The sequence below is a fragment of the Halosimplex salinum genome (assembly GCF_003730195.1).
Lineage (GTDB): Archaea > Halobacteriota > Halobacteria > Halobacteriales > Haloarculaceae > Halosimplex > Halosimplex salinum.
Genome location: NZ_QWGG01000004.1, coordinates 333,862 through 560,715, shown reverse-complemented (window position 1 = coordinate 560,715; position 226,854 = coordinate 333,862). Strand labels below are relative to the sequence as shown.

205 protein-coding genes, 4 tRNA genes, 3 rRNA genes and 1 pseudogene (2 of these 213 cut by a window edge) are annotated in these 226,854 nt (G+C 68.1%); 100 read left to right on the top strand and 113 right to left on the bottom strand.

Going from position 1 to position 226,854, the window contains the following annotated elements; all coding sequences use genetic code 11:
- Together D1409_RS14030 and D1409_RS14025 are read right to left on the bottom strand one after the other, a co-directional pair.
- Positions 1–954: the 5' portion of a tyrosine-type recombinase/integrase gene (locus D1409_RS14030; protein ID WP_123537597.1), read on the bottom strand. 12 nt of this gene lie to the left of the window's left edge; only the first 954 of its 966 coding nucleotides appear in the window; it begins with the start codon at positions 952–954; the stop codon falls past the left edge of the window.
- On the bottom strand, positions 951–1,448 hold the full coding sequence (locus D1409_RS14025) for a hypothetical protein (RefSeq protein WP_123537596.1): 498 nt from the start codon (positions 1,446–1,448) through the stop codon (positions 951–953). The genes D1409_RS14030 and D1409_RS14025 overlap by 4 nt, the downstream gene beginning before the upstream one ends.
- 346 nt (positions 1,449–1,794) lie before the next feature.
- On the opposite strand from D1409_RS14025, the gene D1409_RS14020 reads away from it, so the two are divergent.
- The 3 genes from D1409_RS14020 (at position 1,795) to D1409_RS24570 (ending at position 3,735) form a co-directional block, all read left to right on the top strand.
- Positions 1,795–2,079: a hypothetical protein gene (locus tag D1409_RS14020; protein ID WP_206425054.1), complete on the top strand. Its 285-nt coding sequence runs from the start codon at positions 1,795–1,797 to the stop codon at positions 2,077–2,079.
- Positions 2,080–2,241: 162 nt separating this feature from the next.
- Positions 2,242–3,255 carry an RNA 3'-terminal phosphate cyclase gene (rtcA, locus tag D1409_RS14015; protein WP_123537595.1) on the top strand — a complete coding sequence of 338 codons (1,014 nt, stop codon included), beginning with the start codon at positions 2,242–2,244 and terminating at the stop codon, positions 3,253–3,255.
- Positions 3,256–3,585: 330 nt separating this feature from the next.
- Positions 3,586–3,735, top strand: coding sequence for a DUF7563 family protein (locus tag D1409_RS24570; protein ID WP_164471688.1), 150 nt, complete (start codon positions 3,586–3,588; stop codon positions 3,733–3,735).
- 83 nt (positions 3,736–3,818) lie between these two features.
- Here D1409_RS24570 and D1409_RS14010 read toward each other — a convergent pair whose 3' ends face one another.
- A complete protein-coding gene (locus D1409_RS14010; RefSeq protein ID WP_123537594.1) occupies positions 3,819–5,327 on the bottom strand; it encodes a phosphoenolpyruvate carboxykinase (ATP) in 1,509 nt (502 codons plus the stop codon).
- A 236-nt stretch (positions 5,328–5,563) separates the two neighbouring features.
- On the bottom strand, positions 5,564–6,598 hold the full coding sequence (locus tag D1409_RS14005) for a deoxyhypusine synthase (RefSeq protein ID WP_123537593.1): 1,035 nt from the start codon (positions 6,596–6,598) through the stop codon (positions 5,564–5,566).
- Between the two features lie 113 nt (positions 6,599–6,711).
- On the opposite strand from D1409_RS14005, the gene D1409_RS14000 reads away from it, so the two are divergent.
- A complete protein-coding gene (locus tag D1409_RS14000; protein WP_123537592.1) occupies positions 6,712–8,292 on the top strand; it encodes a succinic semialdehyde dehydrogenase in 1,581 nt (526 codons plus the stop codon).
- Positions 8,259–9,371 carry an SDR family oxidoreductase gene (locus D1409_RS13995; RefSeq protein ID WP_235853558.1) on the top strand — a complete coding sequence of 371 codons (1,113 nt, stop codon included), beginning with the start codon at positions 8,259–8,261 and terminating at the stop codon, positions 9,369–9,371. Before D1409_RS14000 ends, D1409_RS13995 begins: the two co-directional genes overlap by 34 nt.
- Here the strand turns inward: D1409_RS13995 and D1409_RS13990 are convergent.
- Positions 9,368–9,943, bottom strand: coding sequence for a M48 family metalloprotease (locus D1409_RS13990; protein WP_123537591.1), 576 nt, complete (start codon positions 9,941–9,943; stop codon positions 9,368–9,370). The two genes, D1409_RS13995 and D1409_RS13990, sit on opposite strands and share 4 nt — an antisense overlap.
- A gap of 106 nt (positions 9,944–10,049) precedes the next feature.
- The gene (locus D1409_RS13985; RefSeq protein ID WP_123537590.1) at positions 10,050–11,237 is read right to left on the bottom strand and encodes a redox-regulated ATPase YchF; all 1,188 of its coding nucleotides are present in this window, start codon (positions 11,235–11,237) and stop codon (positions 10,050–10,052) included.
- 202 nt (positions 11,238–11,439) lie between these two features.
- Here D1409_RS13985 and D1409_RS13980 point away from each other — a divergent pair, with 202 nt between their 5' ends.
- From D1409_RS13980 to D1409_RS13965, 4 genes are all read left to right on the top strand, one after another.
- Entirely contained in the window at positions 11,440–12,102 is a 663-nt protein-coding gene (locus D1409_RS13980) for a hypothetical protein (RefSeq protein WP_123537589.1), read from the top strand.
- 71 nt (positions 12,103–12,173) lie between these two features.
- A complete protein-coding gene (locus D1409_RS13975) occupies positions 12,174–12,497 on the top strand; it encodes a tRNA-binding protein (RefSeq protein WP_123537588.1) in 324 nt (107 codons plus the stop codon).
- 348 nt (positions 12,498–12,845) lie between these two features.
- Positions 12,846–13,730, top strand: coding sequence for a CPBP family intramembrane glutamic endopeptidase (locus tag D1409_RS13970; RefSeq protein ID WP_123537587.1), 885 nt, complete (start codon positions 12,846–12,848; stop codon positions 13,728–13,730).
- A 90-nt stretch (positions 13,731–13,820) separates the two neighbouring features.
- Positions 13,821–14,396, top strand: coding sequence for a flavodoxin domain-containing protein (locus D1409_RS13965; protein ID WP_123537586.1), 576 nt, complete (start codon positions 13,821–13,823; stop codon positions 14,394–14,396).
- Between the two features lie 20 nt (positions 14,397–14,416).
- On the opposite strand, the gene D1409_RS13960 is transcribed toward D1409_RS13965, so the two are convergent.
- Positions 14,417–15,283: a CPBP family intramembrane glutamic endopeptidase gene (locus D1409_RS13960; protein WP_123537585.1), complete on the bottom strand. Its 867-nt coding sequence runs from the start codon at positions 15,281–15,283 to the stop codon at positions 14,417–14,419.
- Between the two features lie 253 nt (positions 15,284–15,536).
- Here D1409_RS13960 and D1409_RS13955 point away from each other — a divergent pair, with 253 nt between their 5' ends.
- From D1409_RS13955 to D1409_RS13945, 3 genes are all read left to right on the top strand, one after another.
- The gene (locus D1409_RS13955; protein WP_123537641.1) at positions 15,537–16,844 is read left to right on the top strand and encodes an MFS transporter; all 1,308 of its coding nucleotides are present in this window, start codon (positions 15,537–15,539) and stop codon (positions 16,842–16,844) included.
- On the top strand, positions 16,841–17,719 hold the full coding sequence (locus D1409_RS13950; protein ID WP_123537584.1) for a bactofilin family protein: 879 nt from the start codon (positions 16,841–16,843) through the stop codon (positions 17,717–17,719). Before D1409_RS13955 ends, D1409_RS13950 begins: the two co-directional genes overlap by 4 nt.
- A gap of 163 nt (positions 17,720–17,882) precedes the next feature.
- Positions 17,883–18,743, top strand: a complete 861-nt coding sequence (locus D1409_RS13945) for a hypothetical protein (RefSeq protein ID WP_123537583.1) — start codon at positions 17,883–17,885, stop codon at positions 18,741–18,743.
- 95 nt (positions 18,744–18,838) lie between these two features.
- On the opposite strand, the gene D1409_RS13940 is transcribed toward D1409_RS13945, so the two are convergent.
- The 7 genes from D1409_RS13940 to D1409_RS13910 form a co-directional block, all read right to left on the bottom strand.
- Positions 18,839–19,606: a Nif3-like dinuclear metal center hexameric protein gene (locus tag D1409_RS13940; protein ID WP_123537582.1), complete on the bottom strand. Its 768-nt coding sequence runs from the start codon at positions 19,604–19,606 to the stop codon at positions 18,839–18,841.
- A 74-nt stretch (positions 19,607–19,680) separates the two neighbouring features.
- Positions 19,681–20,676 carry a hypothetical protein gene (locus D1409_RS13935; RefSeq protein WP_123537581.1) on the bottom strand — a complete coding sequence of 332 codons (996 nt, stop codon included), beginning with the start codon at positions 20,674–20,676 and terminating at the stop codon, positions 19,681–19,683.
- A 69-nt stretch (positions 20,677–20,745) separates the two neighbouring features.
- Complete coding sequence (speB, locus tag D1409_RS13930; RefSeq protein ID WP_123537580.1) at positions 20,746–21,552, bottom strand: agmatinase; 807 nt, start codon at positions 21,550–21,552, stop codon at positions 20,746–20,748.
- A 1-nt stretch (position 21,553) separates the two neighbouring features.
- Positions 21,554–21,928, bottom strand: coding sequence for a translation initiation factor IF-5A (locus D1409_RS13925; RefSeq protein WP_123537579.1), 375 nt, complete (start codon positions 21,926–21,928; stop codon positions 21,554–21,556).
- Positions 21,929–22,057: 129 nt separating this feature from the next.
- A complete protein-coding gene (locus tag D1409_RS13920; protein ID WP_123537578.1) occupies positions 22,058–23,134 on the bottom strand; it encodes an aminotransferase class I/II-fold pyridoxal phosphate-dependent enzyme in 1,077 nt (358 codons plus the stop codon).
- Between the two features lie 41 nt (positions 23,135–23,175).
- Complete coding sequence (locus D1409_RS13915; RefSeq protein ID WP_123537577.1) at positions 23,176–24,837, bottom strand: ABC1 kinase family protein; 1,662 nt, start codon at positions 24,835–24,837, stop codon at positions 23,176–23,178.
- A gap of 6 nt (positions 24,838–24,843) precedes the next feature.
- On the bottom strand, positions 24,844–25,197 hold the full coding sequence (locus D1409_RS13910) for an Hsp20/alpha crystallin family protein (RefSeq protein ID WP_123537576.1): 354 nt from the start codon (positions 25,195–25,197) through the stop codon (positions 24,844–24,846).
- A gap of 110 nt (positions 25,198–25,307) precedes the next feature.
- Here D1409_RS13910 and D1409_RS13905 point away from each other — a divergent pair, with 110 nt between their 5' ends.
- Together D1409_RS13905 and D1409_RS13900 are read left to right on the top strand one after the other, a co-directional pair.
- Positions 25,308–26,627, top strand: coding sequence for a molybdopterin molybdotransferase MoeA (locus D1409_RS13905; protein ID WP_123537575.1), 1,320 nt, complete (start codon positions 25,308–25,310; stop codon positions 26,625–26,627).
- Positions 26,624–28,591 (top strand): molybdopterin biosynthesis protein, encoded by a 1,968-nt coding sequence (locus tag D1409_RS13900; protein WP_123537574.1) that lies wholly within the window; start codon positions 26,624–26,626, stop codon positions 28,589–28,591. Before D1409_RS13905 ends, D1409_RS13900 begins: the two co-directional genes overlap by 4 nt.
- Positions 28,592–29,105: 514 nt before the next feature.
- Here D1409_RS13900 and D1409_RS13895 read toward each other — a convergent pair.
- A complete protein-coding gene (locus D1409_RS13895) occupies positions 29,106–29,738 on the bottom strand; it encodes an HAD family hydrolase (protein ID WP_123537573.1) in 633 nt (210 codons plus the stop codon).
- Between the two features lie 135 nt (positions 29,739–29,873).
- Between D1409_RS13895 and D1409_RS13890 the strand changes: the two genes are divergently transcribed.
- Positions 29,874–30,560, top strand: a complete 687-nt coding sequence (locus D1409_RS13890) for a YIP1 family protein (RefSeq protein WP_123537572.1) — start codon at positions 29,874–29,876, stop codon at positions 30,558–30,560.
- A 27-nt stretch (positions 30,561–30,587) separates the two neighbouring features.
- Here the strand turns inward: D1409_RS13890 and lwrS are convergent, their stop codons facing one another.
- The 7 genes from lwrS to glyA all read right to left on the bottom strand — a co-directional run bounded on the left by lwrS (position 30,588) and on the right by glyA (position 37,101).
- Positions 30,588–31,013, bottom strand: a complete 426-nt coding sequence (gene lwrS / locus D1409_RS13885) for an LWR-salt protein (protein WP_123537571.1) — start codon at positions 31,011–31,013, stop codon at positions 30,588–30,590.
- 1 nt (position 31,014) lies between these two features.
- Complete coding sequence (locus D1409_RS13880) at positions 31,015–31,290, bottom strand: 4a-hydroxytetrahydrobiopterin dehydratase (RefSeq protein WP_123537570.1); 276 nt, start codon at positions 31,288–31,290, stop codon at positions 31,015–31,017.
- Positions 31,291–31,844: 554 nt separating this feature from the next.
- Complete coding sequence (gene hemA, locus D1409_RS13875; protein WP_123537569.1) at positions 31,845–33,170, bottom strand: glutamyl-tRNA reductase; 1,326 nt, start codon at positions 33,168–33,170, stop codon at positions 31,845–31,847.
- Complete coding sequence (locus D1409_RS13870; protein WP_123537568.1) at positions 33,167–33,871, bottom strand: precorrin-2 dehydrogenase/sirohydrochlorin ferrochelatase family protein; 705 nt, start codon at positions 33,869–33,871, stop codon at positions 33,167–33,169. The genes hemA and D1409_RS13870 overlap by 4 nt, the downstream gene beginning before the upstream one ends.
- 19 nt (positions 33,872–33,890) lie before the next feature.
- On the bottom strand, positions 33,891–34,946 hold the full coding sequence (ahbB, locus tag D1409_RS13865) for a siroheme decarboxylase subunit beta (protein ID WP_123537567.1): 1,056 nt from the start codon (positions 34,944–34,946) through the stop codon (positions 33,891–33,893).
- A gap of 154 nt (positions 34,947–35,100) precedes the next feature.
- On the bottom strand, positions 35,101–35,733 hold the full coding sequence (locus tag D1409_RS13860; RefSeq protein WP_123537566.1) for a hypothetical protein: 633 nt from the start codon (positions 35,731–35,733) through the stop codon (positions 35,101–35,103).
- Between the two features lie 93 nt (positions 35,734–35,826).
- The gene (gene glyA, locus D1409_RS13855; protein ID WP_123537565.1) at positions 35,827–37,101 is read right to left on the bottom strand and encodes a serine hydroxymethyltransferase; all 1,275 of its coding nucleotides are present in this window, start codon (positions 37,099–37,101) and stop codon (positions 35,827–35,829) included.
- Between the two features lie 194 nt (positions 37,102–37,295).
- Between glyA and tbsP the strand changes: the two genes are divergently transcribed.
- From tbsP to D1409_RS24565, 3 genes are all read left to right on the top strand, one after another.
- Positions 37,296–38,114: a transcriptional regulator TbsP gene (tbsP, locus tag D1409_RS13850; RefSeq protein ID WP_123537564.1), complete on the top strand. Its 819-nt coding sequence runs from the start codon at positions 37,296–37,298 to the stop codon at positions 38,112–38,114.
- Between the two features lie 40 nt (positions 38,115–38,154).
- The gene (locus tag D1409_RS13845) at positions 38,155–39,891 is read left to right on the top strand and encodes a YcaO-like family protein (RefSeq protein WP_123537563.1); all 1,737 of its coding nucleotides are present in this window, start codon (positions 38,155–38,157) and stop codon (positions 39,889–39,891) included.
- Between the two features lie 197 nt (positions 39,892–40,088).
- Positions 40,089–40,244 (top strand): hypothetical protein, encoded by a 156-nt coding sequence (locus D1409_RS24565; protein ID WP_164471687.1) that lies wholly within the window; start codon positions 40,089–40,091, stop codon positions 40,242–40,244.
- Positions 40,245–40,317: 73 nt separating this feature from the next.
- Here D1409_RS24565 and D1409_RS13840 read toward each other — a convergent pair whose 3' ends face one another.
- The 4 genes from D1409_RS13840 to D1409_RS13825 all read right to left on the bottom strand — a co-directional run bounded on the left by D1409_RS13840 (position 40,318) and on the right by D1409_RS13825 (position 43,390).
- Positions 40,318–41,454 (bottom strand): DUF63 family protein, encoded by a 1,137-nt coding sequence (locus D1409_RS13840; protein WP_123537562.1) that lies wholly within the window; start codon positions 41,452–41,454, stop codon positions 40,318–40,320.
- A 58-nt stretch (positions 41,455–41,512) separates the two neighbouring features.
- The gene (locus D1409_RS13835) at positions 41,513–42,343 is read right to left on the bottom strand and encodes an inositol monophosphatase family protein (protein WP_123537561.1); all 831 of its coding nucleotides are present in this window, start codon (positions 42,341–42,343) and stop codon (positions 41,513–41,515) included.
- A gap of 618 nt (positions 42,344–42,961) precedes the next feature.
- Entirely contained in the window at positions 42,962–43,156 is a 195-nt protein-coding gene (locus tag D1409_RS13830; protein ID WP_123537560.1) for a hypothetical protein, read from the bottom strand.
- Positions 43,157–43,306: 150 nt separating this feature from the next.
- Positions 43,307–43,390, bottom strand: a tRNA-Leu gene (locus D1409_RS13825).
- A 209-nt stretch (positions 43,391–43,599) separates the two neighbouring features.
- Between D1409_RS13825 and D1409_RS13820 the strand changes: the two genes are divergently transcribed.
- The gene (locus tag D1409_RS13820) at positions 43,600–44,700 is read left to right on the top strand and encodes a S1C family serine protease (RefSeq protein ID WP_235853557.1); all 1,101 of its coding nucleotides are present in this window, start codon (positions 43,600–43,602) and stop codon (positions 44,698–44,700) included.
- Between the two features lie 60 nt (positions 44,701–44,760).
- Positions 44,761–45,096 carry a hypothetical protein gene (locus D1409_RS13815; protein WP_123537558.1) on the top strand — a complete coding sequence of 112 codons (336 nt, stop codon included), beginning with the start codon at positions 44,761–44,763 and terminating at the stop codon, positions 45,094–45,096.
- 6 nt (positions 45,097–45,102) lie between these two features.
- Here the strand turns inward: D1409_RS13815 and D1409_RS13810 are convergent, their stop codons facing one another.
- Positions 45,103–45,510 carry an acyl-CoA thioesterase gene (locus D1409_RS13810; RefSeq protein ID WP_123537557.1) on the bottom strand — a complete coding sequence of 136 codons (408 nt, stop codon included), beginning with the start codon at positions 45,508–45,510 and terminating at the stop codon, positions 45,103–45,105.
- 110 nt (positions 45,511–45,620) lie between these two features.
- Here D1409_RS13810 and D1409_RS13805 point away from each other — a divergent pair, with 110 nt between their 5' ends.
- Positions 45,621–46,115, top strand: a complete 495-nt coding sequence (locus tag D1409_RS13805) for a DUF309 domain-containing protein (protein WP_123537556.1) — start codon at positions 45,621–45,623, stop codon at positions 46,113–46,115.
- A gap of 149 nt (positions 46,116–46,264) precedes the next feature.
- On the opposite strand, the gene rrf is transcribed toward D1409_RS13805, so the two are convergent.
- The 3 genes from rrf to D1409_RS13790 form a co-directional block, all read right to left on the bottom strand.
- A 5S ribosomal RNA gene (gene rrf, locus D1409_RS13800) occupies positions 46,265–46,387 on the bottom strand.
- A 143-nt stretch (positions 46,388–46,530) separates the two neighbouring features.
- Positions 46,531–49,453 (bottom strand): 23S ribosomal RNA (locus tag D1409_RS13795).
- Positions 49,454–49,807: 354 nt separating this feature from the next.
- A 16S ribosomal RNA gene (locus D1409_RS13790) occupies positions 49,808–51,281 on the bottom strand.
- Together the 16S, 23S and 5S rRNA genes form the textbook arrangement of a ribosomal RNA operon.
- A 967-nt stretch (positions 51,282–52,248) precedes the next feature.
- Here D1409_RS13790 and D1409_RS13785 point away from each other — a divergent pair.
- Positions 52,249–53,037 carry a M14 family metallopeptidase gene (locus D1409_RS13785; RefSeq protein ID WP_123537555.1) on the top strand — a complete coding sequence of 263 codons (789 nt, stop codon included), beginning with the start codon at positions 52,249–52,251 and terminating at the stop codon, positions 53,035–53,037.
- A gap of 60 nt (positions 53,038–53,097) precedes the next feature.
- Here D1409_RS13785 and D1409_RS13780 read toward each other — a convergent pair whose 3' ends face one another.
- The 3 genes from D1409_RS13780 to D1409_RS13770 all read right to left on the bottom strand — a co-directional run bounded on the left by D1409_RS13780 (position 53,098) and on the right by D1409_RS13770 (position 54,611).
- Positions 53,098–53,691, bottom strand: coding sequence for a cupin domain-containing protein (locus tag D1409_RS13780; RefSeq protein ID WP_123537554.1), 594 nt, complete (start codon positions 53,689–53,691; stop codon positions 53,098–53,100).
- Between the two features lie 4 nt (positions 53,692–53,695).
- Positions 53,696–54,145 (bottom strand): UPF0179 family protein, encoded by a 450-nt coding sequence (locus tag D1409_RS13775; protein ID WP_123537553.1) that lies wholly within the window; start codon positions 54,143–54,145, stop codon positions 53,696–53,698.
- Between the two features lie 82 nt (positions 54,146–54,227).
- The gene (locus tag D1409_RS13770) at positions 54,228–54,611 is read right to left on the bottom strand and encodes a DUF5820 family protein (RefSeq protein WP_123537552.1); all 384 of its coding nucleotides are present in this window, start codon (positions 54,609–54,611) and stop codon (positions 54,228–54,230) included.
- Between the two features lie 526 nt (positions 54,612–55,137).
- Here D1409_RS13770 and D1409_RS13765 point away from each other — a divergent pair.
- Genes D1409_RS13765 through D1409_RS13750 form a run of 4 tightly spaced genes read left to right on the top strand, consistent with a single transcriptional unit; the run spans position 55,138 to position 62,831 of the window.
- Positions 55,138–57,204 carry a PrkA family serine protein kinase gene (locus D1409_RS13765; protein ID WP_123537551.1) on the top strand — a complete coding sequence of 689 codons (2,067 nt, stop codon included), beginning with the start codon at positions 55,138–55,140 and terminating at the stop codon, positions 57,202–57,204.
- 1 nt (position 57,205) lies between these two features.
- Positions 57,206–59,488, top strand: coding sequence for a PrkA family serine protein kinase (locus tag D1409_RS13760; protein ID WP_123537550.1), 2,283 nt, complete (start codon positions 57,206–57,208; stop codon positions 59,486–59,488).
- Positions 59,479–60,786, top strand: a complete 1,308-nt coding sequence (locus D1409_RS13755) for a YeaH/YhbH family protein (RefSeq protein WP_123537549.1) — start codon at positions 59,479–59,481, stop codon at positions 60,784–60,786. Before D1409_RS13760 ends, D1409_RS13755 begins: the two co-directional genes overlap by 10 nt.
- The gene (locus D1409_RS13750) at positions 60,783–62,831 is read left to right on the top strand and encodes a SpoVR family protein (protein ID WP_123537548.1); all 2,049 of its coding nucleotides are present in this window, start codon (positions 60,783–60,785) and stop codon (positions 62,829–62,831) included. The genes D1409_RS13755 and D1409_RS13750 overlap by 4 nt, the downstream gene beginning before the upstream one ends.
- Positions 62,832–62,837: 6 nt before the next feature.
- Here D1409_RS13750 and D1409_RS13745 read toward each other — a convergent pair whose 3' ends face one another.
- From D1409_RS13745 to D1409_RS13730, 4 genes are all read right to left on the bottom strand, one after another.
- Positions 62,838–63,989, bottom strand: a complete 1,152-nt coding sequence (locus tag D1409_RS13745; protein WP_123537547.1) for a signal peptidase I — start codon at positions 63,987–63,989, stop codon at positions 62,838–62,840.
- 44 nt (positions 63,990–64,033) lie between these two features.
- Positions 64,034–64,918, bottom strand: coding sequence for a hypothetical protein (locus D1409_RS13740; protein WP_123537546.1), 885 nt, complete (start codon positions 64,916–64,918; stop codon positions 64,034–64,036).
- Positions 64,919–65,068: 150 nt separating this feature from the next.
- Positions 65,069–66,130: a hypothetical protein gene (locus tag D1409_RS13735; protein ID WP_164471686.1), complete on the bottom strand. Its 1,062-nt coding sequence runs from the start codon at positions 66,128–66,130 to the stop codon at positions 65,069–65,071.
- Positions 66,131–66,470: 340 nt separating this feature from the next.
- Positions 66,471–66,980 (bottom strand): hypothetical protein, encoded by a 510-nt coding sequence (locus D1409_RS13730; RefSeq protein ID WP_164471685.1) that lies wholly within the window; start codon positions 66,978–66,980, stop codon positions 66,471–66,473.
- Positions 66,981–67,255: 275 nt separating this feature from the next.
- On the opposite strand from D1409_RS13730, the gene D1409_RS13725 reads away from it, so the two are divergent.
- The gene (locus D1409_RS13725; protein WP_164471684.1) at positions 67,256–68,110 is read left to right on the top strand and encodes a hypothetical protein; all 855 of its coding nucleotides are present in this window, start codon (positions 67,256–67,258) and stop codon (positions 68,108–68,110) included.
- Between the two features lie 49 nt (positions 68,111–68,159).
- On the top strand, positions 68,160–69,380 hold the full coding sequence (locus tag D1409_RS13720) for a DUF5305 domain-containing protein (RefSeq protein ID WP_123537542.1): 1,221 nt from the start codon (positions 68,160–68,162) through the stop codon (positions 69,378–69,380).
- On the opposite strand, the gene solA is transcribed toward D1409_RS13720, so the two are convergent.
- The 7 genes from solA to D1409_RS13685 form a co-directional block, all read right to left on the bottom strand.
- Entirely contained in the window at positions 69,381–70,547 is a 1,167-nt protein-coding gene (gene solA / locus D1409_RS13715) for an N-methyl-L-tryptophan oxidase (RefSeq protein ID WP_123537541.1), read from the bottom strand. It abuts the gene before it with no gap.
- A gap of 63 nt (positions 70,548–70,610) precedes the next feature.
- Positions 70,611–72,599 carry an AMP-dependent synthetase/ligase gene (locus tag D1409_RS13710; protein WP_206425053.1) on the bottom strand — a complete coding sequence of 663 codons (1,989 nt, stop codon included), beginning with the start codon at positions 72,597–72,599 and terminating at the stop codon, positions 70,611–70,613.
- 317 nt (positions 72,600–72,916) lie between these two features.
- Positions 72,917–74,323 (bottom strand): thiol-disulfide oxidoreductase DCC family protein, encoded by a 1,407-nt coding sequence (locus D1409_RS13705; RefSeq protein ID WP_164471683.1) that lies wholly within the window; start codon positions 74,321–74,323, stop codon positions 72,917–72,919.
- Between the two features lie 219 nt (positions 74,324–74,542).
- The gene (locus D1409_RS13700; protein ID WP_123537538.1) at positions 74,543–75,397 is read right to left on the bottom strand and encodes an ABC transporter permease; all 855 of its coding nucleotides are present in this window, start codon (positions 75,395–75,397) and stop codon (positions 74,543–74,545) included.
- On the bottom strand, positions 75,394–76,377 hold the full coding sequence (locus tag D1409_RS13695) for an ABC transporter ATP-binding protein (RefSeq protein ID WP_123537537.1): 984 nt from the start codon (positions 76,375–76,377) through the stop codon (positions 75,394–75,396). Before D1409_RS13695 ends, D1409_RS13700 begins: the two co-directional genes overlap by 4 nt.
- Positions 76,361–76,759, bottom strand: coding sequence for a hypothetical protein (locus tag D1409_RS13690; RefSeq protein ID WP_123537536.1), 399 nt, complete (start codon positions 76,757–76,759; stop codon positions 76,361–76,363). Before D1409_RS13690 ends, D1409_RS13695 begins: the two co-directional genes overlap by 17 nt.
- Before the next feature lie 228 nt (positions 76,760–76,987).
- Entirely contained in the window at positions 76,988–77,626 is a 639-nt protein-coding gene (locus D1409_RS13685; RefSeq protein WP_123537535.1) for a helix-turn-helix domain-containing protein, read from the bottom strand.
- Between the two features lie 84 nt (positions 77,627–77,710).
- Here D1409_RS13685 and paaA point away from each other — a divergent pair, with 84 nt between their 5' ends.
- From paaA to D1409_RS24560, 10 genes and pseudogenes are all read left to right on the top strand, one after another.
- Complete coding sequence (gene paaA, locus D1409_RS13680; RefSeq protein ID WP_123537534.1) at positions 77,711–78,658, top strand: 1,2-phenylacetyl-CoA epoxidase subunit PaaA; 948 nt, start codon at positions 77,711–77,713, stop codon at positions 78,656–78,658.
- 2 nt (positions 78,659–78,660) lie between these two features.
- Entirely contained in the window at positions 78,661–78,978 is a 318-nt protein-coding gene (gene paaB, locus D1409_RS13675; RefSeq protein ID WP_123537533.1) for a 1,2-phenylacetyl-CoA epoxidase subunit PaaB, read from the top strand.
- Positions 78,978–79,811, top strand: a complete 834-nt coding sequence (gene paaC, locus D1409_RS13670; RefSeq protein WP_123537532.1) for a 1,2-phenylacetyl-CoA epoxidase subunit PaaC — start codon at positions 78,978–78,980, stop codon at positions 79,809–79,811. The genes paaB and paaC overlap by 1 nt, the downstream gene beginning before the upstream one ends.
- Positions 79,808–80,266 (top strand): 1,2-phenylacetyl-CoA epoxidase subunit PaaD, encoded by a 459-nt coding sequence (gene paaD, locus D1409_RS13665; protein WP_123537531.1) that lies wholly within the window; start codon positions 79,808–79,810, stop codon positions 80,264–80,266. The genes paaC and paaD overlap by 4 nt, the downstream gene beginning before the upstream one ends.
- On the top strand, positions 80,266–80,445 hold the full coding sequence (gene paaE / locus D1409_RS13660) for a 1,2-phenylacetyl-CoA epoxidase subunit PaaE (RefSeq protein WP_123537530.1): 180 nt from the start codon (positions 80,266–80,268) through the stop codon (positions 80,443–80,445). The genes paaD and paaE overlap by 1 nt, the downstream gene beginning before the upstream one ends.
- Positions 80,446–80,477: 32 nt before the next feature.
- The gene (locus D1409_RS13655) at positions 80,478–81,035 is read left to right on the top strand and encodes a hypothetical protein (RefSeq protein WP_123537529.1); all 558 of its coding nucleotides are present in this window, start codon (positions 80,478–80,480) and stop codon (positions 81,033–81,035) included.
- A gap of 276 nt (positions 81,036–81,311) precedes the next feature.
- Positions 81,312–82,997, top strand: coding sequence for a hypothetical protein (locus D1409_RS13650; RefSeq protein WP_164471649.1), 1,686 nt, complete (start codon positions 81,312–81,314; stop codon positions 82,995–82,997).
- 343 nt (positions 82,998–83,340) lie between these two features.
- Positions 83,341–85,719 (top strand): S8 family serine peptidase, encoded by a 2,379-nt coding sequence (locus D1409_RS13645; RefSeq protein WP_164471682.1) that lies wholly within the window; start codon positions 83,341–83,343, stop codon positions 85,717–85,719.
- A 66-nt stretch (positions 85,720–85,785) separates the two neighbouring features.
- A pseudogene (locus D1409_RS13640) lies at positions 85,786–85,869 on the top strand (helix-turn-helix domain-containing protein); the annotation flags it as partial.
- Positions 85,870–86,022: 153 nt separating this feature from the next.
- Positions 86,023–86,484, top strand: a complete 462-nt coding sequence (locus tag D1409_RS24560; RefSeq protein WP_164471681.1) for a metal-dependent transcriptional regulator — start codon at positions 86,023–86,025, stop codon at positions 86,482–86,484.
- Between the two features lie 34 nt (positions 86,485–86,518).
- Here D1409_RS24560 and D1409_RS13635 read toward each other — a convergent pair whose 3' ends face one another.
- The 3 genes from D1409_RS13635 to D1409_RS13625 form a co-directional block, all read right to left on the bottom strand.
- A complete protein-coding gene (locus D1409_RS13635) occupies positions 86,519–87,448 on the bottom strand; it encodes a hypothetical protein (RefSeq protein WP_206425052.1) in 930 nt (309 codons plus the stop codon).
- A complete protein-coding gene (locus D1409_RS13630) occupies positions 87,448–88,065 on the bottom strand; it encodes a hypothetical protein (RefSeq protein ID WP_123537526.1) in 618 nt (205 codons plus the stop codon). Before D1409_RS13630 ends, D1409_RS13635 begins: the two co-directional genes overlap by 1 nt.
- Before the next feature lie 116 nt (positions 88,066–88,181).
- Positions 88,182–88,499, bottom strand: coding sequence for a CGCGG family putative rSAM-modified RiPP protein (locus D1409_RS13625; protein ID WP_206425051.1), 318 nt, complete (start codon positions 88,497–88,499; stop codon positions 88,182–88,184).
- Between the two features lie 155 nt (positions 88,500–88,654).
- Between D1409_RS13625 and D1409_RS13620 the strand changes: the two genes are divergently transcribed.
- Positions 88,655–89,671, top strand: coding sequence for a hypothetical protein (locus D1409_RS13620; RefSeq protein ID WP_123537525.1), 1,017 nt, complete (start codon positions 88,655–88,657; stop codon positions 89,669–89,671).
- Positions 89,664–89,948, top strand: coding sequence for a sulfurtransferase TusA family protein (locus D1409_RS13615; protein WP_123537524.1), 285 nt, complete (start codon positions 89,664–89,666; stop codon positions 89,946–89,948). Before D1409_RS13620 ends, D1409_RS13615 begins: the two co-directional genes overlap by 8 nt.
- Before the next feature lie 59 nt (positions 89,949–90,007).
- Here the strand turns inward: D1409_RS13615 and D1409_RS13610 are convergent, their stop codons facing one another.
- Positions 90,008–91,165: a DUF2249 domain-containing protein gene (locus D1409_RS13610; protein ID WP_123537523.1), complete on the bottom strand. Its 1,158-nt coding sequence runs from the start codon at positions 91,163–91,165 to the stop codon at positions 90,008–90,010.
- Positions 91,166–91,281: 116 nt separating this feature from the next.
- Between D1409_RS13610 and D1409_RS13605 the strand changes: the two genes are divergently transcribed.
- Positions 91,282–91,662, top strand: a complete 381-nt coding sequence (locus D1409_RS13605; RefSeq protein WP_123537522.1) for a putative zinc-binding protein — start codon at positions 91,282–91,284, stop codon at positions 91,660–91,662.
- A 33-nt stretch (positions 91,663–91,695) separates the two neighbouring features.
- On the opposite strand, the gene D1409_RS13600 is transcribed toward D1409_RS13605, so the two are convergent.
- Together D1409_RS13600 and D1409_RS13595 are read right to left on the bottom strand one after the other, a co-directional pair.
- Positions 91,696–91,929 carry a DUF2249 domain-containing protein gene (locus D1409_RS13600; protein WP_123537521.1) on the bottom strand — a complete coding sequence of 78 codons (234 nt, stop codon included), beginning with the start codon at positions 91,927–91,929 and terminating at the stop codon, positions 91,696–91,698.
- Positions 91,930–92,009: 80 nt separating this feature from the next.
- A complete protein-coding gene (locus D1409_RS13595) occupies positions 92,010–92,192 on the bottom strand; it encodes a hypothetical protein (protein ID WP_123537520.1) in 183 nt (60 codons plus the stop codon).
- 125 nt (positions 92,193–92,317) lie between these two features.
- On the opposite strand from D1409_RS13595, the gene D1409_RS13590 reads away from it, so the two are divergent.
- The 5 genes from D1409_RS13590 to D1409_RS13570 all read left to right on the top strand — a co-directional run bounded on the left by D1409_RS13590 (position 92,318) and on the right by D1409_RS13570 (position 96,587).
- Positions 92,318–93,217, top strand: a complete 900-nt coding sequence (locus D1409_RS13590; RefSeq protein ID WP_123537519.1) for an NOP5/NOP56 family protein — start codon at positions 92,318–92,320, stop codon at positions 93,215–93,217.
- Complete coding sequence (locus D1409_RS13585) at positions 93,214–93,843, top strand: fibrillarin-like rRNA/tRNA 2'-O-methyltransferase (protein WP_123537518.1); 630 nt, start codon at positions 93,214–93,216, stop codon at positions 93,841–93,843. Before D1409_RS13590 ends, D1409_RS13585 begins: the two co-directional genes overlap by 4 nt.
- Positions 93,844–94,108: 265 nt before the next feature.
- A complete protein-coding gene (locus D1409_RS13580) occupies positions 94,109–95,194 on the top strand; it encodes a glutamate--cysteine ligase (RefSeq protein ID WP_123537517.1) in 1,086 nt (361 codons plus the stop codon).
- A 117-nt stretch (positions 95,195–95,311) separates the two neighbouring features.
- Positions 95,312–95,941, top strand: a complete 630-nt coding sequence (locus tag D1409_RS13575; protein ID WP_123537516.1) for a winged helix-turn-helix domain-containing protein — start codon at positions 95,312–95,314, stop codon at positions 95,939–95,941.
- A 94-nt stretch (positions 95,942–96,035) separates the two neighbouring features.
- Positions 96,036–96,587, top strand: coding sequence for a phosphopantetheine adenylyltransferase (locus tag D1409_RS13570; RefSeq protein ID WP_123537515.1), 552 nt, complete (start codon positions 96,036–96,038; stop codon positions 96,585–96,587).
- A 2-nt stretch (positions 96,588–96,589) separates the two neighbouring features.
- On the opposite strand, the gene D1409_RS13565 is transcribed toward D1409_RS13570, so the two are convergent.
- On the bottom strand, positions 96,590–96,898 hold the full coding sequence (locus D1409_RS13565; protein WP_123537514.1) for a cyclin family protein: 309 nt from the start codon (positions 96,896–96,898) through the stop codon (positions 96,590–96,592).
- A gap of 114 nt (positions 96,899–97,012) precedes the next feature.
- Here D1409_RS13565 and D1409_RS13560 point away from each other — a divergent pair, with 114 nt between their 5' ends.
- The 4 genes from D1409_RS13560 to D1409_RS13545 all read left to right on the top strand — a co-directional run bounded on the left by D1409_RS13560 (position 97,013) and on the right by D1409_RS13545 (position 100,904).
- Positions 97,013–97,630 (top strand): YIP1 family protein, encoded by a 618-nt coding sequence (locus tag D1409_RS13560; protein ID WP_123537513.1) that lies wholly within the window; start codon positions 97,013–97,015, stop codon positions 97,628–97,630.
- A 65-nt stretch (positions 97,631–97,695) separates the two neighbouring features.
- Entirely contained in the window at positions 97,696–97,959 is a 264-nt protein-coding gene (locus D1409_RS13555) for a hypothetical protein (protein WP_123537512.1), read from the top strand.
- A 124-nt stretch (positions 97,960–98,083) separates the two neighbouring features.
- Positions 98,084–100,360, top strand: a complete 2,277-nt coding sequence (locus tag D1409_RS13550; RefSeq protein WP_123537511.1) for a DHH family phosphoesterase — start codon at positions 98,084–98,086, stop codon at positions 100,358–100,360.
- A gap of 40 nt (positions 100,361–100,400) precedes the next feature.
- Complete coding sequence (locus D1409_RS13545) at positions 100,401–100,904, top strand: cupin domain-containing protein (RefSeq protein ID WP_123537510.1); 504 nt, start codon at positions 100,401–100,403, stop codon at positions 100,902–100,904.
- Between the two features lie 58 nt (positions 100,905–100,962).
- Here the strand turns inward: D1409_RS13545 and D1409_RS25590 are convergent, their stop codons facing one another.
- Together D1409_RS25590 and D1409_RS13540 are read right to left on the bottom strand one after the other, a co-directional pair.
- Positions 100,963–101,097, bottom strand: coding sequence for a hypothetical protein (locus D1409_RS25590; protein ID WP_268895826.1), 135 nt, complete (start codon positions 101,095–101,097; stop codon positions 100,963–100,965).
- Positions 101,098–101,209: 112 nt separating this feature from the next.
- Entirely contained in the window at positions 101,210–101,590 is a 381-nt protein-coding gene (locus D1409_RS13540) for a cupin domain-containing protein (RefSeq protein ID WP_123537509.1), read from the bottom strand.
- Between the two features lie 123 nt (positions 101,591–101,713).
- Here D1409_RS13540 and D1409_RS13535 point away from each other — a divergent pair, with 123 nt between their 5' ends.
- Positions 101,714–103,390 (top strand): tRNA uridine(34) 5-carboxymethylaminomethyl modification radical SAM/GNAT enzyme Elp3, encoded by a 1,677-nt coding sequence (locus D1409_RS13535; RefSeq protein ID WP_123537508.1) that lies wholly within the window; start codon positions 101,714–101,716, stop codon positions 103,388–103,390.
- Between the two features lie 32 nt (positions 103,391–103,422).
- On the opposite strand, the gene D1409_RS13530 is transcribed toward D1409_RS13535, so the two are convergent.
- Entirely contained in the window at positions 103,423–104,319 is an 897-nt protein-coding gene (locus D1409_RS13530; RefSeq protein WP_123537507.1) for a hypothetical protein, read from the bottom strand.
- A 143-nt stretch (positions 104,320–104,462) separates the two neighbouring features.
- Between D1409_RS13530 and D1409_RS13525 the strand changes: the two genes are divergently transcribed.
- On the top strand, positions 104,463–105,152 hold the full coding sequence (locus tag D1409_RS13525) for an MBL fold metallo-hydrolase (protein WP_123537506.1): 690 nt from the start codon (positions 104,463–104,465) through the stop codon (positions 105,150–105,152).
- 187 nt (positions 105,153–105,339) lie between these two features.
- On the opposite strand, the gene D1409_RS13520 is transcribed toward D1409_RS13525, so the two are convergent.
- Positions 105,340–105,678 carry a DUF7344 domain-containing protein gene (locus tag D1409_RS13520; RefSeq protein WP_123537505.1) on the bottom strand — a complete coding sequence of 113 codons (339 nt, stop codon included), beginning with the start codon at positions 105,676–105,678 and terminating at the stop codon, positions 105,340–105,342.
- A 257-nt stretch (positions 105,679–105,935) separates the two neighbouring features.
- Between D1409_RS13520 and D1409_RS13515 the strand changes: the two genes are divergently transcribed.
- The 3 genes from D1409_RS13515 to D1409_RS13505 all read left to right on the top strand — a co-directional run bounded on the left by D1409_RS13515 (position 105,936) and on the right by D1409_RS13505 (position 110,886).
- A complete protein-coding gene (locus tag D1409_RS13515) occupies positions 105,936–108,275 on the top strand; it encodes a bacterio-opsin activator domain-containing protein (RefSeq protein ID WP_123537504.1) in 2,340 nt (779 codons plus the stop codon).
- Positions 108,276–108,347: 72 nt separating this feature from the next.
- Entirely contained in the window at positions 108,348–110,531 is a 2,184-nt protein-coding gene (gene rqcH, locus D1409_RS13510) for a ribosome rescue protein RqcH (protein WP_123537503.1), read from the top strand.
- A gap of 58 nt (positions 110,532–110,589) precedes the next feature.
- The gene (locus D1409_RS13505; protein ID WP_123537502.1) at positions 110,590–110,886 is read left to right on the top strand and encodes a hypothetical protein; all 297 of its coding nucleotides are present in this window, start codon (positions 110,590–110,592) and stop codon (positions 110,884–110,886) included.
- A 25-nt stretch (positions 110,887–110,911) separates the two neighbouring features.
- Here D1409_RS13505 and D1409_RS13500 read toward each other — a convergent pair whose 3' ends face one another.
- The 7 genes from D1409_RS13500 to D1409_RS13470 all read right to left on the bottom strand — a co-directional run bounded on the left by D1409_RS13500 (position 110,912) and on the right by D1409_RS13470 (position 117,079).
- Positions 110,912–111,319, bottom strand: a complete 408-nt coding sequence (locus tag D1409_RS13500) for a DUF5778 family protein (RefSeq protein ID WP_123537501.1) — start codon at positions 111,317–111,319, stop codon at positions 110,912–110,914.
- Positions 111,320–111,471: 152 nt separating this feature from the next.
- Entirely contained in the window at positions 111,472–111,666 is a 195-nt protein-coding gene (locus tag D1409_RS13495) for a cold-shock protein (RefSeq protein ID WP_123537500.1), read from the bottom strand.
- Positions 111,667–111,668: 2 nt separating this feature from the next.
- Complete coding sequence (locus tag D1409_RS13490) at positions 111,669–111,863, bottom strand: cold-shock protein (RefSeq protein WP_123537499.1); 195 nt, start codon at positions 111,861–111,863, stop codon at positions 111,669–111,671.
- 2 nt (positions 111,864–111,865) lie between these two features.
- Positions 111,866–112,060: a cold-shock protein gene (locus tag D1409_RS13485; RefSeq protein WP_123537498.1), complete on the bottom strand. Its 195-nt coding sequence runs from the start codon at positions 112,058–112,060 to the stop codon at positions 111,866–111,868.
- Positions 112,061–112,127: 67 nt separating this feature from the next.
- Positions 112,128–115,277: an FAD-binding and (Fe-S)-binding domain-containing protein gene (locus D1409_RS13480; RefSeq protein WP_123537497.1), complete on the bottom strand. Its 3,150-nt coding sequence runs from the start codon at positions 115,275–115,277 to the stop codon at positions 112,128–112,130.
- A gap of 547 nt (positions 115,278–115,824) precedes the next feature.
- Entirely contained in the window at positions 115,825–116,511 is a 687-nt protein-coding gene (locus D1409_RS13475) for an RAD55 family ATPase (RefSeq protein WP_449404903.1), read from the bottom strand.
- Positions 116,498–117,079 (bottom strand): HalX domain-containing protein, encoded by a 582-nt coding sequence (locus D1409_RS13470; RefSeq protein WP_123537495.1) that lies wholly within the window; start codon positions 117,077–117,079, stop codon positions 116,498–116,500. Before D1409_RS13470 ends, D1409_RS13475 begins: the two co-directional genes overlap by 14 nt.
- Before the next feature lie 190 nt (positions 117,080–117,269).
- On the opposite strand from D1409_RS13470, the gene D1409_RS13465 reads away from it, so the two are divergent.
- The gene (locus D1409_RS13465; RefSeq protein WP_123537494.1) at positions 117,270–117,845 is read left to right on the top strand and encodes an MBL fold metallo-hydrolase; all 576 of its coding nucleotides are present in this window, start codon (positions 117,270–117,272) and stop codon (positions 117,843–117,845) included.
- A gap of 27 nt (positions 117,846–117,872) precedes the next feature.
- On the opposite strand, the gene D1409_RS13460 is transcribed toward D1409_RS13465, so the two are convergent.
- The 4 genes from D1409_RS13460 to D1409_RS13445 all read right to left on the bottom strand — a co-directional run bounded on the left by D1409_RS13460 (position 117,873) and on the right by D1409_RS13445 (position 120,021).
- Complete coding sequence (locus D1409_RS13460; protein WP_123537493.1) at positions 117,873–118,400, bottom strand: hypothetical protein; 528 nt, start codon at positions 118,398–118,400, stop codon at positions 117,873–117,875.
- Between the two features lie 39 nt (positions 118,401–118,439).
- Positions 118,440–118,817: a hypothetical protein gene (locus D1409_RS13455; protein WP_123537492.1), complete on the bottom strand. Its 378-nt coding sequence runs from the start codon at positions 118,815–118,817 to the stop codon at positions 118,440–118,442.
- A 107-nt stretch (positions 118,818–118,924) separates the two neighbouring features.
- Positions 118,925–119,728, bottom strand: a complete 804-nt coding sequence (locus tag D1409_RS13450) for an ATPase (RefSeq protein WP_123537491.1) — start codon at positions 119,726–119,728, stop codon at positions 118,925–118,927.
- Positions 119,725–120,021: a DUF5827 family protein gene (locus D1409_RS13445; RefSeq protein WP_123537490.1), complete on the bottom strand. Its 297-nt coding sequence runs from the start codon at positions 120,019–120,021 to the stop codon at positions 119,725–119,727. The genes D1409_RS13450 and D1409_RS13445 overlap by 4 nt, the downstream gene beginning before the upstream one ends.
- A 100-nt stretch (positions 120,022–120,121) precedes the next feature.
- Between D1409_RS13445 and D1409_RS13440 the strand changes: the two genes are divergently transcribed.
- Complete coding sequence (locus D1409_RS13440; RefSeq protein WP_123537489.1) at positions 120,122–121,855, top strand: histidine kinase N-terminal 7TM domain-containing protein; 1,734 nt, start codon at positions 120,122–120,124, stop codon at positions 121,853–121,855.
- Between the two features lie 7 nt (positions 121,856–121,862).
- Here the strand turns inward: D1409_RS13440 and sod are convergent, their stop codons facing one another.
- Positions 121,863–122,474 carry a superoxide dismutase gene (gene sod / locus D1409_RS13435; RefSeq protein ID WP_123537488.1) on the bottom strand — a complete coding sequence of 204 codons (612 nt, stop codon included), beginning with the start codon at positions 122,472–122,474 and terminating at the stop codon, positions 121,863–121,865.
- Between the two features lie 270 nt (positions 122,475–122,744).
- The gene (locus D1409_RS13430) at positions 122,745–124,145 is read right to left on the bottom strand and encodes a cryptochrome/photolyase family protein (protein ID WP_123537487.1); all 1,401 of its coding nucleotides are present in this window, start codon (positions 124,143–124,145) and stop codon (positions 122,745–122,747) included.
- Between the two features lie 129 nt (positions 124,146–124,274).
- Here D1409_RS13430 and D1409_RS13425 point away from each other — a divergent pair, with 129 nt between their 5' ends.
- Positions 124,275–125,114 (top strand): enoyl-CoA hydratase/isomerase family protein, encoded by an 840-nt coding sequence (locus D1409_RS13425; protein WP_123537486.1) that lies wholly within the window; start codon positions 124,275–124,277, stop codon positions 125,112–125,114.
- 52 nt (positions 125,115–125,166) lie between these two features.
- Here the strand turns inward: D1409_RS13425 and D1409_RS13420 are convergent, their stop codons facing one another.
- Entirely contained in the window at positions 125,167–126,222 is a 1,056-nt protein-coding gene (locus D1409_RS13420; protein ID WP_123537485.1) for a DMT family transporter, read from the bottom strand.
- Between the two features lie 272 nt (positions 126,223–126,494).
- On the opposite strand from D1409_RS13420, the gene D1409_RS13415 reads away from it, so the two are divergent.
- The 3 genes from D1409_RS13415 to D1409_RS13405 all read left to right on the top strand — a co-directional run bounded on the left by D1409_RS13415 (position 126,495) and on the right by D1409_RS13405 (position 129,288).
- The gene (locus D1409_RS13415) at positions 126,495–127,298 is read left to right on the top strand and encodes a helix-turn-helix transcriptional regulator (protein WP_123537484.1); all 804 of its coding nucleotides are present in this window, start codon (positions 126,495–126,497) and stop codon (positions 127,296–127,298) included.
- A 192-nt stretch (positions 127,299–127,490) separates the two neighbouring features.
- Positions 127,491–128,264 carry a TMEM165/GDT1 family protein gene (locus D1409_RS13410; RefSeq protein WP_123537483.1) on the top strand — a complete coding sequence of 258 codons (774 nt, stop codon included), beginning with the start codon at positions 127,491–127,493 and terminating at the stop codon, positions 128,262–128,264.
- A gap of 79 nt (positions 128,265–128,343) precedes the next feature.
- Entirely contained in the window at positions 128,344–129,288 is a 945-nt protein-coding gene (locus D1409_RS13405; protein ID WP_123537482.1) for an HhH-GPD family protein, read from the top strand.
- A gap of 60 nt (positions 129,289–129,348) precedes the next feature.
- Here the strand turns inward: D1409_RS13405 and D1409_RS13400 are convergent, their stop codons facing one another.
- Positions 129,349–129,807 carry a response regulator gene (locus tag D1409_RS13400; RefSeq protein ID WP_123537481.1) on the bottom strand — a complete coding sequence of 153 codons (459 nt, stop codon included), beginning with the start codon at positions 129,805–129,807 and terminating at the stop codon, positions 129,349–129,351.
- The gene (locus D1409_RS13395) at positions 129,800–133,327 is read right to left on the bottom strand and encodes a PAS domain S-box protein (protein WP_123537480.1); all 3,528 of its coding nucleotides are present in this window, start codon (positions 133,325–133,327) and stop codon (positions 129,800–129,802) included. The genes D1409_RS13400 and D1409_RS13395 overlap by 8 nt, the downstream gene beginning before the upstream one ends.
- 206 nt (positions 133,328–133,533) lie before the next feature.
- On the opposite strand from D1409_RS13395, the gene D1409_RS13390 reads away from it, so the two are divergent.
- The 4 genes from D1409_RS13390 (at position 133,534) to D1409_RS13375 (ending at position 137,843) form a co-directional block, all read left to right on the top strand.
- On the top strand, positions 133,534–134,541 hold the full coding sequence (locus D1409_RS13390; protein ID WP_123537479.1) for a sodium:calcium antiporter: 1,008 nt from the start codon (positions 133,534–133,536) through the stop codon (positions 134,539–134,541).
- Positions 134,542–134,667: 126 nt separating this feature from the next.
- The gene (locus D1409_RS13385) at positions 134,668–135,249 is read left to right on the top strand and encodes an NADPH-dependent FMN reductase (protein WP_123537478.1); all 582 of its coding nucleotides are present in this window, start codon (positions 134,668–134,670) and stop codon (positions 135,247–135,249) included.
- A gap of 88 nt (positions 135,250–135,337) precedes the next feature.
- The gene (locus D1409_RS13380; RefSeq protein WP_123537477.1) at positions 135,338–136,753 is read left to right on the top strand and encodes a receiver/sensor box histidine kinase; all 1,416 of its coding nucleotides are present in this window, start codon (positions 135,338–135,340) and stop codon (positions 136,751–136,753) included.
- Positions 136,754–136,952: 199 nt separating this feature from the next.
- Positions 136,953–137,843, top strand: coding sequence for a DNA-methyltransferase (locus D1409_RS13375; protein ID WP_164471679.1), 891 nt, complete (start codon positions 136,953–136,955; stop codon positions 137,841–137,843).
- 199 nt (positions 137,844–138,042) lie between these two features.
- On the opposite strand, the gene D1409_RS13370 is transcribed toward D1409_RS13375, so the two are convergent.
- Complete coding sequence (locus D1409_RS13370) at positions 138,043–139,020, bottom strand: hypothetical protein (protein ID WP_123537475.1); 978 nt, start codon at positions 139,018–139,020, stop codon at positions 138,043–138,045.
- A 152-nt stretch (positions 139,021–139,172) separates the two neighbouring features.
- Here D1409_RS13370 and D1409_RS13365 point away from each other — a divergent pair.
- From D1409_RS13365 to D1409_RS13345, 5 genes are all read left to right on the top strand, one after another.
- Positions 139,173–139,256 (top strand) — tRNA-Leu (locus D1409_RS13365).
- 287 nt (positions 139,257–139,543) lie between these two features.
- Positions 139,544–140,257, top strand: coding sequence for a TIGR00266 family protein (locus D1409_RS13360; RefSeq protein ID WP_123537474.1), 714 nt, complete (start codon positions 139,544–139,546; stop codon positions 140,255–140,257).
- Between the two features lie 116 nt (positions 140,258–140,373).
- Positions 140,374–141,384, top strand: a complete 1,011-nt coding sequence (locus D1409_RS13355) for a nicotinate-nucleotide--dimethylbenzimidazole phosphoribosyltransferase (RefSeq protein WP_123537639.1) — start codon at positions 140,374–140,376, stop codon at positions 141,382–141,384.
- Between the two features lie 239 nt (positions 141,385–141,623).
- A complete protein-coding gene (dacZ, locus tag D1409_RS13350; protein ID WP_123537473.1) occupies positions 141,624–142,430 on the top strand; it encodes a diadenylate cyclase DacZ in 807 nt (268 codons plus the stop codon).
- Complete coding sequence (locus tag D1409_RS13345; protein WP_123537472.1) at positions 142,430–143,218, top strand: mechanosensitive ion channel domain-containing protein; 789 nt, start codon at positions 142,430–142,432, stop codon at positions 143,216–143,218. Before dacZ ends, D1409_RS13345 begins: the two co-directional genes overlap by 1 nt.
- A gap of 36 nt (positions 143,219–143,254) precedes the next feature.
- On the opposite strand, the gene D1409_RS13340 is transcribed toward D1409_RS13345, so the two are convergent.
- Together D1409_RS13340 and D1409_RS13335 are read right to left on the bottom strand one after the other, a co-directional pair.
- Positions 143,255–143,782 carry an acyltransferase gene (locus D1409_RS13340; RefSeq protein ID WP_123537638.1) on the bottom strand — a complete coding sequence of 176 codons (528 nt, stop codon included), beginning with the start codon at positions 143,780–143,782 and terminating at the stop codon, positions 143,255–143,257.
- A 97-nt stretch (positions 143,783–143,879) separates the two neighbouring features.
- Complete coding sequence (locus D1409_RS13335) at positions 143,880–145,301, bottom strand: DUF4397 domain-containing protein (protein ID WP_123537471.1); 1,422 nt, start codon at positions 145,299–145,301, stop codon at positions 143,880–143,882.
- Between the two features lie 595 nt (positions 145,302–145,896).
- On the opposite strand from D1409_RS13335, the gene D1409_RS13330 reads away from it, so the two are divergent.
- Positions 145,897–146,328: an MOSC domain-containing protein gene (locus D1409_RS13330; RefSeq protein ID WP_123537637.1), complete on the top strand. Its 432-nt coding sequence runs from the start codon at positions 145,897–145,899 to the stop codon at positions 146,326–146,328.
- Positions 146,329–146,471: 143 nt separating this feature from the next.
- On the opposite strand, the gene D1409_RS13325 is transcribed toward D1409_RS13330, so the two are convergent.
- The 6 genes from D1409_RS13325 to glmS all read right to left on the bottom strand — a co-directional run bounded on the left by D1409_RS13325 (position 146,472) and on the right by glmS (position 152,044).
- Positions 146,472–146,542 (bottom strand) — tRNA-Gly (locus D1409_RS13325).
- Between the two features lie 167 nt (positions 146,543–146,709).
- Positions 146,710–147,750, bottom strand: a complete 1,041-nt coding sequence (citE, locus tag D1409_RS13320; protein ID WP_123537470.1) for an L-malyl-CoA/beta-methylmalyl-CoA lyase — start codon at positions 147,748–147,750, stop codon at positions 146,710–146,712.
- A complete protein-coding gene (gene mch, locus D1409_RS13315) occupies positions 147,747–148,862 on the bottom strand; it encodes a 2-methylfumaryl-CoA hydratase (protein ID WP_123537469.1) in 1,116 nt (371 codons plus the stop codon). The genes citE and mch overlap by 4 nt, the downstream gene beginning before the upstream one ends.
- Positions 148,855–150,126, bottom strand: a complete 1,272-nt coding sequence (locus D1409_RS13310; protein WP_123537636.1) for a methylaspartate ammonia-lyase — start codon at positions 150,124–150,126, stop codon at positions 148,855–148,857. Before D1409_RS13310 ends, mch begins: the two co-directional genes overlap by 8 nt.
- Entirely contained in the window at positions 150,116–151,603 is a 1,488-nt protein-coding gene (locus tag D1409_RS13305; RefSeq protein WP_123537468.1) for a methylaspartate mutase subunit E, read from the bottom strand. Before D1409_RS13305 ends, D1409_RS13310 begins: the two co-directional genes overlap by 11 nt.
- Entirely contained in the window at positions 151,604–152,044 is a 441-nt protein-coding gene (gene glmS, locus D1409_RS13300) for a methylaspartate mutase subunit S (protein ID WP_206425049.1), read from the bottom strand.
- Between the two features lie 152 nt (positions 152,045–152,196).
- Here glmS and mct point away from each other — a divergent pair, with 152 nt between their 5' ends.
- The gene (mct, locus tag D1409_RS13295) at positions 152,197–153,390 is read left to right on the top strand and encodes a succinyl-CoA:mesaconate CoA-transferase (RefSeq protein ID WP_123537467.1); all 1,194 of its coding nucleotides are present in this window, start codon (positions 152,197–152,199) and stop codon (positions 153,388–153,390) included.
- 36 nt (positions 153,391–153,426) lie between these two features.
- Here mct and D1409_RS13290 read toward each other — a convergent pair whose 3' ends face one another.
- The 5 genes from D1409_RS13290 to D1409_RS13270 form a co-directional block, all read right to left on the bottom strand.
- Positions 153,427–155,403: an alpha/beta hydrolase family protein gene (locus D1409_RS13290; protein ID WP_123537466.1), complete on the bottom strand. Its 1,977-nt coding sequence runs from the start codon at positions 155,401–155,403 to the stop codon at positions 153,427–153,429.
- 158 nt (positions 155,404–155,561) lie between these two features.
- A complete protein-coding gene (locus D1409_RS13285; protein ID WP_123537465.1) occupies positions 155,562–155,993 on the bottom strand; it encodes a hypothetical protein in 432 nt (143 codons plus the stop codon).
- Positions 155,994–156,110: 117 nt separating this feature from the next.
- Complete coding sequence (locus D1409_RS13280; protein WP_123537464.1) at positions 156,111–156,776, bottom strand: class I SAM-dependent methyltransferase; 666 nt, start codon at positions 156,774–156,776, stop codon at positions 156,111–156,113.
- Positions 156,777–156,782: 6 nt separating this feature from the next.
- Positions 156,783–157,817, bottom strand: a complete 1,035-nt coding sequence (locus D1409_RS13275; RefSeq protein WP_123537463.1) for a tyrosine--tRNA ligase — start codon at positions 157,815–157,817, stop codon at positions 156,783–156,785.
- Between the two features lie 108 nt (positions 157,818–157,925).
- On the bottom strand, positions 157,926–158,183 hold the full coding sequence (locus tag D1409_RS13270) for an HAH_0734 family protein (RefSeq protein ID WP_123537634.1): 258 nt from the start codon (positions 158,181–158,183) through the stop codon (positions 157,926–157,928).
- A gap of 172 nt (positions 158,184–158,355) precedes the next feature.
- Between D1409_RS13270 and D1409_RS13265 the strand changes: the two genes are divergently transcribed.
- The 6 genes from D1409_RS13265 to D1409_RS13240 all read left to right on the top strand — a co-directional run bounded on the left by D1409_RS13265 (position 158,356) and on the right by D1409_RS13240 (position 161,269).
- Positions 158,356–158,640 (top strand): 50S ribosomal protein L44e, encoded by a 285-nt coding sequence (locus D1409_RS13265; protein ID WP_123537462.1) that lies wholly within the window; start codon positions 158,356–158,358, stop codon positions 158,638–158,640.
- A 2-nt stretch (positions 158,641–158,642) separates the two neighbouring features.
- Positions 158,643–158,816: a 30S ribosomal protein S27e gene (locus D1409_RS13260; protein ID WP_123537461.1), complete on the top strand. Its 174-nt coding sequence runs from the start codon at positions 158,643–158,645 to the stop codon at positions 158,814–158,816.
- Positions 158,816–159,616, top strand: coding sequence for a translation initiation factor IF-2 subunit alpha (locus D1409_RS13255; RefSeq protein ID WP_123537460.1), 801 nt, complete (start codon positions 158,816–158,818; stop codon positions 159,614–159,616). Before D1409_RS13260 ends, D1409_RS13255 begins: the two co-directional genes overlap by 1 nt.
- Before the next feature lie 29 nt (positions 159,617–159,645).
- Positions 159,646–159,828, top strand: coding sequence for an RNA-protein complex protein Nop10 (locus D1409_RS13250; protein ID WP_123537459.1), 183 nt, complete (start codon positions 159,646–159,648; stop codon positions 159,826–159,828).
- Between the two features lie 5 nt (positions 159,829–159,833).
- Positions 159,834–160,589 carry a proteasome assembly chaperone family protein gene (locus D1409_RS13245; RefSeq protein ID WP_123537458.1) on the top strand — a complete coding sequence of 252 codons (756 nt, stop codon included), beginning with the start codon at positions 159,834–159,836 and terminating at the stop codon, positions 160,587–160,589.
- Between the two features lie 77 nt (positions 160,590–160,666).
- A complete protein-coding gene (locus tag D1409_RS13240) occupies positions 160,667–161,269 on the top strand; it encodes a J domain-containing protein (protein ID WP_235853556.1) in 603 nt (200 codons plus the stop codon).
- Positions 161,270–161,394: 125 nt separating this feature from the next.
- On the opposite strand, the gene D1409_RS13235 is transcribed toward D1409_RS13240, so the two are convergent.
- The 4 genes from D1409_RS13235 to D1409_RS13220 all read right to left on the bottom strand — a co-directional run bounded on the left by D1409_RS13235 (position 161,395) and on the right by D1409_RS13220 (position 167,113).
- Complete coding sequence (locus tag D1409_RS13235) at positions 161,395–161,724, bottom strand: HalOD1 output domain-containing protein (RefSeq protein ID WP_123537457.1); 330 nt, start codon at positions 161,722–161,724, stop codon at positions 161,395–161,397.
- 134 nt (positions 161,725–161,858) lie between these two features.
- Entirely contained in the window at positions 161,859–163,865 is a 2,007-nt protein-coding gene (locus D1409_RS13230; protein ID WP_164471677.1) for a PAS domain S-box protein, read from the bottom strand.
- Positions 163,866–164,284: 419 nt separating this feature from the next.
- Positions 164,285–166,204 carry a molecular chaperone DnaK gene (dnaK, locus tag D1409_RS13225; protein WP_123537455.1) on the bottom strand — a complete coding sequence of 640 codons (1,920 nt, stop codon included), beginning with the start codon at positions 166,202–166,204 and terminating at the stop codon, positions 164,285–164,287.
- 174 nt (positions 166,205–166,378) lie between these two features.
- On the bottom strand, positions 166,379–167,113 hold the full coding sequence (locus D1409_RS13220) for a nucleotide exchange factor GrpE (protein ID WP_123537454.1): 735 nt from the start codon (positions 167,111–167,113) through the stop codon (positions 166,379–166,381).
- 139 nt (positions 167,114–167,252) lie between these two features.
- Here D1409_RS13220 and D1409_RS13215 point away from each other — a divergent pair, with 139 nt between their 5' ends.
- Positions 167,253–168,665, top strand: coding sequence for a DEAD/DEAH box helicase (locus D1409_RS13215; protein WP_123537453.1), 1,413 nt, complete (start codon positions 167,253–167,255; stop codon positions 168,663–168,665).
- A 48-nt stretch (positions 168,666–168,713) separates the two neighbouring features.
- Here D1409_RS13215 and D1409_RS13210 read toward each other — a convergent pair whose 3' ends face one another.
- Positions 168,714–169,325 (bottom strand): hypothetical protein, encoded by a 612-nt coding sequence (locus tag D1409_RS13210; RefSeq protein WP_123537452.1) that lies wholly within the window; start codon positions 169,323–169,325, stop codon positions 168,714–168,716.
- A gap of 73 nt (positions 169,326–169,398) precedes the next feature.
- On the opposite strand from D1409_RS13210, the gene D1409_RS13205 reads away from it, so the two are divergent.
- From D1409_RS13205 to D1409_RS13150, 12 genes are all read left to right on the top strand, one after another.
- Positions 169,399–170,901, top strand: coding sequence for a DUF790 family protein (locus tag D1409_RS13205; protein WP_123537451.1), 1,503 nt, complete (start codon positions 169,399–169,401; stop codon positions 170,899–170,901).
- Between the two features lie 317 nt (positions 170,902–171,218).
- Entirely contained in the window at positions 171,219–171,797 is a 579-nt protein-coding gene (locus D1409_RS13200; RefSeq protein ID WP_123537450.1) for a hypothetical protein, read from the top strand.
- Positions 171,794–172,489, top strand: a complete 696-nt coding sequence (locus tag D1409_RS13195) for a QcrA and Rieske domain-containing protein (RefSeq protein WP_123537449.1) — start codon at positions 171,794–171,796, stop codon at positions 172,487–172,489. Before D1409_RS13200 ends, D1409_RS13195 begins: the two co-directional genes overlap by 4 nt.
- Positions 172,490–172,491: 2 nt before the next feature.
- Positions 172,492–173,976 carry a cytochrome b gene (locus tag D1409_RS13190; protein ID WP_123537448.1) on the top strand — a complete coding sequence of 495 codons (1,485 nt, stop codon included), beginning with the start codon at positions 172,492–172,494 and terminating at the stop codon, positions 173,974–173,976.
- On the top strand, positions 173,969–174,178 hold the full coding sequence (locus tag D1409_RS13185) for a hypothetical protein (RefSeq protein ID WP_123537447.1): 210 nt from the start codon (positions 173,969–173,971) through the stop codon (positions 174,176–174,178). Before D1409_RS13190 ends, D1409_RS13185 begins: the two co-directional genes overlap by 8 nt.
- The gene (locus D1409_RS13180) at positions 174,171–177,452 is read left to right on the top strand and encodes a molybdopterin-dependent oxidoreductase (RefSeq protein ID WP_206425048.1); all 3,282 of its coding nucleotides are present in this window, start codon (positions 174,171–174,173) and stop codon (positions 177,450–177,452) included. The genes D1409_RS13185 and D1409_RS13180 overlap by 8 nt, the downstream gene beginning before the upstream one ends.
- Positions 177,449–178,567 carry a nitrate reductase subunit beta gene (gene narH / locus D1409_RS13175; RefSeq protein ID WP_123537446.1) on the top strand — a complete coding sequence of 373 codons (1,119 nt, stop codon included), beginning with the start codon at positions 177,449–177,451 and terminating at the stop codon, positions 178,565–178,567. The genes D1409_RS13180 and narH overlap by 4 nt, the downstream gene beginning before the upstream one ends.
- Before the next feature lie 184 nt (positions 178,568–178,751).
- Entirely contained in the window at positions 178,752–179,594 is an 843-nt protein-coding gene (locus D1409_RS13170; protein ID WP_123537445.1) for an ethylbenzene dehydrogenase-related protein, read from the top strand.
- A 14-nt stretch (positions 179,595–179,608) separates the two neighbouring features.
- A complete protein-coding gene (locus D1409_RS13165) occupies positions 179,609–180,355 on the top strand; it encodes a molecular chaperone TorD family protein (RefSeq protein ID WP_123537444.1) in 747 nt (248 codons plus the stop codon).
- Between the two features lies 1 nt (position 180,356).
- The gene (locus tag D1409_RS13160) at positions 180,357–181,244 is read left to right on the top strand and encodes a phosphate ABC transporter permease (RefSeq protein WP_123537443.1); all 888 of its coding nucleotides are present in this window, start codon (positions 180,357–180,359) and stop codon (positions 181,242–181,244) included.
- Complete coding sequence (locus D1409_RS13155; RefSeq protein WP_123537442.1) at positions 181,234–182,079, top strand: HEAT repeat domain-containing protein; 846 nt, start codon at positions 181,234–181,236, stop codon at positions 182,077–182,079. The genes D1409_RS13160 and D1409_RS13155 overlap by 11 nt, the downstream gene beginning before the upstream one ends.
- 27 nt (positions 182,080–182,106) lie before the next feature.
- Positions 182,107–183,363 carry a P-loop NTPase gene (locus D1409_RS13150; RefSeq protein WP_123537441.1) on the top strand — a complete coding sequence of 419 codons (1,257 nt, stop codon included), beginning with the start codon at positions 182,107–182,109 and terminating at the stop codon, positions 183,361–183,363.
- A gap of 174 nt (positions 183,364–183,537) precedes the next feature.
- Here the strand turns inward: D1409_RS13150 and D1409_RS13145 are convergent, their stop codons facing one another.
- From D1409_RS13145 to D1409_RS13135, 3 genes are all read right to left on the bottom strand, one after another.
- Positions 183,538–184,011 carry a hypothetical protein gene (locus D1409_RS13145; RefSeq protein ID WP_123537440.1) on the bottom strand — a complete coding sequence of 158 codons (474 nt, stop codon included), beginning with the start codon at positions 184,009–184,011 and terminating at the stop codon, positions 183,538–183,540.
- 74 nt (positions 184,012–184,085) lie between these two features.
- Positions 184,086–184,601, bottom strand: a complete 516-nt coding sequence (locus D1409_RS13140) for a DUF7122 family protein (RefSeq protein WP_123537439.1) — start codon at positions 184,599–184,601, stop codon at positions 184,086–184,088.
- Positions 184,601–185,536 (bottom strand): RsmB/NOP family class I SAM-dependent RNA methyltransferase, encoded by a 936-nt coding sequence (locus D1409_RS13135; protein ID WP_123537438.1) that lies wholly within the window; start codon positions 185,534–185,536, stop codon positions 184,601–184,603. The genes D1409_RS13140 and D1409_RS13135 overlap by 1 nt, the downstream gene beginning before the upstream one ends.
- Before the next feature lie 119 nt (positions 185,537–185,655).
- Between D1409_RS13135 and D1409_RS13130 the strand changes: the two genes are divergently transcribed.
- Positions 185,656–186,393: a proteasome assembly chaperone family protein gene (locus D1409_RS13130; RefSeq protein ID WP_123537437.1), complete on the top strand. Its 738-nt coding sequence runs from the start codon at positions 185,656–185,658 to the stop codon at positions 186,391–186,393.
- 63 nt (positions 186,394–186,456) lie between these two features.
- Complete coding sequence (locus D1409_RS13125; protein WP_123537436.1) at positions 186,457–187,167, top strand: LysE family translocator; 711 nt, start codon at positions 186,457–186,459, stop codon at positions 187,165–187,167.
- A 39-nt stretch (positions 187,168–187,206) separates the two neighbouring features.
- Here the strand turns inward: D1409_RS13125 and D1409_RS13120 are convergent, their stop codons facing one another.
- Positions 187,207–187,917, bottom strand: coding sequence for an HD domain-containing protein (locus tag D1409_RS13120; protein ID WP_123537435.1), 711 nt, complete (start codon positions 187,915–187,917; stop codon positions 187,207–187,209).
- A gap of 489 nt (positions 187,918–188,406) precedes the next feature.
- Between D1409_RS13120 and D1409_RS13115 the strand changes: the two genes are divergently transcribed.
- A complete protein-coding gene (locus tag D1409_RS13115) occupies positions 188,407–189,138 on the top strand; it encodes a GNAT family N-acetyltransferase (RefSeq protein ID WP_123537434.1) in 732 nt (243 codons plus the stop codon).
- A gap of 52 nt (positions 189,139–189,190) precedes the next feature.
- Entirely contained in the window at positions 189,191–190,228 is a 1,038-nt protein-coding gene (locus D1409_RS13110; RefSeq protein ID WP_123537433.1) for a DNA-methyltransferase, read from the top strand.
- Positions 190,229–190,262: 34 nt separating this feature from the next.
- Here the strand turns inward: D1409_RS13110 and D1409_RS13105 are convergent, their stop codons facing one another.
- From D1409_RS13105 to D1409_RS13015, 18 genes are all read right to left on the bottom strand, one after another.
- Positions 190,263–192,404, bottom strand: coding sequence for a M6 family metallopeptidase (locus tag D1409_RS13105; RefSeq protein WP_235853555.1), 2,142 nt, complete (start codon positions 192,402–192,404; stop codon positions 190,263–190,265).
- 213 nt (positions 192,405–192,617) lie between these two features.
- Positions 192,618–192,721 (bottom strand) — tRNA-Gln (locus D1409_RS13100).
- Between the two features lie 53 nt (positions 192,722–192,774).
- Positions 192,775–193,503 carry an HNH endonuclease gene (locus D1409_RS13095; protein WP_123537431.1) on the bottom strand — a complete coding sequence of 243 codons (729 nt, stop codon included), beginning with the start codon at positions 193,501–193,503 and terminating at the stop codon, positions 192,775–192,777.
- Positions 193,504–193,553: 50 nt separating this feature from the next.
- Positions 193,554–193,985 (bottom strand): metal-dependent transcriptional regulator, encoded by a 432-nt coding sequence (locus D1409_RS13090; RefSeq protein ID WP_123537430.1) that lies wholly within the window; start codon positions 193,983–193,985, stop codon positions 193,554–193,556.
- The gene (locus tag D1409_RS13085; protein WP_123537429.1) at positions 193,982–194,464 is read right to left on the bottom strand and encodes a ferritin-like domain-containing protein; all 483 of its coding nucleotides are present in this window, start codon (positions 194,462–194,464) and stop codon (positions 193,982–193,984) included. Before D1409_RS13085 ends, D1409_RS13090 begins: the two co-directional genes overlap by 4 nt.
- A gap of 129 nt (positions 194,465–194,593) precedes the next feature.
- Positions 194,594–194,800: a hypothetical protein gene (locus tag D1409_RS13080; RefSeq protein WP_123537428.1), complete on the bottom strand. Its 207-nt coding sequence runs from the start codon at positions 194,798–194,800 to the stop codon at positions 194,594–194,596.
- A 117-nt stretch (positions 194,801–194,917) separates the two neighbouring features.
- Positions 194,918–197,494 (bottom strand): lamin tail domain-containing protein, encoded by a 2,577-nt coding sequence (locus tag D1409_RS25235; RefSeq protein ID WP_206425047.1) that lies wholly within the window; start codon positions 197,492–197,494, stop codon positions 194,918–194,920.
- Positions 197,494–203,994: a hypothetical protein gene (locus D1409_RS13065; protein ID WP_123537426.1), complete on the bottom strand. Its 6,501-nt coding sequence runs from the start codon at positions 203,992–203,994 to the stop codon at positions 197,494–197,496. Before D1409_RS13065 ends, D1409_RS25235 begins: the two co-directional genes overlap by 1 nt.
- Before the next feature lie 52 nt (positions 203,995–204,046).
- Positions 204,047–207,616 carry a hypothetical protein gene (locus D1409_RS13060; RefSeq protein WP_123537425.1) on the bottom strand — a complete coding sequence of 1,190 codons (3,570 nt, stop codon included), beginning with the start codon at positions 207,614–207,616 and terminating at the stop codon, positions 204,047–204,049.
- Positions 207,617–207,719: 103 nt separating this feature from the next.
- Positions 207,720–211,232 (bottom strand): DUF6603 domain-containing protein, encoded by a 3,513-nt coding sequence (locus D1409_RS13055; protein ID WP_123537424.1) that lies wholly within the window; start codon positions 211,230–211,232, stop codon positions 207,720–207,722.
- A gap of 72 nt (positions 211,233–211,304) precedes the next feature.
- Positions 211,305–212,552 (bottom strand): hypothetical protein, encoded by a 1,248-nt coding sequence (locus D1409_RS13050; RefSeq protein ID WP_164471676.1) that lies wholly within the window; start codon positions 212,550–212,552, stop codon positions 211,305–211,307.
- Positions 212,553–212,989: 437 nt separating this feature from the next.
- Positions 212,990–215,137 (bottom strand): DUF7282 domain-containing protein, encoded by a 2,148-nt coding sequence (locus tag D1409_RS13045; RefSeq protein ID WP_123537422.1) that lies wholly within the window; start codon positions 215,135–215,137, stop codon positions 212,990–212,992.
- A 19-nt stretch (positions 215,138–215,156) separates the two neighbouring features.
- Positions 215,157–215,348, bottom strand: a complete 192-nt coding sequence (locus D1409_RS13040; protein WP_123537421.1) for a hypothetical protein — start codon at positions 215,346–215,348, stop codon at positions 215,157–215,159.
- 15 nt (positions 215,349–215,363) lie between these two features.
- The gene (locus D1409_RS13035; RefSeq protein ID WP_123537420.1) at positions 215,364–215,816 is read right to left on the bottom strand and encodes an HIT family protein; all 453 of its coding nucleotides are present in this window, start codon (positions 215,814–215,816) and stop codon (positions 215,364–215,366) included.
- Between the two features lie 91 nt (positions 215,817–215,907).
- Positions 215,908–217,122: a Fe-S cluster assembly protein SufD gene (sufD, locus tag D1409_RS13030; protein WP_123537419.1), complete on the bottom strand. Its 1,215-nt coding sequence runs from the start codon at positions 217,120–217,122 to the stop codon at positions 215,908–215,910.
- 15 nt (positions 217,123–217,137) lie between these two features.
- Positions 217,138–218,568: a Fe-S cluster assembly protein SufB gene (gene sufB / locus D1409_RS13025; RefSeq protein ID WP_123537418.1), complete on the bottom strand. Its 1,431-nt coding sequence runs from the start codon at positions 218,566–218,568 to the stop codon at positions 217,138–217,140.
- A 45-nt stretch (positions 218,569–218,613) separates the two neighbouring features.
- Entirely contained in the window at positions 218,614–219,543 is a 930-nt protein-coding gene (locus tag D1409_RS13020) for an ABC transporter ATP-binding protein (protein ID WP_123537417.1), read from the bottom strand.
- A 174-nt stretch (positions 219,544–219,717) separates the two neighbouring features.
- Complete coding sequence (locus tag D1409_RS13015; protein ID WP_123537416.1) at positions 219,718–222,450, bottom strand: DNA-directed DNA polymerase; 2,733 nt, start codon at positions 222,448–222,450, stop codon at positions 219,718–219,720.
- A gap of 126 nt (positions 222,451–222,576) precedes the next feature.
- Between D1409_RS13015 and D1409_RS13010 the strand changes: the two genes are divergently transcribed.
- From D1409_RS13010 to D1409_RS12990, 5 genes are all read left to right on the top strand, one after another.
- Entirely contained in the window at positions 222,577–222,783 is a 207-nt protein-coding gene (locus D1409_RS13010; protein ID WP_123537415.1) for a DUF7331 family protein, read from the top strand.
- A gap of 67 nt (positions 222,784–222,850) precedes the next feature.
- Positions 222,851–223,177, top strand: coding sequence for a DUF7322 domain-containing protein (locus D1409_RS13005; RefSeq protein WP_123537414.1), 327 nt, complete (start codon positions 222,851–222,853; stop codon positions 223,175–223,177).
- A gap of 222 nt (positions 223,178–223,399) precedes the next feature.
- Positions 223,400–223,831: a DUF7346 family protein gene (locus D1409_RS13000; RefSeq protein WP_123537413.1), complete on the top strand. Its 432-nt coding sequence runs from the start codon at positions 223,400–223,402 to the stop codon at positions 223,829–223,831.
- 42 nt (positions 223,832–223,873) lie between these two features.
- Complete coding sequence (locus D1409_RS12995; protein ID WP_123537412.1) at positions 223,874–224,788, top strand: hypothetical protein; 915 nt, start codon at positions 223,874–223,876, stop codon at positions 224,786–224,788.
- Between the two features lie 188 nt (positions 224,789–224,976).
- The gene (locus D1409_RS12990; protein ID WP_123537411.1) at positions 224,977–225,753 is read left to right on the top strand and encodes a YihY/virulence factor BrkB family protein; all 777 of its coding nucleotides are present in this window, start codon (positions 224,977–224,979) and stop codon (positions 225,751–225,753) included.
- A gap of 28 nt (positions 225,754–225,781) precedes the next feature.
- Here the strand turns inward: D1409_RS12990 and rad50 are convergent, their stop codons facing one another.
- Positions 225,782–226,854: the end of a DNA double-strand break repair ATPase Rad50 gene (rad50, locus tag D1409_RS12985; protein WP_123537410.1), read on the bottom strand. 1,627 nt of this gene lie beyond the right edge of the window; only the last 1,073 of its 2,700 coding nucleotides appear in the window; its start codon lies beyond the right edge, outside the window — the gene reads right to left on this strand; the stop codon is at positions 225,782–225,784.

The following is a 226,854-nucleotide window of genomic DNA, read 5'->3' as shown; positions in this document are numbered from 1 at the left end:
GTTGAGTTTTTTGATGCAGTCGAGGTATTCTTTCCTAGCTTGTGTTCGGTCGACTCGTGTGTAGATATCCATGGTTTCGGTCTTGGAGTCTCCTCTAATGTATTTGAGGATGTGGTCGCTCATATCTTGGTTCCGCATCAACGTGGTGAACACGGTTCGAAAGGTGTGCGGTGTGAACTTTTTGTGGAACCGTGTTTCGCCCTGTTCCATGACTCCGGCTTTGACAGCAGCACTTCTGATGTGGCGGCGTAGCTGTTTGCGTTTCATTCTTCCTCCTTTGGTGGATTCGAATAGATAGTCGGAGCCTCGACTGGTTCGAAGGGTCTGGTAGAACTCTATCAACTGGATAAGTTCGTCGTCGATAGGCACGACTGTCTGGTTTCCTCCTTTCCTCTCTCGCAGCCGGACGAATCCTTCTTCGAGTAGTAGGTCGTCTTCTTTGATCCGGCAGGCTTCACGCGCTCGGCAACCGGTTTTCGCTAAGACTGCGGTGAGTGCGAAGTTTCGTGGGTCTTCCACCGCGTCCACGATTTTACAGGCGTTTTCCCAGGTGGCGCAGTCTGGGCGTTCAGGAACGTTCTTAGGGATTTCCTCAAGGATTACTCCTGCGGGGTTACCGGTCACTTCTTCGTACCGCGGTCGTTGTAGTGCCCAGCTGTAGAACGCGCTAAGAGATTCGAGGTACCGCCTTTTGGTGTTCTGGCTCAGCTCGCGTTGGTTCAGCCGGGTGAGGTACTGTTCGATGTGACGGACTTCGACGTCAACAGGATCAAGCTTGGGGAACTCCTCGTGGAAGAACTTCTTGGCGGTACGGCTGTACTCGTTGAGTGTCCGCCTTGATTTTCCGGTGGTCTCTTTTGAGCGAAGCCAGTCGTTGATAACACGGTGATTGTTCCTGTAGACCTTCTCTTCCCAGCTATCCGCGGTGAACAGGAACTTGTCAGTGCCACTCATTCCCGATCACCTTCCTTTCCAATGTTTTTCCAGCCGTTTCCTCGCCGGTACTCTACCTTCCCGTTGTTCGCTAACCTGTAGAGCTCAGACTTCAGCTCTGTACGAAGACGTTCCTGAAAACTCTGGCTTCCCACCAGTTCTTTTAACACCTGATCCAACGGCTTGAACTCCCCGTCAACGATCTGTTCCAAGCCCTCTGGCTGGATCAAATTGGAGCCGATATCCGGGTTCGAGCGTTTCTGCCTCTGACTATCCAACTGTGCCTGAAGCTCATCGACTTCCTCCTGGAGCTGCTCGACTTTCCTCCGGTCTCCCAGTTTCAAGCGGCCTTGCTTCCGCATCGCACGACTCTCCTGAATCAACTGATGCAGATAACGGCTGAGCGACAAACCCTCATCTTCCGCCTCCGATTTCCACTCCTGCTTCGTCTCTGTAAGGGCGTAAGTCTTGACGACTTTTCTCTCGTCACTTTTGGACAAACGTCTACCAGTCATCGCAACACAGCACCTCGATGTGAACGTTTGATCGGCAATCCTTTTATCTCTAGTACTGAAAGCGTGGCCTCGGAACTCATAGGGTTCGTCACGACCGGCTCGTCAGGCCGGCTCTGTGTCGCGGATCGTCATCGGCCGGACGGCGATACGTCGTCGGTCGGGAAATCGGTTTCCACCGCGTCGCGGGAGCGCCGAGCACCGCCCGGCATCGACACCGCGCCGTCTGCCGAGTAGTCGGACGTTTCCGCGGTTAAGCTCGACCTGTTCGATCGTCGAATCCCGTAATCAGGGGTTGTTCGGGCTACTCACTGGCTAACTAAACCCGTTCCGCCGCTAGCGTGGTTGCATGGAATCCAAAGGTCAACAGCAAGAAGCGGTGCGAGCGGCAGAGAACACGGGCACGGATCCCGCGGTCATACTGGCCGCGGGGTCGGTCGTGCTGTCGTGGTTCTTCTTCTACGCCCGGGGCGACAAACAGCAAGGGCTGTTCGTTGGCCTCTGGCCGCCGACGATCCTCGCGTTCGCGAGTTACTTCAAACAGACGCAGATGAGCGACATGGTCGAGCGCGCGACCGGTAGCGACACGCTCGTCGGCCGCGTCGAGCGGATGGTCCAGAGCCGCTCGCAGTAACGAACGTCTGAACCGACCCAACCACACCGACCGCCCGCGCTGTCAGGCTTCGTAGCGGTCGGCTCCTTTTCCGAACCGCCACCCGGTCCGCAAGCGGCGTGTCCGCCAGTTCGCAGGGCGACCACCGTGGCTACTATATCTGCCGCCGGGGTACCCCTTGCTATGCTCGAGGTGGACGGGAGCCAGGGAGGGGGACAACTGGTCAGGAGCGCGCTGACGCTGTCGATGTTGAGCGGCGAGGCCGTCGAGCTCGACGAAGTCAGGGGGAATCGCTCGACGCCGGGGCTGAAACCCCAGCACCTGGCCGCCGTCGAGACCGCCGCGGACGTCGCCGACGCCGACGTCGAAGGAGCCGAACAGGGGTCCGAGCGCGTCACCTTCGAACCCGGCCGTATCGGCGGCGGCCGCTACGAGGCGGACATCGGGACCGCCGGGAGCGTCAGTCTCCTCTTCGACACGTTCCTCCCGCTCGCGACTCGGATCGACGAGCCGCTCTCGATCACGGCGACCGGCGGGACCGACGTGAAGTGGTCGCCGCCGCTCGCCTACTATCGCGAGGTAAAACTCCCGCTCCTCCGCCGGTTCGGCCTCGCCGCCGCCGTCGAGGTCGACCGGACGGGCTTCTACCCGGTGGGCGGCGGTCGCGCGACGCTCCGCCTCTGGCCGTCGTCGCTCTCCCGGATAGACCTGGGGAGCGGCCTGTCGCAGACCGGCGCTCGCGTCTACTCGAAAGCCGCCGCGGAACTGGCCGACGCCGAAGTCGCCGAGCGCCAGGCCGCCGCCGCGACGGACGCCCTCGACGGCCTCGGCGTCGAGACCGTCGAACACCGGACGACGTACGTCGCCACGAGCAACCCCGGGTCGGTGGTCGTGGTCCGCCTCGACGGGGCGGACAGCGTCGCCGGCTTCGACGCCTACGGCTCGCCCGGCACGCCCGCCGAGGAAGTGTCGAACAGAGCCACCGACCCGCTCCGGCGCTTCCTCGGAAGCGGCGCCGCGGTCGACGTCCACCTCGCCGACCAGCTGCTCGTCTTCCTCGGGCTCGCCGGCGGCCGCGTCGCGGTCCCCGGCGTCTCCGACCACCTCTCCTCGAGTCTCGACCTGCTCGCGACGTTCGGGCAGGACGTGTCGGTCGACGACTCCGGGCCCGCTCCGGTCGTCTTCGCCGATCGATAGGTGACACCTGACCCGCGGGGCGGACCGGGCGGCTACGGATCGCCGTCCGGCCCCGGCGACGGTCTCCGGTCTCCGATACCCCCGACGAGTTCGTCCTGCGTGCGAGCGGTGACGTCTGAGCGGCGACATCTGAGCGGCGACATCTGAGCGGCGACTGACAAGACTCTGTCATCGAGTCCAGCCGGTCGAGCGGAGAACTGTATCCGCCGGTAGGGGCGTTCTGAGTCGGATTTTGTGCATATTTCGGGCCAAATTGGGTCCGAAGCCGGAAAACCTCCTTGTACGGTTCGATACCTGTTGTCGAGTGGACGCGAGAGGAGTCCACCACAAATGCCAGCCTGTGACCACTGCGGTACGCACGTCTCGGAACAGTTCGCCCGCGTCTTCGCTGACGAGTTCGGCGACCTCCACGCCTGCCCGACATGCTCGGCCAACAGCGGTATCGCCGAGGTGTCCAGAGAGCGCGCACAGAAAGCCTGAAACCGTGAGTCACACCCCCGCCCTCCGCCACGCCGGTCGGTCGCGGACGACCGGAGCGTGACTCGCGGCTCCCCGAAACCGGGTCAGTAGATGGCTGCGCGGATCGTTTCGTCCAGGTCTTCGAACGCGGCGAGGTACTCCCGACGTTCCTCGCGCAGGTCGGCGATCCGGTCGTCGGCGTCGTCGAGCGCGTCACCGACGTCGAACCGGCTCACGTCCAGCCCCGGGACGGAGTCGGGGACGGTCAGTCCCGTCGTCGGGTCGTCGGTCCAGGCGACGCGCCCGCGACTGACCGCTCGAAGCAGGCTCACCGTGTCGTCGACGCCGATGTCGCGGTCGCCGACGCTCCCGGTGTTGAGGAGGAACGCGTCGACGTCGAGGTCGGCGACGAGGTCGCGAAAGCGGTTCCCCTCCTCGCCCTCGGACCCGACGATGAAGGGGTTGGTCCCGACGACGCGGATGGCCTCGCCCGCGCTGTCGGGGTCGCCGGCGCTGGTCTGGACGGACTCGCCGAGCATGAACGCGACGGCCGCCTCCTCGGAGGAGAGCTTCGCGATGGGGGGCATCGCGGGGTTGCGCGTGATGAAGAACACCTGGTCGATCGACGGGAGGTCGATCTCCTCGTCGGCGGAGGGGAGGTGGTCGCGCTGGACGATCGCGCGGGCGTTGGCGGTGTGGGCGTCGCTGTCGAAGTCGACCGTGCCGTCCGCGGCGACGTCGACGTTCTCGAGGACGGCCGAGTCGTGGGTCGCGGCCTCGTACAGGTCCGGCTGCTCGCCGTGGTCGAGCCCGATGGTCTTGATGTAGAGCCCTTCGCCCTCGCTGCCGGCGACGGTCCCGTCAGGTCGCAGCGCGCAGACGTCGTCCTGGAGCATCGTCGCGTCCTCCGGGGGTTCGAGACCCAGGCCGTGGGCGGTGAGCGTCGACTTGCCGGTACCGGAGAGCCCGAGGAAGACCTGCCCCACCGTTTCCAGGTCGCCGTCGTCCGATTCGAGGCGGACCCGTTTGGTGCCGGCGTGGAGACCGAGACCGCCCTGTCGCTTGGCGTCGAGCATGAACAGGCGCAGGAACGACTTCTTGGCCTCGCCGGAGTAGTCGGTTCCCAGGACGGCCGTGAACCCCTCGTCGGGGAGGACGCGGATGGCGACCTCCTCGGTGTCCGGGACCTGGACCGTCGTGAAGTCGGGCTCGGCGTCGTCGGGCGCGGGTTCGAGGAGCTTGGCCCACGCCAGCGCGATGCGGCTGTGCTCCTTCGGGACGTAGTAGCGACAGACGTAGCTGTTCTCGGAGTGGCGGCCCAGCTGACGGTCGAGGCACACCATCTCGCGGTCCGCGACGGCGTCGAGCGCCGTCTCGACGTGCTCGTAGTCGTCGCCGTCGAAGTCGTGGTCGACTGCGTTCTTCGTCAGGTCCGCGTTGCGCGACTGGTGTTCGCTCACGTACGACGGGGAGCCGTACTCCGTCGTCGTCTCCAGGTCGCGCGCGAACTCACGTACCGACGCCAGCGCCGGGTCGTATACGACGTTGTCCGCCGTCTGGGGATCTGCGATCGCCGCTGTCGGCGAATCGATCGCCGTCCCGTGTTGTGACATCGTAGCCGATCGATCACATCCGTCAGTGATAAAGGTGTCATTTCCTCCATTCGTTTGCTAATCATCGACATAGAATTAATTATTAAAACGCGAGTAAATCGTTGGTCGGTCGCGGGGCGCCGGTCGAGCGGCCGGACGGATCGGGTCGGTAAGGGCCGTATTATTATCTGTCAGTGGCCGGTCAGTGGCCGGTCGACAGTCGTGCAGCGGTCGGTCGGCAGTCGGTCAGCGGTCGGTCAGTCGTCGCTCTCGCCGGTTGCGACCCGTTCGCGGGCCGCCGCGACGACGAGCGGGAGCGTGATCGTCGCGTCGGCGTAGACGGAGGCGTTGCGGGCGGCCTTCTCCAGTTTCCCCCACGAACGCGCCTCGTCGAGCGTCGCGCCCGACAACCCGCCGGTCTCGGGCGTGTCCATCGTCAACTGCACCGCGTAGTCGTAGGCGTCCGGCGCGACGAGCATCGTCTGGAGCGTGTAGTTCTTCGGCACGCCGCCGCCGACGACCATCGCGCCCGCCTTCTCGGCGTCGAAGGCCTGATCGGTGATGGTCGTCATGTCCGCCAGCGCGTCGAGCGTGAACTCGCTCGTCTGGGAGTACATCCACGCCTGCAGGCCCAGCACGGAGTCCTGGACCGCCGGACAGTATATCGGCACGTCGTTCTCGTACGCGGCGGCCGCGACGCCCGGCCCCTCCTCGATATCTTCTGCGTCGTTCACCGCGGCGTTCGCGCGGCCGAGTTCCTCGGTGAACCGCTGGATGCTGACGGCGCCCGACTCCTCGCACTCCGCTTCGAGCGTCGGGAACACCTCGCTGCGGAGGTGGTCCTCGAACAGCGCGAAGTGCTCTTGCGGGAGGTAGACGTTGTAGATGCGGTCGACGCCCTCGTCGCGGAGTCGCTCGTCGTGCTCGCGCTCGGTCTTGCCCTCGTCGTGGACCTGTCCGTGGTGGTGTTTGCCGCCGATGGCTTCGATCGAGTCGTGGGTGAGGTTCGCGCCGGTCGTCACCAGCGCGTCGATGTGCCCGTCGCGGATCAGGTCGGCGACGATGCGGCGCATACCGGTGGGAACCATCGCGCCGGCGAGGCCGAAGAAGTTGGTCACGTCGTCGTCGCCGAGCATCTCGGCGTACACGTCGACGGCCTCGTGGAGGGCGCTGGCGCCGATGCCGGCGTTCCCGTACTCGTCGGCGAGTTCCCCGACGGTCATGCCCGCGCGCGCCTCGGCGTGGCCGATGGGGTCGTGTTCGAACGTCTCGCGTGGCGTCTCGTCGCTCATTGCTCGCCCGTCGGCCGCCCGCGCGCTTCAAGCCCGCGATTCTCGGCCGTCCGCCGCGCCCGAGCTACCGCCACGCGGGAAACACCGAAATGCCTGGCTTCCTTCCACCCTCCATGGCTTCGTCCCACGCCGACTCCGTGTTGCCCGAGCACGCCCGCGAGCGACTCCGCGCCGGTGTCGCGACGGTCGGCGAACGGGAGTCGCTCGCGGTCCGGTCGCCGGTATCCGGCGACGCTATCGGGACGGTCCCCGAGTGTACGGCCGACGACGTGGCGGCCGCGGTCGAACGCGCTCGCGACGCCCAGTCCGACTGGGCCGATCGATCCGTCACCGAACGCGCCGACGTGCTCGACCGGTTCGCCGAGGCGGTGACCGCCGACCGCACCGAACTGCTCGACGTGGTCCAGCTGGAGACCGGGAAGGCCCGCTTCGACGCGCTCGAAGAGGTGCTCGACATCGTCGCCACGGCCGACTACTACGCTCGCCGCGGCCCCGGACATCTCGAATCGACTCGCCGGAGGGGGGCAGTTCCCGGCCTGACCCGGACCGTCGAACACGCCGACCCCGTCGGCGTCGTCGGTTGCATCTCCCCGTGGAACTACCCGCTCACGCTCGCCGTCTCCGATCTCCTGCCCGCGCTCCTGGCCGGAAACGGCGCCGTCCTGAAACCCGCCGAGGCGACGCCGTTCTCGGCGCTCCGCGCGGTCGAACTGCTCGAATCGGCGGGGCTCCCGGCGGGTCTCGTCCAGGTCGTCACCGGCGACGGCGAGCGACTGGGCGAGCCGCTGATCTCGCGGGTCGACCACCTGCGGTTCACCGGGAGCACCGCCGTCGGCCGCGAGGTGGCGGCGCTGGCGGGCGAACACCTCGTCGACACGTCGCTCGAACTCGGCGGGAAGAACCCGGCGGTCGTCCTCGCCGACGCCGACCTCGACGAGACGGTCCGCGGCCTCCTCAACGGCTGTTACGCCAACGCCGGACAGCTCTGTATCGCGACCGAACGAGTGTACGTCGAGCGTCCGCTGTTCGAGGGGTTCCGCCAGGCGTTCGTCGCCGCGACCGAACGGCTCGACCTCGGCGTCGGGCTCGACTACGGCCCGGACGTGGGGTCGCTGGTCAGCCACGAACAGCTGGAGACGGTCGACTCGCACGTCGCCGACGCCCGCGAGCGCGGCGCGACGGTCGAGACCGGCGGCCGCCGGCGCGAGGACGTGAGCCCGTGGGCCTACGAACCGACCGTCCTCACCGACCTCCCGGCCGCAGCGACCGCCGCGAGCGAGGAGACGTTCGGTCCCGTCGTCTCGCTCGTCCCCGTCGACGCCGTGGCCGAGGCCGTCGAGCGAGCCAACGACACCGACTACGGCCTCCACGCGAGCGTCTGGACGGGCGACGCCGACCGCGGAGAGCGCGTGGCCCGCCGCATCGAGGCCGGTTCGGTGTCGATCAACGACGGCTACCGCGCGATGTGGGCCTCGACCGACGCGCCGATGGGTGGCGTCGGCGACTCGGGGATCGGGCGCCGCCACGGTCGCCAGGGGATCCGCGACTACACCGAGTCCCAGACGGTCACGACCCAGCGCGGCCACCCGCTCGCGATTCCCGAACGGGTCCCGAACCGCGTCGCCGCGGCGGGCGCGACTGCGGGCGTCAGACTGCTCCGGTGGGTGCGGGACCGCTCGCCGAGGGGTCGCTGACCGTGCAACTGCTCACCGGCTTCCCCGGATTCCTCGGCTCGGCGCTCGTCGGCCGACTGCTCGACCGCACCGACGAACGCCTCGTCTGTCTCGTCCAGTCTCACTACCGCGATAAGGCGCGTGAGCGGGCCGCGACCCTCGCCGACGACGCAGGGGTCGACCGCGACCGGATCCGACTTGTCGAGGGCGACATCACCGATCCCGACCTCGCCGTCGACGACTACGACGCTCTCCGGCGGGAGGCACGCGTCGTCTACCACCTCGCCGCGGTGTACGATCTGGGGGTCGCGCGACCGCTCGCCGAACGAGTGAACGTCGACGGGACCCGCCACGTGCTTCGGTTCGCCGCCGCCGCCGAGGTCGAGCGGTTCCACTACGTCAGCACGTGCTACGTCAGTGGCCGCTACGACGGGACCTTCACCCACCGCGACCTCGCGGTCGGGCAGTCGTTCCACAACCACTACGAGGCGACCAAGTTCGAGGCGGAGCGACTGGTACGGGACCGGATGGCCGACGGGTTCCCGGCGACGATATACCGACCGGCCATCGCCGTGGGCGACAGTCGAACCGGCGAGACCCAGAAGTTCGACGGACCGTACTACCTGCTGAAGCTGATCCTCCGCCAGTGGCCCGTGGCCGTCGTTCCCGTCCCGGTCCGGCCGTCCGCGACGCGGCTGAACGTCGTTCCGCGGGACTTCGTGGTCGACGCGATGGACGCGATTTCGGCCCGCCAGGACTCCGTCGGGGAGGTGTACCAGCTCTGCAACCCCCACCCGCCGACGATCAGCGAACTCGTCCGGGCGCTGGGTCGGGCGGCCGGACGTCGGGTGGTTCCAGTCCGGGGCACGACCAGATTTGCCCGTATCGCCACCGAGCGGATCCCCGGTTTCGCCGACGAACTCGGGATCGAGCCGGCCTCGTTGCCGTACCTCTCCCAGCCGACGACGTACACCGACGAGAACACGCGGGAGGCGCTCGCCGATACCGACGTTCGGTGTCCGCTGTTCGCCTCGTACGCGGACCGACTGGTCGCCTACGCGCGGGAGCGCATCGACGGTGGAGTCGGGACGATGACCTAGTCGACGGTGAGCGCCGCGTCGCAACACGACGAGCGGTACTCCTCGGCCCGCCGGACGAGCTTGCAGTCCCTGTACCGTCGAGCCACGAGCGCGTCGCACTCCCGACAGCGGAGGACGTACTTCGGGTCGGAGAACGTCTCGCAGTGGACGTCGGTGTCGAGTTCCCGGGCGCGCGCCTCGAACTCGGTCCCGTGGTCGGTGGTGCCACAGCGCTGGTACTGTTCGAGGTGAACCAGTTCGTGGCGGAGCGTCGCCTCCCACTGGTCCCGGTCGAACGACTCGAACGCGCCCCAGGTCAGCGACAGCGTCGCCGGGAACGGCCGGCCGTCGGCCCGCCGCCCGCCGGAGGCTTCGACCGTCTCCCAGTCGACCGAGTCGCCGACTTCGGCCGCCGGGATCTTCGGGCGTTTGAGCGCCGCCGCCCGTCGTTTCGCGCGCGTCGACACCTCCCACTCCACGAGGTCGAATCGGACGTCGACCAGCCACTCGCGGCGCACCTCCTTGCAGTACTCGCGCGACCACGCCACGAGGTCGTCGTGGGTCGCGATGTCGGCGTACGACGGCGTCGTCACGATGTGGCCGACAAGAACGTGCGGTCTCTTGAATCGCTCGCTCGCGGCGAGAGGGACGCGCCCACCCCGCGGCCTCCTCAGGTCGTCGCCGCGGTCCGGTTCCTCCTCAGTTCGTCGTCGTGATCTCGACCACGTCGCGGTGGTCGAGTTCGGTGTCGGCGGCGACCTGCCGACCGGAGCGGATGTCCATCGCGTGGAGGAACCCCTCGCCGATGTCGGTGTGGAGGAAGTAGGCGAACTCCTCGGCGGTCGACCCGTCGGGCAGGACGAAACAGTCCTGCAGGAAGGTGCCGTCCTCCTGCGGTTTCTCCGCGCCAGGGAAGACGGCGATAGCGTCGAGCACGTCGAACAGGGCGGTCTCCAGCGCGCGCTGGACGCCCGTCCCCTCGTACTCGGTGACGAACTCGCGGATCGATTCCAGTCCCGCCTCCTGCTCCTCGCTCACGTCGCCGACGATCTCGAACTCGCTGTCGCCGGGGCGGTAGTCGACGACGCCCTGCTCGTCCGCGGACTTGAGCGCCTTCTCCGCGTGGGCCGAGACCGGAACGAAGGTGAGGTGGTCGTACGCGTCCTCTTCGGTGATCGCCTCGAAGTTCTCCTGTGCGGTGGGTTTGTCCATCTTGTTCGCGGCGACGACCATCGGTTTCGTCCGCAGTCGGATCTCGCGAGCGAGTTCCTCGCGGTCCTCCTGCTCCCACTCGTCGGGGTCGAGCGAGAGACCGAGCGAGAGGAGCACCTGCTTGATCTCGTCCTCGTTCGTCCCGAAGGCGCTCATCTGCTCGGCCAGATCGGTCTCGATGTCGCGGTCCTCGCCCTGGTAGCCCGAGCGGTAGCGCTCGATGCCCTTCTCGAGGATGTCGAGGTACCACATGTCCAGTTCCTCTTCGAGGAAGTCGATGTCCTCGCGGGGGTCGTGGTCCTCGGTCGCCTCGCCCTCGATGTCGGTCTCGCCGGAGAAGTCGACGACGTGGACGAGCACGTCCGTCTCGTTGAGGTCCGAGAGGAACTGGTTGCCGAGTCCGCGGCCCTCGTGGGCGCCCGGGACCAGCCCGGCGACGTCGACGAGTTTCGACGGGACGAAGCGCGTGCCGTCCTCGCAGTAGCCCGTGTTCGGCGTACAGGAGTGGTCGAACTCCGGCGCGGCGCACTCGACGCGGACGTAGGCCTCGCCGACGCTCGGGTCGATCGTCGTGAACGGGTAGGCCCCCTCTGGCACGTCGTTCATCGTCGCGGCGTTGAACAGCGTCGACTTGCCCACCGAGGGCTTGCCGACGAGTCCGATGCGGTAACTCATTGCCTGCTGTATCCAACAGCGCGGCTAAAGCGTTTCCAATCGGATACGTCGAAACCGCCGGATTCGCCTGCTTCGAGCGGCGTGTGGCCTATTCACAAACAACGTGTCGTACGAGATCCAGTGACAGGGCCGTCCCGACCGACGGTCAAGTCGCTCGTTGATCCTCCGGGGATGTTTTCCCGGCAGGTTCGAAACGCGGAGTATGCACCGACGTACGGTCCTCGCCTCGCTGGGCACCTGCGCGGCGCTCACCGGTTGTCAGACGCCGGGTTCGTCCGATCGGACAGCCGACGAGACGGCGACGCCTCCCACCTGCGAATCCTCGGACCCGCGTCGGATAGAACTCGCGGGGACGGCGACGGTTCCCGACGGGGCCGAGATGTCGATGACAGCCACGACCGAGCGTACGCGTTCGACGGCAGACGCGCCGGCGCAGGTCGCCGTCGAACTGCGCAACGACGGTCCGAGTCGCGCTGTGGACGTGACCGACGACGGCCGCTGCCATCTCCTGAACCGCGACGCAGGCCGGAGCGACCCCGGCGGCCTGTGGCTCTACCGCGCGGGCGACGTACCGGCCGACCGCGTCGGTGACTGCTGGACCCGTGACCTCCCGCCGCGCGATAGCGTCGGATTCGATGGCTACGGCTGCGGGCGACGCCCGTTCGAGTCCGACGAGACGATCGCGACCACCTACGAGGTCTGGGACGACTACACGGTCGACGGCCACCTGGAGCCGGATACCTATCGGTTCGACGCGTCCGTCGCTCTGTGGGACGAAACCGCCGAAGGGGGAAGCGAGACGAGTTCCGAGCCGCTAGTCGTCGACTGGTGGTTCGAACTGTCCGTCGCTACGGCCGGTGACTGACGTCCGTTTCGGGCGTCGCTGAGCAAGTCCGTCCGGAAACCGTTAACTCCGCGACGGTCGAGCGGGAAGTCATGACGGAGAGTCCGTTCGACGTGCGGATACAGGTCGCCGAAGTCACCCGCGCCGAACCGTTTCCCGAAGCCAACAAGTCCGAGATGGTCAAGCTCTGGCTGGACCTCGGCGACGAGACGCGCCAGTCGGCCGCCCAGCTGGGCTATCACCACGACGCCGAGGACGTCGAAGGCCGACAGGTCCTCGCGGCGACGAACCTCGGGTCCGTCCGCATCGCGGGGTTCAAATCAGAGGCGCTCACCGTCGGCGTGCCGGGGGCGGACGGCAACCCGGTCCTCGTCACGCCGGAAGAAGACGTCCCGCTGGGCGGCGAACTGTACTGAGTGGCCGGCCTGCGCGCGAACGAACCGCGGAGACTGTCGTCTCCGGCCGATATCTGCATGGAAGTGCCGAATGCGAACCGAATAGTCGGCACACACTGGAAGCGTCCAGCGCGGATCTCGGCGGCCAGCCTTCCGAGTCATCGCCAGTGTTCGGCATCTTCCGACGGGCAGGAGACGACCCGCTGACCAGTTGCGAATCCACATCTCCTGTCCTCGAATATCTTTGAGTTTCGGGACTGACAAAATGTAAGCAGGGTAAAACTTTTTTCACTGGACGCCAGTGCTCGGTTGTGTGCACCGCTACCACGACGACAGAGCGCCCGTTTCGCGTAGTGTGAGTGAGAACCGATGAGTGACGAGTCCCAGCAGTCCGCTGTCCGGTCGTGGATCGACGACCACCGGCTCGTCGCCTTCCTGCTGATAACGTACTCGTTCACGTGGGTGATCCAGGGGATCGTCGCGGCCATGGGGCTGGAGGCGTCGTGGACGCAGTCGATCCTCATCGGATTCGGCGCGTTCGGGCCGCCCGTCGGAGCCGCCGTCGTCATCTGGGCCAGCGGCGGCGACCTCCGCAAGTGGATCGGACAGTTCTTCGTCTGGCGTATCGGTGCTAGGTGGTGGGCCATCGCGCTCGGACTCCCGTTCGTACTACTCGGGTCGGGCATCGTCCTGTTCGTCGCGCTCGGCGGGCCGATCGACCTGGGTTCGTTCCCGTTCCCGGGTATCTACCTCTTCGTGCTGGCCTGGGGCACGCTGTGGGGCGGCGGGCAGGAAGACCTCGGCTGGCGCGGGTTCATGCTCCCGTTGCTCCAGGACAGGTACAGTGCGCTGGTTTCGAGTGTCGTCGTCGGCGTGTCGTGGGCCGGCTGGCACCTCCCGCTGTTCCTCAACGCGACCACGACTCACGGCGGGTGGCCGCTCTCCCAGCAGCTCATCTGGGTAGTGTCGATCCTGGCCGGGTCGATCCTCTGGACCTGGATGTACAACAGCACCGGCAGCGTCCTCGCTGTCGCCGTGTTCCACGCCGGCCTCAACGGAATGGGCGTCTTCCATCCCGCCGACACGGAGGCGTTGGCGCCCGGCGGAGTCCCGGATACTGCGTTGAACCTCCTCGCCGAAGTGACCGGCGCCGTCCCGCTCGTCCTGTGCGCAGTCGCGCTCGTGCTCGTCTACGGCGGCGACCGACTCGCGAGCGACGAGATTCCCGGACCCGAGGTCGTCGGTCTCGATTGACGCTCCCCGGTCGAACTACCCGGTCGACCGTCCCGCTCGTCGTGAAGTCGTCCGAGCAACACTTATCGAACGGACGGCCGTAACTCTCGTATGGCGTCTATCCTGGTGTGCTACGGGACCGGAGAAGGCCAGACCGCGACGGTCGCGGACCGCGTCGCGGACACGCTCACCGACCGCGGTCACGACCCGACGGTCGTCGACGCCTCGGACCTGCCGTCGGACCTCGCCGTCGCGGAGTTCGACGCGGTGCTCGTCGGGACTTCGATCCACGTCGGCAAGCAAGCGTCGACGGTCACGTCGTTCGTCACCGACAACCACGATGCGCTCGTCGCGCGACCGACGGGCTTCTTCCAGATATCGCTATCCTCGGCCTCCGACGACCCCGAACGCCGTGCCGAGGCAGCCGGGTACGTCGAGACCTTCGTCGACGAGACGGGGTGGCAGCCCGACCGGGTCGGCCTGTTCGGCGGTGCGCTCCGGTACTCGAAGTACGGCTTCCTCAAACGCCTGCTGATGAAACGGATCGCGAAAGACGCGACCGGAGACACGGACGCGTCTCGCGACTACGAGTACACCGACTGGGCGGAGGTCGAAGCGTTCACGAACGACTTCGCCGCGTTCGTCGAAGGTCGGCTCGGTCTCACCCCGTCGGTGGGCGACACGTAGCCGAGCCGTCGCCCGGGCGGTTACGAAAGCGCCGGCGGCGGCGCGGGTAGAATCCGGTCACGTCGAAACGTCTGCCGACCGAACCAGACGACGACTCCCAGAACCACCGCCACCCGGACGACGATGCCTATCGGCTCTGCGGTCGGGGGGAGCGTCGTTACCTGCCCGACGAAGTTCTCCAGGAAGTGGAATCCGACGAGTGCGAGGACGCTCCTGTCCGTGTTGTTGTAGAGCCACGTGTAGACGACCGACACGAGCACGACGTTCGTCCCGAAGCAGACCGGATCAGGAGCGAAATCGAAGTTCGCGAAGTAGCCGGGCATCACGAACAGGGGAGCGTGCCAGACGGCCCAGACGAGGCCCACGGCCAGTCCAGACGCGAGCGCAGACCAGCGGACCTGGCACCGGTCGAGGAGGTAGCCGCGCCAGCCGACCTCTTCGGGCAGTGGACCGACCACGAGAATCACGAGCGCCGTCGCTACGAAAGCGCCCGGGTCGCCCAGCAGTTCGAAGAACGTGGTCTCCAGCGGGAGCGGATTCCCAGTGACGACCCCCGTCACCGACGCCGTGAGGAACGTCACGACCGGGAAGAACAGGACCGTCGTCGCGGCCCAACGAGGAGAGATCCGCTCGATATCGGTCAGTCGCTCCCGGAGGTCGGCCAGGCCGCGCGGTCCGTAGGTCACGTACGTCATAGCGACGCCGCCCAGGAGAGGGCCGACGCCACCGACGACGGTGAACGGCAGACCCCGACCGAACGCCTCGTATCCAGCGATGACGTTGACGCTCCACCAGAGCCACGTCCAGCCGTGCGAGAACAGCAGGTATCCCCAGAGGTCGAAGAACGGCAGCCCTCGAAGCCGGAGACGGTCGATAGCTCTCTCCATTGGAACGGGTCGTTCTGGCAGACTCGGTGTGAATTATGGTCGCGTCAGTTGATAAGATCAGTGTCGGACACTGGTGCTGGTGTTCGCGCCCCGATGTAGCCGTCTGTGTGATTCGGAGTCACCGTGTCGAGTATGGGATGGAGTCTTCGCAACTGACCCTTCAGTTCCGCGACTTCGCGTTCAGTTCCGCGGCCCCGAGCGACGGCCCGATTTTATTACCTCAGACAGAGGATCGATGGGTAGCGAGATTCCGATGCGTCTCACCACGTACCTGCGCGAACGCCAGTGGACGACGGTGTTCGGATACCTGCTGTTCGTCGCCCTGATGGTCGCCGGGTACTACTACAACCTCACCTTCGTCCAGCTGGGACTGATCGACCTCGGGACCCGGCTGGTCGGCATGTCCGAGACGGCCGTCTCCGCGTGGATGGCTGCCCTCGCGCTGTGCACCCTCCTCGTCGCCGTGGTCACCGGTGTGACGATGGACCGTCGCGGCTGGAGTACGGACGTTCGGACGAAACTCCGGCTGCTGTTCGGCGTCGTCTGCGTCCAGTTTGCCCTCACGCTCGTCGCGCCCCACGTTCGGACGGTCCCCGCGTTCGGCGCCTGGATCGTCGCCGCCTCCGTCGGGCTGGGCGTCGGCTTTCCCGTCTCCTTCTCGCTGGCGATCGATCTCGTCCCGGTCCCCGACAGGGGTTACGTCGCCGCCGCTATCACGGCGATCGCGTACTTCGCGGCGAACGCCGTCCCGCTATCGTGGTCGATAGACGTGTTCAGCCGGCTGATGACCGCCGCGATGGCGCCGGGGCTCGTCGTCCTGGCCGTCCTGGCCTCCGGGCGGGTGACACGCGTCGAGGCGGTTCTCTCGGAACTCGGCGGTCAGCACCGCGAGTTTGGACGCGGGCGGTTCTGCTACCCGGACCCGGTACGGGCGCGGAGCCTCGCGTTCGCCGTCCCGGTCGTGCTCATGTTCGGGGTGTTCTTCGTCGACAGCCTGGGCTTTCTGCGCATCATCGATACCCCGTCGTTGCTGCTCAGTTCCTGGCAGTCGCCCGACCTCGCGACGCGATGGGTCATCGCCGTCGCGCACGTCCTCGGAGCGGTGATGGCCGGCGTCATCTACGTGAACTACCCGATGAATCGGGTGTTCCTCTGGACGTTCGCCCTGTTCGCACTGACGCACGTCCTCTACACCTCGGACTTGCGGGTGGCGGCGGTGTTCCCGACGCTCACGGCGGGCTCGTCGTCGCCGCTCAATCCCGCGTTCTACGCGGTCGCGGTGAGCTTCTACACGACGTTGAACTTCGCGCTGTGGCCGGACATCTCGACGCCGGAGACGATCGGGACGCACTCGGCCATCGGGATCGGCGTCGCCGGGTGGCTCGCCACGTTCACGAGTACCGCGCTCGCGCTGTACTTCCAGGCGACCGAGCTGCCGCTCCTGTCGCATCTCAACGTCGTGCAGGCGCTCTCGCTCCTGTTGCTGTTCGGCCTCGCCGTCGGACTGTACGTCCGCCGGATGGTCGAGATCGCCGGCGCCGACGGAGGTGCGACGGCATGACACCGACGGAGGCCATCCCCTTACTGATCGTCGTGTTGCTCGTGGTCTCGGCCGGTGGCGGGGACGTCGACGAGATGACCGTCACGTTCGAGGGGGCGAACACCGTCGAAACGCTCGACGACGTGCACGTGGTCGCGGGCGGAACGTCCACGGTCCCGGCGAACGGCTCGGTCTCCGGCGACCTCTACGTCATCGGCGGCACCGCACGTATCGCGGGCGAACTCGACGGTGACGTCACCGTGTTCGCGGGTAACGCCTCCATCCTCGGCGACGGCGTCGTCACCGGGACGCTCCAGACGATCAGCGGCGATTCGTCGGTCGCCGACGGGGCGACAGTCGGCGCCGTGTCGTCGTTCGACCCACCGACGCCCACCGCCTCGCCAGCGAGGCGGATCGGGGCGTTCCTGCTGCAGTTCCTCCTGCTCGCGGTCGTCGGCGGCTGGCTCGCGCGGCGACGGCCCGCGCTGTTCGACAACCTCGGCCACGCGATCACCGAACACGCGCTCGTCAGCGGCGTCGTCGGTGCGCTCGGGAGCCTCGCGCTCCTGGTCCTCTTCGTGTACATGGCGTTCACCCTCCTCCTGATCCCGCTCAGCGTCGCGGGACTCGTCGGCGAACTGCTGATCGTCCTGTACGGCCAGATCGCGTTCGGCCATCTCGTCGGGACGCGGCTGCCGATCGACCGCCCCGACGCCGCGACGGTCGCGGGAATCGGCGTCTTCCTCCTCGGGATCGAACTGCTCGGCCTCGTTCCGTACCTCGGCGCGATCGTCCAGTTCGGACTGTTCGTCGTCGGTTTCGGTGCCGTGCTGAACACGTACTTCGGACTCCAGCGCTTCGAGCCGGTGTCTATCCCGGACGGGGCCGTTCGATAGCGGGCCTCGCAGTCCGACTTCGGGGCCGAGTCCGGCAGAATCTCCCGGGCGACCGACGAGACCGATGCTCGGGTCCGGGCAGTCGCTCGTACCCGCGTATCCGGCGGTCGCTCCCGTCTCGGCCGGCCCGAGGTTGAAGGTGACGCGGAGGGACAGTTGAACCATGACCACCGGGTCTCACTCACTGTCGCGCCCGTACATCCTCGCGACAGTCGCGACGCTCGCGTTCACTGTGGTGGCGACGTCGGTCGGACTGTTCGTTCCCGGGTTTTACCGCGATGCGGCGGTACTGCTTCCGCAGCTGTACGGGCAGGACCTGCTGACGCTGGGGGTCGCGGTCCCGGTACTCGCCGTCTCGCTGTCGTACGCCGCCCGCGGGTCGCTCCGGGGCTACGTCGTCTGGCTCGGCGTGACGGGTTATCTGCTGTACACGTACGCGTCCTACGCGTTCCTCACGGCGTTCAACGAACTGTACCTGCTGTACGTCGCGCTGTTCGCGCTGACGCTCTGTACGCTGGTCGGAGGCGTCGCTCGCCTGGACGCCGGATCACTGAAACGCGCGTTCGGCGAGCGCTCTATCCGGGCCTACGTCGGGTTTCAGCTACTCGTCGCTGTGTTGCTCACGCTCATGTGGGTGGGCGAAGTCGGACCCGCGAGCCTCGCCGGCACGAGACCGCCGAGCATCGCCGAAACCGACCTGCCCGTGCCGGTCATCCAGTCGATGGACCTCGGCGTCGTCGTCCCGTCGTTCGGGATCTCGTCGTACCTGCTGTGGAAGCGTCGGCCGATGGGATACGCGTTCACGGGCGTCCTCCTCGTGAAGGGGACGACGCTCGGACTCGCCGTGCTCGCGATGATCGTCTTCATGCTGCGCGACGGCCAGTCGGTGCCGCTGCCCCAGATCGCGGTGTTCGTGGCGCTGAGCCTGCTGGGCCTCGGACTCGTCGTCCGGTTCGTTCGAGCGATAGACTCCCGCTCGCTCGCTTCGAGCGCCGGGAGTCCAGATCCCTCACGGACCGATTGAGCGAGAGAATCGGTGCAGCTCTGGCGACCCCGTCTGTACTCAGCGGGCCGGCGTCGACGCGTCCCGCGAACCGACTGCCGGCGAGACAGGTGGTCCTATAGGCCGGTCGGGTGGTCGACGTACGTCGTCTCGACGTCCCACTCCTCGGCCAGTTCCTGCAACGCCCGCACGCCGAACGTCTCGGTGGCGTAGTGCCCGCCGAGGAAGACGTTCACGCCGGCGTCGCGGGCCTGGTGGTACACTTTCTGTTTGCCCTCGCCGGAGACGAACGCGTCCACGCCGGCGTCGATGGCCTCCTCCAGCCAGTCGGCGCCGCCGCCGGTGACGATGGCCACGTCCTCGATCGATTCGGGGCCGTAATCGAAGTACTGGACGCCCTCGCCGCCGGTGTCCAGGTTCGCTTCGAGCGTGCTCGCTAGCTCGGCCGCCGACATCGGCTCGGACGCCCGCCCGCGCTGGCCGATGGTGACCGGGCCGACTTCGCCGAACGGTTCCCGGGCTTCCAGTCCCAGTACGTCCGCGACGCCGGCGGCGTTGCCGAGTTCGTCGTGGCCGTCCAGCGGGAGATGCATCGCGTACAGTGCCAGGTCTCGCTCGATCAGCGGTGCGATTCGATCGTAGGAGAGCCCGGTGACGCGGTCGATGCCGCCCCAGGAGAGGCCGTGGTGGACCACGAGCAGGTCCGCTCCGCGGTCGGCGGCCGTCTCGATGGTCGCGCCCGCGGCGTCGACGGCGAACGCGACCGTGTCGACCGACGCTTCTCCGGGTCCGACCTGGAGACCGTTGGCGCTGGCGTCCACGTCGGCGTACTCGCCCGGTGAGAGCCGCTCGTCGTACCGCTCGCAGATCGTCGAGAGGTCCATACCCGCCCGTTCGACGGACGGGGGCCTATCGGTTGCGGATCCGCGGAGAGCCGGTGGCCCCGATCGACCTGGCGTTACGCGTCGCCGCCGTAGAGCTGTCCGCTTTCTTCGCGGAGCAGACCGTGCTCGACGGCCAGATCGAGCACCTTCTCGCAGTCGTCCCGCGAGATCTGGTAGGCGTTGGCCGCGACGGTGACGAACTCGTCCTTGTCGACCGGAAACTCCCGGTTCTCCAGCAGACGCATCACCTTCGTGTTCTCCAGTCGCGACATCGAGACGTCGCGCTTCGGTTTACTGCCGCCACTGCCGCTGGACTCACTACTGCCGCTGCTGGAATCACTACTGCCACCGCTCGACCCACCACTGCCGCCGGAACCGCCCGTCGAACCGTCGGATCCTCCCGACGACGTGCCGGAACTACTCGACGATCCGCCGGAACCGCTCGACGATCCACCGGAACTGCTCGACGACGCGCTGGAAGTCGATTTGCTCGTCGACCTGCTCGACGCGTCGTCGTCGTCGTCGTCGAAGGCGCCGCCGGTGAGCGAACGCGAACTCGTCGGCCCCTCGTCCTCCTTGCGGAACCCGGCGCCCCGGGACTTCGTGTACTTGGGTTCCTTCGGTCCGTCGTCCGCAGACTCGTCGTCCGTATCGTCCGCGGCGGACTCCCCCTCGTCTGCCGCCGATTCCGAGGACTCCTCGGCGGCCTCGCGGTCGTCACCGAACTCCATCGCCGAGGCTTCGGCGGCCTCCTCGTCCGTCGCGTCGTCCTCGCCGAGCGAAGAGAGGATCGCTTCGTCGTCCCCGAGCGTCGATTCGAGGTCGTCTCCGCTCGCGCCCCCGTCGTCGGCGTCCGCCTGACGGTCACGGACGATACCGTCGGCGTTTCGCTCGACGGCGTCGACGACGGTGTCGAGCACGGCGTCGAGTTTCCGCTGACAGGTCCCACAGAGGACGATCGTCTTCTGGGAGTCGGTGCCTGGGTGGAGCGCCGACGGCACCACCGGGTGTTCATCGAGTGTGGCGTCCAGCGCGGCGCCACAGAAGTAACACGACGAGAGCTGGTCCATGTCGGAACCGTCTATCCGGGCCGACGTAAAACGGTCGGTGCCGGGGCAGCGATCGCGTGACCGCGTCCGCTATCTGCTCGCGGCGTGCTCGTAGACGAACGCCCGCAGGAGCTTCGCCGCCAGCACCGCCGACTGCCCGTCGTCGCCGTCGTTGACCTCGACGACGTCGAATCCGTCCGTCGCGGGCGCGACCTCGCGGACGACCCGCCGCCCCTCTCGCGGCGCGAGCCCGAACGGCTCCATCGTCCCCGTCCCCGGCGCGTACCCGGGGTCGAAGGCGTCGATATCGACGCTCAGGTAGACGGAGTCGTCGGCGTCGAACGACGGCTCCCAGTCGCTCACGTCGGCCGGGTCGACGACGGTCACGTCCGACTCGCTCGCGCGGTCCCACTCGGCTTCGCTGCCGGTGCGGGCGCCGAGGACCACCGCGCGGTCGGCCGCGTCGAGGGCGTGGCGCGTCACCGTCGCGTGACTGAGCGGGTCGCCCGCGTAGGACTCCCGCAAGTCGAGATGGGCGTCGAGACAGACGAACACGTCGGGGTCGACGGCACGGACGCCCGCGACGGTCACCGTGTGCTCGCCGCCGACGAGCATCGGGAGCGCCCCTTCCTGGCGAAAGTCCGAGAGCGCGCCGCGGAGGAAAGTGAGATACTCGGCCGTGTCGGCGGTGGGACCGACGTCGCCGTGGTCGTAGACGGCGAGCGAGGAGAATCGCTGGTCGGTGTGGTGGTCGTAGTCGTCGAACGCCTCGGCGTAGTGGCGGACGCGGCGCGGGCCGAAGCGAGCGCCGGGCTCGAACGACGTCGAAGCGTCGAGCGGCGCGCCGACGAGCGCGTAGTCGGCGTCGCTCCGCGCGGCGGCCGCGCCGGGGAACATCCTAGACGATCTTGCGCTGCTCTTCCATCTCGAGGTACTCGATCTCGTCGTCGGGCGCCATCGAGACGCCGTCGGGGAGCGCGAGCGTGAACGTGTCGTACGTCTCGAGGTCCATGACCTGCGCCTCGTCGCCGGAGGTCGAGACGACCTGGCCCTGCTTGCGGTTGATGATCGGGACGCGGATCTTCGCGTCGACCGGCTGGGAGAGGTTGCGCTTCTTCCCGTCGAAGACGCCCTCGGCCTCGACGCGAGCCTTCGCGCTGCCGTGCTTGCCGGGTTTCGCCGTACTGTATGCGTTGATCTTGCAGGCTACGTCGTCGATCATCACGTAGCTGCCCTCGTCCAGATCGCGGACCTCGACCTGCTTCGTTGCCATACCGCGCCGTAAACGAGCGACCAGTATAAACGGTTTGGAACGCCCTCGCCCCGAAAATTCCGCCGCGTCGGCCCGCACTCGCTGTCACCGGCCAGTCTCGGTCGCTCAGCGAGGGGCAGTCTCGGCACCTCACCCCGACCGCCGCTCGTCGATCACGGCGCCCATCCGCTCGATCCCGTCCTCGAGCGTCGTCCGCTCGGCCCCGAACCCGACGCGGACGTACCCCGGCCGCCCGAACGTCTCGCCCGGCGCGACGACCACGCCCTCGTCCACGAGCGCCCGAGCGAACGCCTCGCCGGACTCGAACTCCTCTGGAACGGTCAGGAATCCCGTCGCCCCCGCGGGGAGGTGCCAGTCGAGTCCGTACGACTCTGCGAACTCGCCGAGCAGGTCCCGGTTCCGCCGGACGTGCGTCCGGTTCTCGGCGAGGAGTTCGTCCTCGCGGTCGATGGCCTGCCGGCCGACGTGCTGGCCGAAGGCGGAGGGCGAAATGGTCGTGTAGTCCTTCCACTCCCACGCCGCGGAGACGACGGCTTCGGGACCGGCGAGCCAGCCGAAGCGGAGTCCCGGGAGTCCCCACCCCTTCGACAGCCCGCAGGTGCTGATACCGTACGGACCCATGCTGGCGACCGGTTCGACTCGCTCCTCGGGCGCGGCGAGCGGCCGATACACCTCGTCGGAGAGGAGGTAGGCGTCGGCCGCGGCCGCCAGTTCGTACACCGCCTCGACGGTCTCCTGTGGATGGCTCTTCCCCGTCGGATTGTTCGGGTTGTTGAGGACGATCAGGTCCGTGTGCGGTTCGACCGCCTCCGCGACGGCGTCGATGTTCAGTCGCCAGTCCGGCGCGGCGAGTTCGACCCGCGTCACGTCCGCGACCGCGTCCGGGAGCGAGTGCAACGACTGGTAGGTCGGCGTCACGCACACCGCGTGGCTGTCCCGGTCCAGCGTCGCGAGCACGGCCAGGAAGTTCGCCTCCTGTGTCCCGCAGGTGAAGAGGAGTTCGTCGGCCGCGCGGTCGTAGCGCTCGGCGACGCGCGCCCGGAGGTCCGGGTCGCCGTTCGTCGGGACGACGTATCCCAGCCGCCCGGGGTCGGTGTCGAATCGGTCGGCCTCGAGCGGTCTGACGCCGCTGTCGCCGAGGTTGACGGCCGCGTCGTGTTCGTGGTCGGCCAGCCAGCGTTCGAGGGCGAAGGGCTCGACGTGCATGCTCGACGTTGGGAGCGGTCGGCGGAAAAGGGTCGGGGCGACTACCGTTCGCGCTCGCGCTCGCGCATGCTCTGTCTGGTGAACTGCGGTTGGGCGCGGATGCCCCGGCGTTTCCGGAAGGAGTAGTACAGCAGTGTCGCGACCACCGCGGCCAGTCCGACGGTGACCCCGGCGGCGACGATCTGTTCGAACGCGAAGAGGACGGCCGACGAGAAGACCGCGCTCGCGAGCACCATCCCGTAGATGAGGCGGCGAGTCACCCGCCCGAGGAGGTTCTGGGAGTCGCGGAAGTCCACCTCGACCTGCAGGTCCTCGTTGATGGCCCGGTCGAGCACCGTCTCCAGTTTCGGCGGCGTCCGCACGGCCGACTTCGTGGCCTCCTGGACCTCGTCGACGCGGTCCTCGACGTACTCCCGTGCCGTGTCCGCGAGGAACCCCTCGCCGCGCAGGTAGCCGGTCGCCACCTCGATGAAGTCGAAGTCCTCGTCGAGAGTCACGCAGACCCCCTCGACGACGGTCGCGACCCGCAGGACGAGCGCGAGGTTCGCGGGGAGGCGGAAGGGGAAGTCGTAGATGGTGTCCTCGACCTGCTGGACGATCTGCTGGACGCGGTACTGTTCGATGTCCTCGCCGCGGGCGTCCGCGATGGCGAGTTCCAGCACCTCGCCCATCACTTTCCGGTCGGCCTCCGGGCTGAGCGTCCCCATCTCGACGAGGGTGTCGAGGATGGCCTGGATGTCCTGGTCGGCGACCGCGACGTAGAAGTCGACGATCTTGTCCTGGATGAACGGGTCGACGTAGCCGCTCATGCCGAAGTCGTAGAACACGAGGGTGCCGTCGTCCTGCACCGCGAGGTTCCCGGGATGGGGGTCGGCGTGGAACACGCCGTCCTGGATGATCATCTGGAGGTACGCCTCCTGTAGCGTCTCGGCGAGTTCCGTGCGGTCGAGGTGCTGTGCGTCCAGTTCGTCGATGTCGGTGATCTTCGTCCCGGGGACGTACTCCATCGTGAGGACGCGCCTCGTCGAGCGCGACTCGTCGACCTCGGGCATGCGTATCTTCGGCTGCCCCTCGAAGTTCGCCCGGATCTCGTTCAGCATCTCCGCCTCGCGAGCGTAGTCCATCTCCTCGCGGATCGTCTTGTCGAACTCGTCGGCGAGCGTCTCCAGCGAGAACGCCCGCGCCTCGCCGACGAAGTACATCAGGATCGGGAGCGACCAGCGAACCACCCGGAGGTCCGCCTCGACGAGGTCCTCGACGCCCGGCCGGCGGACCTTCACCGCCACCTCGCCGTCCTCCGTCGTCGCGTAGTACACCTGCCCGAGGCTCGCCCCGCTGATGGCCACGTCGTCGAACTCCGCGAACACCTGGTCGACCGGGCCGAGTTCCTCCTCCAGGACGACGCGGGCTTCCTCCCAGTCTGCCGGCGGAACGCGGTCCTGGAGCTCCTCGAGTTCCTCGATGTATTCGGGGGGGAGGACGTCCGGCCGGGTGGACAGGAGCTGGCCGAGTTTGATGAACGTCGGCCCGAGGGTGAGCAGCGTGTCGAGCAGCGTCTGCGCGCGGTCGCGGCGGGTCTCCGAGGTGACCGTCCGACTCCGGCCGAAGAGGAAGAACCGATTGCGGTCACGCGTGTACGCGACCAGCAGCGGCAGGAACCGCCACGTAACGACGACGAATCGCCAGTATGCGCGTGGGTTCACGTGAGCTCAGTCGTCGATCGGGATCTGCGTCTCCGGCGCGGCCGCGGCCTTGGGGAGTTCGAGCTCGAGGACGCCCCGGTCGATCGAGCCGGAGGCCCCGGCGCCGGTCACGCCCGGCGGGAGCGGGAGCTCGACGTCGAGGAACAGCGAGCGCTCCTCCTCGACGTAGTCGAACTCCGCGGGCACGTCCTTCTCCCGGCGCGCCTCGATGCGCAGGCGACTCCCCTCGACCGCCACGTCGACGGTATCGGACGTCGTCCCCGGCAGGTCGAGCACGAGCACGAACGCGTCGTCGCTCTCCAGCACGTCTGCGAAGACCGCGTCGGGCAAGTCCCGGAGCGCATCACGCAAGGTTGACATGAGCGATGTTAGGGAAGCGAGCGCGTTAAAGGCCGCGATTACCGTGGTCCCACACCGCACGGTCGACGGGGCGTCACACCGCTTATTGGCCGGGCGACGAAATCGGGGGTATGGACGAACCACGTCGGTCCGCCGCCGACCGAACCCCCCTCGGGTCGGCCCGCGACCGCCTCCGCGAGGCCGTCGCACCGGTCGACCGGACCGAGACGCTGCCGGTCAGCACCGCCGTCGGCCGTCCGCTGGCCGATCCCGTCGTCGCACGCCGCCCCGTTCCCCACTACGACCAGGTGGTCCGCGACGGCTTCGCCCTCCGGGCCGCCGACACGACCGACGCGAGCGACGCTGCGGCCGTCACGTTCGCCGTCGCCGAGGCCCTGGACGCGCCGGCATCGCCCGATGCCGACCAGGGGGGAACCGACACGGATCAGCAGCGGGCCGACAGCGACCGCCCCGCGGCCGTCCGCGTCCACGCGGGCGACGAACTCCCCGGCGGTGCCGATGCCGTCGTGGGGCGCGAGGCGGACTCCGCCGCCGAGGACGACCTCGAAACGGTCACCGAGACCGACGGGGAGCTCTCGGTCACCCGGCCGGTCGAACCCGGGAGCGGCGTCCGGCCGACGGGCGCCGACGTTGGCGCCGACGAGACGGTGCTGCCGGCGGGCCATCAGCTGACCGCGTCGGATCCCGCGCTCTGTACGGCGGTCGGACGGACGCGGGTCGACGTCCGCCAGCGGCCGACAGTCGGTATCGTCCCGACCGGGGGAGGGCTGGTCGGCGGTGACCCGGACCCCGGCGAGGTCGTCGAGACCGACGGGACGACCGTCGCCGAGTTCGTCGAGCGCTGGGGCGGGAAGGTGACCTACCGTGATCCGGTCCCGACCGACAGGAACGCCCTCCGTGCGGCCGTCGAGCGCGACCTGACGAAGGATCTCCTCGTGACGGTCGGCGGGACGGGGAGCGGAGAACGCGACCGTATCGTCGACGTCGTGGAGAACCTCGGTGACGTGCTCGTCGACGGCGTGGCGCTCGAACCCGGCGGGACCGCCGCTCTGAGTGTCGTTCGAGAGCGACCGATTCTGTCGCTCCCCGGCGACCCGGTGGCGGCGTTCGTCGCGACGACGCAGTTGGTCGGCGACGCAGTCACTCGACTCGCCGGCCGGGACCCGCCGGCCCCGGTCACAGAATCCGCCGACCTCGCCGCGCCGCTCGACGGGACCGCCGGCGTCGCCTCGGTGGTCCCGGTCGCGTTCGAGGACACCGCGAACGGGGCGAACGCGACGGACGCGACGGAGCGGGCCGTGCGACCGGTCGCGGACGAACCGCTCTCGACGCTCTCGCGGGCGGACGGCTGGGTGACGGTGCCGAGCGACCGCGACACCGTGCTCACGGGCGAAACGGTTTCCGTCGAGCGCTGGGAGGCGTTCGTATGAGCGACCGCACGGAGTTCCGCGACCTCGCCGACCCGGAGCGCGCTCGCGACGTCGTCGCCTCGCTGGACCTGTCGGCCGGCAGCGAACGCGTCCCGCTGGAAGACGCACGGGGGCGCGTCCTCGCCGAGCGAGTCGACGCGACGCTGGACGTGCCCGGGTTCGACCGCGCCGCGATGGACGGTTACGCCGTCCGGGCGCCCGACACCTACGGCGCCGACGACGCCCCCGTGACCCTCCCGGTGGTCGGGAGCGTCCACGCCGGCGAGACGCCCGACGTCTCCCTCGACGCGGGCGAAATCGCCGAGATTTCGACCGGCGCCGTCATGCCCGAGGGCGCCGACGCCGTCGTGATCGTCGAGCGGACGGAGGAGGTCACCGCAGAGTCAGACGACGGAGCGGGAAGCGACGACGACCGCCGCGTCCGCATCGAGACGGCCGTCACGCCCGGCGAGAACGTGATGCTCGCCGGTGCGGACATCGCCGCCGGCGAGCGCGCGCTCGGGCCGGGCACCTCGCTCACGCCCCGCGAGATCGGTCTGCTCTCCGCGCTGGGCGTCGACGAGGTACCGGTCCGCGCGAAACCGCGGGTCGCCATCGTCTCGACCGGCGACGAACTCGTCCGCCCGGGCGGCGACCTCGACAGTCGCGCCGGCCAGATCTACGACGTGAACAGCTACGCCATCGCGACAGCCGTCGAGGAGGCCGGCGGCGACCCCGTCGTTTACCCCCACGTCGGCGACGACATGGACGCGATGGAGCGGACGCTCGTCGACGCCGCCGCCGACTGCGACCTCGTCCTGACCTCCGGGTCGACCAGCGCCAGCACCGTCGACGTGGTCTACCGCGTCATCGAGGAACAGGGCGACCTCCTCCTCCACGGCGTCGCCATCAAACCCGGGAAACCCATGCTCGTCGGCCGCATCGGCGGTGACGAGGGCTCTGGAGATGGCGCGGAATCTTCTGGCGCCGCCTACGTCGGCCTGCCGGGCTACCCCGTCTCGGCGCTGACCATCTTCCGAACCTTCGTCGCGCCCGCCGTCCGCTCGGCCGTCGGACTGCCCGACCCGCGGACCGCTCGCGTCGACGGGTCGATGGTCCAGCGCGTCCGCTCTGAGGAGGGGCGCCGCCGACTGCTCGCCGTCGGATTGGTCGAGGACGCCGCCGGCGAGACCCTTGTCTACCCCGTCGACAAGGGGAGCGGCGCGACGACCACCCTGACGGCGGCCGACGGCGTCGTCGACGTGCCCGCCGACACGAACGCCGTCGCGTCGGGCGAGCAAGTGACCGTCGACCTGTTCTCCCCGGACGTGTGCCCGCCGACGCTGCTGGGTGTCGGCGAGGACGACCCCGCGCTCTCGCGCCTGCTCGACGGCCTCGACCGCCCGCGGTATCTCGCTCGCGGGTCTCGCGGCGGCCTCCGCCAGTTACGGGACGGCCTGCCCGACGTCGCCGTCGTCGCCGGTCCGTTCGACGCCGAGAGCGAGGGCGTGGCCGACGCCGTGGAACTCGGGGGGTGCTCCCGCGAGTGGGGACTCGTCGTCCCCGATGGGAATCCGGCGGGAGTGGAGGGGCTGGCCGACCTCGTGGATCAGGACCTGTCGTTCGTGAACCGCGGAACGGAGTCGGGCCTGCGGACCAGCCTCTCGAACGCACTGGCGGATCTGGCCGACGAACGCGGTACTGAGCGGCGTGCGGTTACGGACGCGATTTCGGGGTTCGAACTCGCCGCGCGCGCGTTCGAGAGCCCCGCGCGGTCCGTGGCCGCCGGGGATGCTGACGCGGGGCTGGGTCTGCGCGCGACCGCCTCGAAGCTCGGGCTGGGGTTCGTATCGGTCGGGACGCAGTCTGTGCGAGTGCTCGCGAATCCCGACCGGACGGAGAAAGCGAGCGTTTCAGAGTTGGAGGAGGCTCTGGGCGACGTGTCCGACGTTCTGGACGGACTCCACGGCTTCGAGAGCGAGTGAGTGGATCTGTCTCTTCGATCTGAGACGGTATCTCTACTGCAACCGACGACGAGCGACGAAAGCCCTCGACCCGCTCGCTAGCAGTTCTCGCCACTGTAACCGGCAGCAAGCGACGAAAGCCCTCGACCCGCTCGCTAGCAGTTCTCGCCACTGTAACCGGCAGCAAGCGACGAAAGCCCTCGACCCGCTCGCTAGCAGTTCTCGCCACTGTAACCGGCAGCAAGCGACGAAAGCCCTCGACCCGCTCGCGGTCGCTGTACGACATATCTTCGCTCGCTGGCGCTCGCTCAGATAGGGGTCGCACAGCGACTCCCCGAGGGCGCGACCGGGCCTCGCCCTTTCAATCCACCAGGACCGCACACGCGCAGCACCGCGCCTCACACCTCCCCAACCGACTCACTCGCTCGCTTCGCTCCCTCGTTCGTCCCTCGCACGATGCTGTCGCGCCATAAACGGCGCGACAGCGCGCGCCACAGCGACCGCGACTCGACTTCGAAACCTGTCGATTCCCGATTCAGAGCTCGTCGAAGCCGGACACGCGGTGGTCGCCGAGCACGCACTGGCCGCGTTCGATCGGGTCGACGCGGTCGACGTGGATGGCGTCGATGCCGGCGTTCCACGCGGCGCCGGTGTCGTCGGGGTCGTCGCCGACCAGCGCGCCCTCGTGACCGTTGTACCCGACGCCCATCCGGTTCATGGCGAGTTCGACCGGCGTCGGGTCGGGCTTCCAGCCGGTGTCGTCGTCACAGCAGACCACGGTGTCGAACCAGTCGGCGATGTCGTGATACTCGAGGAGCGGTTCGGTGAGGTACGACTGGCAGTGGGTGACGAGCCCGGTCGGGCCGTCGAGGGCGCTCAGGAAGGCCGCGGCGTCGTCGTAGACGAACGTCGACTTCGCGCGGGCCATCGGGTCCTCGACCTCGTGGAACGCGTCCCAGAACTCGTCCGGGTCGAGCCCCTTCCGCGCGAACACGTTCTCGCGCGCGCCGCCGACGCCGTACCACAGGTGGTCGGCCTCTCGCTCGGTGAACCCGCACCCCAGTCTGTCGCCGACCCGCTCGACGACGCTCCGGGGGTAACTCGGCTCGACGTCGACGACCGTGCCGTCGAGGTCGAACAACCAGAAATCGTACGCGTGGCCGGCCATGGGATCACTACACTACGTGAGTGCGCTGTAAGTACCTTCTGGCGGGATTCTCAGGACCGAGAACCGGCGCGTCCGGATCGGGCGGCCGGGACCGGGCGGATTTATGCTACAGAGGCTTCAGGTTGCTGATGAACGATGGGCCTGTGGACGCTGGTCACCGACCCGCGGACGTTCTTCGACCGCCGGCAGGACGACTACTCGCTCGTGGGCCCGGCCCTCGTCGTCTCCGCGCACGCGCTGCTGGCGCTACTGACGACCGTCGTCCTCCTCCGGTCGGTCGGCGACGTGATAACCGGTATCGAGGCCGAGCAGATCGTCTACGCCGCCGGAAGCCAGCGGATCTCCGCGCCAAGACAGATCGTCCTCGCGCTGTGGGGGACCGGCGTGCTCTACTTCGTCCTCTGGGTCGTCGTCTCCCTCGTCACGTACCTGGTCTCTCGCTACTACGACGGCACGGGCTCGTTCCGACGCGTCCTCGCCTTCGTCGGCTGGACGCTCGTCCCCACGCTCGTGCCCATGCTCGCCACCTCGGTCGTGATGATCGCGCTCTTCCTCGACGCCCCGACGTTCGAGTCCGAGGCCGCCGTCGAGCAGTGGGCCCGGGCGAACGTGGTCGGTAATCCGGTCCGCGTCGCCCTCCAGGCCCTCCGCCCGCTCTTCACGCTCTGGATGGTGTACCTGTGGGTGCTGGCCGCCGAGTACTCCCGCGAACTCACCCGACGCCAGGCGCTCGTCTGTGTCGCTCTCCCCGGCGCCATCGCCGGTCTGAACGCCCTCGGGAACCTCGCCGGCCTCGCGGCGCAGGCGCTCGGTCTCGTCTGAACGGGGACGACCCCCGAGCGGCGTCGCTCACACGTCGTCGGTGACGTGGATCGAACTCCCGAGATATTTCGAGAGCGCCTCGTCGACCGAGTCGGCGTTGAACGCGTCGAGGTCATCGGCGACCGCCGCCCGGAGGTCGTCGAGATACGCCTGGCTCGTCCGTAGCTCCCGGAACGACACCGTATCGACGGCCGTTCCGAGCGCGTCCTCGGTCACCTCTCGCATGTACGCCTCGTCGCCGCACTCGCCGTGCCAGAGGTTGTCCCGGAAGTAGCGCCACCCCGGCTCACCGGGCTGGTCTGCCTCCCTGAACACCGTCGTCTCGAAGGTGTCCGGTTCGGCCCACACCCCGTCCACGTCGGGGTCGAGCCGGACGGTCACTCGGAAGACGTAGGCCGCGTCCGGGCGTCCCGCCCCGGACCCATCGCCCCGGGTCTCGTCCCCCGGCGTCATCTCACTGGAGGTCGTCGAATCGCTCGGCCAGTTCGACGTCCTTGTCCGTGATCCCGCCCTCGTCGTGCGTCGTCAGCCGCACCTCCACCTCGCGCCAGCCGATGGTCATCTCGGGGTGGTGGAACGCGTCCTGTGCGACCCCGCCCGCGCCCGCCGCGAACCCGACGCCGTCGAGGTACGCGTCGAACTCGTACGTTCGGACGATCTCGTCGCCGTCGCGCTCCCACTCGGCCGGTAGCTGCTCCTCGATCTCCTCGTCTGAAAGCAGGTCTGCCATGTTCGAACGGTGGAGCGGTATCCGCATCAAAGTTCGGCCGACGGGCGGGAACTGCTGGTGACTTTCGAGTACGTGTCGATGTGACCGCTACTCGACCTGCTACCGCAAACAGCGTGAAAGCCCCCGCAGTCTCCGGTCGATGGGCTCGCTGCGCTCCTCACTTCGTTGTCGTTCGAAAGACGGCTTTGCCGTCTTTCGTGATGTCGTCAGATTCCGGAGGAATCTGACTGCAAGCGGGAAATCTACGATTTCCCGCAATGACGAGAGAGCTTCGCTCTCTCGAACCACGGTGCTTACGTCGCCCGTCTTCCCGGAGACTGCGGCCCCTTTCATTCCCGCCCAGGTCTGCTGGTTCAACAGTCTGAGTGGGTGGGAATGAAAGGGGCGACCCGTTCGACGAAGGAAGGTGATGCAAGCACGCGACCGCAGGGAGCGCGCGCAGCGAGCCTCCCGAGTCGAACGGGTCGGGGCTTTCACGCTGTTTCCGGTCACGGTCGACACGGCTGTTGCTCGGAGTCGGAGACCACACACAACGCTGCTAGAGAGAACGGCACCTAGTCGTCGCCCAGCTGGTCGAAGACGGCGTCGGGCATCTGGTCGCGGATGTGCGCGGGGATCTCGTCGCCGTCAACCGCTTCCTCGCTCTCTCCGCCGAACTCGGGGTCGAACAGCTGGAGCGCGGTGTTGATGGTCGACCAGTCGTCCTCCTCGGCGGCGTCGCGGAGGCTCTTGGTGGGCGCGGCGAGCAACTGGTTGACGATAGCGTCGGCCATCGCCTCGACGACCTCGCGCTGGTCGGCGTCGAGGTCGGCCTTGCCGAGCGCCGTCTCGACCTCCTGGGCCTTCACGCGCTCGGCGCTCTCGTACATCGCCGAGATGACCCTGTCCGCCCGCTTTCGCTTGTACTGGGCGAGCAGGTGGTCGAACTCCACGTCGATCAGGCCCTCGACGACCGTCGCGGCCTCCGCGCGCTGGGCGCGGTTCTCGTCGGTGACCGTCTTCAGCGCGTCCAGGTCGCGGACGGTCACGTCCGGGAGTTCGGTCACTCTCGGCTCTACGTCGCGGGGCTGGGCGATGTCGACGACGAACGTCTCGCCCGAACCGGCGACGGTCGACTTCTCGAACACGTAGTCCGTGCTCCCGGTCGCGGTCACGACGACCGCGCTCTCGTCGACCGCGTCCGCGACGTCCGCGAGGTCGACAACTGTCGCGTCGGCGTCGACCGTGTCCGCGAGGTGTTCGGCCCGCTCCGCGGTGCGGTTGGCGACGTAGAGGTGGTCGACCCGCGTCGCGAGCGTCTGTGCCGCGAGTCGCCCCATCTCACCGGCGCCGACCACGAGCGCGGCTTCGCCGTCGACGCCGACTTCGTCGTCGGCGAGTTTGACCGCGGCGCTCGCGAGCGAGACCGACCCCTCGTTGATGGCCGTCTCGGTGCGAGCGCGCTCGCCGACGTGGATGGCTTTGGTGACGCCCTCTTCGAGGAGCGACCCGATGCCACCCGCCGCGAGGGCGTCCTCGTAGGCGTCGCCGACCTGGCCGAGTATCTGGTCCTCGCCGACGACGATAGACTCCAGTCCGGCGGCGACCCGCATGAGGTGCCGGAGGCTCTCCTCGTGGCCGAGTTCGACGAGCACGTCCTCGGGGACTTCCTCGAAGAAGACGTCGAGCGCCGCGCGGCCGTCGGGGCCGTCGTTCGTGACGACGTAGGCCTCGACGCGGTTGCAGGTCTGGAGGACGTACGCCTCCTCGACGGCGGGGACCGACAGCAGGCGCTCGACGGCGCCGCGCTGGCTCTCGACGGTCGCCGCTTCGAGCTCGTCGACCGTCGCGCGGTCGATGTCCACGCTCGCCGCCGAGATGACGCCAGTGCCCACCGTCACGCGTTCTCACCTGTCACGTCCGAAATCACGTCCGCTGCCACTTGTCTCCCATTCGGTACCCCACTATCTAAAGCCTTCCAAACCGCGTCCGACCTGACAACCGCCCGCACGGCCTCGCGCCGTACCGCCGGCTCCACGTCCTCCGCCTGTAGCTCCGCGCGGATCTCGCCGGTCAACTCCGCCATCGCGCCCGCGTCGTCGATCTCTGTCTCGATCGTCTGGCGGAGGTATCGACTCAGCGCCGGGCTCGCGCCGCCCGTCGCCACCGCCGCCACGACCGGGTCGTCGCGGACCGTCGCCGGCACGACGACGCTCCCCGCGTCGCGCTCGCCGTGCTGGTCGGCGCGGTTGACGAGGACGCCGCGGTCACGTGCGGTCGTCTCGATCCGCTCGTTCAACTCGTCGGAGTCCGTCGCAGCGACCACCAGGGCCGGGTCCGTCCGGTCGAACCAGTCGGGTACGTCGTCGGGGCCGGGCGCCTCGCGGACCAGCTCCGCGTCGCCGAAGTCGGCTCGACTGGCGTCCGTGCCGCCATCTCCCTCTGCCTCGCCGTCGCCATCGCCGTCCACCTCGGCGAACTCCGGGCTGACGACGACCACCCGCGCCTCGCGGGCGAACCTGCGGGCCTTCCGGGCGCCGACGCGGCCGCCGCCGAACACCAGCACCGTCTCGCCCTCGAAGTCGTGGAGCAGCGGGATCACGACTGGACTCCCTCCCGTCTCATGCGGTGTTCGCGTCGGCGCGTTCCTCGATGCGGATGCCGGTCTTCTTGAGGATACCCGTCGAGAACAGCGTGTCCCAGTCCTCGTCGGTCACGTCCCAGTGCTCGGCCATCTTCTCGCGGACCTGCTCGACGCGGGCCTCGCTCTCTTCCTCGCTGCGGCCGTGGGTCATCGCGAAGAAGTTGTACTCCCAGACGCCGTCGTGGCGAGGCCGCCGGTAGCAGTGAGTCACGAAGTCGAAGGCCGCTATCTCGGGGCCGACCTCGTCGACGACGTCGCCGGGGACGTTCCAGACGGTCATCCCGTTCTCGGAGTAGCCCAGCGAGTAGTGGTTCGGGATGACGCCCACGCGGCGGACCTTCCCCTCCCGGTCGAAGCGCTTGATCGTCTCCAGTACCCAGTCGACGTCCTCGCCCAGCGCCTCGGCCACGTCCCGGTAGGGCGTCCGCGTCGTCGGCAACCCGCCCTGAATCTCCACGACGAGGTCGCGCTCCCGCGGCGTCAGGCTGTCGCGGTCCTCCGCCTCGACCTCGGGACCCAGATCGGACAGGTCGATCCCGCCGTCGACGTCCTCCAGGGGGCCCTCGACGGGGAACTTCGCGCCGACGTGGAACTCCCGCTGTTTCGGGAGGTTGTAGGTCTCCTGGCCGGTCTCCGCTTCGATCTCGGCGAGTACCTCTGCGACGCGGTCCTCGTCGGCGACGCTGACGACGAACCACATGTTGAGATGCGGGTGTTCGCGCTCGTAGTTGTGCGCGACTTCGGCGTGGGCGTTGACCTGCTCGGCCACCTCGTCGAAGCGCTCCTCGGGAGCGTGCATCGCGACGAGCGTCGCCGTCCCGCCGATGGCCTCGGCGTTGATCAGCGCGCCGAAGCGAGTGAGGACGCCCTCCTCGTCGAGACGGGAGAGGCGGTCGTGTAACTCCTCGGCGGTCACGTCCACGCCGTGGTCGGCCAGCGCGGCGGCCGCCGACTCGTAGGGGTCCGCGACGACCGGGAACCCGCCCTGATAGGCGTTGAGGATCGCCCGGTCCGTCGCGTCGAGGTCGGTCATACCGGATACTCGGGAACGGATCGGTATAAACGGCCCGTCTACGGCAGGTTCCAGGGCCGATCGGTGACGGCGGGCCGATCGCCGGGCCGCACCGCCACCGCTCCGCACCGCACCGCCACCGATCTGCACTGCCTCGACCGGTCGCGCCCACCGTTCAGGGACAGTCGCCCGCCTCGAACGACTCCGGCTCCGACCCCTGATCGACAGCCCGCATCTCGCCGCTGTCGAGATCCACCAGCATCGCCCGACCGCCGTACTCGTGGGTCTGGTCGTGGCCGCGGACGACGACACAGGCGACTTCCGCGGGAATCTCGACCGTCTCGGACCGCGTGAACGGATCGGTCGAGTGCGGATGGGCGAGGTCCCGCCGACCCAGTCGCTCGCCGTCCAGTGTCTCCACCTGCCACCAGTCCGCGTAGCCGTCCTCGCCGTCGTCGTCGTGATAGAGAGTGACCGAGAAGCGAGAGGCGCCGTCCGATTCCTCGAACTCGACGTCGGTGACGTTGGCCTCCCGGAGGTCGAGGGCCGTGTCGGTCCGGGTCGACTCCGCCGAATCGGCGGTTTCGGATGTCGCCGACGGAGTTTCATCTGGGTTGGCCGTCGACTCTCCCGCCTCGTCGTCGGCCGAGGCCCCCGCTCCGTCACCGTCCTCGGGGCTGTCGACGCTCTCTGGCGGCGGGTCAGTCGTGGTCTCGGTCTCGAAGGTCGCACAGCCCGCCGTCCCGGCGACCGCGAGGGCACTCAGTCGGAGGACCACCCGCCTGCTCCGCTGGGGACCGTCAGTCATGTCGACGACTCCGTCCGGTACGCTGAAAAGAATGTCCCGCGACTGCGACCGCTCCGCAGAACTGGCAGAGAGGAGCGGACCCGACAGGGTCGCTTACTCGAAGACGAGGCCTTCGCTGTCGTCGCCGTAGAGCGGGTACTCCTCGCAGAGGCCCTGCACGATCTCGGCGACCTCGGCCTTCACGTCCTCGTCGTCGGGGTTGTCGATGACCTCGGCGATGCAGTGGCCGACGGTCTCGCAGGCGTCCTCGTCGAAGCCGCGGGTCGTCAGCGCGGGCGTGCCCGCGCGGATGCCCGAGGCCACGAACGGCGAGCGGGTCTCGCCCGGGACCGTGTTGGCGTTGAGGACGATCCCCACGTCTTCGAGCGCTTCTTCCGCCTCCTTGCCGGTCACGTCGGGGTGGGAGTCGCGGAGGTCGACGAGCACGAGGTGGTTGTCGGTGCCGCCGGAGACCAGCGAGAAGCCGTGCTCCTGCAGGTGGTCGGCCAGCGCCTGCGCGTTGGCGACGGTCTGCTCGGCGTACTCCTCGAAGTGGGGCTGGAGCGCCTCCTGGAAGCCGACGGCCTTGCCGGCGATGTTGTGCATGAGCGGCCCGCCCTGCGTGCCGGGGATGATCGCGCTGTCGATGGCGTCGCCGTACTCCTCGTCGGCCATGATGATGCCGCCGCGGCCGGCGCGGATCGTCTTGTGGGTCGACCCCGTGACGAAGTCCGCGACGCCGACCGGCGAACTGTGCACGTCCGCGGCGACGAGTCCCGTGATGTGGGCGATGTCCGCCATGTGGTAGGCGTCCACGTCGTCGGCGATGGCCTGGAAGGACTCCCACTCGACCTCGCGCGGGTACGCGGAGAAGCCCGAGACGATCATGTCGGGGTCGAACTCCTCGGCCTGGGCGCGGATCTCCTCGAAGTCGAGGCGGCCCGTCTCCGGGTCGACCTCGTACTGCTCGACCTCGTACACCTGGCCGGCGAAGTTCTTCGGGTGGCCGTGCGAGAGGTGACCGCCGTGAGTCAGGTCCAGCGAGAAAATCTTGTCGCCGGGTTCGAGCATCGCCGTGTAGACGGCCATGTTGGCCTGCGAGCCAGAGTGGGGCTGGACGTTGACGTACTCGGCGCCCCACAGCTCCTTCGCGCGGTCGATCGCGAGCTGTTCGACGGTATCGGCGTGTTCGCAGCCGCCGTAGTAGCGTGCGCCCGGGTACCCCTCGGCGTACTTGTTCGTGAGCACGGAGCTCTGTGCCTCCAGGACCGCCTCGCTCACGTGGTTCTCGCTGGCGATCATCGCCAGCGTGTTGCCCTGACGGTCGACCTCCGCCTCGAGCGCGTCGGCCACTGCCGGGTCCACCGACCGGACCGTATCGTAGTTCATGCTTGCCTGTCGGCGACGCGCCGTCAATAATCTACCTTTTCCGCGCTCCGCGTGCGTCGAACGCCCGGCGTCGACCGGAGCGGACTAACCGAGGGAGGCGAACCGAATCGCCGTCGAACGGGTGTGCTCGGGTCAATTCAGCGATGGCTGGCGGTAAAATTAAGTGTGATAATGCGAAACAGGATAGCTATCAGATGAGTACGAACTTTCTCGAAGGCGACGTCGGTGCCGTTCTCGCTGGCGTGGTTCGGGACAGTAGCGGCCTCGTGTACGCCGTCAACCCGACCCGGGAGACTATCTCCGAACTGATATTCTGTCTCCACGACGTCGCGGATCCGCCGACGGTCAGACTGCTCGCCCCCGGCGACCCGATCAAGGACGTGATGGCCGACTTCATCGTCGCCGGCCACGCCGCGGATCTCCTTGCCGCCGACACGCTCGAACTGCGGGTCCTGACCGAGGCCCCCGAAGCCTCCCTGCTCGTGACCGAGTCCGCCGTCGTGTCGCTCGTCGCCGCGGACGACCGCGTGGGCGGGCTCACGGCGACCGACGAGGCGTTCGTCTCGGCGATGCGCGACCGCTACGAGCGCGAGTGGGACGAGGCCGAGCCGTACTCGCTTCGCACACCGCCCCTCTCGCGTGTCCGCGAGACGCTCGCGGCCGACATCGGCGCCGACACCGCCGAGGACTTCGACGACCTGCTCGACTCGCTCCCCGTCGCGAAAGGCGACGGCGAGGGGTTAGACGAGGTCGCCATCTCCCTGCTGGTCGCCGCCCGGAACGGCCAGTTGCTCTACGACATGAGCAAGTGGGGCGAGGACGTCGGCCTCGCCAGCAAGGCCACGTTCTCGCGGATGAAGACGCGCCTGGAGGACAGCGACCTCGTCGAGACCGAGAAGGTGCCCATCGACGTGGGGCGGCCCCGCCTTCGCCTCCGACTGGCCAGCGACGACCTGAAAGACGCCCCGATCCCGGAACTGGCGTCGATCGCACAGCGCCGGCTCGACGAGTGAGTCCCCGGGCTTTTCTACCCACCGTACCCTCCCCGTACCCATGACAGTCGGACTCGTCGGATCTGGCCCGGCCGCCGCGGCCGTCGAGGCGGCGCTGGGCGACGTGAGCGAACCCGTGGAGCGGGTGGACGTGGCGGACGTCGGCCCCGGCACGCGCCTCGGCGTCGTCGTCGACCACGCCGGAGCGGCGACCTTCGAACGGGCGAACGAACGGGCACGGGACGCCGGGACGCCCTGGTTCGCCGTCGAACTCGGCGGCATCGGCGGCGTCCCCGTCGTCGACGCCTCCGTCACCGGCTTCGACCCCGACGGCGCCTGCTACCGATGCCTCTCGGCCCGCGTCGAATCCAACGTCGCCGCCGACGCCGACCCGACGGCCGCTCCCTCGGACGCGACCGCGCGGTTCGCCGGCGCCGTGGCCGGCCGCCGCGCCGCGACGTTCCTCGACCCCGCGGCGTCGGACCCGCTCGGCACCGTCGTCGAACTCCCCCACGCCGAACGCGAGTTCCTCCCGGTCCCCGGGTGTGCCTGCGGCGCGGACCGCGACCGGACGCTCGACAGGGACTATCTCGACCGCGACGTCGAAGGCGCGCTCGCCCGGGCCGAGCGCGGCCTGGACGACCGCGTCGGCGTCGTCCAGCAGGTCGGCGAGGCCGAATCCTACCCCGCGCCCTACTACCTCGCGCAGATCTGCGACACCGGCGCGTTCGCCGACGCGACCGCCTCTCGACAGGCCGCCGGCGTCGACCCCGGCTGGGACGCCGCGTTCATGAAGGCGCTCGGCGAGGGATACGAGCGCTACTGCGCCGGCGTCTACCGCGGCGAGGAGTTCAAGACCGCCGCAGCCACCGACCTCGCCGACGCCGTCGCCCCCTCCGCGTTCGTTCGCCCCGACGACTGGACGGGGAACGGCGACGGCGTCGATTCGGGCGGCGACCGCGCCGAACGCCCGTGGGTCCGCGGGACCGACCTCGTCACCGACCGGCCCGTCTCGCTCCCCGCGGAGGTCGTCCACTACCCACCGCCCGAGCGGACGATCCGTCCCGCGGTCACGACCGGGCTGGGACTCGGGAACTCCTCGGTCGAAGCGCTGCTGTCGGGCCTCTACGAGGTCGTCGAACGCGACGCGACGACCATCGCCTGGTACTCGAACTACGACCCGCTCGGCCTCGAGGTGGCCGACGACGGGTACGAGCGCCTGGCGGCCCGCGCCGGCGCGGAAGGGCTGGACGCGACTGCCCTCCTCCTCACGCAGGACGTGGACGTCCCCGTCGTCGCCGTCGCGGTCACCCGCGAGGAGTGGCCGAAACTCGCGCTCGGCACCGCCGCCCACCTCGACGCCGGCCGCGCCGCGCGCAACGCACTCGCCGAGGCCGTCCAGAACTGGGTCGAACTCGACGGCATGGGCAGAGAGAGCGCCGCCGACGCCGACGGCGCGATCGCCCGCTACGCCGGCAGACCGCCCGTCGTCGACGAGTTCGTCGACCCCGACCAGTCGGTGCCCGCCGACTCCGTCGGCCCGGAGTCCGTCCCCGGGGGCGTGGAGCATCTCGACGCCGTCCTCGACCGGGTCGTCGACGCCGGCCTCGCTCCCTACGCCGCCCGGACCACCACGAGGGACGTCCAGCGACTCGGCTTCGAGGCCGTCCGCGTCGTCGTCCCCGGCGCACAGCCGCTCTTCTTCGGCGACCCCTACTTCGGCGAGCGCGCCCGGACCGTCCCGGCCGACATGGGCTTCGAACCCGCCCTCGACCGCGATCATCACCCGTACCCCTGACGCGGTGACGGATCTCTCCACCGACAGGACGAGCTCCATCGTACCCCGTGGCACCCCGCTTTTCCTAATCGGGCGACGGCGCGTAATTTGCCAAGAAAGCGACTGATGCGAGAATTTATGCCGGAGCATGTCCATAGTTGACATGGCACCTGGCGTCGCTTCTGCAGGCTCGAAGCGGTTCGTCAGAGGAGCGTATCATGGTATCCGAGTTCGACCTCCCGTGTACAGACTGCGATCAGCAACTGGTTCGGACCGAAGTCGCGTCCCCGTCGAACGGGGGCGAGTTGACCGTGGCCGAGTGCCCGACCTGCGGGAGCCGGTACTACCCGGAGTCGGCGCTCGAACAGGTCTGACGACACTGTTTTCCGGTACCAACGCGCCCCGGAGCCGTGCGGCCGCGAGAACGGGGCCGACCGCCGGACCGATTCAGATCGCGAGCGTGACTCGCAGGATGTCACGCGTCCCCGGACCGAGCCCGACCGCCGTCGCGGCGACCAGCAGGAGTATCGAGTACCGGGGGCTCTCGTCGAATATCCGCTCGTCGAACAGCCACACGATAGCGACCGCGACGACGAGTTTCACGACCAGGAAGGGCCACGACGTCCCGATGACGGCGGCGATGGACCCCGGCAGGTACTGCTCGGTGATCTCGATGATGATCCGGTTGGCCGGGTGTTTCGCGCCGTAGGTGAACGGATGGCCCAGCGTGGTCGTCCAGTCGGCGGCGATGACGTTCGCGACCCCGTCGATCGCGTGCGCCCAGATGACGACCAGTCCGATCTGGCCGGTCCCGGCGTTGATCTCCGGTTTGTACCGGTCGACCGCGAGGTAGATGACGTACGCGAGGACGGTCGCGATCACCACGTCCAGCACGAGTATCTGCGGGAAGAAGTCGACGTAGTCGGCGGTGATGGCCAGTCCGAACAGGTACGCGAGCGTCAGCCCGAGCACGCCCGTCCCGATGATTCCCATCGTCCGATGGCGGTCCGCGACGGTCCCGGTGGATTCGAGTCGCGCGCTCACCAGCAGCGCGGCCAGCGTGATCACGAACACCGTGACGTAGATGATCGGACTGATGAGTAGCGTGTTCAGCGGGAAGCCGATCGCCGGGTCCACACCGGCGGCCGTCGCCGCGTCGGTGGCGTCCTCGACTACCCGGAGCGCCCCGCCGAACAGCATGAAGGGGACGAGCGAGAAAAAGAGCGCGCGGTCCTGACCGAGCGCGAGTCGGTTGAGGAGCAGGAGCACCCCGATGATGAGGAACACGAGCGCGACCATGTACCCCACCTCGGAGACGGTCGAGTACCCGGTGTAGGCGACGACGCCCGTGGATTCGGCGGCCTGACAGGCGGCGTCCCCGCCGAGTAGTTCGATTCCGTCGCCGGTCTGGACCGCACAGCGGGCGTCGTTCGCGTCCGAGTACACCGGTCCCCAGAAGTACTGCCAGATGAACCGGTCGTACACCTGCTCGGTGGCGACGAGAGAACCGCCGACGAGCGCCGCCAGCGTCGCGACGAACGCCGCGAGCCAGTTGCGCTCCGTCAGAACCTGCTCGCTTTCCATGCCCGCAACCCCGCGCGTCTCGCTGTTTAGCCTTCCGGTCCTTCCCGCAAGCGCCTCACTACCGTGACTCCGCCGCCCGCGCCACCTCGCAGACGACCTCGTGTGCCTCCCCGTTGCTCGCCACGATTCCCTCGCTCTCTCGCGTCCACTGTTCGCCCGCTAGATCCGTCACCGTCCCACCGGCCCGCCGGACGAGGTGGATCCCCGCCAGCGTGTCCCACGGGTCCGGCGTGTACGTCGCGAACGCGGCGTCGAGTTCGCCGCTCGCCACGAACGCCAGCGTCGTCTGCATGCTCCCGAACCGCCGGAAATCCCCCAGTCGCTCGACCACCGCTTCGGCGATGGCCCCCAGCTCGGCGCCCGCGTCGCGTTCGAACCGCCCGACCGGCGCCGCCGCGAACGTCTCCGGGTCCGTCCGGTCGCTCACCGCCAGCGCGTTCCCGTTCCGGGTCCCCGGCCCGTCGCCCGCCGCGTACACGTCCTCCGTCGCCGGGAGATAGGTCGCCGCCGCGACGATCTCGCCGTCGACCACCGCCGAGATGGCCGTCGCCCACGTGCGAAGGCCGCGCGCGAAGTTCGCCGTCCCGTCGATCGGGTCGACCACCCAGGTGTCGCCGGACTCCGGCACCGTCGACAGGATCTCGACCGCCTCGCCGGGCGTCCCCAGCGGCACCGCGTCCTCCTCACCAACGACCGCGTCGTTCGGGAACTCCGCCCGTAGCGTCGAGACGGCCTGTCGCTGGGCGTCGCGGTCCGACTCGGTCACCAGATCGTTCTTGTCCGCCTTCGTCTCCACCGCCAGGTCCCCTCGGAAGGACTGTCGAGCGACGGCGCCGCCCGCCCTGGCCGCGCGCTCGGCCACCGCTACTCTCCTGTGTGCGTCTGTCACATCTGTCCTCCGAGTGCTGGACAAATAGGTGCCACGCCATCTTTTCTAGAGAGGAGGTCCTCGCACGCCGGCGGCGCCCTGCGGGAACCCCCTCGGCTAAAACACGGGTGAAAAGCGCGAGCGACGGAGCCGCTCGCCTGAACCGGCGCCTCCGGTGCTGGATGCTCGGTGCAGCCCACAGTGAACAATTGCGGTGGCGCGCGCTGTCGCGGCGTTCATGCCGCGACAGCATCGTGCGAGGGACGAGGAGCACAGCGAAGCGAGCACCGCAGTCGGTTGGGGAGGCGTGAGGCTGTCTGCGGTTCTGCCCTGGCGGATTGAAAGGGCGAGGCGCGCTCGCGGGCGAAGCCCGTAGTCGACTGAGCGGCCCCTATCCGCGCGAGTGCGGCGCGGTGCAGGTGTTCGAGCGCGGATATGCCGCTTGGTTCGAGAGCGAAGCTCTCTCGTCATCCCGAAAATCTTCGATTTTCGGAGACAGCGACCGAGAGCGCGCCGAGGGCTTTCAGTACTCGCTCTCGACTGCGGTCACTCAAACTCGACTACCTTCCACAACACAAACTCTCGAAACAACTTATCAACAAGCACAGCTGCTGAACGCGATCCGTCGGCTAAAACCCGCTAGTCCTCGGCCTCGTCGGCCATCTCGATGATCGACTCGGCGATGTCCCGGGCCTCCTCGGGGGTGTACAGCGTCTGGTCGCCCCACGACTGGTCGATACGGACATACCCGTCTCTGGTGTCGATGTCGAAAAAGGCAGTGTGTTCCAGCGGTGGCACATCGAGCGGGTCCCGTGCCGTGTCGTCCGTTGCCATATCTCACGTTCGGGACCGAAATGTGATAAGTTTGGTCCCGACTTCCGCATTACTGGACTGGCGTCTCGCTCCCGGGTAGAAGTTTTGCGAGGGAAGACCGCTCCGAAGCGGGCTTCCTGCACTGGCGAGGGACCGCGTGGGTCCGAGCAGTGCGAGGGAAGGGATTTGAACCCTTGGACCCCTACGGGAGCGGATCTTGAGTCCGCCGCCGTTTCCAGGCTTGGCTACCCTCGCACGCAGGCCCACGTTCGACTGAGATACTTGAATAGGCTACGATGTCGTCGTCCGGCGGCGAGCGCCCGGAGTACGCGAGACCTAGCCGCTCGGGTCCGGTCGTCTCTCGCGTTAGCCAGCGCCGAACGGTTCTCGGTGTCGCAGTAACCTCTCGGAACCGACGAAACGGTTTCCGGGACTCTTGCGGGCACGTCGGTAACGTGTAGACGATGCAACGGACCACAGCAGCCGTCTTCGTGACCGCGTTACTCCTGATCGGGAGCGTCGGGGGCGTGATGGCCCTCGCGATTCCCGACGGGGACCCCGCACAGCAGTCGAACCAGCAACAGGCCGCGTGCGACTACGAGGCGCTGTTCGACCGAACGATCGACTCCGTCGTCTCCGTCCGGACCACCACCGGACAGGGGTCCGGCTTCGTCTACGACGCCGCCGACGCGTCCGGCGTGAACCAGACCGGCGACACCCACATCGTGACGAACGCCCACGTCATCCGCGACGCGGCCACCGTCGAGGTCCAGTTCGACGAGAACGAGTTCCGGACCGGAACCGTCGTCGGCCGGAGCACCTACGCCGACCTCGCCGTGGTGAACGTCTCCGACGCCCCCGAGAACGCAGAGGGCCTCTCCGTCGCCGACTCCGACCCCGACCGCGGCGAGAAGGTCGCCGCGCTCGGCAACCCCCTCGGCCTCGAAGAGACCATCACCCACGGCATCGTCAGCGGCGTGAACCGAAGCCTCCCGACCCAGCGAGGCTTCGAGATCCCCAACGTCGTCCAGACCGACGCGCCGATCAGCCCCGGTAACTCCGGCGGCCCGCTCGTCACCTGTGACGGCACCGTCGTCGGCGTCAACACCGCCGGCATCGCACAGCAGGGCGCCGAGAACATCGGCTTCGCCGTCTCCGCGTCGGTCATCGAGCGCGTCGCCCCTGCGCTCGCCACCAACGGCTCGTTCGACTACCCCTACCTCGGTATCTCGAGCAGGCCCGTCACGCCGGCGGTCGCCGAAGCCAACGACCTCGACCGAACCGAGGGCGTCGTGGTAGTCTCCACCGTCGACGACGGACCGGCCAGCGGCGTGCTCCGCGGCGCGACCGGCTACGGGAACGCCTCCGGCCAGATCGTCCCCGTCGGCGGCGACGTGATCCGCACCATCGACGGCACGACGGTCACCACGAGCGAAGACCTGGCGACCTATCTCGTGACCGAGACCCGACCCGGTGAGACGGTCGAGATGACTGTCCTCCGCGACGGCCAGGAACGGACCGTGAACGCGACGGTCGGAGAACGACCCGCACCCGGCACGTCCTGAGGGGCGACCGACGCGTTCGACCGGCGAACATGTATCTCCGTTCGGTCCGTCTGTTCGACTATGAACGACGAGACGGACGAGAGTCCTGTCGCGACGTCTGGGCCGTCGAGCGGACGCGATGAGAGCGATGAGACCGTACAGGTCTGGCTCGTCGAACGCACCTACTCCGACGACGAACAGAACATCATCATCCTCGTGTACGCGACCCCGGACGGCCGACGGTACTTCCGCAAGGAGCGCGCGCTCACGAGTTTCAACGACGTCCGAGAGACGACCGCCGCGGTCGACGTCTCACCGGACAACCTCGGAGAGGTCACTGACGAGGAAGAGCGCGACCGCTACGCCACCGAAGCGACCCGCATGGCCGAGCAGTACGATCCCGACGAATCGATCTGACCGCCCTCAGTCGTCTAGCCCCTCGAACGCCGCCACGCGCTCGCGCCACTCTCCGGGGATGGGCCGTGACTCGCGAGTCTCCGGGTCGACGAACACCTGCGTCGTCTCGGCCTCGGCGACCAGCTCACCGCCCTGCCGGAGTTCGTACGCCATCGTGAAACTCGACTCGCCCAGTCGGACCACCGAGACCGCGACGTCGACGGTCGTCAGCTCCGTGACCGACGACTGGAAGTCGATGTCCAGTGAGACGACGACCGCCGAGAACTCGTCGATATCGTCGAGTTCGAGCACCTCCTCGACGTACGCGACCCGCGCCTCCTCGCAGTAGGTCCCGTAGACGACGTTGTTGACGTGGCCGTACGTGTCCAGGTCTCGATACCGCACCGGCACCTCGTGTTCGAAGACGGCGTCCATGCCACGACGGTCGACCGGTAGCGGGTTAACAGCCACGGCTCACCGAGCCAGTGCCCGAACGAACCGGCGGACCGACGAACCTACACGGCGTGCACCCGTAGTCCCTCCCAATGGACGAACACACGCGCGACCACGGCGTCGGGCCGCCCACGTCGGGCGAACCCACCGGCTGGCGGGCCGACCGCGGCCCGTCGAACGGCTGGGAACACGGCACGCTCCGCCGCGCCGTCGTCCACGGCGTCCGCCTGTTCAACAGCGGGGCGTACCACGAGTCCCACGACTGCTTCGAGGACGAGTGGTACAACTACGGCCGCGGCACCACCGAGAGCAAGTTCCTCCACGGGATGGTCCAGGCCGCCGCTGGCGCGTACAAACACTTCGACTTCGAGAACGACGACGGCATGCGGTCGCTGTTCGAGACCGCGCTCCAGTACCTGGACGGCGTCCCCGACGACTACTACGGCGTCGACGTGGCGGACGTCCGTTCGACCCTCTCCGCTGCGCTGTCCGACCCGACCGTGCTGGAAGACTGGCAGATTCAACTCGACGGTGACCGCCCCGTCGCGACCGATCTGGACCGCGCGTTCGCGGATCAACTGGAGTAGTCGCTTCTCTCCGCGTCCGGTTCGAGCACGCTCGACGAACGACTATCGACCGCGTGGCTATCGCTCTTCGTACAAAATGACGAAACCCCCCGACGAGCGCTGTGGCTCGTCGAGGGTAGTGTGTCCGGCCGAATGTGGCCGGGAATGAGTGGAGGCGGCGAATCAGGTTTCCCAGAGACTCTCGTACTCCAGTACTCGCCGAAACGCAGGCGGGCTTAACTTCCGTGTTCGGGATGGGTACGGGTGTAAACCCCGCCGCTATGGCCGCCCTAACGCCGATCCGCGGAATCGAACCGCGTCCGAACGCCGCGTTCGGAACGCCAGTTATCGGTGATCCGATATGTGACCGTATGTATGTGCAATCCAGTTTCCGCCCGGACCCGAATCATCGGGACCGTATATCCAGTTGCGGTATGATTGGTGGCTTCGGTCTGTTAGTTCTCGCGGGCTAAACACCTCGTTGCCTCGGTGCGTACACCCCGAGTCTATCGAACTCGTCTTCTACGAGAGACCTCGGCGGTATCTCTTTTCCAGGTGGGTTTCCGGCTTAGATGCGTTCAGCCGTTACCCCGTGACGCGTAGCTGCCCGGCAGCGCCCTCTCGGACGACCGGTACACCAGTGGCGTCCATCCGTAGTTCCTCTCGTACTATACGGACGTTCCCGTCAGATACCAATGACACCCCCAATAGATAGCAGCCGACCTGTCTCGCGACGGTCTAAACCCAGCTCACGACCTCCTTTAATAGGCGAACAACCTCACCCTTGCCCGCTTCTGCACGGGCAGGATGGAGGGAACCGACATCGAGGTAGCAAGCCACTCGGTCGATATGTACTCTTGCGAGTGACGACTCTGTTATCCCTAAGGTAGCTTTTCTGTCAGCAATGGCCCGCATCGAGCGGGCAAATTGGTTCGCTAAACCACGCTTTCACGTCAGCGATCCTCGTTGGGAAGATCACTGTCAGTCCATCTTTTGCTTTTGCACTCTTCGCCGCGTTTCCGACACGGCTGAGATGGACTTGGGGCGCGCTCGATATCTTTTCAAGCGCGTACCGCCCCAGTCAAACTGCCCGGCTATCGGTGTCCTCCGCCAGGAGTGAGGGTCGCAGTCACTACCGGGTAGTGTTTCATGAATGCCTCGGTGGCCCGCTAGCGCGGGTACCTGTGTAACGGCTCCTACCTACTCTGCACAGTAGCGACCACGTCCCAGCGACAGCCTGCAGTAAAGCTCTATAGGGTCTTCGCTTCCCCTTGGGGGTCTCCAGACTCCGCACTGGAACGTACAGTTCACCGGGCTCAACGTTGGGACAGCGGGGCTCTCGTTGATCCATTCATGCGAGTCGCTACTGAAGCGACAAGGTACTACGCTACCTTAAGAGGGTCATAGTTACCCCCGCCGTTAACGGGTCCTTCGTCTCATTGTACTGAGTGTTCAGATACCCGCACTGGGCAGGATTCAGTGACCGTACGAGTCCTTGCGGATTTGCGGTCACCTGTGTTGTTACTAGACAGTCGGAGCCCCCGAGTCACTGCGACCTGCCTCTCTCCGAGGCAGGCATCCCTTCTTCCGAAGGTACGGGACTAAATTGCCGAATTCCCTAACGTCGATTGATCCCGACAGGCCGTGGCTTTCTCCGCCATGAGCACCTGTGTCGGTTCTCGGTACGGACACTGTTCTCGTCTTTTCACGGGCCCCAGGGTAGTCTGACTTGCGCTATACTGCCATTCGTCCGCTTCGTGCCATTACGGCTTCCACGGAGTTGGACAGGTCGACCGGGCGAAGGCCCGGCTCAGATGAACCCAAGGCGTCGACTTTCAGTGAACAGCGGCGCAGGAATATTAACCTGCTTCCCATTTCGTCTCATTCGAATTGCGGTGAGACTTAGGACCGGCTAACCCTCAGCTGACGAACAGTGCTGAGGAACCCTAGCTCTTTTGGCCGTCAGGATTCGCACCCGACTTTCGCTACTACTATGACCAGGATTTTCGTTTCTAATCGGTCCACACGAACTCTCGGCCGTGCTTCCACCCAATCAGAACGCCGACCTACACGGTCAGAAGTTGAAATCTGCGGTCAGGTATCGGTGGTGGACTTGAGCCCCGATCATTTTGGGCGCCTCAAACCTCGGCCGGTAAGCTGTTACGCTTTTCTTGGAGGGTAGCTGCTTCTAAGCTCACCTCCCGGCTGTCTAGGGCTTGAGACCACCTTCGATCGCACTTAGTCCACACTTGGGGACCTTAACCTAACTCTGGGTTGTCTCCCTCACGGTACACAGGCTTACCCCGCGCACCGAACTCCTCGCGTCCACAGCGTTCGTAGGTTCGGAGTTTGACAGGCGTGCCGACCTCTCTCGAGGGCGGTCACACCAATCAGTCTCTCTACCCCACGAACTACCTCGGCGAGGGTAATGCTTCGACATTTTTCGGTCGGAACCAGCTGTTGCCGAACTCGATGGGCCTTTCACCCCTACACGTAAATCACGAGAGGGTGTTGTAAAACACCAACTCTAACAGACTTCCACGTGCCTTTCGGTACGCTTCATCTTGCTCACGCGTAGATCGTCCGGTTTCGGGTCGTGTCAGTTTGACTCCCCGCGCTTGAACACGGCGGCCCTGGTGCAAAGCACTGCGGCCATGTCGGTTTCCCTATGCCTCCCCGGATGAACCGGTTAGACTCGCCAAACAGACACACTCCCTGGTTCGTTTTTCAAAACGTACGACGGAACATCGGCTCCCGTTCGGTCCTACTGGAGGCTCACGCCTCTGTCGTTCTCGAACGGGCCTTGTATGCCCCGTCGCTCCATCGCCACTCGATTTCAGGCCCTGTTTCGCCTCCCTTCTGAGGGTACTTTTCAGCGTTCGCTCGCGCTACTTGTTCGCTATCGGTCTCGAGGAGTATTTAGCCTTAGCAGTAGATGCCTGCTATATTCACGAGGGATTTCCAACCCCCGATACTCCGGAACCGGCTCACGTCGTACTACCTCTCGTTACGGGGCTTTCACCCTGTATCGCGCTCCGTTCCAGGAGACTTCACAAGAAGGTTCGGACGCTGATCGCCGGCCCAATACACCACATCGGCCGTGAGGCCTTCAGTTTGGGCTGTATCGCGTTCACTCGCGGTTACTGACGATATCTCGTTTGATTTCTTTTCCGACCGGTACTAAGATGTTTCAATTCCCGGCGTTCCCCATTGCGCAAAGCAATTGCGGAGGGGATTCCCATTCGGACATCCTGAGTTCTTCGCTTCCATGCAGCTCCCTCAGGCTTATCGCAGCTTGGCACGTCCTTCGTCGGCACTCGAGCCGAGCCATTCACCGAGTGGCATAGTAGCCACTACGTCGGATACACGTATCCCGATGATACGGATCCAGTTGACGTCTGGATTGCACGTACACACGGTCGTCATCGCTCGACCCCGGCGGTCGTCGGGGACGGCATCGGACCCTTCCCAACCGCGCTTTCGCGGGTTGGTGCATATGTCTCGCGGGCGCGATGCCCGCTGTATTGACCGACTCGGATTCGAACCGAGAACACCTCGAAGAGGTGCGCTGCCTGCTCGGTCTCCCCCGTCAGGGGGAAAGCGTGAGCCTTGACAGTTCGGTGCCCGAACGGTACGGTCGGGTGTCACCGGGCGCCTGCCACGAGGGCAGGACTTGAAAGGTGGGTCGGGGCGTCGCCCCGATCCCGGTCAGTAGGAGGTGATCCAGCCGCAGATTCCTCTACGGCTACCTTGTTACGACTTAATCCCCCTTGCGGAGCCCAGATTCGACTCGGGTATCCGAGCCTCATCCGGACCCCACTCGGGTGATTTGACGGGCGGTGTGTGCAAGGAGCAGGGACGTATTCACCGCGCGCTTCTGACACGCGATTACTACCGAATCCAGCTTCATGAGGGCGAGTTTCAGCCCTCAATCCGAACTACGACCCGGTTTAGGGGATTAGCGCCACCTCTCGGTGTTGCAACCCACTGTCCAGGCCATTGTAGCCCGCGTGTTGCCCAGCACATTCGGGGCATGCTGACCTACCGTTGCCCGCTCCTTCCTCCACGTTAGCCGTGGCAGTCTCCGTAATGTACCCAGCCACCTCAAGGGTGCTGCTGGCAATTAGGGATACGGGTCTCGCTCGTTGCCTGACTTAACAGGATGCCTCACGGTACGAGCTGACGGCGGCCATGCACCTCCTCTCAATGGCTCCAATAAGGTCATCAACCTGATCTTCACTGCACATTGTCGGTGCTGGTGAGATGTCCGGCGTTGAGTCCAATTAAACCGCAGGCTCCTCCGGTTGTAGTGCTCCCCCGCCAATTCCTTTAAGTTTCATCCTTGCGGACGTACTTCCCAGGCGGCTCGCTTACGTCTTCACTGTGGCGCAACACAGGCTCGTAGCCTGCGTCAAACCGAGCGAGCATCGTTTACAGCTAGGACTACCCGGGTATCTAATCCGGTTCGAGACCCTAGCTTTCGTCCCTCACTGTCGGATCCGTGCTTCCGAGGTGCTTTCGCCATCGGTGGTCCGTTCAGGATTACAGGATTTCACTCCTACCCCGAACGTACCCCTCGGATCTTCCGGTCCCAAGCCGAACAGTTTCCGCCGGCAGCCCAGTGGTTGAGCCACTGGATTTCCCGACAGACTTGTTCGGCCAGCTACGGACGCTTTAGGCCCAATAAAATCGGCCATCACTCGTGCTGCCGGTATTACCGCGGCGGCTGGCACCGGTCTTGCCCAGCACTTGTTCCTACACCACCTTAAGGTGTAGAAAAGCGAGGGCGTTGTATGCCCTCGCACTCGGAGTTCCCCTATCGCACTGTCGTGCAGTGTAAAGGTTTCGCGCCTGCTGCGCCCCGTAGGGCCCGGAATCTTGTCTCAGATTCCGTCTCCAGGCTCTTGCTCTCACAACCTGTACCGATTATCGGCACGGTGGGCCGTTACCCCACCGTCTACCTAATCGGCCGCAGCCACATCCTACAGCGCCGTAACGTTTCGAGCTCTCGGCACTCCAGCCTGAGAGCCCTATTCGGCATTAGCCTCAGTTTCCCGAGGTTATTCCGATCTGTAGGGCAGTTTGGCCACGTGTTACTGAGCTATCTGCCACGGGTCTGAACCCGTGCGACTAGCATGGCTAAGTCGAACTCCGATAGCAATGGCCTCCGGCAGGATCAACCGGAATGGTTTCCCGGCTCGAGGCCGGGATCTGGCGGAGACACGCTATCAACGTGTGTGTACGCTATGAACGTACGCGTATGTCTGGTCCGTCAGTCGGTGACACCGTGTCGGCCGCGCCGACTCGGGTATCACCGAACTGTCAAGGCTCACATCAGATTCCATCTTAACGGCGGACCGCAGGGGTGGAATCCTCATAGGTTCCCCATCATCGGCGAGCCGAACTCGCCTAGAGTCGGGCGGCGGTGCGACACTGCGTCGCGTCCCGCCGACCCTCGTGCGGATATATTCGTAGTGGGTTACCCCACTTAATGGTTCCGAAGTGGACTCCCGGCGTGCCAGAAAATCACACCAAAGCGGCGGGATGGTATCCAGTACCATACCGCCTTTAAGTGGACTCCGGCAGCCGGGCGCACACTTCCTCACCGCATGTCGAGCACGGCGGACCACGGGTGAACCCCGCTTTCACCGCGCTTCGAACGTATCTAAACACACAGGCGACCAATGTATAAGGCTGTCGAAAACGGGACCCGGTTGTGAGTGGAAACCACACGAGGGCGACGGGTCGACACGATCGCGAATGAACGGGTTTAAATGTCTCCGGCGAACTTCGAGTCGACTGTCCAACACGACCCGGTCGAGGTCCCCGAACGCTGCGTGTGACTACCGCGAGAGCGAGGCGATCGACGCGCCTCGCGTCCGGGGCGCGACCGCGCGCGGTCCAGCGGGGCGAATCTGGCCCCCGATAGCGTGGCCTCGCGTCTCGTCACAGCTCGACCGCTCAGCGAGTACGCGGCCTCGCGCGCGCTGCGCCGGCGGGAGTGTCGTCGAATACCCGAACGGAATCGTCGTGGTCCGTCCGGCCGTCGAGGGGCGCGAGTACCAGTGTTCTCGTTCACTCGCGCACGCGCGACCCTCCCGCGTTCGGGACGAAACGGTTCACCTAAACCCCGCAAGTCGCTATATCGGGCAGAATGCGAGTCGAGACGTTGGGCGACGGTGAGCCGGAGATCGCCGTCGTCGGCGGGATCCACGGCGACGAACCGGCCGGCGTTCGGGCGGTCGAAGGTCTCATGGAGGAACGGCCAGCCGTCGCGGAGCCGGTGAAGCTCGTGATCGCAAACGAGGAGGCCATCGAACGGGGCGAGCGCTACGTCGAGGCGGACCTGAACCGCTCGTTCCCCGGACGCGCGGACGGCCAGAGCCACGAGGTCAGGCTCGCCCACGCGCTCGGGAGAGAAGTGAGCGGCTGTCTGACGCTGGCCCTCCACACCACGCAGTCCTACGGAGGGATGTTCGCCCTCGTCGACGAGGTGCGCGACCTCGCGCGCAGGATCTGCCCCCGGCTCTCGGTCGACGCGGTGGTCGAAACCGGTCACGCCGAGGGTCGGATCTTCGAGGTCGCCCCCGACACCGTCGAGGTGGAGTGTGGCTACCAGAAGTCCGAACAGGCCGCGCGCAACGCCGGCCAGGTCGCGCGCGAGTTCCTGGCGGCGGCCGGCGCGCTCCCCGACGAGGAGACGCCTCACCAGACCGAGCTACCTGTCTTCCGACTGGGCGACCCCGTCCCCAAGACCGCCGCTCAGGAGTACGAGGTGTTCGTCGACAACTTCGAGGAGGTGCTCGCGGGCGAGCGCGTCGCGGCCGCCGACGGCGAGGTCGTGTTCGCCGACGAGGACTTCCACCCCGTCCTGCTCTCGGCGTACGGCTACGAGGACGTGTTCGGGTACATGGCCCAGCAGGTCGGGACGCTCTCCGGGTGACACGACGGCCGCATTCCTACTTTTTCTCGCGTGCGCGGGCGTGCGACTTCTATCCGAGATTCAGGGTCGGAACTCCGGGTAGCCGTTCTCGTAGCCCGCCAGCCGACCCAGCGGCGCCAGTAGCCCGACGCCCAGCCGCTGGAGCCACACCGGCGCGGCAGCGAGGTACAGCATGTCGTCGAACTCCGCGAGGAGCACGGCCAGCCGCAGGCAGTTCAGCAGCATCCCGGAGGGCGTGACGGGGTGGCCGTCGCGCGCGAGCCCGTAGGTTATCCGCATGAACGTCTCCGTCCGAAGACCCGGGTCGACGCCGCCCCGGAGGTGGAGCTCCGTCGACCCGGCGTTCCAGAACCGATGGACGTCGCCGGCCGGGATCGAAACGCGCTCGCCGGGACCGTACTCCGCCGTCGTCCCCGCGTGGGACACGCCCAGACGGCCGGAGACGACCTCGAAGAACTCGTCCTGTTCGGGGTGGACGTGGGCCATCGGCCCGTGGGACCCGTCGGCGTCGAGCCACATCTCGAAGCGCAGCGGGTCGCGTTCCGGGTCGTCCGGTCGGTCGGTGAACGCGACCGTCTTCCCGGCGGGCGGACTCGACACCCAGTCGTCGTCGACGTAGGACGTGCCCGTCGGCCGCTCGCCGGCGTCGCTCATCTCCTCACTCCTCCTGGGCTTCGAACTCCACCGTCGTCAGGTCCCGGTCGAGCGCGCAGAAGTCGTGTGGCGGGTCGCCGACGACCGTCTCGATGCGCCGGTCCTCGCCGAACTCGACCCCCTGGGGTTCACACAGCTCGTGACTCGGGCAGTCCGTGTGCGGACAGGGGCCTTCGAGCGAGACGTTGCTCCCGGCGTAGGCGCTGGAGCTGGCGACGTTCGCCCGGACCCCCGCGGGGACGACTTCGACGGCGACGACGCCGGTGTCGTGGACGCCGCAGTCGAGCGTGCTCGCGTTCTCGCGGACGGCGTCGACGCGGTAGCGGCGCCCCTCGGTGAGGGTGAGACACTGGTCGCGGTACGGACAGCCCTCGCAGGCGTCCGCTTCGCCCCGGTAGACGAACTCCTGTCCGGGCTCGGCCAGCCGGGTTCCGAGGAGCGTGAGCGTTGACATACCCACGGATTGTCACCGACGCGGATTAAGGGTCCCGGCTACGTCGCCGGACGGAGCGATCCGACGCGGGCGACGTGACGGGTCACTCCGTCCGACCGGTCAGTTCGTCGAGTTCGTCGAGGTAGTCCTCTCTGGGGAGCTGGTAGAGCCCGCGGTAGTCGACCTCGCCGTCGGCGAACCGCTCCGCGAGGTCGACGGCACCGGCCTCCGCGGCTTCGCGGGTGTCGTACTCGTCGGCCGAGCGGTCCACGTCGGGTTCGAGATAGAGGGTGACGTACCAGGGGTCGGACGGGCGGGTCTCGTCGCCGGGGTGGCGGCTCCGGCGACCCTTCGTCAGGTAGATCGTCGGCAGACACGGTGCGGGGTAGGCGTCGCCGTCGAACACGTCCGGCCGGTAGGCCAGCACTGCCTTCTCGCGCCCGTCGGACCAGACGACCCAGTCCTCGACGAGTCCCTCGAATGCCATACCAGTCGGTGGGCCGCGCCGCGCCAAGAGTGTCGCGGTCCGGTCCGGGCGACGTGCGACGTGGGCCAGTTCTCGCCTGTACCCCCACCTGCGAGCACCTGCAGCCTCCCTGTTTAAGTCGAATCCGTCTCGAGACGGATGGTTCGGACACATCGGCAGCATCAGGCCGTTTGAGTCGAATTTCCGAAAGAAATGTTTCTGGAATAAACTCCGACGAGGGTGAAGTTTATACCCTTCCAGAACTCATACAATAAATAGTATCGGTGGTTGCTCCACGGTACGCTGCCGCTAACGCCGGAGGGTCGCCCGCGCGATTTCCGGTAGTTAGGTGTTCACACATGTCACCCGCACACCCGTCCAGGCGGTTCCGACGCCGCGTCGCCGAGCGACGAGGACGAACTGGTGGCGGGCAGGCAGTCCCGGGGGCGATGCGCCGACTCACGAAACCGTGGCCGCTCGCCGGTCACGTCCGTCAGCCGGAGTGCGCTGTCGGAACCACAGTTCGACGTGAACTGTCCGTGATAGCATGACACAGGAAACCCTCGAAGAGCTGAGCCGAGAGTACAGAGACACGATCCCCGCCGACCTGCGGGAGTACAGGTCGTTCGACGCGTACCTCGACCAGCTCTACGACGAGCCCAAGATCGCCCGCAACGCCCACCAGCGCGTTGCCGACATGTTCGACTACTACGGCACCGAGTACGACGAGGACGCCGGCGTCGTCGAGTACAAACTCGCCTCGGAAGACCCGCTCAACGACGGCGAGAACACCTTCTACGGACGGATCGTCCACGAGTCGATCCACGAGTTCGTCAACAAGGTGAAATCCGGCGCTCGCGGGCTCGGCCCACAGAAGCGCATCAAGCTCCTCCTCGGCCCGGTCGGCTCGGGGAAGTCAGACTTCGACCGACAGGTCCGTCGCTACTACGAGGACTACACCCGCTCCAACGAGGGGCGGATGTACACCTTCCGGTGGACGAACCTCTGCGACGTCATCCCCGACCAGGACCCGGCCGACGACACCGTCCGGTCCCCGATGAACCAGGACCCGCTCGTGCTCCTCCCTCAGGAGCAACGCGACCGGGTCATCGAGGACATCAACGAGGAACTCGACGCCCCCTACACCATCCGCAACGAGCAGGCGCTCGACCCCGCCAGCGAGTTCTACATGGACCGCCTGCTGGCCCACTACGACGACGACCTCCAGCAGGTCCTCGAGAACCACGTCGAGATCGTTCGGTTCGTCGCCGACGAGAACATGCGCCAGGGCATCGAGACGTTCGAGCCCAAGGACAAGAAAAACCAGGACGAGACCGAACTGACCGGCGACGTCAACTACTCGAAGATCGCCGTCTACGGAGAGTCCGACCCCCGCGCGTTCGACTACTCGGGGGCGTTCTGTAACGCGAACAGGGGGATCTTCTCCGGCGAGGAGCTGCTGAAGCTCCAGCGAGAGTTCCTCTACGACTTCCTGCACGCGACCCAGGAGCAGACGATCAAGCCGAAGAACAACCCGCGGATCGACATCGACCAGGTGATCGTCGGCCGGACGAACATGCCCGAGTACAAGGACAAGAAGGGCGACGAGAAGATGGAGGCGTTCAACGACCGCACCAAGCGGATCGACTTCCCCTACGTCCTCCAGTACGAGGAGGAGGCGAAGATCTACCGGAAGATGCTGAACAACGCCGACCTCCCCGACATCATCGTCGAACCCCACACCCTGGAGATGGCGGGCCTGTTCGGCGTCCTCACCCGCATCGAGGAGCCCGACACCGGCAACGTCACCCTCGTCCAGAAGGCCAAGGCCTACAACGGCGAGATCGACGAGGCCGAGGACATCGACGTGAAGAAGCTCCGCGACGAGGCCGCCGAGAAGGCCGAGATCGGCGAGGGCATGGAGGGCGTCTCCCCGCGGTTCATCGGAGACGAGATCGCCGAGGCGATCATGGACTCGATGCATCGCTCGCGCGATTTCCTCTCGCCGCTGACCACGTTCAACCACCTCGAAGCGAACATCGAGAACCACGGCTCGATCGCCGAGGACCGCTTCGAGACGTACCACCGCTACCTCGAACTCGTCCGCGAGGAGTACAAGGAGCGGGCCATCGAGGACGTCCGCCACGCGCTGGCCTACGACGTCGACGAGATCCAGCGCCAGGGCGAGAAGTACATGGACCACGTGATGGCCTACATCGACGACGACACCGTCGAGGACGAGATCACGGGTCGCGAGCAGGAGCCCGACGAGCAGTTCCTCCGTTCGGTCGAGGAGAAACTCGACCTCCCCGAGGACCGGAAGGACGACTTCCGACAGGAAGTGTCGAACTGGGTCTCGCGACGCGCGCGCGAAGGAGACACGTTCAACCCGCAGGACAACGACCGCCTGCGCCGGGCCCTGGAGCGAAAGCTGTGGGAGGACAAGAAACACAACATCAACTTCTCGGCGCTGGTGTCGAGCGGCGAGATGGACGACGACGAGCGCAACCAGTGGATCGACGCGCTCATCGAACAGGGGTACTCCGAAGAGGGCGCGCGGGAGGTGCTAGAGTTCGCGGGCGCTGAGGTCGCGAAAAGCGAGATGGAAGAGTAACATGAGCGGTCACGAGTTCATCGACGACGCCGACCGCTCGCTGGACCGCACCTACGAGGCCCCCCGGAGCCTCTCGGAGTACGTCGACCTGATACTCGAGCGCCCGGGGCTGGCCGCCCACGCGTCGAAGTACCTGCTCAGCGCCATCGAGGCGGCCGGGACCCGCACGGTCATCGAGGAGGGCGACCAGAAGGAGCGCTACGAGTTCTTCGACGACCCGCACAACGACGGGGAACACGCCATCCTCGGCAACACCGAGGTGCTCAACTCCTTCGTCGACGACCTGCGCTCGATCGCCGCCGGCCGCGGCAAGGACGAGAAGATCGTCTGGCTCGACGGCCCGACTGCGACCGGCAAGTCCGAACTCAAGCGCTGCCTGATCAACGGCCTGCGCGAGTACTCGAAGACCGACGACGGACGGCGCTACACCGTCGAGTGGAACGTCGCCGGCGCGGGCAGCAGCGGCGCCGGCATCACGTACGCCGACGAACCGGTCGCCGACGAGGACGACTGGTACGAGAGCCCCGTCCAGTCCCACCCGCTCACGGTGTTCCCGGAAGACGTGCGCGAGGACCTGGTCGCGCGGCTCAACGAGAACCTCGACGACCACATCCCGATCCGCACCGAGGGACGACTCGACCCGTTCTGCCGCGAGGCGTACGACTACCTCGAGGAGAGCTACCGCCGAGAGGGGGTCGAGGACCTGTTCACGGCGATCACGGACCCACAGCACCTCAGGGTGAAAAACTACGTCGTCGACGTCGGGCAGGGCATCGGCGTCCTCCACTCGGAGGACGACGGCCCGCCCAAGGAGCGACTGGTCGGTTCGTGGATGCGCGGCATGCTCCAGGAACTCGACTCGCGCGGGCGCAAGAACCCGCAGGCGTTCTCCTACGACGGAGTGCTCTCGCAGGGCAACGGCCTGCTCACCGTCGTCGAGGACGCCGCCCAGCACGCCGACCTGCTCCAGAAACTGCTGAACGTCCCCGACGAGAAGACGGTCAAGCTGGACAAGGGCATCGGGATGGACATCGACACGCAGCTGATCATCATCTCCAACCCCGACCTCGAGGCCCAGCTCAACCAGCACGCCGACCGCGAGGGCCAGGACCCGCTGAAGGCGCTGAAGCGCCGACTCGACAAACACGAGTTCACCTACCTGACCAACCTCTCGCTGGAGACCGAACTCCTCCGTCGCGAGCTGACCGACGAGACGACGGTCTGGGACGCCGACTCCTGGAGCGAGTTAGAAGAGTGGATCCAGGAGCCGCTGACGGTCCGCGTCCGCGACGAGAACGACGACGTGAACGCGAAGGAGTTGGCCCCGCACGCGCTGGAGGCGGCCGCGCTGTACGCGGTCGTCACACGGCTCGACGTGAGCGACGTGCCCACCGGCCACGACCTCGTGGACAAGGCGCTGCTGTTCGACCGGGGCTACCTCCAGCAGGGCGACGAGCGGGTCGAGGCCGACGACTTCGAGTTCACCGACGCGGGGACCGACGGCGACCACGGTATCCCGGTGACCTACACGCGGGACGTGATCGCCGACCTGTTCCACGCCGAGCAGGACCGCCACCACGCGGACCTCTCCGTGGAGCACGTCGTGATGCCCCGGGACATCCTCAACCGGATGGCCGAAGGGCTCTCGACCGCGCCCGTCTTCTCGAACGCCGAAGCCGCGGACTTCGAGGAGCGCGTCGTCCCCGTGAAAAACCACGTCTTCGGCCAGCAGGAGGACGACGTGCTGGACGCGATGATGCGTGACAAGCGCGTCGACGAGGCGACCGTCGAGGAGTACATCGAGCACGTGTACGCGTGGTCGACGGACGAGCAGATCGAGAACGAGCGCGGCGAGTACGTCGACCCGGACCCGCTGAAGATGAAGGTGTTCGAGGTCGAGCACCTCGGCCGGTTCGACGAGGACAACTACCGCGGGAACGACCCCGACGACGCCGTCGAGGCGTTCCGCGCGGACAAGATCATCACCGCCCTCAATCGCCACGCCTGGCAGCGTCGCGACGAGGAGTTCCGCGTCACCGACGTCTCTCCCAAGGAGATCCCGGTCATCCAGACGGTGCTCGGGAGCCACTCGTGGGACGACGTGAAACGGACCTTCGAGGACTTCGACCCCCGTCAGTGGGACGAGCCCCCGAGCGGGACGCAGACGGCCGACCTGAAGGAGACGACCCTCGAGAACATGCAGGACATGTTCGACTACAGCGAGGCCTCGGCGGAGCTGACCAGCCGCCACGTCATGAGCCAGGTGAGTTACAAATGGGACTGAGAGAAGACCTCGAGCGATACCGGGAAGTCGGCGAGGAGCGCCGGCAGGACCTCGCGGAGTTCATCCAGTACGGTGACCTGGGCCAGAGCCGTCCCGACTCGGTCCGGGTCCCGATCAAGATCGTCGACCTCCCGGAGTTCGCCTACGACCAGCGCGACCAGGGCGGCGTCGGCCAGGGCGACGCCGAAGAGGGCGACCCCGTCGACGCCCAGCCCCAGCCGGGCGACGACGACGGCGAGGACGGCGACCCCGGCGAGGAGGGCGGCGAGCACGAGTACTACGAGATGGACCCCGAGGAGTTCGCCCAGGAACTGGACGAGCGACTCGGTCTAGACCTCGAACCCAAGGGCAAGAAGGTGATCGAGGAGACGGAGGGGGACTTCACGGACATCACGCGGTCCGGTCCCACGTCGACGCTGGACTTCGAGCGCCTGTTCAAACAGGGGCTCAAGCGCAAGCTGGCGATGGACTTCGACCGCGACTACGTCCGCGAGGCCCTGAAGATCGACGGCTGGGGCCCTGCAACAGTGTTCGAGTGGGCCCGCGGCGAGAACATGCCCGTCTCCAGGGCCTGGATCGACGAGGCCTACGACGAGCTCCCCGAGGACGAGAAGACCGCGTGGGAGAGCTTCGAGGAGATGGACGCGAACACGGAGCGGGTCGACACCGCCCAGCGCATCCGCCGGGAGGGGATCGACGAGGTGCCCTTCCGTCGCGAGGACGAGCGCTACCGCTACCCGGAGATCGTCGAGGAGCGCGAGAAGAACGTCGTCGTGGTCAACATCCGCGACGTCTCGGGGAGCATGCGCCAGAAGAAGCGCGAACTCGTCGAGCGGACCTTCACGCCGTTAGACTGGTACCTCCAGGGCAAGTACGACAACGCCGAGTTCGTCTACATCGCCCACGACGCCGACGCGTGGGCGGTCGAGCGCGACGAGTTCTTCGGCATCCGTTCGGGCGGCGGGACGCGCATCTCCAGCGCCTACGAACTCGCCGCGGAACTGCTGGAGGAGTACCCCTGGAGCGAGTGGAACCGGTACGTGTTCGCCGCGGGCGACTCGGAGAACTCCTCGAACGACACCGAGGAGCACGTCATCCCGCTGATGGAGCAGATCCCGGCGAACCTCCACGCGTACGTGGAGACCCAGCCGAGCGGGAACGCGATCAACGCGACCCACGCCGAGGAGGTCGAGCGGAGCTTCCGGGACGCCGGCGACGTCGCGGTCGCCTACGTCTCCAGCCCGGACGACGTGGTCGACGCCATCTACGAGATACTCAGCACGGAGGAGGAATCATGAGCCGACCGATACACGACCGCATCGCTGCCCAGCGCATCGCCGCCGATCTGGAGGAGCCCGTCGACGAGGCGGGGAACCTCGCCCGCAAGTTCGGGCTGGACCCCTACGAGGTGAACTACTGGATCGTCGACTACGACGAGATGAACGAACTCATTGCCTACGGCGGGTTCCAGCGGCGCTACCCCCACTGGCGCTGGGGGATGCAGTACGACCGCCAGCAGAAACAGGGGCAGTTCCTCGGGGGCAAGGCCTTCGAAATCGTCAACAACGACAGCCCCTCGCACGCCTTCCTGCAGGAGTCGAACACCGTCTCCGACCAGAAGGCGGTCATCACCCACGTCGAGGCCCACGCGGACTTCTTCGCGAACAACGAGTGGTTCGGGATGTTCGCCGACAGGCCGGACGCCGCGGCCATGCTCGCGCGCCACGCCGACGCCATCGAGGCGTTCATGACCGACCCGGAGATCGACCGCGGCGAGGTCGAGAAGTGGATCGACCACGTCCTCACGCTGGAGGACAACATCGACCAGCACGTCCCGTACGAACCCATCGACACGCGGATCGACCTGATCGACGAGCACGACACCGCCGACGTGGCCGAGCAACTGGAGGAACTGGACCTCTCCGACGAGGTGAAAGGACAGGTGTTCACCGAGGAGTGGCTCGACGCCCAGGCCGACGACGAGAACGGAACGAGCTTCCCGGCCGAGCCGGAGAAGGACGTGCTCGGGTTCCTCCGCAAGCACGGGATGCGGTACGACGAGGACGCCGCCAGGGCCGACGAGATGGCCGACTGGCAGAAGGACGTCCTCGAGATACTCCGCCGGGAGGCGTACTACTTCGCCCCCCAGAAGATGACGAAGGTCATGAACGAGGGGTGGGCGGCGTTCTGGGAGTCCGCCATGATGACCGGCGAAACGTTCGCCGGCGACGACGAGTTCGTCCTCTACGCCGACCACATGGCGAAGGTGCTGGGCTCCTCGGGGCTCAACCCCTACAAGCTCGGCCTCGAGATCTGGCAGTACGTCGAGAACTCGACGAACCGCCGCGAGGTCGTCGAGCGCCTCCTCCGCGTCGAGGGGGTCACCTGGCGCAACTTCCACGACACCGTCGACTTCGAACTGGTGCAGGACCTGATCGAACCCGACCCCGTGGTCGCGTCGGTCGGCGAACACCTCGACGAACTGGACCCCGAAGACCCCCGGGTCGACGCCGACGCGCTGGAAGCCGCCCGGGAGGCGCGAAGCGCCTCCGAACGAGCGAGCGGGGAACCCGCGAGCCGGGAGGGCGAGATCGACGTCGAGACCTACCCGTGGAAGGTGCTCACCACCGAGGGGCTGGCCGAGCGTCACTACTCGCTGACCAAGCCCCAGAACCGCGGGTTCGTCTCGCGGGTGAGCCAGGGGGAACTCGAACGGGTCTCCCGGTACATGTTCGACGAGGCGCGCTACGACTCGGTCGAGGACGCCCTCGCGGACATCGACTACGGCCGCGGCTGGAGTCGGATGCGCGAGATCCGCGAGAGTCACAACGACGTGACCTTCCTCGACGAGTTCCTCACCCAGGAGTTCGTCGACGAGAACGAGTACTTCACCTACGAGTACACCCAGTCGACCGGCGACTACCGGGTCACCTCGACGGACTACACGGACGTGAAGAAGAAGCTGATGCTGCAGTTCACGAACTTCGGCAAGCCGACGGTCGTCGTCGAGGACGGCAACTACAACAACCGCAACGAACTCCTGCTGGCCCACCAGTACAACGGCGTCATGCTCGACGTCGGGCAGGCCAAGGACGTCCTGAAACGGGTGTTCGAGCTGTGGGGCCGCCCCGTCAACCTGAAGACCATCGTCAAGGAGTTCGACGAGCACGACGTGGAGGTCGCCAAACGCCGTGACCGCGAGCCCGAACCCGAAGAGGTGGGGCGACTCGTCCGCTACGACGGCGACGAGGTCACGGTCGAAGAGCTGCCGTGGGACGCCGTCGAACACCTCGCGGCCGACGACATCGACTACGACACCAAGCCCGACGAGTGGCTCGCCTGACCGCCGTTAGCCGAATTTCCTGCGGAGACGCGTTCGAAGTGAGACGCCCGACCCCCAGCGCAGTCGGAGGGGGCCGAACCCGAGGATCCGACCGCTGACGAGGAGGACACCGGCGACGAGCGTGGCGTCCACCGCGAGTAGGGCGAGCGTCGGGTGGACGTCGTGGAGCGCGCCGATCACGGGCGCGGGCAGGACGAGGAGGTAGCGGTGTTCGCGGATCTGCCCCTCCGCGCGCTCGCCGGGGGGCGGCGTCGGCATCGAGACGGAGACGGTCGCGTTGGCGTCCCGCCAGAGGACGCGCGGTTCGTCGGGCACCGTCACGTTCCCGCCGGTGGCTTCCATCTCGAAGGCGAGGGGGACGGCGCCGTAGTTGGTGTAGCTGTACTCCCAGCTCGTCGGTTCGCCGGGGACGAACGCCTCGTCCTCCGCGACGACGTCGCCGTCTATCGAGATGTCGTGGGTCGTCGACGGGACGATCATCGCGGCGTTGGCCGGGACGAGGACGACCAGGAGGAAGACGGCCGTGAGTTTGCGCGTGTCGACGACGCCGGGGCGGCTCCGAGACCGGCGCCGCTCGCGCCGTGGACCGGAGAGGGACTCCTGGACGGCCGTCAGCGCGAACAGCACGATCCCGAGCGTGACGAGGAACACGCCGGTCCCCTGTGAGCCGGCCGCGTCGCCCATCCCGATCGCGCGTGCGATGGTCCCCTGCGTGGTCTGGACGACGCCGCGGATCGCGAGGACGACGACGCCGAAGTACGGGATGGAGACGAGCCAGCCGTTCACGGAGAGCGCTTTCGCCACGATCTGGTCCTCGGTGACCGGCGGCTCGGGCCCGTCCTGGTCCGTGAAGGGGTTGGCGTCGCCTTTCGTGACATAGCCGCCCTCGGTCTCGCCGACGACGCGATGGGTCGTGAGTCCGCCGCCCTGGAGGTTTCGGGCCTCGAAGACGACCACGTCGCCGACCTCGACGTCGCCGGCCACGAGCGTCGGTACCGCGACGAAGCCGTCGCCGGGGTCGAGGGTCGGCTCCATGCTCCCGGTCTCGACGAACCCGAAGAGGATGGGCTGGCCGAGGACGGCGCCGACGACCAGCGCGACGACCGCCGCGGCCAGCAGTACCTCGAGCGCGCGGCGGGTCGACGACCGGAGTGACACGGGTCACCGGTTGGATAGCGTCGAGTAAAAGCGTTTCACCCCGGTCAGACCGACGACAGGTCGGGGACCCTGTCGTCGACCGCGACCGCGGAGTAGGTCACCATGAACCCGAGCGCGTAGCCGAGCAGGTGGACGTAGAGGTTGAGGATCCCGCCGGCCCCGGCGGGGTCGGGCGGAAACGCCACGAACGGGAACCCGAAGAACACCACGCCCGCGGCGACGCCGAACTCGACGTATCCTGACCGCCTGAGCGCGGCGGGTGTCGTCGCAGTCGCGCCCGCCCTGTCGAGGGCCGCCACCAGGAACAGCACCGCCGAGAGGAGCGTCGCGACGACGAGCAGCGCCGTCCCCAGCAGGACCGTCGGGTCCGAGAACAGCACCGACTGCATGCTGAGGACGGCCACGAGCGTGAGCCCAGTGAAGAAGACCGCCGGAGAGAGCAGGTGGCGCGGCCCCACGTCGAACCCCGTCGACAGGTAGTCAGCCAGCGCCAGCGGCATGTAGCCGACGAACGCCAGCAACACGCCGGAGAAGCCGACGCCGACGGTCGGCCTGACGACTGCGAGGTTCAGGAGCGACAGCACCGGCGGGAAGACGAGGACGAACGTGACGAACGCCGCCCGGAAGCGCTCGACGGTCCCGCTCGCGACGCTCAGGCCGTACGCGACGGGGACGACCACCGCGTATCCGAGGACGTTCACCAGCAGATGGGACCACTCCAGATGGACGAACGGCGCCGCGTACGCGGTGAGGACGGACGGTCGCGTGTAGTCGAACGCCAGCGACCGCCGGACCGGTTCCGGTAGCGCGAACACCGCGACCAGCACGAGCGGCACCGCTGCGATGACCGCGAGGTCGAGACGACGGGCCCCGCCCGCCAGCCACCGCGCGAACGGTCGCCGCTGCTCGGATCCGTTATCGAACGCCATATTCAGGGACCAACCTACGTGGACGTTCGTTGCCACAGATATACCAGTTAGTGCTCGATTATCAACACTGAATCCAGACTGGGGAGCGAGCCCGGGTGCGTCGGGGCGGGGTCGACCAACGCGGTCGGCGCTCGCTCCGTCGTCGGTCGCTCAGTCCGCCGGCGGTTCGGCGTCGAAGAACAGCGTCACGTCGTCGTCGGGGTCGAAGCCGGCCGGGAACTCGACGGTGAGGCTCTGCTCGGCGCCGCCCACGAGGCGGAGTCCGTCGGCAGGGACCGGAGTCTCGCCCGCGAGGACGCGGACCGTTTCGAGGGCGTCGTCCTCGCCGTGGGGCGTGACGACGAGCGGGTCGTCCGTGGCGTTCGAGAGTGTCACGACGCCGTCGAACCTGACCGGAGCGTCGTCGCCGCGGGAGTCCCAGTCCTCGCTCTCCGTGAACGCGAACGTGACGGTGTCCTCGCCGGTCGCGTAGTGGTCCTCGTCGCCGCGGCCCGGCGCGACGCGCAGGCCGCCAGCCGTGTCGACGGTGACGACCAGCGCGGGTGAACCCCGGAGCAGACCGGTCGCCCAGAGCGCCAGCGGAAGCCCGAGCAGTGCGACCAGCAGCGCGCCGAGCAGCGAGAGTGAAATCCCACCGAGTTCGAAGCGGTCGCCGTCGTCCGGCGGCGTCCCGGCGCCCGTCGTCGGGGGTTCCTGCGCCGCGGGCGGCGACGTACCCACCGGGATCGCCGTCTCGTTCCCGTCTGGCGGCGCCGTCCCAGTCGCGGTCCCGTCGTCGGGAACCGTCGTTCCGTCGTCCGTCGGCACCGTCGTCGGCTGGCCGGTCTCGGTCGGCGACGGCGTGGCGGTCGGGGTGGGCGCCGTTGTCGCTGGCGCGGTGGTCCGCGTCGGGGCCGAGCCGCCACCGCTGCTACCACTGCCGCCCGTCCCACCGCCTCCGCTCCCGCCGCTGCCGGCCGATCGAGTCGTCGGTTCGGGGGACGGAGTCGGCGTGGTCGTCGTCGGAAGTACCGCGTGGACGGTCAGCTTCGCGGTCGACACCGCCGAGACGCCCGAGTCGATACGGATGCCCACGGTCACCGTCTCGTTGCTGGAGAGTTCGACAGGGTCCGACGGATCGTCGATCGATCGTCGCGTGTCCATTCGATAGAACGTGACCCCGGCCGAGCCAGACTCGACCCAGACCTCGACGTCGTCCCGTGTGGAACTCACATCGAACACCGAGTCGATAACCGTCACCGCGTCCGCGTTCACGTCCCCGATGGTGACAGTGAGCTCTCCGGTTGCGTCGACAGTCGCGTATCGATCCCCGTTCGGCGAATCTGCCGGGTTCAGATAGACACCGTCGACTGCCTCGTCACCAGTTGTGAACGCGCCCGTAGCAACGGCTGTACCGACTAGGAGTACCACGGCGCTGGCGGCGAGTAGGTGCCTAACCATCCATCGGGAGACATCGGTCTGGCGACTGGATCAGCGGTGGAACACCGGCCTCGGTTAGAGCCCGGCGTCGACGACGACCATCTGCGCGCGACTCGATTACGGAACGGCCCCGTCAGGGTGCGACGAAGGCGCCAGTGTCGGCCACGATGGTGATGTCGCCACCCGAGACCGTTCCGGTGCTGTCGACCTCGACGTCGACCTGGAAGCTCTCGGTGTCCGCCAGATTGTTGACGTCACCGTTGTTTTGCGGGACAGTCGTGATGTCGTCGGTGCTGCCGTTCGCTGACAGCGTGACACCGCTGACACCGCTTCCCGCGTTGACGGTCACGCCGACGCCCTCGCCGAAGCTGTTCACGATCTGGAACGCCGGGCTCAGGGTCGTCACGGCCTGATCGTTCAGTTTCCCGAGGTCGATCTGGATGATGTCCTCACCGTTCGCACCGCTCGTCGTCGTGACGAACGACGACTGGCCGTTCAGCTCCAGAAAGGCGCTGCCGTCGCCCTGCGTCGTGATGCTGAGACTACGGCTGGCCTCGACCTGCGTGAGCGCCCCGCTCCCCAGCGCGGCGCCGCTACCCACCGCGGCGGTCCCGATACCAATTAGTACGTTTCTTCGATTCATTTTCATCGTAATCCACACCCACCTGTTAGGCGGTTACTATCCATACAGTAATTCTGACGTAAAAATTTACTGGTAATGAAGTGTCTTTTCTCAACGAGAAAAAGCCCCCTCAGACCGTGTACGTCGCGCCGTATAGCGATTTCTTTCTTCTACCGGTAACAGCAAATATTTACGGTGCGATTCCTAGATGTCCGTAACGAGACGACGCTCTGGGTCGGGTGGCCCGGTGGGAGCGTCGGTCGCGGGGGGATCTCCTCGCGACCCGGTGGGAAACCATGCCACGAAGGACAGTGACGCGGCGAGCGGCGCTCGGACTGCTGGCAAGCGGCGCGACCCTCTCTGTCCTGAACACGCAGGCCGCGAGCAGCGTCAGTACCAGTCGCTCGGCGAGTGTCAGCACCACCACCGACGCGACGGCACTCCTGTCCATCGAGAACACTGGCGACGTCGACACGCCCGTCCGGTTGACGAATCGGACGAGCTACGACATGTCGGTCACCCTGTCCTCGACGGACGGGAGCGTCGAGTTCGACGTGGGCGACGACGGGAGCTCCGAGGGGCCGACCCCGACGTTCTCGCTGGCCGCCGGCACCTCAGCGGACGTCGACGTGCTCTCGGACGGGACGGTGCCGGTCACCGTCGACGCGACGCTCCTCGATTCGAGCGGAAACGATGCCGGTTCCATCGTGTACACCCGCGACGTGGAGACCCGTTCGCAGGCCGGACAGGTCGACGTGACCGCGAACGTCACCTCCGTCGGCAACAGCGGGAAGTACGAGTTCGAACTGGAGAACACCGGCGGTATCGACGTGACGCTCGTCGCCATCGGCATCTACGAGACGAGCAACCCGAACGCAGTCGAGGTGTCCGGCGGCGGTATCTTCTCCGTCGTCGGTCAGAACGGGTCGGTGCTGAATTCGCCGATTCCGATCGACAGTACAGCCCCGAATTCGGACACACGGCGGGACTTCACGGAAGCCGTCGCTCTCGACAGATCGCAAACGAAGACGTTCGAATTCGACCGGTTTAGAGACTCCGGCGGCGGTAACGTGAAGATGAAAGGGGAGACTGTGGATCTCAGGTTGTATTTCAGCGACGGGAGCGAACTGGACAAGACGCTCCAGCCGTGACCTCGCTGACCGTCACACCTTTCAACCGGGGACAGAGATACGGATGACGATGAGTGCCGAGGAGGAGCCGTCTACCGCCGACAGAGTCCGACACGCCTGTTCCACCTACTTCACGCTCTTCGTAGCGGCGTCGCTCCTCCTCGCAGTCGGCGGCGTCGTCGTCGCCGCCGACACCCACACCGGCCCGGACGCGACGACCGAACAGCGGACCGTCGGGACCTGGTCGACCGACAGCGGGTTCCACCACGCGGCCGTCGTCCAGCGCGACGTCCGACCGTTCGACCGCGGCGAGGTGCTGCGGAACCGGTCGACGTACTTCTCCACGGTGACGCCCGTCCTCAACGGCACGTACGAGTACGAACACGACGGGGCCGAGTCTGCACGGGTGTCGACCGACCTCACGCTCGTCGTCCGGGCGGTGAGTCGAGCGCCCGAAGGAGGCGTGCTCTGGCAGGAACGCGAGCGAGTCGCCTCCGAGACGGCCGAGTCGCTCCCCGCGGGCGACGAACACCGCGTCCCCTTCGAAGTGAACGTCACCGAACGCATCGAGTACGGCCGCGCCGTCCGGGACGAACTCGGAACGGTCCGCGGGCGGATCGAGGTGCTGGTCGTCGCGGAGACGGAGTCGACGACCACGCTCGGCGACGACTCTCTCGCCGACGAGCGGACCGAGCGCATCGAGATCACGCCCGAGTCGGGGACGTACGACGTCGCGCTCGACCTGTCCGGCCAGCGCGATCAGCCGGTCAGCGAAGCGGTTTCGGTGCCCGTCGACACCGACCCCGTCCGCGCCTACGGGTCACTGCTGGCGGTCCTCGTCGGCGTCCTCGGGGCCGGGGCGCTCGTCTGGGCCGACCGCGACGGGCGTCTCGACGTCCCGGACCACGTCCGGTCGGCGATCGCCGTCGGCCGGGAGCGCGACTCCTTCGACGAGTGGATCTCGACGGGGCGAGTGCCGCCGGTCGGCGACGACCGGGTCGTCACCGTCGACTCGCTGGCGGATCTCGTCGACGTGGCGATCGACTCCGACCGGCGCGTGATCGAGGACGCCGAGGCGGGCACGTTCGTCGTCCTCGACGGTCCGACTCGCTACGAGTACCGGCCTGAAAACGACGACCAGGTCGCGCGGCCGGACGGGCGAGACGGGGCCATCGTGAGCGGGCCTGTCGGGGGCGGGGCGACCGAGAACGGCGACAGCGAGGTGCTGAGAGACGAGGACGAAGAGGTGCCGGGAGACGAAGACGGCGAGGTGCCGTCGGCCGACGAGTAGTCACTCGAAGCGGTCGATCCGGTACTCGCTCACGTCGAAGTCGGTCTCGCCGTCGAGGGCGAGGTCGGTCAGAATCTCGCCGAGGACGGGCGCGAACTTGTAGCCCCGGCCCGAGAGGCCAGCGGCGACGGCGACGCGACCGGCTTCGAGCGTGTCGAGGACGAACTGGCCGTCCGGCGAGTTGGTGACCAGCCCGGTGTTCAGCCGCAGGGTCGATCCGGCGGCGCCGGGGACGTACTGCCGGGCGAACTCCCGCAGCGGGCGCTCGTCGGCCTGCGTCGGTTCCGACAGGTCGTCGGGCGCCGTCGGCCTGAAGTCGCCGCGGCCGAACTTCATCCCCGGGAGGTCGATGCCGGGGACGCCGTAGTAGTTCTCGCCCGCGACCGTGGCGACGAACGGCGGCAAGCGGCTCTCGGAGTCGTCGGACTGCTCGCTCACCTCGTCGCCCGCACCGCGCAACACCCGCTCGCCGTTCGGGCCGAACCACGCCGTCGCGTGTCGACACGGTTCCAGCACGCCGTCGAGGGCATCGACCGCTCGCGCGGCCCAGGCGCCCGCGGTGACGACGAGCCGGTCCGCCTCGTAGGTGTCGCGGTCCGTGTCGACGCGGACGCCGTCGTCGCGCGCCGTCCAGTCGACCACTCGTTCGCGCGCCCGGACTGTCGCACCGTTGTCTATCGCGGCGGCGACGTGCGCGACGATGCCCCGTTCCGAGGCGACGACGGCCCCGTCGGGCTGGTAGAGCGCGTCGGTGTCGGCGGGGAAGTCGTAGCCGGGGAACCGCTCGGCGAGGTCGGCGCCCGACAGTTCCTCGTAGTCGAGGCCGTGGCGCTCGCAGGCCCGTCGTGCGCCGGCCACGGGGTCGTCGCTGCCGACCGAAACCGCCAGCGAGCCCGTCTCGGCCACCAGGTCGGTGCCCGCCGCGTCTTCGAGGGCGTGCCACCCCTCGTGGGCGCGGTCGGCCAACGCCATCGCGCCGGGGTCGAGGTCCAGCGACCGCTGCAACAGCCGCGTCCGTCCGTGGGAGGACCCTCTCGTGTGGGGCACGTCGAACCGTTCGAGGCCGAGGACGTCCGCACCGCGGCGCGCGAGGTGATACGTCGCCGCGCTCCCGACGCCCCCGACCCCCAGGACGATCACGTCGTATCGCCCGCCCGTCGGTGTCATGTACCCCTCTGAGCGGGCATCGGGCAAAGTGGTTGCGCCATCGGCCGAGAGAGCGGTCCCCCGTCAGTCCGCCTCCACGCGACGCTCGGCGTAGATCCGCTCGATCGCGTCGTCGTGGACCGACTGGATGTTCCGGCGCTTCTTCTTCATCGACGGCGTCAGCAGGTCGTTCTCGGTCGTCCACTCCCGCGGGACGAGTTCGAACGCCTTGATCCGCTCGACCCGTTCGAGGTCGGCGTTCACGTCCTCGACGGCCTCGCCGACCCACTCCTGGACGCGCTCGTCGCGACAGACCGCCTCGTCGTCGGCCGGCAGGTCGATCCCCTCTCGCTCGGCCCACCGGCGGACCGCCTCGAAGTTGGGGACGACGACCGCACCGACGAACTTCCGCCCGTCGCCGACGACCATCACCTGGTCGACGCGGTCGTTCGTGGCGAAGCGGTCCTCGATCGGCCCCGGCGCGACGTTCTTCCCCGTGGAGAGGACGAGCAACTGCTTCAACCGGTCCTTGAAGCGGAGGTACCCCTCGGGCGTGATCTCGACGATGTCCCCGGTCAGGAAGTACCCGTCCTCGCTGTAGGCCGCCTCCGTCTCGTCCGGCAGGTTCCAGTACCCCGGCGAGACGTTCGGACCCGCGACTTCGAGTTCGCCGACGGGCCCCTCGGCCTCGGGGAACTGGTCCGACCCGACCGCCGACTCGTCGACCCGCGCGTCGAGGTCGGTGACGGGCGGCCCCATCGTCCCCGGTCGGATCGCTTCGGGCGGGTTGACCGAGACCACCGGTGCGGTCTCGGTCAGTCCGTACCCCTCCACGATCGGGATCCCCATCCCGAGGAACATCTCGGCGAGTTCCTGGCTGAGACTGCCGCCGCCGCTGACGAGGAACTCCACCGCGCCACCCATCCGCTCTTTGACCGTCGAGTAGACCAGGCGGTCGGCGAGCGCGTGTCTCGCCCGGAGCCCCATCCCGGGCGAGTCAGTCCGCGCGTACTCGCGAGCGACGTCGACGGCCCACTCGAAGATCCGCTCCTTCGCAGCGGAGCCGCTGGCCTGCTCTCGCATGTTGTCGAAGATGCGTTCGTAGACGCGGGGGACGCTCGCGCCCGTGGTGGGACTGAGTAACTGGAGGTCCTCCGGGAGCGTGTCCGGGCTCTCGGCGTAGCCGACGGTCGCGCCCGAGGCGAACATCAGGAAGTGGCCCGACAGGCGCTCGAAGACGTGCGCCAGCGGCAGGAAGGATATCGTCCGCGAGTGCTCGTTGAGGACCGGCGTGTCGCCCTTGTCGGGACGCGGCCCCATCCGCTTGCGACACTGGTTGACGTTCGCCCTGAAGTTACGGTGGGTGAGCTTGACGCCCTTGGGCTGGCCCGTCGTCCCCGACGTGTAGATGATGCTCGCCAGGTCGTCCGGGTCGCGCGCTTCGACCCATCCCTCGTAGGCATCGGCGTCGTAGGCGTCGTCGCCGCGCTCGTAGAGTTCGCCCATCGAGAGCGAATCGTCGCGGCCCGCCGTGGGCCCGTCGTCGCTCACCTCGTCCATCACGACCGAGAACGACAGGTCGAGGTCGTCTTCCACCTCGCGGACGCGCTCCAGCAGCGACTCGTTGCCGGCGACGACGCCCGTCGCGTTCGGGTCGTCGAGCAGGAACCGGACCTGTTTCGGCGAGGAGTCCGTGTACACCGTGGTGACGCAGGCACCGGCCGCGAGCGCGGCGAAGTCGGCGAGCGCCCACTCCATCCGCGTGTCGGCGAAGATCGCGACCCGGTCGCCCGCCTCGACGCCGAGTTCGCGGAACCCGGCGGCGAGTCGCCGGACGACGTCCCGCATCTCCGTGTAGGTGACGTCGGTGTACTCCCCGGGCGGTGCCTCGGGAATCGCGACAGACGCGAGTGACCGGTCGTACACGCCGCCCTTGTACCGCTGGGCCGCTGCCCCGCCGTGGCGCCCCGCTGCCGACTCGAACATCGACACGAGCGTGTCCATTTCCACTACGTCGTCGGTGTACGACTGTTCCGCGGCCCACCACTGTCCCGTGGGCTCCGGCGAATTCATGCCCGTGCGTACGCCCCGGCCCATGATATATGTTATCGAACGTGTTACCATGGGTTGTCGGTTTACGGCGCCGAAATCGACGGTTCGACGCCGTCAGCGAGGCCGGGGAACCGGCCCCAGTCCGGCACTGGCCGCCGGTCGCGCCGGTCCGGCCGACGGGGAGAACCGTCGCAGACACGCCGGTCTGGCCGACAGAGTGAACCGTCGCGGCCACGCCGTCAGACCGCGTGGCGCGACGGCGGGGTGGATCGGTTCAGGCGGCGCTCTTCGGGAGCGACCGCCTGACTCCCCCGTGTCGGTGTGTCAGTTCGAAGTGGTCAGAGGTTCGTACAGCACTCGACACCACAGCCACACTGTGCCACACAGCACCCACAGAACTTGATGGGCGTGGTGCAGATACCGGCGCTGATGCCACAGCCACAGCAGATGTCGATGCTACAGCTACACTCGGCGCCACAGTCGGCGCCCATCGACACGTCGGACTGTGCCTCCGCGGGCGGGAGCGCGTACTGGTGGAACCCGGGGATCCCGGAGAGGCCGACGTGGTTCGACACCGCCACCAGGTCGTCCTCCGCGACGGACTCCGCGAACTGTCCACGGGTCTCGCGGAGTCCGGCCTCGATGTCGGCGTAGACGCCGGCCAGTTCGCCGTTGCCGCCGTCGTCGTGGATCTCCCGGAGCCGCTCGACCCCAGCGACGTACGCGTCGAAGTGGTCGGTCACCGGGGCTTCCTCGACGTCGAAGACCACGTAGTCGATGGACGGGACCGCGACGTCGTGGTGGATCTCGCCGGCCATGGTCGTCTGGATAGCCGTCTCGCCCGCTTCGGTCACGACGGGGCCGCGGCCGGCGTTGACGCTCATGTCGAACCGTCGGTGGTCGACACTGCCGGTGTACACCGCTTTCTGCATGAGCGAGCCGTCGCCGTCACCCTGCAGGGACGCGGCTTCCTGGAGCCTGCTGTCGACGCCGCTGATGTCGATGGTGGAGGTCACCTTGTCGACCTTGAGCTCGCCGCTCGAGCCAACCGTCCCGGCCGCGAGTTCGGTGGTGTCGCTCGAAACCTTCTCGAGCGCGGTCTCGGTGTCGGTGTCGCTGGACTTGCCCTCGAGCGGGTCGGCCGAGTGGATCAGGTCCTGGCGGCGTCGGACCTCCGTCTCGAACCCGCCGTTTCCGTCGGGCGTCACGGTCGCGACGCGGACCTCGAGGTTACGCGGTGCGTAGCTGCTCGTGGGTTCGGCGCCCAGCGCGGTACCCGTCATGAGCGTCGCTGCCGCCGCGGACATCGCACCGGTGAACGCCCGGCGGGAGATCGAGTTCTCGCCCGAGTCCGTGGCGGTGGCCGACTCCGTCTCGTGGTCGTCGCCACAGCCACAGTCGCCGCTCTGTTCGCTCTGGTGTTTCAGGAGGGCGTACTCCTTGACCAGTCCGCCGAACTCGCGGACGCCGGCCGCGCGAGCGATCCGGGGGATCGCTCGCACACCTTTCGAACAGGACCCGTCCTCGACGTAGTAGAAGTCGTGTTCGGGGCCGTCCGGGTAGAACTGGCGGAGCATCCGCCCGGCTTCCTGACTCTCCAGCGGCAGGATGTCGATCGCACCGTCCGACCCGTCCTGGAGTTTGAAAGCCAGGTGTCGACACACCTGACACTGACCGTCGTACACGACGGTTCCGTTCGAACTCGTTGCCTCCGTATCGTTCGTTTGGTTTGCATTTGCAGCCATACTTTAACCGCAGTTAACACGTTGGGTGGCCTACACATAATAGTTGGCTAGAAACAATTTCCTAGAAACTTTATTTATTCTAGATATACGGGCTGGAACGATGCGCCCGCTCGGGTCGCGTCGAGACGGGCCGATCCCGGTCTCGTGGGGGAGTCCGGTCTCGCGGGGAGTCCGGTCTCGCGGAGCAAACGGCTCCCAGCGGGTGCCCGAGTCGATCCGTCAGAGTTCGGTTCGACGGAACTGCGCGTACCCCGCCGCCGTCGGGAGAACGATCCAGAGCAGGAGGATACCGACCGCGACCCACGATTCCAGGAAGAGGGGCGGGTCGCTCCCGGCGCCCAGGATCGCCCGGAATCCGTCGAGAAGCGGGTGCCCCGCTGGCATCGCTGCCGTGGCTACCACCTGGTAGGCCGACGCGGGAGACAGTCGAACGAAGAAGACGAGCCACTCGGGGAACGGCAGCTCGAACGTCGTCGATCCGCTCGTGAGGAAGTACAGCAGGAACCCGATCGGTTCCCAGAGGAAGTTGAGGAACACGAACGTCGCGAACGCGCCCCACGCGGCACGCGTCGTAGAGCCCGTCGTCGCGGAGACCGCGACCGCGATACTGACGTACGCGACGCCGAGGAGGAACGTCGCGGCCGTGAACACGAGATACTGAACCGGTCGCACCGTCCCGGAGACCGCGTAGAGCGCGACGGCCCCGACGGCGAACCCCGCGAGGATCGAGACGGCGACCACGCAGGACCGGCCGGCGATCTTCCCGGCGACCACGTCGGCCCGGGAATGAGACAGTCCCAGCAGGGTGTAGATGCTTCCGCTCTCGCGTTCGCCGGCGATCGCTCCGTACCCGATCAGGATCGCGATCACCGGGACGAACAGCGCGGCGGGCGATATCAGTCCGATGAGGATGCTCGGGACGGTCGAGTCCCCCACCGCGCCGAAGGCGGGGAACTGCGACGTGAGGACGACTCCGCCCCCGACGAACGCGACGAACAGGATGGTCAACCCGAGCAGGACGCGCGACCGGATCGCGTCCCGGAACTCCTTTCGGGCGACCAGCGTCACGCTCATCGGTCGTCCCCCGTTCCGGTCGTGTAACCGACGAAGAGGTCCTCCAGCGAGGGCTGGCTGGTTTCGAACGTCTCGACTGTCGCCCCCGCGGCCTCGAACTCGGACAGCACGTCCCGCTTCGCAGTGCCGTCGCACGACACCGTGGCGGTCGTCCCGTTCACGGTAACGCCCGCGACGCCCTGCACCGCTTCGACCGCCTCGACCACACCGTCGGGGAGTCGGTCGACCTCGACCGTCAGCGTCGTTTTCGACTCCGCGGTCGCGCGCAAGCCGTCTATCGAGTCGACGGCGATCAACTCGCCGTGGTGGAGGATACCGACGCGGTCACACACCGCTTCGACCTGGTCGAGAACGTGGCTCGAGAAGAACACCGTCGCGCCGCGGTCGGCCTCCGCTCGCACGATCTCGCGGAGTTCGCGCGCGCCGTTCGGGTCGAGTCCGGTCGAGGGCTCGTCGAGGATCAGCAGGTCCGGCGACCCGGCGAGGGCCATCCCGAGCAGGAGACGCTGTGCCATCCCCTTCGAGTACTCGCCGGCTCGTCGACTGGCCTCCTCGGCGAGCCCCACTCGCGACAGGAGCGCGGTCGGATCCTCGTCCGACCCCGCCGATTCGACCGCGAACTCGACGTGTTCTCTCCCGGTCAGCCGGTCGTAAACCGCGCCGCGCTCGTGGAGGACCCCCGTCCGCGCACAGACCCGCTGGGGGTGCTCGCCGACGTCGAGTCCGAGAACGCACACCTCGCCGGCAGTCGGTCGGCTGAACCCCAGTAACAGGTTTATCAGCGTCGTCTTCCCGGCGCCGTTGGGACCGAGGAAGCCGAAAATCTCGCCGCTCGCGACCGTCAGCGAGACGCGCTCCAGGGCGGTGACGTCGCCGTACCGTTTCGTGACGCCGTCCAGATCGATAGCGGGCGTCTCGTCTCCGTGTCCCGGGTCGGCCCCCCGAGACCGTCGGGTCGCCGTGTTACGCGGGCCGGGCATTGGTACGACGGTGGTACAGATAGTGGAGCGAGACTGCGGCACTCAGTCCCGGGACGAATAACCCGAACGCCGCGGTGAGCACGTACGTGGTCCGGTCCACGCCCCAGTTCGACTGATCGGTGGGGTCGGACGACGAGATGTCCCGGTAGAGCGCGTACGGTAACGAGATAGTCCCCAGGAACAGGAGGACACTGACGACGGCGACCAGTGCGACGACCACTGGGTCGTCGAACGAGACCGTCCCGCTCCCGAGGACTGCGGAACCGACTACGTACGCCGCCGCCAGCACGCCCAGGAGATACGAAAACGGGACGAACGTGATCACGTACGCCCACTTCGAGTCGGGTGGAGACGCCGCTGGCTCGCCGGATCGTGCGGTCATGTGGTACGTTTGTCCCTTCTAAAATATATAAATCTGACGGGACGACTACTACCGATATCGGGGGTGTGTCCCGAAGCGCGTCCGAGTGCGGGACGCTTCCAGCGAGTGGTGAACCTTCCAACGAGCGGTGAATCGTCTCTCACCGAACCCGTGTAGAGAATGAGTATCGCGATATGTGGTTTATCGGCGAGCGACGGTCGGACCGGCGACGGTCCGAACGCCCGCGTCTCAGCCGAATAGCTGGCCGAACAGCGCCGATTCGGCCCGTCGGAGCCGTTCGAGAAACGCCGACTTCCCGATCCCCAGTTCGTCGGCGACCTCGGCGGCCGTCGCCTTTCGGGGGATCTCGAAGTAGCCCAGTTCGAGGCCCGCTTCGACGGCGGCGACCTGCGCGGGCGTGAGATTCCAGCGAGCCGCGACCGCCCGCTCGCCGTCGGAATCGAGCGGTGACGCGCGTTCGACCGTGATCCCGACCGTCTCGCCGGCGGCTTCGAGGACGCCCTGCAACACGTCGCGGCCGACGACGGCCCCCGCGTAGAACCCTTGGCCGTCCCGGTAGCGCAGCGACTCGGCGAGAAACCCCGCGTTCGTCAGTTCGTGGACCACGCAGGGGGCCTTCGAGAGACAGCGGTAGATCTCGCGCCCGTTCGTCGACGCGACGTGCAGGTACCGGACCCGCTCGTCGGCGTCGAGCGCCGCCCCCACGCCCGCGTCGGCCGGCGCGCTCGCCTGCAGGAGGACGTTCCCGTCTCTCCGCAGTTGCGGCGGTCGAGCGTCTATCGTCGTCCCGGCGGTCCCCGACGCGCGCGCGAGCGGACAGTCGTCCCCCGTCACCCGGAACTCGACCACGAGACACTGGTCGATCATCCCCGTCACGTACCGGTCGGCGGCATATAAACCCGCGATATAGACGGGTCAATACGTACCCGCCCCAGAATCGTAACGATTAATATGGATATTGAGACGGTGAAAGCCAGGGCCGGGCCGCGAGAGTTCGGGCGGGCCGACGATATGCCCGAGGAGTATCGGGAGGCGGCGACGCGGATGCTCCAGTTCCACGCGAACAGCGAGATCATGGGGGCCTACCTGGAGAAGCCGTTCATCCGGCAGTCTCCGAGCGTCGACCGGAAACTCGCCTTCAGCGCGAAGGTGCAAGACGAGATCGGTCACGGCCAGTTGCTGTACCGCGCGGCGGAGGCGCTGGGGGTCAAGACGCGGGAGGAGATGCTGGACGAGCTCGCCCGCGGGGACGGGAAGTTCCTCAACTGCTTTCACTACGAGATGACCGACTGGGCGGAGACGCCGATGATCGCCTTCTTCGTCGACGGCGCGGCGATGAAACGCCAGGCCACGCTCAAGCAGTCCAGCTGGACGCCCTACGCCCACGCGATGGACAAGATCTGTTTCGAGGAGGGGTTCCACGTCAAGCACGGCGAGGACATCATGCGAGAACTCGCCACCGGATCGCGCAAGGAGCAGCGACTCCTGCAGGAGGCCTTCGACGAGTGGTGGCCGCGCATCCTCCAGTTCTTCGGGCCGACCGACGACAGGAGCACCCACCACGACTTCGCCGCCGACGTGGGCCTGAAGACCATGACCAACGACGAACTGCGCAACCAGTTCCTCAACGCCTACGTCCCGAAAGCGCGCAAGTACGGGCTGGAGATCCCCGACGAACCTCGGATTCGGACTGACGAGGACGGGGAGTACTACGAGGTAGTCGAGGCGGACCTCGACTGGGACGAGTTCTTCGCCATCGCGAAAAACGAGTATCCCGAGGGCCTCGACCAGATCGACGGCCGCGCGACGGCCAGGGAGGCCGTCGCGTGGGTCCGCGACTCGCTGACGGAAGCCGATGCCGGGGGACCCGGCGCGACGGCCTCGGCGGGAGGGGATTGACGATGCGCTGGGAGGTGTTCCGGCAGGCCAAGCGGGGGGACTATCACAAACACTGCGGCGACGTGCACGCCCCCGACCGGGAGATGGCGACGCTGTTCGCCCAGATCCAGCACGGGCGGCGGATGACGACCGAGAGCCTGTGGGTCGTCCCGAGCGAGGAAGTCACCGAGATCGACGCCGACGACACCGCCTTCGGCGGGCGGACGGACAAGGCCTACCGCTGGGCGACGGCGTACAACGTCGACGCGAGTTTCGCCCAGGAGGTGGCCGACTCCGAGGAAGAGCAGGCCGAAGTGGAACAGTCACGGGGTGACGACTGATGGCCCCGCTCCGAGCACTGGCCGACCTCGACGACGAGGAGCGGGCGGCCGCCGAGTCCCTCCTGTTCAGGCTCGCCGACGACGAGTTCGTCATCGCCGAGCGCTACACGGAGTGGCAGGTCGTCGCGCCCACGCTCGAATCGGACCTCGCGCTCTCGAACATCGCACAGGACGAACTCGGGCACGCGCGCGTGTGGTTCGACGCGCTCGGCGAACTGGGGTACTCCGAACGGGACCTCGTCTGGGAGCGCGACCCCGGGGCGTTCCGACACAGCACGCTCGTCGAGCTACCCTTCGCGGAGGGCGACTGGGCCGACCCGATCCTCCGCGGGTACCTCTACGACGTGGCCGAGGACCTCCGTCTCGACGCCGTCGCCGGGTCGGACGTCCGCGAGCTCGTCGACCCCGTCGAGAAGATCCGGAGCGAGGAGGAGTACCACCTCGAACACGCCCAGAACTGGCTCGAACGGCTCTGCGACGACGACGCGGGTCGGGAGCGCGTCCAGTCTGCCGCGGACCGACTGGTCCCTCACGCGCTGACGCTGTGGGTCCCCGGACCGGCGGCGTCCGCGATCGATTCCAGCGGGCTCCGCGGCGAGTCCCTCGACGCCACGCGTCGGCAGTGGCTCGACACCGTGGCCTCGTTCCTGGAGAGCCTCGGTCTGACCGTCCCGCTCGACCCGGGCGACGACCCGACGGAGTCGCTCCCCGACTCCGTGGGCAGCGACGGAAACCACACGGACCACTGGCCACGACTCCACGACGAACTGACGGAGACCTACCGCGAACTGGGTCGGAGCGACGTGCGACGCCTTCGGGGTGAGGGGACGTGAGCGGCGCGTTTTCTGGCGACGAGTCGGCTTCGACGGAGGGCGAGAGCGGTGACGACTCGGACCCGACACCGTGTGCATACACCGATTATCGCGATACAGAATCTGAGACCGGACGGGATCTGCCGCCTACAGGTGCCGACGCGGAGGGCGTCGAATCGCGGGTCTGGGGCGCGCTCCGCGGCGTCGAGGACCCGGAGATGCCCGTCAGCGTGGTCGACCTCGGGCTGATCTACGACGTGAGCGTCGAGGACGGCGTCGCGTCCGTCGAGATGACGCTCACGTACACGGGGTGTCCCGCGCGGTCGATGCTCACCGACGAGATAGAACAGGCGGCCGCCAGCGCCGAGGGCGTCGAGACGGCCGACGTGCGACTGGTGTGGTCGCCCGAGTGGACCCTCGAACGAGTGACCGAGGACGGCCGCGAGGCGCTCCGGGAGTTCGGGGTGAGCATCTGATGGGGCATCTTGGTACCGACCCGAGTGTCGACGCGGGGGGCGACGAGACCGGCGCGGTCGCCTGCCCGTACTGCGGGTCGACCGACACCGAGCGCGAGCATCCGAAGGGGCCGTCGCTCTGTCGGTCGATGCACTACTGCAACGAGTGCGACCAGCCCTTCGAGGCGATGTCCGACTGAAGACTCTTCACCCCCTGTGTCCAACGGGGCGCATGCGCGTTCACGCCGTCGTCCTCGTCGCCGCGCTGGCGCTCACCGCCGGCTGTGGGGCACTCGGAACCCAATCGGCAGAGACACCGTCCGCCTCGCCCGCACCGACCGCGACGGGGACGGCCGAACCGTGTGACACCGACCTCCTCCTGTCCAGCGACGGGAACGAACACGTGACGCCGAAGCCGTTCCCGGACGACCGGCCCGCCCTCGAACCGGAGACCGTCGCGCGATTCGCCCGCGACTACGAGCGGGTGTTCGCCCACAACCACGAACTCGGTGAACGGGCCCGCGACGTGACCGTCGAGTTACAGGGCACCACGGTGACGGCCGTCGACGACGCCTTCCGGGTCCGTATCCACGTCTGGACGCGGACGACCGTCGGGACGCCCGAGGGAACGGTGACGGACGGGCCGGGCGTGACGACCAGAGGGTCGTTCTACGACGCCCACTACTTCGTCTCGACGTCGACGCTCCGTCGGGCAGAGACCGACCGGCACGGCTCACTCCCCGACGCGGACCTCTCGTCGTCGGGGGTCACGCTGGCGTGCTGGGAGTGAGCGGCGTTCGTCGACTCTTCTCGTCTGGACGTGTCTTGAGTACGAACCGACGAGTAAACACATTCGAGCGACACGGAACACCAGTCAAGGGACGAAAATCGTTAATTCACTCAACGTGGTACTCTCGATAGTGGGGAGTGATACCAATACACAAGGACATGCGACCGAGACGGACGGGGGACCGTAGTAGCGGGGGGAGCGAGCGACGACCGTCGTCCGGGCGACGAGTCACAACCGAATCGGACGGTGCGAAACGCGGACACTGGGGTGAGACAGATGTCACAATCAGACATAGACGAAATAAGCGAGGAGGACAGTGAACTCGACCGAGAGGAGGAGAGCGAACTGGTCGGCGGAGTGAGTGAGGAACGACTCTCGAAGTACCTGGAACTGCGGGGGGAGTATCTCGACCGACTCGAGGAGCACGACCTGACAGACACGACACCGAGAGAGGGGGCGTGGGCCGACTACTGTTCGGAGCACCCCGACGATCCGGTCTGCCAGCGGATACGGGACGCGAACCCACCGCGGCCGGTACAGGACTCGATGAACGAGTATCTCGACGCCCGCGAGGAGTATCTGGACGACCTCAAGGAGAACGACCTGCTGGACCTGGAGTCCCAGTTCGGACAGGCCGGACCCAACTTCAATCTCGGGAACGGGGCCGGGCTCGGAACCGGATTCGGCGGCGGGAACGCCGCCGGGTTCGGCCAACAGAACCCGTACGCGATGGGCATCTCGTTCGGTGAGGTCATGCGGGCGATAGACGACGTGCAGCGGACCGTATCGGAGGCCAAACAGGTGATCGACACGGTCTCTGGCTGGTTCGGTATGACCGGGCAGGGGATGGGTGCGACAGCGTCGCCACAGTACGGGACGGGCGCGACCGCACCGGGCCAGTACGGCATGGGAATCTCCTTCGGTGAGGTCCTCGGCGCGATCGAGGACGTTCGACGCACGGTAGAGAAGGCGAAGCCGGTGATCGACGAGGTCGTCGGCTGGTTCGGCATGGCCGGCCAACCCGCCCAGGGGATGGGTGCTGCACCGGGCCAGTACGGCATGGGTATCTCCTTCGGAGAGGTCCTCGGCGCTATCGAGGACGTGCGACGCACCGTAGAGAAGGCGAAACCGGTGATCGACGAGGTCGTCGGCTGGTTCAGTATGGCCAGCCAGTCCGCCCAGGCGGGAGGCGTCCCGGGAGCGTCCGGGCAGGGCGCCATGACAGCGGACCCCTACGCCATGGGACTGTTCGACGACGTCGTGGACACGTTCAACGACGTGAAGGACGCCGTCGACAAGGTGACAGACGTGATCGACATCGTCACCGGGGGCGGCGGTGGCAGGGGACCGAGCATCCCGCGTTGGCCACCCGGACCCATCGGTCCGCGCTTCGGCATGGCCGGACAGGGAACGCCGACCTACCAGCCCGCGGCCGGCGGCTACGGAGGCGCCGCGATGGGGACGAGTCCCTACGCGGCGGGGATATCGTTCGACGACGTTCTCGGCGCCATCGAGGACGTCGGGGAGGCCATCGGAAAGGCCAAACCGATCATCGACACGATCGGAGGGTGGTTCGGCACGGCCGGCCAGCCCACCCAGGGGTTCGCTAGCGGCGGGCCCCAGCAGCTGACGCCGCTGCCTGACCAGCCGTTCCCGCCGTGGCCGTGGCCCCCCCAGGCGCCCCTGCCGTTCCCGCCTCAGCCGTGGCCGCAGCTGCCACGGCCGCAGTTCCCACGGGCGCCACAGCCACAGGCTCCACAGCAACACCATCAGCAGGCGCCACAGCAACAGTACCAGCAGCCGCCACAGCAACAGCACCAGGCGACGCCACAGCAACAGCACCAGGCGACGCCACAGCAACAGCACCAGGCGACGCCACAGCAACAGTATCAGCAGGGCTCGCAGGGGATGACCGCTCAGCAGCCGGGACAGGAGTCGGCGAAGAACCGATCGCAGTACTGAACAGTCCAGTGAGGGCGGTCCCGGCGACTCGACCGTCCTCGCCCGAACCGACCAGTCGCGGGTGAAGGGGGCCGGGGTCGGCGTCGCCGACCACAGCGACGCCGGATCTCGTCCGGTCGGCGGCGGCCGCGAGCGCCACGGCACCGCAGCGACGACAGCGAGCGGACGAGCCCCTTGATCTGGGACCACCGACCGAACGACACGCCACGGCGAGCGTTCACAGTGACAATGACCAACGAACGACACGCGACAGAGAGGCCGAAACGGCGGACGCCGGGGGAACCGCCCGACTGGCCCAGTGACAGGGGTATCGACACGCGCCTACCGACAGACGGTGGTCGAGATGACTGATTCGGACGCACCTCCCGACTCGGACACGAGTTCGGACGGCCGGACCGCCGAGCAGGGGGAGGACGCGACGGGTTCGTTCGACATGAACGTCGGCACGCCGGAGGGGTCGGACGAGGAAGACGGTCACCCGGACGCCCCGTCGATGGGTATCGACGTGGACGAGGAGTCCGAGCGCGTCGACGTGCTGGTCGAGATGCGGGTCGAGGAGAACGCCTCGATGTTCAGCATCTACGCCATGGCGGACACCATCGAGGGGTACGACGTCGACCGCGAGTTCGATCCGGTGTGGGTGAAACCGACCGAGGAAGAACGGCTCGGGTTCGACTCCGACTCGGAGGGGGTCGTCCTCGTCCGCGGCCGAGTCGACCGCTCACGGCTCGACGAGGTGAGGAGTCAGGTCGAGAACGTCTGGGAGGACCGAGCGGTCCTCCAGCCGTTCGAGCGGTCCACGGAGACCGGGTCAGGAGAGTCCGTCTCCGCTCCCGAGGAGCCGTTCGAATCCGTCGAGGTCGGCACGGAGGCGGCGGCCGCCGGCGACGTGCACTGTCCGAGCGAGGCCATCGGGTCGCTCGACGACGGGTCGATCACGGAGTACCTCGGCGTCGACGATATCTGGGCCGACGGCGTCCGGGGCGACGGGGTCGTCGTCGGGGTCGTCGACGGGGGGATCACGGCCGAGGGACGGCGGACCGACCCGAGTGACACGAGTCAGCCGGGCTGGCCGGGGGAGAAAGTGCCGAACGTGACCGACGGGTATCCGCCGGACTCGTGGGGGACGACCGGGCGTGACTGGAACTGGCACGGGAACATGACCGCGACGGACGTACTGGGGATCGCACCGGAGGTGGAACTGTACGACATCCGTCTCACGGGGCGGTTCGCGTCGTCGCTGATCAGCGCCGTCGACTGGGCGATACGGAAACACGCGGAGACCGGGACGCCCCACGTGCTGAACGTCAGCGCCGGCATCTATCAGCGCGTCTGGGACCCAGACCTCGCGGAGAGCCCGGACCACCCGGCGACGCGGAAAGTGCTCGAAGCCGTCGACGCTGGCATTATCGTCCTGTTCGCGGCGGGGAACTGCGGGGAGGAGTGCGCGAATCCGAAGTGCCGACTCCGGCCGGACCCCGAGACGGACAACGTCGGCCGGAGCGACAGTATCTGGGGCGTGAACGGTCACGAACGGGTCATCACGGTCGGGGCCGCGTCGCTGGAGGAGAAGCGCCTCGGCTACAGCAGTCAAGGCCCATCGGCGCTGAACGAGGACGGCATCAAGCCCGACTTCTGTTCGATCTCCCACTTCGAGGGGTACAACGACATCGACTCGGGGACGTCGGCCGCGACACCGATCGCGGCGGGCGTCGTCGCGCTGCTGAAACAGGTGAAGCCGGACCTGACGGCCGCCGAGGCGAAGCGGGCCCTCCAGTCGACCGCGAAGGACGTCTCCGAGCCCGGACCGGACTACGACACCGGCGCCGGGATCGTCCAGGCGGCCGACGCCTACGAGGAAGTCCGCCCCGCGTCGTCCCCGGGATTCGACGAGTGGACGGCTGTTACCGGAGACCTCCTCTACTCGCCGGGAGTCGTCTCGACGGCCGACGACCGACTTGACCTGTTCATGTTCGGGTACGATATGGGCCTCTACGTCAAGGAGTTCAGGGGCGGCTCCTGGCAGGACGGGGTGACGCTGGTCAGCGACGAACTGGCGGGACTGTCCGCACCGGCCGTCGCCGCGCGGGACGGGGGTGGCGTCGACGTCTTCGCTGTCGGCCCCGAACGGGAGCTCTACCGACTGACGCTGGACGAGCGGGGCGATCGCTGGGTGCGGCGGAGCGGCTGGGAGAGCGTCGGGAGCGGCCCCTGTCTGTTCGCGCCCGCGGCGGTCGCCCGGGACTCCGGCGTCGACGTGTTCGCCGTCCGCGGTGCCGACGGGGAACGGTACCTCTACCGGAAGCGCTTCGAGGACGGGAGCGGCGAGGACTGGGAGCGACTCGGCGGCGTCTGTACGTCCGCGCCCGCGGCCGTGTCCACGGGTGCGGACGAACTCGACGTCTTCGCACGCGGTGGCGACGGTGCCGTCCACCGCAAGCAGCGACGCGACGGCGAGTGGGGGACGTGGGCGGCCATCGACGGGACCGTGTGCGGCGGGGTCTCGGCGGCGGCCAACGGCGACGCGATCGAACTCTTCGCCAGCGGGTCCGGCGGTCGAGTGGTCCGCTCGGAGTTCTCCGAGGGGTCGTGGAGCGACTGGGAGTCGGTCGGTCGCACGTTCATCGAGACGCCGGAAACGGTCGCTCGCGGCAGTGACGCGGTCGACGTGTTCGCCGTCGCACCCAACACGAACGTGCTCCACAGGACCCGGAGGCGCTGACGGGCCCGGGGGACGTCCACCAGTCCCCCCACCGCGCGACCACGACCGAACGAGTACTACGACACGCCGCGTCGGACTACACTGACGGATCTGGCGGACGACCTCGCGATGGCCGCGTCGGCGTGTAGCGAGGACCTCCACCGCGCCGAAGAACGGGTGACGAAACGGTTCTTCGACGGAGAGAACGAAGCCGTACGGCGACCGCCGACTGAGCGAGCGCCGGCGTCGTCGAGTTCGGACCGTCCGTCAGGTCGCGAAGCGATTCGGGAGAACCGTTTCCGGGTGACGCGAGAGACGGAGCGTATGAGCGTCGATATCGGCGAGACCGACCCGGACGTGCCGCGACGGCCGAGGATCGGAGGAGCGACGGGGCGGTATCTGCTGGCCATCCACCGACTCTCGACCGCGGGAACGGACCGGGTGTCGACGGGAGCGCTCCGGCGGTCGCTCGACGTGAGCGCCGCCAGCGTGACGGAGATGACTGCGAAACTCGGCGACCGGGGGTTCGTCGACTACGAGAAGTACCGGGGAGTGGTCCTGACGGGCCGCGGCGCGTCGCTCGCGGTCGGTCTCTTCCGGCGCTTCTGTGCCGTCACGACATTCTTCGAGTCGGAACTGGACGTGGCCCTCGACGACGAGACGGTCTGCGAGATCGCAGTCACGCTGCCGCGTGACGCCGTCTTCCGTCTCCGGGAGCTCACCGATCGGCCCTGTCTCGACGAGTGCCCCGAGACGGCGAGCGCGCAGGACGGCTGCCCAGTCTAAGTGTCGCAGAACCCGCTCTGCGGGCGGTCGGGCGTTAGTCCGCCTCGAACCGGTCCGTCCAGAGCAGGACGTGCCCGCTCTCGAGCGGGGTCAGTTCCGGCGTCGTCTCGACGTGCGGGTCGAACGCGTGATGGGCGAACGCTCGCCAGAGCACCCGTTCGGGATACGGCCGCTCGGAGCGGTCGACTCCCAGCCGCCTCGCCAGCGCAACGGCGTCGAGTTCTCCCGCTGAAGTCGGGACCGGGAGCGGGCTCGGGAGGTCGTCGAGATCGAGTCCGAACGACGGGAACAGCCGATACGTCGACTCGGAAGCGGGATGGTGGACCTCGCGACGACCCGGATACCGGACGACGAGTTCAGGTGTCACCGCGGACGCGTCCCTGTCGTCCCCCGGGTGTTCGACGCGTCGCCGATCGAGACCGATCCTGCGACGCTCGCCGGACGACACCGCGTACGCGCTCCCGTCGGCGGTGAGTCGGGCGTCCGATTCCGACACCGCTTCGAGCGTGACGTCGGGGAGGGAGTACGACCGAAGGCGGGCGGTCGTGGCGTCCCCGCCGACGGTTCCACCCACGACGACCGTCAGGGCCGCCCCGTCGTCGGTCGCGAGCGGTGGACTCGTCCGAGAATCGGCGTCGAGACCGACGAGGCCGTGCGTCGTCGCGCACGCCGCCGCCCAGTCGTCGGGCGGTGGAGACGACGGAGACAGCGCCGGTCGCCAGTAGAAGATCCGGTGGATCCCGTCCAGTTCGTACGGGACCGCGTCGGGGTAGAACTGGTCGGCGTACCCCGTCGGTTCGAGGTCCGGGTGTTCGAGTTTCAGTTCGACGTACGGGAGCCGGCGGACCAGCGGGGGACGGCCAGTGTCGGGCGACCGCCGTCGCCACTCGACGGCCGCCGTGTCACTCTCTTCAGCGGGCTCGACGTTTCTATCTTCAACGGCTCCCGAGTCTCTATCGGCCATCAGAACGGCGCGTCCGCGCCGTAGCCGCGCGACGACCCGCCGGTTCCGGCCCCCTGCGAGCACCCGCCACCCTGTCCGGGCCGTTCCCGGCCGTCCGCGTCGTCCTCTCCGTCGAACCCGTCTTCGGCCGGAAGCGACTCCTCCATGTCCGCGAGCGTCTCGTTTATCTCCCGGGCCCGGTGGTGCATCTCGTCGACGCGGACGCGGACGACGTCGTACTCGTGTCGGTCGGCCAGCCCCGTCCAGGCGCGAAGCGACCCCTTCGTGAGCGTGTCGCTCTGGGGGCAGAACGGCGTCGTCGGCGTGAACTCCGCCCGGAGCACCGAGGGGTCGTCCGCGTCGCGCGCGTAGCGGTACCCCGCCCCCCGGTGTCGGGTATCGCAGTTGAGTCGCGCGAGGTTGTACCCGAACGTCATGTCGTAGACACCTCGCTCCTCGAACAGCGCTCGCGTCAGGCGGTGGAACGCGAGGTGATCGTCGCCGGTGAGCACGTCGTGTCCGTCGAGGAACCGACCGGGTTCCGGGACGTTCGCCGGGACGAACTCGTCGTAGGCGTCGAAACTGGTCCCGCCACCGTCGCCGCCACCGCCACCGAAGGGTGAACTGAATCCGACCATACGCTCACTCGACCGCGCGGACACAGGTCGGTGTCGCCCAATATATTCGGCCCGGAACTGAGGGGGTCGCGAGGGTTGCGACGGCCGAACGGGTTCTACGCGACGGCCGCGTCCGGTCAGTTCCCGGGACCGACCGTGACCCGAGTGACGTAACCGCCGCACGAACAGCGCCCCTCGCGGGCGATATCGACGGGGCGGTCCACCGACCGCACCGGTTCGTAGAGGTACGACGCGGGGTCGCCGTGGCGTTCGTGCGTGACGAGGTCGACGTGCTCGCCACGTCCGGTCTGTTCGACGGCGTCGACGGCTTCCGCGACGGTCAGTGGACGGTCGGCCGCGTGCTCGTCCGTCTCCAGGTCGGCGACCCACGGTCTGTCGTGGACCCGCCTCGTCACCGGCTCGCGGTCGGCGTACGCTTCGGACACGTTCGTCACCCGCCTCCCCGTCCGCCGTCGGCGGCCCGCTGGACTGGTCCAGGTACCATGACGTGGCAGTCACCAGCGGGCGGCAAAGTGCGTTCGGCCGAATATATCCGCCCGGAGGCTTAGCTCCGGTCGGTTCGATCCGCCACCGAGGGGAACTCACCCACATGTCAGAGTCAGAGACGCGGACGGCCGCGAGCGCGGCGGACGCGCTCTTCGACAGGTACACGCTCCCGAAAGTCGCGCTTGCCGTCATCCTGACGGCGTCGCTCGTCGGGACGTGGGTGACCACGACGCTGAACGGGCACGCGAGCGCGGCCCTCGCGGCGACGAAGTGGGCCTATTTCGTCGCGCTCGGGGTCCTCACCGGCGGCCTCGTCTGGAAGCACGCGTTCGTCCGGCCGGCGGATCTCGATACCGGGTCCGCCGACTACTGCGCCGAGATGTACGCTCGGTTCGACCGCATCGCGACCGGAGCACTGGCCGTGCTCGCCGTCGGCGGCGCCGTCGTTCTCGCAGGTTTCCGTGCCTCGCTCGGCCCCACGCCCGCCGTCTACGCGTTCGTCGCGTCGTTGGTAGCATTGCTCCCGCTCGCGGCGGTCGCGACCCGTCACGACGGATCGGTCGAGGCCCAGTTCCGGAGTCCGACGGGGCTCGCGTCGCTGGCGCTCGCACTCGCGGTCGTGGTCGCGACGGCCGGTGCCGAAGTCGCGGTGCGGAGCGGCGACCCGGTCGCCGTCGGAGTTCGCGTCATGCACCTCCTGGCGTTCGCGGCGTGGATCGGCGGCGCGGTCTGGAACATCTTCGTCGCGGTGCCGGCCGGGAAGCGACGGCCGACGCTCGCCGTGGTTCGCGCCGCCGGCGAGCAACTCGAACGGTTCCGCTGGACGGTCAGGCTCGTCATCCCGACGTTGCTCCTGACCGGACTCTATCAGGCGGTCGACGCGCTCGGGACGACCGTCGGGACGTACCTCGGGAGCGTCGTCGGCCTCGCCGTCCTCGCGAAGGTCGCCGCCATCGGCCTTCTGTTCGTCATCTTCCTGCTCTGTCCGATGTGGCGGGCGTGTTCACCCGTCGAAGGGGTGTGTGACCTCGACGACCTCGGCTGGAGCGACCCGAAGACCGAGCGCCCGGCGGACAGTGGCAGACCCGACGGCAGTTCGGAGGTGCCGGGCGATGACTGAGCCCGCCATCCCGGACACCGCCCCCGACGTGGACCCGGACAGGACCGTCGACAATCGGGGTCGCGGCTGTGCAAGCGGGATCGCTCGTGTCCAGCGGGCGCTCGAAGACCTCCCCGACGGCGCGGTGCTGGTCGTGAAGAGCACCGACAGGCGGGCGAAATCGGAGTACCCGCAGCTAGCGGCCCAGACGCCCCACGAACTGCTCGCCATCGAGAGCGAGCGCGGTCGATTACTGCGGAAAGAGTACACGACGTATCTGGAGATCCACGAAGCGTGAAACCGCGGCGGCCGTCGCGCGGAGCGGGCCCGAAGGGTGTTTCCGTCGCGCAGCCGGCTTCAGAACGGCGCGTCCGTCGGTCCGGATCTGTCGTTGGCCCCGCCGCCGTGTCCGTGGCTTTCGTGTCCGTGCCCCCCGTGTCCGTGACTCCCGTGCTCGTGACCGCAGCCACCGTGTCCACTACCGATCTCGCCGTCGCTCGCCTCTGCGCCCGCTGCCTTCCCGATCCGGACCCTGAACTCGCCCTGCTCTCGCTGCTGGTACTCCCAGCGGAACGCCGGCCCGGCCTCCGCATCGAACTGGTGGTACAGCGGCTTGGGGTCGTGGTCGTTCACGAGGACGAACGCCTCGCCGGACTCCAGTTCGTCGTACGCGTCGAAGATGCGCTCGTGTCGCTGGGCCGGCGGGAGGTCCCGAACGTCCAGCTCCGACGTGACGGTGAGCGAGTCCTCGGCGGACGACCCGTCGTGCTCTGCCGACGCCCCGTCGGCTCCCCCGCTCTCTTTCGTGATCTGGACGCGACAGCGACCGGGTTCGTTCTCGACGACGTCCCACGAAAACGAGTCGCCGTATCGCTCGACGAACTCGCGACGGAGCGGACGTGGTTCGTGGGGTGCGACGATCTCCATCGTCGCGCCCTCGGGGACGTTCCCGTACCGGTGGTGGATCGTCGGGTGGCGCTCCCGCTTGTCGATCTCGCGGACGTCGAACTTCGCGGCGACGTCGTCGCCTCCCGAATCCGACTCGGAAGCGTCGGTCTTGACGACCTCGACGCGCCACTCCGAGGGGTCCTCGCTCGTGTACTCCCACTCGAACGTCTCGCCGCGCGTCGACCTGAGTTCGTGGTACAGCGGCTTGGGGTCGTGGTCGTTCACGAGGACGAACCCCTGACCGGGGTCGAGGAAGTCGAACGTGTCGGTGAGGACCTCGTGGCGTCGCTGGGGCGGCATCTCGCGCACGTCGAACTCGACGAGGTCGTCGTCGCCGATCGGTTCCCCGCTCCGCACCGTGACCGTTCGCGTCTCGTCGTCTCCCCGGTCGGTCCGCCACTCGAGTCGGGCGCCGCGTTCGATCTGGTAGTGATGGAGGAGGACGCCCACGGCGCGGTCAGCGACGAGAGTGACCGACTCGTCGGCGCCGAGGTCGTCGAGCGTCTCGAAGATCCGGTCGCGGTGGTCCGCTCGCGGGAGCGAACGGAGGTCGAGTTCGGAAGTCATCGCGTCTCGATAGGACGAGGAGACGGATAGGTCCGTTCGCGAATCGCTTCGCGGGGGAACGGGACCGAAGCCGTTCGGGAGTACGCTTTCGCCGGACTGAGGCGAACGTTGTCGCGATGAGCACGGACTACGACGACCTGCCGCTGGTGTACTCCTGTTCCGGCTGTTCGAGCGCCGCGCAGATGGCCAACGACATCGCGGTCAGACTCGACCGCGAGCGGATCGCCGAGATGTCCTGCATCGCCGGTGTGGGCGGAGACGTCGCCCCACTCGTGACCACCGCGACGTCCGGGCGACCGATGGTCGTGATCGACGGCTGCCCGCTGGAGTGTGCGCGTGAGAGTCTGGAAGGACACGGCGTCACACCGGACAGCCACGTCAACCTCGCCGAACGGGGCGTGGCCAAGGAGTATCACACCGAGTACGACGAAGAACAGGCCGAGGCGCTGTACGAGGAACTCGTCGACGAAGTCGAACGCGTGGCGTCGACGGCCTGAGCCCTGCAAAAACCGAAATCGCAGTGAGTCCGGCTACTTCTTCGGGAGCGTCGCGATGAACTCGTTCGGGCCGACGCGGTCGACCGTGTAGCCGTCGGCGTCGAACGAGTCGATCTCGGCGCTCATCTGGTGGTACAGCGGCGTCGGTTCGTGGTCGTTGATCAGCGAGAGCGCCTCTCCGCTCTCCAGGTCTTCGAAGGCGTCGAAGATCTTCGGATGGCGCTGGGGCGGCGGTATCTCTCGCAGATCGAGTTGCTGACCGGTCATCGCGTCAGAACAGTACACGCGGACCCTCGAGAGGGTTCGCGCGAATACCTTCGGTCGAGCGACGCCACCGCCGCCGCCCGCTACCGAGCAGTCGGCCCACCGGTGAGCGTCCACACCGTGCTCTGGATCGACTTCCCGACGAAGTAGCCGACGACGAACCACAGGACCGCCGCCTCCGTTCCGCGGAGCGCGAATCCGGCGGCGCCACAGAGGAGTCCAACGAGGAGGCCGGGGTCGGTCGCGACGGACGGAAGAGTTCCCATCGTCCGTTCGTGGGGGCCGGTCGGGTTGAGCGTTCGTCCGAATCGGTTCGGTCCCGGACCGACGGCGAGCGGTTCGCTCGTCGGTTCGGGAACGCATTTACGAGGAGGGGGACTACTGCCGTGTAATGACTGGGACAAGCAACCCCGCGGGCGCGGGCTGGTTCGACGGCCTCGACCCGGGCGACGTCGAGGCGGCCGTCGGAGCCGTCACCGACGGGGAGGCGGACGAACCGGACGAGTGGCCTCGGCTGGCCGTCGAAGCAGGATACGTCGATTCGGCGGACGAGTACTACGACCGACTCCACGAGGCGACCATGGAGGCGGCGCGCCGGGAGATCCACGAACGGGAGCGCGCGGACGACAAACAGCTCATCCACGCGGTCCGCGCGATGGACGACTGCGAGCGCACCGCGAACGAACTCGCCGAGCGCGTCGCGGAGTGGGCGGGCACGCGCTACGAAGACGCCGGTACCGGCGTCGACTACGCCCGCGACCTCGCTGCGGAGCGGGGCGACACCGAGGCGTCCGATCCCGGCGAAGCGCGACTCGTGGCGCTGGCGGAACGAACCGCAGCACTGGCCGACGAGGCCGACGAACTGCGCGCGTACGTCGAGGAGACGACGCCCTCCGTGGCACCGAACCTCGCGGCGATGGCCGGGCCCGTGCTCGCCGCACGGCTGATCTCGCTGACCGGCGGGCTCGACACGCTCGCACGAAAGCCGAGCAGCACGGTCCAGGTGCTCGGCGCCGAGGACGCCCTGTTCGCCCACCTCCGCGGGGCGGCGCCGTCGCCGAAGCATGGGATCATCTTCACGCACGAGTACGTGCGCGGGACCCACCCCGACCAGCGCGGGTCGGCGGCCCGTGCGCTGGCCGGGAAACTCACCATCGCCGCGCGCGTCGACCACTACAGCGGCGAGCGCAAACCCGAACTCGACGCGGAACTCGACGAGCGCATCGCGACCATTCGGGGGAACGCGGACGGCGCGGACGACGGTAGCGACCGGGGAGGTGACGGCTCGTGAGCGACCTCCCAGACGGCGTCGTCCGCCGCGAGTTCGACGGTATCGAGCGCCTGGCGACGAAGGGAGAACCGGTGTACGGCGAGCCGACCGACGGCGAGTGGCGCGCCTGGAACCCCGACCGGTCCAAGCTCGGCGCGATGCTCGAACTCGGGCTGGACACCGGACTGGTCGGCGGCGAGACGGTGCTGTACCTCGGCGCGGCCGCGGGGACGACCGCCAGTCACGTCGCCGACTTCGCCGGTCCGACCTACGGCGTCGAGTTCGCCGCGCGACCGGCCCGTGACCTCCTCGACGCCGCCGAACCGCGGGGCAACCTCTTCCCCCTGCTGAAAGACGCCCGCAAGCCCGAAACGTACGCCCACGTCGTCGAACCCGTCGACGTGATCGTCCAGGACGTCGCGACGCGCGGGCAGGCGAAGGTGGCGACGGCCAATGCGACGTTCCTCCGCGAAGACGGGCGACTCCTGATGGCGGTCAAGGCCCGCAGCGAGGACGTGACGCGCGACCCCGGCGACGTGTTCGAGGACGTGCTGGAGGAGCTCGAGTCGACCTACGAGATCCTCGAAACCCGGCGGCTCGCGCCCCATCACGACGACCACCTCGGGATCGTCGCGACCCCGCGCTGAGCGGTGAGGAACGCACGGGAACCCGGGCGGAGTACCGGAGGGGTTATCCGTCGGTGGGAGAGAGTACGTGGTAGACGGCACGGTCAGCAGTACCTTTCGGCCCATTGCGGGCTATTGCTGACTGACCTAACCCGTCTCTCTAAAACCACCGAGCGACTGCTACGGGGTCGCCGAGAGACGGACGCCTCGAATCGATTCGGCGGAACGGGGCGCGGTGGGGCGGAGAAGGGAAATTTTTAGCGCCGTCGGCCCGACGTACGTGTCGATGGACGAGCGGGGTTCGCGAGAGACGTTCAGTCGGACGGGTACCATCGGGATCGAAGAGGAGTACTACGTCGTCGACGAGGACGGCCGCCCCACATCGGGGACGGACGAACTCGTCTACGAGTCGGACCCGCCGGCGCTCCTGGAGGGACGCCTCGACCACGAGCTGTTCAAGTGCGTCGTCGAGTCCCAGACGCCGATCATCGAGGAACTGGGCGACGCCCGCGAGCACCTGCTGGCGGTCCGCGAGGCGCTGGTCGACCACGCGACCGCCAACGGGTTCGACATCGCCGCCGCGGGGCTCCACCCGCTGGCGAAGTGGCGCGAACTCGAACACGCCGAGAAACCGCGCTACAAGTCACAGCTCGACCGCATCCAGTACCCGCAACATCGGAACACGACGGCCGGCCTCCACGTCCACGTCGGGGTCGACGACGCGGACAAGGCCGTCTGGATCGCCAACGAACTCCGCTGGCACCTCCCGGTGATGCTCGCGCTGTCGGCCAACTCGCCGTACTGGAACGGCTTCGACACCGGCCTCGAGTCGGCCCGCGCGAAGATATTCGAGGCGCTGCCCAACACCGGGATGCCGACGGCGTTCGCGGACTACGACGCCTTCGACGACTACGAGCGGCGGATGCTGGAGACCGACAGCATCGACGACCGCGGCGAGCTCTGGTTCGACGTGCGCCCCCACTCGGGCCACGGCACCGTCGAGGTGCGGACGCCGGACGGGCAGGCCGACCCCGACAAGGTGCTCGCGTTCGTCGAGTACACCCACGCGCTCGTCACCGATCTCGCGGCCCGGTACGAGGACGGAGAGAACGGGTCCGAGGTCCGGCGAGAGCTCCACGACGAGAACAAGTGGCGCGCGCTGCGCCACGGCCACGACGCCGCCCTGTTCGACCGCGAGTTCGAGTCGACTGTCGACCTCGGCGAACTCGTCGACCGCGAGGCCGAGCGACTGGGAGTCTCCGGCATCCGCGACCTGTACGACGATGAGAGCGGCGCCGACCGACAGCGCCGCCTCCGCGAGGACGAGGGGGTCGACGCGCTCTGTGACTCGCTGCGCCTCCAGTACGAGTAGTCGCCCGACTGGCAGAACGGAGACAGCTCTCCGCTAGAACCTCCGGGATTACCGTCCAGCAGGAACGTCGGCAAGATTTTTACCCGGGAGGGGCTTTCGTCCTTCTAGAGGCGACGTATGTCTACAGACGATACTGCGGACGACAGTGAGGGGACCGAACAGCCAGAGCCGCGAGAGGGTGACGGTGGGAACGTGCGCGAACGGCTCGAACAGGAGGCCGACAGGGCGGTCACGGGATTCGACGAGGGCATCGTCGACATGCTGTCGTGGGTGCTCGAGACAGAGACGCGGGCGCGTATCTACGTCTACCTCCGGCAGAACCCCGAGAGCACGAGCGAGGAGATCTCGGAGGGGACGGGCCTGTATCCGAGCACCGTCCGCGAAGCGCTCGCCGAACTCCACGGCGAGGAGAAGGTTTCCCGACAGAAGCGCGAGAACGATGGCGCCGGCAACAACCCCTACGAGTACAGCGCGATGGCGCCGAGCGAACTCGTCGGGAGCGTCGTCGACGACGTCCAAGCGGAGCTCAACACCGTCTTCAACCTCGACGAAGTGCTCGGAAGCGACGACGACGAACCGACCGTCGACTCCGAACCCGTCACGATAACCGTCGAAGACGACGCCGACGACTCGGACGCTGTCGAGGCGGACGAGGACGACGTCGCGACGCTCGACGATACCGGAGACGCCGACGACCCGGACGCCGACGACCCGGACGCCGACGACCCGGACGCCGACGAGAACTGAGCCGCTCGCGGCCGCGAACTGGTTTCTGACCGACGGTGGTCGCGACCTGTGGGAAGCCGAAGGCACTTTACCCGGTACGCCCAACTGAGGGAGTATGAAGGTCGCGCTGGGTGGAACGTTCGACCCCGTCCACGACGGGCACCGCGCGCTGTTCGAGCGCGCGTTCGAACTGGGTGACGCGACGGTCGGCCTGACGAGCGACGAACTCGCGCCGACGTTGCGCAGCGAGAACCGCTACGTCCGTCCGTACGACCAGCGCGAACGCGACCTCGACGCCGAACTGGCCGCCCTGGCGGACGAGTACGACCGCGACTACGAGATCCGGAAGATCGACGACCCGACCGGCTTCGCCCCCGAACCGCAGTTCGAGGCCATCGTCGTCTCCCCGGAGACCGAAACCGGCGGCAAACGCATCAACGAGATCCGCCGCGACCGCGGGGTCGACCCGCTCGACATCGAGGTGGTCGATCACGTGTACGCCGAGGACGGCGAGATCATCTCGAGTACGCGCATCGTTCGCGGCGAGATAGACGAACACGGCAACGTCACACCCGAACGCGACGGTCGCGACGCGCCCACCGAGACGGAGGCCGACACCGCGAGCGCGGCCGCGGAGGCCGTCGACGCCGACGCGGACGACGCCTGATCCTACCAGCCCGGCGCGTCTAGTCCCTCGCCTTCGAGCAGTTCCTTCCAGCGCTGCTGAATCGTGAGACGAGACACGTCTGCGGCCTCGGCGACGGCCTCCTGACTGCGGCGGTCCCCCTCGACCAGTCCGGCGACGTAGACACTCGTCGCCAGCACCGCCCGCTTCGAGCGGTCGGTCTCGGGGACGTTCGAGAGAAACAGGTCCGCCGCGCGCGACCGCGCCGCGGCCGCCAGGTCGAGACGCTCCGCGACCACTTCGACCTCGTCGAGCCACTCGGCGTTCTCTACCTGATCGCGGGCGCTGTACATCACCTGTTCGTATGCGGCCGACCGGCTTAAATCCTCGACGGCGAGCGCGCCCGCAAGCGTCGACGGCGCGACGATGGCGCAACCGTCATACCGGTCTCGTCCGTACTGACGGGCGTGACACAGTGGGTCGAGAATCCGACGGGCGGGCGGGACCGCGGACCGGCGGCGCTCGCTCGTGCGTGGGCGGAGGTGCTCGTGCGACCGCGGCGACTCTTCCAGTCCGGTGTCGCGCCGGGCGACCAGGCCCCGGGGCTGGTGTTCGCCGGCACGGTCGTGTTCGTCGAGGAACTCACGCGAGTCCTGACGGGTGCAGCCGCCTACCCGATACTGGGCGGCCGCCCCGTCGCTTCGACGGTGCTCTGGCTCGGACTGGCGGTCCTCCTCGTCGCGCCGGCGGCGCTCCACCTGGTCGCCGCCCTGCAGACGCTCATTCTCGTCCCGACCGCGCCCGACCGCGCGGGCGTCAGCGAGACGGTGCAGGTCATCGCCTACGCGACAGCGCCGTGCGTGTTCGCCGGTCTCCCCTACCCGGGGGTGCGCGTGGCGGCGACAGCCTACGCGAGCGCGCTGCTCGCCGTCGGTATCAGCGACGTCCACGACGTGTCGCTCGCGAGGGCGGCGGTGCTGGCGGCGGTGCCGGCTGCGCTCGCCTTCGGCTACGGCTTCCGCGGGTTCGCCGCGCTCTCCGAACTGACCGGACTGACGTGGGCCGACGTCGCGGCCGTCGCCTGAGTCGGTCCCGAGCGGGGACCGGCCGGACCACGACCGTTTAAGCGCGCGCCGGACGGATCGCCGGTATGCTCAGTCTCGACCTGGACGAGTTCATGTTCGAGGTGAACGACGGCGCGATCAAACACGTCGGTCCCTCGAACAAGACGGCGACTGCGAAACTGTACGACGTCGCGGGCGTCGACGTTCGGGAGTTCGGGGACAAGCGAGTGAAACTCGCCTTCGAGGACGAGGACGGCAACGAAGTCGAGATCGCGCTGTTCCCGGAGCAACTCCGGGAAGTCGCGCGCGGGATCGAGTTGCTCGAGGCGGACAGTCCCGTACTGGAGTGAACCCCGGCGGGTCGAACCCGTCCGCGTCTGGTGGTTTTCGGCCGGCCGATGGGGGCCAGACGGCGGGACCGGTGGCGGACACGTTTCGACAACCGTTTTAGGCCCGGGGTATTTCTAACTGCCAATGGGTTCGTGTATCATCTGCGGCAAGTCTGTCGACGGTCGCATCTGCGACCTTCACGAGGAAGACGTCGTCTTCGAGTTCCGAGGGAACCAGCCCGACCAGCTGACGGTCGATCGCTACTACCGCGGAACCGTCGACGGGTACGCCGAGTTCGGCGTGTTCGTGGACATCGGCGACAGCGTCACCGGACTGCTCCACCGGAGCGAGCTCGACCAGCGACTCGAGAGTCTCGAGTGGGAGTCCGGCGACACCGTCTTCGTGCAGGTACAGCAGGTCCGTGACAACGGGAACGTGGATCTCGGCTGGTCGATCCGCCAGTCCGAGCGCGAGTTCCGCGGCACCCTCGTCGACGACCCCGACCAGGGCGCACCGTATCTGAAAGAGGACGAAGAGGACGACTCGGGAAATGAAGGCGCGGCAGCCGACGACGGTTCGGCTGCCGACGTGTCCGACGAACGGTCGACGGACGACACGGACGACGACTCCGACGTGACGACGCGCGGCGGGAACGAGACGGTCGATTCCGAGTCGACCGACGTGCAGTCCGCCAGGTCGACCGACGAGCAGTCCGCCGAATCGACCGGCGAGCAGTCCGCCGACGCCGAGCCGGTCGAACGCCAGCCGATCGACACAGAGGACAGTTCCCCCGCGGAGAGCGCGACGACGGAGTCGACCGCGGCCGCGGCGGAGAGCGAGGCCGGGTCCGGTTCGAGCGACGACGGCGGTGCCGCGGCGACCGGTGCCGGTGGCAGCGCGAGCGCCGTCGCCGAGGAACCGTCCCACGTGGCCATCGAGACGCTCTCGGACCGCGTCGGCGAGACGGTCAGACTCGAGGGCGTCGTCGAGAGCGCGCGACAGACCAGCGGCCCGACGGTGTTCGAGATCCGGGACGAGACCGACAGCGTCGAGTGCGCCGCGTTCAAGGAAGCGGGCGTCCGCGCCTACCCCGAGATCGGGGCCGACGACGTGGTCCGCCTGGACGGCGAAGTCCGCGAGCGACGCGGCGAACTCCAGGTCGAGACCGAGGCGCTGGTCACGCTCGAGGGCGAGGACCGAGACACCGTCGAGAGCCGACTCGACGACGCGATCCGCACGCAGGCAGAGCCCGAGGCCGTCGACCCGCTCGTCGCCGACGAGGTCGTCGAGGGGCTGGCCGACGAGGTTCGAGAGGTCGCGACGGTGATCCGCCGCGCGGTGCTCGAAGAGCGACCGGTCGTCGTCCGGCACACCGCCACCGCGGACGGCTACGTGGCCGGCGTCGCGCTGGAGCGGGCGACGCTCCCGCTCGTGCGCGACCAGCACGACCAGCACGACGCGGTGTACCACTACTTCGACCGTCGCCCGCTCGAGGAGGGCGTCTACGACATGGACGACGCGACGAAGGACGCGACGCGGATGCTCGAAGCCCGCGAGCGCCACGACGAGAAACTGCCGCTGTTCGTCTTCGTCGCCGCCGGCGGCACCCGCGAGTCCCTGGACGGCTTCGAACTGCTCGATCTCTACGGCGCGGGCCGCGCGCTCGTCGACGACATCGAGGTCGACCCGGAGATCGAGGACGCGGTCGGCGCGCTCGTCGCCCCCGAGGGTGCGAACGCGCCCGACACCACCGCGACGACGCTGGCCGCCAACGTCGCCGCCCACGTCAACGACGACGTGCGCGCCGACCTCCAGCACCTCCCCGCGGTGAGCTTCTGGGAGGACACCCCCGAGGGCTACGCCGACGCCGCGAGCGACGCCGGCTACGACGCCGACGCCGCCCGCGAGGTCCGCGAGGCCGTCGCGCTGGAGGCGTTCTACCAGTCCTACGAGGACAAGCGAGAGCTCATCACGGACCTGCTGTTCGGCGAGGGCGACGGCCCCGGCGGCCTCGCCGCCCACGTCAGCGAGCAGTTCCGCCAGAAACTCGAGGCCGAGGTCGAGACGGCCGAAGCCAACCTCGACACGCAGACGCTCGACGACACGAAGGTCGCGGTGCTCGACACGGACGCGTTCGCCCACCGCTACGAGTTCCCGCCGACGCACCTCCTGCTCGACGAGCTCCACCGCCGCCACCGCGACGACGTCTCCGCGGTCATCGGCGTCTCGGACGACGAACTCCACATCCGCAGCGACCACCCGATCGACGTGCGCGACGTCGCCGAGCGCGCCCGCGAGTGGGTGCCCAACGCCGGGCTGACGGCCAAGTCCGCCCGCGACGGCAAACTGGAGTACATCGCCGGCGAGCGCTCGGCCGTGCTCGACACGGTCATCGACGTGGTCGCCGACGAAGTCGCCTGAGCGACCGACCTTTTTGCCGTTCTCGGCCGTCCGTTCGCCCATGAGCGATAGCGACGACGACCCCGTCGTCTCCGAATCCGACCGCGACTGGGACGAGTACGACCACGGCACGCGACAGTTCCGCCGGAAGCGACTCGGCGCCTCCGGCGGCGAGGAATTGGGGACGAGCCTCTACGAACTCGACCCCGGGAAGCGGACGTGGCCGCGCCACTACCACGCCGGCAACGAGGAGGCGATCTACGCCATCGGCGGCGAGTTGACGCTATGGCTCGGAACGGATGACGAAGAGAGCGAACACGTCCTCGAACCCGGCGACTACGTCGCCCTGCCGAGCGGGTCGGACCACGCCCACGAGGTAGCGGCCCGCGGTGACGAGACCGCGCGGTTTCTGGTCGTCTCCACGATGAACGAGCCGGATCTGTCTGTTCTTGTCGAGCGTGACGCGGCGATGCTGTTCGCGGGCGGCGCGCCGGGGAACTACGACGACCGGTACGTCTCGAAGACGGTCGATCTGGACGCCGAGGTGGAGTACTGGGAGGAGTGACGAGGCGGGAGCCGCAGGACCGCGGGGGCGGCCGCGTCAGTCGCGGACCGTTCGAGCATCAATCGCGGACCGCTCGAATCCCCTTCTTCGCGCCGTAGTAGGCCCACTCGGCGCTGTAGCAGAACACACAGCCCCTGAATTTCGGCTTGCTCGCGCCCGCGGCCGTCTCGTCGCCGTTCGCGGCGGCTGTCATACTCTGTACCGGGGGCTACCGGGGCACAAACCCGACGGGCGTGTGCGTGTCGTGCGCACGCCCGTCACTCGTTGGTCGAGAATCAGTCCGACCACCTCGAACCGCCGCCGTCTCACTCGCTGCTCGGGTCGAACACGCCGCGCCGAAGCCCTTCGCGGACGGGGTCGTGTTCGGCGTCCGTGGGCGGCGGTGCGGTGACGAGCAGGGCCTCCAGCCGTCCGTCCTCGTCAGCCCTGACGCCGCGGTCCACGTCGGCTGGGACGGTGACCACGTCACCCGGCTCGACCTCGTGGTCGGTGTCGCCCTCGCGGACGACGCCGGTCCCCTCGCGGACGTGAACGGCCACGTCGCTCCCGGGCGCGTGGACCGGGATGAACTGCCCCGGTTCGAAGTAGCCACAGACGACCTTCATGTGGTCGCTCTTGAACACGCCCTGGGCCGAGAACTGATCGTCGCTATACTCCCGTTCGGCGTCGAAGTCCGTCGCAGGCATCTCTGTAACTACATCGAGGGGACGACGAGCGAAAGCGCCTGACCCGAAGGTGTTCGCGGACCGAACCGGTCTGCACGGTAGCGACACGCTTATTCGCGGCAGGGACGGATCCTCGACAACGCGATGAGCACCGAGACACCGGACGTGGCCGACCTCGACTCCGACGAGCCCGAGGCCTTCCTGAAGGCCTGCCGGGAACTGGTCGACCGCATTCTCTCGGGCGAGATCGAGAAAGACGACGTGGAGACGGCGAAGAAGGAGGTCTGCGGGAAGTACTCCTCGCCGAAGGTCCCGCGCAACTCCGACCTGATCGACTTCGGACCGGAGGACCGCCGCGAGGAACTAGAGGAGGTCCTCCAGCGCAAACCCGTCAGGACCGCCTCGGGCGTCTCGCCCGTGGCGATCATGACCTCGCCGAAGCGGTGCCCCCACGGGAAGTGTCTGTACTGTCCCGGCGGCCCGGACTCGGAGTTCTCCAGTGCCCAGTCGTACACGGGCCACGAGCCCGCGGCCGCCCGCGGCGTGCAGAACGACTACGACCCCTACGGACAGGTCCGCCTGCGCCTCGAACAGCTCCGCCAGATCGGCCACCCCGTCGACAAGGTGGAGCTCATCCTGATGGGCGGGACGATGACCGCCCGGAGCCACGACTACCAGGAGTGGTTCGTCAAGCGCGCGCTGGAGGCGATGAACGAGTACGACCCGAACGGGAACCCCCAGCCCGCCGAAGACGAGAGCTTCGCGCAGGACCCCGAGGCGTACGACTTCAGCTACGTCGAGGACGTGATCGCCGAGAACGAGACGGCGGACGTTCGCAACATCGCGACCACGTTCGAGACCAAGCCCGACTGGTGTGACCCCGAGCAGATCGACCGGATGCTCGACCTGGGCGCGACGAAGGTCGAGGTCGGCGTCCAGACCACCTTCGAGCGGATCAACCGCGAGATGCACCGCGGGCACGGCACGCAGGACGCCATCGACGCCAACCGCCGCCTCCGGGATTCGGGCTTCAAGGTCGGCTTCCACATGATGCCGGGCCAGCCCGGGATGTCCAAGGAGATGTGCCTCGAGGACTTCCGGCGCATCTTCGAGAACACGGACTGGCGGCCGGACTTCCTGAAGATCTACCCCACCCTCGTCGTCGAGGGGACGGTCACCTACGACTGGTGGCAGAAAGAGGAGTTCGAGCCGCTGGACAACGACGAGGCGGCCGAACTCGTGGCCGAGATCAAGTCGATGATCCCGGAGTACACGCGCCTCCAGCGCGTCCAGCGGGACATCCCCGCGGACTTCATCGAGGGCGGCGTCTGGAAGTCCAACCTGCGACAGCTCGCCTGGCAGCGCATGGAGGAACACGACTGGACCTGCGACTGCATCCGCTGTCGCGAGGCCGGCCACCGCGACGAGACGCCCGAGGAGATCACCCTCGACACCGACGTGTACGAGGTCGCGGGCGGCACGGAACACTTCATCAGCTTCGAGGACCGCGAGAAGGACATCCTCGTCGGCTTCTGTCGCCTGCGGTTCCCGAACGACCCCGTCCGGCGGGAGCTTCAGGACGCGGCGGTCGTCCGCGAACTCCACGTCTACGGGAGCGAGGTCGGCGTCGGCCAGTCCGCCGAGGACGGCGGCCACCAGCACAGGGGCTACGGCAAGCGACTCCTGCACGAGGCCGAGCGGCTGGCCGCCGACGCCGGCTACGGCAAACTCGCCGTCCTCTCCGGCATCGGCGTCCGGCAGTACTACCGGCAGAAACTCGGCTATCGGCAAGACGGCCCGTACGTGAGCAAGCGGCTGTAACCGCGAACAACCGGGATCGGGCGGACCGACCACTACTCCTCGTCCACGTAACTCCCGTAGTCGACTTCGGCCCAGTAGAGCTGTCCGTCGTAGCGGACGACGTATGACCCGCGGTAGTCGGTCTCCTCGACGGGTTCCTGCGCGCGGAACCTGTCGACCAGCGAGTCGAACGCCTCGTTGTCGTCGTCTTCGACCCAGTAGGTGTCGTTCAGTGCGCCCCCGACGACCTCGCGCTCGGCGTCGGACAGCCTGGAGAGTTCGAACTCGTGGCGCTCGCGGAGCGAGTCGGCGTAGACCTCGTGGCTCTCGGCGACCTCCGTCGCCTCGTAGCGGTAGACCGTCAGCGTCTCACGCTCGGCTTCGACGTCGACGGGATAGGTCTCCCCGTCGTACCGGACGGCATCGTACTCCTGCGTCGGGACCAGCACCGACGACTCGGCGTCGCCCTCGGTGTAGGTGGCGCCGACGCCGACGTCGTACCCCGGTTCGAGGCGCTCGTCGCCGGGCCGATCCCGCGTGATCACGAACTCGAGCGTCTCCCTGTCGACGGCCGGCAGGTCCTCGTAGTCGACGACCGTCCCGTCGACCGATGAGGCGTTGTAGTCGATGCGGATCCCGACGTCGTAGCCGGGCGCGGTCCCGCTCTCCGCGTAGTCGAGCGCGTAGAACCGTCCCTCGTGACGGAAGGGTAGCTGTTCGTCGACCGGCGGGCGCTCGCCGATCGCTGTGGCACTGCCGTTCTCGACCGCTCTCCGGACCACGACCCTGTCGTCGTCCGGTGGCGCGTCGGTGGGCAGCGAGTTGCTCGCCTCCTCGGCGAGCCCACGGTCGTCGACGGGTGTCAGGGAGAGCGACCCCTCCGCGGAACACCCGCTCAGTCCCGCGAGGAGAGCGACGAGCGCGAGCGCGAGGACCGTCCTGCGTCTCATACCGGAGCGTCGCGGATGCGATACGAAGGTCTTGTGGAGGCCCAAATCGGTATTTGACGTTCGGGTCTCGCTGGCGCGCGCGAAGGTCGACGCCGGGCGAGGCCAGCATCGTTTTCCCGCTCGATCGACTACTACGACCGTACATGCCGACGCGACTCGCCGAGGGGATCTGGATGCTGGATCTCGGGCTCTTCCCGCCGTTCTCGACCAACGGCTACCTGATCGACGACGGGACGGTGACGCTCGTCGACCCCGGGCTGTTCTGGAACCGCCCGACGCTCGGCGCGGAACTGAGCGAGGTCGGCTACGAGGTCGGCGATGTCGACCGCGTCTTCCTCACTCACTACGACGTCGACCACACGGCGGGGCTCCGCGCACTCGACGGTCAGTTCGACGGGCCGGTGTACATCGGCGCCGCCGACCTCGCGCTGGTCCGCCGCGAGAGTCACCCGAAACTGCTCCACCACAAGGGGCTCTTTCACCGCGCCGCGCGGCGACTGTTCCCACTCCCGGATCACATGGACGTCCGCGCCGTCGAGGACGGCGACCGGATCGGTCAGTTCACCGCGTATCACACGCCCGGCCACAACCCCGGCCACACGGTCTTCGTCCACGACTCCGGCGCCGCATTCCTCGGCGACCTGGTCTGGGAGAGCGACGGCCGCCTGACGACGCCGATCTGGTTCGACTCCTACGACATGGGAGAGATCGCGGAGAGCGTCCGACGACTGGTCGAGCGGACCCAGCCCTTCGAGGTGGCGGCGATGGCCCACGGAACGCCGCTGGTCAGCGGCGGCCACGCGGCCCTCGCGGCCTGCTCCGACCGTCAGTAACGGGACTCGTCTCCCCGAGCCCGCCCGGTATCGACTGAGTACCGGAGTCAGCCGCGGCGAGGCCGTGGCTCCTCGGACAGGACGGCACTGCTGTGAGAACGAGAGAGCGGCGGTCGGGTCTGGAATCCCGCGCAGGGAGACCAGACGGAGGCCGCGTTCGCGACGGCTGGGCGGCCGAAGGCGATGCTTACGCGGTCGGAACGGCGGCGGCCGGGACGGCTCGGTCGACGCGCTTCGTCTCCACGTCGTAGTCCACGAGGCCGGCGTCGGCCAGCATCGGCAGGTGGACGTGGTGCAGGTCGACCCGGATCTCGTCGCGAGCGGTCGCGGCCGCCCGGTCGAGGTCGTTCTCCGCCGCGTCGACCGCGGCGGCGAGCGCCGACAGGGTCGTGCTCCCGGAGCCCGTCGCGAGCGCGTCGAGTACGGCCCTGCGTCGCTCGCTCGCGAGGATCCGATGGCGTTCGTCCGTCGTGAGTTCGGTCGCCTGTGCGTCGTCTCGGTCGACTTCGGAGGTAGATCTCGACATGGGTAGGGTCTGGGTCGCTGTCGCCCAGGGTCGCTGGTGCGTAGTATACCGAACGCCCCAGTCACCGGTAAGGGTTGACTAGAACTGATTAGGGTCCGAACGCGATTCGGCCGGTCGTGGTGGACCCGGATCGATACCGGTTCCGGGCCAGTTACGTGCGAACGATATCGCCATGGTTGCGTGTTAGAAACGCCCTACTCCGATTTTGTCACTCCGCCAACGGAGGGTTCAAACGGGATCCGCCCCTCTCGACGGTAATGGGAAACGCCGGCATCACGGAGAGTCTCTCGGAGACGATAGCCGTCTTCGAGTCCATCGGCGCTCCGGGGGAGCCGATGACGACGAGCGAGGTGGCCGACCACCTCGACGTGTCGCGCCGGAGTACGTACGACCGACTGGAACGACTGGTCGACCACGAGCTCCTGCGGACGAAGAAGGCCGGGAGCCGGGGTCGCGTCTGGTGGCAGCCGATCGGGACGCTCGACGCTTCGCCGGACCGTTCGGCCGCCGACCGGGAACTGGCGGAGACGAGGGAGCGCTTTCAGCACCTCTTCGAGCACAGTACCAACGTGATATACGTCGCCGATCCCGAGACGGGCGATATCGTCGACGTCAATCCGGCCGGCTGTGAGACGCTGGGCTACACCCGCGAGGAGTTGCTCGAACTCGGCCCGTCGGACCTCCACCCGGCGGAGATGGAGCGCTTCGAGACGTTCGTCGACAGCGTGTTCGCCGAGGGGAGCGGCTGGACGGACGACCTCACCTGTCTGACGAGCGACGGTGAACCGCTCCCGACGGAGATCTCCGCGTCGAAGATCCTGGCCGACGACCGCGAACTCGTGTTGGCGATCGTCCGGGACGTCAGCGAGCGCGAGGAGCACGGCCGTGAACTCGCCCGGCAGCGCGAGGAACTGGAGCGCCGCGAGCGAGCGCTCCGCCTCGCCTACGAGGTCGTCTCGGACCCCGGGAGGGAGTTCTCCGAGCAGATCGACGACCTCCTCGCGATCGTCCGCCGGACGCTGGGAACCGACTACGCGACGCTCTCGCGCGTACAGAGCGACGAGTACGTCTTCGAGGCGATCTCCGCGCCGGTGGACGCCGATCTGGCGGTCGGCGACACCGTCGCGCTCTCGTGGACGAACTGCGAGCGAGTCGTCGAGACGGAACGGACGCTCGTCCTCAACGACGTCGAGGCGGACGCCCCCGAACTGGCCGACCGGCCGGGGAACGCCGACTGGGGGATCGCCTGTTACCTCGGTTCGCCGGTGTTCGTCGGGGACGAGGTGTACGGGAGCTTCTGTTTCTACGACAGGGACGCTCGGAGCGAGGACTTCAGCGACTGGGAGGTCGCCTTCGTCGACCTGCTGGGCAACTGGGTGAGCTCGGAACTCGAACGCCAGCAGTACACCGAGCGCGTCACGGCGCTCAACGAACTGAACTCCGTCGTCCACGAGTTGACCGACGCGGTCATCGAGCAGTCCACCCGTGATGAGATCGAACGCGTCGCCTGCGAACAGCTCGCCGCGGCCGATGCCTACGAGTTCGCCTGGATCGCGGAGGTCGACCCGAACACCCGGGAGATAACGCCGCGGGCAGAGGCGGGGATCGAGAACTTTCTCCGGAACGTCGAGCGCTCGACGGACGCGGACGACCAGTCGGGACCGGGCCCCGCCGGCACGACCTTCCGCACCGGCGAGATGGTGGTGTCACGGGACGTGTTCGAGGACCCGGCGTTCGAACCCTACCGCGACCACGCCGAGACGTACGGGTTTCGGTCGTTCGCCGCGATCCCCATCGTCCACGGAGAGTGCCTCTACGGCGTCCTCGGGGTGTACTCGGACCGTTCCGGCGCGTTCGCGGAGAACGAGCGGAACGTGCTCCGCCAGCTCGGGGAAGTCATCGGGCACGCCATCGCGGGCGTCGAGCGTCAGCGAGCGCTGATGGGGGACGAACTGCTCGAACTGGAGTTCCGCGTCCACGGGCCGCTGGAGGCGGTCGACGTCCCGGGCGACGGACGAATCACGCTGGCCGGGACCGTGCCAGTCGGCGGGGACGAGTACGTCGTCTACGGAAACGCGACGCCGGGCAGCGCCGAGGCCGTCGAGGCGCTCGTCGATGCTGTCCCCCACTGGGACAGCGTGAGTTTCCACGGCGAGGACCGGGAACGGTTCGAACTCCGGCTCTCGGACTCGCGGATCCACTCGACGCTCGCCTCGCTCGGCGGGTACGTCGAGTCGGCCGTCGTCGAGGACGGGGAGTTCCGGTCGACGCTCCACTTGCCGGGGGGCACCGACGTCCGACCGGTCATCAAGGCCGTGCGATCGATGTTCCCGGGCGCCGAGATGGTGAAACGGCGTCAGGTCGCCACGACACGGGAGACGGGGGACGGCGTCCACGGCGCCTTCGCCGAGGGACTGACCGACCGACAGCGGGCGACGCTCCGGGCGGCGTACTACGCCGGCTTCTTCGACTGGCCGCGCGAGACGTCCGGCGAGGAGGTCGCGGCCTCGCTCGACATCTCGCCGCCGACGTTCCACCAGCACCTCAGGAAGGCCGAGCGGAAGGTGTTCGAGTCGCTGCTGTCGGAACCGCTCTGAGACCCGCCACTGGCGGCGCGGGGCGACGGGCGCGAACGACACGCCTTTGCTCCCGAGGGCGGACGTTGCAGTATGGACAGAAAGCGGGAGCTGACGAGCGTCGACATCGCGGCGCTCGCGGGCGAACTCGCCGACTACGAGGGAGCGGGTGTCGGCAAGGTCTACCTCTACCCCGACGCGGACCTGCTGCGGTTCCGGATGCGCCACTACGACCGCGGCCGCACCGAACTCCTCGTCGAGGTGGGCGACTACAAACGGGTCAACGTCGCGGACCCGGACCACGTCCCACAGGCGCCGGAGCGACCGCCCAACTTCGCGATGATGCTCCGCAATCGCATGCAGGGCGCCGAACTCGTCGACGTCTCCCAGTACGAGTTCGACCGCATCCTCGAACTCACCTTCGAGCGGGACGACGAGACGACGCGGGTCGTGGCCGAACTGTTCGGCGACGGCAACGTCGCCATCCTCGACGGCACCGGCGAGGTGATCGACTGCCTCGAAACCGTCCGACTCAAATCGCGGACCGTCGCGCCGGGCGCACAGTACGAGTTCCCGAGCGCACGGTTCAACCCGCTCGGCGTCGACTACGACGCCTTCGAGGCGCGGATGCGCGATTCGGACTCCGACCTCGTGCGGACGCTGGCGACCCAGCTCAACTTCGGTGGGCTGTACGGCGAGGAGCTGTGCACACTCGCGGGCGTCGACTACAACGTCCCCATCGAGGAGGCGACCGACGACCAGCTGCGGTCGCTGTACGACGCGCTCCGGCGCCTCGCCGACCGCCTCGCGGACAGCGACCTCGACCCGCGGGTGTACTACGAACTGGACGAACCCGACGCCGAGGACCCGACCGACGAGGAGGGGGACGTGGAGGGCCAGCGCGTCGACGTGACGCCGCTCCCGCTCGCGGAGTACGACTCCCGGTACGGCGAACCGTTCGACTCGTTCAACGCGGCGCTCGACGACTACTTCACGTTCGCCAGCGACGAGGACGAACCGGACGGCGGCGACACCGCGGGCGCCGGCAGTCAGCGCCCCGACTTCGAGTCGGAGATCGCCAAACACGAGCGGATCATCGAGCAACAGCAGGGGGCGATCGAGGACTTCGAGGAGCAGGCCGAACGCGAGCGCGAGAACGCCGAACGGCTGTACGCCCACTACGACCTCGTCGACGAGATCCTCTCGACGGTCCGGTCGGCCCGCGAGGCCGACCACTCGTGGGACGACATCGAGGAGCGCTTCGACGAGGGGGCCGAACAGGGCATCCCCGCCGCCGAAGCGGTCGTCTCGCTCGACGGGAGCGAGGGCACGGTCACGGTCGAGATCGACGGCGAGCGGGTCACCCTCGCCGCCGACGAGGGCGTCGAGAAGAACGCCGACCGCCTCTACAAGGAGGCGAAACGCATCGAGGGCAAGAAGGAGGGCGCCGAGGAGGCCATCGCCCAGACCCGGAGCGAACTGGAGGCGGTCCAGGCCCGGCGCGACGAGTGGGAGGCCGCAGAAGCGGGCGAGAGCGGCGATAGCAGCGGTGGAAGCGACGGAGACGACGATGACGAACCGGTCGACTGGCTCTCGGAGCCGTCGATCCCGCGTCGCCAGTCCGAACACTGGTACGAGGAGTTCCGGTGGTTCCACACCAGCGACGGGTTCCTCGTCATCGGCGGGCGCGACGCCGAGGACAACGAGGCGCTCGTCAAGAAGTACCTCGACCGCGGGGACCGCTTCTTCCACGCGCAGGCCCACGGCGGCCCGGCGACTATCCTCAAGGCGACGGGGCCCAGCGAGTCCTACGACGGCGACGTGGACATCCCCGAGTCGAGCAAGCGCGAGGCCGCGCAGTTCGCGGTCTCCTACTCCTCGATCTGGAAGGACGGCAAGTTCGCCGGCGACGTGTACGAGGTGAGCCCGGACCAGGTGTCCAAGACCCCGGAGAGCGGCGAGTTCCTCGAGAAAGGCGGCTTCGCCATCCGCGGCGACCGCACCTACTACGAGAAGACCGAGGTCGGTGTCGCGGTGGGTATCACCTGCGAACCGGAGACGCGCGTCATCGGCGGGCCGCCCGCGGCCATCGAGCCGAACGCGGTGACGACGATCGACGTCGAACCCGGGCGCTACGCCCAGAACGACATCGCGAAGCGGCTCTACCGCGAGTTCAAGGGCCGCTTCGCCGACGAATCGTTCGTGCGGAAGGTCGCCAGCCCGGACCTCATCCAGGAGTTTCTGCCGCCGGGCGGGAGTCGGATGAGCGACGACTGACGGAGCCGCCGCGACCCGCCGCCCGAAACGTATTTATCGTGCAGTGCTAACGTTCACCATGATCTCGGAGGTGGTGTGGCTCCTCGGGATGGTCGTCCTCGTCTGCCTGCCGGGGCTCTGTTTCGTCGCGCTCTTTCGCCTGATCGACTACGTGGCGAACGACGAACTGATCGCGCGCGTCGAGAACGGTGAACTCCGGTCGGGGTCGCCGACGCGTCGAGAGGCGGCGGGCAGGGCCGACCGCGCACCGAGTCGGTCGCCGCCGCCGGACGAGCGGGTCGTCTGCAGGGCGTGCGACGCGGAGAACTGGGACCACGCGAGCTACTGCTGGAACTGTCTGGCGGAGCTATCCTGAAGCGCGCTCGCCCGAACAGTCAGGACTACGGTTCGACGCCGGTCACGTCGTATCCGGCCTCGCGGACGGCCTCGAGGAGCCCCTCGTGGTCCACGTCGGCCTCGTAGTAGAACACGACCTCGAAGGTGTCCTCGCGGAGGAGTTGCTGGCACTCCCAGACGAACTCGTCGCCGTCGAGGGTGAGCCCCTGGTGCTGGTTGACGCCGAACTCGGGGTCGTCGTTGCCCGAGTAGACGTACGTGTCGGTCGGCTCGATCCCGGCGTGCTCGGCGATGTAGTTGCCGATCTCCAGGGTCGCTTCGTGGAGGGACGGCTCCTCGTCGCCGGAGATGCCCGTGTGGACGATCAGGCCGAGGAGTTCGATCTCGCCGGGTTCGAGGAGTGCCTGTGCGCGCTGGTACAGATCCGCGTCGACGGCGTCGGCGTCGCTCATTACTTGGGAGTGCGACGCGCTGGCTCTTGTGTCCCACGGTATCGGTCCGGGAGAATCGCCGGTAGCGCCGCCGCTCACCGAAGATATTCGGCCGCGGGCGGAACCCGCCCGCGGTCAGAACGGATGGTGCCGCGCGAGCGGCCCGTCCGGAGTTACAGGCGTGTGAGGTTCGTCGCGCGCGGGCCTTTGTCGGCCTGCTCGATGTCGAACTCCACTTCCTGTCCCTCTTCGAGGTCCGGGCCGCCGACGTCTTCCATGTGGAAGAACACGTCCTCGTCCGCGTCCTCGGTATCGATGAAGCCGTAGCCGCCCGTGTCGTTGAAGAAGTCGACCTTGCCCTTCGCCATCGTTAGAGACGCTCCAGGTTGGTCGCTCGCGGGCCCTTGTCGGCCTGCTCGATATCGAACTCGACTTCCTGACCCTCCTCCAGGTCGGGGCCGCCGACGTCCTCCATGTGGAAGAAGACGTCTTCGTCCGCGTCGTCGGTGTCGATGAAGCCGTACCCGCCGGTGTCGTTGAAGAAGTCGACCTTACCTTTCGCCATGGTTAGAGTCGCTCCAGGTTCTCGGCGCGCGGGCCTTTGTCTGCCTGAACGATGTCGAACTCGACTTCCTGACCTTCCTCCAGGTCGGGACCGCCGATGTCCTCCATGTGGAAGAACACGTCTTCCTCCGCATCGTCAGTGTCGATGAATCCGTATCCGCCAGTGTCGTTGAAGAAGTCTACCGTACCGGTCGCCATTGCACCTTGTCAGAGGAGACGCCTCTATTAAAACTTGGCGGGATTTCGTGAGTGGCGTTACCAAGTATCACTCGTTCGCGGGCGGCGCGGCGAGCGCGTCGGCCAACTGCTCGATCGGGTGCGGAGGGTCGGTCTCGGCCCCGTCGCGGTCCGCGAGCTGTGACCGGCAGGAGGCGCCCGGAGCGACGACCGACTCCCCGGGACTGTCGTCGACCTGGTCGAAGAGGATCCGGCCGATGGCGCGGCTCATCGAGTAGTGCTCGGCCTCGTAGCCGAAACTGCCGGCCATGCCGCAACAGCCCGAATCCAGCGCGTCGACCTCGTAGCCCGCGCGGCGCAGGACGCCGACGGCGTGGTGGTCCTTCTTGGTCGCTTTCTGGTGGCAGTGGCCGTGGTAGGTGAGCGACTCGTCGGGGGCGTCGAAGTCGACGACGTCGTCCATTCGGAAGGTGTCGAGGTACTCGCAGACGCCGTAGGCGCTGTCGGCGACCGTCTCGACGGCCTCGCCCGAGAGGAGGTCGAGGTAGTCGTGCTGGAACATCACCGCGTCGGAGGGCTCGACCACCACGAGGTCCCAGCCGTCGGCCAGTCGGGGGGCGAGCGCGTCGACGTTGCGCTCGGCGCGCTCGCGGGACGTGTCGAGGAAGCCCTTCGAGTGGGCGGCGCGGCCGCTCGCGACGACGTCGTCGGGCACGTCGACGTGCACGCCGGCCGCTTCGAGGACGTGGACGGCCGCCTGCCCCGCTTGCGGGTTGCTGTAGTTGGTGTAGGTGTCGGGGAAGACCAGCGCCTTGCGGTCGGCCTCGGCGGCCGAGACGGCCGGCTCGTGGCCGGCGAACCAGTCGACGAACGACTCCCGCTCGAAGGTGGGGAGCGTCCGCTCGCTCGCGATACCGAGCACGCGCTCCGTCACGGCGCCGCTCCCGGGGATCTTCTGGAGCCAGTTCGAGAGCGGCGCGGTCGCGCTCCCGAGCGCGCTGAGCCGGTCGACGTTCGCGAACACCCGATCCCTGAGCGTGGTACCGTGCTCCTCGTGGTGGGCGTGTTCGACCTCGGCTTTGAGCTTCGCCATGTCGACCTCGCTCGGACAGTCCCGCGCACAGCCCTTGCAGCCGATACACAGGTCCAGCACTTCGCTCACGAACTCGTCGTCGGTCGGGTCGTCGGGGAGGTCGCCGCTCATCGCCTGCCGGAGCATGTTCGCCCGACCTCGCGTGGCCGTGATCTCCTCGTCGGCCGCGCGGTAGGTCGGACACATCACCCCGCCGGTCGTCTCCTGTCCGCCGCGACAGCCGCCACAGCCGTGACACAGTTCGACCATCCCCTGCATCCCGTTGTCGTTCTCCCAGTTCAGTTCGGGCTCGAAGCCGGCGTCGAACTCGTACTCGGGGTCGAAGCGGAGGTGCTCGGTCATGTCGACGGTCCGGGCGCGGTCGGGCGCGGTGCCGGCGTCGACCGCGGCGTCGTCGACGCCGACGACCTGTCCCGGGTTCAGGAGCCAGTCGGGGTCGAACGCGCGCTTGAGGTCACGGAAGAGCTCCCAGACCTCCTCGCCGTAGAGTTTCTCCGACCACTGGGTGCGCGCGCGGCCGTCGCCGTGCTCGCCCGAGACGCTGCCGCCGTACTCGACGACCAGGTCCGTCGCCCGGTCGGCGATCGACTCCATCTGGTCAACGCCGTCGACCGTCTTCGTGTCGACCAGCGGGCGGATGTGCAGACAGCCCGGCCCGGCGTGAGCGTAGAAACTCGCGTACGTGTCGTGGTCGTCGAGGACGGCCTGGAAGTCGGCGACGAACTCCGGGAGGTTCTCCGGCGGCACCGCCGTGTCCTCGATGAAGCTCTGGTGTTTCGCGTCGGTCGTCCGCGAGAGCAGGATGGGGAGCCCGCTCTTGCGGAGCTTCCAGAACCGGGCGCGCTCGGCGTCGTCGTGGGCCTCGCGAGCGCCGAAGGCGCGGATCGGCGCGTCGGTCAGGTCCGAGGCGTCCGCCGAGGGTTCGACTTCCGTCGCCGCCCGCCCGGCGTCGGCGCCGCCGGTGTCCCCCAGCCGGTCGGCGATCAGGTCTGCGACGCGCCGCCGGCCCGCGGCGTCGCTCTCGGCGTAGAATTCGACGAGCAGGACCGCGCCCGTCCCCGCTGGTAACACGGAGTCGACGAGTTCGCCGAACTCCTCGGTCTCCGCCGCGAGGTCGAGGAGCACACCGTCGAGCACCTCCACGGCCGCCGGGTCGTGGGCGAGGATCGGTTCGACGTCCTCCAGCGCTTCGAGCAGGGTCTCGTAGGTCAACAGCGCGAGCCCCTTCGTCTCCGGGACGGGTTCGAGCGAGACCGACGCCTCGGTCACGATGGCGAGCGTCCCCTCGCTCCCCGCGAGCAGGCGAGCGACGTTGACGGTGGCTGGTTCGCCGTCTTCGCCCTCGACGTCGAGCGCCTCGCGGGCCTCCGCGACGAACGCGTCGAGGTTGTAGCCCGAGACGTTGCGCTTCAGTTCGGGAAACGCCGACTCGACCGCCTCGACCTCCTCGTCGACGATCCGCGCGAGTTCGGCGTAGATGCGCGCTTCGAGGTCGCCATCCGGGGCGGCTTTCGCTCGCAGTTCCGCGAGCGTCACCTCGCCGAAGCGGGTGACGCTCCCGTCGGCGAGCACGACCTCGCACTCCTCGACGTACGCGCCGGTCTTGCCGTACTGGAGCGAGTGCGCGCCCGTCGAGTTGTTGCCGATGGCACCGCCGAGCGCCGACTTGTCGCCCCACGCGGGATCCGGGGCGAACTTCAGGCCGTGCGGCGCGAGTTCGGCGTTCAGTTCGGCGAGGACCGCCCCCGGCTGGGCGCGGGCCAGGCGCGCCTCGGGGTCGACGGAGAGCACCTCTCCCATGTGACGAGTGAAATCGAGCACGACCGCCTCGTTGACGGCTTGCCCGGCCAGCGAGGTCCCGCCGCCCCGCGGGAGGACGGGGATCGATCGCTCGGCGCAGTAGGAGACGACGGCCGCCACGTCGGCCGTCGACTCGGGGTAGACGACGCCGACGGGCGTCAGTTCGTAGATGCTCGCGTCCGTCGCGTACAGTTCCCGCGAGTACTCGTCGAACCTGACCTCGCCCGTCACCCGGTCCCGGAGGTCCCGCACGAGTCCCGGTCGCGCCACCGCGTCGGCCGCGTAGTCGTACTCCGCTCGCGGGTCACGCGACGGATCGGACTCCGGCCGGTCGCTCGTTCCCATGCGCGACGCGTACGCGCCTCCTCAGATTAAAGCCACGGCCTCGGCTGACGGGTCAGCGCTTCGGAGGACGGCGCGAGCGGCCGCCGTGGCGGCCCGAGCCGTCCAGATGGAGTACGGCACGGCGCTACTCGGTACGGATAGCGCCTCCGATGACAGTACCGCGGTGGTTCGCCGGTGGTTACGGTGGCTGGCAGTGGTTCCGGTCGGTTGGCGCGCGATGCGTGGGTCGTTCGGTCCGGGCGTGTCTCGCCTCGGACAGTGGTTCGTCCGTGCTCGGTCGAACGCGTCCGCGTTCGAACGTTGCATCCGAGTACTTTCAGCAGATTCGCATAAACCTTGCCTATAAGGACATAATTATGCCTTGATTCTGATCCATCACCCAGTGATCCTCGAAATAATAGATCAGCGATCGATGGCCCACACTCCGTACTGGCGGCGACTCCACGGAGCGACGGCTGGCTGGCATCGGTCGACGAGGAGAACGATGGGCGCCTGTGAAATCTGTGAAGACCTACAAACGGAGTCGGCTGGGACCTGTCGTGGCCGCTCAGAACTCGCGCCACTCGGTCGGCTGGCCGGCGAGTCCGAGCACGCGGGCCTCGCGCTGGCCGTCGGACTCGCGGATCTCGATCATGCCGTCGAAGGCTTGCTTGATGACCTGGAGGGTCTGGTCGTCGTGGGCGGACGAGTCGATAGTGAAGAGGCCGAGATAGCCCGCCGAGTCGAACCGCGAGGAGAGGACGTGGCAGAACTTGAAGACGGTCTTGCGGTCCGTGTAGGTGAGCATCGTCGACAGCGACGTGAGGGCGAACCGGCCGTCGTCGGCGCCGTTGTTGTGGAGGTACTCGAGACACTCCGTGATCCCGATGCCGATGCCGGTGAGGTCACCGGGCGAGGAGACGTGGTAGAGGTAGCTCCCGCCGGCGGTCGCCTCGCCGCGTCGGCTCCCGTCGCCGCGACAATCGACGACGCTGACGGTCGACTCGTCGGCCCCGGGGGCGCGGTCGAGGAACTCCTCGAGGACGGTCTCGCCGCGCTCGCCGGTCGTGACGACGAGCGAGCCCTGGCCGGCCTCGGCGCCGTCCGCGAGCACGGACATCGCGAGGTCTTCCTTGCCGCTCATGGCCGGGCCGGAGACGAGGATGTTCGACCCCGGGCGGACCGATGCGAGTTCGTCGAAGTCGAGGACGTCGGTCAGGTCGTACATCGTCCCGGAATCACTACTCCTCGACATCGCTCAACCCTCGCAGCGTGGCGATGAAGTCCTCGTCGTCGTCGATACCACCGAGCGTGTCCGAGAGGTCGTCCTGGAGGCCATCGACCCGGTCGCGGAGGTCGGCGTACTCCTCGCTGTCGGCGAGTTCGGCGCTGTTCTTCGTCGCCTCGAGCGTCGCCTGCTTCTCGACCAGCGAGTAGTACTCCTGGAGGAGGTCGTCGTAGTTGGAGCGTTCCAGCAGGTTCTCGACCGTGTCGTGGAGTTGCTCGCTCCGGATAGGCTTGCAGAGGTAGGCGTCGAACCCCATCTCGAGGATGTCGAAGTCGGGTTCGACCGCGGTCACCATGGCGACGCGACAGTCCAGCCCCCTGTCGCGGATCCGCGCCAACACCTCGTCGCCGGAGAGTCCGGGCATCATCCGGTCGAGGAGCACCACGTCGACTCCCTCGTCGAGTTCCGCCAGCCCCTCGTCTCCGCTCTGGGCCGTCCTGACCTCGTACTCGTCGGCGAGCCAGAGGTTGTACGTCTCGGCGACGTCGGGCTCGTCTTCGACGATGAGTACGACTGGCCTGTCCGATCCTGTCATCTGCTCTCTACGGCGTGCTTGTTGTTCATCACACATAGCCCTGTGGGTCATGGTTCCGCGCGTGATACCAGACAGCGACGGGATTTCGGCCGATACACTTCCCCGAACGGCCGCTCGTGTGACGCGTCGCGACGGCCTCCTTCAACGCCGAAGCGACATGCTCTAACGGTCCCCCAGCCTATCCGAACCCGTGATAACCAACGTCGCCCAGGGACAGCAGGTCTTCACGAGTAACGCCTTCCTCGTCACCGGCGACCGAACAGTCGTGGTCGACGCCGGCAGCGAGTTCGACGCGGTCGCCGAAGTCCGCGAACGCGACGCCGCCCTCGACGCGGTGGTCCTGACCCACACCCACCCGGACCACGTCGGCAACACCGCCGCGCTGGCCGACGCCTTCGACGCCGACGTGTGGGGGTTCGACCCCGACCACGAACTCGTCGACCACGCCGTCGCCGACGGCGACACCGTCGCGCTCGGCGACCACAGCTACGAGGCGCTCCACACCCCCGGACACAAAGACGACCACCTCTGTTTCTACGCCGCGGGCCCGGAGATCCTGTTCGCCGGTGACCTCGTCTTCGCCAACGGGAGTTTCGGCCGCACCGATCTGGCCGAGGGCGACCGCGACACCCTGATCGACAGCATCGAGTACGTCCGCGACACGGTCTCGCCGGAACTCGCCGAGATGCACACCGGCCACGGCCCGAGCGTCACCGAGGACCCGTACGGCGACATCGAGGCCGCGCTCCGCGCCGCGCAGTTCTGACTCCACCGAGACGGGGGCGCCGAACCGTCACTCGGCGTCGCCGTCGGCCGACTCTGCCACCGTGTACTCGTCGACCCACGGCGGCTCCGAGCGGTCTTTCTTCCACGAGAAGAGGTGGCGTTTGTCGTTGGCGTAGTAGAAGCGGTAGGCGTCGACGTAGTCGTCGGCCCGCCACTCCCCGGTCAACTGTGGCGGGTCGGTGAGGCGGTCGGCGGGCCAGTCGAGCGCGCGAACGGCCGCTCCGTCGAGGGCGGCGATCTGGTCCCACGACCCGTGGGTCTCGTCGGGCGTGTGGTCCCACCGGTAGCGCCACTCCTCGTGTGCGGCCGCGGTGTACGCGCGGAGATACCCCCAGTTCTCGACCGAATCGGCGGCCCACCGCGTCAGCGGATTGTCCGGGTGCGTGAACGAGAGGTCATCGCCGTCGTAGCCGCGCAACTGGACCGCCGTCGCGAGGACCATCGAGCACTCGAAGACGCTGCTGGTGACGTGTGTGTCGACGAGCCACCGCGCGGCCCGCTCGAGGTCGCGGTCCAGCCAGAAGGCGTTGACCACGCGCGCGCTTCGGGCCGCAGACGGATAGGACCCCGGCCCTCACCGCATCGCCTCCTCGGTCGAGTCGTACGACCACCGGACCCGCCGCTCCCGGCGACCGGTCGCCAGGTCGGTCGCGCGCCGGAACCCGAGATAGGTGAGGACGCCGCCGGCCAGCCCGGTCACCGCGAAGTCCAGCGGCCAGTGGGGCGGGTAGTCGTCCGGCGGGTCCCGGAGGCTCCCGGGGAGCGTCGCCAGCGCCTCGTCGTACCAGAACAGGTACCCGAGCAGGGAGAAGCCGCCGAGTATCAGCCACAGCCAGTCCGTCCGGTGGACCCAGACGACGACCCGCCGGGGCATCACCGACCTCCCGATATCCCGCGATGTCGTCGGGGCGAGTCCCGTCGAACAGCCGGCGACGAGCACTGGTTCGGTCACGTGTGCAGTTGGGCCGACGCGTCGATATGCGTTGGGTGCCGGAGGACAAATCGGCAGGGGACGGGCCGACAACGGGCGAGAAACGGGCACGAACAGGCGGTCTCAGATCACTCGAACGCGGCGGCGAGCACGGCGTCGTAGGCGTGGTCGTAGGCGTCCGCGACGGCCGCGGGGTCGGCCCGCTCCTCGGCCGAGAGCGGGGGCAGCGCCGCGTCGGCCGTCGGTTCGACCAGGTCGGTCACGTCGCCGACTCGCTCCTCGAGCTGGCCGGTTCCGGGGCCGCCGGAGGCGACCGCACACCCCTTCGCGTAGCGGTCGCCGTCGTAGACGCGAACGCGACCGGGGTCGACCACCGCGACGGCGTCCGGGTCGGTGTCCCGGAACGGTCGCGCCACGTCGGCGTAGGACTCGACGACCGCGCGGTCGGTCCCCTCGACCGCGGACAGCAGGTCCCGCTGGACGGCCAGGTGACGCTCCGCCATCAGGTCGTTGAACTCGCCGACGGCGGAGACGCGGGGTGCGTCAGCGAGCGGGAGCGCGTCGCGAACGGTCTCGGGGAGGTCGACGGTGCCGTTGACGACGTACTCGTCGCCGACGCGGTCGACGATGAACTCGCGACCGTCCTGCCCGAGCAGGCCCGTCCCGCCGCTGGGGGACGGACGCCAGAGGCGGTGAACGGGGTTGATCTCCTCGGGAGCGACGTGCCCGCTGCTCGCGGCGGCGAGCTTTCGCGCGTCCTTGCCGTAGAGGCGCCCCTCGGTGGAAGCGTGTCGGTAATCGTCGTGGTCGTACCAGTAGTCGTTGCCGGCGCGGGGTTTGAACCCGACCGCGCCGGTCCGTGCGACGAGTCCGGTCGAGAAGGTGGTCTTGCCGGCGTCGACGCGGGCGCCGCCGGCGACCAGTATCCTCATTGCTCGGCGGCGTCCTCGGGGCCGACGCCCGGTGCGAGTCCGTAGTACCCCGGGTCCGCGTCGTGTTCGGGTTCGGCGAACACGAACTTCTGGCTGTGCCCGAGCATCCACGGGATCGCCCAGTCCAGCAGGACGTTCTCGGTCTCGATATCCAGTTCCGCCTCGGGGTCGACCCCCTGCAGGAGTCGGCCGACCTCGTAGATCGTGTACATCTCGTCGGCGTCGAGCACTTCGGCGGGGTCGCGGAACTCCAGCGGGCGCAGGTCGTCGAACTCGTCTTTCGGTCGTGGCATGTCCCGCGATACGACGGAGCGCGGAGTAAATGGACCGATCCGGGCCGAGCCGGCTCCACCCGGTCGGGGTTTTAACTCCGCACCTGTCTAACTCGGCGTAATGGTCGAGTGGCAGGCCGTCTATCAGGTCGGGCTGGCGGTCTCGACGGCGGTCTCCGGAGTGGCGGCGCTGATAGCCTGGCGCAATCGCGAGGAGAACGGGGGGAAACCGCTCGTGGCGCTGCTCGCAGCCGCCGGCGTCTGGGCCGGGAGTTCGCTGCTCGGGACGCTCCGCCCCGGTACCCGGGTAGCGGTCGTCTCCGAACAGCTCGTGTTGACGAGCGTCCTCGTCCTCGTCCCGTCGCTGCTGGTGTTCGCCTTCGAGTACACCGGCCGCGGGGAGTACGTCACCCGCCGAGCGCTCGCGCTCCTGAGCGTCCAGCCGGCGGTGATGGGCGCGCTCATCTGGACGAACGAGCGACACGGACTCGTCTGGTCGACCGTCGAGACGACCGTCGTCGGCGTCGACGACGGCGGACTCAACGGCGTCACCGTGACCGTGGGGCCGGCGTTCCAGATCCACACGATCTACTCGTACCTGCTCCTCGCGAGCGCGGTCGTGCTCATCGTCGTCTTCGCACTGCGCTCGCGATACCTCTACCAGCGCCAGGTGGCCGCGGTCGTCGTCGCGACGCTCGTCCCCTGGGCCGCCAACGTCGTCTCGATGCTCTCGGATCTCCCGTTCGACCCGACGGCCATCGCGTTCACGGTCACCGGCGTCGTGTTCACGTGGGCCGTCGTGCGAGAGCGGTTCCTCGACATCACGCCGGTCGCGACGGAGGTGGTCCTCGACACGATCGAGACGGCGGTCCTCGTCGCCGACGAACGGGGTCGCGTCGTCGACAGCAACGAGAGCGCTTGCGAGCTACTGGGCGTCTCCCAGAGCGACGCGGTCGGCAGCGACGTCGCCGCGCTGTTCACGGACCGACTGGGGGAGCAGGCCTACCCGGCGGCGGCGACCACGGGGCGGTCCGCGTCGACACACGAGATCCAGGTCGGTGAGGAGTACTACAGGATGCAGGTGTCGCCGCTGGTCGAACGCCGCGGCGAAGTCGTCGGCCGGGTGTTCATGCTCGTCGACCTGACCGACCAGCGCCAGCGCGAACTCGAACTCAGGCGGCGCAACGAGCAACTCGACCGCTTCGTCGGCGTCGTCTCCCACGACCTTCGCAACCCGCTCCAGGTGGCGTCCGGTCGACTCGAACTCGCGCGACGGGACGGCGCCGACGAGCACTTCGACGCGGTAGAGCGGTCTCACGACCGGATGGAGCGCCTCATCGAAGACCTCCTCTCGATCGCCCGGCAGGACGAGGACCTCGACCTGGAGCGCGTGGAGGTGGAGGCCGTCGCGGAGTCGGCGTGGACCCACGTCGACACGTTCGACTCGTCCCTCGAGGTCTCGGTGGACGGGTTGACCGTCGACGCGGACCGCGACCGGTTGAGCCAGCTCTTCGAGAACCTCTTCCGCAACGCCGTGGAACACGGTTCCACGAGCAGTCGGCCAGGGGCCGACGACGCGGTCCAGCACGGCGGCGACGTGGCCGTCTCCGTCGAGCCACTGGCGGACGAACGGGGCTTCGCCGTCGCCGACGACGGTCCCGGGTTCGACGACGCGGACCTCGAGTCGGTGTTCGACGACGGCTTCACGACGACTCGCGACGGGACGGGGTTCGGGCTGTCGATCGTCACCGAGATCGCCGCGCAGCACGGCTGGTCGGTCGCGGCCGCGAACGGCGACGGCGGCGGCGCTCGTATCGAGGTGTACACCGGCGAAAAAACGGCGAAGGTGAACTGACTCGTCGTTACTCGAAGTGGCCGACGGCGGTCTGGTACTGGTTCGCGACCTCGTCCCAGTCGACGACCTCGAAGAACGCGTCGACGAAGCTACCGCGGTCCGGGCCGTAGTCGTAGTAGTAGGAGTGTTCCCAGACGTCCAGCGCCAGGACCGGGTGGGCGCCCCACAGCGCGCCCTGGTCGTGCTTGTCGACAGCGACGTTGCGCAGCTGCTTGGCGACCGGGTCGTAGACGAGCAGGGCCCAGCCACCGGCGGCGCCGGCAGCGGCCTCGAACTCGCCCTTCCAGCCCTCGTAGGAGCCGAAGTCCTCTTCGATGCGCTCGCGCAGGTCACCGTCGGGCTCGCCGCCGCCGTTCGGGTCCATGTTCTCCCAGAACAGCGTGTGGAGATAGTGGCCACAGCCGTTGTGGGTGACGTTGCCCAGCGCGCCGCCGGTCGACGAGAAGTCGCCCGACTCGCGCGCGTCGGCGAGCGTCTCCTCGGCGGACTCGAGTCCGTTTACGTACCCCTGATGGTGGGTGTCGTGGTGCCACGTGAGCACCTGCTCGCTGATATGCGGCTCGAGAGCGTCGTAGTCATACGGGAGCGGTGGCAGCTCGGGATTGGAATGTTCTGGCATAGATATCCCTCCATCCTGAGGGTAGGCTGGATACCTGTTAAAGTTTGAGGAACTGGATGGGTGAGAGTGGCACACATATCCCCGGTAATAGGGGCCTGAGCCGCGGTAGACAGCGAATTCTCCGCGGCCGATATCGACGGGGACTGGTCAGCAGTTCGTGGTATCGGGGCGGAGTCGGAGACGGCGGAGCGGCTGGCTGGGTGGGTGGCTTGCCGGCTGGCTGGCCGACTAGCCGGCTGACTGACCGGCTGGATAGCTGGGCGACGCGATTCAGTCGTCTCCCCGCGCTCGCTCGAACATCTCGATGGCCTGCTCCCGGCGGTGGCTGTGGTCGACGATGGGGCCGGGGTAGTCGGGCGCGAGCATCTCGCGTCGGCCGGCGTCGAGTTCGTGCCACTGGTGGATCGCGTCGGCGGGTACGTCGCGGAGTTCGGGGACGTACTCGCGGACGTACTCGGCGTCGGGGTCGTAGCGCTCGCCCTGGGTCATCGGGTTGAAGATCCGGAAGTAGGGCTGGGCATCCGTGCCCGTCGAGGCGGCCCACTGCCAGCCGCCGTTGTCGTTGGCGGTGTCGTGGTCGACGAGTTTCTCGCGGAACCAGTCGTACCCCTCGCGCCAGTCGATCAGGAGGTCCTTCGTCAGGAACGAGGCGACGAGCATCCGAACGCGGTTGTGTACGAACGCCTCCCGCCGCAACTGGCGCATCCCGGCGTCGACGATGGGATAGCCCGTCTCGCCGTCTTTCCACGCCTGCAGTCCGTCGGGGTCGTGGTTCCACTGGATGGGCCGCTCGTACTCCTTGTAGTTCTCCGTGACGACGTTCGGACTGTTCCAGAGGACGTGACTGTAGAACTCGCGCCACGCCAGTTGCGACTCGAACTCCTCGGCGGAGTCGTAGTCGACGCCCACCACCGCGTTCTTGGCCTCGGTCACGGCCTCGTGGACCTCGCGGATCCCGATGGTCCCGAACTTCAGGTGGGCGGAGAGTCGAGAGGTGCACTCGTCCGCGGGGTAGTCCCTGCGGTCGTCGTAGTCGTATATGTCGTCCTCGCAGAACGCGTGGAGGAGGTCGCGGGCCGCGTCGGTCCCGGCCGGCGGCACGTCGGCCTCCGGTTCGTCGAAGCCCAGGTCGGCGAGCGCGGGGAGCGGTTCGTCGTCGGCGATATCGGCAAGGTCGCTCTCGGCCGGTGGATCGGCGGGGTCGTCCTTCTCGCGGCCGCGCCACTTCTTCCAGAAGTAGGTGAACACGGAGTACACGTCGCCCTGGTTCGTTCGGATGGAGCCGGGTTCGTGGAGCAGGGCGTCCTGCACGCTCTGGCGCGTCACGTCGGCGGCGTCCAGCGCCTGCCGGACCGCCGCGTCGCGCTCGCGGCCGAGGCCGGAGACATCCTTCCCCCACGTGACGCCGTCGACGTCGAACTCCTCGGCGAGGTCGGGCAGGACCTCGCGGGGGTCGCCGTGGCGGACCACGAGGTCGCTGCCGCGCTCGCGGTACCACGAGCGAAGGGAATCGAGCGCGTCGAGCATGAACGCGACGCGGGGCGGCCCGGCGTGGGCGAGCACGTCGCGGTCGAAGACGAAGACGGGGACGACGGGGCCGTCCGCGGCCGCCGTGGCGAGTCCGGGGTTGTCGGCGGCCCGGAGGTCCCGTCGATGCCAGTGGAGTCGCATACAGGGGTACGTCGGGACTGCTGCCTGAAAGTACCCCCAAACGAGTGGGGCAAGAGCGAGGATGCGGTCGGGCGGGGGGGGGGGCGGCCGGCACGCACGCTTAACCGCCCGGCGGCGTTCACTGGGAGCATGGACAACGTCACACTCGACGTGACCGACGGCGTGGCGACGGTGACGCTCGACCACCCGGAGATGCGCAACGCCCTGACGAGCGGCGTCGCGACGGACCTCATCGCGACGATGGACGAGATCCCCGACGAGGCCCGCTGTGTCGTCCTCGCAGGCAACGGCCCCACGTTCTGCGCGGGCGGCGACATCGACGCGATGGTGGACGGACTGGATAGCGAGGCGCGAAGCGCCTCGGAACAGTCGAGCGGGTCGGACGACCCGCGAGACGGCGAGAACCCGGCCCACGAGCGCGTCCAGCGCATCGTCGACGAGACCGCCGGTGCCGTGCGAGCGGTCGCGACCTGCGACCTGCCGACGGTCGCGAAGATCCACGGGCCGGCCTACGGCGCCGGGGGTGCGCTCGCAATCGCCTGCGACGTGCTGCTGGCCAGCGAGTCGGCGTCGATCAGCTTCGGCTTCCGGCAGGTCGGGCTGAACGTCGACTCAGGCGCCTCGCACCTCCTGCCCCGGATGGTCGGCGAGAACGTCGCCAAGGAACTGCTGTTGACCGGCGAACTCATCGACGCCGAGCGCGCGGCCGAGGTCGGGCTGTTCAACCACGTGTATTCGGACGACGAGTTCGAGGAGCGCGTGGCCGGAGTGGTCGACCGCATCGCCTCGGGGCCGACTGTCGCGCTGAAACAGTCGAAACGGCTCGTCGAGCAGGGGCTCACGAGTTCGCTCGACGAGGCCATCGAGAACGAAGCGGCCGCCCAGATCGTCTCCGCGTCGACCGACGACCACGAGGAGGGCGTCCGCGCCTTCGTCGCCAGTCGCGACCCCGAATTCGAGGGGGAGTGAGCCAGCGTCGGGTGTCGACCGTCGCCGGTTCCGGAGTGGGAACGGTCCCGTCTCAGTCGTCCGCGGGACAGGCCGGGGAGTCGGCGTCGAACCGGGAGTTCGCGGCGCCCTCGTCGGGGTTCTCGGACTGTCCCCCGTCCGTCGCGTAGGCGTCGTCGAGCGCGAACAGGCTGTCGGACGTCGCGATGCGGCCGGGGAGCGTACCGCGGATCCACGGGTCGTCGAGGGAGTCGCCGCCGATGATGGCGAACCCGGCGAAGATGACGAGGAAGCCGGCGACCGCGAGCCCGGAGATGGTCTCGCCCAGGAGCGCCCAGCCGCCGAGCGTGGCGACGACCGGGACGACGTAGAAGACGAGGTTGGCGCGGATCGCCCCGAGGTCGTCGATGAGGCCGAAGTAGGCGATGTAGGCGAGCACGCCGGCGAACAGCGCGACGTAACCGAGCGCGAGCAGGGATTCGAGGTTCCAGGCGATCGCAGCGAAGGACTCACCGGCGCCGACGCTCAGCGCGTGCGTGACGACCGCCGCGAGCGGGAGTCCCCAGGCGGTTCGGACGGTGCTGGAGATGTCGGCGTCCGACCGGCGGATGAGCACCGATCCGAGCGCGCCACAGACCGCGCTGACGAGCATGAGCGCCTCCCCGAACACGCCGCCCGAGAGCAGCGCGGCCGGGTCGGGGTTCGCCACGAGGACGACTCCGAGCAGTCCCAGCGCCATCCCGACGGCGCCGCGGGCCGAGAGGCGCTCGTCGGCAAGCAACACGGCGGCGAACACCGGCGTGAGGATCGGGTTCAGGCTCGCGATGATCGAGGCGACGCCGCTGGTGACGAACTGCTGCCCGACGAACAACAGGGCGTTCGTCAGGCCGATGGCGAACAGGCCGGTCGCGACGATGCCGCCGAGGTCGCCCCGGGTTCGCGGGATCAGTTCCTCGCGGGTGCGAGTGAGCGCGACGAAGGCGAACAGCGCGACGGCCGCGACGTCGAATCGCAGTGCCACGAACAGAAGCGGCGGAAAGTGTTCGAGGCCGGCCTTCGCCGCGACGAACGTGCCGCCGAAGAAGACGGTTGTCGCGAGGAAGGCGACGAGGCTCTTCCGACCGATCACGGCGACACCCCCGGGGAACCGACGGGGGCTACCCCGCGGTGCGTTCGGAGAGAGCGGGTCCGCGGCGGAGAGGACGTGATAGATATCATCTTGGAATTTCCTACGTTTCGGGGCCTTATAGGCTCGTTTAGAAAATGTTGTGCGCTGGGAAAGGCGGTCGAACCGCGGTCGGTTTGCACGGCGTGAAACCGTTTCACGACGCGTTCGACCGGGGGCCCGTCGCGGCGAGCGGTCCCCGAAAGCGGTTTAGCCCGACGCCCGTCAGGAAGGGTATGGACGCGGCGCTCGACGACGTTGAGTTCCTCGCACTCTCGCCCAACCGGGTCGCGGTGTTGCAGTCGCTGGCCGCGGGCGCGCGCAGCCGGTCGGATCTCGCCGCGGAGACCGACGCGTCGCAGGCCACGCTCGGGCGGATCCTCGCCGACTTCGAGGAGCGGTCGTGGGTCCGCCGAGTCGACGGTAAATACGAGGCCACTGCGACGGGCGAACTCGTCGCCGGGGCGTTCTCGGACCTGCTCGACGTGCTGGAGACCGAGCGGAAACTCCGCGACATCGTCGAGTTCCTCCCCACCGGGGCGATGGACTTCGACCTCGCGTGTCTCGCCGACGCCACGATCACGGTGCCGACACAGACGCGACCGAACGCGCCGCTCCAGCGGCTGCTCGCCCTGGAACGGGACGCCGGCGAGGTGCGCGCGTTCTCCCACGCCTTCAACGAGCAGACGCTCGGCCTGATGGCCGACCGGACCGACGAGGGCGGTCTGGACTTCAGCGGCGTCTTCTCCCGGAGCGCGATCGACGCGCTGGCGAGCGAGCCGACGTTGCGACGCCGTCTGGGGACGCTTCTGGACGCCGCGGACGCGACGGTCCGCGTCCGCGACGACGAGATCCCGATCGCGGGGACGATCGTCGACGACACCGTCCACCTGCTCGTCCGCGACGACAGCGGCGTCCTCCGCGCGTCGGTCGACACCGACGACCCAGCCGTCTTCGAGTGGGCAGAGACCGCCTTCGAACGCTACTGGGAGACGAGCGACCCGCTCGGCCGGGACGACCTGTTCGGCGACGAGACCTGAGACGACCCCTGTCGGCGGTGACGCGGAAATCGGCAACGGTCGGCCGCTACGGGTCGGCCGCCCGGTTCCGAGGCCGTCACGCTTATGATTTAGACGATTCTAAACTATCCCTGTGAACGGTCTCGTGTCCGTCGATACCCGCGCCCGTCGCGACGTCCGTCGACGTCGGGGACGCCCGGAGGTGAGTCCCACGTGGACGGCTTCCTGACGGTGATGGTCGCGGCGATGGTCGCGCAACTGGCCGTCCTCCCGGGCGAGAAGGTCCAGTTCATCATCGCCGGACTGGCGACGCGGTTCGACCCGCTGACCGTCGTCAGCGCCGCCGGCCTGGCGTTCGCGGGGTGGACCGCGCTGGAGATCTGGTTCGGGCAGGCGCTCCAGGGCGCGCTCGCGCCGGTGTATCTCGACGTGATCGCCGGCGGACTGTTTCTGCTGTTCGGCGTGTTGCTCCTCCGGTCGACCCCGGAGGGCGGACGGGTCACCCCGACGGGCCAGGAAGTCGACGCCGCCCAGACCGACGGCGGCGTCGCCGGTGTCGGTGGCACCGGCGAGGAGCTCGACGTGTCGATACTGGGCTACGACGTGCCGAACCGCTTCGGGAGCTTCCTCCCCATCTTCGTACTGATGGCCGCCGGCGAGTTCGGCGACAAGACCCAGCTGGTCACGATCAGTCTCGCCGTCCAGTACGGTGCCCACCCGGGTATCTGGGTCGGCGAGATGCTCGTCATCATCCCCGTGAGCCTCGCGAACGCCTACTTCTTCAGCACCTTCTCCGGCCGGTTCGACGCCGTGAAGGCCCACCTGGCCGGCGCCGCCCTGTTCTTCTTCTTCGGCCTCGACACCTTCCTCCAGCTGCTCACCGGCTTCTCCGTGTGGGAGACCGTCGTCGACGCCGTCACAGCCCTCGTCGAGGGTCTCGTGGGCACGTTCGCGGCGGCCCTGCCGGCGGTCGCGGCGCTGGGCTGACCGGTCGACCGCGGACGAGCGGGCCGTCGCCGACTCCTGATCGCCACACCCAAGCGAGTCCGGTCGATAGCCTCGGTCGATGAGCGAGGCCGATGGGTCGGGCGGGAGCGAACCGGACGAGGAGTACCTGCCCGAGGACGTCGAGGCGGTCCGGGGGGCGCTGGTGGAGTGGTACGAGGCGGACCACCGCGACTTCCCGTGGCGCAGGACGACGGACCCCTACGAGATTCTCGTCTCCGAGGTGATGAGCCAGCAGACGCAGTTGAGCCGCGTCGTCACCGCGTGGGAGTCGTTCCTCGAACGGTGGCCGACGACGGCCGACCTCGCGGCCGCCGAGCGGGGCGACGTGGTGGGGTTCTGGAGCGACCACAGCCTCGGCTACAACAACCGCGCGAAGTACCTCCACGAGGCCGCCGGACAGGTAGAAGACGAGTACGGCGGCGAGTTTCCCCGCGACCCCGACGAACTCTCCGAACTGATGGGCGTCGGTCCCTACACCGCCAACGCCGTCGCCAGTTTCGCCTTCGACAACGGCAACGCCGTCGTCGACACGAACGTCAAACGCGTCCTCTACCGCGCCTTCGACGTGCCGGACGACGACGACACCTTCGAGCGGGTCGCCTCGGAACTGATGCCCGACGGGGAGTCCCGCGTCTGGAACAACGCGATCATGGAACTGGGCGGGGTGGCCTGTGAGAAGACACCTTCCTGTGACGCGGCGGCCTGCCCCTGGCGCGAGTGGTGTCACGCCTACGACACGGGCGATTTCACCGCGCCGGACGTGCCCACACAGCCGAGCTTCGAGGGGAGTCGTCGGCAGTTCCGCGGGCGAGTCGTGAACGTCCTGGGCGAGTACGACGAACTGGCGCTGGACGAACTCGGTCCGCGCGTCCGCGTCGACTACGCGCCAGACGGCGAATACGGCCGGGAGTGGCTGCTCGGCCTGGTCTCCGACCTGTCCGACGACGGGCTCGTGGAAGTCGACGACCGCGACGGCGAGCGCGTCGCACGGCTCCGCAGATAAGGCCACGGGGCGACGCTCGGGTCCCGTCCGGCGTCGCGGTTGGACTGCGTACGCTTGCGATCAGGACTCGTCGCGGGGCGGGAGGCGAACGACCGAGAGCCAGAACTGCTGGAACGACTGGACGACGTCGATGAACTCGCTGGGATCGACCGGCTTCGTCAGGTAGGCGTTCGCCTGGTTCTCGTAGGACTGGACGACGTCTTCCTGGGCCTTCGAACTCGTCAGGATGACGACCGGGAGGCGTTCGAGGTCGGGGTCGGCGCGGATCTCGTCGAGCACTTCGTCGCCGTTCTTGCGGGGGAGGTTGAGGTCGAGGAGGACGATGTCCGGGCGCGGAGCGTCCTCGTGGTCGCCGCGCTGATGGAGAAAGTCCAGCGCCTCGACGCCGTCGGTCGTGACGTGGAGCGTGTTGGCGATCTGGCCCTCCTTGAACGCCTCCTCCGTGAGACGGACGTCGCCGGGGTTGTCCTCGACGAGCAGGATGTCCGCCGAGTTGCGGGAGCGGTTCTGGTCACTCACTGCCGTCTCCTAGGGTCGGCAGCGTGAAAGTAAACGTCGATCCCACACCCGGTTCCGACTCGACCCAGATGTCGCCGCCGTGTCGCTCGACGATGCGTTCACAGAGCGCGAGTCCGATACCGGTTCCGGCGGTCTCGTCCGCGTGGAGGCTCTGGAACACCTCGAAGACCCGGTCGGTGTCGGACGGGTCGATCCCGATACCCTCGTCGCGGACCGAGATGGCCCACCGGTCGCCGTCGGACTCACGACGCTCGTCCGTCGGCCCGTCACCCGACCCGTTCGTGCGGACGGCGTCCCGCTCGGCAGTGATGCGGACACGCGGTGGCTCGTCGCCGCTGTACTGGATAGCGTTCTCCAGCAGGTTCTGGAACACCTGCCGGAGCTGTCCGCCGTCGCCCGCCACGGTGGGCAACGCGTCCGCGGTGATCTCAGCGTCGCTCTCCTCGATCCGGACCTGCAGGTCGTCGCGGACGTCCCCGAGGACGGCGTCCAGGTCGACCGGCTCGAACGATTCGCCGCGGGTGTCGACGCGGGAGTACTGGAGCAGCCCCTCGACCATGTCGCGCATCCGGTCGGCACCGTCGACCGCGAACTCGATGAACTCCCGGCCGTCCTCGTCGAGTTCGTCGGCGTACCGCTTCTCGACCAGCTGCAGGTAACTCGACACCATCCGCAGGGGCTCCTGCAGGTCGTGGGAGGCGGCGTAGGCGAACTGTTCGAGGCGCTCGTTGGAGGTCTGGAGCTGCTCGATCAGGTCTTCGAGGCGCTGTTCGCGCTCCTTTCGCTCGGTGACGTCCTGCGCCGCGCCCCGGAAGGACGCCACGTCACCGTCGACCCGCTCCGGGACGCCCTGTAACCGCAGCCAGCGGAGCTCTCCGCTCCCGGTCCGTAGCCGCACCTCCTCGTCGAAGGCGTCGCCGTTCTCGAGGGCGTCCGCGACGGCCGCCTCGATCCGCGGCCGGTCGTCCTCGTGGTACATGTCGAGGGCCTCGTCCAGCGGCGGTTCCTCGTCGGCGTCCACCGACAGGAGTTCGAAGAGGTACTCGGTCCAGAACACGTCCCGGGTCTCCGGGTCGATCTCCCACCCGCCGACGTCGGCGATGCGCTCGGTCCGCTCGAGCAGGTCGAGCGCCCGTTCGAGTTCGGCCTCGCGCTCGACGCGCTCCGTGACGTCCTCGCCGATGCCGACGACGCGAGCCATCTCGCTGTTCTCGTCGAACACTCTGGTGCCCCGGGCGTGGACCCACCTGACCTCGCCGTCGGGCCGGCGGATCCGGAACTCCTCGTCGAAATCGCGCTCCGGGAGCGCAGTGAACCGCTCGCGGACGCGCTCGCGGTCGTCCGGGTGGACCGCGTCGAGGAACGACAGCGGGTCGTCGTACAGGTGCTGCCGTTCGATCCCCCACACTTCCTCGAACGCCGGGTTGAGGTAGACGAACTCCTCGCCGTCTTCGGCGGCCATCCAGACGATCTCCTCGAGGTTCTCGGCGAGCATACGGAACTTCGCCTCGCTCTCGCGGAGTTCCCGCTGGGCCTCCCGGCGCTCGGTGACGTCCTGGACGACGAGCATCCCGGCGAACACGTCGTCGTCCTGGTTCCTGACGGGGAGCGTGTGCGCGAACAGGTGCCGCCCGCGATACTCGACCTCGAAGGAGTTCCGCTCGCCCGCCAGCGCGGATCGGAAGTACGGCTCGATGTCCTCGAGCAGGTCCTCCGAGTGGATCTCGTAGATACTCTTCCCGGTTCGGTCCGCCGGCGACAGGTCGAGGGTGTCGAGGAGCTGTCCGCCGACGACAGTGTAGCGCAGGTCCTCGTCGAACAGCCCGACGGAGCCGTTCGGGAAGTTCTCGACCAGCGTCCGATACCGGCGCTCGGAGCGGCTGATCTCGCGCTGTTGCTCCTTTCGCTCGGTGATGTCGGTCAGGGCACCGGGGAACATCACCGGGTCGCCCGCCTCGTCGCACTCGACGTGGCCGCGCGCGATGACCCATCTGAGCTCGTCGTCGGCGTCCCGGACGCGGTACTCCGTCTCGTACTCGCCGCACGACTCGATCGCCTCCTCGATCTCCCGTTCGACGCGCTCGCGGTCGGCCTCGTAGATCGATGAGACGAGCCGGTCGAGCGAGACGCCCTCGCGGGCCGCCTCGGGTTCGATGCCGAACGTCCGCGCGAGGGAGGCGTCGGCGACGAACCTGTCCTCGGGGACGTGCCACTCCCACGTTCCGACCGCGCCGGCCTCGGCCGCCGCTTCGATCTGCGACTTCGCGTCGCGCAGGTACTGCTCGCGTTCCTTCTGCTCGGTGATGTCCTGGGCCATCGTCATCCCCGCGAAGACGTCGCCGCGCTCGTCCGTGATTGGCACCGCGTGGACGACCCACTCCCGGCCCGCGTACTCGAGCTCGACCGACCGCTCCTCGCCGTCGATGGCGCCCTCGAACAGGGGTTCGAGCGCCTCCGCGGTGTCCTCGTCCCAGACTTCGCTGAAATGCGCTCCCTCGACCTCTCCCGGCCGGACGGGGATCCGGTCGAACCCCTGTCCCGCGACCAGCGTGTACTGGAGGTCGCGGTCGAACAGCGTCACGATCCCGTTCGGGAAGTACTCGGCGAGCGTCCGGTAGCGACGCTCGGACTCCACGAGCTGGCGCTCGCGCTCCGTCCGTTCGGTGACGTCGCGGTCGGAGACGATGATCGACACGACGTCGCCGTCGTCGTTCGTGACGGGCCTGAAGTAGCCCTCGAGGACGTACCGCTCGCCGTCGGGCCGGGTGAGGTCGGCCTGGAAGTCCACGTATTCGCCCGACGCGGCGCGCTCGGTCCACTCCCTGACGTCGGACTGGACGTCGTCCCCGTCGCCCCACCACGGCGTCTCCCAGAACGCCTCCCCCCGGACGTCCGCGAGGTCGGCGTCGATGTACTCCATCGCCGTCTCGTTGATGTCGAGCACGGTGCCATCCGGGTCGAGCAGGCCGACGAGGATGTTCGGGTCCTCGAAGACGGTCTCGAAGCGCCGCTCCGTCTGCCGGAGCTCCCGCTCGCGCTCGCCGTCCTGGTCCCGAGACGGTCGCTCCCGCCCCTCAGACACGTCTGCGGCGCTGTCGCCCGTCTCGCGGCCGTCGAGCTCCCGAACGACGCCGACGCTCCCTTCTAACCCGCCGTCCGATTCGAGAGGGGTCATCCGCACTTCGCACGGGATCTGCCGGCCGTCACCATCCCGGACAGTCAGGTCGAGGTGGGCGCTCGCTTCCCCGGAGTCAGCGGAGAGTCGGTCGACGGTCCGCTCGATGGCCGACGCGTCCTCGCCGTCGAAGAGCGCGGCGACGGGCTCGCCGCGGAGGTCGTCGCGGGCGGCCCCCGTCAGATCCGCGAAGACGTCGTCGACGGCGACGACACGCCCCTCGGCGTCGAGGTAAAAGATCCCGTCGTCGATGGCGTTCACGAGCGACTGAAACCGTTCGCGGGCCTCTCCGTCGTCCGCGTCGCCCCAGAAAGCCGTGTCGGAGGGCCCTGACCGTCCACTCATATGGTGTATTCACGCCTTCGCTCTGGTTAAGTCCCGTGCCGGTCGCCGACCCGAAGCGGATCGCTCGGAGCGACGGGACCGGCGTCCGACACCGAACCGAAAGTCCCGGAGCGGTGTCGGCCGGTTCTGACACGACCGTCCTGGAGCGGCGTCGGCCCTGGCCCGAGGGAACACGGCTTTCACTGTGTGTCGAGAAGCCCCCGGCGATGGCTGGACTTCTCGTCTCTCTCGTGTTGGTCGTGGTCGGCACCGCCGTCATCTGGAAGGGGAGCGGCTGGTTCGAAGGCGCCGCCGAACGCCTCAGTCGATACTACGGGTTGCCGGTCGCCGTCCACGGCGCCATCGTCGTCGCCGTCGGGTCGAGTTTCCCCGAGATCAGTTCGATCGTCATCAGCACGGTCGTCCACGACGAGTTCTCGCTCGGCGTCGGGGCGATCGTCGGGAGCGCCATCTTCAACCTCCTCGTCATTCCCGCGCTGTCGTCGCTCGCCAGCGAGGAACTGACCGTGACGCGCGACATCGTCCACAAGGACGCGCAGTTCTACATCATCAGCGTCCTCGTCCTGTTCATCGTGTTCGCGCTCGGGGCGACGTACGTTCCGGGCGGAACGAACAGGGCCGCGATCCTGACCCCGGCGCTCGTCGTCCTGCCGCTGGCGACCTACGGCATCTACGTCTTCCTCCACCAGCAGGACGCGAGCGACCACGTCGCCGACGCGGCCGGCGAGGTGCGCCCGCTCCGGGAGTGGGCACTGCTCGCCGTCGCACTGGTCGTCATCGCCGTTGGCGTTGAGGGGGTCGTCCGCGCCGCCCTCTCGTTCGGGGAGCTATTCGGCACGCCGACGTTCCTGTGGGGCCTGACCGTCATCGCCGCCGCGACGAGCCTGCCCGACGCGTTCGTCAGCGTCAACGCCGCCAGAGACGACGACGACGTCACCAGCCTCACCAACGTCCTCGGGAGCAACACCTTCAACCTCCTCGTGGCCATCCCGCTCGGCGTCCTCCTCGCCGGGTCGGCGACCATCGACTTCCTGGCGGCGATCCCGACGATGGGCTTCCTCGCGCTGGCGACGCTCGTTTTCATCGTGTTCACTCGCACGGATCTCGAACTCACCGACCGCGAAGCCTACGCGCTCCTGGGACTCTACGTGGTGTTCCTCCTCTGGATGGGGCTGGAGTCGACCGGCACCATCGAGACCGTCAGGGGGATCTGACCCCCGGCCCGGCGGTGGCCCCACCCTGCTTCGTCCCCACCACAGCCCTCGCCAACCCCGTCTCCCCCTCGACCGAGAGTCGCCGAACCAGCGAGATTTTTACCCGCCCACCTCGGAAGGGTTCGTATGTCGGACCGACCACACGTCGTCGCGATCTGCGGGAGTCTCCGCGAGGAGAGTTACACGCGCAAAGGGCTCGGCGTCGTCCTCGACGCGGCGGCGGCCGCGGGCGCCAGCGTGGACATGGTCGACCTCAGGGAGTTCGACCTCCCGGTGTACGACGCCGACGACGACGCCGCCGGAGACGCCGACCGCCTCCGGGAGCGCGTCGCACGGGCCGACTCGGTGGTGCTCGGGACGCCCGTCTACCACGGGTCGTACTCCTCGGTGATCAAGACGGCCCTCGACTACTGCGGGTTCGACGAGTTCGAGAACACGACGGTCGGCCTGCTCTGCGTCTCCGGGGGCTCGTTCCCCATCACGTCGCTCGACCACCTCCGCTCCGTCTGTCGCGCGCTCAACGCCTGGGTCGTGCCCCACCAGGTGGCGCTCCCGAAGGCTCGCACCAAGTTCGACGGCGAGGAACTGCGGGAGCCGGGCGACGAGGAACGCGTCCGCACCCTCGGTCGGCGCGTCGTCGAGTACGCCACTATCGAACCCGACCCGCCCTGCCTGGAGAGCACCGAGAACGTCGGTGCCGACGACTGAGCCGGTTTACCGGGAGACCGGGGAACCGGTATCAGAAACCAAAAACAGGCCGATAGTTGTAAACGAACGGGGGACACACGACCTGACAATGAGCGAGGTTTCGAGGGTCGTGTGGGTCGAGGGACGCCCGTCGTCCGGGGGACGAACGAGGGGGTCCGACGACGGCCGCGACTCGCTGGAGGGGGGCGGGTTCGCCGTCGAGACCTGCGACACGACGACGCTCGGAGAGCGGATCGACGAGCGTCGGTCGGACTGCGTCGTCTGCGACGGAGACAACACGGCCGACCCCGTGGCCGTGGTCGAGCGGGTCCGGGACCGTGATCCGGTCCTCCCGGTGGTCGTCGTGGCGGCCGACGGTGACGAGGGGCTCGCCCACCGGACCGTCGCCGCCGGCGCCGCGGAGTACGTCCCCGAACGGTCGGGTGACGCCGTCGTGTCCGCAGTCGAGCGTGCGGTCGAGCACGGGGAGCGAGCGCGCGCCGGTCGACGCGCGCGGACGCATCACCGGGTGCTATTCGAGGAGGCGCCCGACCCCATGATCGAGTACGAGTTCGTCGACGGTGAACCGGTCGTCCGATCGGTCAATCGGTCGTTCGTGGAGACGTTCGGATTCGACCGCGCGAGTGCCGTCGGCGAACCGATGAACGACCTCGTCGTCCCCGAGGAGAAGCAGGCGGAAGCGGAGTCGCTCGACGAGCGCGCCCAGTCGGGCAAGCGCGTCGACGCCGAGGTCGAGCGTGAGACCGCCGACGGGGTTCGCGAGTTCCTCTTTCGGAACATCGCGGTCGAGAGCGACGGCGGGCCGGTCGGCTACGCCGTCTACATCGACGTCACGGACCAGCGCGAGCGCGAGCGGCGCCTCCAGGAGCAGAACGACCGACTCAACGAGTTCGCGAGCGTCGTCGGCCACGACCTGCGCAACCCCATGGGCGCGGTCAAGCACCGAATCGAGATGGCGCGCCGGACCGGCGACGACCGCCACCTCGACGACGCGCTCTCTGCGCTCGACCGGATGGACGAGCTACTCAGGGACCTCCTGCAGATGGCGAGACAGGGCGAGGAACTGGGCAAGACCGAACCCGTCTCGCTCGTCGAAGTCGCGCGGACGGCCTGGGGCCACATCGCGACCCGCGAGGCCTCTCTCGTCGTCGGCGACGGCCGGACGGTACTCGCCGACCGCGGTCGACTGACGCAGTTGCTGGAGAACCTCTTCATCAACGCGGTCGAGCACGGGTCCGACGCCGACGAGGGTCGCTCGGTCACGGTCAGAGTCGGCGTCGACGGCGACTGCGTCTTCGTCGAGGACGACGGCCCGGGGATCCCGGCGAGCAACCGGCAGGACGTGTTCGATTCGGGGTTCTCGACGGCGAGCGAGGGGACCGGATACGGCCTGGCGATCGTTCGACAGGTCGCTCGGGCGCACGACTGGGAAGTCGGAGTGACGGACGGGTCGGACGGCGGCGCGCGTTTCGAGTTCCGCGGCGTCGAGTTCGTCGACTCGTGAGCGACGTCTCGAACCCCTCGGAGATACGGACGCGCCGACGTACGAACGTGCAAACGCACGGGACGCGGGACCGTATCCGACCGCCTCGGGTGGATAAATACTTAGTCGGATTCTCACGTCGGATCGCGTAATGTCGTCACCCCCGGGAGACGAGAGCGCATCGACAGACCCAAAGGGAGAAGGAGAACATACGTCAGTGATGACCCGGCCGTACTTCGAAAGCGACCACGGGGAACTCTACGATATCGATGCCGTGGACCTCATCGAGTATCTCTCTGAGAACGACAGGTCCGTGCAGGTGTTGTTCTCCGATCCGCCGTACAATATCGGAAAGGCGGACTGGGACACGTTCGAGAGCGAAGAGTCCTATCTCGACTGGGTGGTCGACTGGGTACGGAAAGCGGGCGATATTCTGGAAGAGGACGGGTCTCTCTTCATCATGGGGTTCTCCGAGGGGCTCGCGGACATCAAATATCGACTCTCCCGGGAGTGCGACTGGTACGACTCGTTGCAGTGGCTCGTCTGGTCGTATCGAAACAAGCCCCAGATGGGGGACGGCGGGTGGACCCGCTCACACGAGAGCATCCTCTGGCTGCGGAAGACCGAGGAGTACAAGTTCCGGATGGACCGGGTCCGGATCCCCTACAACAGCCACACGAAAGAGTACCCGATGCGTGCACAGGGACAGACGTCGCTCTTCGGGAGTGAGGACGGGTACGAGTGGGACCCGAACGTCGAAGGCGCCAAGCCCCGTGATGTCATCGACGTCCCCACGGTCAACAACGCGAGCAGCGAGCGAACCGACCATCCGACGCAGAAACCGGAAGAGCTGCTTCGAAAGATTGTCTGGGCGACGACGGACAAGGACGAGGTCGTACTCGATCCCTTCGGGGGCTCGGGTTCGTCGTACGCCGTCGCGGAACAGCTCGGTCGGAAGTGGATCGGGACCGAAGTCAACGACGACTACCTCGAGATCATCGAGAACCGGCTGACCGACATGGAACATCGGGACGAACCGGACTACTGGATGAAACACGACCTGGACCGGCGACAGCATCGTCGCGAGGTTCGATACGGGAAATCCGAGTAGGCTACCCGTCCGGCGTATCGAAGCGGTCGTCACAGCCGACGCGGGGGATATCTCCGAGTAGAGGTTCGAACTGTGTATCAGCAGAGGTTCGAACTGTGTATCTCGGTAGTTCAGTAGCGGATCGACAGTGTTCGATCGTGGTGTGCCGTAGACGGCCCAGCGTGAGGTCCGGGAGTCCCCGGATCGTTCCCTGTGTGGATCAACAGTACGTCCAGATGTCCTCCAGAATGAGGTCCTTGAACGTAGAAAGCTTGTTCTCGTACCCGTCTTCCGTGATCTTGCTCGGCGGGTCGATGAAGTAGGTCCCCTCCATCGGAGTCAGGTACTCGTAATAGATGTAGTAGTTGTTCGAGACGAACGTCGAGTTGATGCCGTCTTCGCCCTTTCGCTGAACGTCGTGGAGGAAGAACGCGAGGAGGTCGACGTCCTGTTCAAGGAACTGCGACATCAGCATCTTGTCGGTGAATATCTTGGTCATCCGGTCCTTGCTCGTGGTCTTGATGGAGACGAGCGTCTCTTCGGGGTCCAGCGCCGTTTTCGTGGACCGCATGTTGTCGTGCGGACCGAGGATCATGTCCACTTCACAACTGTATTCGTCCCCGGACTCTCCGATAGGGATCTTGAAGAAGTGGTTGTCGTTCGCGATACCCATCTCGTCCACCAGCCCCTCGATGACGCTCTCGAACCGCAGACCGGCGTGTTTCCGGGCCTTGTTTTTGCTACTGGAGAGCGCGTCCAGCCCGATACCCACTCCCTGTGAGATGGTGTACAGGACCTCGTTGATTCGGTTCTGGTCGACGAACTCGGGATAGCTGTCGCGGATCGCTTCGGTCACGCCCCGCGCCGCAGAGATCTCACCGAGGAACGAACTCAGTCGGGAAGACGCCGTCTGGAACTCGTCGACCTCCTGGATGAACAGGTCGGTGTTTACGGGTCGAACCTTTCGTTCGTCGCCGATCGCGTCGACGTCGACGATAGTGTACTCGTCGTACCCTCGAGTAGTGACTGGCGTCGTACCGACTACGCTGTCGGATAGAACGCGGAGGACGCCCTCGGCTGCTGCACGCATGTCCGCAAAGCCCAGAAAATCCGACTCGACGAGAGTCCGCACTTCGGTCTCGTCGTACTCGTACACTGTATCGTCGCCGAAACTCCCCGACGAGCGGGTTTGTCCCATACGGAGCGAGAGGACAGTATCCAGCGATAAATCTGTGTGGATTCGAACTGTCGGATCTCAACGGAGCGGGTCCAGCGTGCGGAGCGACAGTTTCATTGGGGGCTCGGGGATACGTTCGAGTGGCGTCTGCCGGTGTGAGGGAGACGCGTCGAGCGCGGGTAGCCAAGCCAGGAAAAGGCGCAGCGCTTAGGACGCTGTTCCGTAGGGATCCGCCGGTTCAAATCCGGTCCCGCGCACTTCTGTCGACCGCAACGCCGAGCGACAGCGAGGCGTCCGTCGACGAAGTGCGAACAGACCGGATTTGAACCCGGGGAGTCGCAGCGGCCGAGCGAAGCGAGGCCGACCGTCTCCACTCGGTTCAAATCCGGTCCCGCGCATTCTTCCTGCGATCAATCCGTTTGCGGACAACCGGCCGAAGTAAGTCCTCGATGGGGAGCAGAATCGAACGCAGAGAGAAGCGTGACGAGAAATCGGGTAGCTATTGGCAAGATATAAATAACGATTGGTAGACATACGGGGTGAGATGCGCTACACCATCGACAAGCGGCCGAGTTACGCGGTGTTAGAGGTGACGCTGGCGGCGGGTGAGGAGATAGAGACGAAGCCGGGTGCGATGATGACCCAGTCGGCGGGCATCGACAACGAGACGAGCATCGGTGGCGACGACGGTGTGATGGGGATGGCGAAGCGGGCGATCAGCGACGAGCGAGGGCTGATCGAGAACAAGTACTACGCGACCGACGACGACTCGACGGTGACGCTGGTGCCGGACCATCCGGGCGACATCACGGCGATCAACGTCACCGAGCAGGGTCCGATCCGGTCGCAGTCGGGGTCGCTACTGGCGTGGGAGCCGCTGGTCGAGCGCTCGACGGAGCTGAACAACACCTCGAATCTCTTCTCGTCGGGTGAGCTGACGGTGCTGGGCATCTCCGGGCAGGGGATGGCGTTCGTGTCGTCGTACGGGTCGATGTACGAGGTGGACGTGACGCCCGAAGAGCCGCTGACCGTCGACGAGGACCACCTCGTGGCGTGGACGGAGGGGCTGTCGATGAGTCGCCAGCGAGACGGGAGCATCAAGTCGACGATGCTCGGTGGGGAGGGGTACGTGACGGAGTTCTCCGGCGAGGGGCACGTCTGGCTCCAGACGCGGAATCCGCTGACGCTGATGGCCGGCGGCACCGCACACGAGGACGACGACGACGCCGGCGGGCCGAGCGTGGACGACTTTATCTGATCGTCGCTCAGTCCGGTCGACGGCGGGGCCGACGGAGTTAACCGGTCGCCGTCGAACCGGACGCACATGGACCGTAGTTCGAGCGCGACGACGGGAGCGACGTGGAGGGCGCGACGGTGCGAGTGATCCTGGCCGTCGGGACGACGCGGACCGCGGAGATCGAGGGGATCAGCGCCGCGGGCGCGGACCCGGACGCGATGGTTCACACGCCGAGTGCCGACGCCGAGATCGTTGCTTACGGCGAGCCGATCCGAGCGCCGGTGGTCCCCGTGAGCCCGACGGGGTGTCCGACGCCGGCGCTGGTGACGCGGGCGGTGCGGGACCTCGTGGGGTTCGACGTGACTGTCGTCGACGCGGGACTGGCGGAGCCGACCGGTGCGCCGACCGTGACCGTCGGCGCCCGAACGGGAGGGGACGTCAGGGAGGCAGACCCGGTGCCGACGGCGCCGGGGGCGTTCGCGGCGGCGAGAGAGTTCGGACGGGCGCTGCCGGACGACGAAGTGTATCTCGGGGAGTCGATCCCGGGCGGGACGACGACGGCCCTGGGCGTGCAAGCGGCGCTGGGCGAGCGGTCGGCCGGGGGCGAGGGAGCCGGCGTCTCCTCGTCGCTGCCGGAGAATCCGGTGGAGCGCAAGCGCGAAGCGGTCGCCGAGGGGCTCGCGGCCAGCGGGCTGGAGGAGGGAGACCTGTCGGGCGACCCGCGAGCGGCGCTCCGTCGGATGGGCGACCCGGTGCTGGCCGTGGTCGCGGGCACAGCGATGGGCTGTCTCGACACCGACACGGCCGTCACGCTCGCCGGCGGGACACAGCTCGCGACCGTCGCGGCAGTCCTGCGTCACGCCGGCGTCGAGGAGCGCCTGAACCTGTCGACGACGAGTTTCGTCGCCGAGGACCCGTCGGTCGATCTGGACGCCCTCGCCGAGGCGTTCGACCTCTCCGTGACGGTGACCAACCCGGAGTTCGACGGCCGAGAGCACCCCGCCTTCGAGGGGTACGTCGCCGGCGAGGCCAAGGAAGGAGTCGGGATGGGCGGGGCACTGGCGCTCGCCGACTCCGTCGGCGTTCCGATGGCCGACGTGCGGGAGCGAGTGGTCGAACGCTACCGCGCGCTCCCGCTCGACGACTGACCCGCGAACCGAGAAGCGCTCTGCAGGCCTCCGTCCGCATGCAGTAACCCCCTCCCTTCGGCGTGGCTCCGCCCGCTCGCCGATGGCACTGGGTCCGCCCGCAGACCTATCAACTAAAGATTAGGTAGTCCGATCGAACCACCGACGCAGTGGTGAGTTCCCGCCGTTCGCATGACGAACGCACGACGCCGGTCAGACGGGCCGAAACGCTTTTTCCTGTCGGATGAGTTGATACGACAATGACCGGTCTCGACGATTTCTTGGACGAGCTAGTCGCCGATGCGGACGCCGTCTTTCTGTTCTCACCGGGGAAGACACAGTACGAGGCGCTGGCCGAGGACGACGACGTTGTCGTCGTCGGACCGAGCAACGACGTGGAGGCGGAGACGTTCGTGGAGCTCCCCCTGGAGTTCGAGGACCTGCGCGACCGCATCCGGTTCGGTGTCGAGGGCGCCGTCGAACACGGGCACGTCGGCGAAGACGCCGAGCTGGTCTGTCTCGCGGGCGTCTTCGACGAGGACGTCGACACCGTCTCGCAGGTCCGCGCGGACCAGTTCGAGAAGTCGGGCGTGTACGACCTGTTCGCCAACTCGCGAGCAGAACCGTCCGTCATCCGCGACGTGCTGGAGGTCGCCGTCGAACTGGGGAAGAAGGGTCAGAAGGGCAAGCCCGTCGGCGCGCTGTTCGTCGTCGGCGACGCCGGGAAGGTAATGAACAAGTCACGGCCGCTCTCGTACAACCCCTTCGAGAAGTCCCACGTCCACGTTGGCGACCCCATCGTGAACGTGATGCTAAAGGAGTTCTCGCGGCTGGACGGTGCGTTCGTCATCTCGGACTCGGGGAAGATCGTCTCGGCGTACCGCTATCTCGAACCCTCCGCGGAGGGGGTGGACATCCCGAAGGGGCTGGGGGCCCGCCACATGGCCGCCGGGGCGATCACGCGGGACACGAACGCGATCGCGATCGTCCTCTCCGAGAGCGACGGGCTCGTCCGCGGATTCAAAGCCGGTGAACTCATTCTGGAGCTGGATCCGGAGGCGTACTGATGCAGATCGACTGGCCAGGGCTCGTCCGACGGGTGTTCTCAGAGCAGGGCGTGTTCGTCGTCTCTATCGGGATTCTCCTGCTGGGCATGGTGCTCGGCTACCTCATCTGGCGGTGGACTCGACGGATGCTCAGAAACGCGGGCGTCTCGGAGGCCGTCGAGGGGACGCCGTTCGAGCGGACCGCCCGAAGCTTCGGCACGTCGACGGTCGGGATCATCTCCAACATCGCGGCGGTCTTCGTCTACGTGCTCGCGATCGTCCTCGCGATCAACGTCGCGCAGCTGGGGAACACCGACGTGTTCTGGACGCGAGTCACCGCGTACCTCCCCAGCCTGTTCATCGCCGCCCTCGCGCTCATCGTCGGGCTGGTCGTCGGCGACCAGGCGAGGCTCCGGGTCAGCGAACGCCTCCGGAGTATCAAGCTCCCCGAGGTCAGCCTCATCCCCGAACTCGTCAAGTACAGCGTCTTCTACGTCGCCATCCTGATCGCGCTCGGTCAGCTCGGCGTCGAGACCACCGCCCTGGTCGTGCTGCTCGGCGTCTACGCGTTCGCGGTCGTGATCGTCGCGCTCGTGGCCTTCTGGGACCTGCTCCGGTCGGGCGCCGCCGGCATCTACCTCCTCCTCAACGAACCGTACAGCATCGGCGACCGCGTCCGTATCGGTGGCAACGAGGGGATCGTCCAGGAGGTCGACATGTTCACGACGCGCATCGAGAGCGAGGGAGAGGAGTACATCCTCCCCAACCAGAACGTCTTCGAGTCAGGCATCGTCCGCATCCGCGACTGATAGCGCCGGAGAGGGTCGAAGCGGTGACCCGACCGGTCACTCGTCGTCGGTGACGGTCGCCGGGACGCCCGCGACTGTCGTGTCGGGCGGCACGTCTTCGGTGACCAGGGAGTTCGCGGCCACCTGCGCGCCCGCCCCGACCTCCACGCCGGGCAGGACGATCGCCCCCGCACCGATCATCGCGCGTTCGCCGATGACGACGTCTCCGGTCCGATACTCCGTCTGGAGAAACTCGTGACAGAGTATCGTCGCGTCGTAGCCGACGATAGCGTGGTCTTCGATCGTGATGCGGTCCGGCCAGAACACGTCGGGCGTCGACTCCAGTCCCCAGGCGACGCCTGTCCCGACGGTGACCCCGATCCGTCGTAACAGCCAGTTCTTCAGCCGCATGCTCGGGCAGACCCGGCAGACCAGGATGACGACGTAGTTGACCATCACTCGAAGCGGGTTGCGCGCCGTCGTCCAGTGGAAGATGGAGTTGTGCGGTCCCTCGGTCGGATGACTGGTTATCCGACCGTATCGAGGGTTCGTCGACTCGCCGTCGGCCTGCGTGTCTCCGGGCACGACCGGTCGTTCGAACCGCGACGACTTGAATCTCGTCACCGCAGGCGGCGCTGTCGCTCCCGACCGTGTGGAATCAAAAAAAGCTGGGTCCGTGCGTCTATGCGCCGGCTTCGGTCGCAGTCGGTGTCTCGTCGCCGATTCCGTCGTCGGTCTCGGTCTCAGTTTCGTCGCCGATTCCGTCGTCGGTCTCGGTCTCAGTTTCGTCGCCGATTCCGTCGTCGGTCTCGGTCTCGGTCTCTTCGCCCGTCGCGTCCGTTTCGGTTTCCGTCTCGGTCTCGGTCTCGGTCTCCTCACCGGCCGCGTCCGTCTCGGTCTCTTCGCCCATCGCGTCCGTCTCGGTCGCTGCCTCGACGGTCGGGAGAGAGACGGTCATCGTCGCGTCTTCGAGCGGGATGACCTCGAACGAAGCGCCCGCGGGCGAGTCGTCGGGGTCCGTGTAGCCCGCAGCCACTGCGGAGTAGGCGTTACCGCCCTCGACGGAGAGGTTGGCGCTAGCCAGCACCTGCCCCGTCTCGTTCGAACGGATCTCGACCGTGTAGTCCCCCTCCGGCACGTTCACGTAGTCAGAGGCGTTCTGGAAGGAGACGTTCGACGCGAGAACCGTCTCGTTGTCCTCCATGTCGGTCTCCTCGCCGAGGCCGTCGTCGGTCGGAGTCTCGGTCGGGGTGTCCGTCTCGTTCTCCTCACCGAGGCCGTCGGTCTCGGTCGGGGTGTCGGTCGGGGTGTCCGTCTCGTTCTCCTCACCGAGGCCGTCGGTCTCGGTCGGAGTGTCGGTTTCGTTCTCTTCCTGCGCAGCCATGGCCATCTCGGATTCGGTCTCAGTTTCGGTCTCCGTCTCCTCGCCCATGGCGTCGGTCTCGGTTTCGGTCTCCGTCTCAGTCTCTGTCTCTTCGCCCGTGGCGTCGGTTTCAGTCTCCGTCTCCTCGCCGACACCGTCGGTCTCGGTTTCGGTCTCCGTCTCAGTCTCCGTCTCCTCGCCCATGGCGTCGGTCTCCGTCTCTTCGGTCGGTCCTTCGGAGACGACTACGTCGACCGCTTCGGCGTCGGGTGAGAGGTGGACGACGCTGACGGCGGCCATGTCGTCACTGGGTTCCCAGGCGTCGTTCTCGAAGACGACGGGTTCGAACTCCGTGTCGGAGTCGGTCGTGAACTCACCGCTGGCGGCGATCGTCGCGACCATTCGCGGTTCGACCGTCACGTTCCCTTCGTAGAGCACGTTACTCTGCTGACCCGCGGCCGTGATCGTCACGTTGTACGTCCCGGCGGTGACGTTCACGTAGTCGGTCACGTTCCCGAACTGCGCGTCCGACACGACCGTTTCGTTACCGAGCGTTACGTTGACCGCGGGCGCGTCCGGGGAGAAGTGCGCGACACGCAGGTACGACGTGTCCTGTGTCTGCTCCTCCTCTGTGTCCTCCTGTGCCGAAAACGAGGCCGCACCGCCCATCGCGAGCGCGCTCACGACGAGTGTCAGTGCGACCGCTCCGACTAATGCTTTCGTGTATTTCTCGTAAGTCATCCGGTCGAATCTACGGCCGAGAGACACTTTGTTATCCTCCGCCCATCCGCCCCCCGTGATCTGTAAGCGCGGACAACCCGCCGCCGCCGCCGAATAGCGTCGCCTTTGTGTCACAGATTCCCACACGACCGACCGCGAATCGACGGGTCCGAACCTCGCCCAGTCGGGCGTCGAATAGCCCGCTCAGCCGGTAACGAGGCGTTACTCGACGCGGCGCCGACTGCTCTGTCCGCCAGCCACAGACGTGTTACCTCGCCGACCTGTGTAGATTGATACCATGTGTCCTGACCAGTGTCAACGTGCCGCGCGGTAAACGCTCGTTTGTCGAGGTCCCCGGTCGTCAGAGAACGAGGACCGATCGGATTCGAGACCTGATCGGGAGCCACACGGGACCCCGACGAAGGTCAGGCGAGCAGTGGGCCGGGCGAACAGTGGGTCGGTCGATCACGACACGGCCACGGAGCACTGGACTCGTCTCCCGTTCGTCTCCGATCTGTCGACGACCACCAGATACAATACCGGGCTAAGCGAAGCGAATCCTATGGGAACAGGTCGCGTCGAACGGATCCACGTCTCTCCCGACAGCGGCGAACCGATGGAAGCGCGCGAGTCGGTCGAGGCCGTGGCCGGTCGCGGGCTCCGCGGCGACCGGTACTTCGACGACCGGGGCCTCTGGAACGAGATCGAGGCCGACCCCGACAACGACCTCACGGGCGCCAGCGAGGTCACCTTCATCGAGTCGGAGGCGCTGGCCGCCGTCGAGCGCGAGACCGACATCGCAGTCCCGACCGGCGCACACCGCCGGAACGTGACGACCCGCGACGTCCCGCTCAACCACCTCGTCGACCGGCAGTTTCGCGTCGGCGAAGCCGTCTGCGAGGGGATCCAGCTGTGCGAGCCGTGTAGCTACATGGAGTCGCTCGTCGGCGAGGACGGTCTGGAGGCCGCGCTCGTCCACCGCGGCGGACTGGACGCCCGGATCGTCGAGTCTGGAGAGATCACCGTCGGCGACGAGTTCGAGTGGTGACTCTCTAACGGGTTTGCTCCTCGTAACTTCTCAAAAGTGCGCCGGCCGGGATTTGAACCCGATGCCAGACCTCACTGCGTTCGGTCTGCCGTGATTCAAATCCCTCTGACGAGTTCGCTCCTCGCGTCCGCTCGTCGCAGAACTGCGCCGGCCGGGATTTGAACCCGGGCCATGAGCTTGGAAGGCTCAGGTCCTACCACTAGACCACCGGCGCTCACTCACTGCGTTCGTTCGCCCCGAGGCTCGCGAACGCTCCGCGTTCGCTCACCACCGGCGCGCTTCGCTCGCGCCCCGAGCCTGACCTCGCTTCGCTCGGTCAGACACCGGCGCTCACTACCCGCTTCTTGGCCGCCGATTAAGGATGTTTCCTTTCGCTGGCGGTCACCCGAATCTGAGCGTCACCGACCGCGCTCGCTCCAGCAGGGAGTCGTCGTAGCTCTCCGCGGTCTGCGTGGGGTGTGCATCGTCGATCCGCCGCACTGTCTCGACGGTGTTGGCGAAGTTCTTGTAGGTCGCCTCGTCGACCATCTGTCCGTCGAGGACGACCGCGCCGGTGCCCTCGCGTTTGGCCTCGTTGAACCCCTCGACCTTGTCGAGCGCCGATTCGAGTTCGGAGGCCGTCGGCATGTGGACGCGATTGGCCTGGGACGTCTGCTTGGGGTGGAGCGACCACGAGCCGTCGAGTCCGATGCGCGCCTCGCGCTCGACCTGGTCGGCGTAGCCGGGCGCGTTGTAGTAGGTGACGCCAGCCCGCTCGTCGAACAGGCGGTCGAACGGACCGCCGATAGCGACCAGTCCGCCCGCCGACGCCTCGTTGGAGAGCCGTTCGAGTAGCCCGCTCCAGCGCGGGCGCTCGCCGTCCATCGCTCGACCGCCGAGGTCGGCCGTGTAGTCGACGGGGCCGAAGACGAGTCCCGCGAGTCGGTCGTCCTCGCCGAGGCGAGCGATGTCGGGGAGGTCGGAGACCGCGGCGGCGGTCTCGACGATGACGGTGAGTTCGAGGCTCCCGTCGTCGTAGCCGTGGTCGCGTTCGGCCTCGGCGACGGCGCCGACCGCGTCCTGTACGTCCGAGAGCCGCCCCACCTTCGGGACGACGACGCCGTCGAGGTGGTCGCCGACCTCGCCGACGAGGCGGTCGATCTGGTCGCGGCCGCGGTCGCGGAACTCGGCGTCGTCGTGAGCCCACTCGACGCGGGGCCACACCTCGCCGCCGAAGTCGGGTGCGAGGCCGGGGAGTCGGTCGACGACGTTCTCCACCGCTTCGGCTTTCATGTCCGGCGCCGTCCCGTCCTCGATGTCCGGGACGAGCCAGTCGGGGGCCTCGAATCCCTCGGCTTCGAGGCCGGATTCGAGGTACTTCGCCGAGTCCTCTCGCGGGACGGCGGCCGGTGCGGTCTGGAACGTGCGACAGAGTCGTGTCATAGGTGGGTTGTCGTCTGCGTGTCGGTGGTCGTCTCGGACGCGTCGACGCGGTCGATCAGCGCCCGCCTGGTGCCGGAGTACACCGGTCGCTCGTCGCCAGTGAACGCGACGTGTTCGAAGGTGACTTCGCCGGCCCGCGACGGGCCCGACGAGCCGTCGGCGTCGAGGACGCGAGTGAACGCGAACACCGTGTCGCCGGCGGTCACGAAGTCGTGGAACCGCTCGTCGTCGAAGGCCAGTTCGCGGTAGGTCCGCTCGTCCGAGCGAGCGTGACCGAGCGCGGTCGAGCGGGTCACGTCGCCGTAGGCGACCGGTTCGCCCGACGGCGAGTCGCGCATGGCCTCGGCGTTGTGGTGCTGGCGAGCGGTGTTGAGCGTCGCCAGCGGGAGCGCCGCGACGGTGACCGCGTCCATCGTCCGCCCGCGCTCGTGTCGGTAGGCGACAGCGGCGTCCCGGTCCGCCGCCTCGTCGAACGCGCGCCGGAAGTCCTCGAACGCGCCGCCCTCGGGGGTGACGAACGTCTCCGGGAGCGCGGGCGTGGACTCGTCACCCGGCGGCGACTCGTCCGCAGATTCGGACCGGCCACCGTCCGTCGCGGCCGGCTCGCGCCGCGGGAGCATGTTCGTTCGCTCGTAGGAGACGAGTGTCTCGCCGTCGTCGGCGTCGATGCCACGGGTCTCCCAGGTGACGATGCCGTACTCGGGACGGGAACTCGACGTGCGGGTCGCCTCGACGGTGGACTCGACACGCAGTTCCGTCCCCGGCGGGACGCCGTGGCGGTGGAAGCGCACGCCGTCGCGGCCGAGGAAGTACCCGCCCTTCTCGCTCAGGTCCTCGACGGAGGGGCCCATCACCGAGGCCAGCAGGTAGTCGGGGTGGATCGGCGGGTCGTCGAAGCCGCGAGCGCGGGCGGCGTCGGTCCGCCAGTGGGCCGGGTCGTGGTTGAGCGTCTGGGCCATCCACGTCTCGTTGCCCGAGCGGGTGAGGCGGAGGCCGGGCGCGTGTTCGATCGTTGCGCCCTCGGTGAAATCCTCGAAGTAGTTGCCCTTCTCGCGGGTCTCGACGAGGTCGAGCGCGGCCGAGAACGTCTCCGGGTCGGTCCAGTCAGTCATCGGCGGCCACCTCCCGGTCGGCCCGCTCCCGACGAGCGAGCGTCCGACGCATCTCGTTGGTGACGACCATGAACCCCTCGTCGAAGCCCATGCCGGGCTTGGCGAGGAGCTGTGCGGCGTCGGTAGCGAGCGCGACGTGGACGCAGGCCCGCGCGGAGACGGCCGTCTCGTTGCAGGTGCCGCCGAGATACGCGCGGGTGTCCGTCCCCTCGCACTCGGCGACGGCGCGGGCGCTCCGCTGGATGCCGCCCAGGTCGGGCGTCTTCACCTGCACCACGTCCGCGGCCTCGGCGTCGACGAACGCCTGCACGTCGTCGAAGGTGTTGCACCACTCGTCGGCGACGACGTCGACCGGGACGCCCGCGTCGGCCAGTCCGTCGCGGAGTTCGGCCATCTCCGCGATCTGTTCGGCGCGACCGCCCGCGTCCATCGGCCCCTCGACCTGGAGGGGGTACGGGTCGGCGGCCGCCGCGAGGTCGGCGAAGTAGTCGAGGACCTCGGCGCGGTCGTACGGCGGGCAGAACAGTTCGCCGATCGTGCCGTACACGTCCACGTGGAAGCGCGGGTGGTACCCTTCGGGACCGAGTTCGTCTGCGCGGTCACCCAGCCACTCCAGGTACTCGACCAGCCGCTCGCCCTCGCTCCCGAGTTTGGCCTCGCTGTTGAACAGGCCGTGGGGGAGGACCGGCACGCCCTTGACGAGCATCTTCTCGGCGTTGCGCCGGCGCGCGTCGCCGGACTGGCCGAACACCGGGATGGGGTCGGTGGCGGGCGTCGTCCCGAGCGCGTCCGCGAGCACGTCGGTGGGTGTGTCTCGCCGGGCACGCGCGGCCGCGAACAGGAGCGCCTGCGAGACGCCGTAGCGGACCGCCGTGTGGAGCGCGTCTCCGTCTTCGGCAGCAGAGGGTAGCATCTCCACGACGGAGACGTTGTCCGCGAACGCCCGCGGGTCGCGGCCCCGGAGCGCGTCGCCGACCTGTCCCTCGACGACCGGCGCGTAGTCGTCGGCGCGAAAGAGCGGGTCGCGGCCGCCCGCGCCGGAGTACTGGACGGCGGCGCAGTCGCCGCGGACGACGCTCCCGTCCGAGAGTTCGAGTTCGACGATCAGCGCCTCGCCGGCCTGCCGGACGGCGTCGAACCCCTCGGAGACCGGATCGCCCGCGTACGCGAACCCGTCTTCCTCGGCTCCGGTCTTGATCGCCCGCTGGTCGTCGAAGTAGAAGCCGGAGACGCCCGGGACGGCGCGAACCGAGTCAATCCGCATCGCTCTCACCTCCCCGGGTGTCGACGCCGTCACCGGGGCCGCCACCGTCGGACGGCGTCGGTCGGCCGATCAGTTTCCCGTCACTGATGGCGTCGACGTCGTCGGCGACCATCCTGAAGGAGCGACTGCGCCCTTCGGTTCGAGCACGTTCGTCGAGGCGGGCCTCGTGTATCTCTTTGGTCTCGTCGGGGACCGCGAGGTCGCCCCACTCGAGGATTCGGACCCGTCCGTCGTCGTCACGGGCGGGGAGGACCGCGGCCGCCGCGCTGTCGCTGGGCGCGAAGGGGACGTCGAGCGCGCCCGAGTCGAAGGCCGCGACCGTTCCGCGGGCCACGTCGCCGTCGCCGTGGGAGACGACCGACTCCACGAGCGAGCGCGCCGTGCGCTCGATGAGGTTCTGTTCCTCGTCGATGCCGTCGATGAGTATCTCCTGTTCGACCATCATATCGATCAGCTGTCTGGTGGTGCGCAGGCCGGCGGCGTTGGCCTCGCGAGTCGGAACCCCCTGAAACTCCTGCGGTGACTTGGTGATGACCTTGTCCGGTCGGGCGAGCGCGGCCGTCGCGCCGCCGAGGCCGATGACGCCGCTTGCGCGGGCTTCGTCCGGCGGGAAACCGCCCATCCACTCGTGGAAGACGGTGGTGACGACGGCATCGTCAGGGAGGTACTCCTCGCCGAGTTCCCGGAGGGCGCGGAGCGCGGCCACGTCCTGCACGACGTTGCCGACCTGTCCGTAGCCGAGCGTGAGCGACCGGACGCCCTGCGTCGCCGCGAGGAGTCCTTCGACGATCATCACCGCGATGGCGATAGCGGGCGGGACGAGCGTGCCCGTGAGCGGGCCGAACGGTTCGCGGTTGATGCGGACGCCGCGCTCGGTGTACGCCCCGCAGAGCCGGTCGACGAACTGCCAGTGTTCGATCGTCTCTTCGAGGTCGTGTTCCTTCGTGTATGGGATGTTGTACGAGATGGGGCCGCCCTCGAAGCTCTGGAAGCCGCCCGCGAGCGTGACGATAGCGAGCAGGCGGGCGTCGGGCGTCCCGTGGCGGACCTCCACCGGCGCGTCGACCGACTGGATCAGCTCGCGGCAGGCGTCGACGCCGTGGTTGACGGCGGGGAAGCCGTTCAGCGTGTCGTTCCCCGATTCGCGGGCCTCAGCGAGCCCCTCCGCGGCCTTCTCGTACTCGTTGTCGCGGGTGTAGGAGTCGATGGTCGTCGGGAGCAGGTCGGCCCCGCCCTCGGTCTCGAGGTGTACGAGCAGTTCGATCTGGTCGTCGAGTCGCGGGACGCCGGCGCGGGGCTGGAGGAGCGGACGGTCGGCCGACTCCAGCACGTCCGCGAACCGCTTGCTCGCCGGCAGCGACTCGTGGAACTCGATAGCGTCCTCGAAGTCGGCGTCGGCGCCGGTGGGCCACCGGTCGCGCAGTTCGGACGCCGTTTCGCGTAGCTGGTCGCCGGGAATGCGGTCGTCGCGGAGCATCTACGAGTTCACGCTGACCCGTTCGGTTTCGGTCGTCGTGTGGTCGAGGTCGCGTTCGAGCGAGGCGACGACCGCCTCGGGGTCGGTCTCCGCGTCGAAGACGCGGTCGAACCCGAGCTCGCGGAACACGTCCTCAGTCTCGGCCCAGTCGTTCTGGCCGACCGCGAGGTTGCCGCCGATGTACGTGACGGCGTCGCAGTCCGCGTCCGCGAGTCGCTCGTGGAGGCCCTGACAGTCCTGCTCCGCGTGACCGTAGAGCGAGGAGACGAGTACGGCCCCCGCGTCCTCGGACTCCGCGGCCGAGACGAACTCGGCTTTCGAGGTCTGGACGCCCAGGTTCTCGACGTCGAACCCGGCCGCCGTGAGCGCCTGTTCGAGAATCGTGATGCCGACGACGTGCGCGTCGGACCCGATCACTCCGAGGATGACTGTCTGCCCCATGTGAGTATCACCACCGATGGCGGCCACTGCCATAAACATAATGGTCTTTCATGATAGTCTTGGTAACCGTTCACACAGGGCCCGAAAACAGTTATCTCAGTATGTAATGATTTATCACTAGGTTTTATGGCGAGCGGGCGCTTCGAGGTGGTATGGGCGCACTGTCGGACCTGCGCGTGGTCGACCTGACCCAGGTGCTCGCCGGGCCGTACTGTACGATGTTGCTCGCGGACATGGGCGCGGACGTGGTAAAGGTCGAGCGGCCGGGCGGCGACCTCATCCGGTCGAACCCGCCGTTCGTCGACGGCCCCGAAGCCGAGGCCTACGGCGGCTACTTCCAGAGCGTCAACCGGAACAAGCGCTCGCTCGAACTCGACCTCGACGACCCGGAGGACCGCGCGGACTTCCTCTCGCTCGTCGAGACCGCCGACGTGGTCGTCGAGAACTACCGCGTTGGCACGATGGAGCAGTTCGACCTCGGCTACGAGACCCTCCGCGAACACAACCCGTCGCTGATCTACTCCTCGATCCGCGGCTTCGGCGACCCGCGGACCGGCGAGACAGAACGGCAGGGCCAGCCCTCCTTCGACCTCATCGCACAGGCGCTGGGCGGCGTGATGGAGATAACCGGCCAGCCCGACGGCCCGCCGACGAAGGTCGGCCCCGGCATCGGCGACCTCTTCACCGCCGTACTCAACGCCGTCGGCATCCTCGCGGCGGTCCACCACCGCGACCGTACCGGCGAGGGCCAGTACGTCGACACCGCGATGTACGACGCGATGGTCTCCATGTGCGAACGCACCGTCTACCAGTACTCCTACACCGGCGATGCACCCGGCCGCCGCGGGAACGCGCACCCGACCCTGTTCCCCTACAACGCCTTCGAGACGACAGACGGCCACGTCGTGATCGCCGCCTTCTCCGACGGGCACTGGCGCGCGCTCTGCGAGACGATGGACCGCCCCGACCTCGCGGCCGACTACCCGAGCGGTGCCGACCGACTCGCAGAGCGCGAAACGCTGCGCGCGGAGATCGCCGAGTGGACGCGACCCCGGACCGCCGACGAGGTCGTCGCCGCGCTCGACGGCTCGGTCCCGGCGGCCCCGGTGCAGGACACGAGCGACGTCTTCGACGACCCGCACGTCCGGGCCCGCGACATGCTCGCGACCGTCGACCAGCCCGGTGCCGACGAGCGCGTCACCATCGCCGGCAGCCCGATCAAGCTGAGCGAGACGCCGACCGGCGTCGAGCGCCGCGCTCCCCTGCTCGACGAACACCGCGACGAACTCCTCGAATCGGGCGCGTCCGAAGCGGCCGACGGCGAACGCGCCGGCGGCGACGACTGACCGAGGAGGACCCCCTCGACGTATCGAATTCGCGACTCACCGCGTTATCGTGACCCCGCGCCGTTCGAGCGCTGCCAGCAGATGCGGGAGGTCACAGTCGCCGATCACGTCCGAGACAGTGAGCGACTCGTCGAAGGGGACCGCTCGCTCGGTGGCCATCTCGTAGAAACTCGGTCCGAGGTCGGAGAGGTCGACGCTCGCGACGTTCTCCGCAGCGGCCGCCGCGTACAGGGCGTGATAGCTCCCGACGCCCTCGCCGACGAACGACACCTGCGAGGCGTCCGTCTCCGAACGGAGGAACGCCGCGGCGCGGAGCACGTCGAAGACGCGCATCGCCAGGAGCGAGGTGTCCAGCAACAGCGCGTCGTTCACGAATTTGAATTCGGTCCCGAAGACGCCGTAGTAGTCGTCCGCCCAGGACGGCACCGGGATAGTCCGGTTTCGCACCGCGCCGACGCCGCGCGGGTCGAACACCAGCACCGTTCCGTGCTCCGCCGCGAGGTCGGCGACTGTCTCGCTCCGCGCCGGGAGCTCCGCCGTCCCGCGGTCGAACAGGACGACGGCGGGCGACTCGGTGGCCGTCTCGGGGTCCGACACGAGGACGCCTGCGACGACCGCGTCCGGGTCTCGTTCCGTCCTGAACCAGATGCGCTCGACCTCCAGCCCGTCCGCCGTCGTCTCGTGGACGAACCGGGGGTGCAGGTCGCAGGCCTCCCGGTCGAGGTCGAAGCGCTCCACGAGAGTCGCTCGCACCTGATCGCCGAAGTCACCGCTGTCGTCGACCGACGGCTTCGCGCCCCCGTCGGGATACCGCTCCGCGACGTCGGCCGCTATCACGTCGTCTATCGTCCGTTCGTCGTCGTACTCGTCGAGCACCGTTCCCGCATCGGTACAGCGGACCGTCGAATCGTCGAGCGGCTGTGGGTCGTCGACCGGTCGGTACTCACCGACGTCCAACCGGTCGCAGAGCCACTCGAACAGGTCGTCACGGAACTCGTACACAGGGCTATGGGGCGCGTCGGCGACGACGAGTTCGACCTCGTCTTCGGCGTCGAACCGGCCGTAGACGTCGCGGACGCGGTCGACCGCGTCGCGGGTGCCTTCGATGGGGATGTACCTGTCGTGGGCCGCCGCGCCGACGAAGAGCGGGAGCGGAGCCAGGGCCGCGAGGAGGTCGTCGTAATCGATCCCGCGGTCGACGCTGCCGACGAGCGCCTGCTCGGCGTGGGTCGGGTTCCCGATCTTCAGCTGCTCGTACCGCTCCGTGACCGAACAGCACGGCGCTGCGGCGTCGACGCGCTCGTCGAGGACGGAGAGATAGACCGTCTGGATGCCGCCGCCGGAGGTCCCCGTGACACCGATCCTGTCCGCGTCGACGTCGGGGCGCCCGCAGAGGTAGTCGAGCGCGCACCGGTCGTCGTGAATCATATAGCGGGCGAGATTCGTCCCGGCGTAGAAGCACTTCTGTCCGGCGTAGACGTGCGGGAACACCCCGCCGCCGCCGCTGACCGTCGTGTCGTCGAGGTCGAGGTCCTCGTACTGCCTGCGTTCTCCCTGTCCGAGCGGGTCGACGACGAGCACGACGAACCCGTTCTGCGCGAGTTCGATACACGCGCGCTGGTTCGACTCGTCCGCTCTCGGCGGCCCGGCGTGCCCGCAGAGGAAGAGAATCCCCGGATGCGGCCCCTCGCCCTCGGGGACGAAGCAGTTCGCGGTCACGCGGTAGTTCGGGCGGCTCTCGACGGTCACGCACTCGACGGCGTACCCGTCTCGCTCGTGGCGGCCGGTGGTCTCGACTCCCGGGTCGACGGGGCGGTCGGGGAGCCCGCCGATACTCGATTTCAGGAACGAGCGGACCCTATCTCGGTGGGCCGCAGCGTCGGCCCGCGACTCGACGTCGGCCAGAGTCCCGTCATCGCCCCGCAGTCGCGCTTCCGCGCGTCGGAGCAGGTACCGCGATAGCTGGTCCTCGACGTCGAAATACCCGTCGACGGCGTCGTCGAACCCGTCCATTACCCCGGCGGTCTCTCGACTCGCACATAAGAATTCTCCGAGAGTGCCACACAGTAACACACCATCGGCCGCGGACGCACGACCCTCCGTCCGCTACGGGTCGGACCAGAGCGACCAGTTCGTCGGCGAACGACGCGCCGAACGGTATATACGGACAGTCACGGCGGGAGTCGGAACGTCTCTTCGTCCAGCAGGTGGCGCTCCCCGTCGACCACGGTGTAGATATCGACCTCCGCCTCGCCGGAGACGACGAGGTTCGTCGTCGTCTCGCCGACGGACGTCAACTCGACGCCCTCGGACCAGTCGGCGTACTCTGTGCGTCCGTCTGCGCCGTTCGACCAGTTCCCGCTCCCGTCGCTCTCCACGAGCACCCGGTCGACGTTCTCGCTCTGCGTGAGGTTGATCGTCACTTCGGTCCCCGACTCGAGGAACTCGACGTCCGAATCGACCTCCGCGTCGACGGGTCCGTCCGGCGCGGACAGGTACGGCAAGCCCGCGTTGATCCCGAGCAAGAGGGCACCGACCGCGAAGACCCCGAGAACGAACAGTCCCGCCGGTGGCAGCGACACGTTCTGGAGGGCGCGCTTCACGTCGGGCGGACATCCTCGACTGCCAATAGGTTTTCTGTCTCACGTGACACCAGTCGATCGACAGAATGGGGACGACTCGCGAGCGGAGAACGAACCCGCTCCGACACTTGCCTCTCTTCACCCCGACTGCTCGACTCGAACGACCCCGTAACAGTTCCCGCTGGAGAGCTCGAACGAACCCAGTTCCAGCCCGCTCGCCGCCACGTCGGCCCGGAACTCGTCGGGGTCGTAGATGTGATAGAACCGGTCGACGGCCTCGCCGCCGGGCAGGGTCCACTCGACGGTCGTGTCGAACCCCTCGGTCCGGTCGAAGCGGTCGTGCTCCGTCGACCACGCGCTCACGAGCGCACGGCCGTCGGGAGAGAGCACGCGAGCCAGTTCGTCCAGGCTCGCGACGCGGGTCTCGCGAGTCGGGAGATGCGGAAGCGTCGCGACGTAGACGGCCACGTCTACGACCCCGTCCCGGACCGGCAGTCGCGACGCGTCGCCCTGCGCGAGCGCGTAGGAACCTCCCCGATCCGCCGCACGATCGCTGGCAGTCTCCAGGATCCCGCGGCTCAGGTCCACACCGACCGCCCGCTCACAGCACTCGGCCAGTAGTTCGGTGTGCCGGCCGTTGCCACAGCCGATATCGAGCCCGACGGTCCCCGAGCGTCCGTCGAGGAAGTCCTCGACTTCGGGCCAGGGGTACTCGCGGGTCTTCGAGAAGTGGTCGGCGATCCGGTCGTACGTCGCGCGGACCGACGCGGTGTCGGGGACGGATCCGGGCTCGTCGTCGCTCACGGGCGGTTACTCGTACTTCTCGGGGTACGCCTCGCGGAGCAGTTCGGGCTGGTCGTTCAGCCGTTCGCGGATGGGGGCGACGATCTCCGAGATGGCCGCGCCCGCCGAGGGCTTCAGGTCCGCCGGGTGGAGTTCGCCCGACAGGAAGTCCGCCTCCAGGTCGTCGTACGTCTCGTAGGTGAGGTCCCCGCCGTACTCCTCGGGGCGCTCGACGACGAACGACTCGCCGCGCTCGTCGAGGATGGGGAAGACGAGGTACTCCATGTACTCGAGGACGCCGTTCTCCTCGCGCTCGCCCGCGGGACAGTACGCGGCCTCGATCTTCTCGACGACCTCGTCGTGCGAATCGGTGAGGTTGACCTTCGAGGACTCGTCGGAGGCGGACATCTTCCCGCCCGAGAGCCCCGAGAGGAGCGGGGCGAAGAGGCAGACCGGCGCCTCGCCGCCGTGGTCCGGCAGGATCTCCCGGGAGAGCATGTAGATGCCGCGCTGGTCGATGCCGCCGTAGGCCACGTCGGCGTCGAGCGCGTCCACGTCGAGCGTCTGCATGAGCGGGTAGAGGAGCCCGCCGAGCTTCGGCGAGTCGGACTCGCGGACGACCTCGCTGCCGGCGCGCTGGGCGCGGCTGAGCGTCGTCTCGGCCGCCATCCGCAGCAGTTCGAGGGTGTAGTCGGGGTCGAGTTCGAAGTCGCTCCCGCGGACGAAGGAGATGTCGTCGGCGTCGGCGCCGGCGGCGTCGATCATCGCCTCGATTGTCTCCTCGTAGTAGTCCGACCGGGCTTCGAGCAGGTCGAACGGGCTCTTGTTGTCGTCGAGGTGGGCGTGGAGGTCGGCGATCAGGACGGTGACCTCCATCCCGGCGCCGAGGAAGTCGGCGAGTTTGCGCATCGTCGTGAAGTGGCCGATGTGCATCTCGCCGGTCGGCGCGTAGCCGATGTACACCGACGGGTCGCCGTCGTCGAACAGTTCCGCGAGTTCCGATTCTTCGACGACCTCCGCCGTGTTCCGCGTCGCGAGTTCGAGCCGCTCGGCCGTGTCCATGTGCACCCCTCCCGCCGGGCGAGATTAAAGCGTTTCTTTCGGCCGAGAACGGGTATCACCCCTGCGATACGTTCCTGTGCGGCGACCGAGAGAGAAGAGAACCGCGACTCAGGCGCTCGCCTTCTCGACGAGTTCGACGGCCTCCGCCTCGACGGCCTCCGTGTCGAGGTGGTTGGGGATGTAGTCGCGGCGCTGGTACACCTCGCGTTCGTCGGGCGTGCCGACGGTACACCACAGCTGGGGGCGGTCGGGGCCGTGCCACTCGCCCTGCCGGGCGACGCCGAAGACGACCAGCTCCTCGCCGTCGACCGAGATGACGGCGTCCTTGCGGAATCCGGGGTCCCCGTTGACGATCAGCTTCTTCATGCCCGCCGGTTCGTCGGAGGCGTACTTAGTGACTTCGAAGGCTGGCGCGACGCTGACGGTGGTCCGCGGCGGCGGACACCGCACGGAGACGACCGCGAGACGGGGGCTCGGCGGGTTCGAACCAAACGGGTTTTAAGCGGGCACGACCAAGCCGCTCGCAAGGTCGATATCTATGGAGATGCCACGCCGGTTTAACACGTACTGTCCGCACTGTAACGAGCACAACGAACACGAGGTAGAGCGCGTCAGGACCGGACGGTCCTCCGGGATGACGAAGGTCAACGGGCGCCAGGCCGAGCGAACCCGCTCGGGCTACGGGAACGCGGGGAAGTTCTCGAAGGTTCCGTCCGGCGGGAAGCCGACCCAGAAGACGGACCTGAAGTACCGCTGCTCCGACTGCGGCAAGGCCCACCTCCGCGAGGGATGGCGCGCCGGTAAGCTGGACCTACAGGACTGACGATGGCGGGAAGCTTCTACGCCGTCGCCTGTCCGGACTGTGAGAACGAACAGGTCGTCTTCGGCAAGGCCGCGTCCGAAGTCGTCTGCGAGGTCTGCGGGCACACGCTCGCCCGCCCGACCGGCGGCAAAGCGGCCATCGAGGGCGAGGTACTCGAAACCGTCGAGGCACGATAATGAAATACAGCGGCTGGCCCGACCCCGGCGAACTGGTGGTCGGACGCGTCGACGAGATCGAGGACTTCGGCGTCTTCGTCGACCTCCAGGAGTACGAGGACAAGCGCGGCCTCTGTCACATCAGCGAGGTCGCCTCCGGGTGGATCAAGAACGTCCGGGACCACGTCTCCGAGGGACAGACGGTCGTCGCGAAGGTCCTCGACGTCGACGAGAGCGCCAAGCAGATCGATCTCTCGATCAAGGACGTCAACGACCACCAGCGCAAGGACAAGATCCAGGAGTGGAAAAACGAGCAGAAGGCCGACAACTGGATGCTGCTGGCGTTCGGCGAGGACATCGAGGACGAGACCTACGCCGCCATCGCCAACGAACTGCTGGCCGCCTTCGGCTCCATGTACGAGGGCTTCGAAGAGGCGGCCATCCACGGCCACGACGCGCTCGATGAGACGGACCTCTCCGAGGACGAAATCGACGCGCTCGTCGAGACCGCGCGCGAGAACGTCTCGGTGCCCTACGTCAACGTCACCGGCTACGTCACGCTGGAGTGTCCCAGCGGCGACGGCGTCGACGTGATCAAGGAAGCGCTCCAGGCCGCCGAGGGCAACGGCGAGATCCCCGACGAGGTCGAACTCGACGTGACCTACGTCGGCTCGCCCGAGTACCGCATCCAGGTGCAGGCGCCCGACTACAAGACCGCCGAGTCCGAGCTCGAGGAGAGCGCCGACCGCGCGGTCGCCGTCGTCGGCGACCGCGGCGGTCGCGGCGAGTACCACCGCGAGCGTCACGAAGACACCGAATAACGCGGTCCGCCGCCGCCGACCCACTACCTGTGAAATCCGACATTCTCGTCTGTTCGGCCTGGCGCGACGAACACGAGCGACCGCGATACACGCTCTCCGAGGAGTGTCCCGACTGCGGCGCCGAGGCGGTCAACTCGGCGCCCGCGCCGTTCTCGCCGGAGGACCGATACGGGGAGTATCGACGCGCACTTAAGCGGCGACGCCGGGACTAGGCCGTATGGACGAATTCGAACGTGAGGAGCTGGCGGCTCCGGACCTCGACGAGCCCGTGCTGGTCGAGGGGCTCCCCGGCGTCGGCCACGTCGGCAAGCTCGCCGTCGAGCACCTGCTCGAAGAACTGGAGAGCGAACTCGTCGAGCGGGTGCACTCCACGCACTTCCCGCCGCAGGTCAGCGTCGAGGACGGCCGGACCGAGCTCGCGAGCGCCGAGTTCCACGCCGTCCAGCCCGAGGAGGGGCGCGACCTGCTCGTGCTCACCGGCGACCACCAGGCCCAGGACAACGAGGGCCACTACGGCCTGACCGACACGTTCCTCGACGTGGCCGAGGACTACGGCGTCGAGCGCGTCTTCGCGCTGGGCGGCGTCCCGACCGGCGAACTCATCGAGGAGTACTCCGTGCTCGGTGCGGCGACCACCGACGACGTCGTCGACGACCTCACCGACGTGGGCGTCGAGTTCCGCGAGGACGAACCCGCCGGCGGCATCGTCGGCGTCAGCGGCCTGTTGCTCGGCCTCGGCCAGCGCCGCGACTTCGAGGCGGCCTGTCTGATGGGCGAGACGAGCGGCTACCTCGTCGACCCCAAGAGCGCGCAGGCGGTCCTCGAGATCCTCCAGGAGGTCGTCGACTTCGACGTCGACTACGCCTCGCTCGAGGACCGCGCCGACGAGATGGAAGAGGTCGTCCGCAAGATCCAGGAGATGGACCAGGGGACGCCGACCGCCTCCGACGAAGACCTCCGCTACATCGGGTAGCGCACGACCGCCGTTCTCGCGACCATCGGCCGCCCGCCGGCGAGACTTTCATAGTGGAGCGACGCTAACGCTCGCGCGTGGTTCACGACGGTCTGCTCGCGTTGCCTCAGTGGCTGCTCGTCGGCCTCGCTCTCGGACTCGCGAGTAGCGTCCTCGCCGCGTGCCTGTTCGTCGTCGCCGACCGCCTCTACCCCGCCAAACAGGCTCACCGCAGGCGGGGCGACGGCGAACACCGCCGCCGGACGGAACTGCGGGACTATCTCGACGCCATCGACGAACCGTACGCCGAGGACCACTTCGTCGAAGGCCAGCACGTCGCCTTCTACCTGCCCGAACGGGACGTGGCGATCACGTTCGACGCCAGGGCGTTCTACCGGATCGAACGCTCGCCCACCCATCCCGTGCTGGTCGAACACGAGATGCCGGGCGTCCACCTCGGCGACCGGCTTCCGTTCTCCGTCCCCGACGTCGACTTCGGTCCCACCGAAGCCGAGAGTCGGGTCGACCCCGCGACCGCCGCGTTCACCGAACTCGGCGTCCCCTCGACCGCGACGCTCGAGGAAGTGAAGTCGGCCTACCGCCAGAAGGTCAAAGAGGTCCACCCCGACCAGGGGGGCGACGAAGACGAGTTCAAACGCGTCCGCGAAGCGTACACGACCGCGAAACAACACGCCGGGTGACCGGGAGACACGTCCGTCCGAGCGTCGATAGCGAGGCGTGATCGGGACAGGTCGCGCGGGCCACGTGATCGGGGCCGGTCGCGTGGGCCACGTGATCGGGCTCGGTCGTACGGGTCGTGGGCCGCCTACTGTGAATTCTCGGTATCGTCGTCAGTCCAGACGACGACGTGTGTTCCGGTGACGCGCACGTCACACCCCTCGTACCGAAAGCGAGCCGCGGCACTCGACCCGCGCTCGAGGAGGGCGTCGAGCGAGTCCGAGTCGACGACCCCGTACAGCGGGTCGAGGTCCGTCACGCTCCGATCGGTCGCGGCGGCGACCGCGTGAACGACCGCCTCGCTCGGCCGGTCGTCGCCGTACCGGTTCGTGACGGGCCGTTCGCCGCTCACCGTCATCGTCGACCACACCTCTCGGAGGCGACCGGTCGACCGCAGGGGACTGACGAACGCTGACACCGAATCGTCCGTCCGGCTTCGTTATCAGGGCGTCGCCGGCGCTCTTCGCGGGGCTCCCGACTGGTTGACCTCATACGTCACAGTACTCCCGGACGCCATTGAGCGGTGTGCCTGAATGCTCTGGTGTGTCGCGGTCAGTCGAGCGAGTCGTGCCCGGGTTCCTCGAGCAGTGCAGCGAGGAGCTTCCGTTCGGCCACTCTGAGATGCTGGTGGAACGTCTGCGGCGCGATGTCGAGCGTCTCGGCGACCGCGCCGGCGTCGCTCGTGCGCGCCGGCCACTCGAAGTAGCCGGCGAAGTACGCCGCTTCCAGCGCCGCCTGCTGTTTCTCGGTCAGGTCGGCGGCGAGCGTCTCCCTGAACGCTTCGGGCGTGCGAAGCGACTGGTCAGTCACCTGTCGCCCGACGAGTTCGGTGTCGGGATACGCCGCCGTGACGGCGTCGACGGCCGAGCGAACCGGCACGTCGGCCGGCAACTGCGCGACGATCCGGGCCTGCCCGCGGTCGGCGACACCCGCGACCGTCCGCGCCCCGAGTTCGGTCAGCACCGTGGAGATCGTCCCCTCCCGTGACCGGAACTCGAACCTGTCGTCGGCCAGGTGCTCCACCGAGGTGACCGAGGGAACCGACGAGGCGGCCTTGCGGATCCGTTCCGGCGAGACGTCGCCGGCCGAGACGTAGAAGACGTGCTCGTCGCCGAACGAGACCGCGCGGTCGACTTCGAGGCGACACTCGGCCGCCTCGGAGAGCGCGACGAACGCGACGCCGTCGTCCGTCGTCCGGAGTTCGATCTCCGTGACGGTGTCGGAGTGGAGCAACTGTCGGGTCAGTGCCGACTGGATCGCGTTGCCGATCCCCTCCCCGAGTTCGCCGAGGACACTCCGTTCGCGCTCCGAGACGCTGGCCTCGCGCTCGGTACACACGCCGAGCAGTCCGAACAACTGGTCGTCGACGGCCAGCGGGACAGCCGCGACGGTGCGAGAGTCGTCGAACCCTCCGTCGCCGGACTCGCCGGTGACACCCTCGAACACCTCTACCGAGCGTGATTCCGCCGCTCGAACGGCGAAGGCCGGGAGCTCGCTCTCGGGACAGAGCACTCCGAACATCCGCTCGCCCAGCCCCGCCGCAGCGTCGACGGCGATCCCCGCCTCGGCGCCGTACGACCCGATCACCGCCCCGCAGTAGGCGCCCTGTTCGACCAGGCGCGAACACACCGCTCGTGTGATCTCCTCGCGCGTCGTCGCCTCGACGAGCGCCCGGTCGACCGACCGGATGACGCTGTTGAGGTCGTTCAGTCGCTCCAGCGTCGCCCTGTATCGCTTGCGCTCGGAGACGTCTCGCGCGACGCCAGTCAACCCGACCACCGTCTCGTTCTCCACGAGGGGAGCGCCCGTGAACTCGTAGGGGATCCCCTCCCCGTCCTTCGTCACGAGAGCCGATTCGACCGTCTCGACCGCCCCCGCTTCGAGGACCCGTGCGATCGCCGTGCCGACCTGTCTCTGGTCTTCCTCCGGGATGAAATCGAGCGGGTCGAGCGACTCGACCTCGTCGTTGGTGTAGCCGGTGACCTCGGTGAGTGTCTCGTTCCACCGCAGGAACTGGCCGTCGCGGTCGACCGCGTAGAGCACGTCCGGCAGCGCGTCGAAGATGCTCCCGACGAACGCCTGCTCGGACGCGAGGCGGTCGCGCTGTTCGACTCGCGCGGAGATATCGCGGACGACGCCAACCATGTACCGCTCGTCGTCGTAGGTGAACTCCCGAAACCACATCGCCAGCGGGAACTCGCTCCCGTCGCGGTGACGACCCGGAAACCGCACGTCGTCCCAGTCGATCGTCCGTTCGTCACTGCGGAGATACGCCTCGAACCCCTCGCGATGTGCCGACCGCAGTCTGTCGGGGATCAGCGCTCCCAGCGGCCGATTGACGATCGCCTCCGGCTCGTACCCGAACACCCGCTCGACCGCCGGGTTCGCGAACACGATACGCCCTGCCTCGTCCAGAACCAGATAACACTCCGCCGCACTGGCGACGAGTAACTCCGTCAGAACCGTCTCTCCGACCACCTCAGTGAACGACTCCTCGACCGCGCTCCCCATCGCCCCGTCTCCCCACTCCCCCCGCAGTGGTTCGACGTCGTGGCTCATACACCTCATCGGACCGTCCCACTGTTAAGTATTGCCGCGTGTCTCACGGACGATCGTTTTGTTCGGAACGCGTCGGCGACGCCGCTTCCGTCCACGAAATCGACAGAGAATTCGCAGTTCGCCCGCTTTTTCAGACACGGCGAATCGAAGATTCGCCTCCCTCGGAGTCCTCGCTCCGCTCGGACTCCGAGACACCGATAGACTCACTGCGTTCGTCTATCGAGCCGACGAAAGCTCCTCAGACTCGTTTCACTCGTCGTCGTCTTCGTCCAACTGAAAAAGCTCGCTTCGCTCGCTTTTTCAGGCACGGCGAATCGAAGATTCGCCTCCCTCGGAGTCCTCGCTCCGCTCGGACTCCGAGACACCGATAGACTCACTGCGTTCGTCTATCGAGCCGACGAGAGTTCCTCGGACTCGTGTTACTCGTCCTCGTCACTCTCGTCGACGTCTTCGAAGTCGGCGTCGACGTACTCCTCGCCCTGCCCGCCAGCACCGGCACCTGCGGCGCCGCCAGGACCGGCACCGCCCATGCCGCCCATGCCGCCCGCACCGGCCGCGCCGCCTGCGGCGCCTGCACCAGCCGCGCCCTCTGCGGCCTGGTCCTGATACATCTGCTTGCCGATCTCCTGGAGGGCTTCGGCGAGACTCTCGGTGGCCTCCTTGTAGTCCTCCGTGTCGGCGTCCTCGTCTTCGAGAACTTCCTGCACGTCGTCGATCTCGGCCTCGATGTCCTCGACGAGTTCCTCGTCGACGTTCTCCTCGTTCTCCTCGAGGAGGGTCTCGGCGCGCTGGATCGTGCTCTCGGCCTCGTTGCGGGCCTCGATGCGCTCGCGGCGCTGCTGGTCCTCTTCGGCGTGCTCCTCGGCCTCCTCCTGCATCTCCTCGATCTGGTCGTCCGAGAGCCCGGCGCCGCCCTCGATGGTGATGTTCTCCTCGTTGCCGGAGCCCTTGTCCTCGGCGGAGACGTTGACGATGCCGTTCTCGTCGATGTTGAACGACACCTCGATCTGGGGCGTGCCGGCGGGGGCCGGCGGGATACCGCTGAGCGCGAACTCGCCGAGCAGTTCGTTCTCGTTGGCGATCTCGCGCTCACCCTGGAAGACGCGGATCTGGACCTGCGTCTGGTTGTCCGCGGCCGTGGTGAAGATCTTCGACTCCTCCGTCGGGATGGTCGTGTTCTTCTCGATGAGTCGCTCGAAGAGACCGCCCTTGACCTCGACGCCCAGCGAGAGGGGCGTCACGTCGAGCAGGACGATGTCGTCCACGTCGCCCGAGAGGACGCCGCCCTGGATGGCCGCGCCGAGCGCGACGGCCTCGTCCGGGTTGACGTTCTTCTTGGGCTCCTGCCCGGTCATCTCCTCGACCTGGTCCTGGACCTGCGGCATCCGCGTCGAACCGCCGACGAGGATGACCTCGTCGATGTCGTCCTGGCCGTAGCCGGCGTCTTCGAGCGCCTGCTCCGTCGGGCCGACCGTCCGCTCGATGAGGTCCGCCGTCAGCGACTCGAACTTCGCGCGAGTCAGCTTCTCCTCTAAGTCGAGCGGGCCGTCGTCCGTCGTCGTGATGAACGGCAGGTCGATGCGGGTCTCCTTGCGGTTGGAGAGCTCGATCTTGGCTTCCTCGGCGGCGTCGTTGAGTCGCTGGAGCGCCTGTCGGTCCTCGCGGAGGTCGATGCCGTGTTCGTCCTCGAACTCCTCTGCGAGGTAGTCGATGATCGCGTGGTCCCAGTCGTCGCCACCGAGGTCGTTGTCACCGTTGGTCGCGACGACCTCGTAGACGCCGCCGCCCAGGTCGAGGATGGAGACGTCGAACGTCCCGCCACCGAGGTCGTAGACGAGAACGGTCTGGTCGGACTCGTCGTCGAGGCCGTACGCCATCGCGGCCGCGGTCGGCTCGTTGACGATACGCTCGACCTCGAACCCGGCGATCTCGCCGGCGTCCTTCGTGGCCTGACGCTGTCGGTCGTTGAAGTACGCCGGGACGGTGATGACCGCCTTCTCGACGTCGTCGCCGAGGTACTCCTCGGCGTCGTGTTTGATCTTCTGGAGGATCATCGCCGAGACCTGCTCGGGCGTGTACTCCTCCCCCTCGAGTTCGACCGAGTAGTCGTCCTCGCCCATGTGGCGCTTGATGGACTGGATCGTCTGCTCGGGATTCTTGACTGCCTGATTCTTCGCGGGTTTGCCGACGAGACGCTCGCCGTCGTCGAACGCGACGACGGACGGCGTCGTCCGCTCGCCCTCGGAGTTGACGATGATCTCGGGGTCGCCCCCCTCCATGACCGCGAACGCGCTGTTCGTGGTCCCGAGGTCGATTCCGAGAATCTTGTTGCTCGCCATCTTACCAGTGTATACCCGATTGTGCCGGTTAAAAGTTGCTAGACGCGACGAGCGGGAATCGTGCTAGACGGCCCCAGACGGCCGATTTGCCCCAGCGGCGCCGACACCGACCGGTGCCTATAAATCCGACCGCAATACCAGCGCAAGCCGCCGAAAACTCAGTAGAGAGATAGTTTACTCGGCGCCGCCGGACCCGTCGCTGACGGTGACCTGCGCCTCGCGGATGACCTTCTCGGCCATCACGTAGCCCGGGCGGTGGACCTCTGCGATAGTCCCCTCGGGATGCTCGGACTCGACGGTGACGAGCACTTCGTGGCGATGCGGGTCGACCTCCTCGCCGGGTTCGGGTTCGACCACGTCGACGTTCTCCTGGTCGAGCACGTCGTCGAACGAGCGGAGCGTGGACTCGACGCCGCCGCGGATGTCGACGTCCTCGTCCTGTTCGAGGGCGCGCTGGAGGTTGTCGCGCACGTCGAGCAGACGCGAGACCAGGTCCTCGGTCGCGCGCTGTTTCTCCTCCTCGCGGCGCTGTTCCATGCGCTTCTTGTAGTTCTGGAACTCCGCCTGCTTGCGCTTGAGCTTCTCGGTCACGTCGTCGAGTTCCTCCTCGCGGGCGTCCAGTTGCTCCTCCAGCCCGCCGACGCGCGTCCGCAGCGCGGCGAGTTCGTGGGCGACCGACTCGGGGTCTGACTCGGCGATCCGGTCGACGAGGTCCTCGCCGACGCTCCCCTCGAACTCGGCCTCGCCGTCGACTGCGCCGTCGCCGTCGCGGGACTCCCCGGGGTCGATGACCTCCCCGGGGTCGATGACCTCGTCGGGCGTCGCTGCGTCGCTCGCGTCCCCGTCCGACTGCGGGCCTGTCTCGTCTGCGACGGACTCTGCGGGGTCGGACGCGTCCTGCTCGCTCATACCCGAGGCAAGTCGCTGGGACGACAAAAGGGTTGAGAATCCGGTTGCGACGACGGTGGCCGGGGCCGTCAGACCACGCCAGCGACACCGCCCGACGACCCCGCACGACTTAACACCGGGGCGGGGGTAGCCACCGCCAGTGACCGTCCGGCTCACCTACGAAGAAGGCACGATCCGGATCACGGGCGCCGACGAACTGGGTGGTTCCGACGCCCCCGACCTGCCGTTCGTCGAGCGCGACGAACGGTCGAAGACGCTCCGGGCACCGGCCCATCGCTACACCGCTCTCCTGGCCGCTCTCGACGAGGCGGGCATCGCGTACGACGACCGCGTCTTCGCCCTTTCGGACCTCTCCCTCGAATCGACGTACGAACTCCGCGAGTACCAGCGGGAGGCCCTCGACGACTGGGAGCGGGGCGACAGGCAGGGTGTGCTCGAACTCCCGACCGGGAGCGGGAAGACCGTCATCGGCATCGCCGCGATAGAGGCGCTCGATACGCCGACGCTCGTCGTCGTCCCCACCATCGACCTGCTCGAACAGTGGCGCCGCGAACTCGAACGGGAGTTCGACGTCGACGTGGGCCAGCTCGGCGGCGGTGAGCAGCGCTTCGGCGACCTGACCGTCTCGACGTACGACTCGGCGTACCTCCGGGCGGACGAACTCGGCGACCGCTTCGGCCTCGTCGTCTTCGACGAGGTCCACCACCTCGGCGGCGAAGGCTACCGCGACATCGCCCGCCTGCTCGCCACGCCCGCTCGCATGGGCCTCACGGCCACGTTCGAACGCCCGGACGGCGCCCACGAGGTCGTCGAGGAACTCGTCGGTCCGCTCGTCCACCGCGTCGACGTGGACGAACTCGCCGGCGAGCACCTCGCGGACTACGACATCAAGCGCGTCGAGGTGGCGCTCACCCCCGAGGAACGCGAGGTGTACGAGCGCCACCAGGAGACGTTCACCGACTACCTCGCCACCTCGGGGATACACATGCGAAGCGGCAGCGACTACCAGGAACTCGTCAAGCGGTCCGGCTCGGACCCGCGGGCACGAGAGGCCCTGCTCGCCAAACAGCGCGCCCGCGAGGTGATGATGAACGCCGACGAGAAGGTCCAGCAGTTGGAGACTATCCTCGACCGGCACCGCGGCGACCGGATCATCGTCTTCACCGCCCACACCGACCTCGTGTATCGCCTCTCCGAGCGGTTCCTGATCCCCGCGATCACCCACGAGACCGGCGCGAGCGAGCGCCGCGAGATCCTCGAGCAGTTCCGCTCGGGGGAGTACTCTCGCGTGGTGACTGCGAACGTACTGGACGAGGGCGTGGACGTGCCGGACGCGAACGTCGCCGTCGTCCTCTCGGGGAGCGGGAGCGAACGGGAGTTCACGCAGCGACTCGGACGGGTGCTCCGGCCGAAGGACGACGGGGTTTCCGAGCCCACGGACTCGGAGGCTCGAGAGGCGACTGCGTCGCCTCTCGGTGGGCGGGCATTGCTGTACGAGATCGTCACCGAGGAGACGGCCGAAGAACGGGTCGCGCGTCGGCGGCGGCGGTGAACGCCGTCGTGGCCAGCGGGCCGGTGAGCGCGGCGGCGTCCGTCGGCGTCACTCGCTCTGCTGGGCCGTCGGTGTCGCCGTCGGCGAACCGGCCGTCGCGTCGGTGTCGCCCGCCGTCGCCGTCTCCCTGTCCTCGGGATACGGCGTCACAGTCCCCTCGGGAATCGGCGTCTCGGGCGGGCCGGGGTCGAAGGTCACGTCGAATCCGGGGTCGGTCTCGAACTCGATCATCGGGACCGGAACGTGAACCGAGAGGGTCGTCTGTGCCCCGGCCTCGAGCGCGACGTGGCGCGACGGCGTGAACGTCTTGTCCCCGGCCCGGATGTGGACGGTCATCACCGCGTTGTGAACGATTTCAGAGCGGTTCTCGACGGTTATCTCGACCACGAGGTCGCCGTCGTCGTCGGAGCGGAACGCCCGCGCTGGGACGGCGAACCGCTGCTTATCGGGCGTCTCGTCGCCCGCACCGCCTCCATCGTCGCTGCTACCGTCACTGCCGCCGGCGCCTCCGTCCCCGGAACTGCCGTCGTCGCTCGACCGCCGAACGTCCGCCGGCGGGTCGGGCGCCGTCGCCGGCACCTGCCCGTCCACGCTCGTACAGCCCGCGCCCGCCCCCGCGGCCAGGGCGGCCAGCCCGCGCAGGACCGTTCGTCGTTGCATACCTCTCCCCCGGGTTCGGCCCGGTAAGAATCTTCCCGTCGCGCTTATGCCCGTCGCCCGTCGACCTTCGGCCGTGCTGACGAAGGACCTGCTGCGCGTCTCGCGGGCCGGCGGCGGCTTCCACCCGCAGTTCGCCGACGACGCCCACAGCGACCTCGCCGCCCGCGTCCTCGGCGTCTACCAGGGCCACGTCGACCACACCCGCGCGGAACTGGACGAGGCGCTCACGGACCTCGAACGCGACGCCGACGACTTCAAACTCGTCCGCGGGTTCGCGAAACTGCTCGACCGCGAGGCCCGCTTCGAGACCCGGTCGCCCGTCGACCCCCGGCGCGCCCGAGAGGCAGCCTTCGCCGCGAGCGAGGCCGTCGGCGTCGTCACCGTCGACGACCGCAGTCGCGCGCTCGACCGGGCCGCGGAGCGACTGGACGCCGACCCAGAGACGGTCGCCGGCGCGCTGTACGCCGACCTCGACGACCGGCAGGTCCTCGCGGCGGTCGACCCGCGCTGGAACCCCGGCGAACTCGTGGCCCAGTACAACCTCTCGCTGGCCCAGACCGCGCTGTTCGACGCGACCGAGGTCCGCGTCCGCTCCAGCGACCCGAAGGCGCTCGTCTCCGCCGTCAAGCGCCTCCGCCTGATGTACGAGGTCCGGAAGACCGAGGAAGGCCGCGAAGTCGTTGTGACCGGTCCGACCGCGCTGTTCCGGGGAACGCGCCGCTACGGTACGCGCTTCGCCCGCCTCCTCCGGTCGGTCGCGACGGCCGACCAGTGGACGCTGGAGGCGACTATCGAGGACCGCGGCACCGAGCGGACGATGACCCTGACCGACGCCGACGTGTCCGTCCCCGGCGTCGACCCCGTGACCGAGGTGAGCTACGACAGCGGCGTCGAGGCCGACTTCGCGACCCGCTTCGAGTCGCTCGACCTCGACTGGGACCTGGTCCGGGAGCCCGAACCGCTCGAAGCCGGCGCGAGCGTCGCCATCCCCGACTTCGCCTTCGACTACAGACACGCCGACTTCCGCGTGTTCTTCGAGATCATGGGGTTCTGGACGCCGGAGTACGTCGAGAAGAAACTCGCCCAGCTAGAGGCCATCGACGACGTGGAGTTGCTGGTCGCCGTCGACGAGAGTCTCGGTGCCGGCGAGGCCGTCGAGGCGCGGGACCACCGGGCGATCCCCTACTCCGGGGGCGTGCGCGTCAAGGACGTCCGTGACGCGCTCCGCCGATACGAGGACGACCTCGTCGCGGAGAGCGCCGCCGCGCTCCCGGACGAACTCGTCCCCGACGCGGACGTGGTGACGATCGAATCGCTGGCGGCCGATCACGGCGTCAGCGAGAGTGCCGTCGAAGGCAAGTCCTTCCCCGAACACGAGCGCGTCGGGCGGACGCTGGTCAGGCCCGCCGTGCTGGAGACGCTGGGCGAACGTATCGAGGCCGGGATGGATCTCGAATCGGCGGAGGCCGTGCTGGACGAGTTCGGCCTCGACGACGCCAGCGCCGCGCTCTCCGTGCTGGGGTACCGCGTCGCGTGGGAGGGGCTGAGCGGCGGAACCGTGCGTAGCGCGGAGTAGCCGAATCGACACGCGGTTCGCACTCGATCCTCTCGTTCCCTCGTTCCGGGACCGCCCCTCTCAGTAGTCGGCGACTGGCAGGTCCCCATCTCCGATCCCCAGTAGCGAGTATAGTTATGGATATTCCCATATTCGCCCACAGATTGTACAATTTTACTTATCATACGACCCATAATTGGATGTATTTAGAGATAGTTCGGAATTTCGTTCCAAGATTTAAGTAGACACCACTCGATGCATCGCGTGTGTTTCGTTACCGCCCCACAGTCGCCCGGAGACGCATTCACGCGCAACCAGAGGACGCGGTGGGAGGATGAATGAGGTGGCCTGTCGTCGTCATCGGCGTCCTCGTCGCGGCGGTGCTACTACCGATGTGGGTCATCGCGATCCAGGGGGAAGCCGGGTCGGAGGAGGTGGAGATAGACCGCGGCGTCAGTGAGATCCGACCGCTGGACGGGTTCCTCGACACGCCGAACAAGCTCTCGCCGAGCCAGGTCGGAGTCATCGTCTGGGTCGCGCTGTTCGGGCTGTACGGGGTCGTCGCCGTGGCCCACCGGTTCGTGAACGAGGCCGTTCGGCCGGCTGACGACGCGGCCGTGGTCGCCGACGGTCGCGGGTCGGCGTCGAGCTGGTTCGACACCGAGGACCGGTGGGTCGTCGAGTACGCCGACGCGTCGGAACAGGTCGAGGGGATCGTCGCGATGGGCGGGCTGACGGTGCTCGCTATCGCGTTCGCCGCGCTGTTCACCGGCGAGTACTTCACCCTCGCGAGAACGCAGTACTTCGGCGTGTACGCCGCGGGCATGTTCTTCTCGCTCGCCGGGCTGACCGTCGCCTACTACGCCTGGTTCATGCCCCACGTCGAGGTCGTGGAAGAACGGGAGCACGCGAGATGACCGACGACGACATCGACCCCCAGGCCATCGCGGACATCGACTGTCCCTGTACGTACCGGGCGGTGACCGACGGCGGGACCGGCCCCACCGACACCAGCGACGGGCCGCCAGACGAGACCGGGCCCGAGGGCGACGGCGACGACGGCCGGTTCGAGCGGCGCGACGTCGCAAAGTTCCTCGCGACGGTCGGCGGGCTGACGGCCGTCGGCAGTCTCGCCGCCCCGCTCGCCGGCCTCACGCAGGTGTTCGAGCGCGGGTACTCGGGTCCGGTGTACACCGACAACGTGGCGCTGGTCGACGAGGAGGGCGAACCCGTCGAGGAGGGGCGGCTGAACCCTGGCGAACAGATGACGGTGTTCCCGGAGACGAACCCGGGCATCGAGGACGCGCCGACGCTGCTCGTCAGGTTCGAGGAGGGCGAGTACACCGACGCGACGAACGCCGAGTTCACGGTCAGCGGCTACGCCGCCTACTCGAAGGTGTGTACCCACGCCGGCTGTATGGTGTCCAACCGCGAGAACAGCACGCTGGTCTGTCCGTGTCACGCCGGGAAGTTCGACCCGCTCTCGGGCGCGCGCGTCGTCGGCGGGCCGCCGCCGCGACCATTGCCCCAGCTCCCGCTCGCGCTCGCCGACGAGGGGTACCTCGTCGCCACCGGTGACTTCCCGAGCCCGATCGGGGTGGAGGACTGACCATGGCCGGCCGCCTCCGCCGCGTCTACGACTGGTTCGACTCCCGACTCGACCTCGTGACCGAGTCGGAGTACCTCGGGAAGGCGTTCCCCGCCGAGGACTCGTTCCTGCTCGGCGAGGTGGCGCTGTTCTGTTTCCTCGTGCTCGTGCTGACGGGGATGTTCCTCGGCTTCTTCTTCGAGCCCTCGACCTCGGACGTCGAGTACGACGGGAGCGTCGACCGGTATCAGGGCGAGCAACTCCCGGAGGCGTTCGTGAGCGTCCTCAACATCACCTACGAGGTGCCCTACGGGATGTTCCTCCGGCGACTCCACCACTGGGCGGCCCACCTGTTCGTCGCCTCGCTGTCGCTCCACATGCTGCGCGTGTTCTTCCAGGGAGCCTACGCCAACCCCAGAGAACCCAACTGGGTGATCGGCGGGACCCTCGCCATCTCGTCGATGTTCGCCGCTTACACCGGCTACGCGCTCCCCTACGACGAGTTCGCCAGTACCGCGACCGGTATCGGGTACAGCATCGCCCAGTCCGTCCCCGTCGTCGGCGAAATCGCTTCACAGGTCGTCTTCGGCGGCGAGTACCCCTCCAGCGCGACGCTCCCGCGCTTCTACTTCATCCACGTCTTCCTGTTACCAGTGGTGATCGCGGGGCTGATCGCCGTCCACATGGCGATCCTCGTCCGGCAGAAACACACCGAGGCGCCGCGGGAGGCCGACGTCACGACCGGCCGGAAACCCGTCGACCGGACCGACGACCGCGTCGTCATCGGGCTCCCCGCGTTCCCGAACCAGGCCGCGATCAGCGCCATCGTCTTCTTCATCACGCTCGGGGCGCTGTCGCTGCTGGCGGGGTTCCTCCCCGTCCACAACGTCGCCGAGTACGGCCCGAACGACCCGGCGTCGACGCCCGCGCTCATCATGCCCGACTGGTTCCTGATGTGGGTGTTCGGCTTCCTGAAGCTCATGCCGTCGTGGCTGAGTTTCACCGTCCCGGGGACGGACATCCACGTCAGCACGGAGTTCCTGAGCGGCGTGGTACTCCCGGGCATCGTCTTCGGGCTCCTGTTCGCCTGGCCGTTCATCGACCGGTACGACGACCAGCGCCACTTCACGATGGACCCGCTCGCCCGACCGTGGCAGACCGCGGTCGGCGTCACTGGCGTCGTGTTCATCATGATCGCCTCCATCGCCGGGATGAACACGATCGTCGCGGACATCACCGGGCTGTCGACGGGGACGATCAACCCGATACTCCTCGGCGCACTGATCGTCGGCCCGCTCGTCGCCGGCGCGATCACGTACGTCTCGCTCGTCCGCTACGACGCCGAGGACCCGACCGACGAGGGGCGGAAACCGATGGCGACCGACGGCGACGGCCGACCGGCGGACGGCGGTCAGCCCGGAGGCGACCGACCGGCCGACGACCGTCCGCTCGACGGCGACGCGGACGACCGTTCCGGCGCCCCGCCCGGAGGTGACGCCGATGAGTGAGCGGCCGGTCGCGTCGATCGCGCCGCGGACCTACCGCTGGCTCGACCGCCTGACGAAACTCGGCGGCGTCGCGCTCGTCGCGGCTGGTCTAGAGGCCGGCGGCGGGACCGCGACGGGGCTGATCCTGGGTCTGAGCGGCGCGGCGCTCGCGACGAGTACCGTCTTCCTGACTATCGATTCCAGCGAGTCTACCGATGAGTGACCACCACACCGACGACGACCCGCACAGCCAGTCAGACCAGGCGGCCGACGGCGGCCGCGTCCCCTCGGGGGACCCCGAGCAACTCGGCGAGCCGGCCGACGGCGACGGGCGACCGGAGTCCGAGAGCGGCGGTCGCGCGAGTTCGCTCGGCGGAGACGGCGTCGACCGTCGCGACTTCCTGAAGGGCGTGGGCGCGACGGCCGCCATCGGTGCGAGCGGGACCGGCCTCGCGGACCAGCTGTTCCAGATGGACGGGCTCCGGGCCGTCGACGACACCGACTACCTCGGGAACTACCAGTACCGCGACTGGGAGGACTTCTACCGCGAGCGCTGGGACTGGGACGACGTCGCCCGGAGCACGCACGGCGTCAACTGCACCGGGTCGTGCTCGTGGGAGGTGTACGTCAAGAACGGCCAGGTGTGGCGCGAGGAGCAGGCCGCCGACTACCCGCAGTTCGACGAGGACGTCCCCGACCCGAACCCCCGCGGGTGCCAGAAGGGCGCCTGCTACACGGACTACGTCAACGCCGACCACCGGGTGAAGTACCCGCTCCGGCGCGTCGGCGAGCGCGGCGAAGGCCAGTGGCAGCGCATCTCCTGGGACGACGCGCTCACCGAGATCGCCGAGAAAGTCATCGAGGAGGTGCAGGCCGAGCGCTACGACGCTATCAGCGGGTTCACCCCGATCCCGGCGATGAGTCCCGTCTCCTTCGCGAGCGGTTCCCGGCTCATCAGGCTGCTCGGCGGCGTGAGCCACTCCTTCTACGACTGGTACTCCGACCTGCCGCCGGGCGAGCCGCTGACGTGGGGCGTCCAGACGGACAACGCCGAGTCTGCCGACTGGTACAACGCCGACTACCTGATGGCCTGGGGGTCGAACGTCAACGTCACGCGCATCCCCGACGCGAAGTACTTCCTCGAGGCCGCGTACAACGGGACCAAGCGCGTCGGCGTCTTCCCCGACTACTCCCAGACCGCCATCCACTGCGACGAGTGGCTCTCGCCCACCCCCGGGTCGGACATCGCCCTCGCGCTCGGGATGGCCCGGACCATCGTCGAGGAAGACCTGCACGACCCGGCCCACCTGAGAGAGCAGACCGATATGCCGCTGCTCGTCCGCGATGACACCGGGAAGTTCCTCCGCGCGAGCGAGGTCGAGGGCCTCGGCGACGACGCCGGCGACCCCTCCAAGGTGTTCGTCATGGCAGACGGCGACGGCGGGCTCCGGACGGCCCCGGGTTCGCTCGGGAACCGCGCCGGCGAGTACGACCCCGAGTCGAGCATCGCGCTCGACTTCGACCCCCCGCTGGAGGCCGAGCGAGGCGTCGACACCGCTGACGGCCGGGTCGAGACACGGACTGTCTGGCAGAACCTCCTCGAGGAGCTCTCGCAGTACACGCCGGAGTTCGTGTACGACGAGACCGGCGTCGGGCGGACGACCTACCAGCGCGTCGCCCGGGAGTTCGCCGAGGCCGAGCGCGCGAAGATCATCCACGGCAAGGGGGTCAACGACTGGTACCACAACGACCTGGGCAACCGCGCCATCCAGTTGCTCCTCACGCTGACCGGGAACCTCGGTCGACAGGGCACCGGCTTCGACCACTACGTCGGCCAGGAGAAGATCTGGACCTACAACGGCTGGTCGGAGCTGGCCTTCCCGGTCCCGGGACGCTCGGTCGCTACCGCGCTGTGGACCTACTACCACGGCGGTATCCTCGGGGAGGTCGACGACGACACCCGCGAACGCATCCAGGAATCGATCGATCGGGGCTGGATGCCGGTGTACCCCGAACGCCGCGAGAACGGGGCCCGTCCCGACCCCTCGGTCATGTTCATCTGGCGAGGCAACTACTTCAACCAGTCCAAGGGGGGCGTCTCGATCGAACAGAACCTGTGGCCGAAGCTGGACCTCGTCGTGGACATCAACTTCCGAATGGACTCCTCGGCGCTGTACTCCGACATCGTGCTCCCCGCGGCGAGCCACTACGAGAAGTACGACCTCAACATGACCGACATGCACTCGTACGTCCACCCGTTCACGCCGGCGGTCGAACCGCTCGCGGAGTCGAAGACCGACTGGCAGATATTCCGCGAACTCGCCGAGAAGATCCAGGAACTCGCGACCGAGCGGGACCTCGACCCGGTCGACGACCGGTCGTTCGACCGCCAGATCGACCTGACGACGGTCCACGACGACTACGTCCGCGACCAGCTGAACGACGAGGCCGGCGCGCTGGCCGAGGATCGGGCCGCCTGCGAGTTCATCCTCGAACACTCCGAGGAGACCAACCCCGGCAGCGTGTCGGGGGACGACGCCGAGTCGGCGCCCGCGAGAGGCGGAGCGGAGGAAGACGCGACCGCCGAGGGCACCGACGGAACCGAGACGTCGTCGGGCGGCGACGACACCGACGACGCTGGCGACGGAACCGCCGCCCGGACCGGCCAGGGCGGGCGGATCACGTTCGACGACATCGACGAGCAGCCCCGGCGGTTCCTCGCCGCTGGCGACCACTGGACCTCGGACATCGAGGAGGGAGAAGCGTACACGCCGTGGAAACGCTTCGTCCAGGACAAGGAGCCGTGGCCCACGTTCACCGGGCGCCAGCAGTACTACATCGACCACGACTGGTTCCTCGAACTCGACGAGGAGCTACCGACGCACAAGCGCCCGTACGAACCACAGGACCCCGAGGAGTACACGCTGCGATACAACACGCCGCACGGCCGGTGGTCGATCCACTCGACGTGGCGGGACAACGAGACGATGCTCCGGCTCCAGCGCGGCGAACCGCTCGTCTATCTCCACCCCGACGACGCCGCAGAGCGAGACATCGAGGACGGCGACCTCGTCCGGGTGTACAACGACACCGACGAACTGGAGCTCCAGGCGAAGGTGTATCCGAGCAGCGAGCCGGGAACCGCGCGGATGTACTTCGCCTGGGAGCGGTTCCAGTTCGAGAGCCGCGGCAACTTCAACACCCTCGTGGACATGTACATGAAACCCACGCAGCTCGTCCAGTACCCGGAGGACAGCGGCGAACACCTCTCCTTCCGGCCCAACTACTGGGGCCCGACCGGCGTCAACAGCGACGTCAACGTCGAGGTCGAGCTCGTCGAGTCGATGGACCGCAGCTGGCTGGAGTCCGACGACGCGGACAACGTCAGCGGCGACACCGACGACGAGGTCGACGGAGCCGACGGGGAGGCGGAGACCCCGACCGCCACGGACGGCGGCGGTGATGACGGTGGCGGCGACGGGGGTGACGGCCAGTGAGTTCCGACTCGCAGGAGACGGAGACGGAGACGCAGACCGGGACCGAGTCGGGCGCCGGCGCGACGGTCGAACTCGCGGACGGCGTCGAGCATCAGGTCGCGATGGTGATGGACCTGAACAAGTGCATCGGCTGCCAGACCTGTACGGTCGCGTGCAAGACGCTCTGGACGGAGGGCGGCGGCCGGGAGTACATGTACTGGAACAACGTCGAGACCAAGCCCGGTCGCGGGTACCCCCGCGACTGGGAGGAGAAGGGCGGCGGCTTCGAGTCCGCCGAGCAGGCGAACCAGGAGGACGTCCACGGCGAGCGCGAGGTGGGCGAACTCCCCTCGGCGGAGGACTGGGGGCGCCCCTGGGAGTTCAACCACGAGGACGTCATGTACGACGGGAGCGACGAGTCGCTCCGGCCGCAGGGCCCGGAACCGGAGTGGGGGCCCAACTGGGACGAAGACCAGGGCGCCGGCGAGTTCCCCAACTCCTACTACTTCTACCTCCCGCGGATCTGCAACCACTGCACGCACCCCTCGTGTGCCGAGGCCTGTCCCCGAAAAGCGCTGTACAAGCGCGAGGAGGACGGTATCGTCCTCGTCGACCAGGAGCGCTGTCGCGGCTACCGCTACTGCGTCGAGGGGTGTCCGTACAACAAGGTGCACTTCAACGTCCTGAGCAAGAAATCGGAGAAGTGCATCTTCTGCTACCCGCGGAAGGAGGCCGAGGGGCCGGACGACGAGGTGCGCCCGCCGGCCTGCGCCACGGAGTGTCCGCCCCAGCTACGGCTCGTCGGGTTCCTCGACGACGAGGACGGTCCGATCTACAAGCTCGTCGAGGAGTGGGAGGTGGCGCTCCGGCTCCACCCCGAGTTCCACACGGAGCCGAACGTCTACTACGTCCCGCCGTTCGCGCCGCCCCAGCACGACGACGAGGGCGAGACGGTCGGCGTCGAGCGCATCCCGCGGACGTACCTCGAGGAGCTGTTCGGCGAGCAGGTCCACGAGGCGCTCGACACCATCGAGCGCGAGCGCGAACGCGTCGAACGGGGCGGCGAGAGCGAGCTGATGGAACTGCTGACGACGACCGACATGGCCGAGCAGTACCGGCTGGAGGCGTTCGAATGAGCGAACGGATCGGCGCGAATTCGGGCTCGTCGGAGCTGTGCTCCGACGGTGTTCGAGTGATGCGAGCGACAGCGAGCGAACTCGTGCTCGGGAGAGCTCTGCTCTCCCGGCGTTCGACGGTGAGTGAGCGCCGCCGAGACGGGGCGGCAACCCTTCGGCGCCGCGGCCGGGAGGTGTCCGGGCCGTGACCGACGACGGGCCGTCGACCCGGACGGTCCTGCTCGCCCTCGCCGTCGTCACCGTCGCCGCGGTGGCGCCGACGCTCGTCGCCGCCCGCCCGGCGAACGAGATCCCAGTGGAGGAGGACCCGCCCGACGCCGAGGCGCTGGCGGAACCGGCCGGAGACGCGTGGGGGCGCGTCCCGGCCGCCGACGTTGCACTCGCGAGCGCCGAGAGCTCGGTCCCGAACGCCGAGGACACGTCCGTCGAGGCGGTGACCGTCCGCGCCGCGCAGACGGACGGGTCGCTATTCGTCCGGCTCTCGTGGGACGACGCGACCGCCGACGCGTTCACGCCCGGAGCGGAGAACCGGACGCCCGACGTGACCACGTTCTGGGACGCCGCGGCGATCCAGCTGCCGGCGAACACGAGCGCCCACCCCGGCATCGCGATGGGGAGCGACCGGACGATGGTGAACGTCTGGTACTGGTCGGCGCCGAACACGAGTCAGGAACTCCTCGCAGGCGGGCCCGGTACGACGACGCCCGTCGGCGACCCCGCGGTCCAGACGAGCGCGAGCTACGAGGACGGCACGTGGCACGTCGTGTTCGAGCGCACCCTTCAAGTCGACGACGCGGGCGAGAACCGCACGACGATCGAGGGCGAGCGCGACGTGGACGTGGCGCTGGCGGTCTGGAACGGCTCGAACGCGGAGCGGTCGGGCCAGAAAGCCGTCAGCGAGTGGCAGTACTTCCCGCTCGGACCGGGAGCCGAGGGACCGCCGTACGCGACTATCCTCTGGATCGTCGCCGGCCTCGCGATCGCAGTCGTGATCGTCGCGACGGTGCTCGGCGTCCAGCGGACCTGACGGAGACCTCATCGATGACACCCGACACGACCGACGACCCGACCGAACCGACCGACGAATCGGACTCGCTACCACCGACGGTCGATCGCGCCGACCTGACCGTCGACCCCGGCGCCCGCGGCGCGGTCTACGCGCTGCTGGCGCGCGGGTTCGCCCACCCCGACGAGACGCTCCACGAGGCGCTCGCGACGGACGAACTCGCCGCGGAGGTCGAGTCGCTCCTCGACCGGACCGCCCTCGACGTGACCGCGGCGGTCGGGACGGCCGACCGACCACCGATCGGCACGGACGACGACTACGAGACGCTCTGTGCCCGGTACAACGACCTCTTCGTTGTCAGCTACACCGAGGTCGAGGACCGCACCGACGGGACCGAGTCGACGACGGCGCCGCCGGTCCCCCTCTACGAGTCGTCCTATCGGTCCGACGTCTCGTGGACCGACGTCAACCTCGACCTGATGCGCGCGTACGACTACTACGGGCTGGAGGTCGACCAGTCGGACCGCGACCACCACGACTTCCTCCGGTACCAGCTGGAGTTCGCCGGCTACCTGGCCCGCCGTGCGGCGGTCGCGGACGACGGCGCGCCCGCCGCGCGACTCGACTTCCTCGACCGACACCTCCGCGTCGTCACCGAGGGGGTCGTCGACGCGCTCGCGGACGAACCCGAGACGGGCGCGTACGGCGACTTCGCCCGGCTGCTCGACGCGTTCACCGCCGCCGACCGGCGCGACCTCGTCGAGCGCGTGGAGGGGGAGTGAGATGGCCGGGAAGTCCTGGCGGCCCGCGGTCCGCGCCGAACGGACCGGACGAACTCCGGGAGAGGACCGACGGTCGCAGGCCCGACTGGTCGCGGGCGCCGTCGCGCTGTTCGGTGCGGCCGCGGTCGCGGTCGTTCGGCTGGCTCGCAACGCGCCGGTCGACGCCGCGGTCCTCGCCGGAGACGGCGTCTACGGCGCCGCGACCGTCCTCGGCGTCGTCGGGTCCGCGACGGCCGCCGTCGCCGTCGGCGCCACGGCCACGGACGACTGGGAGCGCGTCGGCCTCGTCTCCGCGGGGTCGTTCGCGTTCCTGACGCTCGTCACCGACGCGGTGACCGTGCCCGCGGCGGGCGTCGTGGTCGCCGCCGGACTGCTGGCGCTCCGTCCGCGGACCGAACTGTGGTCGCGGTGGACGGCCGTCGCCGGCGGGTTCCTCCTCGCGCTCGCGCTCTCGCTGGGTGCGAGTTCGGGGCTCCTCCCCGCGACGGCGCGGGCCACCGGCACGGCCGCGACGCTGGTCGCACTCGGGGCGACGCCGCTCGTCGTCCACCCGTCCCGGTCCGCGCTGCTGGTCGGAGTCGGGGCCGCGCTCGCCGTCGCGGCCGCGACCCTGTCCGCCCCCTTCGCCGCCAGCGCGAGCGTGCTCGTCGTCGGTGCCGCGATCGACCCGCCGCTGGCCCTGCTGGCCGCGGGCGTCGGCGGCGCCGTCGCGACCGCAGTGAGCGGCGCGACGACCGGTCGAACGGCGACCGCTATCGGCGGGGCGCTCCTCCTCGCCGCGGGCGTCCCGGCGACCGTCCCCCGCGCGCTGGCCGTCGTCGTCGGCGCGAGGCTGGCGCTCGGCCCCGCCGAGTTGGCGACCGTCGGGGGTGAGGACGATGCCGTGTGACGGCGGCGACGGCGACCCCGAGGACGGACCGCCGGACCCACAGCTGGCACCCGAGCGGAGCCCAGGGTTCGGCGTCGACCCGGACGGCCTCGCGGACATCGAGGTGGACCGCGACGTGACCATCGGCGAGGCGACCCCCGAGGAGCTGATGGCCAGCGACACCGACCCCGTCGCGGACCACCCCCAGAGCGCCCTCCTCGAACAGGTGATCGACGGCGACCACGTCGAACGCCGGCGGGCGGCGCTGGCGCTCGGCGACGTCGAGACGCCCGACGACCGCGTGGTCGAGACGCTGGCGGGCGTCGCCCAGTCGGACGAGGACGAGGACGTGCGCCAGTTCGCGGTGGAGTCGCTGGGCAAGATCGGCGGGGAAGTCGCCGAACGGGCCGCGCTGGCCGTGACGAGCGACGACGACCCGTGGGTCCGCGCGGAGGCCGTCGTGACCCTCGACCGCCTCGACCGCGCGGCCCACGAGGACCGGATGGCCGAGGCGCTCGACGACGACCACCACGCCGTCCGGCGGAACGCGCTCATCTCGCTGTTCAAACACCGCGGGCAGGCCGCCGAGGAGGTCCTGGTCGAGGCGGCCGGCGACCCCAGCGAGCGCGTCCGCGAGTGGGCAGTCCACATGCTCGCGGGCGTCGACAGCGACGCCGCCCGCGAGCGGCTCCGCCGGGCCGCGGTCCGCGACGAGAGCGACGTCGTCCGGATCACCGCGGGCAACGCGCTCGACGAGGACCCCGCTCGCTTCCGGCGGTCGTTCCGCGGCGCGCTGTCCGAGGAGACGAGGGCGCTCCCCGGAGAAGACCTCCTCAACCGAACCCCCGACCTCTGACCGACGACGAAACGAGCCACCTGACCCATGTCGATCCCAGACACCCAACTCACCGAGCAGGTCGAAGCGGCGCTCCGCCGGGTCGAGGACCCGCGGATGGAGATGAACGTGTTCGAGGCCGGCCTCGTCGAGGACGTGCAGGTCGACGACGGCGACGTCGTCGTCGAGGTGGCGCTGGACGAGTTCGGTCCGCAGACCGGGACCGGCGTCACGAGAGCCATCCTCGCCGCCGTCTCGAACGTCGAGGGCGTCGAGGGCGCGCACGTCGAACAGGCGAGCGCGCCGTCGCTGGACGAGCCGGTCGCGATGGAGCAGGTCGACACCGTGATCGCCGTCGCGAGCACGAAGGGCGGCGTCGGGAAGTCGACCGTCGCGACGCAACTCGCCTGTGCCCTGTCGGCCGACGCCGACGCCGACGTCGCGCTGTTCGACGCCGACGTGTACGGGCCGAACGTCCCGTCGCTGCTGGGCGTCGAAGGGCCGATCCGCGCCGACGAGGAGGACCGGGCCGTCCCCGTCTCGGCGGGGCCGCTCCAGGTGATGAGCGTCGGCCTCATGACCGAGGGCGAGGGGCCGCTGGCCTGGCGCGGCGCGATGGTCCACGACGCGCTGACGGAACTGTTCGAGACGACCGCGTGGGACGACCCGGACGTGATGGTGGTCGACCTCCCGCCGGGGACCGGCGACGTCGCGCTGACGACGCTCCAGGAGGTGCCCGTCGACGGCGTCGTCTTCGTGACGACCCCGTTCCACACGAGCGTCGAGGACACCCGCCGGAGCCTCGACCTGTTCGAGGAGAACGGCGTCCCCGTCCTCGGCGCCGTCGTGAACATGGACCACTTCACCTGCGACTGCGGGCGCGAACACGACCTCTTCCCGCGCGGCGACGTCGCCGACGCGCTGGACGTGCCCGTCCTCGCGAGAATCCCGTTCGCACACGAGTTCCAGGAGCGGCCGACCCCCGGCGAGGCGCCCGAGGCGTTCGCGGATCTGGCCGCGGCGGTCGACGCGGCGGCGGCCGACGTCGACCGGATCGACGTCCCCGACGACGCGGTCGACCTCCGTGGTCAGCCCCCCGAGCGGCGCTACGACCTCGTCCGCGAGGCCGTCGAGGAGAGAGCCGACGGCGAGTCCGTCTACCTCGTCAGCGACCGGGACCCGGCGCCAGCGGGGGAGTTCGTGGTCGAACTCCTCGGCGAGTCAGGCGACCCGGCGGACGTGCTCTCGGAGTTCGCGGTCGAGCGGCGTGGCCCCGACGAGTGGGTCCTCGCGGCGACGCCGTGACCGGCACCGCTCCGGGTCGGCGCGGTTGCCGGTCCGGGTTGTCGCGCCCGCCGGTCCGAGACCAACCGAGCGATCCCGCTCGGTCACCCACTCAGTACGGCGGCGACCTACCCGCCACTGTGTCGTTTGGTACCAATAGACAAACAGTTGTCAGTGACGGTCCGCCGCGACCGTTCAGCAGTCCTGTCCGGCTTTCACCGGTTCGAACGTCACCGTCTCCGTCCGATCGGCGAGAGCGGCGCTCCCCTGGGAGACCTGTATCACCGCTTCGACGGACTCCCGGGGCGCCCACGATCCCTCTCGGACGGTGTTGAACGGGACGGTGACGGTGCGGCGTTCGTCCGGCGGGAGCGTGGCGGACCGGCTGGTCGTCCCTTCGAACACCGACGCAGTGACAGTGACGCCGACTGCCCAGAACTGCGGGTTGTCGACGCTGAGCGCGGGGCGGCTCGTCGTCACCGAGACGCTGGCGGTTCGGACGACCACCTCCTCGCAGTTCGCAGTGGCGTTGGTCGGCGTCGCGCCGGTCACGGTGACGTCTTCGACGACCACGCCGCCCTGCCCGTAGGTCGCGGCCACGAGCACACCGCCGGCTCCGAGGACTGCGAGCATTGCGAGGACGATCCAGAGCCGGCGCGCCCACGACATACCCCTACGATTCTCGGTATCCGTGATAAGGGTTGGCGTGAGGTGGGTGGGCCGACAGCGGCCGCCCAGTCCACCTATAGATCTCGGCGTCGCCCTTTCGGGACCTGCGAGCGGAGTTCCCCGTGGACGTAGAGACCGACGCCGACGGGTTCGGGCTCGCCGGCGATATCGGTGGTGACGATCAGGTAGCCCCAGTCGCCGTCCCAGTCGAGTTCCTGGTCGTCGCCGGCGACGAACGTCGCCGCCTCCTCGCGCGAGACGTGGATCACGCAGTCCTCGGCCGCGCCGCCGAACCGCTGGACGGCTTCGAGCGTCGGTTTCCAGTGCTCCCGGCGGGTGCGCAGGAACGTGAGGCCCAGCCCCTCGATTGCGACGGGCGAGGCCACGTCGCCGGCGAACGCCCAGATCTTGCCGGCGCCGTGCTCCCAGAAGGTGTGGTTCTCGAAGGTCGCCGGCGGCACGCCGAACCGGTCGTCCCACCAGTCGAGCACTTCCTCGCGGGTGGGTCGGCCCTCGACGACTCGCTCCTCGGCGGTCGCGGGCAGTCGGTCGAAGCGCGTGCTGTCGTTCTCCCGAGGTTCTGGGCACATCAGGCGGTCACCTCCAGTTTCGCGCAGAAGAACCCGCCCGTGTCGTTGTGGTGGGGGTAGATGCGCTTGGCCCGGCGGACCGACTCGTCGTAGGTCTCGCCGTCCCACTCGGTGATCCCCAGCGCGTGATCCAGCGGGAGGTCGAACTCGACGAGTTCGCAGTCCTCCTCGGCGAGCGCGTAGTCGAGGACGGCCTCGTTCTCCTCGGGGGCGAACGTGCAGGTCGAGTAGACGACGGTACCGCCCTCGCGCGTCGTCTGGACTGCGCGTCGGAGGACGCCCTTCTGGACGCCGGAGATGCCGTCGACGTGGTCGAGGTTCCAGTCCTCGAGCGCGTCGGGGTTCTTCCGGATCGTCCCCTCGCAGGAGCAGGGCACGTCGACGAGCGCGCGGTCGTAGGGCGCGCCCTCGCGCCCCTCCTCGGAGTCGGGCCCGCGGAAGGGCTTGAGCGAGTGGTTGCGCGCGTCCTCGTGGGTGACGGCGACGTTCGTGACGCCGCCCCGTTCGGCGTTCGAGCGGAGCGCGGAGATGCGCCCGAGGTTGTTGTCGGTCGCGACGAGCAGGCCGGTGTCGTCCATCAGCGCGGCGAGCTGGGTGGTCTTGCTCCCCGGCGCGGCACAGGCGTCCCAGACCCGCTCGCCGGGCTGGGGGTCGAGCACTTCGGCAGGGACGGCCGAGACTTCCTCCTGGCCGTGGAGCCAGCCGAGCACGTAGGGCCAGTTCGTCCCGGGCTGGTCCTCGGGGAGTGCGAACAGGCCGTCGTGCCACTCACAGGGTTCGTAGGCAATGTCGGCCTCGTCCATGGCCGCCCGCGCTCGCTCGACGGTCGTCTTGAGCGTGTTGACGCGGACGACGGAGGGGAGCGGCCGCTCACAGGCCGCGAGAAAGGCGTCGAAATCGTCGATCAGCGGCTCGTAACGCTCCAGTACGTCCATTGCGAGGCAGTTCGCTGTCGCCCCTGTTAACCCTCTCGGCTCGCGACCACACCGACCGCTGGTCGAGCGAGACGGCCGACCGCGGACGGTTTTATAGCCGTGGCGGCCGGTACGTCGGTATGGCTCACGTTCAGGTTCACCGCGAGGAGCTGGAACTGGACTCGCCGACGATGATCGAGGGGCTCCCGGGCGTCGGTCTCGTCGGCAAGATCGCCGCGGACCACCTCGTCGACGCGCTCGACATGACCTACTACGCCTCCTGTCACTGCGACGGGTTGCCCGAGGTGGCCGTCTTCGGCGGGGGCGAACCGACCTACCAGCCGCCCGTTCGGATCTACGCGGACGAGGAGCGAGACCTGCTCGCGCTCCAGAGCGACGTCCCCATCTCGCCGAGCGCCGCGGACGACTTCGCGTCCTGCCTGACCGCGTGGCTCGGCGAACGGGACGCGACGCCGCTGTACGTCTCGGGCATGCCGACCGAGAAAGACGACGTTCCGAGCCTCTACGGCGTCGCGAACGGCGACGCCACGCGCCTCCTCGACGAGTTCGACATCGCGTCGCCCGCCGAGAACGGCGTCATCAGCGGGCCGACCGGCGCACTCCTCTACGAGGCCGACCGTACCGACCTCGACGCCCTCGGACTGGTCGTCGAGGCCAACCGCAACTTCCCCGACCCCGAGGCCGCGCGCGTGGTCCTGCTGGACGGCGTCGGTCCGATCGCCGGCGTCGATGTCGACACCGAACACCTCGTCGAGCAGGCCGAGGAGATCAGCCAGGCCCGCGAGAACCTCGCCGAGCGCATGCAGGAGGCCCAGGACGAGAGCTCGAAGGCCCAGCCGATCGGGATGTACCAGTAGGCGACCGCCGCCTCCGACGGGGACGCGACGAGTTTTTGCCATTCGCTCCGGTAAGCGACTGCGATGGGAGTCGCCACGAGCGCGGTGACGTTCGGCGTCGGCGTCGTGTTCGGCCTGGCCCTCGCGGCCCCGCCCGGCCCGATGAACGCGGTCATCGCCGAAGAGAGCGTACTCCGGGGCTGGCTCGCGGGGTTCACCGCCGGCCTCGGGGCGATGAGCGCCGACCTGATCTTCTTCGCGCTGTCGCTGGCAGGCGTCGTCGCGTTCCTCGACGGCGCCCCGACGCTCCGAGCGGCGATGGTCGGTGTCGGCGGCGTCCTGATGCTCTACTTCGCCCTCGGCGCCGTCCGGGACGCTCGCGCGGACTTCCTCTCGACCGAACCGGGCCCGTCACCGGACGACGCCGACGCGCGCGGCTTCACGAAGGCGTTCGTGCTCGCGCTCACGAACCCCTACCAGATCCTGTTCTGGCTGACCGTCGGCGTCGGCCTGCTCGAACCGGGGAGCGTCGACGTGCTCTCGTACCTCCCGGTCGTCGGCGAGGGGCTGGCCGGCGTGCTCGTCGTCGCGACTGGCAGTCCGGCGCTGCTGGCGGGCCTGTTCGGCGGGATCGTCGTCTGGATCGTGGGGTTCCCGGCGACGCTCGTCAGCGTCGGCCGCCGGGTCGACGCGTTCGCGCCGGCCACCGCCGCCGCGTCGGCGCTGGTGCTCGCCGGCTTCGGCGTCGTCTTCTGCTGGACGGCGGCGCAGACGCTCCTCGGACTGGGTGGGTAGGGCCCCCAGCGGCGGTCCACGCGGGACGACGGACGCCGATCACTCGGCGTCGTCGGACGGACCGCCCAGTTCCATGTCGGCGTCCACGTCCGCGACTTCCGTCTCCAGCCACTCCTTGAACCACTTGACGCGCTTGAGTCGCCGGTGGCAGATGCTCTCGGCGGTGTCGCTGCGGACGCGCTCGCGAGCGTCGACGCCGCGTTCGAGGACGCGTCCGACCATCTCGGCCGCGTCGATGTGCGTGCGGGACTCGTAGCCCATGCGCAACAGCATGAGCGCCGTGCCGTTGGCCCCGACCTTGTCGAGCAGGTCGGCCTCGATGAGACACTGGGTCTCCAGCGAGAGGTCGGTCAGTTCGCCCTGGTAGGAGTGGTCGCGGACGGACGAGCACACCTCGTCGACGAACGACGCGGGGTAGTCCCCGTGGCTGGTGAGGTACTCGCGGGCGATGCGGGCGCCCTCCTCGGCGTGGAGGTCCTGATCGACTTCCAGCTTCGCGATGTCGTGGAAGAGGGCGGCGACGCGGGTCACGTCGACGTTCGCGCCCTCGGATTCGGCGATCTCCTCGGCGAGTTCGACGACGTTCAGGATGTGGTTGAAGCGGTACTCGGCGGAGTGCCAGGGGTACCACCGCATCCGACCGCCGTCGTCCTCGCTCTCGACACTGGCGGCGAGGTAGTCGTGGACGAAGCCTTTCATCTCCTCGAAGGCCTCCTCCGAGACGGGCGACTCCCTAATTTCGACGCCCACAGAACCACCTCCGATAGATACGTGCGTCAGTCATCTTACGAACAGAAAGGCGCGTTCGACTCTTAGGCGTTACGACACCCGTGGGGCCCCAGTTTCGACCGTCGTTGGACTCGTCCCGCCCCACGATCCGCAGCCGATTCCCCACCGCTACCAGCCTCCTGTCCGGCGGTTTCACCGTTCGTCCCCCGTCCAACGGCCGACCGATCGCGGTCGTTCCGAGCGGGTCACGGCCGATCGAACGCCCCGACGGCCCGATCACCACCGATTTCGGCGCGCTGTTCCCGACGTTCGGATCCTGGCTCCCGGATCTATACTCCCGGCTCTGACCGGCTGGCTCTGACTCCCGGCACTGACTTCTGATTCTGACTCTCCGGCCACGGACGCGTCGACCTCGACGCGTGCCCCGCGGGACGGAAATCGACCGAACGAATCGGGACCGAACTGGTGGCTGGGTGAGGTTTTATCGTGTTGCGTGCCAACAAGTATCACATGGAGATACGCACCGCGGCGCCGGGCGATCGGCCGGCGATCCGTGACGTCGCTCGCCGTTCGCTACAGGCGTCGTACTCGCTCAGTCCGGAGGCTATCACCACCGCAGTCTCGGAGTGGTACGACGAGGACGGACTCGGGGACGCGATCGCGGCCGAGGACAGACTGCTCCTCGTCGCGGACCACGACGACCAGGTTGTCGGGTTCGCGGAGAGCGAGCGGTCGTCGTCGGGGTCGGACGCGACGCTCCTCTGGTTGCACGTCGACCCCGCCTACCGCGGCCGTGACATCGGGAGCAGGCTGTTCGAGGAGACGTGTGACCACCTCGCCGAGGCGGGCGCGGACCGGGTCGTCGGGCGCGTCCTCAGCGACAACCTCGACGGCAACAGTTTCTACGAGTCACAGGGGTTCGAGCAGGTCCGCCAAGACGAGGTCGAGATCGCCGGGGAACGCTACGTCGAGAACGTCTGGGCCGAGTCGGCGGATGACGACCTCCAGTCGATCAAGAGCGCGGACGGGGAGACGGTGTACGTCGACGAGAGCGACTGGGACGACGGCTCCGCAGCGAAGTTCTACACCGTCTACTCCGACGAGGAGCGCGACGACCACTACGGGTACTTCTGTGCCAACTGCAACCGACTGGCCAACGCGATGGACGCGATGGGTCGCATCGAGTGCGACAACTGCGGGAACGCCAGCAAGGCCACCCGCTGGGACGCGGCCTACCTCTAGCGGCGAGCGCAGGCCGGGAGACTCAAGGACCGCGGGCGGGAGGTGGGGAACGATGGAGACGAGCCACCGGGTCGTCGTCGGGGACGCGCGCGAACTCTCGACGCTGGCCGACGACAGCGTCGACCTCGTCGTCACGTCACCGCCTTACCCGATGATCGAGATGTGGGACGAGACGTTCGCCGCGCTCGACCCGGCCGTCGCGGACGCGCTCGAAGACGGCGACGGCCAGCGCGCCTTCGACGCGATGCACGACGTCCTCGATACGGTGTGGGCGGAACTCTCGCGCGTCCTCGTCGACGGCGGCATCGCCTGCGTCAACGTCGGCGACGCCACCCGCACCGTCGGCGACAGCTTTCGGGTGTACCCGAACCACGCCCGCGTCCTCTCGGCCTTCCAGTCGCTGGGCTTCGATCCCCTCCCGGACGTGCTCTGGCGCAAACCCGCGAACAGCGCCGCGAAGTTCATGGGCTCGGGGATGGTCCCCCCCAACGCCTACGTCACCCTCGAACACGAGTACGTCCTCGTCTTCCGCAACGGGGGCGACTCGCGGTCGTTCGAACCCGGTGCCGACAGCCGCTACGAGGCCGCCTACTTCTGGGAGGAGCGCAACCAGTGGTTCTCCGACGTCTGGACGGACGTGCGCGGCGAGTTCCAGGCGCTCGGCCACGACGACCTCCGCGAGCGCTCGGCCGCGTTCCCCTTCGAGATCCCCTACCGCCTCGTCAACATGTACTCGGTCTACGGCGACACCGTCCTCGACCCCTTCTGGGGCACCGGCACGACCTCGCTCGCCGCGCTCGTCGCCGGCCGCGACTCCGTCGGCTACGAGCGGGAGGCCGCCTTCACCGAGGTGTTCGACGACCAGGTGAGCGAGGCGCCCGCGCTCTCGCGGTCGGTCGTCGAGGAGCGCCTCGACCGCCACCGCGCGTTCGTCACGGAGACCCGCGAGAACGGCGGCAGCCTCGGCTACGACGCCACTCACTACGACTTCCCGGTCCGCACGAAGCAGGAACGCGACGTCCGCTTCTATACGGTGGACGAAGTCGAACTGACCACCGACGGCTACCGGGCGACCTACGAACCGTACTGAAAAAACGAGTGGTCGAACTCGGCAGAGGGGCCGCTTACTTCTGACCGTTGCCGTTACCGTTGTTTCCGTTTCCGTTGCCGGGCGCCTCGTCACCGGCGAAGGTGAACTCTACGCCGACGGGGACGCGACCGCTCTCGTCACCCTCCGGCGCCCAGGTGCTCGCGACGACGACTTTGTCGAAGTTCCCGTTGCGGAGGAACTGCTGGAGGTCCTGCTCCCCCGACTCGTCGAACGTGGTGGTGTCGATCTGTTTGACCTGGTAGTTGCCGTTGTGTTTGATCCCAACGAACGTGAACTGGTACTCGACGTTGTCGCCGGTCGCCTCCCGTTCGCTCTGGTAGGGCTCCGTCGAGTTCGTCGCGACCGACTCGCCGGCGACGGAGACGTTCCTGACCCACCAGCCGTCCTTCACGAACGCCCAGTCGGTGACGTACCGGAAGGAGACGAGCACGCTCTCGTTGCCCTCGTACGCCGAGAGGTCGAACGACTGGTTCTCCCAGCCGTCCGTGTCGCCGGTCAGCCCCGGCACGTTCTCCTTCACCCGCGGGTGCGCGTCGGCGCTCGGTGAGTCGTCTGTGTTCTCGTTCGAGAGGCTCTCCCAGGTCTCGCCGCCGTCGGTCGAGACTTGGACGAACCCGTAGTCCCAGTTCGCCTCGATGCGCTGGTAGGACTCGAAGGTCAGGGACGTGTCCTCGGTGTCCGAGAGGTCCGTCTCGACGATGGCGTGACGGTCGAGCAAGTTACCCGACCCGCTGTAGAGCACCTCGCCCTCGCCGGTCACGGGGTCGGTCGCCGTCGACCACTCCGTGTCGGTGAAGTCGGTACCGGAGACGGTCACGTCTTTGATCGGGCCGCGCTCGCTGGTGTCTATCTCCCGGTAGTTCGTCCCCCAGACGCCGGCCGTGCCGACGTTCCCCGAGGTGTTGACGTTCACGTCGAGGCCGTCGATGTGGAACTCGTCTTTCGGCGGCGTTCGGATATCGTCGGTCACCACCGCCGTCGAGAAGTCCTGGTACAGGTCGGCGAAGTCGCGCTTCGCGCCGACCTCGTCGAGCGTGTTCTCGACGCTCTCGACGCCGTTGGCCTCGTCGCTGGCGAGGTTCGAGATGAACTCCCGGCCGTACTGGTCGTCGAGGTACATCGTCCAGGTGAAGGCGACGCCGTAGTCGGCGAGGACGTTGATCGCCCCCTGGTCCTCCCAGTTAGTCAGGGAGTTCGAGGGCATCTCCTCGTAGGCGCTCAGGTGGCCCTCGGAGACGCCGTAGCCCGTGATGACCTCGGCGTAGTCGGACATCCCCTCGTTGACCCACGTCGTCTCGTCGCCGTCGAGGTCGGCGTGAATGAGGTGCTGGTACTCGTGGGCGAGCGTCCCCTCGTAGCCCGTCCGCTGGTTCGTCTCGTTCACCTCGTTCCAGCCGAACGCGTCGAGGGTGATCGTGTTACGGTCGGTGTAGTCCTGGATCGTCGGCGAGTAGAAGCCCGCGATGTACAGCGGGTACTCCTCGTCGTAGTAGTTCTGGTCGCGGACGTTGTCCACGAGCAGGACGGTCCGAGAGGAGTTCTCGCCCGTCTCGTAGTAGTCCTCGGGGACCGCGCCGAGCTGTTCCAGCAGCGACTCCGTGCCGTTGCGAGCCACGGGGTCGCCGAACGTCTCCGACTCGACGGGATACATGTTCTCGTCGAACTGCTCGGCCATCGACTCGGCCTGTGACTCGGAGATGGTCGGGTCCTCGCGTGAGTCGCCCGCCGGCCACGAGAGGTCGTTCGCGACCCAGACCTCGATCTCGTCACCGACCGACAGCAGGGTGTACTCCTTGAAGTAGTAGCTCCCCTGGTCGGAGCCGAGGTACTGCTTGGTCGTCCCGACCAGCGGGTGGTCCTCGTCGTCCGGGTCCATCACGATCGAGTCCGACTCGGCCGCGCTCGCGGACCCGTTCGCCCCCTCGCCGTCCGGGAAGTTGGGCGGCGCCGTGTCGAGGTCGACCGGCTTGTCCGTCCAGTTCTGCGTCGGTTCGATCGCTCGATACCCGTCTGTCACGTTGCCCCGGTCCTCTCTCGGGATCAGTCTGTCCGAAGGCTCCGCGTCGTCGTCCGCTGTCGATACAGCTGTCACTCCGCCGACGCCTGCCGTAACCATCGACAGGACGACGACGGCCGCCATGAGTATTGATCGCATCCGTGCTACCCGGTCGCCGATATATCACGACTGACAAAAAGAAGTTACCCCATAATCATTATCTTGAGACAGGTTCCACTCTCGTAGTGATCGGGTTCGTCCGTCGACGTGGGAGTAGACGGCGAGTAATCCGCGAGTGTTCCGAGCTACGATCCCGTCCCGTAGATTTCGATTTTTCCGCAAGTGCCGCATAGAGCGTCTAAAACGTCGTTATAGTCCCGAGCGGATTCGAACCGCTGTCCTAGGCTCTCTCCCGAAATCTGATATATCAGATCTCGTCCAAAGGCCCAGATGATTGGCCACTACACCACGGGACTTCGATTACGTGTTACTACCGAGTCGTTTTATTCGTTCCGGCATCGCGTGAACGTCACCCTGATCGAAATTCCGACGCAGGTATTTCACCGAACTCCGCCCGCCGATGGCAGCTCCGACAGAGGGCGACAACGTTGTCTAGTGAGTGGGCATCCTGCGGGTCGTCGAACTCCCGAATCGGGGTAATATGATGCACATCCGGTTCACGTCCGATATCCGCTCGTTCTTTCCCGCAGTGCTGACAGCGGTGGTCGTCACGGTCCAGAGCCTGTTGACGCACCTGATACCAGTCACCGGTGTAGGCGTTTGGAGTCCTTCTGCCGTTATACAGCGCTTCACTCACGCAGTCACGGCTACAGAACCGACCACTGCCTTGTCTCAGATCACAGGGGAGGACGCTGAACTCCGTCCCGCAGTGCTCGCACTTCCGGTCGACGCGTTCGATGTCGTGGACGTCAGCGTAGTGGTCGCCGAGGAACTCGTCGGCTTCGCGGACGCAGTCCGGGCAGTAGACCCCCTTCTTGTCAGACGGGTAGTACTCGAAGGCGTCCCCGCACCGCTCACACTCCGTCCGCTCTTTGGCTCCGGTCCAGTTGCCGTTGTTCTCGCCGGCGTTCGGGTCGCAGTCGTCACAGTAGGAGAGTCGCGCCTTCGGATCGTAGAACTCCGTCCCACAGCCCTCGCAGGTCCGGTTCGGGAGCGACTTCCCGTGGACCTTGGTGTGGTGCTGGCGAACGCCGCGCCGTGTGGTCAGCGACTTCCCGCAGGTCGGACAGTCGGGCACACCGCGGGCTGGCGCGGAATCGTTCAAAAGGGTACGGACGGCGATACCCGTCAGTCGTCGGCGGCGGCGGGGACTTCGAGGAGGCCGCAGACGTCGTCTTCGGGGTCGAAGCAGTCGGGGCACTTGGGGTCGCGGTCGATGATGGTGTCGAGGCGTTCGGCGACGGTCTCGTCGATGACGCTCTCGAGCTGGCGGGCCTCGCCGCGGAAGTCCTCGACTTCGAGGACTTCGACGAGGAAGCGCTCGATGATACAGTAGTTCTGGAGGGCGTCCCTGGCGCGGACGATACCGTCGTCGGAGAGGGAGACGCCCTTGTACTTCTCGTGTTCGGCGAGTCCGTTCTCTTCGAGCTTGCCGATCATCTCGTTGGCGCTGGCGGGGCTCACGTCCAGCCGGTCGGCCAGGTCGCCGGTCGAAGCGGGGCCGTCCTCGATCTGCTGGATGAGGTAGATCGCTTTGAGATACTGGTCGGCCGTGTTCATCGTCGGTCCTCCATGAGTTGGGTCACTTCCTCGACGCCGTCTGCCTCCTCCTCGCGGATCGCGGCGAGCGTCTCGACGAGCCGGTCGCGGTCGATACCGAACTGTACGTTCGAGGCCTCGACGGCCTCGATGAGGTCGTCGTAGAACTTGTAGGCGGTCTCCTCGTTACAGAGCTGGTCGTAGAGGACGCCGTCGAAGTCGTCGGCGGACTCGTACTGCGCCTCGACGAGCGCCTCGATCTCCTCGAAGGGGACCGTCTCGGCGTCGAGTTCGTCGACGAGGTCCTCGAGTCGGTCCCGGTGGTCGGCCGACTCCTCGACGGCGTCTTCGAGCATCGCTCTGACCTCGTCGCTCAGGTCCGTGGCGGAATCGTGGGCGTGTTTGGCCGCTCGCGCCTCGACGACCTCCTCCAGGACGATACCGATCTGGAGCAGGCGGGCCAGCTGGTGGTCGGACCCGACCGGGACGGTGAGACTCACCGTACCACCCCCCGGTAGTTCTCGCGCGTGACTCGATTCATGGGCAGTTCTCCGGGAGGCGGGGACGTAAGTCCTTCCCTCGACCGCCCGGGAGACCCGGCCAGACGGCGCGGATCGCGGCGGTGAGACTCACCGATTCGACCGGCTATCGCGGCTCCCCGAGTCACGACGCCGAGCGCCGCCGTCGCCCGTCCACCGGAGTGCCAGGAGATACAGCGTGACGACGACGACACCGACGACCACCCCGACGACGGACTCGGCGAGGTGGTCCAGGGATCCCGAGTGGAGCGGGACGAGAGGGGAGAACGCGAGCGGGACGGCGTGCAACGGGCGCATGGTTTCGGTGGAGACGACTCCTGCCGGTGACTTAAACGACTGGCGGGTTTTCGAGAACTGGGAATCGGCCCGGAGAGCGACTGAGGCTGGACCGTCGGCGGCACGGGGCCACTCGGCTCAGTAGCTGTGGCGGAGCACGAGCGCGCCTGCGGCGTCGAACACCGAGACGGTGTCGCCCGAGTTGTTCCACACGGCGCTGCCCCGGCCCCAGTAGCACTCGCCCGTGTCGTCCGCTCCGACGCCCGAGTAGAGCCTGATCGACGCGTCCGCGGCGAGTTCCGTGCCTGCGGGGAACCGGTAGCTGTGGCCGGCAGCGTCCTCGACGCGCCAGCCGGAGACGTCCAGCGGGCCGCCGCTCGCGTTCTCGAAGACGACGTACTCCTCGGTGGGGTCGGCGCCGGTTCCGGTGGGGTCGGCGACGACGGCGGCCAGCGCGAGCGGGTCGCCGGTCACGTCCTCGGGTCGCTCGGGGACCGTCCGCGCGAGCACCAGCGCGCCGCCGTCGTCGAAGACGTGGACGGTGTCGCCCGCGTCGTTCCACACGGCCTGCGAGCGCCCCCAGTAGCGGTCGGTGTCCGTATCGGGCCCCGACCCGGTGTGGAGCGTGAGACTCGCCCCGCCGCCGAGCGTCGTGCCGTCGGCGACGCGATAGGCGGTGCCGGCGGCGTCGGCGACCGACCAGCCGCTCACGTCGAGCGAGTCGTCGCCGACGTTGGTGAGCGTGACCGTCTCCGCGTCGAGGTTCTCGCGGGCGCCGCCGGGCGTCTCGAACTGCGCGTCGGTGAGCTCGATCCGGGCGGTCGGCGGCACCGGCTCGGCGTCGGGGAACGGCGTCGGGTCGCCGACGGGCGCGGACTCGTCGCCGGTCCGGGGGTCGACGAGTTCGTCGAACGCGAGGCCGCTGGCGGTCCCGCCGCCACCGACGCTCGTCTCGCGCCCGCCCCAGAGGTGGGTCGAACCGTCCGTCCAGCGGGTCAGGGCGTACCGCCTGTCGACCGTCTTCCCGGTCCGGGACACCTCCTCGTCGGGAACCGACAGATCGCCGGCGAGCACGTCGCCGAGCGGCTCGGCGGGCGGTCCGTCGTCGGTCAGGAGGCGGCCGAGTTCGAGCGACACGTCACCGAGCGACCGTCGCCGCGGGAGGAGCGGGAACCAGTTGTCGGGGACGTCGGTGGCGAGCTGGTAGGCCACCTCGGCGTCCTCGCTGGTCGCGACCGGCGTCGCGTCCTCGCCGCCGGCGACCTCCTCGTCGCGGTCGCGGGCCTGCCCGACGCGGCCTTCGAGCGTCGTCTCGACGGCCCACGCGACGTTGGCCGACTCGTCGCGGGCGAGTTCGACCGACTCGACCGTCTCGCTCTCGACCGACTCGACGAGCGTCGGCGCGAGGAAGAGTCCGCGCTCGTCGCCCGTCGCGTCGAGCCCCATCGAGTACATGTTCCAGCCGGTCGTCGCGTCCTCGTCGGTGACGATGGCGTCGTCGGCGTCGATGGTCTCGCCGAAAGTCGTCTCCAGTTCGAAGCTCGCCACGCTCGACAGCGAGCCGACGGGGAGGTCGACCGGGATCGTGAACCAGTCGTTGCCGTACACGAGCGCGAACTCCAGGAGGAGCAGCCGCGAGAGGTCCTCCGGCGCGGCCTCGACGGCCGAGAGGTCGACCCCGTCGTCCTCGAACTCCCACCACCGCTCGGCCGGCATGCCCTCGAAGGCAGTCGGCGCCGGCACGAGCGAGCGCTCGACCCGCTCGGTCGCCGGGCCGGTCCAGTCGTCGGGTTCGAGGCTGGCTTCGTGGTCGACGTCGAAGGCGTGCCAGTCGAGTCGCCCGCCCTCGTACTCGTCGGCCGTCAGGACCGTCTCGTCGCTCTCGCTCCCCGTCGAGACGGCGTACTCGTACTCCTGTCGGTCGTCGTCCCACGACCCGCCGTCGGCGCCCGGTTCCGGCTCGCTGTAGCGCGACTCGTACCACTCCCGGTAGCTCTCGACGGCGTCCCAGTAGTCCCGGAGAGTGTCGTCGTCGGCCGCGTCCGGGTCGAAGGATTCGGGCGCCGGTGGCGGCGAATCGCCCCGCATCGCCGTCTCGAACGCCGCGTAGTCCGCGAAGTCGTACGCGTCGTAGAGCGCGTCGCCGTCGAGCGCGCGGTCGCCCACGACCGAGAGATAGCGCTTCGTCTCGGACGGCGTCTCGTCGCTCTCTCCGCTGTCGTCGGCCTCGTCGGCCTCGTCGCTCCCGTCGCTGTCATCGCTCTCGTCGCCCTCGTCGCCGGTTTCCGCCGAGAGGTGCGCCGATTCCGGGTACTCGGTCGCTTCGGCGGCGACCACCGGTCCGAGCAGCCGCTGGAAGTGCGCGCCGGCTTCGGCCGCGAGTCGCACGTTCCGGTCGGTGTCGTCCGCACCGTCCGGGCGGACTCGCTGCCGTTCGACGAGCGTCTCCAGCGGCGGTTCGGCGTCGCCGTCGCTAAACACGGTGTCGGGGACCGAGGCGTCGGGGCCGCCGGGCCGGCCGCGAGCCATCCGCTCGACGTCGAGCGAGAGGCGGGCGTCGACGAGCGAACCGGCGTCTTCGCCGACGAACTCGCCGGTCTGCCACTGGCGCCCGAGGAGCCAGAGCGGGTCGTGGACGGCCGCGCGGAGGCCGTCCCGGAGGTCGGCGTCGCGGGTCCGCGGTTCGAGCCGCGTCCACGTCGTGTCCGAGGGCATCAGTTCCCACCCCCCTGACCGTCGCGGTACCACCACGGCGGCCCGAGGTCGTCGGCGTCGACGGAGGCTGTGTCCGGCCCGACGCCAGTGGACTCGTTCGTCGCGAGCGCCGTCGCGGGGAGGAGGTGGCCGAGCCCCGAGAGGGCGTCCCGGTCGACGGTCCGCAGTTTCGCGAGGTCGACGCTCTCGGTGACGAGGTCCGCGAGCGTCTTCAGACTCCAGTCATCGTCGGTCGGCGGGACCGCGAGCAGCATCGACTGCGGCGCCCTGTTGCCGGGTTTGTCGTAGTGGACGCTCACCCCGGTCGTCTCTGTGTCGCCGGGGACCGTCTCGACGAACTCGTCGACGAACAGCCCGACGAGTTCGTCCGCGGTCTGGTCCCCCTGGACGTGTGCGACCAGCGAGAGCTTCCCCGTCGGCGGGTCGCCGTCCCAGGCCGCGGGTCTGCCGACCCAGGTGTCGGGGTCTTCGTAGGGGAGCTGTGCGACCCGGAATCGAGACCCGTCGGCGGGCGAGCGGTCGCCCAGCGACTCGCCGTAGGTCAGCGCCCGCCCGAAGTCGCGGGGGACGTCGCGCACCCGCGAGACCCGCTGGAACCACGTCTCGGCGGCGAGCGGGTCAGGGCCGAGGAGGGTCGCGTCGTGGCTCGGATCGAGCGCGCGGTCGAGTTCCCCGGGGTTCGACGCGGCGAACGGCGGCAGGACCTCGAACGCGTCGCCGAACAGCGCCTCGAGTCGGTCGCGCTGACCGGCGGCGTCGTCGGCAGCGGCCGCGGCGTCCGAGAGCCGCTCCGCGCACTCCGCGGCCACTGAGTCGGCCTGCCTCGTCAGGTCGACGATGTCGTCCGTCGTCGCGCCGGTCGCCGACACCGGGACGCTCCCGTGGATACCGTGGTCCGCGGCGACGAGCAGCGCGGCCCGGAGCGCCTCGCAACCGCCGGTCGCGAAGGCGACCGCGGGCTCGCTCGTCGCGGCGTCGACCGCGGCGCCGAACGTGTCGAGTCCGTCGGCCGCGTCGGCAGCGAGGTCGTCTACGAGTTCGGCGAGTTCGGTCGGGTCGCGCGGGTACTCCCGGGTCTCGGTCTCCAGCAGCAGTTCCCGGGAGAGACGGCCGTCCGCGACTGCCAGCAACATCGGACCCAGTTCGTCCCACCCGTCCGGGTCGGCGAAGCCGGGAAGCGTCGCCGTTCCGGCGTCCAGCGCGGCGTCGAGTTGCCCCGACGCGTCCGCCTCGGGCCACTGCTCGACCGTCACGTGGTCGGCGGCGGTGCGGATCACGTCGGCGTCGAGCGCGTCGACCGCGTCGGTGACCGCGGTCGCGCTCGTCTCCAGCGAGTCGAGCGCCCTGCCGAGCGCGGCGGCCTCGGCGAGGGCCGGCCCGGCGAACGACCGTTCGCCTTCCACCTCGTCGTAGCGGGCGGTGACGTTCGTGGTCGTCCCATCGACCGTCACGTCGAGGTCGAAGGTGTCTCCGGAAGAGAGCGCGTCGCGGGCCTCTTCGGGGAGTTTCGCCTCGAAGACGCCGTCCCGGCCGACGCGAGCCTCCGCCTGTCGCGTCCGGCCGCCGGCCGTCACGTCGATCTGTACCTCGGTGTCCGGTCGGGCGACGCTCAGACCCACGAGAACCGGTTCGCGCGGGTCGACGACGACATCGCCCGACTCGTCGCGCGCCAGCGCGACGGCGTCGCCCGCCGCGACCGCGACGAGCGTCGCCAGATCCGTTCCCACTGCGCCCGGATCGACCGCGTCGAGGCGGCGGTCGACGGCGTCCATCGGGCCGGACGAGACGCCAGCGAGAGCGGTCGTCAGGTCGGCGAGACGACCGTACTCGCTCGACATGTTCGACTCGCCCTCGGCGTTCTCCGTCGAGTCGCCGGTCGAGCCATCGGTCGTGCCGTCGTCGGCCGCGAACGCGGCCGATACGTCGTCCATCGCCGCGACGGCCGATTCCAGTCCGGGCTCGACCGTCTCGACGCGGTCGACGAGAGGCGCTTTCAGGCGGCCGCGGTCCCCCGCTTCGCCCGGCAGCGACACGTCGCGAGCGTCCGCGGCGCGCCCGCTCGTGACCACTTCGCGGACGCCACGGACGGCCTCCAGGAGCGGGCCGAAGCCGATGGCGTCGTCCGGGTCGACGCCGAGCGCGGCCGGGTCCGGCCACTCGGCGGGCGGCGCGAAGGAGATACGCACGTCGCCCTCGGGAGCCACGTCCGACCGCTCGCGCCTGGTCCGGTAGTCGATCCGCTCTTCGAGCTCCGAGTGCCAGGCCTCGGCGTCGCCCTCGACGAGGTAGACGAGGTCGAGCGGGCACAGGTCCAGATCTGCCAGCCGGAGCGTCGTCACGCGCCACTCCGGCGTTCCGACGGTCGTCTCGCCCGCCTCGTCACCGTCGGAGTCGTCACCGGACCCGCCGGCCACCGCCGTGGGTCGCGGTTCGAACGCGACCCGGCAGACGACTCGCGACGGGTCGCCGAGGAGCGTCCCCGCCCAGTCGTCGAGTGCGGGTTCCGCGTCGGCCCGCGGCGCCGACGGCGACCCCCAGGCCGACCCGTCGGCGTCCGGGTCGAGGAGCGCCAGCAGCCGGTGCGTGCAGGCGGTCCCCGTCCGCGGCGTCTCCGTCACCGAGAGGTCCGGCGGCGCCTCGCCCCGCGAGAGCGCGTCGAGCGACCCGCCCGCTCGCTCGGGGTTACCCGAGACGAGCTGATGGACGCTCTCCGCGGTCAGCACGTCGCTGACGGCGTCGAGCGACGCTTCGAGCGACTCCAGTTCCGTTCGGATAGCCACGTAGGCGTCGTAGCTGTCGTCGTCCGGGTCGGTCGACGGGAGCGTCGTCCCGTGACTCCCCGCCGAACGGCCCCACAGGGGGTCGCCCGTCCGCCACTCGTCGACGATGGCGACCCCGTCGACCACGTCGCGCTCGGCGGCGTCGTCCGATTCGCTCATGCCGTCGCGGTCGACCTTGCCCTCGACGAGCGGCGCCACCGCCCGGAGCGCGGGGAGATAGCGCTCGACGTCGAGCGCGGGGTACTCCTCGCGGAGCCTCCGTTCGAAGCGGTATCCGAGCAGTTCGCCCAGCGGTCGCCCGTCTCGGACGGCGCCTATCAGTTCCCGCGCGTCCCTGACCCGCTCGGCCGAGAGGTCGACCGCGAGCGCGTCGCTCTCCTTCGTCTCGAACCCGCTCCGCAGCACCGCGGCGGTCGTCGCCTGCCCGACCGACGGCGCCTGCACGTAGCCGGCGGACCGACTGTCGAACTCGCGTTCGAGGTCCTCGACGTAGCCGTAGGCCCCGACGTAGAGGCCGTCACCGGCGGACTCTCGCATCCCGTCCAGCCGTCGAGTCGCGACGGAGGTGGCCCACGCGTCGAAGCGGTGGCTCGACAGGTCCAGCGTCTCGCGGAGCAACCGCTCCGCGAGGTCCTCGTCGACCGATTCGAGCGCGTCGAACGCCTCGACCACCGCGGCGAAGGGGGCGTCGATGTCCGGGTTGCGCCGGAGCGCGTCGCCGTAGCTCGTCTTCCCGTCGACGTTCGGGTGCTCGGCGAGGTCGTCGGCGACCGACTCGTCGAGGGCCGCCCACAGAGTCAGGTCGTCGTCGTCGTAGGTCTCGGGTTCGGGGAACAGCGACCAGACCGTGTCGGCCCAGGTCACGTCCTCGAACTCCTCGACCTCCCAGAAGTCGTCGTACTGGTGGCCGAGGCGGACGCGGCCGAGCCGGTACTCCTGCATGAGAGCGACGTACAGCAGGACCTCGAGGAGCGAACGGTCGTCGCCGTCGAACAGCACGGTGATCAACCAGACGAGCAGGTTGCCCGCGTCGGCGAGCGAGAGGCCCGCGCCCGGCGGGCCGCTCCGGAGCGCGCCGTGGGGCTCGGTGCGGAGCGAGCGGAGGTAGTCGTCGAGGTCGTCCGCGACGAGCGCCGCGTGGACCTCGGTGGCCGGATCGCTCGCGAGGAGTCCGCCCACTCTGGGCGTCTCGGCGTTCGAGACGTGCTTCCGGAGCGCGGCCGTGACCGCTGCTTTCGCGTCGTCGACGTCGTCGCCGACGCTCGTCCTCGACCCGACGAGATCCGTCATCACGTCCTCGCCGATCAGGTCGCGGAGGTGGTAGCCGTAGCCGACCCCCGCCATCGCGAGGAGTTCGGTCACGACGGTCTCCGGGTCGTCCGGCGACTCGATGCTCGGCACGTCGCTCGTCGCGTCGGCCCAGGCGCCCCGCATCGACCGCAGTCGCGAGACGAGGTCGGACTCGGCGTCGCGGTCCGCGAGTCGCTCGTACGTGAAGTGCCCCGCCGTCTTCGGGCGGTCGGCTCCCGCGGACACGGCGTACTTCCCGACGGGCCGCCAGGCGTTCAGGTCGGTCGTCGGGAGGACGCCGTAGGGCTGGTCGCCGACGCGGAGCGTCGGCAGCGGGCCGCCAGCGCGGACGTACTCGACGAAGTGGCGGCGGTAGCTCTCCAGCCAGCGCAGGAACTCCGGTCGGGGCCGGACCGAGTCGGTCCAGTACGCCGGCGCGAGCATGTGCGGCAGGTAGTACCCCAGGGTCGCGGGCCACAGCGCCGCGTTCATCGCCTCGGCGGCCGCGTCGTGACTCGCACCGCCGCCGGCGACGCGACCGAGGACGCTCCCGCCGGCTCCCCTCGACCCGTCGAGTCCGAGCAGGGCGGCCGCGCGGGCGGCGTCGCTGTCCGCGTCGGGCGTCTTGCGCGCGTCGCCGCAGGCGAGGTCGAACGGCGTCGGGCGGTCGCCGGGCGCGGTCCCCGCACCGTCCTCGCGGGTGTCGTTCGTCGGCGTCCCGCGTTCGAGAATAGAGAGGCCGTCCGTGTAGCGGTGAGATTCGAGCAGAGTCTCGACCGCGTCGCGGCCGTCGCGCTCGTCGAGCGCCGTCGAGACGCCGAGGACGACGAGGCTGTCGACGCCGGCAGACGCCTGGTCCGCCGTGAGCGGGACCGTCAGCGCCATCCCCGCGTCGAGCGCCTCGTCGAAGTCGAACACCCAGCTCGTCTCGCCGCCGCCGAGCGCGTCGGCGTCGGTGTCTCCCGGTGCGTTCGAACCGGACCCGTCACCGGCCCCGTCGGACTCGCCGTCGAGGCTCCCGATCCGGTCCGGGTCGGGACCGATCGCGAGCGGCCGTCGAACCGGACCGCTCCGGGCGGTCACGGTCGACCCGTCCGTCTCGGCGAACGCGACCCACTGGTCCGGCAGTCCCCGCGCCCGGGGCGGCCGCGTCCACGAGTCGGGGCGGCGGTCGGCGTCGGCGCGGATCGCCTCGAAGTCGACGTCGGGAACGGGGTCGAGCGGCCCGTCGAGCAGCGCGTCGGCCTCCTCGGGCGCGAGTTCGCGTTTCACCCACGCCGCCCGGTCGGGACCGAACCGCTCGGCGAGCTGGTTCCACGCCCGTTCGAGGACCGCGCCGTGACGCGCCGCCGCGTCCTCGGGGAACGTCGAGAGGTCGACGTCGGCGACGATCTCGTCCGGCACGGCCGCGCAGACCTCCTCGGCGGATCCGGTGTGGCTCGCCCACCACACCTGCTGCCAGAAGTGGACGCCCCAGCGGACCTCCTCGTCGGTGAGTTCACGCTCGTGGGTGTCGACGTGGACGTCGTCGGGGTACACCCGCACCTTCAGTCGCACGTCCGGCCCGTTCGGGTCCGACACGTCCTCGAAACGAGTCTCCAGGCGCGTCGGCAACAGCAAGACCGGCGTTTCGTTAGCCATGCCGTCCAGCGGTGCCGCCGGGTCGCTGGGATACTCGTCGGTGAGTTCGTCGGTCACGTCGGCGATCTCGGCGCGCCGGGCGGCCGCGAACGAGTCGATGGCGCGGACCGCACCGGCGACCGGCGCGCGCGCCGCGCCGTAGTCGGTTTCCTCCGGGTCGTCGAGCGCGTCTGCGATCGCCTCGAGCGCGTCGTCTCGTCCCGTGTCGGTCTGGAGCCGGTCGAGGTGCTCGCGAGCCGTCGGACCGCGCCCCCGCTCGACGAGTCGGCGCAGGTCTTCGACGGTCGCGCCGCGCTCCGCGAGCGCGTCGACGAACCGCTCGGCGATGTCGGCAGCGCGCTCCGGCGCGCCGGCCTCGACGGCGTCTTCGAGCGCTTCGAGGAGCAGGGACGGCTCCGACAGCTCCGGTTCGACCGCGTTCACCGCCGTCCGCAACAGCGACCGCAGCGTCGCGAACCGGTCGGTGTCGCCGTCGTCCGCTGCCGTCGCGAACTGGACCAGCCGCTCGCGCAGGTCGTCCAGCGACTCGACCTCGAAATCGGCGAACGCCGGGCGGTCGGGCTCCGGGATCGACTCCGTGTCGTAGGCCCAGCTCGCGATCTCGGTGTGGAGGTCCTCCAGCGCGGACCGGGCGGACTCCGTCGGTTCGCCGCGGCGCGCGGCGGCGTGGGCGGCGTCGAGTTCCGAGAGGAGCGTCGTCGCCTGGGACACGTCGGCGTCCGCTCGCGCCAGGTCGCGCCGAGCGGTGACGTACCGCGAGCGGAGCGCCTCGACGCCGGTCGCGCTCACGCCGGGTCACCCCCGCTGGCGTCCGTCTCCACTCTGTCCGTGCTGTGCCCCGTCATCGACTGCCTCCGTGTTGTGAGATCATGTCGTCGGCGTGGATCGCGATCCGGAACGGTCGCTGCCAGGTTATCTCGGCGACGTGGGCGGCTTTTTTTCCCCACATCGGCGGGCTCGGGAGGGTCCCGGGCACGTCGTCGCCGCTCGGCGGCGTCGTCGCCGAGACGTAGCCGTCCGCGGCCACGTCGTCCCAGGTGAGGTCCTCCCACCCCCAGGGGCCCGACGCCTCGGGGTCGTCGACGGCCACGTCGAGGCCGAACGTCGGCTCGCTCGGCGGTTCCTCGACGACGAAGAACCAGCCGGGGTCGGCCACCGCCTCGTCCTCGGTCAGGTCGAACCCGAAGAACGTGATGTCCGGGTCGAGCGTCCCCCGGAAGAGCGGGTGTTTCACGTCGCCGTCGGTGCCCTCGCCCGGCGTCGCGGACGGTTCCGGCAGGTCGGGGACGCGGTCGGGCGACCCGTCGTCGCCGTTCGCTTCGCTTCGGCCCTTCGCCGCGTAGACGTGCGTGTTGGGGTATCGGTCGAGCACCTCTCCGCGGACGATCAGGACGAGCTGGCCGCCCACGTCGCTCGATCCGCCGGTCTTGGCGGCCATCTTCGCCGCGTAGTTGCCGCCGAGGCCGAGCGAGTCGTTCCAGCGGTGGACGTAGTCGATGTCCCGCTTCGCCTCGTCGGTCGACGGACCGTCGGCCGTCTCGGGGCGACCGGCGGGGTCCCAGAACTGCCGGAAGAAGGTCCCGCGCATGTCCGTCGGGTACTCACGCCAGCGCAGTTCCCGGGCCATCTCGTGGCTCAGCCCGAGCATGTACGACTCGATGAACGCCGGATTCGTCTCCAGCACGCCGACGCTGTTGCCGGGGATCTCGCCGACGCCCGGCAGGAGCGACTCCTTCGACCGGTCGGCCAGCGCCTCGTACATCGGCTGTTTGAACTCGGGATGGGCGAGGATCTGGTCGAGCCCGTCCGACCGACTGGCGAGGTCGACCCCGCCGAGCCGGTCCCCCAGCCGCGCGGCGATCGTGTCCGCTGGATCGACCGCGTCGACGACGGCGTCCGCGACGACCGACACGTCCAGCGGGTCGGGCTCCGCGGGCTCCGGCCGCGGACAGACGCTCTGGCCGACCGCGTCGGCGGCGGGCGACCACGGCGCCGCGGCGAGTCGCTCGCGGAGCGCCGTCGCGTACCGGGCGGCGGCCTCGCACGCCGCGGCGAGTTCGTGGACCGGGCTGTCTCGCGGGAGGTCGTCGAGCGTCGCCAGCAGCCGGTCGATACGGTCGGCCGCCATCGCGAGCGTCTGGTCGAGGTCGGCCGCAGCCGACCGCAACGCCCGCGTCTCCCCGCTCTCGAGGCGCTTCAGGACTCGTTCGAGGAGGTTCCCCGGCTCGTCACCGGGGCCACAGATGGCCACGCAGACGGCCTCTATCTCCGCGATCAGGTCCGACCGCTCGGGATAGTGCTTCTCGATCGTCGCGAGGTGGCGGCGTGCGGTCGAACAGACGACCCAGAACACCTCGCGGAACACGGAGAGCGTCAGCAGTCGGAGGAGCGACCGGAACGACTCGTAGGCCGGCGTGACGCCGAACCCCTCGTCGAGCGCCTCCCGCAGGTCGCCGTACGACGCCGCGAGTTCGCGCAGCGTCTCGTGTCCGGCCTCGGACTCGTCGACCCTGTCGAACACCCGCGTCAGCACCTCGTGGAATCGCCGTTCGTCCCCCGCCTCGAGCGCGGCCAGGAGCCGGTCGAGGTCAGACTCGAACTCCTGTTGACCCGGCCCGGCGCAGACGCCCATGAGCGGCTCGATAAACTGACCGATCTCCCGTTCGACTCGCGTTCCTTCGAAGGCATCTCTCAGTTCGGCCGTTCGCTCGCGGAGTTCCCGGCAGGCGTCGCGGAGGTCCGAGAGTCGTTTCCGCGGGCCGCGCCGAGACTCCTCGCCCAGCGGGTGCCACGCGTCGAGGTCGCCGCCCGATTCGCGCGCCGCAGAACACAGTTTCGCGGCGAGTTCGTCGCCGACCGTCTGCGTCCCGTCGGGCGCCGAACGGTCGTCACCGGGGTCGATCGACCCGTCGGCCACGCCGTCGACCATCGCAACGGTCGAGAGGCCGCCGAATCGCCGGGCGAGCGGGCCGTTCGCGCGGGTGATCCGGCGGAAGGCGGGCGAGAGCGTCGCGGACGGGAGCGCGCTCTCCGCGACCCGGTTTCCGATGGTCTCCGTCCCGTCGGTCGTTCGACCGTGGAGCGGTTCGGTGCGCAGGAGCGTCTCGGTGTCGTCGGCGTCGTCGAGCGCGACGTGGAGCGAGCGGCTGGCCTCGCGGGCCAGGCGCGCGCGCCGGAGCAACTGGTTGGCCCGCCGCACGTCGCCGACCTGCTCCCAGGCGTTGCGCATCAGGTGTTCCTGCTGGTCCTGGACCACGTCCGTCCCGAACGCCGCGGCCACCCGATAGCGCGGGTCGACGTTCAGGTCGCGGAGCCACGCCGGCCGGGATCCTTCGGCCGGAACCTCCGGGGCCGCGGGCGGCCACTGGCCGTACGTCGGCGGCCCGAGCACCGGGTCCCCGTCCTGCGTGTCGCTCCCGGACTCGAGCGCGCTCGCCGCGTCGACGACGGCTTCGAGTTTCGCCCGAAGCGCCGGGTCGTACGTGTCCGGCGAGAGATCCGTCGAGCGCAGCGCCCCCTCGACGGAGACCGTCTCGCCGTCCTGCCGGAGCGAGTCCGGCCCGGGGTCGCCGACGTCGACGGTCCGGATCCCGACGTCCGTGAGCGTCTCCGGGCCGAGTCGCCGAACGAGCGACTCGAAGTCGCCCGCGTCACCGGTCGAGAAGCCCCAGTGAAAGTACACCGGGAGCCGGATGGAGTCCGGCGGGCTGGCCGCGTCCCACGCGGGGTCGAACGTGCGGTCGCCGTCCTCGGAGGGGTCCTCGTCCAGCCCGGCCCGCTTGCCCGCCTCGAAGGCCGGCACGAGGCAGGCGTAGTAGTCGGTCTTCGGGTCGAGGTCCCGCGGCGAGAGGAGTCGCGAGAGCGTCTTCGGCGACCGGTCGGTGTCGAGTTCCGCCGTCGCGTCGTCGGCCCCGACCGTCTGGGCGTGCGCCCACGCCCACGACTCCGAGAGGTCCGGCAGTTCCGTTCCCGGATCCGCGGCCCCGCCGATCTCCAGGACCGACGCGGGGCCGTCCGCGTCCGTCGAGAGCGAGACACCGTCGCCGCGCTCGACGGTGATCAGGCAGAGCCACGGGTCGAGTCGGCCGGCGTCGTCGTCGCTGCCGGGCGAAAAGAGCCACGGCAGGTCCGGTCTGTCGAACTCGACGTACGGGAAGTAGTTCGGCGGGAAGTCGCCGGTTCCCGACGAGGGGTCCGTGCGGACGACCTGTCGGCGGTCGACGCCGGTCACCTCCCCGGGTCCGTACAGCGACAGCGTCGTCTCGACCGTCTCCGGTTCGTCGAGGTCGGACTCGCCGGTCGCGTCCACCGCGAGTTCGACGGCCACCTCGCCGGGCGTGCCGTCGCCCGTCGGCCGATACCCCTCGCGGACCCACGGGACGAACGAGTACTCCGCCGGGTCTGTCGTCACTGTGCCACCGCCCCACTGTCGTCCGTTGCGTGCATGGTCGTATCTCCGTTCGCCGCGCGAGCGGCGCTCGTGGCCCCGGTATCGCGCTCGATTCCGGGACCGCTCATGGCTCCACCGCCGGGCCCGTCGCCTCGTGACTCGCGACGACGCGATACGTCCCGGCGTCGCGGTCCCCGTCGGCGAGGAAGGCGTCGAGCGCCTCGGTCGCCTCTCGGTTCGTCGTTCCGTCCGCTGGCACGTCGGGGACGGCGACCCGCCTGAGGTCGCTCGTCCGCGCGACCACGTACGTCGTGTCGGAGACCGAGACGCCGGCGTCGACGCCGGTCGGTCCGCTCGCGTCGTCCGTGTCCGCGAACTTCGCGGTCCCGGTCGTCCGGGTCGGCCCGCGGGCGACCGCACTCACCTCCGTCAGCGCCGCCGCCGTCGTCTGCGGCATCGAGAGCCGCTTCCAGACCATCGGGAACGGCGACGCCCGCTCGTCGACGACCGACGTCTCGTAGGTCAGCTCCGCGCTCCGCGTCTGGTCGGCGTCCTCCGGGTCCATCCCGCCGTGGGCGAAGAGCGCGTTCCCGACCTCCGTGCCCGCCGGGTAGCGCTCGAACGACGGCCCCTCCAGCTTCTCGGCGTCGCTCATCTCGAAGAACTGCGCGGGCGCGAACTGCTCGCGAGCGTCCTCGCCGTCGACCGACTGTGACTGTCCGGCGACGCTGACCGACGCCACCCAGTACTTCGTGTAGGTCTCGGGTCGAGCGTTGCCGAACGTCTCGATGGTCACGCCGAGGGGCGCGACCTGCTGGCGGACCGCGAGCGTCCCGAGCGGATGGGCCAGCACGGTGCCGTCCTCGCGCTCCACGTCGCGGAGCGTGACGATGGACTCGCCGCCTTCCGGGAGCTGGGCGCTCCAGTTGCGCTCGTCCTCCAGGGCGTCGACGACCTGTCCGAACACGTCCGCCGGCGGCAGCGGCTCGGGGTCCGACTCCTCGCCGAACGTCGCGTCGACGTTCACCGAGAAGCTGAGCGGCCAGATCTCGAACGACGCCTTCCCGCTGACGTGCCAGGGGTTCGGCCCCTTCAGCGACCCCGACAGCTGGACCGACAGCAGCGTCGTCCCGCCGCGTTTCACGGCGAACCCGGCCGCGATGTCGACGATCAGTTTGAACGGGTCGAACTGGAACAGCGCGTCGAAGCCGAGGTGGCCCGACAGCGAGAAGCCGGCCGCCGCCGCGTACAGTTCGACCTTCGCGCCCGCCTGGACGGTGTTCGACGTGATCGCGAAGTAGCCGGACCAGCGGATCCGCGGGTTTCCGGGGCCGAGCGTCAGCGCGATACGGCGCAGCTCCGGGAACCCCTCGGGCGGGTCGAACTGCGGGTGGAAGCCGCCGACCGACAGCGCGAAGTCCGGGTCCTCGCCCCAGTTCGTCCGCATCGCCATGTCGCCGGTCAGCGTGTACGCCACGAGCCGCGAGTCGTACAGGGTCGCGTCGATGCTGGCCTCCTTCGCGCCGAAGTCGATCACGCCGATCGCGTCCATGTTGAACACGACCAGCGCCGCCTCGTCGTCGGGGAGCGCGGCGTGCAGGCGACCGAGGATGACCAGTTTCACCGGCGACGGGAGCGAGACCAGGACGCCGATCTCCGCGGTCATGATGGTCGGCGTCCCCCACCCGAGTTTCGCCATCGGACCGAACACGTGTCGGGCGCGGGTCGGCGGGAACACGCGCCGGAGGTCGCTGACGATCCGCGAGGCGTTGCGGATCGGGTCCTTCGGGAAGAGCACCGACTTCGTCGTCCCGTCGCGCAGGCCCGAGCGGAGCGCCTCGACCTTCGTCCCGCGGTTGACTCCGAGCAGTCCGCCGAGTCCGTTCAGCGTGAACCCGAAGCCGAGCTGGACCGGCGGGAACTCGCCGGTGATGATCACGAGCAGGGAGAAGCCGTCGCGACCGTCCGAGAGCTGCGTCGTCAACAGGCCGACCGCTTTGAGCGTCAGCGAACCGATCTGGAGCTGGAGCGTCCCGCTGTAGCGTTCGTTCTCCGGGTCGAAGTTCAGGTAGCCGCCGCCGACGACGGCGCTGGCATCGACCGAGAGACCCGCACCCGAAGGCGGTTTGAACCCGAGTTCCACGTCGAGCGGCCCGAGGTTGCCGCCACCGTCCTCGGGGAAGCTCACGTCGGCTTCGAGCCCGATCTGCTCCACCGTCGCGGCGACCGGGCCGAGTTGCACCTGCGGGCTCGCCGAGACCTCGACCGGGATCGACATCGTTTCGCCCGACGGGTCCGGCTTCGCCGCGAGGTGGAGGTTCGGGACCGTCAGCGCCGACCCGAGCGAGAACTGAACGGGGATGTCGGTGTCGATGCCGCCGCCGCCGCGGAAGTAGACCCCGCGACCGCTGGCCCACCCCAGGCCGGCGTCGAAGTCGACGGCGAGCCCGTCCTCCGGGAGCACCTTCGCGACGAACGAGTCGCCGTCACCACCGGAGACGGTGACGTTCGAATCGTCCGCCTTCGCCACGATGTCGGCGTCGATACCGTCGGTCGTGGCGGTGAGTGAGCCCTCGATGCCGAACGTACCGATCTCGAGGCGCGTACTCTCGCTCCCGCCGATCCGAACTGCCGGTTCGCCCGACTGCGGAGGTCGTTTGTCCAGTGCGACCGTCCCTTCGACCTCGGCCGCTGCGTCCTCGGCGTCGACGCCGGTCTTCGTGAGCGCCACGGTCCCGTCGGCCGTGAGTTCGACCGAGAGCTGCCAGTCCCCGACGGTGACCGGAGGGACCGACACCGACCCGGCGGGGTCGACCAGCAGCGCGAGCTCGTCGCCGGCGAGACCCAGTCCGATGGAGAGGCCGACCATCGCGTCGTCGCCGAACGTCCGGGTGGTCGAGAGCGACCGTGACGCCAGCGTCACGCCCTGGATGTCCGCGACGTTCTCCTCCTGTTGGGTGAACACGCCGTACTGCAGGTCGAACCCGAGGTTCCCCGCGAGGATCACCACCCACGGGAACAGCTGCCCCTCTATATCCCTGACGTCCTCGGTCTCGACGGTCTCGGGCAGGTAGAACTCCCGAAGCGTCTCCGCTGGCGCATCGAGCAAGTGGCCGACCCGTTCGAGGTCGAGCGAGGCGTGTCTGGACCGCCCGTACGCTCTCGTCCCGCCCCACTGGTTGTCCGGGATCGACGACGGGTCGAGCTCCTCGGGCTCGACGACCGTCAGGAGCAGTCCGATATCGAGCGCCTGGGGCGAACGGCGTTCCAGGTAGTCGAGCACGAGGTACTCGACGATCGCTTGCGCGATGCCGTCGAACGTCGCGCCGTCGAAGGCCGATTCGATGTCCTCGATGGCCACGACGACCTCGCCGAACGTCGACAGCCGCTGGGTCACGCCCGCCAGCGAGGTCGGCTGGCCTCCCGAGTCGGACAGCGACTCGTAGGCGTTCACGAACGCGTCGAAGGCGTCGCCCACCGCTGGCTTCGTGAGCTGGTCGGCGTCCCCCTCCGAGAGGTCGGTCACGACCGCAGTGAAGAGCCGACGGCGAGCGTCTTCGCTCTCGGCCGCGTCGACGAGCGGTTCGAGCAGGCTCCGTATCTCGACCGAGATCGTCTCGACGAACGAGTCAGGCACTGCGAGCCTCCCCGGTCGCGGGTGCCTCGGAACGTACGATGCGTCTGTTCGGTACTGGGTCTGTAGCTTCGATCATGGGTACCCCGCGATCGTCCCGAAGAAGTAGTAGTTGCCCTCGGAGACTGGGAGGTCGAACTCCACGCGACCGCCCCAGGTCTGGGCCCTGAACGTGTAATCGCTCCCGGTAACTGGGTTCCCGTCCAGGCAGGTGATGTAGTGCGTCGGCGCCGCGACCCAGGGCTCGTCGGCGGTCGTGATCGGCGTCGGCGGGTTCCCCGCCGCCGTCTTTTCCCCCTGGACGAAACTCCCGTCGAGCAGCAAGATCCCGAGCCCGCCGTTCCGGTAGGCCTCGCCGGCCTTCTCGACCGACGTCTCGACCGAGACCGGATCGAACTGCGGCGTCGCTCCCGGTTTGTTCAACAGTAACGTTTCCAACGTGGGACCGGCGTACAGCGTCATGTTCCCGAAATCGAGGACGTCCGCGGCGAGGTCCCTGAGAACCCACGGCCAGCCTGCGTGGAGCAGCGACAGCGGTTTGTCGAGAAACACGTCGTTCTGGACGTCGATGACCCAGTTTTTCGATTCGCGCAATGAGGCGCCCACCACCCACTCCAGGTCCCGAGTGTTGTTCGGCGCCGGACTCGCCCTCAGGTCTTCGCTCAGCGCGGTGTACTCCCCGACCGTCAGCAGTTCCCCGGTTTCGAAGAGCCCCCGCGTCAGTTCGACCAGACGCCTGGGCTGGCGCTGTGCGAGGCCCAGCGCGAGCGCGATCGTCCCGCAGAAGGGCGTCCCTCCCTGATGAAGCAGGTTCGGATTCCCGCCCGGTGGGAGGAGGGTTCGGAGTCGATTCACGAGCGCCTGCTTCGACACGCCCGTCCAGACCGTTCCGTTGCCCGCGTTCGAACCGCTCTGGACGACGCTCGTCGTCGAATTGTCGAACGCGTCGATAGCGTAGCTCACGGGATCCGTCCCGGACACCTGCGAGACCGTCACGTCGAGGTCGTACTCGGCGTCGTCCCCCTCGAAGCTCAGGGTCGTCTGCCCCGACTGGTCGATGGGCTGGGACCCGATCTCGTCGTTCGCTACCGGGTCCAGTTCCAGTAGGGTTAGCGTCGCCTGACCGCCGAAGCCGTACGATCGGTCGATAGTCCACGAGTCCCCCGCGTCCATCTCCCGGTAGAGCGGGTACGGCTCCCGGTGTGCGCCGTCGAGTCGGAGTTCGAGTAACACCTCGTCAGACCCGCTCTCGTTCTGGGTCGTACACGTGAGATCGCCGAGTTCCAGCGTCAACATCCGGGGGACTGCCCCCCGTCCCGACATCGGGGGGACACCCTCTGGATGGACTCGCCCGAACCGATTTCACGACGCTCGACGGCAGGTCCCGCATCGACCCCCCGCCCGTGCCAGCCCTGACACCGTGTCGCTCGATCAGGTCGAGCGGACCGACACCGTTCGCCCTCCCGTTCCGTGCCCCTGATACGGACGACCGGTGTCTGCCGACCCCGAACGTTGCCCACGCGGACACCGACCGACCGAATGAGTTCCCGTCTCATACCTCAATCGTACTTTCACTCTCGCCAATCTGTAATAAAGATTGTCGACGAAGTGGAAGTGTCTGTCTGGCGAATATGTCTCCCGGCGCTGCTCGACGAGTCGACGAAGCGACGCGCTACGAGTCGCGCCGTCACCCGGTCGAAAACGACCGACGCGCGGTCACGAATCGCCGGTTACGTCGACACAGCCGAGACTGCCGAGAGCTACTGTCGCCGGTGCGAGCGGAGTCCGATCATCAGGGCCAGCGCGACGAGGACCGAGACGACGCCGAATCCGGAGCCGTCCGTCGACGTGCCGTCGGTCCGTGTCGACGTCGTCGCCGCCCCGGTGGCTTCCATTTCGGTGTCGGCAACGGTCGTGACCGCGGGCGAGGTGCCGGTCGGCGTGCCAGTCTCCGTCGGCGTCGGTACGGGCGACACCGTGTCCGTCGGGGCGGCAGTCGGGGTCGGGGTCGGTGTCGAAGCGGGAGTCGTAGTCGCGGTCGGGGTCGTAGTCGCGGTCGGGGTCGGCTCGACCGTCGTCTGCGTCGGCACGCCCTCGACTGGGTCACCGACCTTCGAGAGGGCGAACGACCCGAGCGGCGGGTCTTCGGACAGATTTCCGTCCGTCGTCTCGATTCCGACCCACTCGCGGACCGCGTCGCCGCCGACGCGGTAGGCCGGATCCGTATCCGCCCCGTCGAAACGGCCGTTGTCGTTGCCGTCGCGGTGGGCGACGACGACGAGGTGCTGGGACTCGTTCGTCGGACGGATCGGCATGGCGATGTCGCGTGTCCCCGCGGAGCCGACTCGCTCGAACTCGGTGGCGTTGGGTCCGGGGCGGTACGCCACGACGAAGCCGCCGTCTTCGAGTTTCAGTTGCTCGATACCGAGTCGGTCGACCCGTTCGGCGCCCTCGGGCGACGTGAGTTCCCACGTGGCGTTCGGCGGGTCATCGACTTTGGCCGTGTAGGATGTGTTGCCGACCCTCACTTCGTACAGATCCCGGTCGACGTTTCGGAGCGGGAGTTCTCGGGCGAACGACTCCCCATGAACCTCGACCGTACGACTGACCCGGTAGGTCGGGTCGGTCAGCGATCGGTAGCTGACGGTCAGCGACGACCGGTCGCTCTCGCCGGAGATTTCAACGGATCCGTCGGTCGGCCAGGAGACGACGCCGTCCACGCGCTGGTTATACGAGTACGGACCGAGCCGATCCACTGTCGGTCCTCGATCGGTGTCGCCGTATTCTCCCCGTTCGAAATGCAGGTACTCGTCGTAGTTTCCAAGCGGGTTCCGATCGTCGACGTCCAGTCCGAAACTACCGTAGCCGGTGTACTGCTCGGTCCTGTCGTGGTCCACGAGGAGATACAGCGTCCCGTTCGCGTAGTCGGGGAGGGCGCGAACCGCGCCGTTATCGGCGCTCGCCTCGTAGTCCAGCGCGTAACACGGCCCGTCTATCCCGAACGCGACCGACGGGTCCCGGTCGTGGTACTCGTGGACGCGGCCGAGCCGCTCGGTCGCCGTCTCGCCGGGTTGCGCCGCGACGGCGCCCAGGAAACTCGGCGACTCGATGCGGAGCACGACTGTCTCGCCAAGTCCCACCGCGGTGCGGTTGTACTCCGTCTGTTCGTTCGAAAGCATCCCGAGGGCTTCGGCGGTCCGAACGGCGTCGACCGTCTCCGCGTCGAACAGCTGGGGCGGCCCCCCGAGTGCGGTCACCGTCCCGAAGTCGGGCTCCGTGACGTTCAGTCGCCGCTCGTCGAGGACGGTCCCGTCCCGCACCGTCTCGATCAGGTACGTCCCGTTCGTCATCGTCGCGTTCGTCTCGTCGGTGTGGATCTCTAACTCGTCGTCGCCGGTGACCCCGTACGCGCGAGGACCGACCGCCGTCCCGTTCGCGGCGGCGTAGGTGTTGATCCGGAGCTCGATCCGACCGTCTCCGTCGTCGCGGACGGTCGCTTCGACGGAGTGGTTCGTCCCCGCGCCGACCTCGACCGTGCTGTCGAACCCGTCGGGGACCGACAGCGAGACGTAGGCGATACCGCCGAGCGGGACCGTCTCCTCCGGCGGTCCGTCCCCGGTCTGGTCCACGGAGCGATTCGACGCAGCGACTCTCGCTCCGTTTTCTTCCCCCGACGCCGGACTGGTCCGAGCGCCGGGCGGCAGGTCGGCTGACCCCTGCCGGTCGGCACAGGTCACGGCGGCGTTCTCACTGCCGTCGAGCGACGACTGTGTGACGCCGTCGCTCGGGCTGTCGGAAATCCCGCCGACGGCGGCCGTTGCGATGGGGACCGAGACCGCGAGTGCGACGCAGACCACGGCGACCGCTGTCGCCGTGGAACCGTACGCGTCGTCGCGGAGGACTGACATACCGCGGCGTTCTTATCGATCAGGTATCAGCTTTGTGGACCGGTGGAACGGCCGCTCGTCGGTTCGGAGCGTCGGGGAAACGAACGCGTGTGGCGGGAAAGAAGGAGCGCTGCTCGTGTAGACGCTCGGCGACGAGTTCGCAGAGGTCGTCGCGGAGTTCGTCGACGGCGGCCCCTTCGAGAACGGGCACGAAGAAGCCCTCGACGAGCATGTTCCTCGCGCGTCCTCACCCGCGCGCTCGGTCGTCGTCGAGCGCGGTGGAGACGGCGTCGTACGCGTCGCGCTTCGACACCTCGTAGTCGGCGCCCGGCAACAGGTCCGGGTCATCCTCGCGTCGCCCGACCAGATGCACGTGAAGGTGCGGGACGGACTGGTAGGCGGTGCTGTCGTTCAGGACGTTCACGCCGTCGAACCCTCGCCCGTCGGGGCCCTCGCGACGCATCCGTCGCGCCAGCGACTGGACGTGCGCCATCACGGCCCCGAGCGCCTCCTCGGGGACGTCGAACAGCGACTCGTGGTGCGCCTTCGGAATCACGAGGACGTGGCCCGGCGCGACCGGGTACAGCGGCGCGAACGCCAGCGTTCCCGGTCGCCTGTCGCCGCCGTCGCGCTCGTCGACGACGAGCGCGTCCGCTTCCCCGGCGACGATGTCGCAGAACACGCAATCGGTCTCGGTCATACCGCGACCCACGCGAACTCGACACGTCACGATTCCGGTGGTGTGCGAACTGTTCGCAAAAGAACCGGTCGTGGAACTGCGACGACCGCGACTACTCGCGCAGACGCTCGGCGACGAGTTCGCGGAGGTCGTCGCGGAGTTCGTCGACGGCGACCTCTTCGAGGACGGGCACGAAGAAGCCCTCGACGAGCATGTTGGTCGCGTGCTCCTCGCCGACGCCGCGAGACGTCATGTAGAACAGCTCCTCGGCGTCGACCTGGCCGACCGTCGCGGAGTGGCTGGCCTCGGTGTCGTGGTTGTTGATGATGAGCTTCGGCGAGGCGTCGGCCTCGGCGTCGTCGCTCAGCATCAGCGTGTTCTCGCGCTGGTAGGAGCTCGTGTCCCACGCGTCGCGGCCCACGTCCTGGACGCCCTCGTACACCGAGCGCGCCTCGTCGTCGAGGACGCCGCGGGTGACGAGGTCGGCCGTGGTGTGCTCGTGCTCGTGCCAGACCCGGCTGTTGATGTCGAAGTGCTGGTCCTCGTGGCCGAAGAACGCACCGACGATCCGGCTCTCGGAGCCCTCGCCGAGCAGTCGCGTCTCGACGCTGGACTTGGTGAGACGAGAGCCGATGTTGCCCTCGATCCAGTCGACCGAGCCGTGTTTGCCGGCGTGACCGCGCTTGACCGAGAAGTTGTAGGTGTCCTCGGCGAGGTTCTGGAGCGCGCCGTACTGGACGCTCGCGTTCTCGCCGGCGACGACCTCGACGATGCCCGAATAGTACTGGTCACCGTCGATGTTCGTACCCGTCGTCTGGCGCTCGAGGATCGTCGCCGAAGCCGACTCCTCGGCGATCACGAGCGTGTAGTTGAACAGCGAACGGCTGTTCATCCGGGTCCGGATCTTCACGTCCTCGGCGGCGACGCCCTCGGGGACGTAGACGACCGTCCCCGCGCTGAACAGCGCCGTTGACAGGGCCGTCAGGAAGTCCCGTTGCGGGTCGACGACGCTGCCGAAGTGCTCCTCGATGAGGTCGCCGTGCTCGGCGAGCGCGTCGCTCCACGAGAGCACGTCCGCGCCCTCGGCTTCGACGCGGTCTTTCTCCTGGGCGAACTCCAGCGGGTCGACCAGCGACTCGTAGTCGAGGTCGACGAGGTTCGTCCAGTGGCGGGGGCCGGGCGTCGTGATGACGTCCGGCATGTCGAGGTCGTCGAGCGCCGCGAGGGCGTCGAGACGCGTCTCGAGGAGCCACTCTGGCTCGTCGAGTTCGCCACTGATCTGCTGTACTTGTTCCTCTGTGAGGTTTGCGTGTAGCTGCGTACTCATGGTAGACACCGGGGGTTACCCGAGCGAGCCCTCCATCTCCAGTTCGATGAGGCGGTTGAGCTCGACCGCGTACTCGATGGGCAGTTCCTCGGTGATCGGCTCGATGAAGCCGGCGACGATCATCTGCTTGGCGTCGTCGTCGTCCAGGCCGCGGCTCTGGAGGTAGAACACGTCCTCGTCGCCGATCTTGCCGACGGTCGCCTCGTGGGCGACGTCGACCTTGTTCTCCTGGATCTCCATGTACGGCATCGTGTCCGACGTGGAGTCGTTGTCGAACATGAGCGCGTCACACTCGACGGAGGTGGAGGCGTTCTCCGCGCCGTCGGCCATGTGGACGAGGCCGCGGTAGTTGGTGCGGCCGCCGTCCTTGGCGATGGACTTGGACTCGATGGTCGACTTCGTGTCGGGCGCGTTGTGGTACACCTTCGCGCCGGTGTCGATGTCCTGCCCCTCGCCGGCCATGGCGATGGTGATGTGGTTGTCGGTCGCGCCGGGGCCCTTGAGGATGGTGCTCGGGTAGAGCATCGTCGCCTTGGAACCCATCGACCCGGACACCCACTCCATGGTGCCGTCGGCCTCGCAGATGGCGCGCTTCGTGTTGAGGTTGTACGTGTTCTTCGACCAGTTCTGGACGGTCGAGTACTGAACGTGTGCGTTCTCGCGGACGAACACCTCGACGCCCCCGCTGTGGAGGTTGAACGCCGAGTACTTCGGCGCGGAACAGCCCTCGATGTAGTGGACCTCGGAGTTCTCCTCGGCGATGATGAGCGTGTGCTCGAACTGGCCCATCCCCTCGGAGTTCATACGGAAGTACGCCTGCACCGGCATGTTGACCGTGGTGTCCTCCGGGATGTAGACGAAGGAACCGCCGGACCAGATGGCGCCGTGCAGCGCGGCGAACTTGTTGTCGCTCGGGGGAACGCACTTCGTCATGAAGTGCTCCTTGACGATCTCCTCGTGCTCCTGGACGGCCCTGTCCATGTCACAGAAGATGACGCCTTTCTCCTCCCAGCGCTCCTGCATGTTCTGGTAGACGATCTCCGACTCGTACTGGGCGCCGACGCCCGAGAGGGCGTTCTTCTCGGCTTCCGGGATGCCCAGTTTGTCGAAGGTGTCCTGGATCTCCTCGGGGAGGTCCTCCCACTCCTCGGCGCCGCCGCGGGTCTCGATGTCCGGGCGGATGTACGGGACGATCTCCTCGATCTCGACCTCGGAGAGGTCGGGCTGGCCGGGCCAGTCCGTCGGCATCGGCATCTCCTGGAACTGCTCCAGGGCGCGGAGGCGTCGCTCGAGCATCCACTCGGGCTCGTCCTTGTCTTCCGAGATGATCCTGACCGTCTCCTCGGTCAGTCCCTTCTCTGCCTCGAACGCCGAGTTCTCCTCCTTCTTGAACTCGAAGCGGGCCTCGGTGTCGGTCTCTTTTAGGTGGTCTTGGTCTGAGCTCATTGTTGTGTCGTAGGTTTGGTCTGTAGCCGTAATACCCTGTGCACGTCAGGCCGCCTCGTAGACTTCCTCGCGGACCCAGTCGTACCCCTCGTCTTCGAGGGTCTCGGCCAGTTCCGCGCCGCCGGACTTGGCGATCTCCCCGTCGATCATGACGTGGACGTGGTCCGGCTCGACGTAGTCGAGGATGCGCTGGTAGTGGGTGATCTGGAGGATGCCCGCGCCCTGCTCGTCGCGCAGCGCGTTGATCCCGTGAGAGACGTCCTGCAGGCGGTCGATGTCCAGCCCGGAGTCGATCTCGTCGAGCACGGCGATGCTCGGCTCGAGGATCGCGGCCTGGAGGACCTCGTTCTGCTTCTTCTCGCCGCCGGAGAAGCCCGCGTTGAGATACCGGTTCGCGAACTTCTCGTCCATGTCGAGCTGCTCCATCTTCTCCTGGAGGATCTCCTGGAACTCCGCGACGCCGACTTCGCCCTCGTCCGCGGGCCCTTCCATCGGGGAGGTCTCGTAGCCGGCCGCGTCCTCGTTGGTGTCCTCGCTCTCGGCGTCCGCTTCGTCTTCGTCCTCGTCCTCGAAGAGCTCCTCGCGCTCCTCGAGCTTGGCGTTGAGCGCCGTGCGGAGGAAGTTCACCATCGTGACGCCCTCGATCTCGGCGGGGTACTGGAAGGCCAGGAAGATGCCCAGCGCCGCGCGCTCGTTCGGTTCGAGGTCGAGGAGGTCCCACGTCTGGAGGTCCGCCGGCACGTCGATGCCGTCGAACTCGTCTTCCTCGATGTGGAGGGAGACGCTGCCGCCCGTCACCTCGTAGGCCGGGTGGCCCGCGATGATCTTCGCCAGCGTCGACTTCCCGCTGCCGTTCGGTCCCATGAGCGCGTGGATCTCGCCCGACTCCACCGAAAGGTCCACGCCGCGAAGGATCTGCTCTCCGTCCTCCTCTGCGACTTTCGCCTGCAAGTTTTTGATTTCGAGTTCAGCCATGTGTTTCGGTCATCCTAAAACACGGTACTGTCGCTGATAATAGTTTCGAGTTTCCACGACCGTCTTTTGCGAAACGGAAAGCGAATTTGGGGTTTGGTGAACCGAACGGGACGGCAGGCGCGACAGACGTCGCCCGCCCGAACCGGTTCGGGCGCCGTGCGGGGCGGTCGGCGCCTACATGAAGCTCTCGAGGCCGGTCTGTTCCTGGCCGCTCTTGACCTCCTCCCAGGAGATGTCGAGGGCCTCGAGGATCCGCGCGATGGGGCCCTTGAGCGTCTTGTCGAGCATCTTGTCCCAGTCGACCTCGAACGCGTCTGGCACCTGGTCGGAGTACTCGAAGCAGATCACGTCGGGATCGCGCTTGAACTCGCCGTAGAGCACGTCCTCGGCGGGGTCGAGGCCCTTCTCCGCCTCGATCTCGCGGAAGAACTCGGGGTGGACCTTCTTCAGATAGAGCCGCTTGGGCTTGGAGCCGCTGGCGAAGTTCGTTCCGAGGAGCAGGTTGGCGTACTTCGCGCCGCGGACCTGCGCGGTGTCGGTGTCGTAGTTGTCGAGTTTCTTCCCGATACCACCGGGGATGCCCACGTCGTCGAGGCTGACGTTCCCGTCCTGGTAGTCCGCGATGACGTCGTGGACGTAGTCTTTCACGTCCTCTAAGTCCTCGCCGTGGACGATCATCTCGATGACCTTCAGCTGGACCTCCTTCGTGATCGGTGCGATGTCCGAGCGCTGGTACTCGAAGCCCGTGATGTCGATGTCGTCGACGTCCTTGCCCTCCTTCCAGACGATGTGGCCCGCGTAGCGCTTCTTCTTGCCCGCCTGGAAGAAGCGTCGATAGAGCTTCTCGAACTCGATCTGGAAGCGGTGTTCGTCGGCGTTGAGGTTCTCGCGAGCGTAGGAGTCGTAGGAGTCGTTGATCTGCTCCTCGAGTTCGAAGGAGTTCTCGATGGCTTCGTCCTTCTCGGCGTCCTGACCGATCTCCAGCATCACCGAGTCGGTGTCCCCGTAGATCACCTCGTAGCCGAAGTCGTTGACCGATTCCTCGGTGTAGTTGATGACTTCTCGACCCGTGGCCGTCACCGCCGCCGCGCTGTCCTTGTCGTAGAGGCGGAAGCGATCCCAGCCCGATACCCCATATAAAGAGTTCATAACGACCTTGACAGAGGCCTGCTGATTGTCGAAGCGTTCGTACGCTTCAGAGCCCGGCTCGTGCGAATCCCGGAGTTCCTTCTTCTCTTCGCGTTCTGTCAGGAGTTCGTCGATCATCTCCCGCATCATGCCGGCCGGCTCCTTGCGGAAGTGCTGGCCCGTGGGCGTGCTGTAGGTCTCGCCGTCGTACGCCTCGGGGTCGTCGACCTTGGTCTCCGGCGAGGCGTTGGTCGTCCACATGCACATCGGGTACAGCGACTTCAGGTCGAGGACGGAGACGTTCTCCCGGACGCCCGTGATCGGTTCGAAGACGGCGCCGCCCTCGAACTCCTCGCCGGATTCGACCGTTCCCTTCGAGGGGAGCGCGAAGTCGCCGTAGGCCTTGTGGAGGACGTACATGTCGACCGCGTCGCCCGCGGTCGGCGCGTCTTCGAGCTTGCAGCCGACGAACGAGGCGACCTCCTCGAAGAAGGCGACGATGTCCTGCTTGCGGTCGAGTTCGACGCAGAGTTCGACGTCGCGGAGGTTGTACTCCAGCAGGCGCTCGGGGTTCTGCTCCCACAGGTCGCCGATGTCGCCGCTGTAGCGTTCCTTGCCGATCCCCAGTTCGACCTCGCCCACCGCGTCGAGGCGGTAGGACTCCAGTTCCGTGCGCTGGGTGCTCTTGTAGGCGCGCAGGAGGTCGAACACGACCCGGCCCTTGATGTCCGGGCCGTTCCAGTCCGAGCGCCACACCTCGTCCACGCGCGAGAGGCGGTCGATGTCCAGATCGTAGTCGTGACTCGAACTCTGGAGTTCCTCCATGCGGTCGAGGAAGTACGGGGCGTCGAAGTCGTCGAAGTTCCACCCGCTGAACACGTCCGGGTCGGTCTCCTCGACGTAGTCGACGAACGCCTCGAGCATCGCCTCCTCCTCCTCGAAGACCCGCACGTCCGCGTCGATGTCGTCCTCGATGGGTTCGTAGGCTTCGAGCGCGGCGGGGCCGTCGACGCCCGCCGGCGACTGGTAGAGCCAGTTGATGTACTCGTCGCGGTAGGAGTCGTGAGAGGTGAGACAGACGATGGTCTCCTCCCCGTCCTCGGGGAAGCCGTTGCGGTCGTCGACCTCGATGTCGAAGAAGTTGACCCGCGGCGTGGTGTTGGCCTCGACGGCCTGGATCTCCTGGTGGGGGATCCGGATCGTCCCGTCGTCGGTGCGGCGCTCGGGGACGCGAACGCCGCTCTTGATGTCCTTGTCGATGAGCAGGCGGTTGGGGAAGAGGATGTCCGCCTCGTAGTGGTCGAACTCGTCGCGGACCTGTCCCACGTCGCGCGGCGTGCGGCCGACGATCTTCGCGAGTCGGTCGCCGCGAATAGATTCGAAGGGCTCCCCGTCCTCGTCGGTCTCGCGGTAGTCCACGAGGCCGTCGTACTGTGCGATCCGTTCGTCGTCGACGTCGTCGATCGGGGCGTAGAAGTACGGCTCGAAGTCGTACACCTCGACGTGTTCGAGCTCCGGCTGGCCGTCGCCGCCGTCGGTGCGGCCGAACACGTGGACGACGGGGAACTCCTCGTCGCCGCCGTATTCGACGGTGTAGTCGACCTGTGTGACCGTCAGCGTGACCGACCCCTCGGCGTCGGGAAAGCGGACCGAGTCCGCGTCGACCACGTCGGCGTCGACCACGTCGGCACCTGACCCGCCGTTGCCGGCGACGTGTGCGGCCTCGTCGGCGGGCCGGTCGCCGCCGGCGTCGAAGTCCCCGATACCCGTTTGCTCCATGTTGCTCTCGCTTGGCGACCATCGATTAAAATAGTCGCGGTATACCGGGTCGCCGAGGCGCGAGTCGGGGCCGTCGATACAGGCAGAAGATACTTGGTACGGTGTCCCAAACCCCGGCACGAAGCCATGACGGACCACACGACGCACGGGAGCCAGGTGGACAGTGGCGAGAGCGAGCCGGCCGCGGACGTGCGGACGGTACCGGCCGACACCGAGGGCGTCGCGTCCACCGACGCCTACGAGGTCGAGGACGGTGTGGTCCTGTTCGACGTCGAGAACCCCCTCGCCTGGGTTGAGGCCGACGACGCCATCGCGCTCGGACAGATGGCCTGAGGCGGGCGCGTCACGAGTCAGGCGGCGATTGAGAACCCTTTTCATCGCCAGTCGTCAACCGCCGGGTGTGTCCGAGGACGCGGACGAGGGAGACGACAGCCTGCTGGGCAACCCCGAGCGCTTCGAGCCGTCGCTCGGTCCCGATGTGCCCGAGATCGAGGTGCCGTCGGTGCCCGAACCGCAGGACCCGACCGACGTCGACCCCGAGATCTCCCGCACGTTCTGGCGGCTCGTCGTCGTCTTCGACGTGGCGATACTCGCGATGGCGCTCGGTCCGATGTTCGTCTACTTCAGGGGCGACTGGGACACCGGCGGGCCGATGTTCGCCCTCGGCGTCGTCACCTTCGCGTACGGCGTCCTCCAGTACCGCCGCTTCCGCGCCGACGGCGAGTGAGCGCCGGCGGTGGCGGAGCGGTGATGGTGTTGCTGTGGCGGTGAGGCGTTGCTGTGGCGGAACCGCCAGCGCCGTCGCGAGTGAGCGCCGGCGGTGGCGGAGCGGTGATGGTGTTGCTGTGGCGGTGAGGCGTTGCTGTGGCGGAACCGCCAGCGCCGTCGCGAGTGAGTCGCCGTGTGCCCGACCGGAACGGCTAACCACGCGAACCCGTTATCGGCGACTATGCGAACGGTCCGCGACGAGTCCGGCCGCCGGTATCTCCTCCTGAAGGAGTCGAGCGACTCCTCGCGCGTCCGCGACCCCGAGACCGGCGAGGAGCGCCACGTCGCCAACGAGCAGTTAGAAACCGTCGACGGCGAGTCGCCGCTGGAGACGGCCAGTCGCGCCGTCCCCGACGCTGTCCGGTCCGTCCTCGGCGCCGTGCACGACGACCGGTCGCTCGGACTGCTGCTGGAGATCGACGCCCGGAGCCCGGTCGACGTGCGGACGTTAATGGGCGCGGTCGACCTCTGCGAGAGCGACCTGCACGGCCTGTTGAGCGAGTTCCGGGCCGCCGGCCTGATCGTCGAGACGGACGAACCCGGCGTCCGCGGTTACGAGACGACCGACACAGCGACCCGCGGTCTCGATACGCTCACGGACGCGGAACCGTGATTCCGACGAACCCTTTTGTGTTGTCGCATTGATATCCCGGCGATGAACGACAGTCGGATCCGGTCACACCTCCTCGGCGAGCGCCTGCGGACGGTCCCGCTGGCCTTCACTGTGGGGTTCGTCGCCGCCATCGCGCTCGAACTCTTCCTCGCGGTGTTAGGCACCGGTCCCGGCTTCGCGGTGCTGACGGTCGTCGCGTACCTCGTCGTCGGGGCGGCGCTGACACGCCTCGTGCTGCGGTGGTCGGGCGGACTGATCACCGCCTGGGCGGCCGCGTTCCCAGCGATGTACGCGTTCGCCTGGCGACTCTTCTCGTTCGTCGGGATGCCCCCGACCGGGGCCGGTCAGTTCCTGCAACCCGCGGTCGAGCTCACGCTCGGCGTCGGCACCGCACTGTACGTCCTCGGGGTCGCGGTACGGTGGGTGCTCCGGGAGGTCGGGGTCTCCCCCGCGAGCGAGGAGCCAGCAGAAGCGGGGGTCGCGGGCTCGGTCCGACGGAACAGACGGGCCGTCCTGCTGGGCGGTCTCGGGGGAACGCTGATCGCGACCGCCGGCGTCGGCCACGCCCTCGGCTGGTGGTGCCGGGCGGAACCCGCCGATTGCACCGTCGAGAACGGGTTACAGCGCGCGGTCGACGTGCAGATCTCGGTCCGGCGGGACGACACCGAGGTGTTCAGCGCCGCCCCGCACCTCGGGACGTGGGACAGGGCCACGTCGACCCGGGAAGACGGCGCCTACAGGGAGGCACGGTTCGAAGAGGCGGTTCCGCTGGGCTGTTCGCTGCCCGCGACGGTCACCGTCGACGTGGAGACCGGGGACCGGTCGGTCACCGAGACGGTGACGTTCCCCGACCCGGAACTCACTCGCTCGGAGAGCCTGATGGGGTCGACCCTCTTCGTCGAGATCCGCCCGGACGCCGTCGAAATGGAAGCGGGCCACTCGATAGCCATCGCCTGAACGGTGCAGTCAGCCGGTAGAACGGATTTTCAGCGAGCGGGGAAACCGCCGTCCATGCGCCGGGCCCGACGGACGACGCTACGACTACTGGTTCGTCCACTGAGAGTCCGACGCGACGGCCTGAGCGAAGCGGCGACCCTTTCTTGCGCCTGCCCCGGGTTCAACCGGATTCAGCCGCTAGCTGACGCATGTCGACCGTTCGTTCAGTCGTCGGCCTGGCTCGCGACCGCAATCTCACGTTCCTGGCAGCCGGGATAGCCTACTACGCGTTCGTCTCGATCATCCCGCTGATACTGCTCGCCGTCGTGATAGCGTCCGCCGTGGGCGGGCAGGCCCTTGCCGACCGCGTGACCGGGCTGCTCAGCCAGCAGCTCTCGTCGTCGGGAATCGACGCGGTGTCGGGGGCGATCACGAACACGACCGGTCGCGGCGCCGCCTCGCTGGTCGGCGTCGTCACGCTGGCGTGGAGCGCCCTGAAGCTGTTCCGCGGCCTCGACCAGGCGTTCGACGAGGTGTACACGGACGACGTCGAAACCTCCCTGCTCGAACAGGTCCGGGACGGGCTCGTCGTGATCGTCGGCATCGCGCTGGCCGTCGGATTCGTCGTCGCCGTCGGCGCCGCGCTCTCCCTGATCTCCTTCGAAATCCCGCTGATAAACGTGCTCGGGACGCTGGTGCTGGTCGCCGTCCTCGCGCTCGCATTCCTGCCGATGTACTACGTGCTCCCCCCGGTCGACGTGTCGGTGTCCGAGGTGTTCCCCGGGGCGGTCGTCGCCGCGGTCGGCTGGGTGCTCCTCCAGATCGGGTTCCGGATCTACGCGTCGAACGCCGGTCGCTACGCCGCGTACGGAGCGATCGGTGCCGTCCTCCTGTTCGTCACGTGGCTGTACTTCGCGAGTGTCGTCGTGTTGCTGGGCGCGGCGGTGAACGCCGTCCGCCGCGGGACGGCAGTCGAGACGGCGTAGCCCGGCAGACGCCACTGGTCGTCCGCGCTCAGTCGTCGGCGCCGATGGCTTCGGCGAGGCGGTCCTCGGGCTCCTCACGGACCACGGTCGAGCGGTTCGTGGTCGAGTCCTTCTCGACGCGGACGAGGTCGTCGGCGGCACCGACGAGTTCCTCGTCGTGGCTGACGACGAGGATCTGCTCGACGCCGTACTCGCGCATCGCCTCGACGAGTTCCACGAGTTGAGAGACGTGCCCCGAATCGAGGAACACGGTCGGCTCGTCGAGGATGAGCGGCGGCATGGGCGCGGCGCCCTCGATGCCTTCGGCGAGGAGGCGGTAGATGGCACAGCGGAGGCTCAGGTTGAACAGGGCACGCTCGCCGCCGGAGAGCTGTTCGGGGTCCAGCGGCTCGCCGTCCTTCTGGAAGACGGTGAGCTCGTAGTCGCCCGAGAGCTCGATCCGGGCGTAGGAGTCGTTCTGGTAGACGAGGTCGAAGATCTCGTTGAGCATGGCCTGGAGGCTCTCGACGTTGCGCTGGCGGAGTTCGGCGCGCAGGTCGCCGTACATCCGCTGGAGCTGGTCGGCCTCCTCGTACAGCGAGTCGAGCCACTCGACGCGGTCGGCCAGGTCCTCGCGGCGCTCCCGGAGATTCTCGAGCTCCTCGATCTCGTTCTCGACGCCGCCGATCGCGCTCTGTAACTCGTCGCGTCGCTCGCGCAGGTCCTCGAGCTTGGCGTCGGCCTTCTCGACGTACTCCGCGGCCTGATCGCGCTGGTCACGCGCCTTGTCGACGCGGTCCTCGTCGAACTCCTCCTGGAGTTCGGAGCGGCGCTCGCGCTTCTCGACGAGGCGTTCGCGGCGCTCGTCGTTGGTCTCTTCGAGGTGCTCGCGGCGTTCGCGGAGACGCTCGACCGCGTCCGTGGCGTCGGCGATGGCGTCGAGCAGATCCTCGACGCGCTCCAGGCGCTCCCGGCGTTCTCGGACGGTTCCGCGCTCCTGATTGATCTCGCCGACGCGCTCGCGGCAGTCGTCGGCGGCTGCCGCCTCTTCCTCGGCCGCCTCGCGTTTCTCCGCGGCCTCGGACTCGTGTTCGGCCGCTTCCGCCCGGAGCGTCTCGACCT

What these genes read in the sequence shown, in the direction of transcription:
- D1409_RS14025 (WP_123537596.1), bottom strand. Translation starts at nt 1,448, where the DNA reads ATGACTGGTAGACGTTTGTCCAAAAGTGACGAGAGAAAAGTCGTCAAG.
- D1409_RS14020 (WP_206425054.1), top strand. Translation starts at nt 1,795, where the DNA reads ATGGAATCCAAAGGTCAACAGCAAGAAGCGGTGCGAGCGGCAGAGAAC.
- rtcA (WP_123537595.1), top strand. Translation starts at nt 2,242, where the DNA reads ATGCTCGAGGTGGACGGGAGCCAGGGAGGGGGACAACTGGTCAGGAGC.
- D1409_RS24570 (WP_164471688.1), top strand. Translation starts at nt 3,586, where the DNA reads ATGCCAGCCTGTGACCACTGCGGTACGCACGTCTCGGAACAGTTCGCC.
- D1409_RS14010 (WP_123537594.1), bottom strand. Translation starts at nt 5,327, where the DNA reads ATGTCACAACACGGGACGGCGATCGATTCGCCGACAGCGGCGATCGCA.
- D1409_RS14005 (WP_123537593.1), bottom strand. Translation starts at nt 6,598, where the DNA reads ATGAGCGACGAGACGCCACGCGAGACGTTCGAACACGACCCCATCGGC.
- D1409_RS14000 (WP_123537592.1), top strand. Translation starts at nt 6,712, where the DNA reads ATGGCTTCGTCCCACGCCGACTCCGTGTTGCCCGAGCACGCCCGCGAG.
- D1409_RS13985 (WP_123537590.1), bottom strand. Translation starts at nt 11,237, where the DNA reads ATGAGTTACCGCATCGGACTCGTCGGCAAGCCCTCGGTGGGCAAGTCG.
- D1409_RS13980 (WP_123537589.1), top strand. Translation starts at nt 11,440, where the DNA reads ATGCACCGACGTACGGTCCTCGCCTCGCTGGGCACCTGCGCGGCGCTC.
- D1409_RS13975 (WP_123537588.1), top strand. Translation starts at nt 12,174, where the DNA reads ATGACGGAGAGTCCGTTCGACGTGCGGATACAGGTCGCCGAAGTCACC.
- D1409_RS13970 (WP_123537587.1), top strand. Translation starts at nt 12,846, where the DNA reads ATGAGTGACGAGTCCCAGCAGTCCGCTGTCCGGTCGTGGATCGACGAC.
- D1409_RS13965 (WP_123537586.1), top strand. Translation starts at nt 13,821, where the DNA reads ATGGCGTCTATCCTGGTGTGCTACGGGACCGGAGAAGGCCAGACCGCG.
- D1409_RS13960 (WP_123537585.1), bottom strand. Translation starts at nt 15,283, where the DNA reads ATGGAGAGAGCTATCGACCGTCTCCGGCTTCGAGGGCTGCCGTTCTTC.
- D1409_RS13955 (WP_123537641.1), top strand. Translation starts at nt 15,537, where the DNA reads ATGCGTCTCACCACGTACCTGCGCGAACGCCAGTGGACGACGGTGTTC.
- D1409_RS13950 (WP_123537584.1), top strand. Translation starts at nt 16,841, where the DNA reads ATGACACCGACGGAGGCCATCCCCTTACTGATCGTCGTGTTGCTCGTG.
- D1409_RS13945 (WP_123537583.1), top strand. Translation starts at nt 17,883, where the DNA reads ATGACCACCGGGTCTCACTCACTGTCGCGCCCGTACATCCTCGCGACA.
- D1409_RS13940 (WP_123537582.1), bottom strand. Translation starts at nt 19,606, where the DNA reads ATGGACCTCTCGACGATCTGCGAGCGGTACGACGAGCGGCTCTCACCG.
- D1409_RS13935 (WP_123537581.1), bottom strand. Translation starts at nt 20,676, where the DNA reads ATGGACCAGCTCTCGTCGTGTTACTTCTGTGGCGCCGCGCTGGACGCC.
- speB (WP_123537580.1), bottom strand. Translation starts at nt 21,552, where the DNA reads ATGTTCCCCGGCGCGGCCGCCGCGCGGAGCGACGCCGACTACGCGCTC.
- D1409_RS13925 (WP_123537579.1), bottom strand. Translation starts at nt 21,928, where the DNA reads ATGGCAACGAAGCAGGTCGAGGTCCGCGATCTGGACGAGGGCAGCTAC.
- D1409_RS13920 (WP_123537578.1), bottom strand. Translation starts at nt 23,134, where the DNA reads ATGCACGTCGAGCCCTTCGCCCTCGAACGCTGGCTGGCCGACCACGAA.
- D1409_RS13910 (WP_123537576.1), bottom strand. Translation starts at nt 25,197, where the DNA reads ATGTCAACCTTGCGTGATGCGCTCCGGGACTTGCCCGACGCGGTCTTC.
- D1409_RS13905 (WP_123537575.1), top strand. Translation starts at nt 25,308, where the DNA reads ATGGACGAACCACGTCGGTCCGCCGCCGACCGAACCCCCCTCGGGTCG.
- D1409_RS13900 (WP_123537574.1), top strand. Translation starts at nt 26,624, where the DNA reads ATGAGCGACCGCACGGAGTTCCGCGACCTCGCCGACCCGGAGCGCGCT.
- D1409_RS13895 (WP_123537573.1), bottom strand. Translation starts at nt 29,738, where the DNA reads ATGGCCGGCCACGCGTACGATTTCTGGTTGTTCGACCTCGACGGCACG.
- D1409_RS13890 (WP_123537572.1), top strand. Translation starts at nt 29,874, where the DNA reads ATGGGCCTGTGGACGCTGGTCACCGACCCGCGGACGTTCTTCGACCGC.
- lwrS (WP_123537571.1), bottom strand. Translation starts at nt 31,013, where the DNA reads ATGACGCCGGGGGACGAGACCCGGGGCGATGGGTCCGGGGCGGGACGC.
- D1409_RS13880 (WP_123537570.1), bottom strand. Translation starts at nt 31,290, where the DNA reads ATGGCAGACCTGCTTTCAGACGAGGAGATCGAGGAGCAGCTACCGGCC.
- ahbB (WP_123537567.1), bottom strand. Translation starts at nt 34,946, where the DNA reads ATGACCGACCTCGACGCGACGGACCGGGCGATCCTCAACGCCTATCAG.
- D1409_RS13860 (WP_123537566.1), bottom strand. Translation starts at nt 35,733, where the DNA reads ATGACTGACGGTCCCCAGCGGAGCAGGCGGGTGGTCCTCCGACTGAGT.
- glyA (WP_123537565.1), bottom strand. Translation starts at nt 37,101, where the DNA reads ATGAACTACGATACGGTCCGGTCGGTGGACCCGGCAGTGGCCGACGCG.
- tbsP (WP_123537564.1), top strand. Translation starts at nt 37,296, where the DNA reads ATGAGTACGAACTTTCTCGAAGGCGACGTCGGTGCCGTTCTCGCTGGC.
- D1409_RS13845 (WP_123537563.1), top strand. Translation starts at nt 38,155, where the DNA reads ATGACAGTCGGACTCGTCGGATCTGGCCCGGCCGCCGCGGCCGTCGAG.
- D1409_RS24565 (WP_164471687.1), top strand. Translation starts at nt 40,089, where the DNA reads ATGGTATCCGAGTTCGACCTCCCGTGTACAGACTGCGATCAGCAACTG.
- D1409_RS13840 (WP_123537562.1), bottom strand. Translation starts at nt 41,454, where the DNA reads ATGGAAAGCGAGCAGGTTCTGACGGAGCGCAACTGGCTCGCGGCGTTC.
- D1409_RS13830 (WP_123537560.1), bottom strand. Translation starts at nt 43,156, where the DNA reads ATGGCAACGGACGACACGGCACGGGACCCGCTCGATGTGCCACCGCTG.
- D1409_RS13820 (WP_235853557.1), top strand. Translation starts at nt 43,600, where the DNA reads ATGCAACGGACCACAGCAGCCGTCTTCGTGACCGCGTTACTCCTGATC.
- D1409_RS13815 (WP_123537558.1), top strand. Translation starts at nt 44,761, where the DNA reads ATGAACGACGAGACGGACGAGAGTCCTGTCGCGACGTCTGGGCCGTCG.
- D1409_RS13810 (WP_123537557.1), bottom strand. Translation starts at nt 45,510, where the DNA reads ATGGACGCCGTCTTCGAACACGAGGTGCCGGTGCGGTATCGAGACCTG.
- D1409_RS13805 (WP_123537556.1), top strand. Translation starts at nt 45,621, where the DNA reads ATGGACGAACACACGCGCGACCACGGCGTCGGGCCGCCCACGTCGGGC.
- D1409_RS13785 (WP_123537555.1), top strand. Translation starts at nt 52,249, where the DNA reads ATGCGAGTCGAGACGTTGGGCGACGGTGAGCCGGAGATCGCCGTCGTC.
- D1409_RS13780 (WP_123537554.1), bottom strand. Translation starts at nt 53,691, where the DNA reads ATGAGCGACGCCGGCGAGCGGCCGACGGGCACGTCCTACGTCGACGAC.
- D1409_RS13775 (WP_123537553.1), bottom strand. Translation starts at nt 54,145, where the DNA reads ATGTCAACGCTCACGCTCCTCGGAACCCGGCTGGCCGAGCCCGGACAG.
- D1409_RS13770 (WP_123537552.1), bottom strand. Translation starts at nt 54,611, where the DNA reads ATGGCATTCGAGGGACTCGTCGAGGACTGGGTCGTCTGGTCCGACGGG.
- D1409_RS13765 (WP_123537551.1), top strand. Translation starts at nt 55,138, where the DNA reads ATGACACAGGAAACCCTCGAAGAGCTGAGCCGAGAGTACAGAGACACG.
- D1409_RS13760 (WP_123537550.1), top strand. Translation starts at nt 57,206, where the DNA reads ATGAGCGGTCACGAGTTCATCGACGACGCCGACCGCTCGCTGGACCGC.
- D1409_RS13755 (WP_123537549.1), top strand. Translation starts at nt 59,479, where the DNA reads ATGGGACTGAGAGAAGACCTCGAGCGATACCGGGAAGTCGGCGAGGAG.
- D1409_RS13750 (WP_123537548.1), top strand. Translation starts at nt 60,783, where the DNA reads ATGAGCCGACCGATACACGACCGCATCGCTGCCCAGCGCATCGCCGCC.
- D1409_RS13740 (WP_123537546.1), bottom strand. Translation starts at nt 64,918, where the DNA reads ATGGCGTTCGATAACGGATCCGAGCAGCGGCGACCGTTCGCGCGGTGG.
- D1409_RS13730 (WP_164471685.1), bottom strand. Translation starts at nt 66,980, where the DNA reads ATGAATCGAAGAAACGTACTAATTGGTATCGGGACCGCCGCGGTGGGT.
- D1409_RS13725 (WP_164471684.1), top strand. Translation starts at nt 67,256, where the DNA reads ATGCCACGAAGGACAGTGACGCGGCGAGCGGCGCTCGGACTGCTGGCA.
- D1409_RS13720 (WP_123537542.1), top strand. Translation starts at nt 68,160, where the DNA reads ATGAGTGCCGAGGAGGAGCCGTCTACCGCCGACAGAGTCCGACACGCC.
- solA (WP_123537541.1), bottom strand. Translation starts at nt 70,547, where the DNA reads ATGACACCGACGGGCGGGCGATACGACGTGATCGTCCTGGGGGTCGGG.
- D1409_RS13710 (WP_206425053.1), bottom strand. Translation starts at nt 72,599, where the DNA reads ATGAATTCGCCGGAGCCCACGGGACAGTGGTGGGCCGCGGAACAGTCG.
- D1409_RS13705 (WP_164471683.1), bottom strand. Translation starts at nt 74,323, where the DNA reads ATGGCTGCAAATGCAAACCAAACGAACGATACGGAGGCAACGAGTTCG.
- D1409_RS13700 (WP_123537538.1), bottom strand. Translation starts at nt 75,397, where the DNA reads ATGAGCGTGACGCTGGTCGCCCGAAAGGAGTTCCGGGACGCGATCCGG.
- D1409_RS13695 (WP_123537537.1), bottom strand. Translation starts at nt 76,377, where the DNA reads ATGCCCGGCCCGCGTAACACGGCGACCCGACGGTCTCGGGGGGCCGAC.
- D1409_RS13690 (WP_123537536.1), bottom strand. Translation starts at nt 76,759, where the DNA reads ATGACCGCACGATCCGGCGAGCCAGCGGCGTCTCCACCCGACTCGAAG.
- D1409_RS13685 (WP_123537535.1), bottom strand. Translation starts at nt 77,626, where the DNA reads ATGATCGACCAGTGTCTCGTGGTCGAGTTCCGGGTGACGGGGGACGAC.
- paaA (WP_123537534.1), top strand. Translation starts at nt 77,711, where the DNA reads ATGGATATTGAGACGGTGAAAGCCAGGGCCGGGCCGCGAGAGTTCGGG.
- paaB (WP_123537533.1), top strand. Translation starts at nt 78,661, where the DNA reads ATGCGCTGGGAGGTGTTCCGGCAGGCCAAGCGGGGGGACTATCACAAA.
- paaC (WP_123537532.1), top strand. Translation starts at nt 78,978, where the DNA reads ATGGCCCCGCTCCGAGCACTGGCCGACCTCGACGACGAGGAGCGGGCG.
- paaE (WP_123537530.1), top strand. Translation starts at nt 80,266, where the DNA reads ATGGGGCATCTTGGTACCGACCCGAGTGTCGACGCGGGGGGCGACGAG.
- D1409_RS13655 (WP_123537529.1), top strand. Translation starts at nt 80,478, where the DNA reads ATGCGCGTTCACGCCGTCGTCCTCGTCGCCGCGCTGGCGCTCACCGCC.
- D1409_RS13650 (WP_164471649.1), top strand. Translation starts at nt 81,312, where the DNA reads ATGTCACAATCAGACATAGACGAAATAAGCGAGGAGGACAGTGAACTC.
- D1409_RS13645 (WP_164471682.1), top strand. Translation starts at nt 83,341, where the DNA reads ATGACTGATTCGGACGCACCTCCCGACTCGGACACGAGTTCGGACGGC.
- D1409_RS24560 (WP_164471681.1), top strand. Translation starts at nt 86,023, where the DNA reads ATGAGCGTCGATATCGGCGAGACCGACCCGGACGTGCCGCGACGGCCG.
- D1409_RS13635 (WP_206425052.1), bottom strand. Translation starts at nt 87,448, where the DNA reads ATGGCCGATAGAGACTCGGGAGCCGTTGAAGATAGAAACGTCGAGCCC.
- D1409_RS13630 (WP_123537526.1), bottom strand. Translation starts at nt 88,065, where the DNA reads ATGGTCGGATTCAGTTCACCCTTCGGTGGCGGTGGCGGCGACGGTGGC.
- D1409_RS13620 (WP_123537525.1), top strand. Translation starts at nt 88,655, where the DNA reads ATGTCAGAGTCAGAGACGCGGACGGCCGCGAGCGCGGCGGACGCGCTC.
- D1409_RS13615 (WP_123537524.1), top strand. Translation starts at nt 89,664, where the DNA reads ATGACTGAGCCCGCCATCCCGGACACCGCCCCCGACGTGGACCCGGAC.
- D1409_RS13610 (WP_123537523.1), bottom strand. Translation starts at nt 91,165, where the DNA reads ATGACTTCCGAACTCGACCTCCGTTCGCTCCCGCGAGCGGACCACCGC.
- D1409_RS13605 (WP_123537522.1), top strand. Translation starts at nt 91,282, where the DNA reads ATGAGCACGGACTACGACGACCTGCCGCTGGTGTACTCCTGTTCCGGC.
- D1409_RS13600 (WP_123537521.1), bottom strand. Translation starts at nt 91,929, where the DNA reads ATGACCGGTCAGCAACTCGATCTGCGAGAGATACCGCCGCCCCAGCGC.
- D1409_RS13595 (WP_123537520.1), bottom strand. Translation starts at nt 92,192, where the DNA reads ATGGGAACTCTTCCGTCCGTCGCGACCGACCCCGGCCTCCTCGTTGGA.
- D1409_RS13590 (WP_123537519.1), top strand. Translation starts at nt 92,318, where the DNA reads ATGACTGGGACAAGCAACCCCGCGGGCGCGGGCTGGTTCGACGGCCTC.
- D1409_RS13580 (WP_123537517.1), top strand. Translation starts at nt 94,109, where the DNA reads ATGGACGAGCGGGGTTCGCGAGAGACGTTCAGTCGGACGGGTACCATC.
- D1409_RS13575 (WP_123537516.1), top strand. Translation starts at nt 95,312, where the DNA reads ATGTCTACAGACGATACTGCGGACGACAGTGAGGGGACCGAACAGCCA.
- D1409_RS13570 (WP_123537515.1), top strand. Translation starts at nt 96,036, where the DNA reads ATGAAGGTCGCGCTGGGTGGAACGTTCGACCCCGTCCACGACGGGCAC.
- D1409_RS13565 (WP_123537514.1), bottom strand. Translation starts at nt 96,898, where the DNA reads ATGTACAGCGCCCGCGATCAGGTAGAGAACGCCGAGTGGCTCGACGAG.
- D1409_RS13555 (WP_123537512.1), top strand. Translation starts at nt 97,696, where the DNA reads ATGCTCAGTCTCGACCTGGACGAGTTCATGTTCGAGGTGAACGACGGC.
- D1409_RS13550 (WP_123537511.1), top strand. Translation starts at nt 98,084, where the DNA reads ATGGGTTCGTGTATCATCTGCGGCAAGTCTGTCGACGGTCGCATCTGC.
- D1409_RS13545 (WP_123537510.1), top strand. Translation starts at nt 100,401, where the DNA reads ATGAGCGATAGCGACGACGACCCCGTCGTCTCCGAATCCGACCGCGAC.
- D1409_RS25590 (WP_268895826.1), bottom strand. Translation starts at nt 101,097, where the DNA reads ATGACAGCCGCCGCGAACGGCGACGAGACGGCCGCGGGCGCGAGCAAG.
- D1409_RS13540 (WP_123537509.1), bottom strand. Translation starts at nt 101,590, where the DNA reads ATGCCTGCGACGGACTTCGACGCCGAACGGGAGTATAGCGACGATCAG.
- D1409_RS13535 (WP_123537508.1), top strand. Translation starts at nt 101,714, where the DNA reads ATGAGCACCGAGACACCGGACGTGGCCGACCTCGACTCCGACGAGCCC.
- D1409_RS13530 (WP_123537507.1), bottom strand. Translation starts at nt 104,319, where the DNA reads ATGAGACGCAGGACGGTCCTCGCGCTCGCGCTCGTCGCTCTCCTCGCG.
- D1409_RS13525 (WP_123537506.1), top strand. Translation starts at nt 104,463, where the DNA reads ATGCCGACGCGACTCGCCGAGGGGATCTGGATGCTGGATCTCGGGCTC.
- D1409_RS13520 (WP_123537505.1), bottom strand. Translation starts at nt 105,678, where the DNA reads ATGTCGAGATCTACCTCCGAAGTCGACCGAGACGACGCACAGGCGACC.
- D1409_RS13515 (WP_123537504.1), top strand. Translation starts at nt 105,936, where the DNA reads ATGGGAAACGCCGGCATCACGGAGAGTCTCTCGGAGACGATAGCCGTC.
- rqcH (WP_123537503.1), top strand. Translation starts at nt 108,348, where the DNA reads ATGGACAGAAAGCGGGAGCTGACGAGCGTCGACATCGCGGCGCTCGCG.
- D1409_RS13505 (WP_123537502.1), top strand. Translation starts at nt 110,590, where the DNA reads ATGATCTCGGAGGTGGTGTGGCTCCTCGGGATGGTCGTCCTCGTCTGC.
- D1409_RS13500 (WP_123537501.1), bottom strand. Translation starts at nt 111,319, where the DNA reads ATGAGCGACGCCGACGCCGTCGACGCGGATCTGTACCAGCGCGCACAG.
- D1409_RS13495 (WP_123537500.1), bottom strand. Translation starts at nt 111,666, where the DNA reads ATGGCGAAGGGCAAGGTCGACTTCTTCAACGACACGGGCGGCTACGGC.
- D1409_RS13490 (WP_123537499.1), bottom strand. Translation starts at nt 111,863, where the DNA reads ATGGCGAAAGGTAAGGTCGACTTCTTCAACGACACCGGCGGGTACGGC.
- D1409_RS13485 (WP_123537498.1), bottom strand. Translation starts at nt 112,060, where the DNA reads ATGGCGACCGGTACGGTAGACTTCTTCAACGACACTGGCGGATACGGA.
- D1409_RS13480 (WP_123537497.1), bottom strand. Translation starts at nt 115,277, where the DNA reads ATGGGAACGAGCGACCGGCCGGAGTCCGATCCGTCGCGTGACCCGCGA.
- D1409_RS13475 (WP_449404903.1), bottom strand. Translation starts at nt 116,511, where the DNA reads ATGTCGAGGAGTAGTGATTCCGGGACGATGTACGACCTGACCGACGTC.
- D1409_RS13470 (WP_123537495.1), bottom strand. Translation starts at nt 117,079, where the DNA reads ATGACAGGATCGGACAGGCCAGTCGTACTCATCGTCGAAGACGAGCCC.
- D1409_RS13450 (WP_123537491.1), bottom strand. Translation starts at nt 119,728, where the DNA reads ATGAGGATACTGGTCGCCGGCGGCGCCCGCGTCGACGCCGGCAAGACC.
- D1409_RS13445 (WP_123537490.1), bottom strand. Translation starts at nt 120,021, where the DNA reads ATGCCACGACCGAAAGACGAGTTCGACGACCTGCGCCCGCTGGAGTTC.
- D1409_RS13440 (WP_123537489.1), top strand. Translation starts at nt 120,122, where the DNA reads ATGGTCGAGTGGCAGGCCGTCTATCAGGTCGGGCTGGCGGTCTCGACG.
- sod (WP_123537488.1), bottom strand. Translation starts at nt 122,474, where the DNA reads ATGCCAGAACATTCCAATCCCGAGCTGCCACCGCTCCCGTATGACTAC.
- D1409_RS13430 (WP_123537487.1), bottom strand. Translation starts at nt 124,145, where the DNA reads ATGCGACTCCACTGGCATCGACGGGACCTCCGGGCCGCCGACAACCCC.
- D1409_RS13425 (WP_123537486.1), top strand. Translation starts at nt 124,275, where the DNA reads ATGGACAACGTCACACTCGACGTGACCGACGGCGTGGCGACGGTGACG.
- D1409_RS13415 (WP_123537484.1), top strand. Translation starts at nt 126,495, where the DNA reads ATGGACGCGGCGCTCGACGACGTTGAGTTCCTCGCACTCTCGCCCAAC.
- D1409_RS13405 (WP_123537482.1), top strand. Translation starts at nt 128,344, where the DNA reads ATGAGCGAGGCCGATGGGTCGGGCGGGAGCGAACCGGACGAGGAGTAC.
- D1409_RS13395 (WP_123537480.1), bottom strand. Translation starts at nt 133,327, where the DNA reads ATGAGTGGACGGTCAGGGCCCTCCGACACGGCTTTCTGGGGCGACGCG.
- D1409_RS13390 (WP_123537479.1), top strand. Translation starts at nt 133,534, where the DNA reads ATGGCTGGACTTCTCGTCTCTCTCGTGTTGGTCGTGGTCGGCACCGCC.
- D1409_RS13385 (WP_123537478.1), top strand. Translation starts at nt 134,668, where the DNA reads ATGTCGGACCGACCACACGTCGTCGCGATCTGCGGGAGTCTCCGCGAG.
- D1409_RS13380 (WP_123537477.1), top strand. Translation starts at nt 135,338, where the DNA reads ATGAGCGAGGTTTCGAGGGTCGTGTGGGTCGAGGGACGCCCGTCGTCC.
- D1409_RS13375 (WP_164471679.1), top strand. Translation starts at nt 136,953, where the DNA reads ATGACCCGGCCGTACTTCGAAAGCGACCACGGGGAACTCTACGATATC.
- D1409_RS13370 (WP_123537475.1), bottom strand. Translation starts at nt 139,020, where the DNA reads ATGGGACAAACCCGCTCGTCGGGGAGTTTCGGCGACGATACAGTGTAC.
- D1409_RS13360 (WP_123537474.1), top strand. Translation starts at nt 139,544, where the DNA reads ATGCGCTACACCATCGACAAGCGGCCGAGTTACGCGGTGTTAGAGGTG.
- dacZ (WP_123537473.1), top strand. Translation starts at nt 141,624, where the DNA reads ATGACCGGTCTCGACGATTTCTTGGACGAGCTAGTCGCCGATGCGGAC.
- D1409_RS13345 (WP_123537472.1), top strand. Translation starts at nt 142,430, where the DNA reads ATGCAGATCGACTGGCCAGGGCTCGTCCGACGGGTGTTCTCAGAGCAG.
- D1409_RS13335 (WP_123537471.1), bottom strand. Translation starts at nt 145,301, where the DNA reads ATGACTTACGAGAAATACACGAAAGCATTAGTCGGAGCGGTCGCACTG.
- D1409_RS13330 (WP_123537637.1), top strand. Translation starts at nt 145,897, where the DNA reads ATGGAAGCGCGCGAGTCGGTCGAGGCCGTGGCCGGTCGCGGGCTCCGC.
- citE (WP_123537470.1), bottom strand. Translation starts at nt 147,750, where the DNA reads ATGACACGACTCTGTCGCACGTTCCAGACCGCACCGGCCGCCGTCCCG.
- mch (WP_123537469.1), bottom strand. Translation starts at nt 148,862, where the DNA reads ATGACTGACTGGACCGACCCGGAGACGTTCTCGGCCGCGCTCGACCTC.
- D1409_RS13310 (WP_123537636.1), bottom strand. Translation starts at nt 150,126, where the DNA reads ATGCGGATTGACTCGGTTCGCGCCGTCCCGGGCGTCTCCGGCTTCTAC.
- D1409_RS13305 (WP_123537468.1), bottom strand. Translation starts at nt 151,603, where the DNA reads ATGCTCCGCGACGACCGCATTCCCGGCGACCAGCTACGCGAAACGGCG.
- glmS (WP_206425049.1), bottom strand. Translation starts at nt 152,044, where the DNA reads ATGGGGCAGACAGTCATCCTCGGAGTGATCGGGTCCGACGCGCACGTC.
- mct (WP_123537467.1), top strand. Translation starts at nt 152,197, where the DNA reads ATGGGCGCACTGTCGGACCTGCGCGTGGTCGACCTGACCCAGGTGCTC.
- D1409_RS13290 (WP_123537466.1), bottom strand. Translation starts at nt 155,403, where the DNA reads ATGGACGGGTTCGACGACGCCGTCGACGGGTATTTCGACGTCGAGGAC.
- D1409_RS13275 (WP_123537463.1), bottom strand. Translation starts at nt 157,817, where the DNA reads ATGGACACGGCCGAGCGGCTCGAACTCGCGACGCGGAACACGGCGGAG.
- D1409_RS13270 (WP_123537634.1), bottom strand. Translation starts at nt 158,183, where the DNA reads ATGAAGAAGCTGATCGTCAACGGGGACCCCGGATTCCGCAAGGACGCC.
- D1409_RS13265 (WP_123537462.1), top strand. Translation starts at nt 158,356, where the DNA reads ATGGAGATGCCACGCCGGTTTAACACGTACTGTCCGCACTGTAACGAG.
- D1409_RS13260 (WP_123537461.1), top strand. Translation starts at nt 158,643, where the DNA reads ATGGCGGGAAGCTTCTACGCCGTCGCCTGTCCGGACTGTGAGAACGAA.
- D1409_RS13255 (WP_123537460.1), top strand. Translation starts at nt 158,816, where the DNA reads ATGAAATACAGCGGCTGGCCCGACCCCGGCGAACTGGTGGTCGGACGC.
- D1409_RS13245 (WP_123537458.1), top strand. Translation starts at nt 159,834, where the DNA reads ATGGACGAATTCGAACGTGAGGAGCTGGCGGCTCCGGACCTCGACGAG.
- D1409_RS13230 (WP_164471677.1), bottom strand. Translation starts at nt 163,865, where the DNA reads ATGAGCCACGACGTCGAACCACTGCGGGGGGAGTGGGGAGACGGGGCG.
- dnaK (WP_123537455.1), bottom strand. Translation starts at nt 166,204, where the DNA reads ATGGCGAGCAACAAGATTCTCGGAATCGACCTCGGGACCACGAACAGC.
- D1409_RS13220 (WP_123537454.1), bottom strand. Translation starts at nt 167,113, where the DNA reads ATGAGCGAGCAGGACGCGTCCGACCCCGCAGAGTCCGTCGCAGACGAG.
- D1409_RS13210 (WP_123537452.1), bottom strand. Translation starts at nt 169,325, where the DNA reads ATGCAACGACGAACGGTCCTGCGCGGGCTGGCCGCCCTGGCCGCGGGG.
- D1409_RS13200 (WP_123537450.1), top strand. Translation starts at nt 171,219, where the DNA reads ATGAGGTGGCCTGTCGTCGTCATCGGCGTCCTCGTCGCGGCGGTGCTA.
- D1409_RS13195 (WP_123537449.1), top strand. Translation starts at nt 171,794, where the DNA reads ATGACCGACGACGACATCGACCCCCAGGCCATCGCGGACATCGACTGT.
- D1409_RS13190 (WP_123537448.1), top strand. Translation starts at nt 172,492, where the DNA reads ATGGCCGGCCGCCTCCGCCGCGTCTACGACTGGTTCGACTCCCGACTC.
- D1409_RS13185 (WP_123537447.1), top strand. Translation starts at nt 173,969, where the DNA reads ATGAGTGAGCGGCCGGTCGCGTCGATCGCGCCGCGGACCTACCGCTGG.
- D1409_RS13180 (WP_206425048.1), top strand. Translation starts at nt 174,171, where the DNA reads ATGAGTGACCACCACACCGACGACGACCCGCACAGCCAGTCAGACCAG.
- D1409_RS13165 (WP_123537444.1), top strand. Translation starts at nt 179,609, where the DNA reads ATGACACCCGACACGACCGACGACCCGACCGAACCGACCGACGAATCG.
- D1409_RS13160 (WP_123537443.1), top strand. Translation starts at nt 180,357, where the DNA reads ATGGCCGGGAAGTCCTGGCGGCCCGCGGTCCGCGCCGAACGGACCGGA.
- D1409_RS13155 (WP_123537442.1), top strand. Translation starts at nt 181,234, where the DNA reads ATGCCGTGTGACGGCGGCGACGGCGACCCCGAGGACGGACCGCCGGAC.
- D1409_RS13150 (WP_123537441.1), top strand. Translation starts at nt 182,107, where the DNA reads ATGTCGATCCCAGACACCCAACTCACCGAGCAGGTCGAAGCGGCGCTC.
- D1409_RS13145 (WP_123537440.1), bottom strand. Translation starts at nt 184,011, where the DNA reads ATGTCGTGGGCGCGCCGGCTCTGGATCGTCCTCGCAATGCTCGCAGTC.
- D1409_RS13140 (WP_123537439.1), bottom strand. Translation starts at nt 184,601, where the DNA reads ATGTGCCCAGAACCTCGGGAGAACGACAGCACGCGCTTCGACCGACTG.
- D1409_RS13135 (WP_123537438.1), bottom strand. Translation starts at nt 185,536, where the DNA reads ATGGACGTACTGGAGCGTTACGAGCCGCTGATCGACGATTTCGACGCC.
- D1409_RS13130 (WP_123537437.1), top strand. Translation starts at nt 185,656, where the DNA reads ATGGCTCACGTTCAGGTTCACCGCGAGGAGCTGGAACTGGACTCGCCG.
- D1409_RS13125 (WP_123537436.1), top strand. Translation starts at nt 186,457, where the DNA reads ATGGGAGTCGCCACGAGCGCGGTGACGTTCGGCGTCGGCGTCGTGTTC.
- D1409_RS13115 (WP_123537434.1), top strand. Translation starts at nt 188,407, where the DNA reads ATGGAGATACGCACCGCGGCGCCGGGCGATCGGCCGGCGATCCGTGAC.
- D1409_RS13110 (WP_123537433.1), top strand. Translation starts at nt 189,191, where the DNA reads ATGGAGACGAGCCACCGGGTCGTCGTCGGGGACGCGCGCGAACTCTCG.
- D1409_RS13105 (WP_235853555.1), bottom strand. Translation starts at nt 192,404, where the DNA reads ATGCGATCAATACTCATGGCGGCCGTCGTCGTCCTGTCGATGGTTACG.
- D1409_RS13090 (WP_123537430.1), bottom strand. Translation starts at nt 193,985, where the DNA reads ATGAACACGGCCGACCAGTATCTCAAAGCGATCTACCTCATCCAGCAG.
- D1409_RS13080 (WP_123537428.1), bottom strand. Translation starts at nt 194,800, where the DNA reads ATGCGCCCGTTGCACGCCGTCCCGCTCGCGTTCTCCCCTCTCGTCCCG.
- D1409_RS25235 (WP_206425047.1), bottom strand. Translation starts at nt 197,494, where the DNA reads ATGCCCTCGGACACGACGTGGACGCGGCTCGAACCGCGGACCCGCGAC.
- D1409_RS13050 (WP_164471676.1), bottom strand. Translation starts at nt 212,552, where the DNA reads ATGTCGGGACGGGGGGCAGTCCCCCGGATGTTGACGCTGGAACTCGGC.
- D1409_RS13045 (WP_123537422.1), bottom strand. Translation starts at nt 215,137, where the DNA reads ATGTCAGTCCTCCGCGACGACGCGTACGGTTCCACGGCGACAGCGGTC.
- D1409_RS13040 (WP_123537421.1), bottom strand. Translation starts at nt 215,348, where the DNA reads ATGCTCGTCGAGGGCTTCTTCGTGCCCGTTCTCGAAGGGGCCGCCGTC.
- D1409_RS13035 (WP_123537420.1), bottom strand. Translation starts at nt 215,816, where the DNA reads ATGACCGAGACCGATTGCGTGTTCTGCGACATCGTCGCCGGGGAAGCG.
- sufD (WP_123537419.1), bottom strand. Translation starts at nt 217,122, where the DNA reads ATGAGTACGCAGCTACACGCAAACCTCACAGAGGAACAAGTACAGCAG.
- sufB (WP_123537418.1), bottom strand. Translation starts at nt 218,568, where the DNA reads ATGAGCTCAGACCAAGACCACCTAAAAGAGACCGACACCGAGGCCCGC.
- D1409_RS13020 (WP_123537417.1), bottom strand. Translation starts at nt 219,543, where the DNA reads ATGGCTGAACTCGAAATCAAAAACTTGCAGGCGAAAGTCGCAGAGGAG.
- D1409_RS13015 (WP_123537416.1), bottom strand. Translation starts at nt 222,450, where the DNA reads ATGGAGCAAACGGGTATCGGGGACTTCGACGCCGGCGGCGACCGGCCC.
- D1409_RS13010 (WP_123537415.1), top strand. Translation starts at nt 222,577, where the DNA reads ATGACGGACCACACGACGCACGGGAGCCAGGTGGACAGTGGCGAGAGC.
- D1409_RS13000 (WP_123537413.1), top strand. Translation starts at nt 223,400, where the DNA reads ATGCGAACGGTCCGCGACGAGTCCGGCCGCCGGTATCTCCTCCTGAAG.
- D1409_RS12995 (WP_123537412.1), top strand. Translation starts at nt 223,874, where the DNA reads ATGAACGACAGTCGGATCCGGTCACACCTCCTCGGCGAGCGCCTGCGG.
- D1409_RS12990 (WP_123537411.1), top strand. Translation starts at nt 224,977, where the DNA reads ATGTCGACCGTTCGTTCAGTCGTCGGCCTGGCTCGCGACCGCAATCTC.